Genomic DNA, 230133 nt, shown 5'->3' on the forward strand with positions numbered 1-230133 from the left:
CCACCGGATCGGCACTCAACAACCGGGACAGAGGACGCATACAAGTTCTGGATCCGATCATTTAATCAGGAGATCACAGACGCGCGCGTCTTCAGCAATGCTCCAGGTGAAGTGGATGTCTGCTTCTTGCTGAATGACGAAGTGCCGAGCCAGTCCGTTGTCAAAGCACTGCAGGCGTATCTGGAGGATCCGACAATCAAGCCACTGAATGACAAGATCGTCGTTTCTGCGCCGAAGGAAGTCAGCTATGATGTCTCCTTCACCTACTGGATCAACTCGTCTGACAGAAACACAGCAACGACAATCCAGTCAGAAGTCGAGAAGGCAGTGGACGAATACGCCACATGGCAGCGTTCAAAGATCGGCAGAGACATCAATCCGTCCGAGCTGGTGAAGCGGGTCATTCTTGCTGGCGCAAAACGAGTGGAACTCAAGGCTCCGGCTTTCACCAAGATCGGAGACACCGATCTTGCAAAGCTCGGATCCAAGACGATCACCTACGGAGGGCTTGAAGATGATTGATATTCATGACGGCGAGCTGAAAGACCTATGGCCGAATGAAAAATCGCCGGAGTTCCTTGCTCTGAGCTACGCGATCAAGTTACAGATCGCTCACCTTCTCGTTCTCTCAACGAAGGTCGGTGTTTCTTACGATATCGACGATCTGGATGAAAAAGTTCTGGACTACATGGCAGTCGAGTTGAGAGTCATGTACTACGACCAATCGCTTCCGATTGACACAAAGCGGACGCTGGTCAAGAACGCACTCTCATGGAGATCCCATGCCGGGACCACTGGTGCTGTGGCTGAAATGCTGCAGACGATCTTCGGCACTGGAGACGTCATTGAGTGGTATGAAGGCGGCTACAAGCCAAATGAATTCAGAGTCGTTGTTGATGCTCGGTCTACACCGGAGACAGCGGAACAGATATCCCGCATCATCTCTCGAGTTAAGAATGTCAGGTCTCATCTGATTGCCTTGACCTTCTCCAAGAAGGCACAAGGAAAACTATATATTGGCGCTATGGAAGCGACCAACCGGTTCTACACGGTAAACAACAGCCCACAGTTGAGTTACCGGGAGGACGGGTCTGCATATATCGGCACTGCGGTTGGAAGTATCAAACTGCAGACCGTTGCGGAAGGTCGGCATCTCTCGTCCAGAGTTGACGCGGCCGGTCCTCATGCGGGAGGTGCATGTCTTGTTTATAAAAAAATCCAGATATGAAAAAAAAGGAGGTTAAAACATGGCACAGTTCAATTCAGTCGTTCTGACTAATCGAGGCATTGCTTTGATCACCAAAGCAATCGCGGGACAGTGCACGATTGAGTTCACAAAGGTCCAGGCTGGATCCGGAACATGGTCCACTTCTGCTCTACAGGGAGCCACAGCTCTCAGACAGAAAAAGCAGGAGTTCGGTGTGTCCAGAGTCAGAAAAGTGAACGACAGCACGATCTCCCTTCTGGGAGTCCTGTCCAATCTTCAACTGACGCAGGGATACTATGTCAATGAATTCGGCATCTTCGCCTGCGAAGCCGGAAAGCAGTCCAGCACAGAGTGTTTGTATGCCATCGTCACGGCTGTCGATGGGCAGGCAGACTACATGCCGCCGTACAACTCGGTTTCTCCGCAGTTGATCGAGATTGAAACCTATGTCGCGGTGGCTAATGCTGAACAGGTAAGCGTGAAGCTCGACACTGGTGCGATTGCATCCGCTGCCGATCTGAATCAGCTGATCAATGATGTCGGCACAAAAAGCGATCTGAAGACCGGGACGAAGAGCACAATCGTCGGAGCGGTTAATGAGGTTCACGACACAGAAGCAAGTCATTATGCAGCAGTCACGAAGTCCGTGTCCGATCTGTCCGCAAGGCATACAAGCGAACTGAATGCGGCAAAGGAAGCCCATCAGGCGGACGTGGACAGGATTGACAAGCAGATCAACGGCTTCAGGTATTTTGTAAACGGCAGACGTCGGCTCTGCATCACGCAGAACATTGATGCTCTGGATGAGTAAGGAGGAATATGGCACAGAAAATTAACGGCGTGACTTATGAAGCGCCAAACAGTGCGCAGATGGCTCAGCTTGCCTATCAGGCGGCTCTGCAGAATGTCTACGCAAATGCAGATGAAATGGGACTGAAGTCCAAACTTGAAAAGCAGCTTGCTGCGCAGTTTATCGGTGGCAGATCCGGAAAGGTCTTCGCAACTAAGATCTGGAAGTATGCAACCAACACGTCCAGTACGGGTGAAGCTTTGCTGGACTCCATCGGACTGGTTGCAAAACCGGCAACCGATACAGAAGCTGGCCAGGACGACTTTGCGGAGGAGTCCGAGATCTTCCAGTGGCAGAGATGCAACTACACAAGAGACGATGATGGGTTTGCAAGACCGACAGCACTGGAAGGAATGCCGGGATTCGCCAAGACCGGAAAAGTTGACATCGGCAACGTGTATGCAACGTTCTGGTATAAAGCGGAAAATCATGGGACATACGATGTCTACTACATGAGCGACGCTCCGCATCCAGAGCTCGGACTTGTCCCTTGGATTGAGGCGATCAAAGCAGATGGCACTGTTCTTCCGTTCTATGTGCATAGTGCCTTCTATAGCATCAGCAATGAGGAAGGTACATCAGGCGATTCAAAGAAGATCCTGCGGTCCCAGTACGGTGTACCGGCTTACAACAACTCGTACAATTCCATGATCACTGAATACCAGAAGAAGGGTGCAGGATACTGGGGATCCGGATCCGAGAGAACACTGTTCGCATTCCTGATGATGGTCATCAAATACAAGACAAAAAACAGCCAGAAGTTCTTCAGAGGCCATGTTGATACATGGAACGCACAGAGCAAGATCGCAGTTGCTGAAGAATCTGCAAAGCGTGTTCTGATTGCTGATCAGAGCAAGTTCTACGTCGGTGCGTGCGTCTCTGTAGGGACATGCCTCGATAATAATAAAGCGGTCACACAGGATAGAAACTATGCAACGGTTCACGATGTAGTGAACAGAGCACAGATCAAGAGCATCGAGAAGGTTGTTGTTTCCGGCACAGAATACACAGCTCTGACTCTGGACGTTCCTGAAGCATTCAATGTCACGGTTGATGATTATGTTTCCATGATGCCGTGCATGAGCGGTGAAACAGACAAGGTTATCGGCCACTTTGACGGCTCTTATCTATCCAACACAGACGGATGCCATACTTTCCGTATTGGCGGCACAGAATACATGAACGGACAGGCTATCATCGACTCGAATGTGGTCATGCAGAGAGACGAGGGTTCCGGCTTATGGCTGCAGTATGTAGCAAAGCGCGGAGTCAAGCATGTCGCTAATGCACACACGGGATACACGTTAGCTGGCGGGATTCCAATTGCAGAAGGTGACTACTGGTCTGGAGATATCTATGTTGATCCGGATACTGGATCCTTCTGCCCTTGCAGCATCGGTGGCGGTGACTCTATCGGCACTGGTGATAGAGTATGGGGTCCACAGTCTGGCAAGGGGGAAGACGGTACACTCAGAGAGAAGTATACTGTCGGCAACCTCGGGATCGGCTCGTACGTCGGTCTCTGCTCTGTCTCCTGCTGGGACGCCCTGTCCAGGCCGCTCTGGGCCTCCGGCTGCTGCGATTGATACCCCTGCTTGTGGGGGTGAATCAGGGGCGCAGCCCCTGAGAGGGGCCCTCCCCTCTCTTGTCTTTCACTACTAAATAATTCAAAAGTTTCAAAATACTGTAACACGGGGTATGGCAGCCATGTCGGCAACCTCAGGAACGGCTCGAACGACGGTCTCTGCAATGTCAACTGCAGGAACGACCTGTCCAGGACGAACTGGAACTACGGCTGCTGCGATTTGCGTGAAAATCCTAACTCGGCAAAGGTAGGCGGTGTGGATGCATCGCCTTTATATAAACAAAGTTTAACGGCTGTCATGCGCGCTCCTTGACCAAGCGCTGCGACTTCATTGTCGTACCTGCGCGGAATGCGCAAAGTGGCTGAGAGCAGGCTGGCCTGGTAGAGTAATCGAACGGTCAGACACAGCAACAATCGCTATTTACTACAGAATCAAAATGAAGAAAAAATGCAAAAACGTTGATATTTCAGACAGAGAATTTATCCGGCGGGCAATTCATGACTGTGAAAAGCACAAGACATTGAAAGAACTGATCACAAGACCGGACGTCAAGCGGCTCGAAGCAGAATGCGGCGGGAGTGAAGAGAAGCTGATCGATATCATTCAAGCGGAGATTCTGAACCGCCACATTGTGGTGGATCCGATTGAGTACGATGTCCGAAAGGACAAGTCGAACGGAAAAACAAGAATCATCGCAGTCGAGTGCATGAAGCAGCAGATCTATGACTACATCGCGTATAACTCACTGGGCGAGCTGGCTCCGTACATCGGATACTATCAGATCGCTTGCAAACCTAAACAGGGACCGGTCTTCGGTGCTGCTGTTATGTTCTCGTGGCTTCAGGAGACTGAAGTCAGGATCGGACGCAATGGTCAGAAGGAACGGGTCTACACCTGCACCAAGATGATCAAAGCTGATCTGCAGCGTGCTTATGCTTCCATCTATCATGCGAACATGATGGGATGGTTAGACCGGCACGTTGCAAACGATGCCATTCTCTGGCTGATCGCAACACTGCTGCAGACGATGGATACCGGGCATCCTTCGCAGAGGTTCATCAATGAGATGGACCGGGATCCGGATCTGAAGACCAGACTGGAGGAATCCATGAAAGGTCTGCCCATCGGTTCTGTCCTGAGTATTCGGCTCTGTGCCTTGTATGTGGCGGATGTTTACCACTCAAACGAGCGGAAGTATATCACAACCAGAAGAGGTAAAAAGCAGAATGCAGTGAAGCACCAGATGTTCAACGTTGACGACATTTATCTTCTCGGCAGCAACGCAAGCCAGTTGGCTCATGCAATACGCGGAGACGCGGCTGAGTTTGAGTCAAAAGGAATGCATCTGCATGATGACTGGCAGATGATCGATCTGAATCCAAGAAACACGGATGCCCACGTCGATGTACTTGGTTACAAGATTTACAGAGACCACATAACAATGAGACACCGGGACTATGTCAAGACAATCCGCGCGATCAATACATTTAACCGCAAGCCGACTGTCAGACATGCCCGGCAGCTCTCTTCTTACAGTGGACTCTTCATTGATCACAGCAACAGCCTGAGATTCTGCAGAAAGTACAACTACTTCAAGATCTCGAAGAAAGCGAGAAAGGTGATTTCACAACATGACAAAAGCATTATTCAGCGAGAAGCAGCCAGAAGTCAGAATGACGCTGGTGGACGGTATTAACCAGTTCCAGATCTGCCTAAACGAAGAAGAAGTGACCACACCGGCTCAGAGCTCCCATACTGAGGACGATACCTCTGAACCGATCACACAGTACCAGTACGACTTCAACGAATTCCGCACCGATGCCCTCACAGAAGAGGAAGTCAAGGCGGATCCAGAGAAGTACCTCGATTACACTCCAATTGCATCCCTCCCGGAGCAGGAACAGCCTGCGTCTATTGATGCAGCGCTCAAGGCTCTGCAGGACGCTCAGGAGGAAACCGCACAGGCTGTGCAGGACATGCTGGCAGCAACAATGATGGAGGAATGATCAGATGTACACATTCATGGCGATCAGAATTCACCAGGGAAAGCTGACCTGGGATGAGGTAGCAACATTCAAGCCGGAGGCTCAGGAAGCCATCAAGGCGGCATATAAAAAGAAATACCCGGATGAGAAGATTCCGGGCGATGAAGAGGACACCGAATAATGACGTCGGTGACAACTCTCAGCTTTGCAGAAGTTCGGGCAATTCTCAGCACCTTCTTTGATCTCCCGGAGGATGCCTTCAAAGGCACGAACGGATACGGATTCAATGTATCCGCATCGCAGGACTATCTTGAGGAGAAACTGAAGGAGAACACTAAGAAGCTCGCATCAACAAAGGCGGATCAATAGTCCGCCTTTTTCGTACCAGTAAAGAGGAGAAAACTATATGGCAAACGAAAACACAACAATTGAACCACTCGAAAACGATGGCAAGGGAACTGATACACCGGCTGAACTTGAGAAAGGAGAACAGAAATGAGTAACTCTTCACTAGTAGTTTATCGTGACATGACTTCCGGCCACTGGAATGACCGTGCTGGCAACAAGATCAGCCGCATTGTCATCCATCACCAGGCTGGCAATCTCAGCCTGCAAACACTTGGCAATGTCTTCAAAAACAGGCAGGCATCTGCTCATTATGGCATCGACAGCAATGGCCGGATCGGTCAGTATGTCGATGAGGCTTACAGAGCGTGGACCACATCCGGCTGGGAACCTGACAGAAACACTGTCACCATCGAGGTTGCCAACTCTCAGGCGGGCGGCAATTGGCCGATCAGCGACGCAGCAATGTCATCCCTGATCAAGCTGTGCGCAGACATCTGCAAGAGAAACGGCATCAGCCGCCTGTACTACAACGGAAAGAACGGCACACTGCTGAGACATTGCGACTACTCTGCAACATCGTGCCCTGGTCCTTACATCAAGGAGCACACCAACTACATCTGTGATCAGGTGAATGCTTTGCTTGGTACTGGCTCTGCAGCAAGCACTCAGCCTAATGCGGCAACTGGCAGCATTGATGATCTGGCAAAGCGTACCATTGCCGGAGAGTTTGGAAACGGTGATCAGCGCAGGGCGGCTCTGGGTGCAAACTATAATGCTGTCCAGGCTCGTGTCAATGAGATCCTTGGCGGCGGTTCATCCAGTCAGCCTGCAGTGTTTGACGTGGATGCAGCGGCAAGAGATGTCATCGCTGGCAAGTATGGCAATGGTGATCAGAGACGCACAGCACTCGGCAGCCATTATGATGAAGTACAGGCCAGAGTGAACCAGATGCTTGGTGCTGCTGCCAGCACATCTGTGAATATCGATGCAGAGGCACGCAAGGTCATCAGAGGAGACTACGGCAATGGTGGAGAACGCAGAAATGCACTTGTGGCCAAGTTTGGAGCTAATGTGGCCAATCAGATTCAGACACGGGTCAACGATCTGCTGAGATGACAACTTGGAGAATGACAGTTTTCAGGAGGGATTTATGAATTGGAGTAATTACATGCTGCCCATGGTGGCAGTTGCAGTGTACATCATCTGCGCTATTATCAAGCCACTTATGGGTGACAAGTCAAAGTATCTGCCGCTTGTAGCGGCAGGCTGTGGCATCATCTTTGCATTCTGGATGCAGGGCTCTGTCAGCTTTGCTACGTTTGTGGCCGGTTTGGTATCCGGTTTCGGTGCCACAGGCATTGATCAGGCTATCAGCATTCCCATGAGCAAAAATACTGAAGTAGAAAGTGATGCAAAGCAGTGATGGATCCAACCACAATAAGAACGGTCAATGAGTTCTTTTCACTGGCAGGTCGCATCATCTTGTATTGCGGTGGCATCGCTGGAGCATTGGCGGGCATCTGGGCACTGGTAAGTAAAATCAGGTCCAAAGGATGGAGAGCTGCTACTGATGTCAGGATCGCCAGCCTGGAGGACTACTCCCGCAAGGACAACGAAAGACTGAAAAAGCTGGAAGCCGAAAATATCGACAAGGCAGAGGAGTTTGCCGACTTCCACGAAATTATGAGGCTGAACCTTAACGCTTCGCAGCAGCTTCTCAAGTCAAACTTGGAAGGTGGCAACAATGTTGCGGGCATGCAGAAAGCCAGCGATGAGATCCAGGAATATCTAAGATCGAAAGTATAAGAACAGCCGGGGCAGAGATGCTCCGGTTTTTTTATGTTGTAATCCCTTCAGAAATGCTCGGATTCCGATCAAATTTAAGCCACACGCAACGATTATAGGCATGGATGGAGAATCACCCACAAAATAAAAGAACACGCTCAGACGGCTCAAAAACGGCCTTCTGCGGCGTGCTCTTTTTAGTACGTGCAGACGAACGCGGCAACTGAATCAGTGATCAGAATTGCAGTGTTCGTTTTATGTACAATATGGTGAAGCAGATGAACTATCCCCCGGAGGTCATGCAGATTGTCGAACATGAGATGCAGAAACTGATCGATTCGATGGATAAGGGAGAGGATCCATTCAATCAGGATTGCATCGAGTCTTACTATCATATGTATCAGAAGATGAATCGTCAGTCACTCTGACGATTTTTTCTGCTTTATATAGATTGGTGACCCAATTACTTATTGAAAAAATGAAAAAAACTAATTGACTAAAGGGAGAGAGGGATGCTATATTCTTTGAGCACGCGGCGAGAGAGCCTGGGGCAAGGACAAAAGAGGAAGAAATTTCTCAGAAAGTAATTGACAGGGGCGTGCAGAAGTGATAATCTCTTGAATTGCACGGCGAGAGCCGATGCGAGAGATCTTTGAAAACTGAACAGGAATTAAGCAACGAAAAAGAACGTCAAATTCCGATAAGGAAAGAAGACTGACGAAAGTCAGCGAAGAATAGAGTCAAATCAAATGGAGAGTTTGATCCTGGCTCAGGATAAACGCTGGCGGCGTGCCTAATACATGCAAGTCGAACGAGGGAAGGCAAGCTTGCTTGCCGGAACGAGTGGCGAACGGGTGAGTAATACATAAGCAACCTGCCTGTAAGGACCGGGATAATGCCTGGAAACGGGTACTAAAACCGGATAGGCATAGATGGGGCATCCCATTTATGTTAAAGGTGAGAGACACAAACAGATGGGCTTATGGCGCATTAGCCAGTTGGTGAGGTAACGGCCCACCAAAGCGATGATGCGTAGCCGGCCTGAGAGGGTGAACGGCCACATTGGGACTGAGACACGGCCCAGACTCCTACGGGAGGCAGCAGTAGGGAATTTTCGGCAATGGGGGGAACCCTGACCGAGCAACGCCGCGTGAGTGAAGAAGGTTTTCGGATTGTAAAGCTCTGTTGCAAGGGAAGAACGGCACATAGAGGATATGTGAGTGACGGTACCTTGCGAGGAAGCCACGGCTAACTACGTGCCAGCAGCCGCGGTAATACGTAGGTGGCGAGCGTTATCCGGAATTATTGGGCGTAAAGGGTGCGTAGGCGGCCTTTTAAGTTTAAGGTGAAAGCGTGGGGCTTAACCCCATAAAGCCTTAGATACTGGGAGGCTAGAGTACTGGAGAGGAAAGTAGAATTCCATGTGTAGCGGTAAAATGCGTAGATATATGGAGGAATACCGGTGGCGAAGGCGGCTTTCTAGACAGTAACTGACGCTGAGGCACGAAAGCGTGGGGAGCAAATAGGATTAGATACCCTAGTAGTCCACGCTGTAAACGATGAATGCTAAGTATCGGGGCGACCCGGTGCTGCAGCCAACGCAATAAGCATTCCGCCTGTGGAGTATGCACGCAAGTGTGAAACATAAAGGAATTGACGGGGGCCCGCACAAGCGGTGGAGTATGTGGTTTAATTCGACGCAACGCGAAGAACCTTACCAGGCCTTGACATCCCTTGCAGAGGTGTAGAGATACATCCGAGGTTATCAAGGAGACAGGTGGTGCATGGTTGTCGTCAGCTCGTGTCGTGAGATGTTGGGTTAAGTCCCGCAACGAGCGCAACCCTTGTCTTCAGTTACCATCATTAAGTTGGGGACTCTGAAGAGACTGCTGGTGATAAACCGGAGGAAGGTGGGGATGACGTCAAATCATCATGCCCCTTATGGCCTGGGCTACACACGTACTACAATGGCGTATACAACGAGGAGCGACACTGCGAAGTGAAGCAAATCTCTTAAAGTACGTCTCAGTTCGGATTGAAGTCTGCAACCCGACTTCATGAAGCTGGAATCGCTAGTAATCGCGGATCAGCATGCCGCGGTGAATACGTTCTCGGGCCTTGTACACACCGCCCGTCATACCATGAGAGTTGGCAATACCCGAAGCCGGTGGCCTAACCGCAAGGAAGGAGCCGTCGAAGGTAGGGCTGATGATTGGGGTCAAGTCGTAACAAGGTATCCCTACGAGAACGTGGGGATGGATCACCTCCTTTCTAAGGAGAAAAAAAGGAAGTACAAGAAACGTTTTTCCCACGTAGCGGAAATTCCTGGTCAGTTTTGAGAGATCTGAAAGGATATCTCAATTGTTCTTTGAAAACTGAATAACAGAAGAAACAAACAAACAGATAGAAAGACAGCAAGAAAGTCTTTCTGTATAGTTGAAGAAAACCAAGTTTGGAAGCCAGTCTATTGAATGGCGGAAGAAACTTGGAAGCAGTTCTCTAAAAAGATTAAATAAGCAAGAGCGTACGGCGGATGTCTTGGCATATAGAGCAGAAGAAGGACGCAGTGAACGGCGAAACGCCTCGGGGAGTCGTAAACAGGCAACGATCCGGGGGTATCCGAATGGGGAAACCCGCCTGAAGTAATGTTCAGGCATCCTGGCGGAATACATAAAGCCAGAGAAGAGAACCCAGGGAATTGAAACATCTTAGTACCTGGAGGAAAAGAAAACAAGAGTGATTCCGAGAGTAGTGGCGAGCGAAATCGGAGCAGCCTAAACCAGTCTTAGGGCTGGGGTTGAAGGACCGCGAAAAGTTATGAGCGAAGGATAGTCGAAGTGCATTGAAAGGCACAGCGAAGAGGGTGCAGCTCCCGTAGACGAAATCCGAAGCGAGGCGAGCGGGATCCTGAGTACGACGGGGCACGTGGAACCCTGTCGGAAGCAACCGGGACCATCCGGTAAGGCTAAATACTCCTATATGACCGATAGTGCACCAGTACCATGAGGGAAAGATGAAAAGAACCGCGGGAGCGGAGTGAAAGAGATCCTGAAACCGTATGCTTACAAGAAGTCAGAGCACATTCATGTGTGATGGCGTGCCTTTTGTAGAATGAACCGGCGAGTTATCCTTGCATGCGAGGTTAAGCAGACAATGCGGAGCCGCAGCGAAAGCGAATCTTAACAGGGTGTTAAGTATGCAGGGATAGACCCGAAGCTGTAGTGATCTAGTCATGAGCAGGTTGAAGGTTGGGTGATTCCAACTGGAGGACCGAACCGACCCTCGTTGAAAAGCTGGCGGATGACTTGTGATTAGCGGAGAAATTCCAATCGAACGCAGCGATAGCTGGTTCTCCCCGAAATAGCTTTAGGGCTAGCGTTGGGTGAAACTTGATGGAGGTAGAGCACTGAATTCATGCGGGTGGCATCTAGCCATACCAATTGAAATCAAACTCCGAATGCCATGAAGCAATACCCGGCAGTCAGACTGCGAGTGATAAGGTCCGTGGTCAAAAGGGAAACAGCCCAGATCATCAGATAAGGTCCCAAAATCTATGCTAAGTGGGAAAGGATGTGGAGACGCATAAACAGCTAGGAGGTTGGCTCAGAAGCAGCCATCCTTGAAAGAGTGCGTAACAGCTCACTAGTCGAGTATCTCTGCGCCGAAAATTTACCGGGGCTAAGCATAGTACCGAATCTATGGATTTGATGCAAATCAAGTGGTAGGGGAGCGTTCCGGACCGCATTGAAGCGATACCGTAAGGAGTCGTGGAGCGTCCGGAAGTGAGAATGCCGGTGTGAGTAGCGAGATGCAGGTGAGAATCCTGCACAGCGTATGTCCAAGGTTTCCAGGGGAAGGTTCGTCCGCCCTGGGTAAGCCGGGAACTAAGGCGAGGCCGAGAGGCGTAGCCGATGACGAGCAGGTTGATATTCCTGCGCCCGCGCACGAAATGATGGAGTGACAGAGAAGGTTAGTACTAGTCCTTAATGGATTGGGCAGGGCATGTGTATAGCAGGCTGACAGGCAAATCCGTCAGCGGAATGGAAGACATGAACCAAGCGAACGCGCAAGCAAGTAGTGAAATGTACGATACCAGCTCTCAGGAAAAGCTTCTAGTGTTAATTCGTGAGCGGCCCGTACCAAAACCGACACAGGTGGACGAGGCGAGTAGCCTCAGCTGAGCGAGAGAACTGTTGCCAAGGAACTCTGCAATTTGACCCCGTACGTTAGCTATAAGGGGTACTCGAAAGAGTCACAGTAAATAGGCCCTAGCAACTGTTTAACTAAAACATAGCTCTCTGCTAAGCCGTAAGGCGAAGTATAGGGGGTGACACCTGCCCGGTGCTGGAAGGTCAAAAGGATGTGTCAGGAGCAATCCGAAGCGCTGAATTGAAGCCCCAGTGAACGGCGGCCGTAACTATAACGGTCCTAAGGTAGCGAAATTCCTTGTCAGGTAAGTTCTGACCCGCACGAAAGGTGTAATGATTTGGGCACTGTCTCGGCAGCAGACTCGGTGAAATCTTAGTACCTGTGAAGATGCAGGTTACCCGCAACTAGACGGAAAGACCCCATGGAGCTTTACTGTAGTCTGCTATTGAGTTTCGGTTAACTATGCACAGAATAGGTGGGAGACATTGAGACTGGTCCTTCGGGATCAGAGGAGTCACCGTTGGGATACCACTCTTATTTAACTGAAATTCTAACTATATACCGTAAACCGGGTATGGGACCGTGGCAGATGGGCAGTTTGACTGGGGCGGTCGCCTCCCAAAGAGTAACGGAGGCGCTCAAAGGTACTCTCAGAATGGTTGGAAATCATTCGTCGAGCGTAAATGCAGAAGAGTGCTTGACTGCGAGACAAACAGGTCGAGCAGGGACGAAAGTCGGAATTAGTGATCCGGCGGTGCAGAATGGAATGGCCGTCGCTTAACGGATAAAAGCTACCCTGGGGATAACAGGCTGATCTCCCCCAAGAGTTCACATCGACGGGGAGGTTTGGCACCTCGATGTCGGCTCATCGCATCCTGGAGGTGAATTCGCTTCCAAGGGTTGGGCTGTCCGCCCATTAAAGCGGTACGCGAGCTGGGTTCAAAACGTCGTGAGACAGTTTGGTCCCTATCTGTTGTGGGCGTTGGAAGTTTGAGGAGAGCTGTCCCTAGTACGAGAGGACCAGGATGGACGTTCCTACGGTGCACCAGTTGTCACGCCAGTGGCACAGCTGGATAGCTGAGAACGGCTGAGATAAACGCTGAAGGCATCTAAGCGCGAAACCAACTCCAAGATGAGACTTCCCTTCGAAAGAAATAAGACCCCTTGAAGACGACGAGGTTGATAGGTCAGAGGTGTAAGTGCCGTGAGGCATTGAGCTGACTGATCCTAATAGGTCGAAGATTTAATCACACGAGAGAACGCCACAATACGGAAAGACGAAGCAGTCTGAAGTCTGGAGAAATCTGTTATTCAGTTTTCAGGGAGCAATCTCTGGAAGAAATCCGGTGACGATACCGCAGTGGTCACACCTGTTCCCATCCCGAACACAGAAGTTAAGCACTGCAGGGGCGAAAATAGCTGAGCGGACCTCAGTGAATCAAGCACGCTGCCGGGTAATCGATGGAAGAGCTTCTGCTCTTCCTCTTTTTTTTATGTTACTCTGGAGCATGCTTTTGTCCCTCTTACCTTATACTGACTGGCCATTGGGAACACTGAATCAATATTTGAATCCATGATCCTGATTCTTTGTGCAGATGCTCCGAAAGGTCTCAGAAATGAAAATGGGATGTTTAGGGGACCTTTGTTATAAAGCAATGAAATCATTTATCCATGCAAAGGGAATCAGAAAACGGGGACAGCGGCAGCTTACTAAACGTATCTGTTTTACTCTACCTCGGGCTTAGTTCTTTTGATGCATCCATTCCTGCATGTGATGATTCTTCTGCTGATGGCTTACGAACCTCTGAAAGTGGGTATTTATGCATGCAATGGCACTCAGAGCGTGTATAATTAATGCCTGCGAGGCACAGTTATGAAAGAACTGAAAGTGATTACGAAAAGTGTCGAGGAAACGCATGCGCTTGGAGAAAAGCTCGGTGCTCATGCGAAGCCTGATATGGTATTCCTGATGAAAGGCGATCTCGGGGCGGGTAAGACGTGTCTGACCCAGGGAATTGCAAAGGGTCTGGGGATCACGAGAACCGTTACCAGTCCTACCTTCACGATCCAGAAGTTATATCATGGCCGGCTGGAGCTGAATCATATTGATGCTTATCGGCTTGAAGGGGTTCATCAGGATCTCGGGTTTGATGAGTATCTGACAGATGGCGGGCTGACGGTCATTGAGTGGTCTCAGTTTGTACCGGATCTTGTTCCGGAAGAGTATCTTTCTATTTCAATCCGTCTGCTTGAGGAAAGTGATCGGGAGTTTACGATGACAGCGAATGGGGCTGAATACGAACAGCTTCTGGAGGAAATCAGATGATTACATTATGCATGGATACTAGTACTCAGTATCTTGTGATTGCGCTGATCCGGGATGATCAGATCGTGGCGAAGTTCCAGGAAAAGTGCTGGAAGAAGCAGTCGGAAGAATTGTTTCCGAGATTGATGGATCTGATGAAGGAAGCCGGTCTGGAACCGGAAGATATCGGTCAGGTCGTGGTCAGCGAAGGCCCTGGCAGCTATACCGGTGTACGGATTGCGATGACAGTGGCGAAGGTATTCTGTGCAATGCGGAATCTTCCGATCGCAACGGTTGGCACGCTGCAGCTGTTTGCTGGCATGGAGCCAAGAGCCCGCGTCGTCCTTGATGCAAGAGGAGGCCGTGTCTATACAGCGGTTTATGAATATGGGGTTCTTTCCGGTACGGTAGAAGCGAAGCCTTGTGAAGAAGTGAAGGCAGAGATCCTAGAAGCGGAAACCGTGATCGGCGATGGCAGTTTGGTAGGAAGAGAAGACCATATTCCGGATCTTGCTGAGAATTTCCTGGCGCTGAAAGATCAGTGGAAGTATGCAGAGAATGTGCATCTCGTAAAGCCGGAATATCTGAAGAGCAGTGAGAGCTACCTGCCTCATCATCAATGATCCGAGCTGCTGAAGACCAGGATCTTGATCGCATTGCCGAGCTGGAGAATGTGCTGTTTGCGGACAGCCCGTGGCCGTGGAAGGAATTCGAGCATGAACTGCATGAGAATCCCTTTGCAATTCTTCTTGTCGATGAAGAAGAAGGAAGGGTAGTCGGGTATCTTGACTACTGGATTCTATATGAGCAGGCTCAGGTTGCGACGATCGGAGTGGATCCGGAATATCAGAATCGCGGCATCGGCAGTGCATTGCTGAGCTATGCAGAGAAAGATGCGGCAGATCAGGGCTGCGAGACGTTTTCCCTGGAGGTACGCGTAAGCAATGCTAAGGCAAGGCATCTCTACGAGAAACATGGGTTTATTCAGGTGAATATAAGAAAAGGCTACTACGAGAATGGCGAAGATGCGTATCTCATGGTGAAGCCGATTGGAGGTCAGAAAGATGACGCTGATATTAGGGATTGAGACAAGCTGCGATGAGACAGCATGTGCGGTAGTCCGGGATGGGAAAGAGATCCTTTCCAATGTTGTTTCGAGTCAGATCAATGTGCATACATTATATGGCGGGGTCGTTCCGGAAGTAGCGAGCCGCATTCATGTGGAGAATATTTCTGCAGTTATCAGCGAGGCGGTAAAGCAGGCTGGGGTGACGATGGATGACATCGATGCGATTGCCTATACCCAGGGTCCTGGTCTGATCGGTTCTCTGCATGTTGGCGTGCAGGCTGCCAAGACGCTTGCCTGGGAGTTCCATAAGCCGCTGATTCCGATTCATCATATCACCGGGCATATCTTTGCCAATCAGTTCGTGACGGATCTGGAATTCCCGTTAATGGCATTGGTTGTTTCGGGCGGTCATACGCAGCTTGTATGGATGGCGAATGACTGGGACTTCAAGGTCATCGGCACAACCATGGATGATGCGATCGGCGAAGCATATGACAAGGTTGCCCGTGTGCTGGGCCTCGGCTATCCGGGCGGACCGGTCATGGATAAGCTGGCTAAGCTCGGCAAGGCAGATCCGGACTATGTGCTGCCGACGCCGAAGACGGCTAAGCCTTATGACTTCTCGTTCTCCGGCCTCAAGACCGCAGTGCTGCAGCTGGATCAGCGTCTGAAGAAGCAGGGCAAGGAAGTTAATCCGGCTGATATGGCATATGCATTCCAGGAGACTGCACTGAATTCCATGACGGATAAGACATGTGCAGCGGTAAAGGAATTCAAGCCGAAGATGCTGGTACTGGCAGGCGGAGTTGCGGCTAATTCCCGTCTTCGTTCCATGATGACGGACAAGATGAAGGCTTATCCGGAAACGAAGCTGGTCATTCCGCCTCTGAAATGCTGCACGGACAATGCGGCAATGATCGGTGCGGTGGGTTATACTGCGTACCTTCATAAAGCATTCGGCGGATTTGATGCCGCCGCAGATCCGGGTCTGATGATGCCAGGAGAGAATTAATAATCTTGTTAGGATTATTCATATTATCACATTCACTAGTTTATGATACACTGTACCCAGGTGAAAAATATGGAAAACAATAAACTAGTACCAAAGGCAACACTGCATCGTTATCCGGTATATCTGAAGGCCCTGCGCCGTCTGAAGGCAGACGGAGTGGATCGCATCATGTCCCGGGAACTTGCCGATTATGTCGGCATCGAATCTACCACGATCCGCAGAGACTTCAGCTTTCTCGGGAATCTCGGGAAGCAGGGTTATGGCTATAAGGTTGATGATCTGATTCAGATCTTCAGCGATCAGCTCGGCATGAACTTTGATGAGAAGATCATTCTGGTCGGATGCGGAAACCTCGGAAAGGCACTTCTGAACTACAATCACTGGAACCATGTGGTCGGTGAGATTGTATGTGCCTTTGATCTGAAGCCGGAAGATGTGAAGGGCGCAGGTGTCCCGGTCTACAATCTGAATGAGATTGCAGAGAAGAAGCCGGAAGGATGCCGGATTGCAATTCTGACGATTTCCCGGGAAGTTCAGCCTACGGTTGATCTGCTCGTGAAGAACGGAATTACGGGATTGGTAAGTTTTGTGAGCGACCATTTCACAGTGCCGGCAAATGTACATGTGAAACAGATCGATGTCGTGTCGTCGATTCAGGAGCTTGTCTTTGAGGCAAACTCCATGCAGAAATAAACAGCAGTAAGGAGAGATCGGAGAATACTATGCTGAGTGAAATGACGGTCAGGGAATTGTATGAACTGACGAATGAAGGGTCCCAGCTGGAGAAGGACCAGGTGGAATATGTGTTTCTGCAGGGCTGGGTCAGAACGAACCGGGCTGGCAAGAATGTCGGATTTCTGGCATTGAATGACGGTTCGTATTTCAAGAATGCCCAGATCGTCTATGAGCAGTCGCTGGCGAATTTTGCAGAAGTCGGAAAGTACCTGACCGGCACTGCTGTTTCGGTGACCGGAAAGTATGTAGCTACTCCGGATAACAAGCAGCCGTTCGAGATCCAGGCAACGGAGATTGTGCTGGAAGGAGAGTGCGACAAGACTTATCCGCTTCAGAAGAAGCGTCATTCGTTTGAGTATCTCCGTGAGATCGGTCATCTGCGTCCGCGGACCAATACATTCAGTGCGGTATTCCGGGTTCGTTCCGCGCTGGCTATGGCTATTCATGAGTTCTTCCAGGACCAGGGATTTGTCTATGTCAATACGCCGGAAATCACCGGCAATGATGCTGAGGGTGCCGGCGAGACGTTTACGGTTACCACCCGCAGCGATGGCAAGTATGACGAAGACTTCTTCGGCAAGCATGCCAGTCTGACCGTTTCCGGTCAGCTGCAGGCTGAGGCGTTTGCTCTGGCATTCCGCGATGTGTATACGTTCGGGCCAACGTTCCGGGCTGAGAATTCGAATACGACGAACCATCTTGCTGAGTTCTGGATGATTGAACCGGAGATGGCTTTCGCTGATCTGGAAGATGATATGGACTGCATCGAGGACATGGTGAAGTTCTGCATCCAGTATGTGGAAGATAACTGTCCGGAAGAGATGAAGTTCTTCAATGAATTCATTGAGAAGGGTCTGATTGAGCGTCTTGATCATGTGAAGAACAGCGAGTTCCGCAGAATGCCTTATACCGAAGCAATCGAGATTCTGAAGAAGGCAGATCCGGAGCAGTTTGAAAATAAGGATATCCACTGGGGCATGGACCTCATGACCGAGCATGAGCGGTATATCACCGATAAGGTAGTGCAGGGACCGGTGTTCCTGACGGATTATCCGAAAGACATCAAAGCATTCTACATGCGCCAGAATGAGGATGGCAAGACGGTTGCTGCCTGCGATCTGCTGGTGCCGGGTGTCGGCGAGCTGGTCGGCGGCAGCCAGAGAGAAGAGCGCCTCGATGTGCTGGAAAACCGCATGAAGGAACTTGGTATGAAGATGGATGGATATCAGTGGTATCTGGATCTTCGCCGGTACGGCGGCTGCAAGCATGCGGGGTTCGGTCTGGGCTTTGAGCGCTTTGTCATGTATGTGACCGGCATGGAGAACATCCGTGACGTGATTCCGTTTGCACGGACGCCGCGCAACCTGATGTTCTGAGAAACAGGAGTATATTTGGAAAATGGAAGAATATGTACTGAAGCAGAACCCGGATGGGACAAAGATCACAGTTCATGATGTCCAGATGGTTCTTCTGGAGATGATGAAGGATATCGATGAGCTCTGCCGCAGGAACGATATTCCCTATTTTCTTTCGGGCGGAAGTGCGCTTGGTGCGGTTCGCCATAAGGGGTTTATTCCGTGGGACGATGATGCGGATATTTTCATGATGCGCAGTGATTTCATGCGCTTCATTGAGGTCATGAAGGAACAATGTCCGGACAAGTATGTATTTCAGTGCTGGTATACGGACAAGCGGTTCAACGTGCTGATTCCGGGCATGAAGATCCGCAAGAAGGGAACGTATCTGAAAGAAGTGAATTCCCTGCTGTCCAATCGATGCACAGGGTATGATGGCTGCGATGGTGTATTTCTGGATGTGTTTGTCTGGGACTATGCCACGACCGATAAATGGAAGGACCTGCCGCCCCGGCTGGCCAATGACGTGCTCATGGTTCCTGAGATCATTGCGGACAATGTCTTCCATGTGAATCCGAAGGGAATCAAATCCCTCATCATGCATAATGCGATTTCATACAGCGAGCGGTGCGAGAAAGAACACAGCCCCTATATCGGCTTTGATCTGACCTGGGTCTGGAAGAGTCCTTTCCATCCGTTCATCTTCCGCTATGATGATATTTTCCCGGCGCAGTATGTGCCGTTTGAGGACACTGAACTGCCGATTGCCCATCATCCGGAAGAATATCTCAATACTGCGATCGCTCCGAGCTGGAGACAGCTGCCGCCGGAGAACAAGCGGTTTGCAAAGCATATCGTAGATATCAGATTGTAAGGAGAATCAGGTGCTTTATCAGGTAAGTCATGCAAGCAAGTCCTTCGGTGCGGATTCCGTATTCGAGGACGTGCAGTTTGAAATCAAGGGAACTGAGAAGGTGACGATCGTCGGCCGCAATGGCTGCGGAAAGACTACATTCCTTCGCTGCATGTGCGGAGAGATGGATTTCGATTCCGGAACGGTTTCCAGAATGAACGGGGTCACGATCGGGTATCTTGCGCAGAAGCCGCTGTCGGATGACAATCTGACGGTTGATCAGGAACTGCGGGCGGTCTTTGAGCCTGTTCTTGCCATGGAACATGAGATGCATGATCTGGAAGAACGGATGAAGACAGATTCTTCCGAGAAACTCCTTTCCCGCTACGCAGAACTGCAGGAAAAATTTGAGGCTGTTAATGGCTACAGCTGGGAATCCGAGATGATGACGGTCTTCACGAAGTTCGGCTTTGCGCCGGAGGAGATTCATCGGAAGATCGGCGAATTCTCCGGGGGGCAGAAGACCAGAATCGCATTCGTGAAGCTTCTTCTCTCCAAGCCGGATATCCTGCTTCTGGATGAGCCGACGAACCATCTCGACATGGAGACGATCGAGTGGCTGGAAGGCTATGTGAAGAACTACCCGAAAGCGGTTGTCATGGTTTCTCATGACCGGATGTTTCTGGATCATACGGCGGATGTTGTCTATGACATGGAATACGGGAAGATGACCCGCTATGTCGGTAACTATTCTTCGTTTGTCGTGCAGAAGAAGAATAATCTGGAACGCCAGGAACAGGCGTATGAGCGTCAGCAGAAAGATATCCAGCGTCTGCAGGAACTGATTGAGAAGTTCCGCTATAAGAAGAACAAAGCATCGTTTGCACAGTCGAAGATCAAGTATCTGGATCGGATGGAAAAGCTTGATCCGGTGCAGAAAGCAGATATGAAGACGTTCCATGCGCACTTCACTCCGCGGATCAAAGGCGGCGAGAAGGTGCTGGAAACAGATCATCTGAAGATCGGCTATGATCATCCGCTGACCGAAGTATCCATGTCGATGCGCAGAGGCGACCGCATTGCGATCATCGGTCCGAATGGATGCGGCAAGTCTACGTTCGTGAAGACGCTGATGGAACTGATTCCTTCGCTTGGCGGTTCGTTCTTATGGGGTCATCAGATTGAGAAGGGATACTTCGATCAGCAGCTTGCGCAGTTCTCTTCCGGTAAGACGGTATTGGAAGAACTATGGGATGAGAATCCGGATCTCGACAGGACGCAGGTGAGATCTGTTCTCGGTCAGTTCCTGTTCAGTGCGGATGAAGTATTCAAGACCGTGGATGTGCTTTCAGGCGGTGAGAAGGTCCGGCTGAGTTTTGCAAAGCTTCTGCTTCAGCATTCCAATGTGCTGATTCTCGATGAGCCGACGAACCATCTGGATATTCCAGGCAAGGAAGCACTGGAAGAATCTCTGAAGGGATTTTCCGGAACGATTCTGTTTGTCAGCCATGACCGCTATTTCATTGAACAGCTGGCTACTGGTCTGCTGATCATGGAGAATGGCGGCGCAGAATATCGCCCGATGACGTATGATGAATACGTAGCAGAGAAGAACGGAATCCCCGCTCCGGAACCGAAGAAGCAGGAAGCTGCTGCACCAGTGATTCCGGAAAAGACAGCTGAGAAGATGCTCAGCCCGGATGGAAAGAAACGGGAGATTGCAAAGCTGGAGAAGCAGATCACGGAAAAGGAACAGGATCTGGAAGCTCATCGTGCGCTGCGCTTTGAACCCGAGTACTATCAGGATTATCAGAAGATGAATGAACTCGATGAGAAGATCGATGATATTCATAACGAGCTTGCCCATCTCTATGAGAAATGGGAAGAGATGAATTCCTGATCATCTCTGGAGGAATGCGGAATCATGGAATGCTGGAAATGTCATAAGCCAATCCCGGATCGGGCCGAGAAGTGCCCGTACTGCGGTGCTATCACGCATAATAAAGTAGATGCAGTTCTGAGCAAAGCAGCAGATGCGATCAATCCGAAGAAGCTGTTTAAGAAACTTGGTAAGTAAATTTGTCTTCTATCTATCGAAACTCGCAGGATGATTCCTGCGTTTTTCTTATTCTCCATAAACGATTGAGAAATATTCTGCCTGTCATTTCCCCATTTTCAGCTTTCAGGCAGGTCCTGTTTGAATCATTTAGGTTGTTGAGAAAAGGCTTTCAGTATCAGCTTAATCAACACTAGTGAAGCAGGAGAGGTGTTTATAAATGATCGAGCCATTGAAGAAGAGAAGATTGATCCGGAGACCGGGTATCCGAGATAGATGCAGAAAACGCACTATCGCGGATACGACAGAAATCGGAAAGCAGTTCGGTATGAATACAAGCACCATGTATATCTGCTGAAGATCAGCGAGGATCCAGGAGTGCCGAACGATATAGCGAGGGATTCCGGCAAAATCCAGCGAATATACAACAGCAGGACCAGCGCAGAAAGATACCATGGGAGAATGGACTGGGACTTCTGCTTTGAGAATCACACAATCCGCGCTCTGAATAGGCAGCAGACAAGAAGAATACAGCAGCAGATGTTTTCAGTGCGCTATGAATCAGGATATCAGGCACTAGGGAGATGATAAGCAAGTCTGAAGCTGCCTGCTGCAAGCCAATAATTCAAGAGCCCTGCTTTTTGGCCGAAGAAAGCATCTGCCGTATTTGCGTTTTGGGTCTACAAAATGGTTCTGTTTTTAATGATCATGCATGGTCAAGCGTAATGTTGTAAGATCAAGGTAGTCATAGAGGGGAAATGTGACAATGAAATCGAGTATCAGAAAAGAACTGCTTTGGATAGCTGCATTGTGTTTTCTCGTTCTCGGAATGACAGGATTCAGCAATGGTTCCTTGTCAGAAGAAATCCTCGGGATCCTAGGAACATTACTATTGCTGTTATCTGGTGGAAAGCATCATCGTATTCCAGACGGCAGCAGACTGATTAAATCGGTTCTCTGCATTACCTGCCTCTTTACCATGGCATGTGCAGGGCAGGCGGCTGATGCATCCGCAGCGATTGCACCGGAAAGCACTGCTGCCGCGACAGCAATTTCGCAGGATTTAGCAGCTGAAGAGAATAACGCTGAACCAGCTTCTGACACATTAGAAACTCCGACGCCTGAAACTGCTGAAGCATCTACGCCAGAGCCGACTCCAACACCAACCCCTGCACCTACCCCGACTCCCACACTGTCACCTACTCCTATCCCAGAGCCGACACCAACTCCTACTCCGGAACAGACTCCGACCCCGGATGACTGCGGATGGGTATCAGATGCATCCTATGTTCAGGGAGGCTATTGTTCCTATCACCCGGAATGGTATTCCGATGCGGATCGGGTTCAGACGGAGACTTATACTGAGCAATCCGGAGGCGGTACAAGCAATTTCCAGACCTATGATGATCCGTATGCTGGAAGTGCTCCGTATATCGGTAATGCCAATTCCAGGAAGTTCCATTATTCCTGGTGCAGCAGCGTCTCTGATATGAAGCCATCTAATCGAGTGGAATTCTACAGCCGGGATGATGCAGTAAATTCCGGATATGTCCCATGCAAGAGATGCAATCCGTGAAAATATAAGGAAAGTCTTTCTATAATAAAACCGCTCAGAATAAGAATTCTGAACGGTTTTTTACATGGCGGAGAAGGAGGGGTTCGAACCCTCGCACGCTTGCACGTCTGCTGGTTTTCGAAACCAGTCCCTTCAACCACTTGGGTACTTCTCCGTGTGCCTGTTGATTATACCATAGCTGGAGGAATGGAGGTACAAGTTTTCAATCCGGATCCTGAGTCAGAACAGATCCTGGAATATATGTTAAGATCACTGCTGAAAGGATTGAATATGAAAGTTCATTTTTCAGATTATCTTACCCGGATAGCTCCGGGGATCCACAAGCTGATCAGCCTTCTGGAGGAACATTATGACTATGTAAGCGTGCTTTCGTCTGATTCTGTCGGGTTTCAGGCATCGATCATGCAGAGATCGAAGCAGATCAGCCACCAGACATTGACGACGGAGCGGGGAAATACGGTACGGGTATGCAGGAATGGCCTGTACAGCGAATATGCATTCAACGACTTTGATCCGGAACATCCGGAGGTAATGGAAGAGAAGATCTGCAGGAATCTGGATCGGCAGCTAGAACTGCTGCAGAAGACGGGAACTGCTGTCTATCAGACACCGGTGATGGAAGAAGAACCGCTGCAGTTTTCTGCAGAGATGGAAACAGAAGAAATGCCGGAGAACTGCGATCTTGAGAAACTGGTGAAGTTCTTCAGCAAGCTGAGTGAGGAAGGTGTTTCTCATCCGGATATTGTCGAATGCGTGGCAAATGCTTCTTCAACCCATATCTCGAAGATGTTCATGAGCCAGAAGCGGGATATGCGGCAGAGCTATGTGATTTCAGAAGGCATGGTTGCTGCAATCGGCATGAGAGATGGAAAAAGCGTTCAGGGCTATTCTGCGGTCAGCGGAAGAAAAGGACCGGAGATTTTCAGAGGCATGGATCAGTGCCTGAAGGAAGCGCTGAAGCAGGCAGATGAACTGCTTGGAGCTGAAACGGTGAAGCCTGGCATGTATGATGTGATCCTGTCTCCGGAGGTATCCGGGCTGATTGCGCATGAAGCATTCGGCCATGGGGTTGAGATGGATATGTTTGTGAAGAACCGGGCGCTTGGCAAGGATTATATCGGGAAGCGGGTAGGTTCTGATCTGGTTACCATGCATGAAGGAGCTGCGGTTCTTGAAGAAGTTTCTTCGTATGCGTTTGATGATGAAGGAACGCTGGCTGGAGATGTGGTGGAAATTGATCATGGCATTCTGAAGACCGGCGTATGCGATGTATTGAGTGCACTGCGTCTTCATACGAAGCCGACAGGAAACGGAAAGCGGCAGAACTTCGAACATAAGGTTTATTCGCGCATGACGAATACGATCTTCGAGGGAGGAAATGATTCCATGGAAGATATGATCCATTCGATTTCTCATGGCTATCTTCTCTCTGGCATGTATTCCGGCATGGAAGATCCGAAGCACTGGGGCATTCAGTGTATTGTGCAGAGAGGATATGAAATCAGAGATGGAAAGCTGACCGGCAAGGTATGCGGACCGATTGTGCTGACCGGATATGTACCGGATCTGCTCGGATCGATCTCAATGGCTGCGCATGATGTGCAGGCATTCGGTTCGGGTTATTGCGGCAAGGGCTATAAGGAGTTCGTCAAGGTTTCTGACGGCGGTCCTTATCTGAAGGCGAAAGCGAGGTTAGGCTGATGGATGAGAAAATCCTGGAATTGCTGAAAGAGTCCGGTGCAGCTGGCTGGGAAGTCACGGATACGGTGAAAGAAGGATGGGAGTTCTATTTCATCCGTCATGAACTGGATCAGAACCGGATTGTGGATACCGAGCATATAACGGTATGCGTGTATGAATCCATCGGAGATGGAAAAGAACTTGGTTCTGCAAGAATGGAGATTCCGGCTGGTTCGGAAGAATCAGAAGTCAGAGATATGATCGCGCAGCTGCGCAGAGAAGCATCGCTGGTGAAGAATCCGTACTATGAGCTTCATCATCCTGGTTCTGGTGTGCCGGAATCTCAGAAAGCGATAGATCCTGCGGTGATTGCAGAGGATTTCATCCGCACGATGACAGAACTTCCGGAGACGGAGAGTGAGGATATCAATTCCTATGAGATCTTCACGAGCTCGATGAAGCGGAGATTCATCAATTCCAATGGAATTGATGTGACTTCGGTGTATCCGGAGTCAATGATCGAAGTAGTTGTCAATGCCAGAAAAGACGGACATGAAATCGAACTGTACCGGAACTATACGTCCGGAACGTGCGATGCAGAGATGCTGAAGAAGGATCTTGCAGAGACGATGCAGATGGGCAGAGATCGTCTGAATGCAGTACCGACGCCTGCTCTTGGATCTGGCGATCTGGTGCTGGCTGGTCCGGATGCAGCAAAGATCTATGAGTATATGACGGCTCATCTTTCTTCAGATTATATCTATCGGAGGTTCTCAGACTGGGCGATCGGAACCGAAGCAGTGAAGGAAGTAAAGGGAGATCGTTTCACGGTGAAATCGGTAGCTCATCTGAAGAACTCTTCGCATAATACCGGATATGACAGCGAGGGTGCAGCCGTCAGAGATCTGGTGCTGATGAACAACAATGTGCCTGAGGCGTACTGCGGCAGTCAGCAATGTGCATATTATCTCGGGCTGAAGGATTGTTTCCGGGCTCAGAACTATGAAATCTGCGGCGGAAGCAGGTCGGCAGAAGAGCTGCGGAGCGGGAATTATCTGGAGGTTGCGGAGTTCTCTGATTTCCAGGTGAATCCGATGACTGGTGATCTTGCTGGTGAGATCAGACTTGGCTACCTGCATCAGGATGGCAAAGTAAAGATTGTCACCGGGGGCTCGGTTTCCGGAAATATGCATGTGCTGATGAAGGAGATGTATGGTTCGAAAGAACAGCGTCAGTACGATACGATGGTGATTCCGGCAGTCACGCGGCTGTGCCATGTGCAGATTGCCGGTGCAGAGTAACCATCAGGTTGATAGAGTCAGACTTCGTGTCTGACTTTTTGCTTTGCGGGAAGTGATTCTGTATTGATCGTGCAGATTATGCTAAATTAGGTGCTATGAAAAAAAGTGAGAGGAAAAAGCTCCGCTTTCCGAATAAGCGGAGCATGGTCTTGTATTTTCTGTCAGGCTCGGGAAAGTATTTTGCCGCGAGTCTGATTTCAGCATGTCTGGTAACTCTGCTTGACATGGTCAATCCGAAGATCATCGGTTTTACGGTTGACTCGGTGATCGGTGACGAGCCGGCTTCGCTGCCGACGTTTCTGGAGCAGCTCTGGGAGAAAGCAGGCATGCATGGACCGCATGTTCTGATCCTGGTTGCGGGTCTGGTCGTGGTGCTGGCACTATTAAGATCCTTGTTCCGGTATGTGTTCCGGCTGATGAATTCGAAGGGCTCGGAAAGGTTTGTGAAACGGATCAGAGATCAGGTATTCGCGCATCTATTGAATCTTCCGGTGAACTGGTATTCGGATCATCAGACCGGCGATATCATCCAGCGCTGCACCTCAGATGTGGAGACGATCAAGATGTTCCTGCAGGAGCAGCTGACCTCTTTGTTCCGGATCGTGCTGATGATCGTGATGTCGCTCTGCTTCATGGCGGGAATCAGCGGCCGGCTGACGCTTTATGCGGGTCTCTTCATTCCGGTGATCATCGGCTACAGTATCTTCTTCTACTATAAGATCGGTGCTTCGTTTGAAAAAGCAGACATCGAAGAAGGAAAGCTGTCAGCCATTGCCCAGGAGAATCTGACGGGCGTCCGGGTTGTGCGGGCTTTCGGCAGAGAGCAGTATGAGAAGACGAGATTTGCGAATCAGAATGATCAGTACACGAAGTTCTGGATCAGACTGATGAAGTATCTTTCGGTGTTCTGGTCCTGCGGCGATCTGTTTTCCTATCTGCAGATTCTGACGGTGCTGTCGGCTGGTGCGGTGTTCTGCGTGCATGGCGAGATGACGGCGGGAAGCTATATTGCGTTTCTATCCTATAATGCGATGCTGACGTGGCCGGTGCGTATGCTCGGCAGAATCATTGCAGATCTCTCCAAGACCGGAGTTTCCATCGACCGTATCCGGGAGATCATGAATGCGGAAGAAGAACAGGATAAACCAGATGCACTGACTCCGGATCTGCTTCAGGATATCGTCTTTGATCATGTCTCGTATCAGTATGAGAACGGAGCCGGAGAGATTCTGGATGATGTGTCTTTCACTGTGAAGGCTGGTTCTACGGTTGGCATTCTCGGCGGCACCGGGTCCGGAAAGTCGACGCTGATGTATCTGCTGGATCGCATGTATCCGCTCTCGAAGGGGAAGATCACAATTGGCGGAGTGGATATTGCTGATATGAAGGCATCCTGGGTCAGAACCCAGATCGGAATGGTGCTGCAGGAGCCGTATCTGTTCTCGCGCACGCTGTTTGAGAATATCCGGATTGCCAAGCCGACCGCGAATCTGAAAGAAGTAAGACAGGCTTCTGAGATTGCTGATCTGGATGATACGGTGGAACACTTCACAGATAAATATGAGACATTCGTCGGAGAAAGAGGCGTGACGCTGTCCGGCGGACAGAAGCAGCGGACGGCGATTGCGCAGATGCTGATCCGGAAGCCTCCGATCATGATCTTCGATGATTCGCTTTCCGCAGTCGATGCGGAGACGGATGCGAAGATCCGTACCGCGATTCATGAAAGCAGCGGTACTTCAACCGTGATTCTGATTGCACATCGGATCACGACGCTGATGCAGGCAGATCAGATCATCGTACTGGATCAGGGCAGAGTTGCCGAGCAGGGAACGCATGAGCAGCTGCTGGAGAAGAACGGCATCTACCGGAAGATCTATGATCTGCAGATGCAGGGACAGGAGGGCTGATCATGAGCGAGAAGAAAAAAGAAGAGCAGGTTTCTCTTCCGTTTTTCGGAATTCCGAAGCTGATGCCCTATGTGCGTCCTTACCGGAAAAAGCTGATTGCGATGATGGTTCTCGGACTTGCCGCATCGGCAATTGACTCGGTGTATCCGCTGTTCAATCAGTATGCACTGAATCATTTCATCACGCTGAAGACGCTCGATACGATGCCGAGGTTCATCGGGCTCTATATTGCAATTCTGGCGGTGCAGGTGGTAATCAATCTGATCAGCACCTACTGGGCAGGACAGATTGAGATGAGCGTGGATCATGATCTTCGGGAGGCGAGCTTCAGTCATCTGCAGACCCTGTCTTTCTCTTATTTCAATCAGAATAATGTCGGCTACATTCATGCAAGGGTCATGAGCGATACCGGCAGAATCGGAGAAATTGCTGCCTGGCGGTTCATGGATCTGATCTGGAATGGCTCCTATCTGATCTTCGTGCTTGTGATCATGCTGAGGATGAATGCGAGGCTGACGGCATGGATCATTCTGCTGGTGCCGATTGCGGTATTTCTGATCAGCTGGTTCCAGAAGCGGATTGTTGCCCTGAACCGCCGGATCCGTGAGATCAATTCGACGATTACCGGGAATTTCAATGAGGGAATTACCGGTGTGCGTTCCATCAAGACGATGGCAGTGGAATCGGTGATCAATTCTGATTTTCAGAAAGATACGGAGCGGATGCGGAAAGAGTCGGTGCATGCGGTGCATTACAGTGCACTGCTTTCTGCGACCATGGTGCTGATGAGCTCAATGGCTCTGGCAGTGGTGCTCTGGCGGGGCGGAATGATCACCAGAGAGCAGGTGATGACGATCGGAACCCTGTCAGTATTCATGAGCTATGCGCTGAATCTGATGGATCCGATTGAGGCAATCGTGCAGACGATTTCTGCGCTGGTTGCTTCGCAGGTGAATATCGAGCGGTTCACGAAGCTGATGAATACGGCTTCTGATGTCGCGGATACGCCGGAAGTCATTGAAAAATACGGAGATACGTTTCATCCGAAGAAGGAGAACTGGGAACCGTTATACGGAGATGTCGAGTTCCGGGATGTCACATTCCGGTATCCGGACGGGACGGAGAATGTTCTGGAACACTTCAATCTGAATGTCCCGCAGGGAACGAATGTCGCAATTGTCGGCGAGACCGGAGCGGGAAAGAGCACGTTAGTCAATCTCGTCTGCAGGTTCTATGAACCGACCAGCGGCCAGGTGCTGATCGATGGCAGAGATGCCCGCGAGAGAAGCCAGCTCTGGCTGCATTCCAATATCGGCTACGTGCTCCAGACGCCGCATCTGTTTTCCGGAACGGTCCGGGATAATCTGCGCTATGGAAAGCCGGATGCGAGTGATGAAGAGATCATGAAGGCATTGCAGATGGTTTCTGCGGACTTCGTGATCCGCAAGATGGATCATGGCCTTGACAGTGAGGTCGGAGAAGGCGGAGATCTTCTCTCTACTGGAGAAAAGCAGCTGCTGTCATTTGCCAGGGCGCTGCTGGCTGATCCGCGGATTCTGGTTCTGGATGAAGCTACTTCTTCCATTGATACCGTGACCGAAAAAGCAATTCAGAATGCGATCGCAGCAGTGACAAAGGGAAGGACTTCGTTTGTGATTGCGCATCGGCTTTCCACAATTGTCGATGCGGATGTGATTCTGGTCGTAAGAGATGGAAAGATCATCGAGCATGGAACACACCATGAGCTGATGAAGCAGAGAGGGTACTACTATAGTCTTTACACGCGCCAGTTCGAGCTTTCAGCCCCGGATCTTGCAGAATAGACGCAGATTCATTTTCTGAAAATGATGAAAAAAACCAGATGAAAAGTGAATCAAATGTGAAAAACGTGAAAATTCCGTGAAATGACAGTGTTGTTTTCTTGAACACTTTAAGCTAAACTCAAACCATAGCAATTGAATCAGGAGGGAAAAGCTATGAAGAAATTATCTGCAGTGCTTCTTTCTGCGATGATGGCTGTAACTCTGGCTGGATGCGGCGGATCTTCTTCCGCAGCAGCAACGGAGTCTGCAGCTGCTACCGCAGCAGCAAGCGCAAGCGCAGGCGCCGAGGAGTACATGTCCGATACGGCAGCTGCTGACATCAAGCTGTCTGATACGGACAACATGACCGAGTACACGAGCTATCAGATCCAGTCGATGGACTATCTGGTTACTGCTCTTGCCGAAGACCATGAGTACAATGCAAACTTTGTCGATGGCCTTCTGGAAAATGACACTTACGGAAACCTGGCTCCGTGCCTGGCGACCAGCTATGATGTCAGTGACGACGGTCTGACTTACACCTTCCATCTGAGAGATGGCGTCAAGTGGGTAACCAACACTGGCGAAGAATATGACACCGTCAAGGCTGATGACTTCGTTGCAGGTCTTCGTCATGGTGCTGAATTCAACAGCGGCACTGCCTGGCTGATGCAGGGTGTGATCAAGGGATATGCTGATTACATGGCTAACGGCGACTATTCTGATGAAGCATGGGATAAAGTCGGCATCAAAGCAGTCGATGATCTGACTCTGGAATACACGCTGGAAGCTCCTACTTCCTACTTCCCGTCCATGACGACTTATGCAGTTCTCTATCCGGTCAACCGTGAATTCCTGGAATCCCAGGGAACCGGCTGCAAGCTTGGTGCTCCGGATCAGACTTCCTGCTCGTTCGGCACGACGGATGCGGCTTCCATTCTCTACAATGGCGGCTATATCCTGACTTCCTATGATCTGGAATCTTCCACAGTTCTGACGAAGAACGAGAACTACTGGGATGCAGATCATGTCTACATGAAGACGGTTACGAGAATCTATGATGATGGCTCTGATCCGTATTCTGCAATCCGCTCCTTCGAACAGGGCATCTATGCATATGCACCGATCTCTGCACAGTGGGAGAACTTCGATCAGTACATGACGAAGTATGCTGGATATACAACAGAGTCTCTTCCGAATCCGTCTGTCTTCGGTATTGTCTTCAATATGAACCGTCAGACATTTGACAACACGAACTATGCAACAGATACTGCTGAAGCAGAGCGTACGCACAATGCGATCCTGAATGAGAACTTCCGCAAGGCACTCCGTGCTTCATGGGATCGTACTTCTTATCTGATGGTTTCTGCTCCGGAAGATCTGGCGAAGGGAATGCTCCGCAATATGAACAACTTCCCGGAGGTTGTCCGTACTTCTGACGGAACGTCTTATGGCGATCTTGTAACACAGGCTTATGATGCTCGTACCGGCACGGATATTGATCTGTCCGATGGCCAGGATCCGTTCTACAGCAAGGACGAAGCACTCAAGTACCTCGAAGCTGCGAAAGCAGATGGCCTGGATATCAGCGCTGACAAGCCGATTCACCTGGATATGCTTGTTCCTGAAACCAACAAGAGACTGGTTGATCAGGGACAGTCCCTCAAGGATTCTGTTGAGTCTGCTACAGACGGCCAGATTGTGATCGAACTGGTTATGAGAGATCAGGATACCGTCAAGAACATTGCTTACTACAGCAACAGCCCGGCAGAAGCTGATTACGACATTTCCACCTTCACTGGCTGGTCTCCGGACTATGCTGATCCGAAGTCCTTCGTCGACATCTACAGCCCGGTTTCCGGATACTATATGAAGTCCATGGGTCTGACGGATTCTTCCCAGACTGCTGATGCAGTGAACGAAGGCGATCCGGTCTATGGCTCTGATGATGACATCAAGGAGCAGGTCGGCCTCAAGGAATATGAGGACCTCTATCGCAAGGCTGATGCAATCTATGATGATCTGGATGCGCGTTATAAGGCATTCGCTGAAGCTGATGCGGAACTGGTTGACAAGTGCTTCTTCATTCCTGGCCAGATGCAGTCCAGAACGGTTCGCGTAAGCCACATCGTTCCGTTCAGCCGCGTTTACTCCACGACCGGACTTACTGAGTACAAGTACAAGGGACTCAAGCTTCAGGAAGGCGTTGTAACCACTGATGATTACAACAAGGCTTACGATGACTTCAAGACGGGCGGAACTGCAGCAGTTCTGACCGGTGCGAACTGAGAAGCCCTGACTGAAACTGATCACGAATCAGACACATAGAAATGGTCTCTGCAGAAAGGAAAGCACGATCGTGCTGGCCCCTTGGTGCAGGGGCCATTTTCTGATTCATCTGGAATCGGACAGGTTCAGACGGAAATGCATCTATTCTGGGAAAAATGACTAGTCTAGGTGAGAGAAAGATCGGAAGGAGATCCTCTGATCCGATGGGAATGGAACGATTCAGGTACAGCAAACTATTTCATTTTCAGAAAGCACTGACCGAATTTTCAGTATCATCTGTGCATCATCTGAAACAATGCCGTTCGGTTCATGGCAATGTGAAAGACCTATGATATAATTACTAAGCGCATTTTCTTTAATAGTGCCTGTTTCAGGGGAAAGATTCCGGCATGGAAAAAGATGATTTGCGAGGAAAAGGAACGGATTTGGTATGGCTAAGTATATTCTTTCGAGGCTGCTGAGGTCCATTGTGGCCCTATTTGCAGTGATGTCAATCATTATCGTGATGATCTTCACGCTGATTCCGCGGAGCAAGGTCTTCGACAATGATCCTGCCTTCACCAAGATGAAAGGCGAAACCAAGACGCTGTATATGCTGCAGAAGTATGATCAGCTGGGGTATATGGATTATCAGCGCAAAAGCGATTTCTGCGGGACAGTATATGGAGACGATACCGAGAAAGTCGCCGCTTGTTCTGTCAATGGCTCAGAAGAGCAGACGTCTGCTGTCGCAGTCATGGAATCAAAGGGTTATGTCACTGCGAAGCAGAAAAACGGTGACCCGTATGTGACCCATGATTATAACTGGCTTGAGCTGCTCGGACATTATTATTCCCAGATGTTTGAGTTTGATCATCCTGGATATATTCAGGATGATGCCAACCCGGATCTTGCCAGAGGCTATTCGATCGGGACGAATCCGTATAACGGGACTCCTGCAATTACGTGCTCAGGCTGCAATTACAAGTATCAGATTTACTTCGACAGCAGCTTCCCGTTTGTACATCAGAATTTCTTCCGCTTCAACTTCGGTACTTCCTATCCGACCAACCAGGGTCTTGATACCATCCAGGTAATATCGGAAGGACAGGGCGAGCTGAAGATGACTTCCCAGACGTTTGATACGGGGCTCACTGAAGATTCTGCATTGATCCAGACGAGCTGCCGTTACAAGGTTTCCCCGGATCGCCTGGATGCGAAGAGATTCTCAGATCATTATGCTGACTGCGAATCAAGGTATACGCAGCCTTCGATGATTGAGACTTCCTATATCATGGGCATCATTTCCCTGATCATTGCCTATGCATTCGGTGTTCCCCTGGCAATTGATATGGCACAGCATAAAGGAAAGTTCCGCGACAAGCTCGGAATTGCTTATATCAATATCCTGATTGCAGTTCCTTCTCTTGCCTTCATCTTCTTCATGCGTTCGATCGGAACCTTGTTCGGTCTTCCTGATAAGTTCCCTCAGCTCGGTTTCCAGGATGTGCGCTCGTGGCTCATGCCTACGGTTATCCTGGCTCTGCTGAATACTCCTTCTCTGATGATGTGGGTCAGACGTTACATGATCGACCAGGTCAATGCCGATTATGTGAAGTTTGCCAGAGCAAAGGGACTTTCTCAGAAGGAAATCTTCCGCAAGCATATTCTGAGAAATGCAATCATTCCGATTGTGAATGGAATTCCTTCGTCCGTGATTCTCTGCATCTCCGGTGCATTCATCACCGAGTCTGCATTTGCTGTGCCTGGCATGGGCAAGATGCTTCCGGACGCAATCACGAAGATGAACAACAATATGATCATCACGCTGACGTTTATCTTTACTGCATTGTCGATTCTTGCTGTTCTGCTTGGTGACCTTCTGATGACGCTGGTGGATCCGCGTATTCAGCTGACTGCGAAAGGAGAAGACTGATGTCTGAAATCAATGTAAAGGATGATCGCTTTACCTTCCAGAAGGCTGATGATTCTGCTTCTGAACATATTGCCGCACCTAAGTACAGCTACTGGAAGAGCGTATTCCGTCAGTTCTTCCGCTCAAAGATTGCGATCGCGCTGCTGGTCGTTGTCATTGCGGTTGTTCTGCTTTCGATCTTTCAGCCGATGTTCTCCGGGTATTCACCGATGAAGACTCCGAACATCAATAAGCAGGCGATGAAGTATATCCGTCCGAACGGAACTTACTGGTTCGGAACTGATGACAAAGGCAACTCGCTGTTCGATGCCGTGTGGGCAGGTACCCGCAATTCTCTGATTGTTTCGTTTTCTGCAACTGCAATTACCGTAGTCGTCGGGGTTGTGGTCGGCATGTGGTGGGGATTCTCGAAGCGTGTCGATGCCATCATGATCCAGGTCTACAACGTCCTTGCGAATATTCCTACTACCCTGATCGCAATGGTTCTGGTATATGCACTCGGCTCCGGCATGGGATCTCTGATCTTTGCTCTTTCGATCACTTCCTGGGTCAGCGTGGCTTACTTCATCCGCGTTCAGGTCATGATTATCCGCGATCGCGAATATAACCTTGCAAGCAGATGCCTCGGTACCTCAACCTGGACCATGATCACGAAGAATATTCTTCCTTATCTGGTTTCTGTGATCATGACGGAAATCAGCCGCGATATTCCTTCCTTTATTTCCTATGAGGTTTTCCTCTCGTATCTGGGAGTCGGACTTGGCAGACAGTATGCTTCCCTCGGACAGATGATCCGTGACTATTCGCCATATCTGGTGTCTACTCCTTATCTGTTCTGGATTCCGGTCACGGTTTCCGCAGTGATTTCAGTTTCGCTTTACATCGTCGGCCAGACGCTTGCTGATGCAAGTGATCCGCGCACGCATATGATCTGAGGAGGTGGGAAACGATGTCAGAAAACAAAGAAAAAGATATCATTCTCTCCGTCAAGGATCTGCAGGTGAAGTTCCAGGTGCGCGGCCGTGTGCTTACTGCAATCCGCCATATCTCAATGGATTTCGAAGCTCACAGGGTCGTTGCGATTGTCGGCGAGTCCGGCTCCGGCAAGTCCGTATTCACGAAGACCTTTACTGGAATGCTGGATGCGAATGGTTCCGTTACCGGAGGAGAGATCTGGTTTGAAGGCCAGGATATTTCCAAGTTCAACACGGATGCGCAATGGGAGAAAATCCGCGGCATCAAGATTGCTACCGTATTCCAGGACCCGATGACCTCTCTGAATCCGGTCCGCACGATCGGCGATCAGATTTCCGAAGTCATCATCAAGCATCAGAAGAAGTCCAAGGCAGAGGCGAAAGCGGAAGCCATTGAACTGATGACGAAGGTCGGAATTCATGATCCGGAGCTTCGCTATGATGAATATCCGTTCATGTATTCCGGCGGCATGCGTCAGAGAATTGTCATTGCGATTGCGCTTGCCTGCCATCCGAAGATTCTGATCTGCGATGAACCGACGACCGCTCTGGATGTCACGATCCAGGCTCAGATCATCCGTCTGATCAAGGACCTTGCAGAAGAATACGGGTTCACGACAATCTACATCACGCATGACCTTGGTGTTGTTGCAAATGTTGCTGATGTTGTTGCAGTCATGTATGCAGGCCAGATTATCGAGTATGGGAATGTGGATGAGATTTTCTATGATTCCAGACATCCGTATACCTGGGGTCTTCTGTCTTCGCTGCCGCAGCTGGGCCAGAAGGGAGAAGAACTGTTTGCGATCCGCGGCACACCGCCTTCTCTGTTTGAGGAAATCAAAGGAGATGCATTTGCTCCGCGCAACAATTATGCAATGAAGATCGATTACGAAGAAGAACCTCCGTTCTTCAAGGTTTCGGATACACATTATGCCAAGACCTGGCTGCTGGATCCGAGAGCTCCGAAGGTGGAACCGCCTGCAGCGGTGAAGAATCTTCATCAGCGCATGCTTGCACTGACATCGAAGGGAGGAATCTACGGTGACCGATAATAAACACGAACAGCTGCATGTGCCGGCTGATGTGAAGCCGATGTATGACGAGAATGGCAGAGAAATCCTGGTTGATGTGAAGCACCTGGAAGTGACCTTCCATAATAACCGCAAGCATCGTTTCCGGGCGGTCAAAGATGCAAACTTCCGGATCTATAAAGGAGAGACATTTGCCCTGGTCGGCGAGTCCGGATCCGGCAAGACTACGATTGCCCGTTCCATCATCCGCCTGAATGAAACCAGTGATGGAGATATCCTGTTCAAGGGCAAGAAGATCAATACCCGTCTGTCTAAAGAGGATCGCCAATGGGTGGTTCGCAATATTCAGATGATTTTCCAGGACCCGGCTGCTTCCCTGAACGAGCGTGCGACGATTGACTACTGCATTTCAGAAGGGCTCTATAACTTCCATCTGTACAAAGATGAAGAGGACCGGGAACGGAAGGTAGATGAAGCCCTCCGCGCTGTCGGACTTCTGCCGGAGCACAAATCCCGCTATCCGCATGAATTCTCAGGCGGCCAGCGTCAGCGTGTCGGCATTGCCAGAGCGATGGTCATGGACCCGGAATTCATCATCGCAGATGAACCGATTTCTGCACTTGATGTGTCGATCCGCGCACAGGTTCTGAATCTGATGAACCAGTTCAAGCAGGAACATCAGCTCACGTATATGTTCATCGCGCATGATCTGAGCGTTGTCCGCTATTTTGCCGACCGCATTGCCGTGATTCATAACGGACGCATCGTCGAAGTAGCTCCGTCAGATGAACTGTTCCGCTATCCGCTGCATCCGTATACGCATTCTCTGCTTCAGGCAGTCCCAATGCCGGATCCGGAAATCGAAAAAGCAAAAGAGATCATGATCTATGATGAATCCAAACGTGATCTTTCGGGTGAAAAGCCGAAACTGCGTGAGATCCGTCCGGGACATTACGTATTCATGAATGATCGCGAGAAAGCAGAATACGAGAAGAAGCTCGAGGAAATGGAGAAAGAGCCGATTATCGAATAAAAGAAAGCGTCCATCCGGACGCTTTCTTTGATGAACACGGTTCTTCGAAGGCTTGTTCGCTGAGGTTACTTATGCTCGGAATCTTCTTTCAGGACTCCGTTTTCCATCTTCTTATGACGCATCTCCATGCTTGCCTCAAAGCCGAGGGCAGCTCGCAGCGCGATAATGCAGGCCAGGGAAATATAGTCTTCGATATCATAGGCAATTGTCGTTTTCAGCACTTCGCCGCACATCAGAAATTCCAGGGCGGTGGAGATCCCTTTTTCGAGGGAAACGCCTACTTCTTTTTCCCGGATCCACAGAAGCAGAGATTTGATCGCGGAATAAAGCATTACAATGATTGCAGTAAGCTCAAGACAGACAGAAGAGATATTTACCAGCTGTTTGAGAAAAGAGTTAAGTGCTTCAGTCATATCGAGTTGTACTCCTGTTCTGGTTTTCATTGTACCGTATCCGCCCAGAGAATACACCGTTGTGCAATAATAGCAGTAAAAGATCTGGAGGAAAACAGATGGAAGAGATTGATCGGATTATTGCATTATCCAATGCCTTCGGCCCGAGCGGATTCGAAGATGAAGTCAGCGATCTTGTGAAAGATGAGCTGTCATGGCTGGAGCCGGAAGAAGATCACATGCGCAATGTGCGGGCTGTTCTGAATCCGGATGATTCCGGCAAGCCGAAAGTGATGCTGGACAGCCATCTCGATGAAGTCGGGGTGATCGTGCAGGCAGTGAAGCCGGACGGGACCATGAAGTTTCTGAAAATCGGCGGTATTTCTGACAGTTCATTTCCTTCCAGCAGGTTCAGGCTGCGCAATCGCGATGGCAAGGATTATGCAGCAATTGTGGCGGCAAAACCACCGCATTTCCAGACTGCTGCAGAGCGCCTGCAGCCAGTTTCTTTCGATCAGATGGTGCTTGATGCGGGATGCTGCAGCAAGGAAGAGACTGAAAGGATGGGCATTGGAATTGCCACTCCCGGGGTTCCGGATGTGACCTGCACGTATGATGAAGGAAGGCAGCTGTTTGAAGGCAAGGCATTTGACTGCAGGATTGGGGTTGCGGCCGAGATTCAGACGCTGACAGAACTGCAGGGAAAGGATCTTCCGTGTGTTGTGCAGGGAGCGTTTTCCGTACAGGAAGAAGTCGGCGAGCGCGGAGTCTATGCAAACTACAAAGCATTCAGACCGGATGTCATGATTGCTTTTGAGGGGTGTCCGGCAGATGATACGTTCCAGGATCCTTACCTGGTGCAGGCGGCCCTCAGGAAGGGACCGATGCTGAGACATTTCGATGTCTCGATGATCACGAATCCGCGTTTCCAGAAGCTTGCACTGGATCTTGCTGTAGAGGAAGGCATTCCGGTTCAGGAAAGCGTACGGTCCGGAGGCGGAACTGATGGCGGCAGAATCTATCTGGAAGGAGTACCTTCCATTGTGATTGGGATTCCGGTACGCTATATCCATTCGAGCAACTGCTGGTGCACGTATCAGGACTACCGGGCAGCGGTAGATCTGGCGGTGACGCTGGTTTCCCATCTGGATCAGAATACAGTTGATTCACTCTGAAACCGCATAGCAAAGCCATTCGGCAGATTGCCTGCACCTTGATAGAATGCTATAATAACCACGGTTGCAGGAGGCTTTACTATGGGACTGAAAGATAAATTATTCAACTTCGTCGCACCTGTCGATGAAGATGAAGACGATGATGAAGAAGAAGAAACTGAAGAAGAACCGGAATACAGGCAGAGTGAGACAAGACCAGTGAGCCAGTACGAGAGAACGAAAAATCAGAATGTCAGACAGGTATCTGCGGATACCAAGATGGTGCTGTTTGAACCGCGCAGCTTCGAAGAGGCTGAAGAGATTGCAAGACATCTCAAGAGCCGCAGAGCCGCAGTGGTGAATCTGCATCGTCTGCAGAGAGACTATGCCCAGAGAACGATTGATTTCCTGACGGGTGTTGTCTTTGCGCTGGATGGAACGATTCAGAAGATCGGCCATAACGTGATTCTCTGCACGCCGAAGAATGTCGGAGTGGATGGAGCGATTTCGTTAGACAGCGATGATGACTGATGAGAGAGAGGATGCTTTGATCCGTCTTCGTGATCTGCAGAAGCAGAGCGAACGCCGGCACATGCATGAAGAATCCTTCTTCCTGAATGAAGAAGAACTTGCCTCAGTTCAGTCAGAATTTCCCGAATCCGCATTGATCAGATATGACGGCGGATATGAGGGAGCTCGGAAAAAGAAAGTCATCTTTCTCAGAGATGAGGAGGATGACTTTTCTGATATTGTCTGCCTGAAAGCAGAGACAGATCAGCGCTTCCGCACGATCGGTCACCGGGATATTCTCGGTTCACTGATGAGTCTGCAGATCGACCGGCATAGTTTCGGGGATTTCTGGATGGAGGAGAACTGCATCTATCTGTATACCTCGGATCAGATGGGCAGGTTCCTGGAAGATAATCTCACCCGGATTTCGAGGCTGAATGTGTCGTTTCACCGGATTGAGGAACATCCGGTGCAGGTGTTCTATACGAAGAAAGTTGAAGCGGTAATTGCCAGCGAGCGGCTTGATGCGATTGTGGCTTCCCTGGCTCATTGTTCGCGGAATGAAGCCAAGGAAATGATCCGTCAGGGCAAGGTTCAGATCAATCATCGCGTTCTTGAAGCACCCGATAAAATGTGCGATAATGGCAATACGATTTCGATCCGGGGGACCGGCCGTTTTACGTATCAGGGGGTCCGGAATCATACGAAGAAGGATCGGATCGTAGCAGAATTCCTGCAGGACATCCAGGGAAAGGAGCGTTCGTCATGACAGCACCGAGACCGACATTCAGAGTCATGCGCAATGGGTATGATCGGTTTGCGGTGGATGATGCCATGGATCGCTATGCGTCTGAAGTGGAGAAGCTGCAGAAACAGGTTGAGCTTTATCAGAAGCAGCTCGAGGATGCGGAAAACCGCATGAAAGAGCTTCAGCGGCAGTATGAGGCACTGGAGAATTCTCTGGAAGCTCAGAAGCAGGCGGCTGACAATATTGCCAGGCTGTCGCTTCGGGAAGCCAATGAGATCATCGACACTGCCCAGAAGAATGCTGACTCGATTATTCATGAGAGTTTGGTGACTGCTCGTCTGATCCTGACGGATCTTTCCAAGCTGTATGGTGATGCAGACACGGTCAGAGATTCGACGAAGAAGAAGCTGGAGGGAATGATTCAGGAACTGGATGAATTCCGGCTTCCGAAGATGCCTGATCTGCGCTGGCTGAATGAAGCTGAACAGAAAATGCATTGATTGAGGACGTGCTCCTGTCTGAAGTCGTTATAGAGAGCTGCCGTATGGTGAAAGGCAGTACGCAATGGCATCGGAGACATCACCTCATGAGCATTCGCATTCTCACCGCGTTAAGGAGAGATTTCAAGAGGGCATGGCTTAAGCCATGAACTAAGGTGGTACCGCGCTATTAAGCGTCCTTAGAAGAGAAGGGCGCTTTTCATATGTGCGTCCGGAGGGAGACTATGGATTATAAAGATACACTGAACATGCCGTCTACCGATTTCGAGATGAGAGGAAATCTGGCCAAGAAGGAGCCGGGAATTCTGAAGCAGTGGCAGGAACACAACTACTATCAGAACCTCCTGAAGCATCATGAGGGACAGAAGTCCTTCGTTCTGCATGATGGTCCTCCTTATGCCAACGGCAACCTGCATGCAGGAACTGCTATGAACCGCTGCATCAAGGATTTCATCGTCCGTACCCATGCCATGAGCGGCTATTATACCCCGTATTTCCCGGGCTGGGATACGCACGGACTACCGACTGAGAATGCCATTCAGAAGCTCGGCGTCGATCGCAAGAAGATCCCGGCAAGCGAATTCCGCAAGAAGTGTGATGAGTTCGTTCATACCCAGATTGCCCAGCAGATGGAAACCGAGAAGCGGCTTGGTCAGATTGCGGATTATGAACATCCGTATATCACGCTGGACAAGCACTTTGAAGCACGCCAGATCCGCACGTTTGAGAAGATGGCACTCGATGGACTGATCTTCCAGGGACTCAAGCCGGTCTACTGGTCGCCGTTCAATGAGACTGCAGTCGCGGATTCCGAGATCATCTATAAGGATGTCAAGGATGCGACCATCTATCTGCGCTTCCAGGTTGCGGATGGAAAGGGAATCCTTGATTCCGATGATTACTTCGTGATCTGGACCACCACGCCGTGGACCATCCCGAGCAACGAGGCAGTCTGTCTGAATGAAGCGTTTGATTATGCGGAAGTGCAGACGGAAAAGGGCAAGCTTGTATTCCTTGCGAAGTTCGTCGATCAGCTGCTGGCCAAGTTCAATCTGACCAACCAGGGAATCCTCCGTACGTTCAAGGGAAAGGAACTGGAAGGCATCACCTATCACCATGTCGTCTTTGCGGATCGCGAGTGCCCGGTCATCCTCGGCAATCATGTTGAAGACCAGGATGGTACCGGCGTGGTTCATACTGCCGGCGGCCATGGTCTCGATGACTTCCTCGTCTGCGCGAAGTACGGACTGGCTCCGATCAACACGGTTGATTCGGTCGGCAATATGAATGAGAATGCCGGCAAGTATCAGGGCATGTTCTTCGAGGACTGCTCGAAGGCAGTGATTCGTGATATGAGCGAGTCTGGTGCTTTGCTGGCGGTAGAGAATATCGTCCATGCATATCCGCATGATGATCGTCTGAAGAAGAAGGTCATCTTCCGGGCTGTGAAGCAGTGGTTCTGCTCCATCGACAAGATCAAGCCGCAGGTACTGGACCAGATCGACAATCATATCGTCTGGCATAACAGCTTCGGCCAGAAGCGCATGCATAACATGATCCAGGATCGCGGCGACTGGTGCATTTCCAGACAGCGTCTGTGGGGTGTTCCGATTCCGATCTTCTACAACGAAGATGGTTCGCCGATCATGGAGAAGGAAGTATTCGACCATGTGGCTGATCTCGTTGATGAGTACGGGTCCAATGTCTGGTTCGAGCGGGAAGCGAAGGATCTTCTGCCGGAGGGCTATACGAATCCGAAGTCTCCGAACGGAAACTTCACGAAGGAAAAGGACATCATGGATGTCTGGTTCGATTCCGGATCGTCCTGGAATGAACTGATCGCAAGAGGAGATAAGTTCCCGTGCGATATGTACTTCGAGGGGTCTGACCAGTACCGCGGCTGGTTCAATTCTTCCTTGATTGTCTCGACTGCCGTCAATGGCTTTGCACCGTATAGAGAAGTGCTCTCTCATGGTTATGTTGTCGATTCCAAAGGCGAGAAGATGTCGAAGTCTCAGGGCAATGTCGTCAACCCGATGGATATCATCAATAAGAACGGTGCGGATGTGTTCCGTCTCTGGGCGATGACGAGCGACTTCAAGGCTGATCTGAAGCTCGGCGAGTCCAACATCAAGCAGGTCAGTGATCAGTATCGCAAGATCCGTAATACCTTCCGTTTCCTGCTCGGCAATGTGAATCCGCAGGATTTCGATCCGAAGAAGGACATGGTTCCGTATGAAGAGCTGGAGCCGGTAGATCAGTACATCATGGTGCTGCTGGATGAAACGGCAGAAGAAGTCAGAAAAGATGTTCTGGACTATGACTATGTAGCTGCTTCCAAGGCGCTCATGAATCTCATGGTCAATGAGCTGAGTTCCTATTACTGTGATTTCACGAAGGATATCCTGTACTGCTCCGAGAAGAATGATCATCGCCGCCGTCAGGTGCAGTCGGTCTACTGGAATGCCGTCGACAGCCTGGTAAGGCTCTGGGCACCGTTCCTCGTCTATACGTGCGAAGAAGTCTGGATGCACTTCAATGATGATTCTGCTGAGAGCGTGCACTATACGGAGTTCCCGGAAGTGAAGCATTATGCCAATGCAGAAGAAGTTAAGAATACCTTCACGGAACTGATGAACCTGCGTGATGATGTGAACCGTGAACTCGAGAATGCCCGCAATGCCGGCATGATTCATTCGAGTCAGGAAGCTCAGGTTTCCATCACCTGCACAGAGGCAGATAAAGATCTGCTCGAAGGCACGCTGCCGGAGGTTGCTGCCCAGTGGCTGATTGTCTCCAAGGCAATCGTTACTGCCGGAAGCGAGCGCAAGATCACGATATCTCATGCCGAAGGAACCAAGTGCCCGCGCTGCTGGAATTACAGCACAGAGGCCGATGAGAATGGTCTCTGCCCGCGCTGCCATGAGGTGATGAGCCATAAGGCATAAGCAATCATTAATGTTTCCATGGAAGATAGTCTGTATGGGCTGTCTTCTTTTATTTATGAATTCACTGCTGAAATTAGGTGACGCCTTTTACGTATGGAAAAGCGGCGTACCAGATGATTTGAGATAAGGCGACAGTGTGGTGAGATGCAGAGATTAATTGCACTGAATTATGCCGGCCCGGGTGGGGAAATAACGCTGAAGTCCTGACCAAAAAGAGTTATGCCACCTCGTAAGCATAGTTTTTTTGTGCGCTTAAAGGCGGATTACTCTTTTCCAGGAAGCTCTTTTTGCCTCTGCTTGCCCCATTCCACGTTTGCCTTCATTTCTTTCTTGTATTTTGAGTAGGTGTGTGGGTCGCTGCCAGGCTCGTTATGCATTTCCTTATCGTTAAAACGGGCCGCCAAAAATTTTCGGGGGCTGAATCACGATGCCCTTCTTCTCTTTGGACTTCTTCGCTTCCAGCTTTTTTCCTTTGTTGTGGTCCCGCGTGTCACCGCGAATGGAGCGCACATAGGCTCTGGCATTGGTGATTTACTCATCATCGATATCCGCAAACCAGTAGGAATCTTCGCCAAACTGTATTGCTTTCCATTTTTGAAGAGCTGTCTGTACCCGTTCACCTGTCAGCCTATAGGTCCAGTTGCGTCTGTCATCTTTAGCAGGCGGATACTTTTGCTTGTACTTCCGCTGGATCAGCCGAATCATGACGAGCGCGATCATGCATATGAGAAGGTGTGCATAGATGTGCTCCGACTTGTGGACATACATCGGTCTGGTATCCAGCGGTCCCTTCATTTCCTCGAACTGGTTTTCGATTCTTGACAGGCCATGGTATTTGTCGATCACGTCTGTGGAATCCATGTTGCTGGCCAGATACATCTGATACATTGCATCAAGCATCTGATCAGCAGTGAGTGAACTGTATTTCTGTTTGAATTCTGCCTCAGTTTCCACGTAATTATTACATCACGGGAACCTCAGAAAAGCTTATAATTAAGCCTTTTTATGAGATTTCATGCATACTTTTTCGAGACTGTTTCCATGGACCTTTTCTGATCAATTTTCAATCCCTGCATCAGCCATCCGTACTTCCGCAGATATTAACTCCATTGATCTCAACCCTGATGAACTCAGGGGTGCGCTCTATTACTGTGACCGGAAGCACTTCAGAATGATCACAACCGCCATCATCGATGGCTTCTCTCTGATCGCGACGAAGGTGCCGTAGAATGCTTCATAATTGAAGCCGTTCTCTTTGCAGTAATCCTTTATTGTTTTCCCGCTATGCTGATACTCTTTCAGAAACGGAAGCTACCATTCATGAGTATGAATATCTTTTACCGTGACCCTTCTCCTTAGCCTCTCTCTAGGATAGGGTCTTCGGCAGCCTCCAACAAGTTGCATACCTATTGAAGCTTATAAAGGAGATGACAAATAATAAGAAACTGTTAGCGCCAGGATAAAAGGGCAAATTTATTGTGAAGATCTTATGCTTCATAACATAACAAAGCGAGACATATTCTAATTGCAAAACAGTACAGACCGACTATTAAAAAAGTAATATTCGTGAACGTATTGACAAATCAATTTGTATGCATGAATATTAAGACGAACGATCGTACTAGTCTTCACAATACTAGGGTATTTTCATTCAAACAAGAAAGGAGTGTTTTGGAATGAAAAAAGACTACATAAGCCTGACAGTGAACAAGAGGCAGTATCGTTTTTCAATTGGAACTGCTTTTGGTCAGGTGCCGCCTTCTGAAACGTTACTGACGACGTTGAGGGAGCGGCTTGGACTTACCGGCACAAAATCATCATGTAATGAAGGAGCATGTGGGTGCTGCACAGTGATCATGGACGGGGATGCAGTTACCTCGTGCATGATCCTGACTGCAGAATGTGATGGGAAAGACATTACTACGATTGAAGGATTAGAAGATCCTGAAAAAGGCTTAGATCCTATCCAGCAGGCATTTATCGATGAATATGCGTTCCAATGCGGCTATTGCACGCCTGGAATCATCATGGCGGCAAAAGCTCTTCTGATGAAAAATCCTCATCCGACTCCGGATGAAATTAAAGAAGCGTTGTCCGGAAACTATTGCAGATGCGTCAGTCATTATACAGTTCTTCGCGCTGTGAATCGCGCTGCGGGAAATCCGGAAGACACCACGGCTGTAATGCACTATGCAAAAGATGATGTAGAAGATCCGATCTGCGTCCGTGAGAACAAGCACCCATCTCCGTTTGCGTATGGCTCTGAAAATGATCATTCATCACCAGATTGAGGAGGTTGCAGGAAATGAGTAAGAAAATGAATTTCCGTGATATTGTTCAGCCGAATTATAGGCATGTCGGTAAATATATGCCGCGTATTGAGGCAAAAGACATTGTTACAGGACATGCAACATTCCTGGATGACTATAATGTGCCGGGTCAGTTGTATGGAAAGACCAAGCGAAGTCCTTATCCTCATGCAAAGATCAAATCCATTGATATTTCTAAAGCGGAAGCATACCCAGGTGTACGCGCAGTTGTAACTTATAAAAATGTTCCTGAACAGTGGGGATTGGGCTTGCCGGTCCATCGCCATCTTCTGGAAGATGAAGTTTGGTATGTTGGAGACCTTGTAGCTTTAGTTGCTGCTGATACGGTTGAAATCGCAACTGAAGCTCTTGACTTGATTGACGTAGAGTACGAGGAACTGCCGGCTGTTTATTCAGCTGAGGAAGCTTTGAAAGAGGGTGCGCCTCAGCTTTATAAGAGATTTCCTGGAAACCATGTTGATAATGGAATTAAGTATTTCCAGCCGGATGGACCATGGTGGCAGATCATCCGCGGAGATGTCAAAAAGGGTTTTGAGGAGTCTGATTATATTGCAGAAGACAAGGTTGAATTTAACAAGATGCCTTTCCCGGGAGCACCGGAAGCACCTAGTGTAATTGCGAAATGGACAGGCGAAGAGAATTTCACGTTGTGGGCATCTTCTCAAAGCTCGCATATTCTTAAGCTGATGGCGGAAGGCCGTATTCCGAAATCAAACTTCGATGTCAGGACCTTCAATGTCGGCGGATCTTACGGAAATAAGCAGTCAATGATGACAACAGTGTTATCTGCATGCATGCTGTCAAAGGTTACTGCCAAACCTGTAAAGATCATCATGACTAAGTCTGAGCAGCTGATGTGCTATGAAGTCCGTCTTGGAAGCACAATGAATGCCAAGATCGGGATGACAAAAGATGGGATCGTAAACGCGGTCGAAGGAAAATGGTTAGTTGATACTGGAGCAATTGCAGATTCTGTTCAGGGACAGGTTGGCGTTGGTCTTGGCGAAGCTCAGCTCGTCTGTGCTAAGTGCCCTAACTGGAACATGGATAGCGAAATTGCGGTTACAAACCGTCAGGCTGCAGGCATTGTTCGCGGATATGGTGGTCAGGAGCTTAACAGCTGCTTGGAACGCCTAATGTGCACTGCAATGAAGGCAGGCAATTTCAATCCGCTTGATGTTTTCAAGAAGAACTATATTGCTCCAGGTGATCGCTTTATCTGGCGTGATGGCCGTTGGTGGCAGAGCCGTTCTTCTATGTTCTTCCCTGAAGCGATGCAGGGTGCTGCTGATCGCTTCGGATGGGATAAGAAGTGGGTTGGCTGGAACAAGCCTTACTGGGTCAGCGAAGATGGAAAGCGTGCAAGAGGCGTTGGTATGGGTGTCATCGGCAATGCTGACATCAATGAAGACAATACCGAAGCTATTGTCCGCATTATCCCTGATCTGGTCGGAAATCCGAGAGCTTCCCGTGCTGTTATCGAAATGGATATTACCGAATCTGGTATGGGTACGAGAAGTAATGTTGTGAAGCAGGTCGCTGAGGTACTCAATGTGCCGGTTGATCGTGTCTATATTACGGAACCAGGTTCCAAGTATAATCCTTCAAACTATGGCTTGTGCGGATCTCGCGGCGTCATTACAACAGGAAAGGCTGCTACTCTTGCGGCTGAAGAATGCAAGAAGAAAGCACTTGAACTTGCTGCGACTTACTTCAAGCGGTCCGTTGACCAGATGGAGACAAAGGACTTCGTGGTCTATGTCAGAGATACTCCTGAACTGAAGGTTCCAATGTTCAAATTGTGCCCGAAAGAGCTCAGTATCGTTGGTTATGGAAAGCACATGGAACTATTCAATATTCCTAGCTGTATTGCAGTGTTTGCTGATGTTGAAGTAGATCTGGAAACAGGAAGACAGAGACTGCTTCATATTGGAGCAGGAACTGATATCGGACAGGTTCTGGATCCGAAGGCTTTAGAGATGCAGCTTGAAGGTGGAATCGGATCAGCATGCTTCGATACAGCTTCATTTGAAGAGTGCATCCAGGACCACGAAACAGGCCGGTTGGTTACGTCTAATCTGCTTGATTATAAGTGGCGGACATTTAATGAGTTCCCGACCTACGATGCATATGTTATGGAGTCTCAGATTGATTCCTATATGTTCCGTGCACTTGGAATTGGCGAAGTGTCTGGAGCGGCAGGTGCAGGAGCAGTTTTGATGGCGGTATCCAATGCTACCGGGGTTGATATTAAGGAATATCCTGCAACGCCTGCGGTAATCCTGAAAGCAATTGGAAAGCTTTGAGAAGGAGGTAGAAAAAAATGAGAAATTTTGAATATGAGACAGCATCATCCTTCGAAGAAGCATCACAGCTGATTCGTGAAAATTCTGATGGGAAAGCAGTTGCTCTGGCGGGTGGCTCTGATCTGTTAGGAGTCATGAAAGAATCTATTCTTCCGGATTATCCAGCTAAAGTTGTCGATCTAAAAGGCATTGATGAAGGAAAAGATATTAAAGAAACTAATGGAACCATTGAAATTGGTGCGCTTGTAAAATTATCTGATGCAGCTTCCTCTGATCTGCTGAAAGAAAAAGCTGCAGCTGTTGCGGAAGCGGCACATTCAGTTGCTTCACCATTGATCCGTAATATCGGTACAGTTGGAGGCAATCTCTGCCAAGACGTAAGATGCTGGTTTTACAGATATCCTCATGGAGTTGGCGGACGGTTGGATTGTGCGCGTAAAGGCGGAGAAGAATGCTATGCCATTCAGGGGGAAAACAGATATCATTCGATATTCGGCGGGATGAAAACTGGCCTGTCGCAGTGCACCAGAGAGTGTCCTGGCGGAACAGATATTCCTGGTTACATGGAACTGCTAAGGAAAAATGACTGGGATGGAGCTGCAAATCTTATCATGAAGTACAGCCCTATGCCGATGATTACTTCCCGGATCTGCCCTCATAACTGCCAGACTCGGTGCAATCAGAACCATCATGGGGAACCAGTTAATATCCATGCGGTGGAACGGTCTGTTGGTGATTATATTCTGGAGCATATGGACCGTTTCTTCCCTGCACCCGAAAAGGAAACAGGAAAGAAAGTTGCAATTATCGGTGCTGGTCCTGGTGGACTGACTGCTGCATATTATCTGCGGAAAGAAGGTAATGATGTAACCGTCTATGATCGAATGGAAAAACCAGGCGGTGTTCTTCAGTATGGTATTCCTCATTATCGTCTTCCTAGGAAATATATCGATGACTATAATGATGCTCTGAAGAAAATGGGTGTTGTCTTCAAGATGAACACCGAAGTCGGAAAAGACATTACTGTTGAGGAACTGGACAAGGAATATGATGCACTGTACTTTGGAACAGGTGCATGGAAACAGCCGATTTTGGGCCTTGAGGGAGAAAACCTTACTGAGTTCGGACTTAACTTCCTGGTTGATGTAAACACGTACCTGAAGAAGGCAATTGGCAATGAGGTTCTTGTCTGCGGTGGCGGAAATGTTGCAATGGATGTTGCATTGACTGCTGTTCGTCTAGGAGCTAAGAAAGTTCGCCTTATCTGCCTGGAGCAGAGAAATGAAATGCCTGCTTCTCCTGAAGAAGTTGCACGTGCAGAAGAAGAGGGTGTTGAAGTAATCAACGGATGGGGATTGTCACGCGTCCTTACTGATGAAAGCGGAAAGGTGACTGGATTGGAATCCATGAAGTGCACTTCGGTGCGAAATGAGCTTGGCAGATTCGATCCTAAGTACGACTATAATGAGAAAAAAGTCTTTTCCTCCGACTACATTATTCTTGCAACAGGACAGCGTGTTGATATCTCCTTCCTTGGTGATAAGTTCAGCGCCCAGTTAAAATCCTCCAGGGGCTTGATCAATGCTGATATTGAGTCGTCTAAAACAGATAATCCAAAGATTTATGCAGGTGGCGATGCAGTTACCGGCCCGAACCTGGCTATCCAGGCTATCCATGCAGGTAGAATTGCAGCGATTAGCATTAATCGAGATTTAGGAGTAAGCAAAGAAGGAATCCCTGTTCCTGATAATAAGAGAATCTTCTTTGAAAAAGATCGGGTGACAGATCACGTATCGAATAAACTTCCTGAAAAGCCTCTGGAAGAAAGGTCATTGACCGAAGAAGATACGATGTCTTTCGACCCTGCTACTGCAGTTAAAGAAGCCGAGAGGTGCATGAACTGTGGCTGCTACTCTGTAAATGCTTCAGATATGTCACCGGTAATGGTGATGATGGATGCAGAGCTTGTCACGACGAAAAAGGTTATTCCTGCAAAGGATTTCTTTACTCGGAAGCTGAAAGCATATGAAATGCTTGAGCCGGGCGAACTGATCAAAGAAGTTCGCATTCGTCCGATGGAGGGGTATACAACTGGATATGATAAATTCAGAGTAAGAGATTCGCTTGATTTTGCAATTGTATCTCTTGCGTACGCTTATAAGCTAAAAGATGGCGTAATTGATGATATTCGGCTTGTTCTTGGAGCAGTTGCCCCTGTCCCGGTAATTAAAGACGATGTCGCTAAGTTCATGATTGGGAAGAAACCGACTAAAGAACTTGCAAAAGAGGCAGGAGAACTTGCTGTAAGTGATGCTGTTCCTCTTAGAGATAATGAATATAAAGTTGCTGAAGTTAAAGCTCTGATAGGAAACCTCGTTGAGCGTATGTCGCTCCAGTAAAAGGTGAAAGAAGTGGCGGGCCATGGGTATCATTCACTCATGACCCGCTACCTGATTTTTACAATAATATGTTAAAAAAATAACAAGTAGGAGAACTTTATGGATCTCATGAAACAGAGAAAAACAGTCCTAATTGCCAGCTGTATCGTAAATATGTTTATCGGGATCGCATATTGCTGGAGTATTTTCCAGAGTAGTTTTATGGCTGAATCCCAGAACCTCTTCGGCGAAGCAGTAGTTGCTTCTTCTCTAGCTCTTGCCTTTACTTTCCATACCGGAATCGGGCCGATTACCATGATTACAGGGGGAGCCATGAAGAAAAAATTCGGAGTCGGAGGAGTTGTGAAAATAGGAGCAGTTCTTACGCTGCTTGGCTTCTTATGCGTCGGATTTGCTAGAAACCTTGGCATGATCTGGCTCGGATTTGGTATTATAGCTGGATTTGGCATCGGAATGATTAATGGAATTACGACTACCAATCCTGGCTTGTGGTATCCAGAAAAGCGTGGGATGATCGCTGGGTTAACGACGGCTTTTTTCGGACTTGGTTCTATTATTTTCCCGTTTATCCTTCGTCCCATGATTGCGAGTATCGGTATTTCCCGCACATTTATTGTTCTCGCTGTTTTGATTGGAGCCGTAGCATTTGTATGCGGTCATTTCATTTCTGCTCCTCCGGAAGGATGGCTTCCGGAAGGCTTTACTCCTAAGAAGGCAGACAGAAGTATTCGTAACTATACATGGAAAGAAATGATACTTGATAAGAGGTACTATCCGGCAGTTATTGCTTTCTTATGTTTTGCTTCTACCGGGCTGTTTGTAATTCAATCCGCAACGGGGATGTCTAGAATGATTGGAGGATTGGGGGAAAATTCTCCATTGGTTGCTTATACTGTTTCCTTTATTGGCATTGCGAATTCCGGAGGCAGACTCCTCTGGGGTTCAGTGTCAGATAAAATCGGTCGGTATCGTGCACTAGAAATCATGGGTGTGATTGTTGCAATCAGCGGATTTTTACTCTCAATGGTTAATGGTTCCTATGTTTCATTTATCTTATTAGCAATGCTGATAGCTGCCTGCTATGGGGGATCGATGGGAGTCTATCCTGCACTTACTGCAGAAAACTTTGGCCCAAAAAACAATGCAATCAATTATGGTGTCATGTTTATAGGATTTGCTCTTGGAGGTTTTATCGGTCCTAAGATTTTCACTGGATTAATGGAATCTTCTGGTTCATTCCGTCTTCCTCTTTCTATTGTTGGAATTTTTGGAATCGCTGCAACGATCTTAGTTATTCTGTTAGTTAAATTCCGGAAAGCGATGTCAACCTCGGAATGATATGGATAAATGGTCATATATTCTTCGGACACCAGGATTAACGCTTGGAAGATGCTGCAGAGAAATGTCTGAAGAAGAGGGTGATCATCTTGCACTGATCGATCCAGCAGCAAATAAGAGATTGTCCTTTTCTCAAATTCAAATACTCAGCAATGCTCTGGCGAAAGAACTGATTCATCTGGGGATTCTTCCTGGAGATCGAATTGCAATCATAGTCAATAACAGCTGGGAGAGTATCATTTCAAAAATAGCTGTCTCAAAAACTGGTGCAATCCAAGTTAACTTAAATATTCATGAAAAGGAGGGAATGCTTGAAAAACTTTTGGCTGATTCAGGATGCTCATTCTTGATTATCAAACAAGGCATTAAGAATCGTTCACATCTTGAAATGCTGTTTAACATCTGCCCGGAATTCAAAAATCAAAAACCTGGTGAACTACATAGCGAACGGCTGCCAAATTTGAAACATCTGATTTTAACAGATGCAAGCAGGCCTCAATCATGTGCTTGGCAGTTCGAAGAATTAATTGAAGCGGGGAAAAATCTTCCTGACTCTATTTTAGCCGAAAGAGATAAGCTGATTTCATCAAAAGATACGGCAACTATTATTTACACTTCCGGAACTACAGGAACACCAAAAGGAGTCATGCTAACTCACGAAAAGCTTCTGCTAAATGCAGCAGCCCATATTCACTTTATGGAGTTGACGCGGGATGATGTCTATTGCATTACCGCCCCGTTGTTCCATACACTCGGCTCTGTTGGAAGTTTCCTCTCTATATTTCTCAGTGGAGGGACGGCAGTATTATCAGATATTTCCTCAATAGATAGAGTCCTTGAGGTGCTTGTTCATGAAAAATGCACTGTAATCTCTTCGGTTCCAACGATTCTGACTAGAGTGCTTACTAGCGCAGAACAGTCTTCTGAATCCTGTTGCACTCATCTGAGGCTATGGGCTTTAGCAGGAGCAGCATGCCCTGAAGGCCTGATTCTGCAAGCTTCCGAAAAGCTGCATGTTGATCATTTTATGATGATGTATGGCATGACAGAAGCTGGGCCTGGAATCAGCAGTACGTGCTTATCAGACCCAATCAGTGCGGTGTCGCATACCGTTGGAAGATTCTGGCCGTTTGTTGAATGGGAAATCCACGATCTAAAGACGGGAAAGCCACTGCATCAAGGCGAAGCAGGCGAAATTGTAATTAAAAGCCCATGCATGATGAATGGATACTTCGGAAACAATGAAAGTACAGAACATGCATTTACTGCTGATGGATGGCTGAAAACGGGGGATATTGGCAAAGTGTCTCCAGAAGGATATCTGACCCTTTGCGGACGCTGTAAAAATATCATAATTCGCGGAGGTGAAAATATCAGCCCTCTAGAAATCGAACAATTCTTGGACCAGCTTCCTGGAATTAGTGCTTCAGCTGTAGTTGGAGTAAAAGATCAGGAATTCGGAGAAGCTGTATATGCATTTCTAATCACTGAGGGAAATATCTCTATCACAGCAGAAGATCTGATGAAGCTGTGCCGAGGGAGAATAGCAACGATTAAAATACCAACTGAAGTTGCAAATGTTAAGAGTTTTCCTTTGACAGCATCAGGTAAAATTGCGAGAGAAGAATTAAAACAAATGGCAGAGGCAAATAGAAAAAGAGGATAATATGGCAAAATTCATTACTGCAAAAGAAGCTGCAGAACTTATTCAGGATGGCGCAGTATTAGGGTCAGCAGTACAAGGCATGACCGGATGGCCTGAAGAAATTGGATTAGCAATTGAAAAACGATTCCTGGAAACCGGTCATCCAGCAAATATTACGCATATTCATGGTGCTGGACAAGGTGACTTCGGAAGAATGGATCCTGAAGGAAAGAAGACCCGTGGAGAAGATGTCCTTGCACATGATGGTTTATTGTCATGCAGTATTCATGGACATGTTGGATGTTCCTTTAAAATGGTTCAGCAGATTCATGATAATAAAATCTTAGCATATAACATTCCTCTTGGAGTCGTTGGACAGATCTGGAGAGAACAGGGAAGAGGATTCCCAGGATTGTTAAGTAAAGTTGGGTTAGGAACATTTATTGATCCGCGTGTAGATGGCGCAAGGGTTAATGAAAAAACAAAAAAGGAAGGAAAACAGATCATTAAATATATTCCTGATCTGAATGGAGAAGAATACTTGCTCTATACTCTTCCTCCTTTAAACGTCGCGCTGCTCAGAGCTACGACATCGGATGAAGATGGCGATCTTACTTATGAAAAAGAATGCATGCCCTGCGAACCGCTGGATCTGGCCCTGGCGGCAAAGGCTGCAGGTGCGATTGTAATTGCCCAGGTGGAAAGAGTGGCAAAAACGGGATCCCTTGATCCTCGCACTGTGAAGATTCCTGGTTTCCTGGTGGACTATGTGGTGGTTGCTGAGCACCCGGAAAGGATTATGCAGACACATATTACGCACTTCAATCCTGCCTTTACTGGCGAGATTCGGATCCCAATGGAAGGCGCAAAACAGACTGTCCCGTTTGACTTCAAAAAGGTTATTGCAAGAAGAACGGCAATGGAATTCCGTAAGGGTAATAAGTGCAATTTTGGCATCGGAATGCCAGGCTTGGTTCCGAATATCCTTATGGAAGAGGGAGTTGATACTCAGGTGATGATGCTTTCTGAGTCTGGACTCGTCGGAGGAATTCCTGCTCAGGGTGGCGATTTCGGCGCTCACTTCAACCCGATTGCAATGGTTAATCAGACAGATTTCTTCAGCTTCTTCGACCAGGGAGGACTTGATATTGGCGTATTCGGATTGCCGGAAGTAGATAAACTTGGAAATGTGAATACAACGAATCTGAATGGAAAAATTGCGGGAGTTGGTGGCTTCCCTAATATTTCTGCAAATGCTAAACATTCCATTTTTATGGGGACATTTACAGCATCAGGATTCCAGTGTCACATTGAAAGTGGACGACTGGTTATTGACCATGAAGGTAAATTCAACAAGTTTGTTGATACTTGCGTCCAGACCTCCTTTAATGCTGAACAATGTCTGCATCGTGGAAATAGAATTACATACATCACAGAACGCTGTGTCTTTGAACGTTGCGAAGAAGGTATGGTGCTGACAGAAATTGCTCCAGGAATTGATGTTGAACGTGATATTATTGGTCATATGGGGTTCAAGCCTATTATCCCTGAAGGTGGTCCGAAAGTAATGAATTCTGATCTATTCTTTGAAGATTGGGGTAAACTAAAAGAGATCTTCTAGTTGGATTAGGGGGCAGAGAAAAGATGTTAAATTATGATCACGATTTAATATGCGGGGTCAAGAATCCGATTGGATTGAAGATTCCAATCTCTGCCAGAAATGGAGAAGCCTCCTGCGAATGGACAGTCACGGAGAATTTTGTTGGGTATGACACAATACTTCATGGCGGAATCATTGCGTCAATCCTTGATAATCTGATGATATTTGCTTGCAGAAGTCAGATGGAGCTGGATCTTGTGACTGCAAATCTTAATGTTAATTATCGTCATTTTGCACATGTTGGTGACCATCTTTCCGGATTTGGAAGAATGGTCTCCAACGAGCCTGGAAGCAGAAAAGTCTTTGCTGAGGCAAAGCTATATTGTGATAATACTTTAATTGCTGAGGCTTCTGGTATTAATGTGATCGTCTATCCAAAGTAGTTATTGTGTATTAAGCCGCAGACTCAACGAAGCTGTGAAGGCTGCTCATGAAATAATGGTGCATGAATACTGCAACTTCATGAGAATCCTCCAAGTTGACGCCTACGGCTTTTTCTAATTCTTTGTTTAGAATAGGTTTTTCCATATAGCTCATGATTGCGGCGATAATGCATCGAGCAGCAATTGCGGCTTGAAACATATTCGGCTCTGGCATTACAAGTGCGATTAATTGTACCAGGACTTTTTCACTTTGCTCCACAACTGCTTTTGAAAGAATCCCCTGACAGCTTTTAGGGAACCCATTTTCCTGACTTACCAGCCCAATATAAAGTGAGCTATATTTTGGATTAAAGATATGATTAATGTGTTCCTCCAGAAATCGATCAAGATATTGCCAAGCCTGATCCCTATCCTGATCAGTTCCATTGGCAAAACTTCTAATTTCTTCTGTATAAGTGCCGAAGCTGATCCGAAGATCATCGGCTGCTTTTTGGACAGCGGAGTGGACAAGTTTTTCTTTAGATCCAAAATGAAAACTGATTGCAGAAAGACTTACATCTGCATAATCTGCGATCAGGCGAACTGAGGTAGCTTCATATCCATAAGAAGCAAGGAGATGCTGTGTCACCTTAACCAGCTTCTCTTTCGTTGTGGTGCAATCTTTCAAATTGATCTTAAGTTTGTTGTTGCTCATTCTTTTCCTCCTGATCTACATTATTTGTTTTTTCAAACGTAAGCGTCAATAGGCCTGCATAGTATTAACCCGGGCACATCCAGAGCCTGAAAAGATAGGCATAGATGTGCCCGGGGATTATTTTTGACAGGTTATCTGACTTTTAGCGTGTCGGGAAGCTGATCAGAATATGGCAGAACTCGTTCTATGGATTCATCACTCAGACCATGTTCCGTCAGTTCACGGAAGACATATGCCAGGTATTTCTCTGGATCCAGATGATTCAGCTTAGCAGAGATCAGAATCGAGAAATAATATGCACTGACTGTCGCGCCTCTCTCTGTATCCGCAAACAGGAAGTTCTTTCTGGCAAGAACAATCGGCTTCATTCCCTCGCGTTCCGCAAGATTGTTGGATAAGGCAACTTCTCCGTCTTTCAGATAGTTCATCAGGTATTCCCACTGATTGTTCAGATATGCAACTGCCTCTCCAAGCTTGCCGGTCTGCAGATAAGTTACTTTCAGATAGTTATTGTATTCATGGATTTCCTCCATGATCGGTCTGGCCTGCTCATTGCGGACTTCTTTGATTCTTTCGGGATCCGCATGTTCAGCTTTAAGACTTCTCTCAATATCAAACAGCTTGTCCATCTTTGCGACCATCTTAAAAGTATCCGCAAACCTCGGATATTGTTTCAGGATATTCTCTTTTTCGCCTTTCTGCTTCGCTTTTTTGAATGCACTGTAGGTTTCTTTGTCTGCAGTCATGGCATCAAAGAACTTCCGGCGAGCATGACTCATACATCCGACTTTCATCAGAGCGGGCAAGTAATTTGTATATGCCTGATACCCATCTGACTGAATAATTCCATGAAACTGGTTCCCCAGTATTTCATAGAGGAAAGACTGTTCTCGAGTCTTGCTGTAGAAGAACAGAGCCATCTGTTTCTTTTCAAACGGTCCTGTCAGTGCTCCCCAGATCCTGCACGCCTGCCGTCCCTCTTTCTGCAGCCATTCAAGAACTTCCAGTTCCGTTTCATCCATGTTCACCACATGGCACTGTCTGAGATCTGCAGTCATTCGATCGGCAACTGCTTTCAGGTATTTCTCTCCGCAGCGGATTACAAGCTGACAGATATATTGCTTGGAGAATGGAATTCCTTTATTCGAAAGATGCTTTGCAATCCGGTCGAAAGGAAGGCCGAGAATGTACTTCTCATATGCAAAATGTGCAGGGAGTTCCGGAGAAGCAGGAGAATTCTTAATCATCCGCTTCGGCTTCTTTTCCTTCGGCACTTCATGAATGATCGTCTTCTCTTCGCCTTCTTCAGTGATGAAGGTATAGGCAAAACGATGGCAGATGATTTCTTCCGTATAGTATTCCGCTTTCTGGTAATGGGAAATGCGGATTACCTCAGGCGCAATCTCTTTCATCTTGTGATCATCCACTTCAGTGGATTCAGGGTAAAGATCGGTTCTCTTCTTTACGGGAAGCTCCTTCAGATGATCTTTACGAGACTTCTTCTGTTTTGTCTTTTTTGTTTCCGGCTTCTGCTGTGGCTCGGAAACCTCATCCGAAGAGTGATCCGCAACAAACTCAGCTTCATTAAAAAGAGACAGCTGTTCAACAGAAACATGTTCACTTTTTGAACCGAACTTATCACGGCGAGCACTGTTGATTCTCTCTTTCAGAGAGCAGTTGGCCAGATACATCTGATACATTGCATCAAGCATCTGATCAGCAGTGAGTGAACTGTATTTCTGTTTGAATTCTGCCTCAGTTTCCACATAATTATTATATCACAGAAGCCTCAGAAAAGCCTATAATTAAGCCTTATTCTGAGATTTCATGCATACTTTTTCGAGACTGTTTCCATGGATCTTTTCTGATCAATTTTCAGTCCCTGCATCAGCCATCCGTACTGCTCCTCGCTGATTACAGCTGAATGATTTTCTTCATCGCGGATCCACTTGAAATGGTTTCCTTTTTCAAGCCGTTTGTAGAATAGCCAGAACCCGGTAGAATCCCAGTACAGCATCTTCAGCTTGCTGTGATCCTTGTTGCAGAACAGGAATATGGAATTGTCAAAGACATTCATATGCAGTCTGTTCTGCACCACCGCAATATACCCGTCAATTCCCATACGCATATCTACAGTTCCGGTAATCAGATACAGCCTGACGTCATCTCTTACCAGTTTCATAATCAGATCCCCAGAAGTCTGCGGAGGTCATCCGTACTTCCGCAGATATTAACTCCATTGATCTCAACCCTGATGAACTCAGGAGTGCGCTCTATTACTGTGACCGGAGCACTTCAGAATGATCACAACCGCCATCATCGATGGCTTCTCTCTGATCGCGACGAAGGTGCCAGTAGAATGCTTCATAATTGAAGCCGTTCTCTTTGCAGTAATCCTTTATTGTTTTCCCGCTATGCTGATACTCCTTCAGAAACGGAAGCCACCATTCATGAGTATGAATATCTTTTTCCATGACCCTTCTCCTTAGCCTCTCTCTAGGATATGGTCTTCGGCAGCCTCCAACAAGTTGCAGTCCTATTGACGCTTACTTTCAAACTATATAATACTTGAACTATTTCGTTTTTAGGCCCAAAACGCAAATACGGCAAATGCTTTCTTCGGGGGAGAGAAAAAGAAAAGCGACCATGAAGGGTCACTTTGAAGCACCGGGACTGTCGAAGACGGTCAGGACCGGGGCATGATCGCTTGGATAATTGCCCATGTAGAGGCTCTTCAGCACTCTGGAGTTGATGACATGGCAGCTGCGGGACAGGAAGATGTGGTCAATCGGAAGATAGTGGGCAGTCGTGCTTTCCACGAAGCCCCGGATGGTGGAGCCGGCATTTTCCGGGTCGGTATCTTCCAGATCAAGCGGGTTGTCGCGATCCAGCAGTGCCTGCAGGGCACTGGACGAGAGATACGTATTGAAGTCGCCGGTCATTGCCAGGAACGATCCTTCCTTCTTCTTCATCATCTGCTTCTTGAGCACGATGACCTGCTTGAATTTCGTGTTGGTCAGCAGGTGGTCGAGATGGGTGTTGGCGAAGGTGAATACTTCTCCGGTTTCCCTGTCTTTCAGCACTGCCCAGGTTGCGATGCGGGGATAGATGCTGGTCGGATAGCGGGAGCCCTGGACATCCGGGGTATCGGAGAGCCAGAAGGTTCCGCCATGGAGAAATTCGAATCTGTCTTTCTTATAGAGAATGCAGTTGCGCTCATCAGCGAAATGGATGCCGTCCCGGTTGCGGCCGCGGCCGTAGAAGGTATACGTCTCCATGAGCTTGTCCATGTGCGGCAGCATCTCTTCCGTGAGTTCCTGCACGCCGATCAGGTCCGGGTCGTGCCAGCGGATCATTTCTTCAATTGAATGGATCCGATGAGAGAACAGACTCTGTCCGCGGGTGAACGGAAGATCTGTTTTCAGATTCAGGGTCAGTATCCTGTAAACAGTCATGACATTATTATATTTCAGAGAAAAGAAAAGGGAATCACCGAAGTAATTCCCAGAGAACAATTACAGATTGATCTTCTTGAACTGCTCCCACGGCAGTTCCTTCTTTCCGAAGTGGCCATAGTTCGTGGTCTTCGTGTAGATCGGACGGCGCAGGTCGAGTTCCTTGATGATGTTGGAAACGGAGAAGTCGAAGTTCTTATCGATGATTGCTTCGAGCTCTTCGTTGGAATACTTCGAGGTACCGAAAGTCTCGACATTGACAGACAGCGGCTTCGGTTCGCCGATTGCGTAGCTCAGCTGGATCTGGCACTTATGAGCAAGTCCGTTGGCAACGACGTTGCGGCAGACATAACGAGCATAGTATGCTGCGGAACGGTCAACCTTGGTCGGATCCTTGGAAGAGAAGCAGCCGCCGCCGATCGGGGCATATCCGCCATACGAGTCTACGACGATCTTTCTGCCGGTGGTTCCGGAGTCGCCCCAGCTTCCGCCGAGAACGAAGGAACCGGACGGGTTGATCAGATACTTGGTGTTTTCATCAACCAGCTTCGGATCGACAACCGGTTTGATGACTTTTTCCATGACGCACTTTCTGACTTCTTCCTGGGAAACGTCAGCAGTGTGCTGGGTGGAAACGACGATGGTATCGATGCGCTTCAGTTTGCCATTATCATATTCTGCAGTGACCTGGGTCTTTCCATCCGGACGCAGGAACGGAGTCTGTCTGCGGACTTCTTCCAGCTTCTTTGCAAGCTTATGAGCCTCGTCAATTGCAAACGGCATCAGATCTTCAGTTTCATCTGAAGCATAGCCGAACATGATGCCCTGGTCGCCTGCAGAGATCTGATCATGAGCGACAGCGCTGTTGATTTCAGAGGACTGCTTGTTGACCTTGACTTCTACATGGTACTCTTCGTCGTAGCCGATTTCCTTCATGACGCCGAGGGCAATCTTCTCATAGTCGATGTCTGCCTTCGTGCCGGCTTCGCCGTATACGAGAATCAGATCGTCTTTGATGGTTGCTTCAACGGCCATGTGGCTTTCCGGATCCTGACGGATCGCTTCGTCCAGGATGGAGTCTGCGATGAGGTCGCAGACTTTGTCAGGATGTCCGCTGGTAACGGACTCAGAGGTGAAAAACATCTTGCTCATAAAAAAAGCTCCTTTCAATGTTTGTCTTTTCAACGAACTTTGAGAAAGAGTCTCCTGCGTCCTCTTTCTTTATCGTTGTCAGCTTTACCACCTTACGCTTCTTGTCTCTTCGCAGGTTGGTATGAGGCCGACGAGCTGACCCTCTTGCCTCATTCTTGATAAAAGACAATGTTATTCTGTCATTCTGTTTTTTTGAAGTCAACGCGGTTCCGTATACAGATCGGTCAGAATGTAAACAGACGCAAAGATCCGGAATTCGTCTGATATAATGATGCCATATGAAAATCAACTGGAAAGAAGAAATGAAGGACAATGTCCTCACATATACGGCTAGCGGCGCGATCATCTTGCTGATCTGGTTTTTCTTTCAGAGATGGGATAGTGTAGCATCGTTCTTAGGAAAGTTATGGAGCACCTTATCGCCATTTATCTGGGGATTTGCGATTGCATTCATCCTCGTTCCGATCCGGCGGACTGCCGAAGAAAAATGGCTGAAGAATACAAAGCTGAAGCCGAAGACGAAGCGGAGAGCTGCAGTTGCGATTGCCTTTGTGATCTTTGCAGCAGTGCTGGTACTGTTTTTCAGCATTCTGACTCCGCAGATCATCAGCAGTGCGAAAACGCTGGTGGATTCTATGGATTCCTATCTGAAGACTGCGGAAGACTGGGCAAATGGACTGAATGCCAATTCTCAGTACGGAGCACTCCTTGACAGCATCATGAATTCAGTTCTGAATGCGGTGAAGAAAGCAGTAGATGGCTCCAGCGGCCTGATTGCGACATTGCTGTCCTATTCGGTATCCGTTGTCAAAGGCATCGGCAATTTCTTCATCGGCATGATTGTTGCAATTTATCTGCTTGCCGATCAGGAACGGTGGAAGCGTCAGCTGAAGCAGGTAACTTATTCTATCTGGTCCAAGGATCATGCAGACTACCTCACTTATGTAGGCAGACTGACCATCCGGATGCTGAACAGCTTCATTTTCGGCAAGGCACTTGATTCGCTGATTATCGGCATTGCCTGCGGCATCGTCTGCGGAATCATGCAGATGCCGTATACGCCGCTGATTGCCTTTGTCGTCGGCTTGACGAATATGATTCCGGTATTCGGTCCGTTCCTCGGGGCAATTCCGTGCATCTTCATCCTGCTGATCATCAGTCCGTATAAGGCAGTGGAGTTCGGAATCTTCATTCTGATTCTGCAGCAGATCGATGGCAACATCCTTGGCCCGCGCATCCTCGGCGATTCGGTCGGCCTGCCGGCTCTGTGGGTCATGTTTGCCATTATTCTGGGCGGTTCGTTATTCGGAGTGCTCGGCATGTTCTTAGGCGTGCCGCTGTTCTCGGTGATCTATGTTCTTGTCCGCGATCATGTGAATAACCGCCTGCGTTCGAAAAAACTGAGAATATCGTAAGAGCAGATGAGGTCTGCTCTTTTTGCAAAGTATGGAAGACTTCTGGACTTATGAAACGCAATTGACCGAGGGCAGCGGATACGGGCAGTACAGCCTGGCGCATCTGCTGTGTCTGATTGTTTTCTTTTCGCTGCAATACGTGTTCTGCCATCACTTTGATCAGAAGACCGAAGCACAGAAACAGAAGATGATCCGAAGGGCGGCAATTGCCTGCGCATGCATGGAAGGAACCCGGGATTTCTATCTGGTCTCCATCGGAGTCTTCCGGATCGAGCATCTTCCCTTTCATCTCTGCGGGCAGGCGATCTTCATCTATCTGATCCGGGAATTCTGCTGCGGGAAGAAAGGAAAAGCATTTCTCGGGGAGATTGCAGTCACGCTGAATCTTCCAGGAGCGATTGCGGCAGTGCTGTTTCCGGATTGGACGGAATATCCGCTGTTCAGCTTCATGAATCTGATGAATTATGCCACGCACTTCACGTTCGTGCTGTATCCGCTTCTGATCTACCGCCATAAAGAGGTTCATCTGGCGTTTAGGCATATGTGGTATGAGGCAGTGTATCTGGCTGCAGTGTGCATTCCTCTTTACTATTTCAATGTGCACTTCGGAACGAATTTCATGTTTCTCAATGAACCTGTTCCGCCCCTGGATCAGATCACGGCAGTATTCGGACCACAGGGCTATATTCCGGGATTGTGTCTGCTGATGCTGGTATGGCTCATTGCAGTATATGGTGCAGAAAGGAAACTTCGGACATGGCGGAAGAACTGAAGATCGGCATTATTTCTGATACGCATAACCTGCTTCGCAAGGAAGTTCTGGCAGAACTGTCTTCCTGCCAGGTCATTCTCCATGGCGGAGATATCTCAAAACCGGAAATTCTGCAGGAGCTGCAGAAAATCGCACCGGTCTATGCGGTACGAGGAAACAATGACAAAGAATGGGCAGAAGGAATGCCGGAGATTCTGAATCTCCGGATTGCCGGTCTTTCCATCTGCATAGCGCATAAGAAGAAAGACCTTCCGGAAGATCTGAAAGACTTTGATCTGATCATCTATGGGCATTCGCATAAGTATGAACTGATTGAGAAGAAACATCAGACCTTTCTGAATCCGGGCAGCTGCGGACCGCGGAGGTTCTCGCAGCCGATCACGATGGCAGTCGGGTATGTGAAGAAAGGAAAGCTCCGGATTGAGAAGATCGAGATTCCGCATGAGGAGCAGAAATGAATCGTAAGGAAGAACTGCTTCAGCAGGCAATGGATCTGCTTGGTTCTTATGGACTGGAACCGATTCAGACTCTGATGAAGAAGTATCAGGAAGGAGTCCTGTATTCTGTGCTCGAGAGCAGAGAAGACCTCGACTATCTGCTGTTCTGCTGGCAGGAGAGAGAGGATCTTGAACGGATTGTTCTCTTAGCTTTCCGCAGGAATCAGATCCTTGCGGATTGCTCGGCATTGCATTGTACCGTCGGTTCTCTGCTAGAAAGCAGAGAACTCTATGACTTCTGCAGCGAGGAGTCGGACTGGATGTATCTGGAGCATTATATTGTGTCGCAGATGTTCTTTGATGACTGCCCGTATCCTCCGGGTGGAACTCCGTCTGAAAAAAATGGAGAAGTTCTTCTGTTCTGCAATGCGTACGTGACAGAGGAAATCAGAAGGAATGGCATATTCCGGACGATGATGGAGATGATGAAGGAAGCGGCTCTCAGAACTTCAGAGGGCAGTACATCTCTCTATCAGGTGATTTCTCTGGATCCGGATATTGCCTGCTATGGTCCGGATGCTAAAGAGGAAGAATATCATTATTCGATGGAAAAGGACGAACCGGCCAGATTGAGAAATGCAGAGATCATGAAGCACCTCGGCTTCCGTCCGCTGCAGCTGGAAGAAACAAGTCCGGAGCCAGGTGAAGACGGCACGAAGATCTGGTTTGCGGTATGCAGGGAAACGGATCGGGTCGTGGACTATGATCCGGAACTTCAGGAAATGTAGAAGGAAAATATGATACTGGATAAAGTAATGAGGCCTGAGATCAATTTCAGAGATCTCGGGGGATATCATACGGAAGACGGGAGAGTCCTCCGGAGCGGAGTTTTCTATCGCTCTTCGAATCTTTCTCGTTGGAATGAGCAGGAGCTTCATGAGCTTGCATGCTTAAATGTACATACGATTCTGGACCTCAGAACGGATTATGAAGTATATGAGGATCCTGACCCGATTCCTTCGGATGAGATGGAATATTTCCGGGTAAGCGGGATGCGTGATGTGAACGATGCCGGAGTGGATTATTCTCCGGAAGGGATCCGCCGCATGGTTCATGGAGACCAGGATCTTTCAGATCATATGAAGGATCTGTATCTGAATATGATGTTTCATAACCAGGCGTTCGAGTTTCTCTGGATTCTGCTGCAGGAGGGAGGGCATCTGCCGCTGCTGTTTCATTGCGCAACCGGAAAAGACAGAACTGGTGCTCTGAGCTTTCTGCTGCTGATGGCGCTCGGAATCAGAGAAGATGAACTGATGGAAGATTATCTCTACTCTAATGTATCATTCCACAGCCGGATTGAACATGCATTCATGGACCATGAAGAAGAGCTGAAGAAGAATCCTTCTCTGGCCCATGAACTGCAGATGGAGAATGGGGTTGAAGAGTCCATGGGAAGAGCAATGCTGAAAAAGGTTAAAGCAGAGTACGCTGATCGGAATGCCTTTTTCCTGGACCAATATGGAATCACGGAAGAACAACTGACCGCCTTTCAAAATCGGTTTCTTAATGCTAAGATGTAGTCAGGCAGGTTGTTATGGAATACTTCGATAAATTGCTTTCAAAGAACGGACAGGCCGCGATTGCGCTCTCACGGGTCTTTCTCTGCTATGAGCCGGGTGAAAGAGTACCAACAATTTCTGAGCTGAGCGAGCGGCTGAATATTGCCAGGGGAACGATTCAGAATGGAATGAGGACGCTGGAGTCTTCAGATGCGATCACCCTCGAGAACCGGGGGCATCTGGGATCATTTCTGAGACAGAAAAATACTGTCCTTCTGCTGCAGATTATCGGAGTAAATGGAATTGTCGGGGCGATGCCGCTGCCCTATTCAAAAAAGTATGAAGGATTGGCTACCGGACTGATTTCAAGTCTTGAGAACCAGTATGGCATTCCTGCTGCGCTATCCTTTATGCGCGGTGCAAAGAACCGGATCAGCATGGTGATGGAAAATCGCTATGATTTCGCGATTGTTTCGAAATATGCAGCGGAAGAGTACCAGAAGAAAGATCCAGATATGCGGATCGTGGTGGAATTCGGAAATGGGACGTACTGCAGTTCGCATGTGATCATTTTCCATGATCCGGATGCCGATGTTATCCAGGATGGAATGAAGATCGGAATCGATCGTTCTTCCATTGACCAGGAGAATATGGTCCGTCTGGCGTGCGGAGATAAAGAGGTTCAGCTTGTTCCGGTTGAATATAATTCTCTTCTGGGAAGAGTGATGAGCGGTGAAATTGATGCTACAGTCTGGAATCTGGATGAAGTGAAAGACCGGATGGCAAAGATCAATTACCGCAAAATCTCTGAGATGCATGATTCAGATACCAATGCAGTGATGATCGTGAATGGTACCAGAGAGGAAATGGTTTCCATTCTGAAGAAGATGGTCAGTGTGGATGATGTGCTCACAACGCAGAAAATGGTTGAGAATGGCACGCTGACACCGAGCTACTGATCTAAGAGTAATTGTCCAATCATAATTAACTGAAAGCCAGTGCCTGGGGTCCGGAAGGATTCCAGGCACTATTTAAAATTGACAATTCATGGAACCTGCAATATGATCGTCATGAAAATACAAAATTATGTATTTAGTGGTTTCTTGAAATGGGGGATCAGTATGAAACAGAGATTTATCATTATCGTGCTGGATGGATTCGGAATCGGAGCAATGCCTGACGCGGCTGTGGTAAGACCGGGCGATGAAAAGGCGAATACGCTTCGCAGTATTCTGAAGGATCATCCGGATCTGAAGCTTCCTACTCTGGAAAAACTGGGTCTGATGAATGCATATGGCAGTGAAAGTGAGTTCATGAAGTTTTCTCCGGAGGCCAATTACGGAAAGAGCGAGCTGATGCATTTCGGTGCAGACACCTTCATGGGTCATCAGGAAATCATGGGGACGCTTCCGAAGAAGCCGACGGTAGATCCTTTTCAGACTCACGTAAATGCAGTCGCAAAGATTCTGAAGGACCACGGGCATAAGGTTGAGATCATCACACATCATGGATTGAGCTATCTTGTTGCGGATGATTATGTGACGGTTGCGGATAATCTCGAAGCAGACCTCGGTATGTGCTACAACGTCACGGCACCGCTTGACTATATCTCGTTTGAAAAGGAATGCGAGATCGCAGAACTCGTCCGTCAGGTTGTTACGGTCGGAAGAGTGATTGTGTTCGGCGGAACCGGAAATAACATGCAGGATCTGTTCAATGCAGAAGAAATCCGCCAGGGAAAGTTCATCGGAATTGCAAGTGCCAAATCCAAGAGCTATGAACACGGCTATCAGTGCAGACACCTCGGCTACGGGGTTGATAAGAACGTTCAGGCTCCGACAATTCTGACGAAGGCAGGTGTTCCGGTTACTCTGATCGGAAAGGTTGCGGATATCGTGGCAAATGATGGAGGAACAAGTATCTCCTGTGTTCCGACTCCGGAATGCATGCAGCTGACGATTGATGCGGTGAAGAAAATGGACCGCGGCTTTATCTGCACGAATGTCCAGGAAACAGATCTTGCCGGGCATTCGCAGGACAGTACGCGTTATAAAGAAGTTCTTGAGCAGGCAGATGCAGGCCTTGCGGAATTGCTGCCTCTGCTTGGAGAAGACGATATCCTCATCGTTCAGGCAGATCATGGCAATGATCCTGATATTGGTACGAGCCGGCATACCAGAGAGTGTGTTCCGCTTCTGATTTACCGGAAGGGATTGAAGAATGCGCATGTCGGAACCCGGAAGACAATGTCGGATAATGGCGCAACCTGCTGCGATTATTTCCATGCAGCAGCACCCGAAAATGGCACGTCTTACCTGAATCTGATTGGCGGTTACGCATCCGGAAACGAAGAATGAAAATCACTGACCTGAAAATATATCTTCTTGATGTTCCTCTGAGAACACCGTTTATCACGGCCCTTCGCAGAGTGGATCAGCTCACGGATGTGATTCTGGAACTGCATACCGATACCGGAAATGTCGGCTATGGAGAAGCTCCTCCGACAAAAGCAATCACAGGCGAAACCCTGGAAACGATCTGCGCGGATCTGAATGGCCCGATCAGAAGTGCTCTGATGAAACGGGAGATTGAGGATTTATCCGGGTGCTTCCGGGCGCTTGATGCATGCATGGAACATCATACCAGTTCCAAAGCCTGTGCTGATATTGCTCTGTATGATCTCTATGGCCAGCTGAAAGAAAAATCCGTTGCTGAGATCCTCGGCAGGAAGCGGGAGATGCTGGAAACAGATCTCACGATTTCCGTCAATGATCCGGAGACTATGGCAGAGGATGCAGAAAAAGGAATCAGACGCGGTTTCCGGACACTGAAAGTAAAAGCAGGGATTGATCCTGAACTTGATACCAAGAGACTGGCAGCTGTCCGCAATGCTGTCGGAAGCAATATTGCGATCCGGATTGATGCCAATCAGGCATGGACGCCGGAACAGGCAGTTTCAATTCTGGAAGAAATGCAGAAGAAGGGAATCAATCTGGAACTGGCAGAACAGCCGGTGAAAGCTGATGACCTGGATGGAATGGCATTTGTCACGGCACGTTCGCCTATTCCGATTGTTGCGGATGAATCGTGCTTTTCGCCAGATCAGGCAGAGTATATTTTCCGGAATCACTGTGCGGATCTTGTGAATATCAAACTGATGAAGACCGGTGGAATTCATCATGCGCTGGAAATAACTGATCTTGCAGAGAAATATGGTGCTTCATGCATGCTTGGATGCATGCTTGAGGCCAAGGTTTCAGTGAATGCAGCTGTGCATCTTGCATGCAGCAGAACATGCATTACCAAGATTGATCTTGATGGTCCTTTGCTCTGTGCAGAAGATCCGGTACATGGCGGAAGTGTTTTCAAAGGGCCGGAAATTTATCTGAGCAGGCAACCTGGATTAGGAATACGGAAAATTGATGGACTGCATGTGCCTGAATTCTGAGCCATGTTTTGCGGAAATTCGTGATTTCTGAAAGAAATTATGATTTTTTTCGGGAATATCGTTATTTTTTCGGATAAAGCGTCTTCAAGCACTTGTTCTGGGACTGCAGATATGTATAATTTAATTATACAAAAAAATGTATTTTGAGATATGAAATGTGTGAGATGCGGTACTGAGTGGCAGACGGACAAGCCGAAGAGAATTGTGACGTGTCCGCATTGCCAGCAGATGATGACTCTGGATGATGCAGCTGAAAAACGTCTGAAGCACAGCGGAGCGTTTCTTATTTTTGTGATAGCTACGGCAATGGGCTACGGACTGTGGGACTGGTCAGAAAACGGGAAGATTCTGGTTATGTTCATTTCTGTTACAGCCGCCATTATTCTCTTGAATTACATTAACGGTCTTGCACTTCGCCTGACCGCATGGAGAAAACCTCTGACGTATCGGGCAATGACGAAAGAAGAACGGGATCAGATTCTTCGGAAAAGAAGCACAGAAAGGAAAAAGAAATGAGCAGAACAGATTTTTCTGAAAGGCTCCAGATGTATCGGGATGCCGATATGATAAAAGATCAGGATGTTCAGGATGTGAAGAATGTCATTCAGATGTTCCGGAAGGAGTATGGCGTGGAACTCTGTGAAGAAAATGCGGACACGTTTATTGCACATCTTTGCATGGCATGCATGCGCAATACAACAAAAGAGGAGGTTCCTCCGCTGACTGAAGACAACCTTGCGGAGCTTGCAGCGCTCCCGACTTATCAGAAGTCACTGGAGATTCTCAATAAGATGCAGGAAGTGATGGTCAATCCTCTGAGCAGCACAGAGAAAAACTATGTGCTTCTGCATCTGAACAATCTGATTCAGAAACTGAAAGACCTCGGGGAGTGGCCGGAAACAGCTTAAGAATCTGATAACAAAGGAAGGGGAAAATAATCCATGTATCCATTACTTGCAGAGCAAGCATCAACGATTGTTCAGAATTTCGATTTCCCGGTAGCTACCAGGGCAATCATTCTGATCGCGATCTCAGCATGGGCAAGTCTTCTTGCTCATAAAGGAATTTCTAACTTCAACGATGGCGCCCGCCCGGTATTCCCGGAATTCATTGAAGGACGGATGACCCGCCCGGAATTTGCGGCGGTTGTCACCGGCATGGGCGTCGGATGGGTTCTGGCCGGATTCACTCAGTGGATCGGTACCGGACTGATCGCTGCACATCTGATCCTGATTGCAACTGATATCATCGGCGCCTGGTCCCCGAATCGCTTTGTAGCAATTATTCTCGGTGCTGCATATGGTGCCCTGGCTGCATTCGGCACCAACATGATCAACAATGCATTTGCTGCGCTGCCGTATAACTTCCTCAATGATCTGACTCAGATCACGACTCCGGTTCTTCCGATCTTCGCTCTGTATCCTGCAATTGCAATTGCAAATCAGTTCGAAGCTAAGAAGGGTCTGCAGACGGCTATCTGGGAAGCAGTGATTTATGTTGCATGCTCTCTGATCGGCAAACTCACGATCGGCACTGTCAGCATTTCTCTGTATCCGTATTCCTTCGCTATGCTGGCTGGCATGATCTTCCTGGTTGTCTACTCTGTCAAGGCAAGCAAGAACCAGGAAACCATCAATGATGAAGAGCAGGAAAACATCTTTTCGAAGAATGCTGAACGCATCAAGAGCAACTGGATATATCTCTGCATCCAGGGTGCTCTGAACGCACTTGGCATCCGTACTCTGGCAATGGCTTATCAGCCGTATATTCTTGCTCCGTGTGTCATCGGCGGTGATTACAGTGCATTCTATATCGCAATGGTCGGTGTCATCATCGCTTTCATTCCGCTGATTGTCTCCACTGCTCTTTCTACTGGTGTCTATCAGGCTGTTGGTCTTACAACCTGCATGCTGGTCGGACGTCTTGCACCGACTTGGTGGCTTGCTCCGATCTTCGGATTTGCAGTTGAATTCATTGAACTCCAGCTGCTCGGCCTGCTTGGCAAATGGCTGTCCCGTTATCCGGAACTTTCCAGATCTGGCGATCATATCCGGAATGCAATGGTAGAAACTCTGAATCTTGCTCTTCTCTGCGGCTCATTCCTTGCTGCTAATGCTACCTGGGGCGGCATCGGCATCATGATGGTCGGCGGTGCTTATCTGATGAATGAACTGCTTGGCCAGAAGATTCCGCGTACGGCTATCGGGCCGCTGTCTGCAGCTTGTGTAGGTATTCTGTATAATATCTTCATCGCATTCGGGTGGATCGTATTAGCTGCCTGAATCCTGAAAGGAGAATGTTATGAAAATTGAATGCTGCGGATTATCCAGCAAGGAAACTGCGAACATTATCAAGCAGAAGTTCCCGGAAGTAGAAGTGCTTGAAGATCCTGATTCCATCGCTGCCCGGAAGGTCAAGAAGGGAGAAGTTGATTTCTATCTTGGCTCCTGCATGACTGGCGGCGGCGGATCGCTGGCAACTGCAATTGCAGTGCTCGGCTATGGAAACTGCCTCGTTGTTACCCGGCAGGGAAACATGCCGAAGCCTGAGCAGATCCGGCATCTGATCTACGCTGGAAATCATAAGGCGTTCGGGTATGTGCAGTCACATACCGAGAAGGTTGTCCCGGTAATTGTACAGGCACTTGTAGATAAGACATCCGGTAAGCCGGAATAAACAGATTCAGCAGAAACGGCATCTGATGGCTTGCTTGTCCGGAAGATGCCGTTTATTGACTACAGGAGGGATTTGAAATGATTCGTACCGTTTTGGGAGATATTCCTGAAGAAGATCTTGGACTGACAATGATGCATGAGCATTTCATCGTCAACCTGGATAAAGTTCGCCATGATGGATTCTCACGTATCGATACGTGTGAAGAAGTGGAACCGGAGATCCGGAAGATGATGGGCTTCGGCGTGAAAGCGGCAGTTGAGGTTTCCACGATTGATCTGGACCGCGATGCAGCAAAGCTGAAGCAGATTTCCGAAGATACAGGTCTGAAGATTGTCTGCTCAACAGGTTTCTATCTGCAGCCGTTTCACCCGGCATTTCTCAGAGATGCCACTCCGGATGAAATCGCAGACATCTATGTGAAGGAACTGACTGAAGGCATCGGAGATACAGGCGTGAAAGCAGGCATCATCGCTGAGATTGCTTCTTCGAAAGACGGATTCACGGAGGAAGAAAGAAAGTGCCTGATCGCTGCCGGAAGAGCTGCTGTGCGTACCGGCTGTGCGGTATCCACGCATACCGGTCCGGTTACAGCACAGGAGACTGTTGATATTCTCCTTTCTGAAGGAATGGACCCGGATAAAGTGGTGATCGGTCATCAGGATCTAGTGGATGATCCGGAATATCATCGCAATCTTCTGAAGCGCGGTGTGAATATTGCTTTTGATACATGCGGAAAATCTGCCTATATGCCGGATGAGAAGCGGGCCGCAAACGCAAAGATCATTGCGGATGAGGGCTATGCGGATCATCTCGTATTCTCAAATGATGTTTCCCGCCGGACTTACTTTTCTACCTATCCGGGGCAGTGGGGATATACTGCGGTGATGAATTCCGTCGTTCCGCTGATGAAGCAGGCTGGAGTCACGGATGAAGTGCTCCATAAGTTTCTGACGGAGAATCCTGCCAGAATTCTGAATAACAAGAACTGGAAGTGATCCGGATGTTTCTGACAAAACTGAAAGAAAATAACCCGGCACTTCTGGATTATGGGTTCTATGCACATCAGAATGGTCTGATTCTTCCGGATACCTATCTCCTGGATCTTGATACGATTACGGACAATGCTCAGAAGATTCTGGAGGAAGCACAGAAGAATCAGGTACATCTGTTCTTCATGCTGAAGCAGATCGGGAGAAATCCTATCGTTGCGAAACGGCTGATGGAGATCGGGTATGAAGGGGCGGTATGCGTAGACTTCATCGAGGCAATAACGATGATCCGAAACCAGATTCCGATCGGAAATGTCGGCCATCTGGTTCAGACGCCTAAGGCTGCACTGCCTGAGATTCTTGCTTCGCATCCTCGTGTGGTAACTGTTTATTCACTGGAGAAAATCCGTGAAATCAATGAGGCGGCAGAAAGACTTAACATGGTACAGCCTCTGCTGATCCGGATCACCGATGATGACAGCGAACTTTACAGCGGACAGATTGCTGGCTTCCATTCAGATCGGCTGGAAGATGTTCTGAAGGAAATTGATTCCCTGGATCATGTCTGCTTCGGAGGACTCACGGTATTTCCTGCATTGCTCTATGATGCAGAACAGCATGCGATTGTCCCCACCGCAAATATGAAAGCAATGAATCGTGCCAGAGCGGTTGCTGAGGCATATGGGCTGAAAGATTATGTGGTGAATGTTCCGAGTGCAAACTGCTGTGCATCAATGAGTCTTGTTCATGAACTGGGCGGAAACAATGCAGAGCCAGGTCATGGTCTGACCGGTACTACTCCGCTGCATGCTGCAAGCAATCAGGCGGAGCGGGTCGGATATGCTTATGTGACAGAAGTTTCTCATAACTATGAAGACCATGCATACTGCTATGGCGGTGGGCATTACAGAAGAGGCCATCTTGCTTCGGCATTGGTAGGTACTTCTTCTGAGAATGCACAGCTGATCCCTGTTTCTGCGCCTGATGATGATTCTATTGATTATCATTTTGAATTAGGCAGAAATGCAGCAGTCGGAGATACTGCAATCATGTGCTTCCGGACGCAGATCTTTGTGACCAGAAGCAGAGTTGCAGTGGTGGAAGGATTGTCTTCGGGAAATCCGAGAATCATCGGGCAGTTCAATCATCTCGGAGAGCGCGAAGACTGATGAAAGAGACGTATGAACTACAGCATCGTGTGGCATTGCTGAATCCATATGGTTCAGTCGTCCGGGTTCTGGAACCTTCTCCGGATTCGATTCTCACGGGCATCAAGAATACTGCGACGATTCCGAATTCTCTCATGCATAAGCTTGAGAAGTACGGATTCGGTCTGCATACGATCGATAAGAAGTCGCAATTAGCAGGCCGGGCTGTGGACACGCAGCTGATCAATCCGATCTCCGGACATGTGATGTCTGGCTCCAGTTCCGGAACTGCTGTGAATGTATTTGCAGGAATCAATGATCTTGGCATCGGAAATGATGGCGGAGGCTCGGTTCTGGCACCTGCAATCTCCGTGAATATTTATGGGTTCATTTCTAGACTGATTGAAAAAGATCGGGTGTGCGGTCCTCTGAAGCCCAATACGGATGGAATGACTGCGCCTTCTTCCATCGGTTTCATGGCAAGGAGAAGAGAGATTCTTCTGAAGGCTATATCCTGTTCCATCGGTATTGAGGCTGGGGCTCATTGCGGAAAAGTTCTTTCGGATCAGAAGTATGAAGGACTGGAGTCGGAAGTGGTTTCAGTCATGGATCCGCTCGCTCCAAGATCAGAGCTTGTCCCTTATCTCAGAGAACAGCTTTCGAAGTGCGATGTGATGGTTGTTACAGAGGGACCGATTGATCTGGAAGGATTCGGAGACTCTCTGTTCGGACATTTCGATGAGCGCACCAGAGAAATTCAGAAGAAGTCCTGCAAAGGATATGTCCGGGTCTGCAATATTGCCGGGGCAACTGCGCTGGCGATTCCTCAGAATGGTCTTGGAATGGCAGTGCTTCTGATGTGCGAATCCGTGCCGGAGAAGATTGCATGCATGCTAGAGGCAGCAGAATCTTTCCCGGAGATTCATGATGAACTGATTGAACGCTATTTTCTGAATCTGAACAACTATTTCCTGGATGAATACCTGATCGACTGAGGGAGGCAAAATGAAAACCTATCCACTGGAAAGTATCAGTCTGCGTGAAGCAGAAGAAAAACAGTTCCGCATGGTGGAATGCATCACGCATCATTTCACGGGAACAGAAAGTCTCTCACGAGGAGATCTGGGAGTAAATCAGCAGAACAACATGCCGGTTACAACCCGGAAGGCAGAACAGGCAATTGCAGAGTTCTTTCATACCGAAGACTGCATCCTGGTCAGAGGCAGCGGCACGAATGCAATCCGCTATGCACTTTCTTCGGTGATTCGTCCTGGGGGAAAGATTCTGGTTCATAAAGCACCGGTCTATTCCACAACCGCAACCTCGTTTGAAATGTTCGGCCTTGTTCCGGTTGAAGCTGATTTCAATGATCTGGGCAGTATTCACAAAGTCATGGAAGCTAATCCGGATATCGATGCTGCATTGGTTCAGTATTCGCGTCAGAAACTGGATGATTCCTATGACATTGCGGAAGTACTGAAGGCAATCCGGAAAGAGAAAGACATTCCGATTGTCACCGATGACAACTATGCAGTGATGAAAGTTCATTCCATCGGAGCAGAACTGGGAAGTGACCTTTCCTGCTTCTCTACCTTCAAGCTGCAGGGGCCGGAAGGAATCGGCTGCATTGTCGGGCGTGAGAAGTATATCCGCATCATCCGCAAGATGCATTATTCCGGCGGCTCACAGACGCAGGGACATGAAGCAATGGATGTTCTCAGAGGACTTGTAACTGCGCCGGTTCTGCTGGCAGTGCAGGCGGAAAGCGACGAAGAAATTCTCCGCCGTCTCCAGAATCATGAAGTTCCGGAAGTGAGGAATGCATTCATTGCAAATTCTCAGTCCAAGGTGCTTCTGGTGGAATTTGATCAGCCAATTGCACATGCGGTACTGAAGGAAGCTGAAAAGCTCGGAGCACTTCCGAATCCGGTTGGCGCAGAGTCAAAGTATGAGCTTGCGCCGATGTTCTATCGCTGCAGCGGTACTGTTCTGAAGAGTGATCCTTCTTTAGGAGAGCGGATGATCCGGATCAATCCTAACAGGAGCGGTCCTGATACAGTAATCAGAATTCTGAAAGAGGCAGCAGCATCAGTTAAATAATAACAAGGAAAAGCCGTGCGGATGATCGCACGGCTTTTCTCAGGAGGGAGGTCATTAAGAATCATTATTACAGAGAGAACAGCATATCTTCGTAAGTCGGAAGCTTGTAGTTATCAGGAGTAGCGATGACTTCATACTTATCGATGAAGGAGCGTACTTTTTCCATTTCAGGGCAGATGTCATAGTACATCTTCTTGCCTGCTTCTTTGGTGATGCCTGCTGCATTGACTTCGGTGAAGTTCTTTTCCAGCATTTCAGAAGCCTTGTAGGTTTCATCGATGAGCTCGCTGAGCTCTGTGACTCTTGCTTTGAGGTAAGCCGGAGCAGCCTTGCCTGCTGCAGCGTCAGCGTCAGAGTAGAACTTCAGATCTGCAGTCATTGCCGGCAGAATATCTTTTCTGGTCATGGAGAGCAGCGTGCGGACTTCGATGCCGATCTGCTTGATGTACTGCTCACGATAGATTTCTTCGCGGGCTGCCAGTTCCTTCTCGGTATAGACACCGAGATCTGTCAGCATCTTGACGGTCTTCTTGTCTTCGAGGACTTCGATGGATTCCACGAAGGAACGTACATTCGGGAGTCCGCGGCGCTTCGCTTCCTTGACCCATTCGGAGGAATAGCCGTCACCGGAGAAGAGAATGCGCTTATGATCGTGGATGATGTTGCGGCAGATATCAAGTGCCTTTGCACGGACATCCTGCAGATACTTGATGCCTTCGAGTTCTTCAGCAATCTCATTCAGTGATTCTGCCATGATGCTGTTGAGAACGATGTTCGGTACTGCTGCAGACATCGAGGAGCCGAGCATGCGGAACTCGAATTTGTTGCCGGTGAAGGCAACCGGGGAAGTACGGTTGCGGTCGGTGTTGTCATGCGGAATGTAGGACAGACCGCTGATCGGGTTGAACTCGGTCGGTGTAGCTTCGCGGTTCTTGCTCTGGGAAGGATGCTCCATATAGAGACCATAGAGGATCTGCTCAATGTAAGAGCCGAGATATACGGAGATGATTGCCGGCGGAGCTTCGTTCGCACCGAGACGGTGATCATTTCCTGCGGAGCTTGCGCTCATGCGGAGCAGCAGAGCATTGTCATCAACTGCCCGGATGAATGCGCAGATGAAGGTCAGGAAACGGATGTTTTCAGCTGGCTTTTCACCAGGTGCAAACAGGTTGGATCCATTGTCGGTCAGAATGGACCAGTTGTTATGCTTGCCGGATCCGTTGATGCCATCAAATGGCTTTTCATAGAGCAGGCATGCAAGTCCATGCTTCTCTGCAGTTTTGCGGAGAATGTCCATGGTGAGCTGGTTGTCATCGACAGCTGTATTTGCTTCGGAGAATACCGGGGCAAGTTCGAACTGGGAAGGGGCGACTTCATTATGTTCGGTCTTGGCATAGATGCCGAGCTTCCAGAGTTCCTTGTTGACATCCTTCATGAATTCCGCAACACGGGTCGGGATGGATCCGAAGTAATGATCGCTGAGTTCCTGGCCCTTGCTTGCCGGAGCACCGAACAGAGTTCTGCCAGTCAGGCGCAGATCCGGACGTTCTTCAAAGTACTTGCGGTCAATCAGGAAGTATTCCTGTTCGAGTCCTACATAAGGCTTGCAGGAACGGACGTCTTTTTCGCCAAGCAGGTTGACGACCTTGGTTGCTGCATCGCTGAGAGCCTTGATGGACTTCAGAAGCGGATCTTTCTTATCGAGCGATTCGCCATTATAGGAGACGAATACAGTCGGAATGCAGAGCACGCCATCTTTGATGAAAGCTGGTGAGGTTACATCCCAGTAGGTATAGCCTCTTGCTTCAAACGTTGCTCTTAAGCCTCCGCTCGGGAAGCTGGAAGCGTCAGGCTCACCTTTGATCAGGTTCTTGCCTGAGAAATGCGTGATCGGTTCATGATCAGGTCCTGGTTCTACGAAGGCGTCATGCTTTTCAGCAGTTGCGCCAGTCAGCGGCTGGAACCAGTGAGTATAATGGGTTGCTCCATTTTCGAGAGCCCAGCGTTTCATTGCGTGTGCAATTGAATCAGCAGTCTGCCGGTCCAGTGTCCCTTCGCTGGATACCGTTTTCTTCCAGGCGGTATATACCGGCTTTGGAAGACGCTCCTGCATCTGTTTTTCGCCGAATACCAGTGATCCGAATTCTTCAAACGGTGCTTCCATAATTTCGATTCCTCCCTGTTATGCAGATTATTAAAGTCTTCCTTGGTCTGTGAGTCAATCAGAAAAGGAATGTGATGTAAGAAATAATTCAAATAATTACAAAAAAACAGGAAAATTATTACATTTTTCGGAGAAATTTCCGGAATTCGAGGAAATTTCCGGATTTTACGGAAACAGGGAAAAGAATCTGGAAGACCGAAAAAAAACCTGCAGGTTTTTCCTGCAGGCATTCTGTTCAGTACCAGGAATAATCGCCGCCGCCGAAGCCGCCATATCCAGTGAATGTGGTATCCAGCTTGACTTCTTTGACTTCCGGAATCTCATCAATCAGGATTGCCTGAATGCCATCGGTCAGCGTGGAATCAATGGACATGCAGCCGGCGCATGCGCCAAGCATGCGTACTGTCACGACACCGTCTTTATAATCAACGAGCTGGACGTCGCCGCCATCCTGCTGGATATACGGGCGGATCTTATTGATCACTTTCTCGATTCTCTCCAGAAGATCCGGAGATGGTGCTGTTTCTGCCGGCGCAGATTCTTTTGCTGCTGCCGTTTCATCTATCTCAGTTTTGCTCTCACTCATTGCTCTGCCTCTTTCACCACACATTTATAACCCGAAATGAAACAGCAATGCAATCATTGCGCCCAGAAACATGCCGGCAACGACTTCTACCCATTTGTGGCCGAGCACGTCTTTGAGCTTGATATTGTAAATCGGGTTCTGGAACCTGGTGTGCAGGTTGTCCTGAACATCTTTGACCAGCTGCTGCGTGACTTTGATGTTCTGGCCGCTGTAGTAGCGGACATTTGCAGCATCATAGATTACGACAACCGCAAAGGTCAATGTCACTGCGAAGATCGTGGAGCTGAAGTGTTCCTGGATGCCTACGGACAGCGCAAGGGCTGTGACGAGAGCGGAATGGGAACTGGGCATGCCCCCGCTGGCTTTGACCAGGGAGAGTTTCCATTCATGCTTTGAAATATAATGAATAATCGGCTTCAGAACCTGCGCAATCACAGCCGACAGAATTGCAGACCAGAAAGGATACATCGTCTTGATCATCTGAATTACCTCATGAGAAGTATATCACATGAAAAAATGCAGTGTGGTACAATGGCTTCGTTGAAAGGACGCAAGATGACTTATCAGACCGGACAGATTGTGGAAGGAAAGATCACTGGCATTCAGCCTTATGGTGCATTTGTTGCACTGGATCGGAATACCAGCGGCCTGATTCACATTTCAGAAATCAGTGATGGATATGTGCGCGATATCAGCCGATTCGTGAAAGTCGGAGATATCGTGAAGGTCAAGATCATAGATTATGATCCCAAGACCAATCAGACCAGGCTTTCTCTGAAAGCTTTGCATCGTACCAGGATGAGGGGACATCATCGTTCAATGAACCGGCGGGCAAGTCTGCCGCCGATGAAACTGGGATTCAGTTCAATTGCGGCAAAGATGCCGGAATGGATCAGAGAAGCAGAAGGAGGAGATACCAGATGGTAATGCAGTTTGATGCTTCACACGGATTTCTGAAAGAAGATATCGGTTCCTATCAGAATGAAGTCAGCAGAATTCACAAGATGATTCACGAGAAGACCGGTGCCGGGAATGACTTTCTCGGATGGGTTGACTGGCCAGTGAATTATGACAAGGATGAGTTTGAACGGATCGTTAAGCTTGCTGAAAAGCTGGATGGCAAGTTCGATACGCTGGTGGTATGCGGAATCGGCGGTTCTTATCTGGGCGCCCGTGCCGCCATCGAGATGATCAATGGTCTGTATCCGGATAATGGCAAGGAAGTCATCTTTGCAGGCAACACGTTCTCCAGCACGTATATGAGCCAGGTACTCAGCCACATCAAGGATAAGAATGTTGTGGTCAATGTCATCTCCAAGTCCGGAACCACGACTGAAACTGCTCTGGCATTCCGCATGCTGAGAGAGTTCATGGAACAGAAGTATGGCAAGGAGGGTGCTAAGGAGCGCATTATTGCCACAACAGATAAGGCAAGAGGCACGCTGAAGGCACTGGCAGATCAGGAAGGCTATGAATCCTTCGTGATTCCGGATGATATCGGCGGACGCTATTCTGTCATCACTCCGGTCGGCCTGGTTCCGATGGCTCTGATGGGAATCGATATCCGCAAGGTCATGGAAGGACTGCTGGCTGCTTATCAGGAACTGAATACCGATGATCTGGAAAAGAATCCCGCATACCGCTATGCAGTTGCGAGAAGAATTCTGCAGAATCAGGGCTACAATGTCGAGATGTTCGTGACCTATGAACCGCAGCTGAGCATGCTCAGCGAGTGGTGGAAGCAGCTGCTCGGTGAGTCTGAGGGCAAAGACGGAAAGGGCATCCTGCCGGATTCTGCAACGTTCTCTACCGATCTGCATTCCCTGGGCCAGTTCATCCAGCAGGGCAGCAAAGTCCTGTATGAGACGATCTTCAAGGTTGAGAAGCCTACTCTGGATGTCACGATTCCGAGTGATCCGCAGAATGGCGACCAGATGAATTATCTGGCCGGGAAGAATCTAGACTGGGTTAACAAGATGGCATGCGAAGGAACGCTTCAGGCTCATGTTGAGTCCGGCAATGTTCCGAACCTGATCATCACGGTTCCGGATATGAAGGAATACAGCTTCGGATATCTCTGCTATTTCTTCTTCATCGCAACAGCAATGACCTGCTACATGCTGGATATCAATCCGTTCAACCAGCCTGGTGTTGAGATCTACAAGAAGAATATGTTCCATCTGCTCGGCAAGCCTGGTTACGAGAAATAATGAAATGATCAGAGGGTTCCGGATTCCGGAACTCTTTTATTTGTATTCTGAAAGATCGGAATCAAAGGTGCAGCTGAGGGAATCTTCCGAAGAAAGGATTCCGGCAGCTTCCTGCATGGTAACGGTATTCCACCTGATGGTTCCGAACAGGATCAGGTTGTTGGCATTGAGATAATCGTAATCAGAAGAAGCCAGATACTCTGGCAGGATCGTGATCGTGACAAGCAGCAGATGGTCCTTCTCCTTGCTGGTGACTTCATAAGAAACAGTTACAGCTTCTGAGTTCCGGATTTCTTCGATCTTCTCCCCGGAGATCTCCATAGCCTGTTCTGCAGCAGCAGCTTCATCTCTGCTGACCTCTTCTGAGATTTTTCTTGTGATTTCCAGTCTGATCTCATTGATGTGGCTTTGATTTCCGTAGAGGTGATACACATAATAGGTATCTCCTTCCTGCGCATTTTCCGCACCGCACGCTGCATGCATGGTGACAGTATGGCTTGAGTGATAGTAAACCTCAAACAGGAGAACGACTGCAGCAATGAATGCAAGCAGGACATAGATCCAGAAATTCCGGGATTGCTTTTTCACTGGCATGTTCCTATTATATCGGGAGTCTTCTGAAATCGTGCAATTCTGTTTGCATGTTCAGGCGGGCTGTATTATCGTTTCTGCATCAGAAGAGAGGGGACTTGTCATGAAAGATGCGGTGCTGTTTGATCTGGATGGAACGCTGACGGATTCCGGGGAAGGAATCATGAAAAGCGTGAAATATGCATTTGAGCAGATGAAGGTACCTGCCCCGGATGAGGAGCATCTGCGGCTGTTTGTCGGCCCGCCGCTGGCAGTCACGTTCCCGCAGTTCGGCATTCCGGCTGATCAGATAGATGAAGCGATCCGGCAGTATCGGATTGATTACAATGAACACGGGTCAAAGTTTCTGAATCAGGTATATCCGGGCATTCCGGAATTGCTTTCAGAACTTCAGAACGAGGGGTATCAGCTGTATGTGGCAACCTCGAAGCCAGAAGTTCTTGCAAAGGAAATTATGGATCGGTTTGATCTTTCCCGCTACTTTATCCGCATTGCCGGGGCGAGTCTTGATCATTCCCGCGAAAGCAAAACAGATGTGCTGCGGTATCTGCTGCAGCAGACGGGCAGCAGCGGACGTGAAGTCATGGTCGGAGATACGCTGTCTGATATCCGCGGGGCTCATGCGATTGATATTCCATGCATTGCCGTGAGCTGGGGCTATGGAGCAGAAGAAACGCTCGGCGAAGCAGAGCGCATTGCAAGGACAATGGAAGAGCTGAAGAACCTGCTTGAAACAAGAGCGTGGGCGAGGGTCAGCAGATGAGCACGAATCAGAAGCAGGCAGAAGAACAATTTCGCCGGATGACGGAAACGCCTGTGGGAAAGCTGATCCTTGGTCTCAGTATTCCGACGATCATCTCAATGATGGTGACGAATATCTACAACATGGCTGATACGTACTTTGTCGGAACGATCGGAACGTCAGCCAGCGGTGCAACCGGGGTAGTATTCGGGCTCATGGCGATCTTCCAGGCCTTCGGATTCATGTTCGGACATGGAGCTGGTTCCAATATTTCCAGAAGACTCGGATCGAAGAACATCAAGGAAGCCAGAGAGTTTTCTTCCACAAGTTTCTATCTGTCTATTCTTGCCGGGCTGATCTTCATGGCAGTCGGTCTGATCTGGATGGATCCGCTGATGAGACTGCTGGGCAGCACAGATACGATTCTTCCGTATTCCAGAACGTATGCGTTCTATATTCTCATTGCCGGACCGGCAATGACATCAAGCTGCGTCATGAATAATATCCTGCGTTATGAAGGAAAAGCATTCTATGCGATGATCGGCCTTACTGCGGGCGGAATTCTGAATATCTTCGGAGATGCCTATTTTGTAAGAGTATGCGGCATGGGCATTGCCGGAGCAGGTCTGTCCACGACGATTTCCCAGTATATTTCGATGGGAATCCTGCTGATTCCGTATCTGCAGAAAAAGACACAGAGCAGTTTCAGCATCCGGTATTTCACTCATCGTTTCTCCGTGGTGGAAACAATCGTCAAGGATGGTCTGCCTTCCCTTGCTCGCCAGGGACTTAATTCTGTTTCCACGATGGTGCTGAACAACTATGCTGGAATTTACGGAGACGCGGCAATTGCGGCAATCTCGATCTGTACTCGCCTTGTGAATTTCCTGTTCTGCATCGCAATCGGCATCGGTCAGGGTTTCCAGCCGGTCAGCGGTTTCAATTTCGGCGCAAAGCTTTACAGCAGAGTGAAAGCGGGATTCGACTATGCGCTGAAATCCGGCTTTGTGATCATGCTGGGGCTCGGAGTACTCGGCTATCTGAATGCAGAACCGCTGGTCCGCATTTTCCGGGATGATCCGGAAGTGACTGCGATCGGAAGAGTAGCACTCAGATGGCAATGCTTGTCGCTCTGGTTCATGCCGATGTCCATGTACGGGAATATGCTGTTCCAGTCGATTGGCATTTCAAAGACAGCAACCTTCCTGGCATCTCTGCGCAGCGGAATTGTTCTGATACCAGTCATTATCATCTTCACAAGCTGTTTCGGATTGAGCGGTCTGGAAATGGCCCAGGCAGTTTCGGAAGCAATCTCTTCGCTGATTACCTTGCCATTCGTGTGGTCATTCTTCCATCATCTGCCGCCGGATGGCTGTGAATATAGCTGATCTTCAGAAAAAGGTATCTTAAGGAGAATGAGAGACGAAGAATTTATCAGCAGATATTGCCGCGGAGTGAACCTCCCCGCCTAAGTCCTAACGGACTATAGACAGGGCTTCCAAGGGCTTGTGTGCCCTCAGACTTCCGTCTGCTAAACGATTCGGTGACAGCACAGCACACAAGCCGAAACTCATGTACCCATCTGCACTAACGTTTCTCAGACTGATGTCAGGATCGTCAGACTGCTGCGGGAAGAAGAGAGCACATAGCCCTGTTGATCTTCCACAGGTCAGCTAACGTCCTTTGGGTTCCACTCCCGATCCCAGAGACTTTGGTCATAAGATCGGGTGATTCCATAAACAGCACGCGGATCAGATAACGGGCACCGATGTTGTAACTGGCGGAAAGATCACAGTTGTAAGTCTTTCCGCTTTTGAATACGCAGACGTCATAGGGCGTATCTTCGGATACTTCTCTTCCTCGTTTCACACGTCCGCTTCCGTCATACGCAAGGCGGCTGGTTCCCCGCGCATTGACATGTGAAACACGGATCCCGTAATGATGGGCAAGGCTTTCTACAGTATTCTGAATATCAGCGTGCTTCCACATCGTAAGCTTCTGCTTCTTACTGCCGCGTTTCTTTCCCCTGGTGTCAAGATACTCCATGACAATGACATCGCATTCGTTTGCCATGGCAAAGTTCATGATCTCTCGTGCGACCTGATGCGCAATGTTCCTGTTTCTCCGCTTTGCAATATTCCAGAGCCTTCCGGAGTCATGTGATCCATGCAGAGACTGGAATACAGATACCCGATGCAGGGCATTGCTCAAGGGGTCTTTTTCTCTTCCGCGCATAATGAACTTACGCGCCAGGACAGTACCCCTTGAGTCCATGACACTGCATACCGCATCTGTATTAACACCCAGATCGACAGCGCAGATCTTCTGCTCCGAGATCGGCTTCTTGGACAATTTCACTGTTTCCGTCACTGCAAATCTCAGTTTCCAGCATCCGTGTTTCTTCTCCAGTACCGGAGCTGAGATCTCTGCATTTCTGCTTCTCTTTTCGAGATAGTCCGCATCCGTTTTTGAAAGACGAACGGTATCCCATACCCAGTCGTTATTGCGGAACACTTTAATCTGTGCCAGGTAGGGCAGCACTTCACCAGTCTCTTTGTCTATTACTGGCTTATAGGTATTGCCGCGATACAGTGCAGGCATCCGATGCCTGCAGGAATCAAGCTTCGGTGCTTCGCCTTTACAGCCAGATGCTTTCCAGCTCTTCATGGCTGAGTGATAAGCAGAAACGATGCCAAGAGCCTGCATGATAGCAGCTCTCCGATAATAGGACGGGAACTTCGGAAACTTCTGATCAAAGGAGTCGGATGAAGAGAACCCATTAGCAGAATGAACCATGCATTCCATCATCCTCAGGCGTGCAAACGAACTGTCTGTATCAGAAAGACTGTTCCAGTTTGCAAGAGCTGTCTGCACCAGACAGGCAACGGCATACGAAAAGAGATCCGCTGTTCTTTTCAGCGCCTCATAGCTGTCCCGAATGTGTACGCTATAGCTGCTTACAACCTGCATAGATATTCGCCCTGCAGACAGGATAGCAGATTCGGAAGAGTGTTTTAGCATAAGGAATCAGAAATACGGAATCATACAATCGCTGGCACAGAAACAGAGCACAATGGAAGCGGTGAGAATTTACATCCAGGAACAAGGAAAACGCGATAACGAAGGCTATCGACGTCATGCGGGCAGAAGAAAGGCGGCTAACCCCGCCTAAACAGCTTGCACTGCTATAGACAATATGTAAAAGCCCTCCATTAACTTGTGTGTTCGAGGATCATCCCGCATACTTGTTATTGGCTCAATAAAGAGATGGGGAAGTTGCCTCATCCAAGAAAGGAAGGCCTCCCTGAAGAAGTAATTTCCTGTTCAGACGTGTACTCTTTTCTGAATAAAAATCTGATTGAAAAACAGTATTATTCCTCTGATCAGCAGACGTATCGGATTACTGTACTATGCGGGAAAAAACTGCTTCTGCAAAATCAGAAGGGTGAATATGAGATCCGGGAATTAGCAGAAATGTTTCGTGAGAGGAGGCATTGCTACGAACAGAAATCTTCTGCTTCGGCTGCAGAGAAAAGACTCCATAAAGGAGTCTATGTCATTCATTCAGAATTCGGAATCGGATTGATCCGGAAAGTGAAGCATGGAATCGCCTTCATTCATTTTGAAGATCATCCGGATATCTGGATTTCTCTGCAGGAAGCGGTCTTTCAGAATCTCATCCGGTATTACGGCAAAAGGAAAGGAGAAGCTGAAGAAGACTGAGGCTCCAGGATCAGAGAATGATCCGGGGACATGGTTCCTTCTGAAGGATCGGCAGCAGATCATCAAGGACCCCTGGTGTTCCGGCCGCAACCTCACGAAAGCCGAAGACTTCTGCCTGATTGCCATGGAAGTCAGTGACTTTTCCTCCGGCTTCTTCGACCAGCAGCATTCCGGCTGCCCGGTCCCAGGAATAGACATGCTCGAAGTAGGCATCTGCTCTTCCGCAGGCGGTCCATGCTAAGTCGAGTACCGCGCTGGCCGTGCGGCGGATATCCTCGCAGGAATCGAACACTGCATGCATGGTGTCGAAATACCAGGTGGAGAGTTCTCGATGATAGGGGCTGGTGCCGCAGAAGACGATGGCGTCTTTCAGGTGCAGTTTATCGCTGACATGAATAGGCTTGCCATTGCAGAAGGCGCCATGGCCGCGCTCTGCGGTAAACAGTTCGTTCCGGTACGGATCGAGAACCCAGGCCTGCATGATAGTTCCGTGTTCTGCATAGGCAAGGGAGATTGCGCTGTGGGCATAGTCGCGGATGAAGTTCATCGTGCCATCGACCGGATCAAGGATCCAGACAGAGCCGGAAAGATCTAGATCAGAGTTATCCTGCTCTTCGCCGAGGAGCTGAACTTCCGGATATCGTTTCTTCAGTTCTTCTTTCAGAAAAGATTCAATGCCGCGGTCTGCGGCAGTGACATAGTTGCCGTAGCCTTTGGCTTCGGCAGAAGATTCCGGATCGATGCGGAAGAAACTCGATGCTTCCCGGATCAGTCCGCTGATGGTCTCCATATCAGGTTTCATAAGATACCTCAGAACAGATTCAGAATCAGGCCGGTGACAAAGGACACTGCCCAGACATACATGACGATCTTGATATTGTGCTTCATGTTCGGATTGACCCGGAAGAGCACCATCATGCCGACGCCGGCATTGGCAAGGAGTCCCGCACACACTGCCGCAAAGGAGATGACCTTCTCCATATAGAGCGTCGTGAGCAGAATCGAAGATGCACAGCTAGGAATCATGCCGAGCAGCGTGCAGGTCAGAACAGAGATTGCCGGATGGCCGACAATCAGCGTGCGCATCACTTCATTGCCGCTGCTGTCCATGATCAGGTTGATCAGGAAGGTGACCGCCAAGAGCCATACGGTGATCTTCAGCGTATGCATGACGGCAGACTTCAGGATTCCGTCTTCGCAATCGCAGTGCTCGCGTTCGCAGAATGATTCGATATCGGTTTTCTTATGCTCTGCAAAGTGGTCTGCAGCAAATCCGGCAATTAATGCGACGATGAATTTCACGGCCAGGATCGGCAGGATCACGCCTGCTCCGGCTCCGGAAGAAAGCAGCAGCGGCAGCATCTCATCGCTCGTGCTGAGATAGACGGAAGCCAGCGTTCCGCCGGAGATGACGCCGGTGGTGTAGAGGCTGCTGGCAGCGGAGGAGAAGCCGCATTCCGGTACAAGCCCGAAGAGGGCTCCGGCAAGCGGAGCAGTCTTCCGGTGGTTTTCCAGGAAGCGGATCATCTTGTTTCCGGTCTCGTGTTCCATCCACTCCATCAGCAGGTAAGTCAGAAACAGGAACGGAAGAATTTTGGCGGTATCGGTGATCGTGTCGAGAAGTACTTCCTGAATTACTGCCATGTAATCGCTCCTTCCAATCCTGCGGTATAGGCAATGTAGTAGTCGCCGGTCTCGTGGCTGTATTCGCTGTCGACGGCTTTATCCTTATCCATAATCCAGATTGCTTCAATCGTGGTGTCCGGGTGAGCGGAACGATATTCCTCGAGGACTTTGTTTCCTTCTTCAAAGGAGAGGGTGAACAGCGTGGTGCTCAGGCAGTCGGCTGCGGAAGAATCCGGTGTGATGATCGTGACGCTGTGGTAGCGGGTAGCGGGGTAAAGAGACTCAGGATCGATGATATGGCAGTAGCTCCTGCCATCGGAAGCGATGTAATAACGCTCATAGTCTCCGGAGGTGACAAAGGACATGGTTCCGGACTGGGCGACGGCCAGCAGGCTGCCGCTTCCGCCTGGATTCTGAATGCCGATGTTCCAGGGAGTGCCGTTGTATTTCTCGCCGATGGTTCTCGTGTTGCCGCCGGCGTTCAGAGCGCCGTGCTCCACGCCTTCCTGCTCGAGGGCCTGGGCAATTTTCTCAGTGGCGTAGCCTTTGGCAATGCCGCCGACATCCAGAGAGACATCAGGATCGGTGATATAGACTGTGCTGTTTTCAGCATCAATCTCGACATAATCCCAGCCGGTATGCTTGGCTGCTTCCTGCAGTTCTTCATCAGAAGGCAGATCGCCTTTCTCGCCAGCTTCATTCTTCGTGATGCCGTCTTCGCGGTAGTTATGCCAGATATTCAGCACGGATCCGATCGTGATGTCGAATTCTCCGCCGGAGAGATCATAGTATTCCTTCGCTTCCTGAAGCAGGCTGATGATCTCCGGGTCCACTTCAACCGGCTGGATGCCGGCATTGTCGTTGATCGTCTTGAGGTTGTTCATGCCATCGTAGGTGTTGTAGATATCAAACAGATCGTTATAGCGGCGGAACAGAGAAAGGGCATCATTGAAATGAGAGTCGAAGATTTCCTTGGTCGTCGTTTCTTGAAATTGAATGACGGTATCGAATCCATCATCAATGCTGGCATTGCTGTAGTTCTTCACTTCGTCTTCTGCAGAGGCAGAGGGGCTTGCCGAGGCGCCGGATGCGCATCCGGAGAGCAGCGTCAGACAAACTAATGCTTTCACAATATTCTTTTTCTTCATAGCGGGAGAATTATAGCATAATAGCGGGATTCGAAGCTGTTTTGCACTTATAAATGATGATATAATGCTTCTGTTTTTAAGAGGAAGGGAAAACGTATATGTCATTTTTAACCGGACCTATGCATCAACATCTGGACGGTCACAAGGAACTGACTGCACACAAGGAAGTTCTGAATCTGAATGACCCTGATGACCTTTATGTTCCGCTGGTTAACGGAAGAGCTGAATGCACGCCGTTAGTCAAGGCGGGAGATGAAGTCAAGGTTGGTCAGAAGATCGGGGAACCGACCAACGGTTTCTGGTATGTACCTGTCTTCTCGCCTGTTTCCGGTACTGTGGTAGGCGTTGAGAAACGCATGTCTGCAGCACTGAAGCCGACGGATCATCTGCATATCAGAAATGATCACAAGAATACTGCTGTACGGGCTTTTGAGCCGATCGACGCAGATGCTGCAACGAGGGAGCAGCTTCTGGATTTCGTCAAGAATGCCGGTATTGCCGGTCTTGGCGGAGCTGGATTCCCGACATTCAACAAGTACACCAAGCCGGAGAACATTGATCTTCTGATTATCAATGCAGTGGAGTGCGAACCGTATCTGACGGCAGATCTTGCCAATCTCTCGGCAAATCAGGAACTTCTGAAGATCGGCACGCTGGCGCTGTTCAAGCTCAGCAATGCGCCGAAGGGAGTCGTCTGCATCAAGAGCCACTGGACTGAAGAAGTCGAAATGCTGAAGAAGCTCTTCGAGGGGACGAAGATTGAAGTCGCTCCGGTTCCGGATCTGTATCCGATGGGCTGGGAGCGTACGCTGGTCTATCAGATGACCGGCAAGCGCTATGACAAGCTGCCGGCTGAGGCTGGCTGCATTCTGGACAATGTCTCTACGGCGATTGCAGTAGGCAATGCGATCCAGAACGGCATGCCGATCACCCGCAAGATGGTGACGGTTTCCGGCGATGGCGTCAAGGAGCCGAAGAATGTCGAAGCTGCAGTCGGAACACCTGCTTCTGAGCTGATCAAGGCATGCGGCGGATATACTGCGGAAGACGTGAAGCTGATTGCCGGCGGACCGATGATGGGACGCACGATTCCGAACGAACAGTTCGTGATCGGCATTGCCAACAATGGTCTGACAGTTCTGAAGACGGAGAAAGAGCTTTCTGTGAAGTGCCTGCGCTGCGGCAAGTGCACGGAGAGCTGCCCGTCCGGACTTGAGCCGGTGCGGATCAATAACTGCGAGAAGATCAAGGATATTGATTCCCTGAAGAAGCTCAGTGTCATGGACTGCATCGAGTGCGGTCTCTGCACATATGTATGCCCGTCCAAGCTGGATGTCACGGAAGGAATCCGCAGAGCCAAGAGATATATGGCTCTGGTCAAGAAATAAGGGGGAAAGACGAAGATGAAGTTCACGTTTAATCCATCCCCGAACTACCGTACTTCCCAGAGCACTTCCGGAATCATGAAGGATCTCACGGAATGCCTGCTCGCGGTTCTGGTATTTGCAGTCATCTATTACTGCGGTGCCTATGGTGCTTCCTATGGCCTGCGCATTGTCCTTCTGACTGCTTGTTCGGTGATTGCTGCACTCTGCACGGATGCAGTTTACTTCAAGGCAACGAAGCAGGATATCAGACAGGGCATCCTGACTTCCTATTCCTGGGTGACAGCGCTGATTCTGACGCTGATCTCCAGAGTGAGTGTTTCCTACTACGGAATGATCGTATGCACGGTGATTGCAGTATTCTTCGGCAAGCTTGTGTTCGGCGGCTTCGGTCAGAATATCTTCAACCCGGCTGCGTTCGGTGAAGCAGTCATCATGGCAAACTTCGGTGGCAGCTACAGTGAAGACTTCGTTACTTCCGCTACGCCGACGACGGTTGCCAAGGCATCCGGCTGGGTCGGAGAATTCGCTTCCCAGTACGGCGGTTTCGGAAATATGTTCCTCGGCCAGTATGCAAGCACGATCGGTTCTACGTCTGCACTGCTGATTCTGCTGTGCTGCGTGTTCCTGATCTGGCGCAAGGACATTGACTGGCAGGTTCCGGTGACCTACATCGTCACCGTATTCGTCGAGTCGCTGATTGTCGGCGCAATCACCGGCAGCGGTGCTCAGGCAGCTGTTTACAACGTGCTGGCTGGCGGCGTGATGTTCGGGGCTGTCTTCATGGCAACCGATCCTGTTACTTCTCCGGTATCGATGCCTGGCCGTGTCGTCTTCGCATTCGGTGCAGCAAGCCTGGCAATGATCATCCGCTGGAAGTCCAACTTCGCAGATGGCGTTCTGTTCGGCATCCTGCTCATGAATATGCTGACACCGGCAATTGATAAGCTGTTCGACGGCAACCAGATCAAGGATGCTGCAAAGTTCCGCAAGAATGTTCTGATCACCTGCGTATGCTTCTTCGCGGTAACGCTCGGTGTCGGTGCTTCTCTGAAGACTTCTGCAGAAGAGGAAGATTCTACAGCAGCAGCTCCGGCAGCAGCAACAGAAGCAGCTGCTTCTTCGGACAGTGCTTCTTCCGGAAGCTCCTCTGCTTCGGGCATTGCGCTGAATGGTGACTTTGCCGATAACGAAGCAAGCTGCGAACTGACCGGCGACAATGTCTATCATTGCACGGCTAAGGGTTTCGGCCTGATCAACAACATGGGCGGTTCCTATTCCGAGAATGAAGCTGACATTGAAGTTGATCCTTCGAATAACAGCATCGTTTCCATTACCGTCACGAACTTCGGCGATACGGCCGGAGTCGGCGATGCGGCTGTAAGTGACAGTGCTCTGGCACAGTATGCGGGCAAGACACTGGATGACAGTGTTGATTCCGTCAGCGGAGCAACGTTCACTTCCGATTCGATTGCAAGCATGGCGTCTGCTGCCCTGAAGATGGCAGCCGGCAACTGAGGAGGGTATCGAATATGAATAAGGATTCTGTTCAGTACAAAGTGATCCTTCTGGCCGTCATGAGTGCAATCTGCGGTCTTCTGCTCGGCGCGGTGAATTCCATTACTGCTCCGGTTATCGCTGAAGCAAATCTTGCGACAGTGAAGAGCAGCCTGGAACAGATTTATCCGGGTGCTGATTTTGCAGAGGTCACGGATTTCACAGATGATTCCGGCTATATCACTGCAGTCTATACTGCAGAAGGAAAGGGAACCGTATATTCCATTCATGGAGTCGGCTACAACTCTGATGGATTCGATTTCCTCTATGGCATCAATGATGATGGAACAACTTCCGGATTCGTTGTTCTGTCTGAAAATGAAACAGACGGTTTCGGCAAGCGCTGCTTCACGGATGAGAGCATTGCCAACTATACTGCGATTTCAGTCGGTGATGATATTCCGATGGTTTCCGGTGCAACTCTTACTTCCACTGCAATCCGCAATGGAATCACTGCTGCCTGGAACTTATGGAATGCATCAAAGTGAGGTGTGAGCAATGAGTGAGAAGAAGAACAAGAGAGGTTTCTGGTCTGAGCTGATCTACAACAATCCGGTCTTCGGACTGTTCCTCGGAATCTGCTCGACCCTGGCAATCTCGACGAATCTGAATAATGCGCTCGGCATGGGACTCTCCGTTATCGTGGTCCTCGTGCTGTCCAACATCATCGTTTCCCTGGTTGCGCCGATTACTCCGGATGATATTCATATCCCGGTTTACATCATCATCATCGCAACGCTTGTCACGATCGTATCCATGTTCTTGCAGGCGTATGCTTCTTCGCTGTATACCGCATTAGGAGCTTTCCTCGATCTGATCGTTGTCAACTGCATCATCCTCGGCAGAGCTGAGGCATATGCATGCAAGCACAGTGTCGCAGAGTCCGCAAGAGATGGACTGATGATGGGTCTTGCCTACACGTTCAGCCTGTTAGCAATGTCCATTATCCGTCAGCTGCTCGGCACCGGCATGCTGTCACTGTCCAATCCGATGACCAATGAAGTGCTGTTCTCGATCCGTCTGATTCCGGAGGGATATGAGATAGGTGTCTTCCAGACCCAGACTGGTGCATTCATGACCTTCGCGGTCCTGGCTGCTCTGGTTGCTGCATACAAGAACAAGAATGATGCTAAGGAAGCTGCTGCTGAAAAGGCTGCACTGGCAGCGAAGAAAGCTGCGGCTGCTCCGGTAAAGGAGGCTGCGAAGTAATATGAATCTGTTCACACTGTTCCTGAGTGCACTGCTGGTAAACAATATCGTTCTTTCCAAGTTCATAGGTATGTGCCCGTTCATGGGTGTTTCCACGAAGCTCAGCTCCGCAATCGGAATGGGCATCGCTGTCATCTTCGTCATCTTCGGTGCTTCTGTTCTGTCCTGGGTTCTGTACTACTTCGTACTGCAGCCGATGGGACTGGAGTACATGAAGCTGATCAGCTTCATCCTGCTGATTGCTGCATTCGTTCAGTTCGTTGAGATGTACATCAAGAAGAATTCTCCTTCCCTGTACAAGTCTCTCGGCATCTATCTGCCGCTGATCACGACGAACTGCTGCGTTCTCTATGTCGCTCTGGACAACATCACGCAGAAGTACACGCTGATTGAGACCATGGTGAATTCCATCGCGGTTCCGGCTGGCTTCATGCTGGTCATGGTCATCTTCGCAACGATCCGTGAACGGCTTTCCGGCAACGATGTACCGAAGCCATTCCAGGGCAATCCGATTGCCTTTGTTACGGCTGCCATCATGGCAATTGCATTCTCTGCATTTGCAGGACTGGCATAAGCGCTATGAGCACACTGATCGCAATTCTGATCATGGGGGCGCTGATCGGACTGAATGTTGTTCTGATGAAGAAGAATAAAGCCACCCCGGTTCCTGAGGGATGTGAGAATCTGAAGCCTGACTGCAAGGGATGCGGTATTGCGAACTGTGAGATACGCAGTGAAATCGAAGCGAAAGAAGGAGAAAAGTAACCATGTTCAGTGCATTATTGCTCATGCTGGTTCTCGGCGCAGTCTGCGGTCTGATTCTCGGCATTGCATCTACCAAGTTCAGAGTCGAAGTTGACCACCGTGTGGAAGACATCCGCGCGATGCTGCCGGGCTATAACTGCGGCGGCTGCGGATTTGCCGGATGTGACGGCATGGCTGCAGCACTTGCAGACGGCGATGCAGACATTGATCGCTGCAAGCCTAGCAAGCCTGATAAGAAGGATGCCATCCGGGCATACCTCAAGGATCACCCGAAAGCTGCATAAAAAACGAAGAGAGAATCTCAGAGCAGAGTTCCCATAAAACAGTATTTGCAAAAGTTCCCTAAATGGGGAAGATTTGGCGTGACTTCGGTCACGCCTTTTCTTTTGCTTCCAGTTCATCCAGAGGGATGTACCCCAGCCCATCGTACTTGATATGGATGTGCTGCACCCGCTTTCCGCTGGACTTATCCGGGGCATCCACATAGATAGCCGACACCAGTTCACGGAGAGCATAGGGAGTGAGTTCTTCAATATGAACGTACTTGTGCGCTTTCTGGACGAATTTTTCAATATTCTCGATTTGCTGTTCCTGTACTTCGATTTCCTGTTGGATAGAGAGGGATTCCTCTTCCAGCTGCTTCTGTTCGGCATCGTAGCTCTGGCTCATCATGTCGAAGCGGTCATCGCTCAGCTTTCCACTGGCGTTGTCCTCGTAGATTTTCATGAACAGCCGTTTGAGGTCTACAATCCGCTTCTCATTCCGGGCAAGCTGCTTCTTCAGGACGGTCAGCTTTTCGCTGCTTTCCACACGAAGCTGCTCCTCCATGACCTTGCGGAAGTAGTTTTCATGACGGAGAATGTAGTCCGTCACCCGCTGAACATGACTCAGCACACGTCCTTCCAGAACCTTTACCCGGATGAAATGTCCCTTGCACTTGCTCCCGTTCTTCTTGTGCAGAGAGCAATCAAAGAAGTCTTGACTGAAGTCCCTGTTATTGGACGAACCATATTGCATCTTGGAACCGCAGTCAGCGCAGTAGACCATACCGGAGAAAATGCTGCTCTTGCCTGTTCGGGTCATACGGTGACGCTGGCTGCGAATCTCCTGAACCTTTTCAAACACATCATCGTCAATAATGCGCTCATGTGTATCCGGGAAGATAGCCTGATTTTCCACAGGATTCAGATGTCTCTTTTTATCCCAGATAGAGTTAGTATAGGTCTTGAAGTTGACTGTGCAGCCAGTGTACTCCCGGCGTTCCAGAATCAAACTTACTGCTCTTTTATCCCAGCGATAAGGGTCTTCCGGGGCAGGTGCGTTTGTGCTCCGGCCATGGCTCAACTTGTAGGCGGTAGGAGTCAGAACTTTATCTGCCCACAGTTGGTTCGCAATTTGGGTCGGCCCACGTCCCTCCATGCACATGGAGAAGATGCGCTTCACAATCGCAGCCGCTTCCGGGTCAACAAGCCAATGCTTCGGGTTCTCCGGGTCTTTTACATAGCCGTACGGAACATTAACCGTCAGCGGTACTCCACGCTCTCCCTTGGCCTTCTGAACGGCCCGAATCTTGCGGCTGGTATCGCGGGCGTAAAACTCGTTGAACCAGTTCTTAATGCCCGCAAAATCGTTATTTACGCTGTTCGGGTCAATGGTGTCGTAGTTGTCGTTAATGGCGATGTAGCGAACGCCATACTGGGGAAAGGTGAAGTTGGTGTACAGACCAGTCAAGGCAGAATTGCGCCCCAGTCGGGACAAATCCTTCGTGATAACGATTCCTACACGCCCTGCTTCGATTTCGACCAGCATACTCTGAAAGCCGGGACGGTCATAGTTCGTGCCGGAGTAGCCATCATCCACAAAGAACACCGGGTTCGGGAAGTGGTTCTTTTTGGCGTATTCCAGAAGGATGACCTTCTGGTTCTCAATGGACAGGCTTTCGCCGAGCCGTGCGTCCTCTTGCGACAGTCGGCAGTAAAGTGCGGTGATTTTATTCGTTGCTCCAGACATTGTTGTGTCCTCCTTATTCTGTGGAGCAACTGTCAGTACAGGATTGGTTACCGGATCAAGTATAGCAGAATTGGACGCAGTTGTCATTCGTCTGCACCCTCATCTTCAAATTTTTGCTGGGCGTTCTTGGCAACAATGCGCTCCAGTTTCTTCAAAAAGGATTCCTTGCCCTCATAGCTGCCGGTCACGGTGTAGGTGGTGTGACCGACTTTCTCCGTGGTGGTCAGTTCAGGAATCCAGAATGCAGACAGGTTCTTGACATGGAGATTGCCGTTCTCATCTACATAGGAGCCGTGCTTCTTCTGCTCTTCGGTCAAGGGCTGCCGCTTGAAATAGATTTCGTTTTCGGAGATGCTCACGATTTCGCTGGCTTGCTCCTTCGGGGCATCGTCATACAGCTGGGCAAAAAATGCCAGTGCATCTTCGGGTGGTTCTTCCTCCATGAGCTGATCGAAAACTCGCTGTTCCTCTGCCGAGAGGTTATTCCATGCGGCTTCCAACTCCTGCTCGTTGGCTGCGTTGACGAAGGCTTCGATCTCTTTTTTCATGGGGCATCCTCCTTTGGCTGCGGAAAGCGTTTTTCAAAAAGTATGGGTTTTCGTGAGAGCAAGAATCGTCCCGTGGCCACAAATTTTCAATTCTTGAAAATTTCCTGTCCCCTTTAGGACAGCTTCTTGTTGGGGCGTGCCTGCCCCAAACCCTGCCAGATAAAAGCAAAGGGGCATTATCTGCCCCCAATGGCGTAAACCCAATTCAAGGTTCACGCCTTATTTTCTTATTGGTCGCAAGAGAGGAAGCTGCAGCTTTCGCAAGCGCAAAAAAGCCCCTGTCAGGAAAAGAATCGTAAATTTTTAATATGTATTCAGAGCCTTATCGGGATTAGAATCAGATACAGAGGAGCTGCCTCTATACTACGGCTGGAATCAATGGTTGGAAGTCATGATTCCAGCTTTTGTTATTTTCAGAGGGGGATTTCGTCTTCCATCAAGACGGTGCCTGGTATTGTTGATCTTCCCTTTGAATTTGTCCCAGCGTTTCAGATGCCGGTCCCCGCGAACCATTACTTTAAACCTGCTGCACTCTTTTATACATGAACAGGCATATTTCAGCGAAAACTTCTTCTTGAAGAATGCCCGCACAAATGACGATGAATGGCACTTTTCAATGATGTTTTTATTGTTGATGAGATGCTCTTTGTCTTTCTGGATTTTTTCAGAAGCAGCGTTATAAAGCAGACTTTTCAGATTGCTGAAAATAAATCGGGACATTATCTCGTTATAGATCACATTTGCACGGGCGCTGTTGAACTCTTCAATGTCGATCAGATTCTTTAAAATATCATATCCTGTCTCAATGTCCCATCGGTCATTGTGATACAGATTAACGATTTCATCATGAGAGAATTCCTCCTGAGGCAGATTGGTAAAGTATTCCGTGTCTGCGGATTTCGGCACCCGGATCTTGTTTCCACTGCTTGTGGTATGCTCTTCCTCGTATTCATAATGATTTCTGAGCAGTCTGATACGCATCTCCGGATGTTCAGAGATAAAGGTCTGTATTGCCGGCCGTATGATCCGCTTCTGCCATATTCTGTCAATCAGAATTGTCAGCCATGTATCTTTGCATTCTGCCGGGATCTCAGCTCTCTGCTTTCTGAAGAAATTGCTTTTTGCCCGAACGAGGTATTTCCAGCCTTTCATCTCACAGTATTTGAAAAGTTCAGCACTGCCATAGTAACGATCAGCCAGGAGAATGACCTTATCATTCTTCAGAACCGATTCCAACGCTTCAAGATGCTGAAAAAGAAGCGGAATTTCTGAAGTATCACAATGCGCCACTCTGAAATCAAGGATGATATGGTTAAGAACATCATATGCGATAGAAACCTTTGCCTGCGGTATCCCATAATGAGCTTCTCCATTTTTATATCCGCACTTCCGTCTTCCGAAGGTTTCTCCCAGGGATGAATCATCAGGCAGATTTATAAACGTTCCATCTATGGCGATCAGAAGATATCCTTTGTAATTTCTCTTTTCCATTGTCAGGTAAATCCGATCCAGAAATAATTCCTGGATCTTCTGCCAGACGCCATGATTGAGAATTGACATCCGTTTCAGAACAGCCTGCTTGGACGGCCTGTCGTTAATACGCAGATCGCTGTAGAAACAGTTAATATCTTCGCTCAGAGTCCTGCCATGACGAAAAATGAGATAGTTGAGCAGGTAACGCAAAGGCATCTTGCCATCTTCTCTGGTAAAAGAGGACTTGATAATTCTTGCAGCCTCAAACAGGGATGGATCATGAATGATGGAAGCGAAAGCCTCAAGGACATTACTGAGGCCCATAAGATCCTTTACTACTAATCGGAATTATCGTCGTATACGAGGCGCGGTTTCTTTTTCGCGAAAGCTGCGCGAATATAAGGAACCTGATCATTATCGAACAGCCCCAGTTCTCTGATTGTACGGTGTTTAACCTTTCCATCTTCCCGATAAGACTCAGTAAGGTAGATAAAGGAAGTTCCCTTTCTGCCTTTATTATTAGGTACTACTTTGACAAACATAACAGCCTCCTTTCCTATACTACATATACTTATATTATGCGTATTAAGAAGATTATTTATCAAGATATATCTATACTACATTCCGCCTGTTCGCAGCAGATCTCAGCGCAAAAGAAAAGGCGTAGACCCTTATTTTGGGTTTACGCCATTGGGGGCATTATCTGCCCCGATGCTTTTCCTTTCGCTTCTGCTGTTTCAGTTCAAACTGACGTTGCTTTTCTGCTTCGCGTTGTTTACGGCTAAGTGCTTTTCGCACCAGATTGTTTTCTTCTCGCTGCATTTGCAACGCCTGCTGTGACTTTGTACCGATTCCTGTGGCAACTGTTTCCTTTCGGATTTGCCGTTGTAATCGCTTTGGGTTCACAGACTCTTTCTTTACAACTGTCTCAACAGATGGACTGAAGCGCAGCCGACTGTAATTCTTGAGCAGATACTCCCAGACTTCATAGTCCTTTGGTTCTGCACCAAACACGACTTTACACACTGAAAGCTTTCTTCTCTCAATACGTTCAAATACTCCGATCCAGAATGGAGCCTCAAAAAATACAGTCAGCTTTGTAGAATCAATGTCCATAACGAAACCCTCCTGAAATAAATCCTTACAGGAACGGACAACCCGGAGGGGAAGGTTACTTACCTACACCGTGCGGTGCAGACGGCTGGGCTACCTACCAGCTCTGGCATCTCTCGGGAAGAAATGCGTTGCGTTTTTATCCTGCTTTTATTATATTACAGTTCATAAAACACCCTGTTCTTAAAATACCCTATAACGCAAGTATTCGGTAGTTTTCTAACAACACTACTAAATGCATTTCCAAGTTTAACACTAATATGTGCATCGGATCCTAATACAACCCTACGTCCTCCAAGCTGAACATATCGATCAATGATACTGTATCGAGGCAGCGGTTCGTCAGAAGCATTCATGATGGAAGACGTATTAACTTCAAGAATAATGTCTTTTTTAATCATAGCATTTAATATTTCATCCATGATAGTATCACTGACGTTCCAATTATCAAAATAACGTCTGGGAAAATCTATATGTGCCATCGCCTGGAACTCGCAGGTCTGAATTGATTTTAACATAAGATTATAGTATTCATCAATCGCTTTTGATTCCTCTATGTTTTTTGCACCTGGAAAAACAGAGCCATAGCAATGATGAATGCTTCCTAGAATATAATCAAAAGGCATAGAACTGTAATCCTCGAATTCAGTAGGGAATAGATGTGGCTCGGAGAATTCAATCCCAATCAAAATCTGAATGGAGTTATAAATACGTCTTAGCCTATTCACTTCATAGAAATATTCTGACACATCAAAATTTGTAGAAGCTTTATTAATTATTCTTCCCACATTTATTTCAGAAGAATTGAAATCTACATGATCCGTAAAACAAATAATTGGAATCCCAATCTCTATGGCTTTTATACACTGCTCTTCCATAGATGACTTTCCGTCGGGCGAAAAAGTAGTATGAATATGCATATCTGCCAGCCTCATATTATCCCTCCACATAAAATAATATGGTTATTCCTTTTATACACAAAAATAATTGCATTATATTGTCATTGTAGAGACACACCTACTGCCGTGCAAAGGAAAGACAGTACACCCACCTTTCATGTTATGGTTAGCACGGGCGCATACATAGGTGCGTCCGTGCGTCATAGTATTATGGTGAGCGCAAACGATAACCATTAAAAGAATAGTCAACAATGGTTAGAGGGATAATTCATCATTAGTTTTTCTTACGTTTCCTTTTGGCTTTATGTTTTGCAAAAGGGTGACGTTTTTCTTTTCTTATCCCTCTTGTTGTATCAGCTTTATTGTCAGAAAGCTTGTGTATCACAGGCGACATCTTTTCAGGTGAATCAGACGTAGGAGCGTCGTTCCCTTTATTATAATCACTTACTAATTGACCACAGGCAGCTTTTATTCTATTACCTCTTGATTCCCGAAGTTTTACTTCCAAGCCAGCCTCCTCTAGTCTAATCTTAAATGCAACCAATTGTTGCTTGTTAGGACGTTTGATTCTCTTACAGGCAGTTTCATTATATTGTAAAAGATTAATCAGTACATTTTTTCCTCTAAACCATTTACCAAGTTGTCTTACGTCTGAAGCCCTATCATTAATTCCAGGAGCGAGCAGATATGCAATGGTAATCTTTCTGTTATGTCGTTCAGAATAGGAAAGCGCAGCTTCGACAACACTATGAATGCTATTGGATTTCATGTGCGGCATAATCATGTTTCTAGTTGCTTGATCCGTTGCGTGAAGAGAGAGTGTAAACTGAATCTTTAAATGCTCCTCTCTCAGTCGCTTCAACTGTTCAACTGGTCCAACAGTCGATACATTTATGCCATCTGTAGGAAAATTAAGTCCATTGCGATCACGAAGTATATGAATACTTTTAATCAGATTATCATAATTAAAGAGAGGTTCTCCCATCCCCATAAAAACGATTCTGTTGACACGTTCTTTCAAAAGAACGATTTGCTGAACTATTTCAGCTGGTGAAAGATTGCGAATAAATCCATTTTTTCCTGATGCACAGAAAATACACCCCACCGGACAACCGACCATAGTGCTAACGCATACCGTATTGCCAGTCCTTCTTTTAATGCATACTGTTTCAATGCAGTAGCCATCTTGTAATTCAAAAGCATACTTTGTAGTATCTCCCCCTACATATATGTCTTTTATAGTCATAGTTTGATTTTTAGGACTTACGCCATTTTTATACAAGGTTTTGAATAAAGACTTAGCTCGTTCTTCTCCCATACATTTGGCTACTTCATCAAAAGTATAATTGTACGGATTGCCCTGAATCATTTCTAATGTAGGAGGGCCCATTTTCTCTTTATTTGCCATGATAATTCCTTTCCTCGCATTGTATTTAAGTAATATTTTACACAAGCCAACTTGTGTGGATTATAACTTGAAAACATCAAAAGGGTACACAAACCCCATTGTATATATTATACATCTTTTTTTTCTTTCTGTCAAGATAGAAATTGCATCCCAATAATGTGAATTATATCATTTTTCACTTATTGGGATGCATACTTACTTAGAATAATCTTATAGTTGCTTATTCAATTCCTTGCTTCTTGCTCCTGCCCTTTGTCTGGTCCTTCGGCGTTTTTGGCTTTTTGCCGAGCCTTGCGGCATCACGCTTCATCTTCGCCCTCTCAAAGTAGCAAGTCTTTTCACGCTTCGGAGCGTTCTTCTTTGCTTCGATAGCCGCCTGATTCAGCTCATCAGTTACGACTTTCAGCCTTTGCTCCTTAGTATCAAGCTCCTCCTGCTGGGGGAACGGCTCTGCTACGATCTTCTGCGCTTCTGCGTGGTCAAGCCTGAGCTTTGCGAGGTTAACCAATCCTGACAGGCAGTTGCCGTGTCATTTCTCGAAAACTGTTTTACGAATACCCAGCAAGATCCGAGGTTCTCTTTTTTTTAGCAATCTGGTGCAAACTCTGTTCTTTCACGAAGGCATAGAAGTTATTTTCTTCTTCCTGATCCTGTTCTGATATGGCTCCGACCGGCATCGAGTAGAAGATCGTTTCTTCTTCACTGCCATAGGAGAAGGCCTGATCCGCAACCGTTCCATCCACTGCTGCAATCGCACAGCCGCCGAGGCCGACCGAAGTGCAGGCCAGATAGGGATTCTCGAAGACATGGCCGCTGTCCATTAGCATCGGTACGTGGGCATATGGCCCATAGCGTCACTCTGCTTTCTCGGCCCGTACCTGCTTGGAAAGACTGTCTCCGATGAGCTGTTTCAGATTTTCCGGACTGCTCTAAAATTCAATCTGGTGGGTCATCCGCAGATAGTGCCAGAGGCCTGGCTTCAGCCTCCTTTACGTTCTGAATGGCCAGATAGCATTCAAACGCATGTCTGGCACCTCCGGAAGGAACCGTACGCAGGGTTGCATAGCGCTTTTCGCACAATCCTTTCACGCCCTGGCAGCACCAGAGAAGATAGGAGAGTTCCAGCAGGCTGAGGCCTTCGGAGGTGAATATGCGGTGGCTGGAACGAGTATTGATGACCTTCAGGAAGTCATTCGTGATGCTCAGATCTTCATAGTTCACGGGGAGGGATACTGCTTCCTTGCTCATGGGGGCTTCTTCAGGTCCTGATCGCTGACGAAGTCTTCAAGTTCATCGATGAAACTGCGGGCGAAATTTCTTCCTGCTTCGATGCGTTTTATGATCTCTTCTTCGCTCATACCTGATTCCTTCTTTTCCGTATTTTCTCACTGTTTCTGGGGAGGAGATATGGAAACCGGATAAATAGGAGGGAAGGGACAGGTATGAATAAAGAAATTACTCTGAAGATTCTCGGAATTGCAGTATCGGGGTTTGTGCTCGTGATCCTGTTTTTCGCGGCAGTGGAACTTCGATCAGAGCAGATGCTGAAGCTGACGAAGACATATATTGCCGCAAGAGATATTCCGCCGCGGACCAGGATCAGTGAGGAAGATCTGATTGAAGCAGAGATTGCTGGAGACTATCTGCTGGATCAGGCTGTATGCGATAAAGATCAGATCATCGGCAAGTATACCGAGATCCAGGGAATGATTCCCGCAGGCTCGGTATTCTACCGGAGTATGCTCAAAGATCTGAAAGATCTCCCGGACTATCCGACTGCGCAGCTGAGGAAAGGGCAGTCAGCGTATTCTCTGGAAACGGATCTGGCCAGACTTGGCGGAACGGTTGTGCCCGGGCAGCGGGTGGATCTCTTTGCGACGATCTTGAACCGGGACAGCAGCACGATAACCGGATGTCTGTTTCAGAATGTCAGGGTCATTGCCATCAAGGATCATAATGGCTTTGATCTCGATGATCCATCTGGAACTGGTACGCCGTATCTGGCAATTCTGGCGGTGCGCTCAGAAGACATGGAAGTGCTATCTGCCTGCGATGAGGCCGGAGAGATCAGATTGTTCTCTTCCAGCCGCAGTTATGATTCTGCTTCTGAGGCTTCGCTTGTGACAGATTCTCCGATCTATACTTATCTCCGTACGCAGAATGGCTTGAACAGAGATGTTTTCAGCACTCCGGAATCAGATACGTGATGGGAAAGCGGCACGGAAGCAGAAAAGGCAAGTATAATGGTAGGAAAGTTCAGGGAGGAATATATGCCGGAAGAACGAGTATTCAATTTCGCGGCCGGGCCTTCGCAGCTGCCGCTGGAAGTGCTGCAGAAAGCAGGCAGCGAGATCACGGACTATCATGGCACCGGAATGTCTGTGATGGAGATGAGCCATCGATCGAAGATGTTCCAGGAAATCTTCCTGGATACGAAGAACCGGTTCCGCAGGCTGATGCATGTGCCGGAGAATTATGAGATTCTCTTCTTGCAGGGCGGTGGATCTTCGGAGTTCTCCATGGTTCCGCTGAACCTGATGGCAAGAACCGGGAAGGCAGACTATGCCATCACCGGACATTTCTCCGAGGTTGCCGCAAAGGAAGCAGAGAAGTACGGGAGCGTCTCCATTGTCTGCTCGACGGCCGATACCGGGCATAACCGGATTCCTGCTCAGGAGGAGCTGCACCTGGATCCGGAAGCTTCATATTTCTATTACTGTGCAAATAATACGATCTATGGAACAGAGTGGCAGTATGTGCCGGATACTGGCAGCGTTCCGCTAGTTTCGGATATGTCTTCCGATATCACGAGCAGAAGAGTAGATATCTCGAAGTATGGAATCATCTATGCGGGTGCGCAGAAGAATGTCGGCCCGGCCGGGGTGACGATTGTGATCATACGCAGAGACCTGGCTGGCAATGCGCTGCCAATCACGCCGCTGATGATGAATTATCAGACGCTGATTGCGAAAGACAGCATGTACAACACGCCGCCATGCTGGTGCATCTATATGGTCGGTCTCGTGCTGGAATGGCTGGAAAGCCAGGGCGGTGTGGAGGCCATGGAACAGAAGAAGCACCAGAAAGCAGAACTTCTGTACAAGGTGCTGGATGATTCTCATCTGTTCCATTGCCATGCATTGCCGGGATCACGTTCAGATATGAACGTGACATTCCGTACCGGAAATGACGATCTCGACAGCAAGTTCGTTGCCGAAGCTGCAGAACATGGGCTGGTAAATCTGAAGGGACATCGCCTCGTGAAAGGCATGCGGGCTTCGATCTACAACGCAATGCCGATGGAAGGCGTCGAAAGACTGGCAGAGTTCATTCAGAAGTTCGATGCCGAGAATTAGCGGCTTGAATCCTCAGGATTCATGGCCGCATTGCATAGAAGATGGTGGGATCAGAGTATCCCTGCCGGAAAGGAAGAAAAGATGTACCGTATCAGAACACTCAACAACATTTCACCTTCGTGCCGCGAGATTCTGTCCGCTCCTGATTATGAGCTCAGTGACAGCGAACAGAATCCGGATGCGCTGTTTGTCAGGGCAAGCGACTTGCATGGGTATCCCTTCAATCCGGAGCTCAAGTGCATTGGCAGAGCCGGAATCGGCGTGAATACGATCCCGCTGGAAGAATGCACTTCGAAAGGAATCGTCGTCTTCAATACACCGGGCGGAAATGCGAATGGCGTCAAGGAACTGTTTGTCTTTGCATTAGGCATGGCGAGCCGCGATATCTTCGATGGCATGAAGTGGGTCTATTCCTATGATGGAAGCGAAGGACCGATTGAAACCAGAATGGAGAAGATCAAGAAGCAGTTTGCAGGTCCGGAATATGCCGGGAAGGTTCTTGGTGTCATCGGAACGGGCAATGTCGGAAGCCTGGTTGCGAATATCGCCCTGGATCTGAACATGGAAGTGCTGGCATATGATCCGTATCTTTCCGTAGATGCCGCATGGAAGGTAAGCCGCCATGTGCAGCGGATATCGAGCCTTGATGAACTGCTGAAGCAGTGCGATTATCTGACTCTGCATGTGCCGCTGAATGAAGAGACAAGAGGACTGATCAATGATAAGACGATCTCGGTGATGAAGAACGGGGTTCGCATCATCAATTATGCCCGCGGCGAAGTGGTGGACGAAGATGCGATCATCCGGGCGCTGGAGTCCGGCAAGGTTGCCAGATATGTGGCTGATTTCCCGACGGAACGTCTGGTCCATACGAAGAATGTGATTCTGACGCCGCATCTTGGCGGAACGACCATCGAAGCAGAAAGCAACTGTGCGAAGATGGCAGCCAAGGAAATGGATGACTATCTGCGTAATGGCAATATCCGCAATTCCGTGAATATGCCGAATGTATATCTGGAGCGCAACGGAGAATCCAGGGTCTGCGTCATTCATAAGAATGTACCTGGAATGCTGACAAAGATCATGACGGTATTCTCCAGAGATCAGATCAATATTGAGAACATGTCCAACAAGTCCCGCGGTGAGATTGCGTATTCCGTATTTGATGTGAATGCAAAGATCAGCAAGGAAATCCTTCATGAGATCACGGAAATCGATAACGTGATCCGGGTCAGAGGATTGAACTGAATCATGATCCTGAAGAGCTCCGCTCGGAGAAATCCGGGCGGTTTTCTCATTCAGTGCAAAAGAAAAGCTGTGCTTTCACACAGCTCTTAATCAAAGGGGCGGTTAATTGCATCATTGCTCAATTGCGTCTGAATGTCGTTTGATGTCAAAACAGGCTATTTTATCGCGTATTTTTAATGTTATCGCTCGAGAACGTCTGCGCTTCAATGTCGTTCAAATGCAGATTTTTGTAGCTAAAAGTAGCTAAAAAGTAGCTAAAAATTTATGCCATCTTCCTGAGATCTATTGCCCGTCTCTTTTCATCCTCTGAAGATCTATCGTATCCGATCGTGGTGCTGTAGGATGTATGGCCGAGAATATCCTGCTGCACTCTCGGAGCGACATCTGCTTCTCTCAGACTGTGGACCATGCTGTGGCGGCACATGTACATGTTGAACTCGATCCCACAGGCTTTCGAAGTTCTGGATATGAAATTGCTCAAATAGTCGATGTCAAACGGAAGACCATCGAAGTCATACAGCGGATGATCTTCAGGAAGATCTTCGGCCATCTTCCGGAGGATCGGCTCCAGCTGATCGCTGATCGGAACGATCCGCACGGATGCAGCTGTCTTGGTAGTGACGATCTGCCGCCTGGCTGTAGCTGTCGATCCGACTGCTTTGGTGATGCTGATCGTGTGCTCATTCAGGTCGATGTCAGACCAGTCCAGCGCGAGCACTTCTGCTGGTCTCATTCCGGTGTGGTAGAGAATCTGCAGAATATAGATGATCCTGGTTCTGCGATACTTTCCTCGGTCATCTCTGACATACTTCTGAGACAATTTCAGATAATCGATGTACTTCTGAAAGTCTTCTTCTGAGATCATGACAGTCTTTTTCGGCTGCACTGGATGCTTGCTCTTGGGCATCTGCACGACAGCAGTCAGATCCGGGACCATCACACCATCCATGACTGCTGCACGGTATATCTGCCGCCAGACAGCGATCACGCGCTCTGTCGCATCAACACTGTACCTGTTGATGCTGTCATTCAGTGTCTGCTGGATGTCGGATGCCTTGATCTCGGTGATAGCCTTGCCATCGTACTGCTTGATGGAATGCTCATAGGCGAGCCGGTGCCGTTTCCAGGTCGGAATGGTTATGTTGAACAGATCCTTCGTCCTCAGAAACAGCTCTCCCACGGTCGGAGTATGCTTTATCAGCCTACCAGTGCGGAGATCAGCCAGTGCCTGATCTCGGATCGCTACAGCTGCTTTCATCGCTTCGGTCGGTGTCGCGTAATCTGCGATGTTAATATTCTTCGTCCATAGGCTGGTTCTTCCGTTTTCAGTGTGCTTGATCTGCACTTGCAAATAGTGTCCGCCTGAAATTCGATTCTCCCGGATGTATTTTTCCTTCTTCATTTTTTCTGCAGAGCATCAAGTTCCCGGATGATAATGAAATTCTGCTCCATGATGGTGCGGAGGTAGTAAACCGGAAGAGCGTCTTCTGGTTTTGCTCCCATCGACAATGTCATTCCGGTTTCCATCAATTTGGTTCCAGCGAGCTCGTTTGCGATCTTCTGGACAGCATCCGAGTATTCCGGAGAAACATCTCCAAGTCCATATCTCTCCATCAGCTCCTGCATCTTCCGTGCCTGTTTCTCTTCCTTTGTTTCCTTTTCTTTTCCGAACATATATTTTCTCCTTCCACGCACTACGCGTTATGTCCTATAAATTGACGAGCTCCTGCATCTCTTCTGATGTCAGACCTATTGCATGACAATAATTGAGAAACTGATCAGCATAAATCGTTCGCTTTCCATTTTCCCAGCGGCTGACCATAGACTTTGCCATGCCCAGCTTGTCGGCAATCTGCTGCTGAGTGTATCCGTGTTCTTTTCTCTTTTCGCAAAGCCATTCACCTATCTTCTTGTTCTCACTATCTGTCATGGTCCTGTTGCTCCTTGTTTCCTTTTAGGTAACTAGATAATACACCGAAATCACGACAAAATCGTAAAATTAACAAAAAAAGCGTTGACATGTTCCCTATCAGGGAATAAAGTGATTGCGAAAGTTCCCCAATAGGGAACCTGAAAGGAGGACCGATGGGCGATATTAAGTTCAGCGTCAAGGCATTGGCTGCTCTTAAGGGAATGAACCTAAACGAACTGGCAGAAGCTGCAAACATCAACCAGAATCATCTCAAAGACCTATCCGCTGGACGGGTTCGGATGACTGCTGACGATTTGAAGAAGCTGTCAGCTGCGACAGGAATCCCGATGGACAACATTCAGGCCTAATTTTTTTAAGCTCAAAGTTCCCTAATAGGGAACAGAAAGGAGGATATGGAAAACGAGTACCTAAATGCAGAAGAAGCGGCTCAGATTCTTCGATGCAGCACTCGCAAGATCGGAGAGCTTAGATCTGGAGGATTGCTCAAAGGTCTGCGGATCGGTAAAGCGTACATCTATCGAAAGCGAGACATTGACATGTTCTTTGATCTCTACGCTGGATACGATCTCGGCAATGCTTCGAAGATTCGGCTGGCGAAACAGATCCAGAACAAAAAGAGCGCCTAGCTTTGACGGCGGACGCTCAGGATGGCTTTGGTAAGCCATCTCCATTTTAGCAAACTAAATACCAAAAAGCCAAATTTTGCAGAAAAGGAGATTTATGAAAATTGACGAAATCATCGTAAAAGACAGGATCCGAAAGGATACCGGCGGAATGATGGAGCTGATCAATGACATCAAAGCGAACGGCCTCATCAATCCTGTGACGATCAACACGGATCATGTCCTTCTCGCTGGCTATCGCAGGCTGACAGCATGCAAGGCATTGGGAATGGAAGATATTCCGGTTCACATGGTATCAACCGAAAGCGAAGAACAGGACCTGAAGGTTGAAATCAGTGAGAACGAGATCCGAAAGGAATTCACCATGACGGAACGCCTGGACTATGCAAGACGGCTGCAGAGAATCGAAAGCATCAAGGCAGAGGAACGGATGAAGGCAGGGAAACAAGACCCCGTGCAGAATTCTGCACAGGGTAAGACCCGTGACAAAGTAGCCGAACAGGTGAACATGTCTCACGACACGCTCCGCAAGGCACAGGTTATTGCTGAGAACAAAGACAAGTTCGACCCGGAAGAATTCAAGGACTGGGATGACGGGAAGCTCAGCACGAACAAACTGTACACGCAGCTCAAGCAACAGAAATCAGCGCTTTCAAAAGAAAATCAAATGCTGAAAGAGGACCATCAGAGGCTCGAACAGCAAAACTCAAAGCTTAAGCATGAGCTTGAGCGTCAGCCGGTGAAGGAAGTAGTCCAGACCGTCGAGAAGCTGGTAACTCCGGATGACTACGAATTCCTGAAGAAGGACAACATCCGCTTATCAGAAGAACGGAAGCAGTATCTGGAAGAAGCTCGGAAGTGGGAACAGAAGTACAAGGAATCCGGAAAGATTGCACCAACACTCGACCAGAAAGCCACGAAGGATATTAACTGGCTGACGATGGGAATTATGGAATTTCTGAGATCCTATGGCGGCAAGGCATGGGGCATTTACCGCAAATCTGAGATTTGGAAAAACAGCACCGATGAATTGAAAGAACAATCTAAGAACCTTCTTGCATTCGCACAGAACCTTTACAGCATCGTGACAGACGGTGCAGAGGAGAAAAGATAATGACACAGATGAACCAGATCCAGCAGTCCGGTATGGACCAGCTGCAGAATATCGTCAATCAGACAGCAATTAATACTCGTTCCATCTCTCAGCAGTTAGGAATCATTGCTTCCGCAGTAACAGACCTGAAAGCGCATGCCGATCAGACCGATCAGAAGATTGAAGACATGGGGAATCGGATGACTGGATGGGAAGAGCGCGAACGCATTAATCGCGCGCAGCAGAGAAGAATGAAGCATGCAGTAGTCGAGAGAGTCAACCGCATTCTTGGAATCAAGGTAGTAAACGGAGTAGTAGCGAAGGAATCGCTGAAGATTGCAAAAACATACCGGAGCGCATTCATCCGGAGGTGTTATATCGATGCGAAGAACAAGTCCCGCATGGGGGAACCGTATTACGAAACGACAGTTCGTGATTACGAAGATGTCATGAAGTACATCGAGAGCTGGGTTCCTGAATGCTCGTATGACGGATACACCGGAACAAAAGCCTATATCAAGTATCTGAACGAAATGAGGAACGCGTGATGATCTACTGCAATTTATCTGATTACAGCAGGCAGACGAAGCTCGAGATCAAAGGAATGGAATCAGATATACGCGATGAGCTGTCAGCAATCATCGCCGAGCTGATTAAAACCGATGAGGGCAAGCATCTGGTACGCGACGCATTCGCGCAGGGCTTCGATCCTGAATGGGAAGAGAAGTACGACACCGAGATCCGGCAGTTCCCGGATCCGAATAGGAGAAGAGCATGAATACAGAAATCAGCGACAAAGAGGCAAAACTAATCATTGCCATGGCCATCATCATGATCCCGCTGGTCATTGACGCGACCATCCGGCTGATCCAGCTTGGAGGTACGTTCTGATATGGCCTTAACAGTTACTGGAATTGTACTCATGATCATTGCTTCTCTGCTCTATTACGTGACAGTCCAGGAAATCAGAAGACTCAATACCATGATCCGGACATCCTCCGACGTGGAGAAGCTGAACCTGGAAAAGCTATGGAAGAAAATCTCCTACATGGATAACGATCTGAGCAGGGCGAGGATCCTATCCAGCAACGCCGCAAGAAATGCAGATGAAGCACTGAAGAAAGTGACCGAAATGAACTTCGGAGACTACACCCCAAAGCACGGAAAGGAGCATGAATTATGAATAAGCAGGAACGAGCAGTATTGAAAGCCGCTATCGACAAATACGGCCCACAGAACCAACTTGCCATGGCTCAGGAAGAGTGTGCCGAGCTGATCCAGGCGATCAGCAAGCTCAATCGGGCTGGCAGCTCGGATCATCCAGGAAGAACAGCGAAAGCTGCAATGAACAATCTTATGGAAGAAACTGCAGATGTGGGGATCATGCTGGACCAGATCCGCATCATGTACCCATCCCATGCATACGACACGATCAGAGCGCAGAAGATCGCAAGACTGGAAAAGAGGATGAAAAAATGAGCTACGACTATCATGATTACAACTTGTTTGATGCAGCAGTAGAAGCCAAGCAGGAACAGGATAAAGAATCTGTTAAGATTACAAGCCTCGAACTTGAAAATGTGAAGCGCGTCAAGGCTGTAAAGATCGAACCGACGGAGAACGGATTGACCGTGATCGGGGGCAAAAACAATCAAGGAAAAACATCGATTCTGGATGCTATCACGTGGGCACTCGGCGGAGATAAGTACAAGCCATCTCAGCCTAAGCGTGAAGGGTCAATGGTGGATCCTCATATTCATATCCAGCTTTCAAACGGGATCCTGGTAGAGCGTTCCGGGAAAAACAGCACATTGAAAGTGACTGATACAACCGGAAGGAAAGCAGGACAGAAACTTCTTGATAGTTTCATCTCTTCATTTGCTCTGGATCTTCCGAAATTTATCAATTCAAGCGCAAAAGATAAGGCCAGCACATTGTTACAGATCATCGGAGTGGGTGATCAGCTGGCGGAATTCGATAACAAGGAAAGTGCTGCATATAATCGTCGCACTGAAATCGGAAGAATTGCAGATCAGAAAAAGAAATATGCCGATGAGATGCCGCAGTGGGATGGAGTTCCTGAAGAAATCGTCTCGGCGAGTGAACTAATTCAGAAACAGCAGGATATATTAGCGCGTAACGGTGAAAACCAGAGACAGCGCAATAATCTGGATGATCTCAAGAAACAGTGCAACGCTAAACGCTGGGAACTTGATCGGATCGACGATCAGATCAAAGAACTTCAGAAAAAGCGTGATGCGTTGATGGATGATCTGCAAGATCTGGATAACAAGATTGCAGAAGGTTCCAAAACCATTGAGCAACTGAAAGATGAATCTACAGTTGAACTGGAGGAGAACATTTCTCATATTGATTCGATCAATGCTAAAGTCCGGGACAATCTGAACAAACAGAAAGCAGAGGATGAAGCCTCCGAGTACCAGAGGCAGTATGACGCCCTGACAAAAGAGATTGAAACAGTCCGTGAGGATCGTATGAAGCTTCTGGATAATGCCAAAATGCCACTTCCTGGTCTTTCCGTTGATCACGGAGAGCTGACATATAAAGGCCAGAAATGGGATGGCATGTCTAGCTCTCAGCAAATGATCGTTGCCACTGCTATCGTTCGAGAGCTCAATCCGAAATGCGGATTTGTCCTGCTGGACAAGCTGGAGCAGATGGACGTTGACACAATGAATGAATTCGGAGCATGGCTCCAGAAAGAAGGTCTTCAGGCTATCGCCACCAGAGTAAGCACCGGCGATGAGTGCAGCATCTACATCGAGGATGGCTACAGCATCAAGAATGGCGTCAAAACAGCCGCTACAGAAGTCAAACCAGCTGAGCTGATAAAGACACCGGAGCCATCCGAAAAGCCCGCTCAGGCGGCTCAGAAATGGGGCTGGAAGGAAAAATAAATCATGTTTGAGATAAGCAGAGGAAAAATTGAAAAAGCCATGCGTGTATGCATCTACGGAATCGAGGGAATCGGAAAGAGTACATTCGCAAGCCAGTTTCCTGGAGCAGTGTTTATTGATACCGAAGGGTCCACAAATCAGATGGATGTTGCCAGATATCCTACTCCATCGACATGGGAGATGCTTCTCTCGGAGGTTGAGCAGACAATCAGCAATCCATCGGACATCGGCACTCTTGTAATTGACACCGTTGACTGGGCGCAGCAGCTCTGTGTTGTTTCTGTGTGCGAGAAGAATCAGGTCAAAGGAATTGAAGATTTCGGATACGGGAAAGGATATTCCTACGTCAAAGAAGAATTCGGACATCTCCTGAATCTGCTGAATGATCTGGTTGATAAAGGCGTAAATGTGGTTCTGGTTGCTCACTCTACCATCCGAACATTCACAAAGCCGGATGAAATGGGGCAGTATGACCGCTATGAGCTGAAATTGATTGACACTCCGAAGTGCAGCATTTCCGGCTTAGTTAAGGAATGGGCTGATGTTCTGCTATTTGCTAACTACGAAACATATATCACCGAGGATCCAAAGACAAAAAAGAAATATGCCTCGGGTAACCAGCGTGTCATGTACACCACGCATACAGCTGCTTGGGATGCAAAGAATCGTTTCGGAATGCCGGATAAACTCCCGTTTGAATTCAACTCAATCGCTCAGTTATTTGAGAAAAAACAGGAACCGGTAAAAGAAAACCAGACTGAGCAGAAACCTGCAGAACCTGTTCTGGATCTGAACAGCGGATGGATGCCAGTACCATACACTCAGGAAGAAGAAGCTGTGATGTCTCATCTGCCAAAAGAGCTTACTGATCTGATGAAAGCAGATAACGTACATCCTGAGGAACTGATGGCAGTCGTAGGGGATCAGGGGCACTTCCCGCGTGATATGCCGATTGACCAGTATGACAAGGATTATTATCTTGGGTTCCTTGTACCTAACTGGAAAGCAGTCATGAATAGCATCATTGAACAGCGAAATTTACCATTCTGAGGAGGAATAGAAAATGGAATACTATACGAACAATCAAAACATGCCGTCTGGCGGAGAACTGAATGATTCTGCTGTCTTCTCCGCAGCTGATCTTGGAGATTATGATCGAGGAAATTATGTTCTCCTTCCAGAAGGAGATTATGAGTTCACAATTGTGGATCTGAAGGAAAGCCGGCATCAGGATGTCGGTGGCAAAGTCGGAAACTGCAAACAGGTCAATCCGGTGTTCCGCGTTAAAAATCCGGAAGATGGATCCAATGTCGACATTGAAAACTTCAATCTCTACATGTGGAATTCACGCGGGTGCCTTGGCATGATTGCTCAGTATTATGATTCAATTGGCCTGCATAAGAAAGGGGATCCGATTCATTTCGACTGGACCAAGGATCATCACATCGGAAAGACCGGAAAACTCCAGATCAAGCATGAAAATTACAAAAAGAAAGACGGGACAGATGGGACTTCTATGAAGATTTCCAAGCTGTATCCGAAAGAAGAAACTGCATCCAATAACAATTGGGGGAGCTGGAAGAAATGACACAGCTCCGCCCATATCAGGAGGCGGCACGAGAAGCGATTGAAAATGAATGGGCCAGCGGAACGAAAAGGACTCTGCTGGTCCTTCCTACAGGTACAGGAAAGACAGTTGTTTTTTCCAAGATAGCAGAGGATCAGGTAAGAGCTGGAAACAGAGTTCTGATCCTCGCACACCGCGGGGAATTACTTGATCAGGCAGCTGACAAACTATACAAGATGACCGGCTTGAAATCATCGATTGAGAAGGCAGATCAGACGGCACTGGGGACATGGAATCGTGTCACAGTCGGATCCGTTCAGTCTCTGCAACGTGAAAACCGGCTTGATCGATTTGACCCGAACTACTATGGAACAATCATCATAGACGAAGCGCATCATGCAATTACAGATGGATATCGACGCATCATTGATCATTTCAGCGATGCAAATGTCCTGGGAGTTACTGCTACCCCGGATCGGGGAGACCAGCGTCACCTTGGAGAAGTGTTTGAATCCTTGGCTTATGAATACTCGATCGTCCAAGCAATCAAAGACGGATATCTTTGTAAGATCGTTGCGCAGACCGTTCCGCTGCAGCTGGATATGACAAGTCTGAAGACGCAGGCAGGAGACTATACACCTGGATCCATTGATACAGCTTTGGATCCGTACCTGGATCAGATCGCGGAAGAAATGAAGAAATATTGTCAGGACAGGAAAACAGTTGTGTTTCTACCTTTGATTGCCACCTCTCAGAAATTTCAAAATATTCTGAATTCAAAAGGATTTAAAGCTGCCGAAGTAAATGGGCAGTCTGATAACAGGGAACAGGTTCTGAAGGACTTTGCTGCTGGTAAATACAACGTAATTTGCAACAGCATGCTGCTGACGGAAGGCTGGGATTGCCCGGATGTCGATTGCGTTGTATGCCTGCGCCCTACGAAAGTTAGATCTCTCTATTGCCAGATGGTGGGAAGAGGCACACGAATCTGCAAAGGAAAAGAAAATCTTCTGATCCTAGATTTTCTGTGGATGACAGAAAAGCATGAACTTTGCCGACCGGCTGATATCATCTGCGCGAATGATGAAGTTTCGAAGCAGATGACTAAGAATCTGGAAGAAGCTGCAGGAGAAATGTTCGACATTGAAGAAGCCGAGCAGGAAGCTGCCACAGATGTTATGCAGCAGCGTGAAGCATCTCTGGCGAAACAGCTTGAAGCAATGCGGAAACGGAAGCGCAAGCTGGTGGACCCGCTGCAATTTGAAATGAGCATCCAGGCTGAAGATCTCGCGTCTTATGAGCCATCACTCGGATGGGAAATGGGACCGGTTACTCAGAAACAGCTTGAAGCTCTTGAGCGTTACGGAATATTCCCGGATGAAATCGAATGTGCAGGAAAAGCTGAACTGATTCTGCATAAGCTGGAGAAAAGACGGATGGAAGGACTGGCTACACCTAAGCAAATTCGTTTTCTGGAAAGCAGAGGATTCCAGCACGTCGGAACATGGCAATTTGATGCTGCTAATAAGATGATTAGTCGAATCAGCTATAACAACTGGCGTATTCCTGAAGGCGTCGTGCCCTCAACCTATACTCCTGGAGCAACCTTATGACAGATGAAAAGGAATTAAGAGCAGCGCTTGAATATATCAATCCAGCTTCTCTGTCATATGGAGATTGGATGCAGATTGGCATGGCCATCAAAGCAGCCGGTGCATCGTGCGAGCTATGGGATGAATGGAGCCGCAGAGACCCGGAACGTTACGATGGCGGATGCTTCAAAAAATGGGAATCATTCCAGAGCTCAGGAATCACGGAAAATACTTTGTTCAAGATGGCAATTGAGCGAGGATACAGTAATTCGTCCGGTGAGCACGGAAGAGAAATTCTGGACGATGAGATTGTAAATCTCTCAGACTATCAGTTTCTTGACCGAGACATGATCGACTCCAAAGAAGTCCCAGAGCCAGGTGCTAATTGGGATCAAATCGCAGACATCCGAAATTACATTTCTGCGGTATTCGAGCCAGATGATCATGTTTCCTACTGTACGTCCTGTTTCAAAGACGATAAAGGAAAGTATCATCCAGGGAAAAGAACTTATGACCGGACAGCCGGAAGACTTCTGGAAGAACTTGATTCCGCGCAGAAAATCGAAGACGTATTTTACGACTACGATCACGAATGCGGGGCATGGATTTCTTTCAATCCGATGGATGGGCAAGGCGGAAAAATCGGGAACATTACTGACTATCGGTATGCACTAGTAGAATCAGACACTAATGCAATCGACATGCAGTACGCAATCATGACAGAGCTTCAGCTTCCGATCGCCGCTCTGGTACACTCCGGAAACAAGTCGCTTCATGCGATTGTTCGTGTAGATGCCAACAATGAGAAAGAATACAGCCGTCATGTTGACTACCTATATAAAATCTGCAAGCAGAACGGTCTTGATGTGGATCCAAGCGCTAAGAACCCTAGCAGGCTATCACGAATGCCAGGATTCTGGCGAGGGAAAAAGAAGCAGTTCCTGATTGCAACGAATATCGGGCAGCCCTCCTGGGATGCATGGACGGAATACATCGAATCAATCAATGACGATCTGCCGGATCCTGAGAATCTTGCTTCAGAATGGAACGACATGCCGGATCTGGCGCAGCCATTGATTGAGGGCGTACTTCGTCAGGGACACAAGATGCTGCTTGCGGGCCCATCTAAGGCAGGAAAATCATTCTCTCTGATAGAACTATGCATCGCTATCGCAGAAGGCAGAAAATGGCTTTCATGGCAATGCGCTCAGGGGAAGATCTTATATGTCAATCTGGAGCTTGATCGGGCAAGCTGCCTGCACAGATTCAAGGATGTTTATGATGCACTGAATATTCCTCCGAATAACATCAAAAACATTGAGATCTGGAACCTTAGAGGAAAATCCGTGCCGCTGGACAAGCTGGCGCCGAAGCTGATCCGCAGAGCGTCGAAAGAAAACTTTATCGCAGTCGTGATCGACCCGATCTACAAAGTGATCACCGGAGATGAAAATTCTGCAGAGCAGATGGCCAAGTTCACGAACCAATTTGACAAAATTGCTACATCGCTGAACTGTTCCGTAATTTATTGCCACCACCACAGCAAAGGGGCTCAGGGAGGGAAGAGATCTATGGACCGTGCTTCCGGATCTGGAGTATTTGCCAGAGATCCGGATGCCATGATCGATATGATTGAGCTACCGTTGAATGACTCAGTGATTGATCGTCAGAAGAACATGGAAATCTGCAGAGCTCTCAGAAATCTGATTAAGAAGAATGCTCTTTCAGAATTTGAAAAGATACCACAAGAAGATCTATATAAGCGAAAGGAGATGATGCTGCACACGAGAAGGATCCTCGGAAACAGATATTCGGACAATCAGCTGCAGGATATCGTCCATGAAGCAGAAGCAAAAGCCGAGACAATGACAGCCTGGAGAATTGACATGACGCTGCGAGAGTTCCCGAAGCCTGCTGAGACGAACATCTGGTTCTCATATCCGATCCATGAAGTGGATCATACAGGAGCACTTGAAAATCTGGATCCTGAAGAAGATATGCCGATGTGGAAAAAAGGCAAGATGGCACAGAAGACTCCCGAAGAAAGACAGAACAAACGTCAGAATGAGTTCGAGATTGCGTTTGAGAATTTGTCACAAGAGCATGATCGGGTAACGGTAAAGATGATGTATGAATACATGAATGTTTCTGAGCGAACAATTTGGAACCGGCTTAAACAACTATCTGGAACATTCAGAACAGAGAAAGGAGAAGGAAGAAGCGCACCTATTTACATCTTTAAAAATGACGGAGTGCAAGAAGTGCAAAAGTCTTGAGTTTTGCACCTGAAGAAAAAGTCTATATATATATAGTATTTATTTGCACTCTATATTTGCACTCCATGAAGCTATGGTGTCAGGCTGTGCAACAAGGGAAGGGCTTAAGCTCCGCCCTTCCCCTTATTGACACGGCCGCCCAACACCTTAAAGAGATTTTCACACTTGGAAATAATATTATGAGAATGATATTGAACATGATTCCGCCTACTACGACGGCACAAGAGAAAAAAATAAATTTCAAAACAAAAAAGGTTTACTCAGCTCCTGCGGTAGTGGATGCTAAAGCGAAATACAGAGCTCATCTTGCAAAGTATCGGCCAGAGCATCCAATGACTGGGCCTCTTTCCATGATTGTTATCTGGTTCTTTCAAGCAGATGATAATCATCCCATAGGCTACTGCACTAATAAGCCTGATCTGGATAACGCTAATAAATTGCTTCAGGACGTTATGCAGGAACTTGGGTTTTTCGAAGACGATAAGCAGATTGTGAATCTTCATTTGTCGAAACGATATACCAATTCTCCTGGAGTGGTTATTTACTTGGATAATGCTGAGGTTTAATGAGTATGACAATGACTAATGCAGAATGGATAATCACACAGGGTTATAGCTTTGCCGATTTAGAAGTAAGAACAAAAGGCGATGTTGAATATGGAAAATGAAGCAAAAGACAGAATTCGTGTGTTAGAGATCAAAAATTCTGAGCTTTCCGAGAAACTTCGGATCGCTCAGGACATGAATCTCGAGCTTTGGAAGCTGTACCAGAAATCATCTAAGCGGCTCCATGTGCTGGAAAGTTTATTGGAGGAAAGATCATGACGAACTACGAAAAGATCATGAGCGAAATGACAGCCGAGAAGCTGGCGGTTCTGCTGTCTGAGAACTATCTCGACAATCCGTGCCAGTACTGCATGCGGTTCAACAAGCAGGACAGTGCATGCAGTGTCTGTGCAGATGGGATCGCAGAATGGCTGAAGGAGGAGGCAGAAGATGAACGGAAACATGTGCAGTAAAAAGGAAGATAATAAGCTGATCCTTGATATGACATGCGGGTCACGGACAATGTGGTTTGATAAAAATGAACCGCATACAGTCTATTGTGATAAGCGGAAAGAGACGCTTTATAACGTTTGGCGTTATGATAAATCAGAAAGAAAACTGATTGTTAATCCTGACATACAATGCGATTTCACGGATCTTCCGTTTAATGACAATTCATTTACTCTTGTTCTGTTCGATCCGCCGCATCTGATCCAGGCAAAAGAGACAGCGTGGCTGGTTAAGAAGTATGGAAAACTTGATGATTCATGGCCAGCAATGCTGCATGATGGCTTCGCAGAAGGGATGCGAGTATTAGCACCATACGGTACGCTTGTATTCAAATGGTCTGAGCATGACATTCCTGCTGATAAGGTGTGGAAGGCCATAGGACGAAAGCCTCTGTTTGGTACACATTCAGGGAAGAAAATGCAAACGTTTTTTGGAGTCTTCATGAAATTCGAGGATGTGGGATGGGAGACAAAGTGACAATGAATAAATATAACGAGATTGAAATTCAGACAGCAAAAGCACTACTGGAACACGGTTACAAGTGGATTGCAAGAGAGAAAGACTGCAAGATTTGGGCATATAAAAATAAGCCACATAGAGATAAGGACCAACTTTATTGTGCATGGGATTACAACGGAGACTATTTTCAGATCTGTACAAAACACGTTCCTATTTTCCTAAATGTTACATGTGCTGATAAAGAACCGGTCAGTCTTGAATCTATAGTTCATCCGCAGATTCTTGACGATGTGGAGCGGAAATACCTGTCAGCATTCATTAAGCCGTTCAGAGACAGAGTGAAGCATATTTGCAGAGTATGGTATATCACATCCAGTAGCGAATATCAGCGCATTTATATCACTTTGTCTGACGATAGTTACAACATAGATTTGCCTCTTTTCAAAAAAGAAACCATGTATAAGGGCATGAAAATCGGCAAAGCGTACACGCTTGAGGAGCTGGGGCTATGAGGTTGGCGGATGACAATTGAAGAGCTGGAAGAGCTGCGCTACCTGAATTCCGAGATCAGGGCTGTGCAGCAGGAAATCGAAGGCATGTACAACACATACAGATCCCCGGCATTTGAGAAGATCGGGCAGTCTCCACTGTCTCCTGGAGATCCTACTTCAGAAGCGGTGCAGAAGATCATGGATCTGCAAGCTAAGTACAACCGGATGCTGAACGACATGGCTGATCGGAGAGATCTGGTAAATGCCTGGCTTGTGTCTCTGGATAACGGCGAGATCAAGAGCATCATTCGGTGGCATTATCTTAACGGCAAGAGCTGGAAGCAGACATCAGGGCTTGTATACGGAGCGAACAGCTATTACAACGCCAGGAAGGCGCTGATGAGGTGGTTTGGAAAGGAAAAATAGGGATTGACGGGAAAAGAAAATTTAGTAACCCGTATGCAATTTGTTTGAAAAGGCATTTCACTGGACGCTATAATTCAATTGGAGCAGGAGGGCGTCATGACAGAGCAGAATTATGAATACGTTAGATACGGCATGAAATACCCAAATCTAATGAATAAAAAAGTTCAATACATTGTTCCAAAGACTTCAACTGTCTATGAGGCTTGGAGAAGAACTGGAAAGAATTTGAAAGAAGCAATGGATGAATATGGCAAACAAGTCGAAGCATCCCGTAGTAAAGAACGATAACAATGTTCCAGAAAGTAATACGCAGGCAACTCTTGTTGCTCAGCAATACACAGGGCCAATTCCAATGGCTTCTGAACTCGAGAAATACGAACAAGTATTGCCTGGTGCCGCTGACAGAATTCTTAAAATGGCGGAAAAGAATAACGAGAATGAGATTGATTTGAGAAATAAAACGTTGAAGTACCAGGCAAGAGATACACTGCTTGGAACAATATTTACTTTCTTTACTGTTTTCGCATTCCTTGCGGTTGGTGTGTACCTTGTATCAATAGGTAAAAACGTTTCCAGTTTAGGAGAATGGGTTTCTCTTATTGCAGGTGCTGGAACTATTGCTTCCAGTTTTCTTGAAATACACAGATTTCTTTTCCCAAAGAAAGACAAAAACGATAGCGAATGAAAAAGCGGTTGGCTATTTGCCTTCCGCTTTTCTGATGGTTTCTTCCATCGCCGCCCTGATCACTTCAGACTGTGAGACACCAAGCTTCTTGCAGGCTACTTTAAATTCATCGACGAATTCTGTCTTGTAGGATCCTCCTACCTGTTTCATGTTTTGTTTCTTCCAGTCGTTCTGATACTTGATCTGGTTAAACTCTCCGGATGCTTTTCTTGACATTTTACTTCTTCCTAACGGAACTAATAAGACTTATTACGGCAAGAACTAGCGCAGTAATTGAGATGATAAGCGTGATCCAGTTAATTGTGTTCATTGAATTATTCCTCCTTCACTGATAATATGTAAATGTATTCGAAGCAGAGGAGCTTTCGCTCCTCATGCTGGTTAGCTCTTCTTAGATGATTTCAGCAGAACTATCGCGGTGGCTAGCTGGATAATTGCTGTGGTCATCTCAAGCAGGGCTTTTAATATGTTCGGGTCCATTGCTTGCATTCCTCCTTTCTTTACATTGATATTATAGCATACTCACTATAATATGCAATAGATTTCCGCATATTTATGCGGTTTTCCGAGCTTTCTTTAATCTCGTCCAAATTGTCCAAATTGGTTCTGCTATATTGATATCGTGAAGAACGGCGGTCAGAAAGATGGCTGCCGTTTTTCGTGAGACCGGGGCCTCCTTCTTCTTAATTGCCAAAATGCCGCTGGCTGGCATCTGTTCATATTCCCGGTCTCTTTTTGGAGTTAACGACTATGGACGACATCGACAGAGATCATGACCTATCTCACATGACACAAGCTCAATACCTGGAAGAGATCAGGCATATTCAGCAGCTCGCTACATGTCCGTGTACAGAGTGTGAGAGCCGGTGCTGGTCCACGGATGAAATAACTGACTGCGATCTTTACCGCCGATGGTGGGATAAGCAGAATGGGATCATACGGTAATGGGGCAGGGTAAATACAAGCGAAATCGTCCTGACAAAGACGGGCACTTCCGTGCAGCATTTGACAAGAACAAGAAGATTATCTATGCGACGCAGACAGTGTGTGCGATCTGTGGAAAGCCCGTCGATTTCTCACTGAAGTTTCCGGATCCAATGTCACCGACGAGTGGAACTGCGGAATCCTTCGCCAGTGGGGGATCAAGTACATGAAGGACACCAGCACATGATATACGACTACAAGATCGTGAACTGCGACAAAGCCATCGAGATCCTGCAGAAGATGAAGCAGGAGAAAGAGACATGCTGCTGCAAGCATGGCAGCTATGAAGCCATTGCACTCGGCTACGCGATCGCAGTGCTGGAGAAGCTGCCGGACGTGCGTGATGAATCGTGAAGAGTTCTACAGCTCCACCAGATGGAAGAAGCTGCGGGAGTCAGTGCTCAGGCGTGACCGGTATCAGTCTGTACTGAGCAGGAGGTACTCACCGATCGCCAAGCCTGCGCAGGTAGTGCATCACATCTTCCCGCGTGAGTGGTGGCCTGAGTTCCAGTGGAGTACGTGGAACCTGATCAGCATCACACTGAAGGAACACCAGGAACTTCACGGAGACAATGGCGAGCTGACGCGGAAGGGTGTAGACTTACTCAAAAGGACAGCACAGAAGCAGTGCATCGACGCTGACGAACAGCTGGCGCTGCATCCTGATGCAGTCACTCATCACTCCGGCGCGGATCGTCGTCGAGATCTTCCGAGATATGGAACAAAGCACGGAAGGATCTGAGGGGATGCCCCCCCGGGGTCAAAATCATTTTTAAAGCATCGAACTCACTGCCGAGGGTTCCGTTTTCCCTCTCCAGCGGGTTTTTTTAAGAAAAAAACACATGGAACGGAGGCACGGCGTGAGGAAGGCAGACTGGAAAAAGAAAATCATAAAATCCTGCAAGAGCGCCGGCACGTATAAGCCTGAGTTCCTGCCGACGATAAGCCTTCTGGCGGACATCATGGAAGACTACGATAATGCGAGAAATAAATACATCGCGAACGGGAAGCAGAGCACGGTCGAGATCGAGACCGATCGGGGGCACTCCCGAACAAAGAAAGCTCCGCTCATGGCAGAGCTTCAGGAACACCGCAGAGACGCACTTCAATACTGGCGAGAGCTGGGGCTGACGCCGACAGGATTCAAGAAACTGACAGAAGGACAGCCGGAAGAAACTGGATCTTCCCTGGCTGAGGCATTGAAGAGTCTTGAAGAATAAGCGTAAAGCGGTCAGCTATGAGAAGCTGGTCCTGCAGTATGCGCAGGACGTCGTCAGTGGAAAGGTCAAGGCAAGCGGAAATGTAAGAGAGTGCCAGCGGTTCCTGGATGATCTGAAGCGCACGGACATAGAGCTCCGGCCGCATGATCCGGACTTTATCATCAACATCATCGCGAAGACTTTCGTCCATCACCAGGGCGAAGACATGCAGGGCAACAGCCTGGTCAACAAGCCGCTTCTGCTGCAGCCATGGCAGATGTTCATCGTCTACAACCTGGTCGGGTGGTACAAAGCAGGCACCAACATCAGGCGCTTCCATGAGGCGTTCATCTACATCCCGCGGAAGAACGGGAAGACCATGTTCGTCGCGGCGCTGTCATGGGCGCTTGGAATACTGGAGCGGAAGAGCGGGTCGAAGATATACATCGCTGCCGCTGCACTGAAGCAGGCGAAGGAAGCATTCCAGGACATCAAGTACAGCATCGAGTTCTACGGCACCGACAAGGAACCGACGACCTCGATTAGGGACAACAACCAGGAGCACGTCATAGCCATCTCCTTCCCTGGTCCAGATGGAAAGTCGGAAGGATCGCTGGAAATCAATGCACTGGCCAACAATGTCCAGGCGTCTGACTCGTTCAACTGCAACATCGCAATCCTGGACGAGGTGCACGCCTTCAAGTCTCCGGCTCAGTACAACCGCTGGAAGGAAGCATCGAAGGCATACACGAACAAGCTGGTCATCGGCATCACCACCGCAGGCGACAACGTGAACAGTTTCGGATACCAGCGTCTCCAGTATTGTGAGAAGATCCTGGACGGCACCGTGAAGGATGACAGCTACTTTTGCTTTATCTCTCACGCAGACACGAACGACAAAGGCGAGTGCGACTACATGAACCAGATCCAGTGGGAGAAGGCGAACCCGTCATACGGAGTAACGATCAGACCGTCAGACATGGAGAACGATGCGAACCAGGCGCTCAACGATCCGCAGCAGAGGAAGGACTTCCTCAGCAGATCCCTGAACGTCTACACCAATGCGATGAAGGCGTGGTTCGATGTCGATGAGTTCCGGAGATCCGACCGGAAATATGACTGGACACTGGAAGAACTGGCGAAGATGCCGATCAAGTGGTTCGGCGGAGCGGATCTTTCCAGGATGTACGACCTCACAGCTGCATGCCTCTATGGAAACTACAAGGATCAGAAGAAGGACATCGACGTGGACATCGTGATCACGCACGCGTTCTTCCCGATCACGCAGGCAGTCCGGAAGGCTGAGGAAGACAACATTCCACTGTTCGGCTGGGCCGATGATGGCCTGCTGACGATGTGCAACAACCCGACCGTGAACGTGTCGGACGTGGTCCAGTGGTTCATCAACATGCGGAAGATGGGGTTCCGGATCGCTCAGATCGGACACGACCGGAAGTTCGCCAGGGAGTTCTTCATGGAGATGAAACGGAACCACTTCAACGAAGTGGACCAGCCGCAGTACTACTACGTCAAGAGCGAAGGCTTCCGGCATATTGAGAAGGCAGCCAAGGATGGCAGGCTCTACTACATGCACTCCGAGGCCTACGAGTATTGTGTTTCCAACGTCCACGCCGTCGAGAAGACCGACGACATGGTGATGTACGAAAAGATAAGTCCTACGCAGCGCATGGATCTGTTTGACGCTTCCGTGTTTGCTTGTGTGAGGTACCTGGCCAACCTGGAAAACGCAAAGAAGGCGGCCGAATGGTGGGGTGACTAAATGAGCAGAAAGAAAAGGAAAGCAGCATACAGATCACAGCAGAGCAGGAGCACCACAACGACGTCGAATATCGGCTTCCTGCTGACCGACGAAGCGCACGACATGCTGGCCCCTGAAGGCTATACAAGGCTGGACAGAGTGCCGCAGATCGTGGCAGGGTTCCGGCGGATCGCAGAGCTGGCGGGAGCCATGACCATCCACCTGATGGCCAACACTGACAGCGGAGACGTCCGGATCAAGAACGAGCTGAGCAGGCAGATCGACATCAACCCGTCGAAGCACATGACCAGGAGCACCTGGATCGAGGCGATCCTGATGAATCTATTCCTCTACGGTGACGGCAATGCCATCGTGAGGGTGAAGACGAAGAACGGGCTCCTGGACGACCTGCAGGTGATCCCTGCGGATCGGTTCAGCCTGGTGGCAGATCCGACCGGATACGATTACACCGTGATGATTGACGGAGTTCAGTACAGTCCCGACGACGTGCTGCATTTTATTTACAATCCGGATCCGAACTATCCATGGAAGGGGCAGGGCATCCGCTTCGCACTGAAGGATCTGGCCGAGAACCTGAGACAGGCATCCGCTACGGAGAAGGGCTTCATGCAGTCAAAGTGGAAGCCGTCCCTGGTGGTCAAGGTTGACGCACTGACGGATGAGTTCAGCAGTCCAACCGGAAGACGTAAGCTCCTGGACGATTACATTGCAACAAGCCGAGCAGGTGAGCCGTGGGTGGTCCCTGCTGAGGCAATCAACGTCGAGCAGGTGAAGCCTCTGAGCCTGTCCGATCTGGCCATTAACGACAGCGTGAAGCTGGACACTCAGACGGTGGCGGCGCTGATCGGCGTGCCTGCGTTCGTTCTGGGAGTCGGCCAGTATTCGCAGAAGGAGTGGAACAACTTCATCCAGTCCAAGCTGAAGCCAGTGATGACCATGATGCAGCAGGAGATGACGAAGAAGCTGATCCTGTCACCTAAGTGGTATCTGAAGTTCGACATCGCGAGCCTGCTGGACTACGATCTGCAGACAATCTCTGCAGTCTACACAACGCTCCAGGATCGCGGAGATGTAACCGGCAACGAAGTCAGGGACCGCCTCGGCATGAGCCCGATGGATGGCCTGGATGAACTGAAAGTTCTGGAGAACTACATCCCGAACGACATGATCGCATTGCAGTCAAAACTGAACGGAGGAAAGAGCAATGGAGAAGAATGACGCAGAAGCACGCAGCGGCCGTCAGATGAGGACGCTGGAAACAAAATTCGAAACGCGGGAAGCGTCGGATGGAAGCGAAGACCTGCACATCGCAGGCTACTTTGCCGTATTCGACGGCATATACGACATGGGATACCAGATGAGCGAAAGCATCGATCCGCACGCATTCGATGATGCGATCTCCGGCGATGTCCGCTTTCTGATCGACCACGACACGAGGCTGGTCCTCGGCCGCACCTCAGCTCATACTGGTGAGCTGAAAATCGACTCTCACGGACTGTATGGAGACGTTACGATCAATCCGAAAGATCAAGACGCCATGAATCTGTACGCAAGAGTCCAGCGCGGCGACGTGAACCAGTGCTCGTTCGGCTTTGACATCCTGGACGAGGATGCCGAGATCCGCGAGGATGGCTCAATCCACTGGACGATCAAGAAGGTGAAGCTCTACGAGGTCAGTGTCTGCACATTCCCGGCATACGAGACCACCGAAGTCAGCGCACGCATGAACGATGCGAAGAACATCAGGAAGCGGGAGCTGGACGCATGGAAGGCTCGCATGATGGCAAAGATCGAAGGACCGAAAGGAGAATAACATGGGAGCACTGAGAGCTCTCCTGCTGAGAAAGAAGATCGACGACCTCAACGCTCAGCTGGAGAAAAAGAAGGCCGAGACCGAAGCACTGCGCGCCAAGAATGCAGAGTTCGAGACACGCGAAGCAGACCTCAAGAAGGCCATCGAAGAAGTGACTGACGAAACACCTGCAGAAGACAGGGCAGCAGTAGACGCTGAGGTGGAGAAGTACGAGTCCGAGAAGAAGGAGAACGACGACGCCATCGCTGCATCCGCAGCTGAAGAGGAAGCACTTCAGGGACAGATCAACAGCACGGAGGAAGAGCTCCGTGATCTGGAAGCAAAGCAGGAAGAAAAGCCTGCAGAACCGGCACCGGCACCGGAGAACAGAACAGCCGGAGAAACCCATGAGGAAAGGGAGAGAACAATCATGAATAAGCGTTTCAAGGATATCAGCTACGAAGAGCGCACTGCATTCGTACAGCGTGACGATGTCAAGGCATTCCTGGCAAACGTCCGCGCACTCGGCAAGGGACAGACAAGAGGCATCACCGGCGGTGATCTGCTGATTCCGGAAGTCATGCTTCCGATGGTCAAGTCCAGCATCGAGCAGTATTCCAAGCTGATCGGCCTGGTCAATACCGTAGATATCGCCGGCAATGCACGCCAGACGATCATGGGCGACATTCCTGAAGGAATCTGGACAGAGGCATGCGCTGATCTGACAGAGCTTAACGTCGTATTCACAGACAAGGACATCGATCAGTACCGCGTCGGTGGCTTCATTCCGGTCTGCAATGCAACACTGGAAGACAGTGATGTGAACCTGGCTTCCGAGCTGTTCGATGCAATCGGAAACGGCATCGGCTACGCAGTAGACAAGGCTATCGTCTACGGCACTGGCACAAAGATGCCGACCGGCTTCGCTGCAACTGCAACGAAGGAAACACTCGGAGCAAAGACCGACAAGGCACTCTTCGCTGCATTCGTTGAGGCATCCGGAGATCTGAAGCATCCGGCAGGAAACACTGTCTGGATCGTCAACCACAAGACAAACATGAAGCTCAGAGCCGCAGCTCTGAACGTCAACGCAGCCGGCGCACTGGTTTCCAGCGCTAACGGTTCCATGCCGGTAGAGGGCGGCACAATCATCGAGGAAGACTTCGTTCCGGATGATGAGATCGTCGGCGGCTACCTTTCCAGATACCTGCTCGGCAGACGTAAGGATGTCAGCCTGGCAATGTCCGACCAGAACCGTTTCGTCCAGGATCAGACAGTATTCAAGGGCACCGCTCGCTATGATGGCAAGCCTGTCTTCGCTGACGCATTCCTGGCGATCTCTCTGACCGCAACCGCACCGACTGCAGCAATCGACAGCAAGCATCCGTTTGCAGGTACAGCTGCAGGCTGAGAAAAAGCTGAAAGAGGGAGGAGCTGACAATGGCAGAGGAAGAAAAACTCAGTGACAACGAGGAACTGGTCCTCAGCTGGCTGAAGGTCGATCTGGCGAAGCCATACGCCAGTTCCGACCTTTCTGCTTATCTTAAGAACCTGATCAAAGCATCGGAGGAAATGATCGCACGGACAGGGATCACGTTGGATCTGGCAAAGATCAGCGACCAGCAGCTGCTCGAAGCATACGCTGCGTGGCTTTACCGGAAACGGGCAAGCGGTGAAAGCGGACAGCCTCGCATGCTGCAGATCATGCTGCGCGACCGTCTGTTCTCCGAGAAAGGATCTGCAAGCGATGACACTACTTCAGGATGATGGACTGGTGACAGTCGCCAGCCTGGTGAATACAGCGGAAGCCGGAGACATGCCTGTCTATAAGCTCAAAGCGGAATACACGCAGCCGTTCAGTGAACTGACTGCAGGCGTGACGCGCCAGTACCTCGCAAGGGGTGCCGATGAGCAGGTGGACATGCTGATCCGGATCTCAGCCGACAACAAGCGCCCGAAGATCGGCCAGTTCGCAGTCCTGAAGGACTACAGCGGGCAGGAGAACGAGAACGGCGACCAGTATCGGATCACGAACGTCCAGGCAGGCTTCGATGAGGACAACCTCAGAACGTACAGCCTGCAGCTCATGAGAATCGAGGAAAACTATGATTGTATCAGTGAGTGAAAAACTGAAGATCGTCAGGAATGTACTCGTGAACGTGGGCGGTGACATCGTCTTCCACTACCGGAGACCGGCAGGCACGAAGCGCTTCGTCGTCTGGCAGGAAGATGCGCAGGAAACTGCGCTGCATGTCAACAATGCAAGCAAGGAGATCGTGCTGACTGGCACGATCGACTTTTTCACTCCGAACGAGTTCGACACGCTTATCGACGACATCACGGCGGCTTTCTCTCAGTCTCAGCGGGTGAAGGCTCAGATCAACAGCGTCCAGTACGAGGACCAGACTGGTCTCATCCACTACGAGTGGCGCTTCTGGGTGATCTGATCATGGCGAAGTGGATCGTCGGAGACGGGTGCGACAAGTACGTAGCGCAGCTGGAGAAGCTGAACGCTGACACGGCTGAGATCATCGGCGAAGCGATCTATCCGGCTGCGGGCATTGTCACCGATCAGATCAAGGCCAACATCCAGAACCTGAAGGTCTCCGGAAGGAACTCCAGGCGAGGGACGCAGGCGGATCCGATCGACACGATCACCTCAGCGCAGAAGCAGGGCCTGATCGATGGGCTTGGCATCAGCAAGATGAAAGATTCCGACGGCTTCGTGAACGTCAAGGTCGGCGAAGACGGTTATAACTCTCAAGTCTCAGACAAGAACGTGAAAGCCGGATGGACATCCACCAGGCAGGCGAATGCAATGATCGCCAGGGCGGTCGAGTCTGGCACATCGTTCAGAAAGAAGACACCCTTCATCGAGCCGGCAGTCCGCAAAACGCGGAAGGAAGCAGAGCAGGCCATGGAGGAAGAACTGGATAAGCAGATAGCGGAAAGGATGAAATAAAAATAATCATGGCAGATGAGGAAGTAACATTCACGGAAGCAGGAAAGGTTGCAACCGGCTTTTCCTTCCCTTACGTGGCAAAGTATGCAGCATCCGCTGGCGCGATCACGTACAGCGGAGCGATGGAGCTGGCGCGTGGTGTCAATGTGACACCGTCCCCGACTACATCCGACGAGAATAAGTTTTACGCCAACAACCAGGAAGCAGAGTCTGCCGGCGGAAAGTTCACCGGCGGCACCGTGAAGCTGACCGTTGACGGTCTCCTGGCAAAGGCTGAGAGGTTCATCCTTGGCCTGCCGGAGGCTGATTCTGATGGTTGGACAGCTTACGGTGATGATGCAAAGGCTCCATACGTCGGCATCGGCTACATCACAAGATGGATGTCCGGAGGCGTGGAGTCCTGGCAGCCGACGATCATTGTCAAGGCTAAATTCCAGCAGCCTGAAAAGTCTGCTGCAACGCAGGAAGATGCCATCGACTTCCAGACGCAGGAGCTCACCGCTGACATGTTCAGAGGCGACGATGCGAAACACAACTGGAAGTACATGGGCAAGGACTACGCAACCGAAGCGGAAGCTCTGGATGCACTGAAGAAGAAGCTCGGCGTCACAGCCTGAGCTGAGAACAAGGAGGAAAGGCTCAAATGATCATTAACGGCAAGGAACGCAAGTTCGAGTTCACGGTCGGCGCTGCCGATGACGTGAGCGAGCTTTGCCCTGGCAAGGACATCGCGAACTTCAGCAAGATCTACGAAGGCAGGAACAAGGTGAAGGTGGACAAGAAGCTGGCTCTGATTCTGAATCATGCGGCAGAGGATCACCTGCACTATGAAGATCCGGATCACAGTCCTGACTACCTCACGGACGACGATCTGAACTTCATGAGCTTCTGGGATCTGGACAAGCTGGAGGCAGAACTCACTGCAGCAATGGCTGCCGGAGTGAAGACAGCCGTGAAGACCGAGCCGATCCCCGCGCTTAAAGGCGCAAAAAACGCACCAGGGACAGACGAATCCGTCTGAATCTGTCCTGGTATCTCTACTACGGGCGGAAGCTAAACATGACGAAGCAGGAGATCCTGAACACTCGCTACGGCGAGATGAGAGACATGATCTCCTGCTATTTGATTGACAATAACCGCGCACTGCCTGCGAAGGAGACGAAAGTCTGGACCTACGAAGAGGCGATGCGCTTGGAATAAACGGCAGAAGGGAGTGGTGAACAATGGCGACCAACATCGGGCCGAAGATCGGTATTGACGGCGAAGCGGAATATAAGCGCCAGATGTCCGACATCATCAACCAGCAGAAGACCTTGAACTCAGAAATGAAGAAGGTCAAGAGCTCGTTCGATGAAAGCACCAGCGCCCAGAAGAAGAACAAGGCCATGGCCGAAGTGCTCAGTAAGCAGCTCGACCTGGCGAAGCAGAAAAGAACAGCTCTGCAGGAAGTCATCGACAAGGGCAACAAGAAGCTCGAAGAGCAGAAACAGAAGCTGGACGAACTGAAGAGCGCCGAAGGCGATCACACGAAAGAGATCGCAAACGCTCAGGCAGAGTATGACAAGACAGCATCAGCCCTGCAGACTTACCAGCAGCAACTGAACAACACGGAAGCAGACATCAACAAACTGGACTCAGCACTGAAGAATGCGACAGGCCCGAAAGCCTTCGCCGCTGAGCTGGAAGAAGCCAGCAAGAAGATGAAGGACGTCGGCGAGGGCATGACCAAGGTCGGCGACACTCTCAGCAAGGGAGTGACCGCTCCGATCGTCGGCCTGGCTGGTGCTTCCATTGCCGCGTTCAAACAGGTCGATGCTGGCATGGACATCATCGTCACGAAGACCGGAGCGTCCGGCGAAGCACTGACTGACATGCAGAACCGTGCGAAGGATCTGGCCACAACGATCCCGACAGACTTCGAGACAGCCGGATCTGCGATCGGCGAGGTGAACACCAGGTTCGGGCTCACGGGTGATGCACTCGAAGAGCTGTCTGGACAGTTCATCAAGTTCGCACAGATCAATGGCACAGATGTGAGCAGCTCGATCGATTCCGTGCAGAAAGCCATGGACGCCTTCGGGCTTCAGGCATCTGATGCCTCCGGCTTCCTGGACACTCTGAACGTGGTCGGACAGAACACCGGCATCAGCATGGACACGCTGACCAGTCTGATGACCACCAACGCGACAGCCTTCCAGGAGCTTGGCCTAGGAGCATCCGATGCAGCCAACCTGCTCGGCACTCTTGAGAAATCAGGAATCGACACTTCCACGGTCATGACCGGCCTGAAGAAAGCACAGGCTGAAGCAGCTAAGGAAGGAACAGACATGTCCACCGTCCTGCAGCAGGCGTTCAGTTCATCCGGTGATGCCGTGGACATCTTTGGAAGCAAGGCAGGCCCTCAGCTCTATGCAGCAATGCAGAGCGGAGTCCTTAGCCTTGACAACTTCACAGCGTCATCTGACGGTCTGAACTCTTCAATGGGTTCCGTTTCTGATACTTTCACGAATACACTGGATCCGATCGATCAGTGGCAGCTCACGCTCAACCAGCTCCAGATCACAGGTGCCGAACTTGGCAACAGCATCGCAACCGTTGCCATGCCGGTACTGCAGGAACTTGGCACGAAGGTGCAGGAGGTCGGCGAGTGGTTTAACGGACTCAGCGAAGACCAGCAGCAGACCATCGTTAAGACCTTGGCAGTGGCGGCTGCAGTCGGTCCTGTTCTGAGTGTCGGCGGTAAGCTGATAAGTGGGGTCGGGTCTCTGATCGAAGTGGTCGAAAACCTGGTCGGCGGGATAGGAGGACTGACGCTTTCCTTCAATCCGGTGGTCGCAGGAATCGGCCTGGCAATCGCTGCAGGCGTTGCACTCTATCAGAACTGGGATACCGTCAAAGGATATGCCGAAGACCTTGGCAATGCGATCAGCAGCACATGGGACGGCATTACATCAGCAACAACGGAAGCGTGGGATGCAGTCAAGAACGCCATCAGTGACAAGATCAACGCGGCCAAGGATACCGTGAAAGGCGCCATCGACGGGATCAGCGGGTTCTTCAAGAATGCAGTGCTGAAGTTTCCGGACATCAAGCTCCCGCACTTCTCCATCGTTGGCGAGTTCTCCCTGAAGCCTCCGTCCGTTCCGCACCTGTCCGTTGACTGGTACGCCAAGGCATACAGCCAGGCGGTGGCATTCAATCAGCCGACGGTCATTCCTACGGCTTCCGGACTGAAAGGCTTCGGAGACGGTGCTGGTGCTGAGATCGTCATCGGTCAGGATCTCCTGCTGAATACGATCACGGATGCAGTGCGGAATGCCTACAGCGTTCCAGGAACATCCAACACATACGGCGGGACGACGATCAACGTCTACGGTGCACCTGGTCAGGATGTTTCTGAGCTGGCTGACATCGTGGCCGACAAGATCAACGCGGACGTGGCCAGAAAGAGAGGTGCTTTTGCATGATTCCAGTCATCGATCACTATCTGATCTACAACGGCAAGAGCACACAGGACTGGCACGCCTACGTGGACGGCGACGGAACCTTCAAGGCTCCTGAGAGAGACTACGAGGAAGTGGAGATCCCTGGGAAAGATGGGTCCCTGCTGATCGACAACAAGCGCTATAAGAACATGGTCGTCAGCTACAACGGTTTCATCGTTGACGACTTCGACAAGAACTTCATGGCCATGCGGGACTTCCTGACGCACGACTTCGGTTATCACAGGCTGGAAGACACCTATCATCCGGACGAATACCGCATGGCAGCATACGCCGGACCGACAGAGCCGGACGTCTACATGCTGGAGGCTGGCAAGTACACGCTCAGCTTCCTCTGCAAGCCTCAGCGCTGGCTGAAGGATGGAGAGAAAGAGATCATGATCACCGGATCCGGAAAGATCAAGAATCCGACACTCTTCGATGCAAAGCCGAAGATCATCGTCACAGCAGGAACCGGAGCGATCCAGATCAACGACGTGACGGTCACACTGTCAGCAAACAGCGGGGCCACGGTCATCGACTGCGACATCCAGGACTGCTATGAAGGGCTGACCAACAGGAACAAGGACCTCGAACTGAATACGGGGTCCTTCCCTGTTTTGTCTCCTGGAGTGAACGGGATCCAGCTGGCCAGTGGCATGACCGTCAGGATCATCCCGAGGTGGTTTATCTTATGATCCCAATTCTTTACTCCAAGGCGGAGACAGTCACGCAGTTGGTGGCAGATAAGACCAACGGAGTCGGAAGGTTGGCAGATGCCACTTCCTGCAAAGTCCAGGAAGACCGGAACGGTGCCTTCACTCTGTCCATGACTTACCCGATCAGCGGGATCCACTACGCTGACATCGTGATCGGCGGGTGCATCAAAGCAAAACCGAACGAGCTGGCAGATCCTCAGCTTTTCCGGATCTACCACATCAGCAAGCCACTGAACGGCATGGTCACGATCGACGCGCAGCATCTGAGCTACGACCTGAGCAAGGCAGTCGTTAAGCCGTTCTCAGCGAAGGGCATCACAACGGTCACTTCAGGCATGATCAGCAACATGATCGGCGGGATAGGCTTCTCTTTCAGCTCTGACATCAACAACGGCGACAGCCAGTTCACGAATGACCACCCGCAGAGCTTCAGGGCACTGCTCGGAGGACAGGAAGGATCTGTCCTCGACGTCTTCGGTGGTGAGTATGAGTTCAACAATGAGAAAGTGATCCTGCACGCGCATCGAGGATCTGACAACGGAGTCGTGATCCGGTACGGCAAGAACCTCACCAGCGTCCAGCAGGATGAGAACATCGAGAGCACCTACACGGCGGTCTACCCGTATGTCCTGAACAGTGACCAGGAAACCATCGCCGGAGATCTTCAGACGGTCGTCAGTACGTCTGAGCCGAAGATCCTGGCGCTGGATCTTTCCAGCGAGTTCAAGGAAGAAGACGGAACGCCGACAGCTGCGCAGATCAATGCAAAGGCACAGGAATACATCAAGGCGAACAACATCGGAGTCCCGAAGGTGTCCCTTGACGTTTCCTTCGTGCAGTTATGGCAGACTGAGGAATACAAAGACATCGCTCCGCTGGAGCGTGTCAGTCTCTGCGATACCGTGACGGTGAAATACGAGAAGCTGGGAGTCGATGCGACGGCCAAGGTCATCACGACCGTCTACGACGTGCTGGCTGAACGATACGACAGCATCACGCTCGGAGACGCAAAGAGCTCGCTGGCTTCCACGATCGCGGCGGCTCCTGACAGGAATGAGATCCAGAAGCAGGCATCTTCTGATCTGGAAAGAGCAGTCACCAGGGCCACGAATCTGATCACCGGACAAAAGGGCGGCCACGTCGTCATCAAGAGCGACGCCAACGGTAAACCGCAGGAGCTCCTGATCATGGACACCGAAGACGAAGCAACAGCGACAAAAGTCTGGCGCTGGAATCTGAGCGGCCTGGGATACTCTTCCAAGGGAATCAACGGAGAATACGGCACCGCAATAACACAGGACGGCGAGATCGTCGCTGATTTCATCACAACCGGCGACCTGAACGCTCAGGTCATCACGACGGGGATTCTGAAGGACCGCCAGGGGAATAACTCATGGAACCTGGACACCGGTGAGCTGAGCCTCCATGCGTACGAGACGAAGACGGACGCCAGCAGTAAACTGACAAGCGCAAACAGCCACACCGACGATGCTTTGAAAAGCTACTACACTAAATCGGAGATTGATGTCACTGCTACCGGAATCAAATCGTCTGTTTCTTCATTAGCAACTACCGTTTCTGAAAATGATACTAAGGCGCAGGGCTATGCAGACACTGCTGAATCCAATGCAAACAGCCACACCGACGATGCTTTGAAAAGCTACTCGACAACTGTAGAAATGAATTCAGCAATATCACAGTCAGCCGATTCTATATCCTCTACAGTTTCGAAAACTTATGTTGGAAAATCGTCGATTATCTCCGAAATCAATCAGTCTGCAGAAGCAGTCACCATTAGTGCTAGTAAGATTAATCTAGATGGCTATGTAACGGTCGGAAATTTGAAGGATGGATCAACTGCTATTTCCGGAAATAACATAAAGACTGGAACGTTAACTATTAAAGGCTCGAATGCTGCTTCCGGAATTGATGTATATAATTCCAGTGGATCGAAAATTATAGATATAGATTCTTCTGGAATGACTATATCCGGAACGTCTTGGAAAAGCTCAGCATTGAAAATAGATAGTAACGGGATTACCATACAGCCTTCTACTAGTGTCTCTGGAGCTTCAACTGGAAAGATCGTTATAGGGCAAAATGGTATTGATGTCTTTAATGGTTCGACACGAAAATTATCTATTTGCGGAGGTGATATCACTACATTTGGGGATATATATGTATGTCCTTCATTTTCAAACGTTTCAAGCACGTACAACATTAAGATGGTTGGTGGATCATCAGCAAATACGACTGTTTTACATGTCAAGAATGGAGCGGCAAAATTTGACGGAAATATTGGATTTTTTGGCGCGTATCCACATGCGAAGACGACACTCACCGCCAGTGCCACTCTCTCTCAATTGATTTCCGCTTTAAAAAATTACGGACTTGTATAGTAAGCAAACTATGAATACTCTAGCAACTAGCGTAAAAACATTCGAAAACCAAATTATTACTTGCATAAACAATTCTAATCTTCCGGGAATCACAATTGAACTAGTGCTGAAGGCGGCACTATACCAGGTACAGCTTCAGAACCTTCAGATCAAGTGCCGAGAAGAGCATGAAGCTTCAGAGACATCTAAAGTTTCTGAGACAACCGAATTACATGAGGATGAAAACGATGCCAATCCAGACTCAAACAGTTAACCTGAATCTTACTCCATCCGGTGTTCCTCCAATTGTTCATCTGAAACAGTACGACAGAGAGAGCAGGACCATCACATGCACAGTCTATGATGGCTCTGCTTTATTTTCTGCACCGTCCGGTGCATCTGCAACGATCCGAGGTACGAAGCCTGACAACACTGGATTTGAATATGCTGCAACGATCAGCGGATCGACGGTGACGTTCACAGTCCAGGATCAGATGACAGTACTATCTGGAGACATTCCTTCTGAGATTCGGATCATTTTCGGTTCTCAGGTCATCGGAACAATTTCGATCGTGCTAAGAGTGGAACCATCTGCTCTGAAGAGTGATGTTACCGTATCGAAAACAGATCTTCCGCTGATCGCAGAAGCAGCTAAGAACATCGTCGATGCGAAAAAATACATGGAATCTGCATCAGCATCTGCTTCTTCTGCGGCATCTTCTGCAAGCAGCGCATCTGCATCTGAAAAGTCAGCTTCTGATTCTGCGGCATCTGCATCTGCTTCAGCTACGACTGCGGCAGGATATGCAGGAGCAGCTCAGTACTCGCTCGGAGTAGATCCAGACACTGGTCTGTTCGGAGTTTTCAAAAATAGCTGAAAGGAGACAATATGTCGGAATTCTCACCATTTATCGACCATGCACAGGGCGGACGCATGGCGGCTGCACTTGAGCGAATCGCTGATGCTCAGGAAGGCAAAGCATCTGTGCTGTCTGATCTAGAAAAAGAGATCGCTGAAAGCTTCATCGCCAGCAGAACAGGAAAAGTGTTTGCAACGAAGATATATCGCTATGCTTCGAACACATCATCTGCTGGAGAAAGACTGAAAGATAGTGCGAGCCTTACCTGTGCAGCATCTACTGACACGACAGAAGGAGAAGATGATTTCACTGATGCGTCTCCTATCTTCAGATGGACGCGATGCAACTACACCAGAGATGACGATGGAACAGCCAGACCTACTGCTCTGGAAGGTTCTCCGAATTACAAGACAACAGGAGCATACGATGTCGGAAACGTGTACGCAACATTCTGGTGGAATGTAGAACATCATGGGACATATGACATCTATTACATGGCTGACGCTCCGCATCCTGAACTCGGGCTTGTCCCATGGTGCGAAGCAGTGAAGACAGATGGAACAGTGCTTCCATTCTATGTTCATTCTGCTTTTGCAGCTGTTACCGCATCGGATGGCCTACTCAGGTCTCAGCCTGGCATGGCTCCGGCGTACAACAATTCATACAACTCCATGATTACAGCTTTCCAGAAGAAAGGGACTGGATACTGGGGAGCAGGATCAGAGAGAAATCTATGGGGCATGCTGATGTTAATCATCAAGTATGCAACCAAGAATGTTCAGAAAATTTTCAACGGTCATGTCAGCACTTCCGGATACAGCATTCAGGTCGCATATGCAGAGACTGGCGTGAAGCGCGTTCTGCTTGCTAACAACAATGCCGGATTCTATGCCGGAGCATGTATCTCGATTGGATCTGCAAGTGCTGACTGGGGAACTGCTACTTCTCACGATATCGCTGATCGAGTCAAAATTCTCAGCGTTGAGTCTGTGACGATCGACAGCACAGTCTATACTGCATTGAATCTTGAGCTTTCTTCTACGATCACAACAGCGACAACGTACTATGTTAAGTTCTTCCCATCTTTTACCGCAGAGACTGATCAGGTCATCGGGCATAACGATGGATCGTATCTTTCCAATACAGACGGAAGACATCCGTTCAGAATTCTCGGGACTGAATTTGCATGGGGGCAGGCATTCATCGAATCTAATTCAATGTCAGAAAAAGATTCGAACGGTGATTGGCTGCAGTATTTTGCACCGAAAGGCACTGCGCACGTTGCGAATGCACACACTGGATATGTTCTAGCCGGAAAGATTCCAGCATCTTCTGGAGATTACAGGAGCGGTGACATTGACGTAGATACACGTGGAATGATGTGGCCATCCACGATCGGCGGCTCTGATTCAACCGGAACAGGTGATCGAGTATGGGGACCGCAGAGCGGATCTGCTGGAGATCTTCGAGAACGGTATACGGTTGGCGCCCTGTGGGACGGTTCGGGCGGTGGCCTTGCGGTTGTCTCCCTGGGGGCCGGGCTCTCGGGCGCGGACTGGAACTGCGGCTGCTGCGATTAGGAACCCCTGTTTTAGGGGGTGAATGGGGCGAAGCCCCAGAGGGGATCTCCCCTTGAACCTTCGGGGTGCGGTAAAGAAGTTGGCAACCTGAGGAACGGTTCGAACGATGGCCTTGCGAATGTCAACCTGAGGAACGGGCTCTCGAACGCGAACTGGAACTACGGCTGCTGCAAATAGTGCTAGTCGGCTTTTCATGTATCACTTTACCGTGCGCGCTCATACCAAGCGCTGTGTCAGTTAGCAGCTGATGTACCTGTGCGGAATGCACAAAGTGGCCGAAAAAACAGACGGGTTAGTAGTTCAGAACGAACGCTCGTACCACGGCACTAATCGAATACTAATGAAACGTAAATGTAAAAATGTTGATATTACAGACACTGAGCTGATCCGAAGAGCAATTCACGAATGCTTTGAGCATAAAGGCTTGAAAGCCTATCGTCGAAGCGATGTGAAAGAGCTGATGCGATGGTGTGATGGATCGGAAGACAAGCTGATCTCCATGCTTCAGAAAGAGATCGAAACAAGAAACATAGATCTTCCGCCAGTCAGACATGCAGAGCGGTATGACCGATCGAATGGCAAGCTGAGACACATCACCATCGAACATATCAAGCAGCAGATCTACGACTATCTTGCGTATGATGCACTTGATGACATTGCCGGAAGAATAGGTCAATACCAGATCGCATGTAAGAAAGGGCAAGGAACACTATTCGGTGTGAAAGTCATACAGCAATGGATGAATGACACTGATGTGAGATATGCCGCGATCTGTGACATCCACAAATGCTATCCGAATATTAGTAAACGGAAGATGATGATATGGCTGCGCAGACATGTGAAGAACGATGATCTGATCTATCTGATCAGCTGCCTATTGGCAACATCAGACAAAGGTCTTCCGATCGGAAGCTATCTGTCCATCAGGCTCTGCGCACTCTATCTTTCAGATCTGTATCACTTCCTGGAAGATGGGTGCTTTTTCACAGAGAGACGCGGAAAGCGGATCAATGCAGTTAAGCATGTCATGTTTAACATGGACGATATCTATGTTTTCGGATCGTCTGCGAAAGGCATCCATTCAGCAGTGAATGGTCTGATTGAATGTGCAGCACATAGTGGTCTGGAGATAAAAAGCGATTGGAAGATCATCAGCCTCAGCCATCGCAATGCAGATGCGCATGTGGATGTACTTGGATACAGGATCTATCGAGATCGGATCACGATGCGTCATCGAAATTACGTCAAAGTGAAACAGGCAATCCGGAAATTTGGTTCACATCCGACAGTCAGGAATGCGAGATCTCTGACCAGTTATGACGGTCTGTTTATCAAACACACAAACAGCTGCAGATTTCAGCGAAAGTACAGAACGAGCGGAACAATGAGAACCGCAAGGAAGGTGGTATCGACCTATGACAAAAGCAAAATTCGACAGCAAGCAGCCAGCAGTTCAGTCGTTCACGGTTGATGAAAAAACAACAGTACAGATCTGTCTGAACGAAAAGACGGAAACCATTACTCCAGAAGAAGGCGAAGCATACACTCAGTATGTTTACGATTTCAACGAATTCACGGATGAGACCGGAAAAATAGATCTAACCAGGATCAATGAAAGCCCTGAGAGCTATCTGAACTATCAGCCAGCGGCAGAGCCATCTGCAGAAGAACGTCTGGCAGAACTGGAACAGGCAGTCCAGGACATGGCACTGGCACAGATGGGAGGAGAATGACATGTACAAATTCCTTGCAAGACGAATCCATGACGGATTCATGAAGATCACTGATGTTGCTGAGAAATACCAGGACAAAGTTCGTGCAGCATACCTGGATCTGTACGGTGTGGAGATCTCGGAATGATTAAGAACTGCATTCTGCTCGACAAATCTGACATTCAGGCGATCATCGCTGAGCATTTCAAAGTAGATCTGAACGATGTGATCATGCATAACAGTACAGTTACAGTCTCAAATATCCCGGAGGAAAAGCAGGATGACACCAGATGAATTTCATCAGAAATACATGGGATGGGGCCGCGACGTTGACGGCGTGGCAGGTGTGCAATGTGTAGATCTATTCAAAGAATTTCTACGAGTAATCGGATGCAAAAATTATGCTGCTCCGATCGGTGGCGATGGCTACGCTGACAACATCTGGTACAACCGCCAGAAATGGGCAAAGTGGTTTGACTTTATCAAGCCTGGCCATTTCCGGGACGGGGACATGGTACTATTCCCTCACGCAAAGCGAGGGGGCAAGACACACAAGAGTAGTCACGTCTGCTTTTTTTATTCCCCGGATATCGAGTTCGGTACTAACCAGAGCATATCCAGGAGAGCATGCGACAAGAGAACAAACTATTCCGATGCACTAGGTGCGTTACGGTGGAAAGGATGGGAGAAGATGGAACTGAAAGACGGATACCAGGAGATTACGATCTCCGGTGTCAAAGTCACAGCATACAAGTCAGATAGGAAGGTAGGGCTTATCAATGCTGGCGGTCTGAAACGATTGGATCAGATCGACATGGACGGCATCCTGATTTATGAGAGATCAGGGAACAACCTGTTTGATTTGGCTGGCACGGTTTACGGCCCGAGAGTCTGCCTGAATGGCCAGGTGGACGAACCGATGGACAGCACGCACTATCTATATTATGCGATTCAGGCTGATGGCGCTGTAGTTTATGGAGACTGGGACGGGGCATATCGCAATCCGGAGGCTTATCAGATGATGTGCGCTCCTAAAGCAATTTACGCCACAAATAAGACTCCGAAGTATGCGCCACAGTACGGCCTAAAAGCTCTGACAGAGTCGGTATGGCAGTCTTACATCGCTCACATGTCTGATGGATCGTTCGTCAAAGGTGTTTCCAAGGGGCCAATTACAGCAAAAGCATTATGGTCTGGCCTGCAGGCATACGGGGCAGACAGCCTGGCCATTCTGGACGGAGGATCCGGAGGCATCGGCAGCGCGCAGCAGAGATACTGGGATGGCTCAAAGGCCGTGGATGCGCAGACATCAGGCAGAGCTGTGGGAGACATTCTGGTTTTCTATGAGCCTGCATCTGAGACCGAGAAACCGGCTGATTCGAGCGATAACCATCCGAGCGACTATCAGTCCATGTACCAGGAAAAATGCGCACAGCTGGCCGCTATGCAGGCAAAATATGAAGCTCTGCAGAAGACCAATCAGGAGAATCTGCAGACCGCAACCGATTTGAAGAAAGACTACGAAGCAAGAATTGCTGCAGCAATTTCTGCTTTGAATGGAGGCAGCAAGTGAATCCATTCTGGCAGACATTTATGACGGCATTCTTAACTGGAGGCGGATGCAGTATTATCTTGTATCTACTCCAGCGGCATGATCAGAAGAAAGACATCATTTCTGACGAACTTGATAAGGTCGAGGCATCACTTCGCGGTCTTGGTCATGATCGGATAACGTATCTCGGGCAGAAATATCTAGATAAGGGATGCATCAGCAGAGAAGAATATGAAAACCTCCATGATTACCTTTTTGTGCCGTATCAGAATCTCGGAGGAAATGGCACGGCAAAGAAAATCATGGATGAGGTAAATAAACTGCCGATGTGCAGCAAGGAGGATAATCATGATTCTGAATGAAAATGTTTATAAATTACTGAAATGGGCACTAATGATCGTGGTTCCAGCACTGATCACGTTAATCAGTTCCCTGGGGACCATCTATGGGTGGGACACCAGCACGATCACGCTGACGATTGCCGCTATCGCTACATTTCTCGGTGTGATTACTGGAATCAGCAATTCCAATTATTACAAAGACAATACCGATTCAGAAGACTGAAGGGAGGTGATCCGCCGATCTATGGACGTTTTCATCTATGAAGACGGTCCATTCAATCATCACAGCCCCGACGTACCGGAGAGAGACCGGGACCGGGCCGTCACGCCCGAACGTGACAGCGAGCATTGTAATAATGCAGGCCAGCTAAAACGGTTGCTTTTCCTTATTAAAACAGTTAATTCGGACAAATTAACTCAAACTATTTGTGAACATCCTCTCGGGAAACCGGGAGGTTTTTTTTTTTTTTTTTTTTTTTTTTTTTTTTTTTTATGCCTACATGCTTGCATAGGTTTTTGAACAATCGTAGCTAAAATCGTAGCTAAATTGCCTGAAGGCATAAGAAAAGCCGCATTGTTATGCGACTTTTCTAATAGACTTATGGGGCGGTTAATGGGACTCGAACCCATGAGTGCTGGAGCCACAATCCAGTGTGTTAACCAACTTCACCATAACCGCCAGGTGCGAGTAATATTTTAACCTAATCTGCCAATACACGCAAGGCCCATTTTTTTCGGGGGCTTGCCGGTTGCAGAACCTTGAAGAACTATTAAACTGGAAGCTATGACAGATAAAGAAGAACGGCTGAATCAGGCAGCTGAACAGATCCGTCTGCTGGAGCAGTATTCTGCGAAGATCAGAAACGAAAACGTGCAGACAAGTCTGCGAAGTCTCATCAGCGTGCTTGGTTCTCTGAAAGAAACCCAGTACCTGTTTGACAGCGGGGAGAAAGAACTGAAGAATCTTTATGCAAGATATCTGCCGTATCTGGATCAGATTCTTGCTCAGTATCTGGAAATCTCTGAGAGCGGAAACTATGAAGCAGTTCTGAAATCGGAGCGTGAGCTTCAGAGGACGCTGATCAGTCTTACGGATGCGGTCAGGAAGATCAATCTGATTCTTCCGCAGGACGAAGCGGCAGACGCTGCTGCTTCTATGGCGGCAGAGAAGATGAAGCATGCAATGGAGAGCTGACATGAAACTGGATGAATATCCGAACCTGAAAGATCGGATCGGGGAACTGGATGAAGGTGCTGCTTCATGGCAATCTTCGAGCACGCTCAGAAATGTGACTGCCGCAGCAATTGTGATCGTAGTGGTTCTGTTTCTGAGAGAGCAGCTGATTCCGGCAATTGCGGTGACTGCAGTTCTTCTGCTGATATTGATTCCGTATTTTCTGGAATTCCGGAGAGCAGAAGAATCATGGGACAGGATTTCTGCTTCAGATCGTTCCCAGCTGGAACAGGATGCCGCAAATGGAGAAGTGTTCGGCAATGCGCTGCTCTTGAATCGGTATGTCCTGGTTCAGGAGCAGGCAGGCTTATTCCTGATCCGGATGAAGCAACTGAGTTCTGTTTCCATCCGGATTGCAAAGCCTTCGGAAACGCATGGAATCTCCGGCCAGAATGGCGGAGATACATTTCTCGTTTCGTTCCGGGATCGGGATGGTCATGAGTATCGGGTTCTGTATCCTTCTCGCTTTGGTGTTTCTGAAGCAGATGTGCTTGCCATGCTGAAAAGCAGGATGGAGCCGGAGAATCCGGATATTACTTATCAGAGAGGGTAATGCAGATGGAAAAAGATCTGGTTGCGGAACAGATTAAGGAAGAACTGCTGAAGAGAAAGTGGTCGGTGTGCACGTGTGAGTCCATGACAGCCGGGATGGTTGCTTCAGCACTCGGAGACATTCCGGGAATTTCAGAGGTGCTGGCAGGGGGATTAGTCACGTATATGACGAAAGAGAAACATATCCTTGCCGGAGTTCCGGAAGAGATTCTGAATACGGTCGGTGCCGTCTCGGAAGAATGTGCTGCCGCGATGGCTTCCGGAGCAGCAGAGCGCATGGGATGCGAGGCGTGTGTGTCGGTCACCGGAAATGCCGGCCCGACCGGGATGGAGAATAAAGAAGACGGACTGGTCTATATCGGAACCTATGTATCCGGAAAGACCGCTGTCAGAGAATATCATTTCTCCGGAAGCCGGCAGGAGACCAGAGAAGCAGCGTGTCTGCAGGCATTGAAGGATCTGCTGAATGACATCAGAAACGAAAAGAGACCGTGACGGGTCTCTTTAAAGTGGTCCCTGTAGAAAGGACAGCACTCTGACAGTGCTGAGGTCCTCCTGCAGGGGCCATTTTTATGGGCAGAAAATCCAGAAAACGCAATCCTAAAACTGATTATGTATTCTTCTCTCCAGAGGAAATCCAGATTCTCCAGGCTAATCCGAATGTGAAATTCATCCGGACGAATCACATCGCATTCACCTATGAGTTCAGATGCCGGATGTATGACTGGTATGTCTCTCATCACGAGATCCGCAAGTTCCTGGAGAACAATGGAATCTCCACGAAAATGATAGGGAACCAAGTGATTAAGAAACTGACTGAGAATTTCAGAAAACATGGTCACCCCACCAATGGAAATGGGCCTTCGATTTCTGTTTCTGCGCCGAAGCTTTCAGAAGAAGAAATCCAGCTGCTCATTGACACCGGAGTATTCGTCAGAGCTCGTGGCGGCATCTCTTTTTCAGATGCGTTCGTTAAAGAAGCGATAAGGAGATATCCTGGCACTGACCTTAGAACGCTTCTGAAGGAGCACGGCATTGATCCGAACCGGATCGGTTATCAGAGAATCCATAGGCTTAAACTCCTTCTGGAAGGAAAATTACCTGTTACGGGTAAATTTTTCCGTTCCGATGAAGTGATTTCTGAACTGAAGAGCTGTTCCTGGGTCAGAACAGTCACCCGGAAAAAACTTTCCCTCCGATCAGAATTCTATGAATGTGCTTATCTGATCAGAGACCTTCCGATTCTGGATGTAATGCAGGTATTTGAGATTCCTGCAGACTTGCTCAGCGCGGGAGAACTGATGCGGATTCGATATAAGCTTCTGCACTGGAAGCCGGATCGTGTTAACAGAAAGGTTCATCTTGCCGCTCTGGATCTCAGCACCGCGAAGAAACTGTGCGAGCTGATGGAGAAGATGGAAGAGAGAAAAATGAGTGAGCTAAGAGAAAGCCTTCGTATTACTTCTCCTGAGACTCTCCGGAAAGTGTGTGATCTCATTCATGATCAGGTGAAAGCCTTCCCTTACGTCAGAGGATTCTCGATCAGCGGTGCGTGCAGAATCCTCGGCTTCAGCCACTCTCGCTTCTATCGTCTGAGATACTATGTTTCCAACGGAAAACAGCGTCAGGATGAGAAAGACATTGAACGGATCAGGAAAGTGATTGAATACCGCGGATATCCGAAAGGAACCCGCATGGTGACCATGATGATGCCGAAGCTGCAGAAGACGGTCATGAACCGCAAGAAAGTTCAGAGGCTGATGAGAAAGGCCGGACTGCTGTGTACGGTCAGAGCACCGAAGAAATCCAGGCAGGCAGCCAGAGAACTGCTTCAGAGGAACCGGAAAGAGAATGTGCTGAAGCGCAGATTTCGTCTTGGGAAACCTTATGAACAGGTCATGACAGATGTCACCTATATCAAAGACTGCCGGGGAAATACTTCCTATTACTCTCCGATCAAAGACAGTGTTTCCGGCCTGATTCTGTCTTCTGCAGTAAGCGATACACAGGATCTGAACCTTACTGATGAGATGCTGAGCGGAATCATGAAAGATCAGGATCAGAATACCGTCTGTTCGACAGGAATGGTATTTCATTCCGATCAGGGGGCACTGTATCTTTCCGATGCGTTTCAGAAGAAGCTGAAGAAGATGGGATTCGTTCAGTCCATGTCACGGCGTGGAAACTGCTGGGATAACGCATCCATGGAATCCTTCTTCGGGCATATGAAAGATGAAGCTGACTTCTCCGATGCCCATGATACGTCTGAGATCCGGCAGAAAATCAATGACTACATTGACTATTACAACTTTGAACGGCCGCAATGGAACCGCGGCAGAAAGACACCGATGGACTTTGCCGTCTATCTGAACAATCTTTCTGAGCAGGAATACCAGGAATACCTTTCCAGGGAACAGGCAAAGTATGACCGCATGATGGCCAGGTCTGCAGAAAAGGCACGGAAGCACGCTGCAGATCTTGGTGCTGTGATACCATCGGAATCATAGAGAGGTAATAGAGATGGGTAAGAAGAAAACGAAGTATTACGAGAAACGCAGTGCCATTCAGGAAATTGCAGAGAAGAACGAATACGTGAAGGACATTCACGGAACGAATCTGATCTACAAGACGGAGTTCTATATCAGGATGTGTCAGCAGATGAACAAAGGAATGACGGGAGTGGAAGCTTATGAATCACTCGGCTTCCCGGTAAAGGAACTGGGTACTGATCGTGCAAACAGTGCTGCCAAGCGTGCCAGAGAGATGGAGAAAGACGGATCGTTCGTTGATCCTTCCAGATTTGACGGGAGTATTCCCCGTGATGAGATGGGAGATCTGACGCCGGAGGAAGAAGCCGCTTATTACAAAGCACGGACAGCTTATCTGGAAGCACTGCTCGAACTGGAAAAAAAAGTACACGAACTATTGGCGGAGACGAATACATCATCGAATCCGAACTGAAGAACCATCAGAAGTTCAGAATGGTGTATTACACTCTTCAGAAGCAGGAGACTCAGCCAGCAGGACATGTTCATCAGTTCTCGGCATCAGATCTGTTCCGGATCTTCGGCTGCAGTTCCAGCGGCTATTACAGCTGGAAGAAACGATTTGAGAATCCTGTGGAAACGAAAACGCAGAAAGAAGACCGGGAGATCAAGGAGAAGATGATCTCAATCATCCATAAGCACTGCGGAATTCCCGGAGCGCGGACCTTCCGTACTTACCTGTGGCGTGATTACGATCTCAGGGTGAGCAGAAAACGGATCACCAGACTGATGAAAGAAATGCGCATTACCGCATATGTCCCTCATAAAGATGCCTATAAGGGACAGGCAACTCATTTCCATCCATGTGATGCCAAGCAGAACTATGTCGATCGTGACTTCGGTGACAGCCCGCGGAAAGTGATCCTGACAGACATTACCTATCTCTACTATGGAAGTAATCGCGAGCTCTGCTATCTGTGTGCGTTCAAGGATGGATTCACGAGGGAAATCCTGGGATCAGCAGTAAGCAGGCATATGGATGTCTCTCTGGTTACAGAAGCCTATCACCGTATGATGGACCAGCATCGCAGCGAACTGAATCATCCGGACGCTCTGATTCATTCCGATCAGGGGAGTCAGTACCTGTCCGTTACCTTTCAGAAGCTGCTCGAAGATGACGGCTTCGTGCAGTCCATGTCCAGGCGAGGGAACAGCCAGGACAACGCACCGATGGAATCCTTCTTCGGAAGAATGAAGTGCCAGCTTCTGAAGCTGATCGAGATGTGTCCGGACTATCAGACAGTCAGAGGTCTGATTGCAGGCTATATGCAGCACTACAATGAGAAAGCTGATCAGTATGATCTTGCAGGTCTTACTCCTGCGGAGTTCTATCAGTACAAGACTACAGGAGTCTATCCATTAGATAACTACTACGGTATCGCAGGAGATCGGATGAGGCCGGTTGAAAGCCTGGTAGAGGATCATCTGAACTATCTGAAGAAGAAGCGGGAAGAAAACGTTCAGAAGAAGAAGGAAGCAGAAAAGAAGCTCCTTCCGATGCACATCATTGCGACAGATCAGAAGAAGCTGAAGAAAGAAATTCAGAAACTGAATACGCTCATTGAAGACTCCAATGAGGAAATCAGAGAACTGGAAGCACTTCTGGAGCGAGTGAGAGCAGCAGGAAAAGCTTACGAAACAGCAGATGAAGAACTGAAGAAGAAGCTTGAGAATCCGCAGGAATGGAAGAACACACCGCCATTTGACTACGTCACAGAAATGGACGCTCTTTACTGATACAGGCACAGAAAGAATAGAGCAGCTTACTTCCCCTGGCCAGAAGATGTTTTCGTCATGCGCAGAATGAATCATCCGAGCACTGATGATCCGGAAACATCTCTCTGAAACCTGCTGAATACAGAAAGAAGACAGCTATGATTCAGCTGTCTTCCGTCTTGATCAATGCATGTGACCCTCAGAAACCCGAACTGTCAGAAAACTGTCCTTGACAACGGGGCCACTTTACTTTTCTCATCAGACCAAGTTTTTCTCATCCGCGCCAGGTATCGGTGATGACGTGATGCTTGCGCATGAACTCTTCATCGCTGGAACACAGGGCAACGATGCCCTGGATCAGGCCGATCAGAGCAGGAATGCCAGTCCAGCAGAAGCAGATGCTGACGATTCCTTTTGTGGTTTCACCCATATAGAAGTACTGAATGCCGATATCGCCGAGCAGAATCGCAAGGATTCCGTAGGCGATTTTTGATTTGACCGGCCATCTGCTGTCCGGTATGAACGAATTGTCCGTGAAGTAATCCCTGCTGTCAGGGTTCTGATAGAACGGTTCGGGCTGTGGCTGTTCCTGATACTGGTACTGTTTCTTGTTCGGCTCCCAGTCATCCAGCTTTGCCCCGCAGTTCGGACAGAAATGTGCACCGGAGCGTATTTCAGCTCCGCAGTTCGGACAATACCATTCCATTGTTACTCCTCCTCATAATTCATCATTGCAGAAAGAACTTTCTGGACCTGACGGGCTTCATCTTCTCTCAGCCATGTCAAGGTGCCGTTTTCCTGAAGCTTGGCGACAATCGCCAGGCCTCTGGCTTCCGGATCATGTGAGCGCAGCAGCACGATGGAATTGTCTTCCATCGCTCCGGGAAGCGCTCTGCGGTTGTATAAGATCCGATATGGATTGCCTAGCATGTCTGCAGGTGCGGTAACGAGGTGCCTTGCTTCGGAATACGGTTCCCGGTGAGCGGAACGGATGACTTTATTGGTCTCATAGAACATCGTGTCCATTGCGTAGGCTGAAGTGCGCAGGGCATCGATCTTGTGCGTGCGGGTATCGGTATAATAAGTCCTGAGAACCAGTGTTCCGCGGAAGAAATAAGGCTGGTCATGGCCGTATAACGCGATGGTGCACACATTCTGCCGCAGGTGTTCGAAACCAGGTGTCTGCTTTTCCATTGCCGTGATCCTCCTCTTATTTTTATGATAAACTCTTTCGGTTTATTTGAGTAGACAATCATTTTGGTGCTGTGCGGGAGCAATATACGGTAATATTTAACTGTTATGAGTAAAATCATTGATCAGTTCGGCGTTCACGTCGGGAAGAATGCAGAAGCACATCCGGAACGGATCCGGAAAGAGATCCTTGCGGCCTATAAGCTGTTCGGTTGGTATCAGCATCATTTCCCGGATCAGCGTAAGCCGAAATCCCGCCGGTATCTGGCTGATGCATGCATGAAGTTCATGGTTGACGGTTTCTCGCATCCGGAACACGCAGCGATGGTCAGCATCTTCATGCCATGCGAGCTGCTGCATGCGTTCGGTATTTCGCCGATCTGCGCGGAGATGTTTTCCACGTATCTCAATGGGGCAGGTGCCGAGAAGGCATTTGCAGAGGCGGCAGAGAAAGCTGGCATTGCGGATACGTACTGCAGCTATCATAAAGTCGTGATGGGAGCAGCCCTGACTGGAGTGCTTCCTTCGACTCGCTATATCATCAATACTTCGCTTGCCTGCGATGCGAATAATCTGACCTTCCGGGCATTGTCGGAAAAGATGGGCACACCCCAGTTTTATGTGGAGGTTCCATACCGCAAGGAAGAATATTCCGTGGAGTATGTCATGCAGGAACTGAAGGAACTGGCCGCTGCCCTGGAAGAGCGGGAAGGAAAACGTCTTGATCCTGGCTTATTGAAGATGTATACCGATCGCAGTGCAGAAACGATCCGGAATATTCAGAAGACGATTCCGCTGCGGAAGACGAGATATCTGCCAGGCGATCTGACATCGGAATTATATGAAGCGCTGATGATGCATAATGCGCTGGGGAGCGAGGAAGCGCTGGAGTATTCCCGGCTTCTGAAAAAAGATTTTGAGCATGTGTCTCTGGATGAGGGAAAGCGGATTCTCTGGATGCATACGAATCCGTTCTGGCAGAAGAGTGCCCAGGAACTGCTGAATTACCGGCCTGACCAGCACGTTGCGGCAACCGAGCTGAGCTATGATGTCTGGCAGAATTATCATACAGATGATCCGTTCCGCTTCATGGCAGAACGTCTGGTCTATGATCCGTATAACGGACCGATATCTGACCGGATCCGGGCGGCGGAGGAAATGGCTCAGAAGGTTTCTGCAGATGGCGTCGTGCTGTTCTGCCACTGGGGCTGCAAGGAGACGTGCGGTGCTTCTCCGTATATCAAGCAGCAGCTGGAGGCGGCGGGATTTCCGACGCTGATTCTGAATGGGGACGGAGTGGATCGCTCCAATACCTCAGACGGGCAGATTTCCACCCGGTTAGGAGCGTTCATGGAAATGCTGGGAGGGATGAAATGATCTATACCTCATGCCGATATGCGCCAGAGGAACTGATGGCGGGGTTCCAGGAAACCTGCCAGCGGCTCGATCCTTCTCCGGAAGGGTTTGAGTGTGCGGATTCATGTTCTCATCCGAATATGTGCAGCTATGCCAAGGCGGTAATTGAAGAAATCAGAAGACTGTCTGCTGAGTGCGTGATTCTGACTGACTGCTGTGATGCGACAAGAAGAGTCTATGATGTGCTGAAAGCATCAGGCACCGTCAGATTCCTGTATCTGCTGCCGCTTCCGCATAAGAACGGCGAAGCAGAACTGAAGCTGTTCGAGCAGGAACTGATCCGCCTGAAGGATGCTTATCAGGAGTATTCCGGGAAACCGTTTCAGGTTTCAGAAGCGGTGAACGCATATCAGAAGCAGCAGAAGAATCCCCGGAAGGAGCCTTCCGGTTCCTTTCTGCGGCTGATCGGCGCTCATGGGGGAAGAGTTCTGAAAGAAGAGATCGGTGAAGTGTTTCCGGATATTGAACTGATCGATGATACGTGTACCGGAAATCGCTATCTCAGAAGAGAAGCGGAAAGCGAAGCTTCCTTCTTTCACTGGTATGCTTATGCGCTCCTGAATCAGGATCAGGCATGCATGCGGATGTGCTACCGGGGCGGAAAGAATCCGGAGTATCAGAAACGTCCGGCAGGAGAAATCTTCCATACGATCAAGTTCTGCGATTATTACAGCTTTGAATACATGGAAGAAAAGAAGAATCCGGATCTTCCGATTCTGAAGATCGAGACGGATACGACAAGGCAGAACAGCGGACAGCTGAAGACGCGGCTGGAGGCGTTCCGGGAGGAGCTTGGAATGAGTCAGATCAGTTCGATCCGGGTCAGTGATCCTGATCGGGTATATGTTGCAGGAATCGACAGCGGCAGCGCAAGCACAGATGCGGTAGTCATGGACCGGAATCGCAGAATTCTAGGACGAGCGATTCTGCCGACCGGAGCAGGTGCGGCCAGCGGCGCGGAGAAAGCGCTGGAACAGGCATTGCGTGAAGCAGGCATCCGGAAAGAAGAACTGAGTGCGATCGTGACGACAGGATACGGCCGGGAGACGATCGGTGTCGGCTCGGCTTCCGTGACTGAGATCACGTGTCATGCAAGAGGGGCGCACTTCCTGGATCCGGATGCCCGCACGGTCATTGATATCGGCGGCCAGGACAGCAAGGTGATCCGCATTGATGAGAACGGGTCAGTGAAGAATTTCGTGATGAATGACAAGTGTGCAGCCGGAACCGGAAGGTTCCTGGAGATGCAGGCAAGAGCACTCGGGTTATCGCTTGCCGAGATGTCTGAGCTTGGTCTTTCGTGGAAGAATGAAGTGACGATCTCCAGCATGTGCACGGTATTTGCGGAATCCGAAGTGGTCAGCCTGGTAGCGCAGAATGTTCCGGCCGCAGATATCATCCATGGCCTGAATCGCTCGGTCGCTTCCAGAACTGCGCTGCTTGGCGGCAGGATCGGCATGGAGCCGGCGTTTATCATGACGGGCGGAGTGGCGCAGAATGCCGGGGTGGTCGCGTGCCTGGAAGAGAAACTCGGAGAGAAGATCTTCGTCTCTCCGGATTCACAGCTCTGCGGCTCGATCGGAGCGGCGCTGATTGCGCTGGAACAGGTCGGCGTGCATGCAGACAATCGATGAGGCTCTGGAAAAACTGAGCAGGTCTTCGTTCCGGGCGTCGTTTCATCTGAATGCAGAAGAAAAGGAATATGTCCGCAAGAAGGGAATGGATACCATCCGGAGCCACTGCAGGGATTTTGTGCGGGAACGGCTGGCACCGGCATACCCGCTTCATGATGGCCGGCAGACGCCGACGCATGGACATCCGGTCTTCCCGGCTCAGCATGCATGTGCGTGCTGCTGCCGCGGCTGTTTGCAGAAGTGGTACCGGGTTCCGAAAGGCGTGCCGCTGAGCGAGGTGCAGCAGGAGAAAATCGTGAATCTCCTGATGGCGTGGATCGAGAGGGAAATGAAAGAAGAATCAGTTCAGAAGAGGGAGGATTAGTACATGTCGTATTCTGAAGAAGTATATGCTTCACTTGCCGCAAAACATGCGGGCGAACCGGAGTTCCTGGAGGCAGCCAAGCGCGTGCTGAAATCGATTGCACCAGCCGTGGATGCCAATGAGGAACTGTACCGGAAGAACGGATTGCTGGAGCGGCTGACCGAACCGGAGCGGATCATCACATTCCGGGTTCCGTGGCAGGATGATTCCGGCAAGATTCATGTGAATCTGGGCTATCGGGTGCAGTTCAATTCTGCGATCGGTCCGTACAAGGGAGGACTGCGGTTCCATCCGTCCGTGAATCAGTCGATTCTGAAGTTCCTCGGCTTTGAGCAGGTGTTCAAGAACAGCCTGACCGGACTGCCGATCGGCGGCGGAAAGGGTGGTTCTGATTTTGATCCGAAAGGAAAATCAGATGCCGAAGTCATGCGTTTCTGCCAGAGTTTCATGACCGAGCTGTATAAGTATATCGGCCCGGACCAGGATGTTCCGGCAGGCGATATTGGCGTAGGCGGACGCGAAATCGGCTATCTGTATGGTCAGTACAAGCGGATCACTGGCCAGTATCAGGGGGTTCTGACGGGCAAGGGTCTTTCCTTCGGAGGTTCTCTGGCAAGACCGGAAGCTACTGGCTATGGCTTGGTGTATATCACCGAGGAAATGGTAAGAGGTGCCGGAAAGGAACTGGCTGGAAAGACGGTTGTCATCTCAGGTTCCGGCAATGTCGCGCAGTATGCATGCAGGAAGGCACAGGAGCTTGGAGCAAAAGTTGTCACGATGTCTGATTCGAATGGATATATCTATGATCCGGATGGAATTCAGCTGGATGTCGTTCTGGAGATCAAGCAGGGTCATCGCGGCAGAATCAGGGAATATCTGGAAAAGGTACCGGCAGCTCAGTATTTCGAGGGTCAGAAGCCATGGGGCGTGAAGTGCGATATCGCATTGCCGTGCGCAACTCAGAACGAGATCAGCGGCAAGGATGCGAAGACTCTGATTGAACATGGATGCTGGTGTGTCGCGGAAGGCGCAAATATGCCGTCTGATGCGGATGCGGTAGATGCGTATGAGGCAGCACGGGTTTCCAGCGGATTTCTGTATATGCCGGGCAAGGCTGCTAATGCCGGCGGGGTTGCGGTGTCTGCACTGGAGATGTCGCAGAACTCCGAGCGTCTTTCCTGGACGTTTGAAGAGGTTGATGGCAAGCTGAAGGAGATCATGAGAGGCATCTACCTGAAGAGTTCTGAAGCTGCAGAACGCTATGGATGTCCGGGCGATTTCGTGGTCGGTGCGAATATTGCCGGCTTCGAGAAGGTTGCGGAAGCGATGATCGCCCAGGGACTTGTCTGAGACAGAAAGAACATATCTGAAGGCTCCTGCTTCGGCAGGAGTCTTTTTCTGACGGATTGTAAAGAAATAGCCGGAGAAAATAAATATTTACCTGAAATTTACAAAATGTTTGAATCCGGAAGGGTACCGTGTGATAATGAAGTCAGAAAGCGTTTGTATTCAAAAATAGGGAGGAAAAGATAATGAAACGCGTTTTGAGTGTCGCTCTTGGCTTCATGATGGCGGTAAGCCTGGCAGGATGCGGAGGTTCGTCTTCCGATACTGCTTCTGCAGGCAGCTCTGCTGCAGCAGATTCCGGAGATAATACCCTTGTCGTCTATTCGCCGAATACGGATTCTCTGATCAATGCAACGATCCCTGCGTTTGAACAGGCGACCGGAATCAAGGTGGAAGTGATTTCTGCTGGTACCGGTGACTTGCAGACCCGTATCGATTCGGAAAAGGAGAATCCGCAGGGTGATGTCATGTTCGGCGGAATGAATCCTTCGCAGCTGGAGAAGTATCCGGATAACTTTGAAGAATATACGTCTCCGAATGATACGCTGCTTCCGAAGGAATATCAGAATTATAAAGGTATCATTTCCCATTACTGCCTCGATGGTTCGGCAGCTCTCTTAGTCAATACGGATGTCTTTGCAGAACTCGGCCTGAATCCGGATGACTTCACTTCGTATGAAGATCTGCTGTGGCCGGAACTGAAGGGACATATCGCGATGGGAGATCCGGCAAACTCCTCCAGTGCATGGGCAGAGCTCACGAATATGCTGCTGGTTATGGGAACTCCTGGCGAATATGATGAGGACGCATGGACGTTCGTCGAAGAATTTGCGAAGAACCTGGATGGCATCATGCTTGATTCTTCTTCCAAGATCTACAAGGGAGTTGCAGATGGTGAGTATGCTGTCGGTGTCTCTTATGAAGATCCGTGCGTTGGTCTGCTGGTAGATGGTGCTACGAACCTGAAGCTGGTCTATCCGTCTGAGGGTGCTGTATGGCTGCCGGCAGGGGTTGCAATCATCAAGGGTGCTCCGCACGAAGAGAATGCGAAGAAGTTCATCGACTTCCTGCTGAGTGATGAAGGACAGCAGGCAATTGCGACAACGACTGCTCGTCCGGCAAATACGAGCATTCAGAATACGACTGATCTGATGACGCCGTTCTCTGAGATCAACGTTGCGTATGAAGACATTGACTACTGCGCAGAGCACAAGGCTGAGTGGCAGCAGCGCTGGACGGATATCTTCACGAGCAGTGTAGAGTAAGCTTTATCATTTCTTTTCAGGAGAGTCGAATATGAGTGTGAATATCAGGATCAAGGATGCCGTGAAGAAATACGGCGATCATACCATCATTTCCGACTTATCACTGGATATCAGGGAGGGTGAATTCTTCACCCTCCTTGGTCCTTCCGGATGTGGTAAGACGACGCTGCTTCGGATGATTGCCGGCTTCAATTCCATTGAAGGAGGAGACTTCTATTTCAATGATGTCCGGATCAATGACATGGATCCGGCAAAGCGGAATATCGGCATGGTGTTCCAGAACTATGCGGTGTTTCCGAATATGACCGTCGAGAAGAATGTTGCCTTCGGCCTGAAGCAGAGAAAGCTCCCGAAAGAAGAGATTCAGGAGAAGACGGATAAATTCCTGAAGCTGATGCAGATTGATCAGTACCGTGACCGGATGCCAGAGCGTCTTTCCGGCGGCCAGCAGCAGCGTGTTGCCCTGGCCAGAGCACTGGCCATCACGCCGGATGTGCTGCTGATGGATGAGCCGCTTTCCAACCTCGATGCGAAGCTGCGTGTCGAGATGCGTTCGGTCATCAAGGAAATTCAGCACAGTGTCGGCATCACGACGGTATATGTCACTCACGACCAGGAAGAAGCGATGGCGGTCAGCGACCGGATCGCGGTCATGAATCATGGCGACATTCAGCAGGTAGGAACGCCGAAGAACCTGTATCAGCGTCCGGCCAACCAGTTTGTCGCAAACTTCATCGGCCGCACGAATATGATGAAGGCGCATCTGGCTGTCAGGGATGGAGTTCCGTATCTGCAGCTGAAGGCAGGATTTGAAGTGCCGATGAACACGATCCGCCCGGAGGAAATTTATGACCGGGATGTGATTGCTTCGATCCGTCCGGAAGAAATGGTTGTGGATCCTTCCGATGGTGGAAAAGGTGTCGAAGCAGTTGTGGATGATGCGGTATTCCTCGGTCTTGATACGACGTATTTCGTGCATTTCATGGATGGAGAGAAGGCTGTCATCATTCAGGAATCGAGCATTGATTCCATGATTGAGAAGGGCACGGATGTGCATCTGCTTCTGAAGACTGAAAAACTGAATCTGTTCAATGAGGATGGAAGCAGGAGCCTGATGACTGGCGTCGTCAATGACCTGGATCTTCTGAAGAAAGGTGCGTGAGTTTCATGACCGCCATGGAAATGAAGTCTTCAGATGCCCGGAAGTCCTTTGATATCTGGAAAGGAATTTCCTGGGGCATTCTGGCTCTTTATGCCCTGTTCCTGATTTATCCGCTGATCCGTCTTCTGATCAGTGCCGTCTATGTGGACGGACACTTCACCCTGGAATATTTCGGACAGTTCTTTGCGAAGAAGTATTACACCTCGACGATCTGGAATTCTCTGAAAGTCAGCTTCATGGTCACGCTGGTTTCGCTGGTGATCGGAGTTCCGCTGGCCTATTTCTATACGATGTATGACCTGAAGGGCAAGCGTGTCCTGCAGGTTCTGATCATCCTCTGCAGCATGTCGGCTCCGTTCATCGGTGCGTATTCCTGGATTCTATTGCTTGGAAGAAGCGGTCTGATCACCGGATGGTTCAAGTCGATCGGGATCACGCTGCCGACGATCTACGGCTTCCGGGGGATCTTCCTCGTGCAGGCACTGCAGCTGTTCCCGCTTGTATTCCTGTATGTGTGCGGCGGTCTGAAGAACGTCGACCAGTCGCTGCTGGAGGCGTCGGAAAACCTCGGCTGCACGAGTGTGAAGCGGTTCTTCACCGTGGTGATTCCATTATGCATGCCGACCATTCTTGCGAGTGCATTGCTTGTCTTCATGCGTGCATTTGCGGATTTCGGTACGCCGCTATTGATCGGTGAAGGCTATCGGACATTCCCGGTCATCATCTACAATGCATACTTCTCCGAAGTAGGAACGAACCACAGCTTCGGTGCTGCGGTCAGTGTCATCGCCATTGTGATCACGACGGTGATCTTCCTGATTCAGAATTATGCCAACAGCAAATTCCAGTTCACAATGAATGCGCTGCATCCGATTGAGCGTCATCCGGCTTCCGGAGCGAAGAGCTTCTGGATGAACTTCTTTGCCTGGGCAGTCGTGCTGATTGCTTTCATGCCGCAGGTATATGTCATGTACACGTCCTTCAAGAAGACTTCCGGAAAGCTGTTCACGGATGGCTATTCGCTGGACAGCTACCGGACCGCCTTTGCGTCGGCAGACCGGGCAATCCCGAATACGTTCATCATCGGCATTGAAGCACTTGCAATCACCGTGATCATTGCAATTCTGATTGCGTATCTCGTCGTTCGAAGAAAGAACAAGACGAATGAAGTGATTGATACGCTGTCCATGGTTCCGTATATCATTCCTGGTTCGGTCATCGGTATTGCGCTGGTCATCGCATTCAGCTCGAAGCCGCTGGTGCTGACCGGAACTGCCGTGATCATGGTCATCGCACTGGTCATCCGCCGTATGCCGTATACGATCCGTTCTTCGGTTGCGATTCTGCAGCAGATTCCGATGTCGATCGAAGAAGCTGCGATTTCGCTCGGATCTTCGAAGATGAAAGCATTCTTCCAGATCACGGTTCCGATGATGGGCAATGGCATTCTGTCAGGTGCGATCCTGTCGTGGGTCACGATCATCACCGAGCTTTCCACAGCCATCATCCTCTACAACCTGAAGACGATCACACTGACGCTGGAGGTTTATATCAACGTCACAAGAGGAAGCTATGGAGTCGCTGCTGCGTATGCCACGATCCTCACCGCAACCACGATCATCTCGCTCTTATTGTTCATGAAGTTCTCGAAGAACAAGGAGATTTCGTTCTGAATCATCGACCTCTGCTGCGGCAGAGGTTTTTATATGCATGCATAGCAGAAGAAAAGGAACTGCACTGCAGTTCCTTTCAGATTCGTATGAATTGTTCTGCTGATCAGTCTTCGATGTAGACCCACTTCATGCGCTGCGTCTTCTTCGGACGATCGGAAGCATCGGTATCGGTTTCAGCGATCTCGTCAACGGTTTCCATGCCTTCCACGACATGTCCGAATGCAGCATACTGGCCATCCAGATACGGAGCGTCCTGGTGCATGATGAAGAACTGGCTGGAAGCGCTGTTCGGATCCATGGTTCTTGCCATCGAGATCGTGCCGCGCACGTGCCTGATCGGATTCGGATATCCGTTGGAAGCGAATTCTCCCGGAATCTCTTCATCAGATCCGCCAGCACCGGTTCCGGTCGGGTCGCCGCCCTGAATCATGAAGCCGGAGATGACCCGGTGGAAGATCAGTCCGTCATAGAAGTGCTCTTCGACAAGCTTGCGGAAATTTGCAGCAGTGATCGGTGCATTCTTCTCATCAAGTTCGATCTTGATGGTATGCCCGTTTTCCATTTCAATAACAATCATGTGATTTCTCCTTGCGTCAGAATTCTATCACAGGTATGGTTCTCATTCCATCGAATCAAGATGCACGGAACAGACGCTCTTCATGGATTTTAAGAGCTTCATTAATTCTTCCGGACTGCAGGACATCGAACTGATATCGAGTGCGAGCAAGACGCTTGCCTTGCCGGCAACCGGCAGGGATTGCGAGATGGTCAGCACACTGCCGCCATGCTCGCTGACTGCGGTCAGCACTTCGGAAAGACTTCCGGCCTCATGCCTTAAAAGAAGCGAGAACACAGCTTTCCGCGTGGAGCCGAGATCTTCTTCGGCCCGGTAGACATAGTCTTTGTATTTATAGAAGGTGCTGCGGGAGATGCCTGCTTTTTTCACGGCTTCGGTCACGCTGGAAACTTCATGGGAAGAAAGCAGATCTCTGGCCTGGATCACCTGGTCCAGGTAATCCGGGAGAATCTTTCTGGAAACGATCAGATAATCTTTTTCCATGTTCCTTCCTCGAAATATTCAGTTCCTTCATGAGCTGCCTGAAGCGGCAGGATCTTCCATTCTTCCGGAAGTCCTGAAATCTCTGCTGCGGCAGTTTCGGAGAGCGGCTTTGTGCTGATGAGCAGACAGGTAGAACCGGAACCGCTGATCAGCAGCTTCCCATCTGTATCTGATTCGGCAATCTTTCTGGCTTCCTCGAAATGAGGAATCAGGGTCTTCCGGTATGGTTCATGAAGCTGATCGATCGAAGCTTCTTTCAGAAGCTCGAAATCACCGGTACGGAATGCTTCGGTGAGCAGAACAGCATGCGCTCCGTTTCCGGCTGCAACGCTTCTCGGATAAGCTTCCGGGAGAATCGATCTTGCCTGATGCGTGGAGACTTCAAAGTCCGGAATCAGAACGGTGAAGTGAAAGACTTCGGAAAGCGGAAGCTTCCGAGTCAGGTAGAGACCGTTGCTGCGGATCATGCAGGCAGTCAGCCCGCCATAGATACATGGCGCTGCATTGTCAGGATGTCCTTCCATCTCCGCAGAGAGTTCGAAGATCTGATTCCCTGTAAGGGGAATTCCGAGCAGCTTCGCTGCGGCAATGCCGCCGACAATCATGGCGGCACTAGAGCCAAGTCCTCTGGAAGAAGGAATGTCGCAGTCGAAGCGGACATGGAGATTCTTCCCGCCGGCTTTGCGGAATGCCTGGACGAAGAGATTATCCGGATTGGCAAAACGAGGTTCCGTGTTCTCGAGAATCAGTTCATCCGAAGGTTCGATTTCAAACGTGTTGTATAAGTTCAATGCCAGGCCGAGGCAGTCAAATCCAGGGCCGAGGTTGGCGCTGGTTGCAGGAACGCGGAACTTAATCATGCGAGAGCTCCTCCATGCGTTTCGTGATGAAGGAGATGCCGCCCTGTTTCTCGATGACGGTATGGAACCGGGTCGGAAGATCTTTCAGTTCGGCAAGGCCTGCCGGGATTTCCGTATTGCTGAGGGAAGACAGCTTCTGCATGGCCGCAAACGGATCTTCCGGTACTTCGGAAGAAATGCAGCTCAGCACATCCTTCGCAAACTTATACGGGCTTGCCGTAGACAGAACGATGCACGGAATTTGATCTCCGGTTTCCTTCTGGTATTCATGCATGGCATGATAGGCAACTGCGGTATGCGGATCGATCAGGACGTGTTCATTCTCAAACAGCGTTCTGATCTCTTTGCGACAGGATTCTTCATCGGTCCAGTATCCGGAAAAGATGCTGCGGATATTCTTCAGCATGTCTTCGGGAATCGTGTAGCTTCCTTCGTTCTTCAGTTGTTCCATGCAGGAAGCAGCAAAGGAATCATCCTTGCTTTCGAAATAGAGCAGGCGTTCCAGGTTGCTGGAAATCAGAATGTCCATCGAAGGAGACATCGTCAGATGAAATGGACGATGGACAGAATACGTGCCGGTATTCAGAAAATCCGTCAGCACATGGTTGGAGTTGCTGGCACAGATGAGTCTCTTGACTGGAAGGCCCATCTGCTTTGCAAGATACCCGGCCAGGATATCGCCGAAGTTGCCGGTCGGAACGACGAAGTTCACCGGATCTCCTGCCTGGATCGTACCATTGCTTACAAGCTTTGAATAGGAAGTGAAATAGTATACGACCTGCGGGGCAAGCCGGCCGATGTTGATGGAATTGGCACTGGAGATGGTCACATGATGGCAGGCGTTCAGTACTGCTTTGCTGCGGCAGGCTTCCTTGACCATGCGCTGGCAGTCGTCGAAGTTTCCTCTGACTGCTACGACCATGACATTATTGCCGCGGCTTGTCTGCATCTGCAGCTTCTGGATTTCCGAGACGCCATCCGAAGGATAGAAGACCGTGATGGCAGTATGCGGAACATCCGCAAAGCCGGAGAGGGCTGCTTTGCCGGTATCGCCGCTGGTTGCGGTGAGGATGGCGATCGTATCGTCTCTTCCTTTTTCGCCATAGGCTTCCGAAAGCAGATGGGGCAGGATGGTCAGGGCGATGTCCTTGAAGGCACTGGTCGGGCCATGCCAGAGTTCCATAAGCCAGCCGTCGCTGACCTTGGTGAGCGGAACGATGTCAGTACTATTGAATCTCGTATCGTAGGCGCTGGTGATGGAGCGATGGAGTTCATCCTTGGAATAGCCGTCCAGCAGGATGGAAAGGACGTTCTGAGCAGTGTCCTGGTAGCTCTTGTTCAGATAGTCTTCGGATTTTAACAGAGGCAGGGGTTCGGATGGAACGAACAGACCGCCGTCTTCGGCGAGGCCGTGCAGGACTGCTTCCTGCGGGGTGGCGGAAATACTGTGGTTTCTGGTACTCTGATATCGCATGTCTGAATTCTCCTTGAAGGGATAACTCCTGTATGATACTATGTTTGTGTTTTGAATACAACTGTGCTTGTATTGAACACAGTTCAGAAATACAGGGGATTGCTATGAAGATCGGATTGCTCGGACATGGAGTTGTAGGAAGCGGAGTTGCTGAGATTATCGACAGCGGCAGAAGTGCTGAAGTAAAGGATCTCAGAGTGGAGAAGATGCTGGTACGCACCCGGCAGGAAGTGACGGAAGCACGGATCACGACAGAAGTATCAGAGATTCTGGATGATCCGGAAATTGAGGTGATTGCGGAATGCATGGGCGGGCTGGAACCCGCTCATACGTATGTGAAGACGGCCTTGGAATATGGAAAGTCCGTGGTATCTTCCAACAAGAAGATGCTGGCTGCGTATTACAGCGAGCTGATGGAGATTGCTGAAAAGAATCATGTGATGCTTCGGATGGAGGCTGCAGTCGGAGGCGGAATTCCGTGGATGGAGAATCTGATGCGGATCCGCAGAATTGAACCGATTGATTCGTTCCGGGGCATTTTCAATGGCACGACGAACTATATTCTCTCGGCCATGAAGGAAGAGCAGAAAGAGTTTGACGAAATGCTGAAAGGCGCGCAGGCGGCTGGCTATGCGGAGCGGAATCCGGGCGATGATATCGATGGGTTCGATGTCCGCTACAAGGTGGCGCTTACCTGTGCGCAGGCTTTTGATGCATTGGTGGATCCTTCGGACATTCCGACGTTTGGAATCCGGAATATTCACAGCGAAGATCTGCTTCATGCCGAAGAGAGGAACCGTACGATCAAGCTGATCGGATGGGCAGAAGATCATGGCGATTCGGTAATGGCTATGGTGATGCCGGTTTTCGTGAAGGACAGCGATTACCTGAGCCGGATTCCATGCAATCTCAATGGCATTGAATCGTTCAGCCGGACGCTAGGGAAAGCTGGCTTTGTGGGCCAGGGGGCAGGAAGTCTTCCGACCGCACATGCTGTGGTGCAGGATCTGATTGATGTATCTGAAGGAAGAAAAGAAGTATCCCGCAATCTGAAGAAGAAAACGGTGAACTGCAGAGATCGCAAGGGTGTCTATTATATCCGGACGAAGCAGCCGGAAGTATTTGCAGAGGTGGCTGCAGAGAAGCTGGATCAGAACTGTCTGATCACGGAACAGGTGGAATGGAAGAAGCTCGAAGGGCTTCTGAATCAGGCAGCGGATCCGGATCTCTTTCTTGCGGAGGTGCAGGCATGATCAAGGTTGCGAAATTCGGCGGTTCTTCGGTTGCGAATGCAGAGCAGTTCAGGAAGGTGAAGCAGATTGTCCTGTCTGATCCTTCCCGGAAGTTCATCGTGAGCAGTGCCTGCGGAAAATCTTCTTCGGAGGATCATAAGGTCACGGATCTGCTGTATCTCTGCGAGGCGCATGTACGGTTCGGGGTTTCGTATGAATCCATTTTCTCCCAGATTGAAGAAAAGTACTATGGAATCAAAAAAGAACTCGGTCTTCAGATTGATCTGGAGAAGGAGTTTGCGTCGATCCGTTCCTATATGAAGAAGGGAATGTCGACAGATTATCTGGTCAGCCGCGGTGAGTATCTGACGAGCAAGTGCCTGGCAGAGTATCTTGGCTATGAGTTCGTCGATGCGGCGGATGTGATTGCCTTCCGCTACAATGGCGACATTGATCTGCAGCGGACCGGACAGCTGCTGGAAGAGCGGTCGGATGGCCAGGGCATGGTGATTCCGGGCTTCTATGGAAGTCTGCCGAATGGCACCATCAAGGTGATGAGCCGGGGCGGTTCGGATATCACCGGTTCGGTGATTGCCAATGTGATGAATGCGGATGTCTATGAGAACTGGACAGATGTGAGCGGCTTCTATGTCACGGATCCGAAAATTGTCGAGAATCCGGTTGCGATTCCGCGGCTGAATTACAATGAGCTGCGCGAGATGAGCTACATGGGGGCCAATGTGCTGCATGATGATGCGGTGTTCCCGGTGAAGTCCAAGAATATTCCGATCAATATCCGGAATACGAATGCGCCGGATGATCCGGGCACGATGATTCTGAATGACTGCAGTGAGCTGGATCGGACGGATCCGCCGCATGCGATCACGGGCATCACGGGCAGAAAGGATTACACGTCGATCACGATCGTGAAGAATCATGCATCGGCAGAAGTAGGTTTTCTCAGAAGGATGCTGCAGGCGTTTGAAGACTATCATGTCAGCATCGAAGAGGTTCCGACGACGGTCGATACGTTCTCAGTATTGGTCAGTTCCTCAGCAGTTCAGAACTGCCTGTATGACATTGTCGGAAGGCTCAAGGAAGAACTGCATCCCGAGGATGTGAGGATCGAAGAACATCTGGCTCTGGTGGCAGTGGTAGGCAGAGCGATGAAGGAACAGCCGGGCATGTCCGGAAGACTATTGTCAGAGTTTGGCCATAACAAGATCAATATCAAGACGATCAGCCAGAGCTCGGATGAGCTGTGCATCGTGGTCGGTGTTATGAATCGGGATTTTGAGAAAGCAATCCGGTGCATCTACCGGAGATTCATTTCGGAAGAGAGGACGCGGTAATGAGAATCGGAATACTTGGCGCGACCGGCGCAGTCGGGCGTCAGATGATGGAGTGCCTTGAAGAACAGAAGATCATCCCCGATGATCTGATATTGCTGGCCAGCCCAAGAAGTGAAGGAAAGGTTCTGCCTTTTGCGGGGAAAGAACTGATGGTGCATGCGGTCAATGAAGCATGGCTGGAAGGACTGGATTATGTGCTCGGAGCAGTCGACGCTGATACGTCGAGAAAGTGGGCGCCGGCAATCAGGAATAGCGGTGCCGTTTATATCGATAATTCCAGTGCGTTCCGCCTGGAAGAGGATATTCCGCTGGTTGTTCCGGAGATCAATGGAGCAGATGCGCTGAATCACCATGGCATCATTGCAAATCCGAACTGCAGCACGATTATCACGCTGATGGCAATTGCGCCGATTCATCAGATCAGCCCCATCCGCAAGGTGATTGCGTCTACGTATCAGGCAGTATCTGGTGCCGGCATGCATGGCATTGACGAACTGGAGCAGGAAGTGAAGGACATTGCAGAAGGAAAGGCAGTGAAGCCTTCGGTCTTCCCGGCGCAGATTGCTTATAACTGCATTCCGTGGATCGGCAGTGAGAAAGAAGCAGGCTATACAAGCGAAGAGCTGAAGATGCGCAATGAGGGCAGAAAGATTCTGCACAATCCGGAAATGAAAGTAACCTGCACGTGTGTGAGGGTTCCGGTCTTCCGGTCTCATTCGATTTCGGTCAGCGTGGAGTGCGAGCAGCCGGTTTCGGTGGAAGCTGCTGCTGAGGCGATTTCTCAGTTTGAGGGAGATGTGTATCTGAAGGATGGCTATCCGATGCCGCTGAATACGTCTGGCCAGGATAAGGTGTATGTCGGAAGACTGCGGCCGGATATGGTGTTTGACGGCGGGCTTTCGCTGTTCTGCTGCGGGGATCAGATCCGCAAAGGAGCAGCGGCGAATGCGGTTCAGATTCTGGCTTATCTGCTGAAGCACTGAGGCGGAAATTCGCTGTTTTTTCAGAACAGCTCTGTGCTAGAATGTCTTCCATAGAGAGGTTGATAATATGTTTCGTAGATTACTGGCGCTTGCGGCTGCGACTGGTGCTGCAATCGCTGTGACAGCAGCAGTGAAGACGGTTACGAAGAAGAAAGAACCGGAGCAGAAAGAAGACGATGATGATTCCGTCAATTTCATTGAGATTGACTCGGATGATGAAGATTCTTCTGAACAGAAGGAAGAGTCTTCTGCAGAGGCGAAGGAATATGCCCCGGAAGTGAAGGAAATCTCAGAGCTGTATCCGTATCTGAGCCTGGATTACATCGAGGAGCAGTTAAAGAGAAATGATGCCTTCAATACGGAGTATCCGGAAGATACGCTGGTGACGATTTCGCATAAAGCGCTGTTTGACAGCGAGGATCTGAAGGGTCAGTTCCGCACGATTGCGGAGCAGAATGGCTATGAGGCGAAGGATCTTGGCGAAAAGGAGTGCCTGGCGGTGCATAAGATGTTCACGCAGAATGGTGCGATTCTCTCGGATATCTTCAACGTAGCGAATCAGGTAGGATGCCTGAAGGGGTCCTACGAGGGGTACAACATCGAAGCTTAAGTCAGGAAGCCTGCAGAAATGCAGGCTTTTGCATGGTTTTTACTGTGGCGTTTGCTATAATGAGTAAGCTTTTTGAGCAGATGGGAAAGGACGCTTGGAATGGGCATTGTTGACGTCAGAAATCTGACATTTTCCTATGATCAGGAAACGAATGCAGTAGAAGAGGTGTCTTTTTCCGTGGAAAAAGGGACTTATACGACGATTGTCGGTCATAATGGCTCTGGCAAATCCACGGTGGCAAAGCTGATTACGGGCCTGCTGGAGAGAAAGAGCGGAGATATTCAGATCGAAGGGATGGAGCTGGATGAAGAACATCTGAGAGCCATCCGTTCGAAGATCGGCATTGTCTTCCAGAATCCGGATAATCAGTTCATCGGTTCTACGGTCAGGGATGATATAGCCTTCGGACTGGAGAATCATTGTGTTCCGCAGGAACAGATGGATGATCTGATCAATACGTATGCGGCAAAGGTCGGGATGACGGACTATCTGGGCAGCGAGCCGACGCATCTCAGCGGGGGTCAGAAGCAGCGGGTGGCGATTGCCGGCGTGCTGGCGATGCATCCGGATATTCTGATCTTTGATGAAGCGACTTCAATGCTGGATCCGCAGGGAAAAGCAGAAATTAAGAAAGTGATCATGGAACTGCATAAGGAATCAGGACTGACGATTCTTTCCATTACTCATGATATTGATGAGGTGGTGAGCAGTGATTATGTTATTGCCATGCATGAAGGACATGTGGCGATGACCGGGACACCGGAAGAGATTTTCCGTCAGGAAAAGAAGCTGGAGGAGATTCAACTGGATCTTCCGTTCAGTGTCAAGCTGATTCGGGAACTGAAGAAAGATGGCGTCAAGGTAGGCAGAACGCTGACGATGGAAGGACTGGTGGACGAACTGTGCCGATTGCATTCGAACATGTAAGTCATATCTACAGCGACGGAACGCCTTACCGGTATGTTGCGCTCACGGATGTGAACCTGGATATCACGATGGGAAAGATGACTGCGATCATCGGCCAGACGGGTTCCGGCAAGAGCACACTCGTGCAGCATCTCAATGCGCTTTTACTGCCGAGTGCAGGAACGGTGAGGGTTCTGGATCGTACGATTGAAGCAGGAACAGAGCCGAAGGGTCTCAAGAGTCTTCGCGGGGATGTCGGTCTGGTATTCCAGTTTCCGGAGTATCAGCTGTTTGAAGAGACCGTGCTCAAGGACGTGGCGTTCGGGCCGCGCAATTTCGGCGTGTCTCTGGAAGATGCGGAGAAGAAGGCAAGGATGGCTCTGAAGCTGGTCGGCCTGGATGAAAGCTTTGAGCAGCGGTCGCCGCTGGAGCTTTCGGGTGGTCAGAAGCGCCGGGTTGCGATTGCAGGAATTCTTGCGATGGAGCCGAAGGTGCTGGTGCTGGATGAGCCGACGGCTGGTCTTGACCCGAAGGGAACCATCTCCATGATGAAGCTGTTCAAGCGGCTGAATCAGGAGAAGGGCATTACGGTTCTGACTGTTACACATGATATGGAGCAGGTATTCCGCTATTTTGATGAAGTGATCGTCATGGCAAACGGGGCCCCGCGGATTCATACGTCGGTGAAGGAGTTCTTCCGGGATAGCAGAACGTGTGAAGAGATGGATATTCTTCCGCCTGCGCTGATCCGCATGCGGGACATGCTCAGAGCACAGGGATTTGAGATTCCGGATTCTGCCGATACGCTGGAGGCACTTGCGGCTTGCGTTGCAAAGCAGGTGAAGCATCATGGGTAATATCACATTAGGAAGATACATGCCTCTGGATTCGCCGATCCATAAGATGGATCCGCGGGCGAAGATCGGTGCGATGCTGCTGATGCTGGCGGCGATTTTCTTTCCGGCGGGATGGCTGGGCTATCTGATCATCTTCGTGACGGTCAGTGCGGTAATCCTGATCGGCAAGCTGAGTTTCAGCTATATTCTGAAGTCCATGAAGCCAATGATGTTCATGATGATCTTTCTGCTGATCATCAACTGCCTGGCCGTGCGGACGGGAGATGTTGCGTTTACGCTGTTCGGGTTTTCGGTGTATATGGATGCGATCACGCAGACGCTGTATATTGTGGTGCGCTTATTGCTGATGATCATGATCACGACGTGTCTGACAGCGACGACGAAGCCGCTTGATATGACCTTGGGAATTGAAGATCTTCTGAAGCCGTTTCAGAGGTTCGGAGTTCCTTCGCATGAGATTGCGATGCTGATCAGTATTGCGCTGCGGTTTATTCCGGATCTGATTGATGAAACCAGCCGGATCATGAAGGCCCAGGAAAGCCGCGGGGTTGATATGAAGGAAGGAAAGCTGAAAGAGAGGATCATGGCGATTCTTTCGCTGATTGTTCCGCTGTTTGTCAGTGCCTTCCAGAGAGCTGAAGATCTGGCAAATGCCATGGAGGCCAGAGGCTATGCTCCTGGTGAGCCGCGTACGCGCTACAAGGTTCTGAAGATGCAGCGCAATGACTGGATTCTGCTCTTCGGTTCGGCGGCAGTGCTTGGCCTGATGATCTGGCTTTCGTATTTTGCATGATCCGCTATAAGTGCACGGTTGAATACTGCGGCGCGAAGTACTGCGGCTGGCAGTCTCAGCGTCATGGGGATTCAGTTCAGGAACAGATTGAGTCTGCTCTCGAACTGATTATCGGAGTGCATACGCCGATTCTTGCGGCTGGCAGAACAGACGCAAAGGTAAATGCCTGGGGTCAGGTATTTCAGTTTGATACTGACCGCGATATGAGTGAACGGAAATGGCAGGGGGCTATCAATGGATTCCTGCCGGGAGATATTCATATCAGGAAGGTCGAGAAAGTATCTCATCTATTTCATGCCCGCTATTGCGTGCGGGATAAGCGCTATGACTACCGAATCAACCTGGGCGAATACAATGTATTCCGCAAGGATGCGGCTTATCAGTGCCCGTATCCGGTCAATGTGGGGGCGATGAAGCAGGGAGCGCAGTATCTGATCGGAACCCATGATTTCACGTCTTTCAATTCCAATTCTCTGAAAGAGACGCCGGATCAGGTACGGACAATAGAGTCCATCTCGTTCTCCATGGAAGGAGAAGAACTGGTGATTTCGTATCGGGGCCGCGGATTTCTGCGCTATATGGTACGGATGATGACGGCAGCGCTGCTGGAATGCGGAAGAGGCAGAATGAAGCCAGAGCAGATTCAGATCCTTCTGGAGGCACGCTCCAAGACCGTTGCCCGCCGTAATGCCAAGCCGGAAGGACTGACCCTTATGGAAGTGAATTACTTCGAGGTGATTGCGGAGACGAATCAGTCCGTAGTCCGGGAGTTCCTTCCGGAAGATGGAGATCAGATGGTTCCTGGTGCCTATGCATTTGCGGGTCGGCATGAGGAAAGGCTTTACGGAGAATTCCGCATCCTGGAGGAAGAAGCAGTTCTCGAAACGGATGCAGAACATGCTGAGGAAGCAGAACAGCTGGTTCCTCAGCTGGAGATATCTGCAGGAAAGCCCTGCAGGCTGGTGATTCATGATCAGAAGAGTTCCGAAAGTCAATCTTGAGAGCAATGCCTCAAGAAATGCCAAGATGGCAGGTTATGTTCGGAAGGAATATATCGATTCCGATGGAAAAGGACGGATTCTGATCCGGATTCCGGAGGATTATGAGGTCCTGGATCCGCTGACGATGGGCGGGCAGAAAGAACTGAATCAGGAGATCTTCGACTGCATCGACCGGAAGTCTGACCTGATTCCTTCTGTGGTGAAGCTGCGCATTGAGTTCCATGGCAGAGCATGTTCTGAGGAAGAACAGGAAGAAATCCGGAATCTGGTCCGCGAACATTATCAGGTTGAGCAGTTTGAGCTTCAGTGGGACCTGGATGCGAACCTGATTCGGTTCTGGAAGATGATTCTGATCGGATCTTTGTTTCTGGGACTGTATTTCTTCCTTGAACTTACCGAATATGAATTCTTCACGGAACTTGTTTCCGTGATCGGTTCATTTTCTCTCTGGACCGCTGCAGAGCTGTGGATGATCGATCGCAGAGACCTGAAGAAGCAGATGATCTGGATCGAACAGGCAAAGTCTGCTGAGCTGATTTTCGCGGAAGATCAGGCATCGTAAGACGAGTCTGACTCCTCTTACGGGAAGTGAAGGTACGCCGCTGAAAATATGCGGATTTCATGGGCGAAAAACTGCATTTGGAATTGACTTTGACACTGGTATTTAATAGAATGTGATACGGCATCTGCCAAAATGAATACAAGTCCCCGGTAAAGACATGTATCTATTGGAGGAAATTGATTATGATGCGTCAGACTACGATGATCAAGCCAAGTGAAGTCAAGCGTACCTGGTATGTTGTGGATGCGACTGACTGCACACTGGGCCGTCTTGCAACCCAGGTAGCAACTGTTTTAAGAGGCAAGAACAAGCCGACTTACACACCGAACGTTGACTGCGGTGACTACGTAATTGTTGTCAATGCAGACAAGGTTAAGATTACCGGTGATCAGGATGCGAAGAAGTTCTACTATTCTCATTCCATGTATCCGGGAGGACTGCGTGTGAGATCCACAAAGGTAATGCGTGAGCAGTATACCGTTGAGTGGGTTGAGAAGGCTATCAAAGGCATGCTCCCGCACAACAAGCTGGGAGATGTCATGCGCGGACATCTGTTCGTCTATGAAGGACCGGAACATCCGCATGCAGCTCAGAAGCCTGTGGAGCTGAAGATCACAAAGTAAGGAAAGGGTAAGGACAAATGGCTACGAAAAAGAAGAACACAGTAACTTACGAAGGAACTGGACGTCGTAAGAAGTCTACGGCCCGTGTCTTTATGACTCCTGGCACAGGCACAATCACAGTCAACGGCAAGTCTCTTGAAGAATATCTGCCGCAGGCTACTCTCCGTATGATTGTCAACAGCCCGCTGGTTCTCACTGAGACTCAGGGACAGTTCGACATCAAGATCAACGTTCTGGGCGGCGGCTATGCTGGCCAGGCTGGAGCAATGCGCCACGGTATTGCTCGTGCTCTGTGCGAAGCTAGCGCTGATTATCGTCCGGTCCTCAAGAAGGCTGGATTCCTGACACGTGATGCTCGTGAGAAGGAGAGAAAGAAGTACGGTCTCAAAGGAGCTCGTCGCGCTCCGCAGTACAGCAAGCGTTAATCAGAACGTTTGGAAACTCGCATATTTTGCGGGTTTTTTCATTATTTGAATGTCTAAAATGCGGTATGTAATATACGCGCAATATACACACAATACACAAATTTTCAAAAGAATAGCTGCGCGAAGCCAAATATTGAAAAGTGGCTCTGCATATACACTGTAGCTGCAACAACCTGAAATGAGTAATAAAAGCAGCACAAGGTATCCATTACAATGAGGTTTGCATAGACAACATTGAAAGGATAACCATGTGCTGCAATAAACATCTTACATTAGTAGAGAGAGAAATGATTCTGAAGTATCGTGCCATAGTCTGTTCTATTACTGAAATCGCGCAGCGTCTGGGCAGAAATAAGGCAACTGTTTCAAGGGAACTGCAGCGTAACAGTATCAATGGCGAATATATTCCCGCAGTGGCAGAGGAAATATATCAGGAACACCGTATGAAATGCAGGCGGCATAAAATTCTGGAGAACCCCGAAACCTTCGAATATGTAAAAGACAAGTTTCTCAACCATCAATGGTCGCCTGAAGAAATACAGGGCAGATTAAAGCTGGAACACGCTTCGATGCAAATCAGCTATGTCACAATTAACCGTGCAATCTATTCAGGAGTGTTCAATGAACCAGGTCTATCTCACGGAAACAGAGGAGCCGTCCGCAAACTAAGGCATCGGCGCATGGACGCACATCGATCTTGGCATTGTCCGCTATCACTTCGAACTCGAATCGCATCATTCTGCAGCCTGAGACTGCAGGATTTTTTAGGCCCCGATCCTCATTCGATTTCCGTTTCTCTGCCCGCCTCGGCAATGACCGTGGCAAACGTCAGCTGTGGCATGCACTTAAGCAGATCCTGATGAATCCGCTCCAGCGCCGCAAGACGCAGATCAACACTTGTATTCGCATTGCCCGCAATCACAAACAGAACATTCTGCGTATCATCATCGATCTTATAGAACGTTGAATCACGGGTGCCGAGCCAGGTAATGATTCCCTGATCATCGCGATAGACATAATCCGTCCCAGCCACATGTTTCGTATTGCCGCCGATGGAAGTAAAACTGTCTTCCTGACCGCAGATCATGAAGCGCAGCGTACCCGTAATCTTATCCACATCATGACCGCCGATCGCAACACCGGAAATCAGCGTCTCCAGATTATAAATATCGACGACTGTATTAATATGCGGCAGGCTTCCTCTGCGTTTGATGCTGGCAATAAAGTCCGGCACCGTCGGCGGATTTTTTTTGATACTGCGGTTGCAGGAGGTTACAAGATTCTCGTACCCCTGCGTAATCGGATCGTTAAGAATCCAGTCCTTCTTCCCATCGAGCACTTCCTGCTCAACATTCTTGATCTTCGCTTCCACTTCCGGATCGAGCGGCGCCTTCACCTGTACATTTCCCGCTTTGGCAACAACAACCTTTTCGATGCCATGGCCGACCAGGTTTTCATCCACAAAAATCTTCATCATCATGCTCCGCTCAAAGATGCAGCTCTTCCACCGCTTTCTTAAACGTTTCCAGGTCGACCGACGTTCGCCCGCTGACAATCTTCGGACTGCCGCCGCCGGAACAGTTCAGGACCGGCTTCAGGATCTCAAGGATCTCTCTTGCCCTGCCTTCCCGGGAAACAATCGCAAAGTCAATCATGTCATTGGCCGCATAAAGAATTTTCGTATCTGTGCAGACACGCATCAAAGCCTGAGAGAGCGGACGCAGACGATCGCTGTCCCCGCCGGTGAGCTCAATGACCTTCTCCGGCTTCTCGGCATAGTCTTTTGCCTCATGTTCCATCAGCGAACGGGTCAGATCATTGATCTGCTTCTTATACTCTTTGTTCGCTGCCGTTACGGCCGCCGCCTTCTCTTCCAGATCTTCGTTACTTGTTGAAAGCATCTGGGCAAGGCGATTCAGCTGCTTATAATACTGAACCAGCCGCCAGCGCGTCACATTGCCCGCCGTAAAGTAAACTCTTACAGTTGATTTGGAACGGTGTTCCCAGTCAAGCAGAACAAAGGAGCCAATCTCACCGGTATGATTCAGATGCGGCGTACCGCACGGCTGTTCATCGAGCCCTTCAATTTCCACAATCCGCACAGTTTCAAACTTACGATATTCCGGATCCGGATAATCCGATCCCTTCACATAATGGAAATGGACCGGCGCATCTTTGCGGATGGCTTCGTTGATATAGTCTTGCAGTTCCTGCCAGTCCCGGGGCGAAATCTCAGCCACATCGAGATCATAGTATTCATTGTCTTCACAGCAGCCTGTCGAAGTAATCAGCATTCCCTTTCTGCGGTAATAACTGTCAAGAATATGCAGAGCCGTCTGCGGAACTGTATGGGCATAGCGCAGTTCAAAATCAACCTTCATGACAATCGGATCCTGCAGAGGGGCTCCCTCCACATGATGCCAGAGCGTTTCACCTTCCCATTTCAGGCCGTCCACCTTCTGCCCGTTGATCGTACCGGAATCGGATGGCATTCCGCCTTTATCACCATAAAATACAGTATCGTTGAATGCATACCAGTCATCCTTCACATCACGGATGGTCGTTGTACACTCTGTACGCGTATAGTCATCGTAACTTCCTGAATCATCCGGCTGCGCCTTGGGCAGCTGAGATACTTCCTGTCTGCTTTCCTCTGCTTTGTTTTGCTGTGGAACCTCTTCGCGCAGAACAACCTCGGGATGGTCCCGGTCGACAATCGCTCGAGCCATCACTTGAGCGCCAAGGTACTTCGGCAGCAGCTCTGCCAGCTCGTTCAGAGCCTTCTGCAGATCTTCAAGCCGGTCCTCTTCCACGCATTCCATGGCGACAAACTCATTGGTTGTATCATCGTTCACCTGCGTTCGCTGACCGTCTCGCCAGTTCCAGCAGCGGCAGACGACACCTGCATCATCCCGATAGGCGACTTCCCCTTTCAGCGGCGGTTCCGGGACCGCTTCGCCAATCGGCAAAAAATCTTCCGTCCCGTCCATAACACCGAGATGGAGATCACCGGCAAAAGCATCCATATTCTCGACGCCGATCGGGAAGGCATATTTCAGTGAAACCGCATTGGTCAGATCGACCGACGGCACAATCGAGCCGACCGGGTTACCGTGCAGAACACGTTTTAACAGATTTTCCAGCGCGCATCTTGCGCCTTTTTTCGTCGGAAACTTCTGATATGCCTGCCGCCATACCTGAACAACCGGATTGTCTGAAATTGTCTCATTGGGGACATACTTCACAGCCTCTTTGTTGGCTTTGTCCAGCAGGGCAGCGATTTCCTTCATTTCTTCGTCACTGAGGCGGGCCGTTTCATCGACATCTTTCAGAGAAAGTACGGCAATACGGGCATCGGGAAAAATCTTCCAGAAGGCATCATCAACAATAAATTTCTGCATATCATCGCTCCTTTTTTACTGTGTCTTACTGATTGTGATCTGTTATGGGTGCTGCCGGCTTTGTCTTTCGTTTCTTACGAACATGGACTTCTGTTCCGTCTTCATGCTGGAGGGTGACATTGTCACGAAACTCCGTCGGATTCATGCCCTCAAACTTATAGAAGTTGAGGTTGAATGTTTTCACATTGCTGTAGCCGACCGATACAGCAATATCAATCACCGGGTTTGTTGTTGAAACGAGCAGTTCCGCAGCCTTGTTGATACGGACAAAGTTCAGCAGCGTCTCAAAGTTTTTCTCCGAATAATACAGCAGGGCCCGGTTCATTTCCGCAACAGAGATGCCGTATTTGGAAGCGGTCTGAATCGCTGCCAGATCTTCATCATTATAGTTCTTGTAGATATCATTAGTAATGGAAAACGCAATGTTTCGGGAATCGCGGGAATAGGATGTTTCCACCTTACTGTAAATGCGCCGGTAGCGGATCGGTGTTACCCCGACTTTTGACGTGAAGTGTTTGGACAGATGTGAGGCATCGACAAAGCCCAGAAGCGAGGCAATCTCTTCCAACTGCAGATCCGTATAAATCAGATAATCAGAAGCTTTCTCGATCCGGATCGCATCCAGAAGCTTGGAGTAGCTCGTACCGGTCAGCTCCCTGAGATGCTTCGAAAGGGAAGATTCTGACATATAGAACACATCCGCAACCTTGGCAAGTGTCAGTTTTTCTGAAGAATGTGCATAGATATAGCTCAAAATTGAATCATTTCCCGGAACGGTGCTTTTCTCCGTCTGACCGCTGCCGTTGGACTGGCGGATGAACCGGTAATACAGAATCATCAGTTCAATGATCTTGTCGCTTGTATACAGAAAGCCCAGCGGCTTTTTGGGAATGTGTTCCAGCGTGCTGGCGACGCCAAGCTCGCCTTTCAATTGATCCAGAATATTCTCAACATCCTGTGCCTGCAGACTGTCCAGCTGCAGCACCGGCTGCATATTCAGATATTCCAGCATGTCACTGCCATTATCCGCCAGGCCGATCATATGGCTTAACAGATTTTTGATATAGGTATAATCGTAGACAATCTTGATCAGCTGCAGCGTTGATTCTACGGCTGTAATGTCGGTGATCATCCACGGGCTGATGGCGACAAGGGTATGTTCCTTGATTTCGTACTCCGTACCGTCGATAACCATCGTTCCTTTGCCGTTTTAAAATAAAGGAACCTTGCCGCCTGGTGCATCAGGGCTTTGGCAGGTGCCTCGATTGCTTCATAATCAAAGGAACAAAGCGACGACGGATCAACATCCGAAATCGAGCTGTCCTGCATGGATGCCTGTTTAATCATACGAAAAAATTCTCCTTCTATTTTAACCGATCCAAGGAGAGAAAACAGGCGGCAATTCCGAAGGATGCCGCCTGTCCGTGTTTGAACCACGATGCTCAGCTGAGAATGATCATGCAGACGGCAAGAACAACACCGACCGCAACACCAAGGATGAGAAGAAGCTTTCTCGCCCACTTCAGCCATACATCATACGGAATTCTTGCCAGAGCAAGGCGCCCATGATGAATCCGCAGGTCGGCGTAAAGAGGTTGACGAGACCATTTGCCGCAACGTTGCACATAATGGATGTCTCAACAGACCAGTTCATACCCGCAACGATCGGGGAAACGATCGGCGAAGAAAGTGCCGCCAGACCGGAGGAAGAAGAAACAAGGAAGCTGAGACCGATATGGAGCAGATAGTCCAGGAAGCCAAACAGACCTGCAGGCATACCTGACGTAGCCAGAGCATTGACTGATGCCTCAATGATCCAGGAGCCAAGACCCGTTTCACTCATCAGAACCGTCGCAGCACGTGCCAGAGCGATGACAAGGTTAACAGCAATCATGTCGCCGATACCGGAAATGATCGTGCTGGAAAGCTTAGAACGATCCGGCATGCCAATCAGGCCGATGATAATTCCCATTAATACAAACCAGGTAGCCGCATCATCGAACCACCAATCACCCAGCTGGTTGCCTGTCAGGAAGCTTGTCCATGCCATGGCATTGTAGGCGCCTTCATTCAGCGATCCCCACGGAATGAAGCCAAGGATCATGACAATAAACGTGATTCCGAAGATCCAGAGGCAGCCCTTCTGACGGCCGGTCAGAGCTTCGTCTGTGCTGATTTCTGTAGAGTGGCCGTAAGCTGCTTTGCATGTATTCAGCTGATCTGCAGTCAGAATCGAGCCCTTGGTCGCCATGACATGCTTCACATACTTTGTTACAAACAGAGCGGAGATTAAATATGTGCTAAGCCACAGAATAATACCTTCCACATAGAGGGTGCCCATGTTGACTTCAACGCCGACGGAACGTGCCGCATCAACTGCAGCTCCTGTCGCAAACGGGTTGATTGTCGAACCCAGAGCACCGGAGCCGGCGCCAAGTAGAACTGTCGCTGCACCAACGATCGGATCCATTCCGGCAGCGGTCATTGTCGCTGCAAGAAGGATGTAGAAGCCGACGGTCTCTTCACCCATACCATAGGTGGTACCGCCGATCGAGAACAGGAACATGAGGATCCAGATCAGTCTTGTTTCCTTGCCATGCAGCTTCTTTACCAGCTGATGGATGCCCGTTTCCAGAGCGCCGGTCGCATTGACCAGAGCAAGGAATGCGCCAAGGCAGAATACGAATCCGATGACATCGCCGGCATTATGGAAGCCTGCGATCGGTGCCATTAAAATCTGGCTGAAGGTAGCGACAGTGACAACCCCCGTCTCGCCATCTGCGGTCGTGTAGGTTTTACCTGCGCAGATCCATGTCACAACAGCCACGAACAGAAGGACAAGCAGCAATTTACCAAATGTGCCTAGTCTTCTCTTTTTTGTCTCTTTGCAGGATCTGAAAGGATCAAATAATTTTGGCGGAAAGTTTGACAAGCTGAAATATATTGCCGATACGCATTGGGACGTCCTTGTTATTGATGAATCACATGAGGGTGTAAATACTTTTAAAACGGATACTGCATTTAACTACGTGCATAGAGATCACACGCTTTATCTGTCTGGAACTCCCTTCAAGGCCCTGGCATCAAACGAATTTTCCGAGGATCAGATTTTCAACTGGACTTACACAGATGAGCAGGAAGCCAAAGATAACTGGCATGGTGAGGGACGAAATCCCTATGAAGAAATGCCAAAACTCAACTTGTTTACTTACCGAATGTCGGACATTGCCCGCGATCAGATAGAAAAGGGATTAGATATCAACGGTGAGACAGAAGAATACGCATTTGATCTCAATGAGTTTTTCCGGACGAATGAATCCGGACATTTTGTGCATCTGGATGCAGTAAAGCAGTTCATTAAAGCCTTAACAACGCAAAAGAAATTCCCGTTCTCTACGCCAGAGCTGCGCAATGAGTTGAAGCATACCCTGTGGTTACTGGACCGAGTAGATTCTGCGAAGGAACTTATCAAACTTCTGCGCGAAGATCCTGTGTTTGAAAATTACACGATTATACCGGCAGTAGGCGATGGCAGGGTTGATGAAAACGATGATAATCAGAAATCTTTTGAAAAAGTCATGGAAGCAATCCATGGAAATCCCGAAAAAGGTATTGCGCCTGCTGATCGAACCATCACTGTATCGGTAGGCCAATTGACCACCGGTGTTACAGTGCCTGAGTGGATCGGAGTACTGATTCTAAGCAATATTGAATCATCAGCATTATATATGCAGGCAGCCTTCCGGGCGCAGAATCCGTATCTGGGCATGCAGTATTCAAAGAAAGAATAAAAGCGTGTTTTTCTTCGCAAGGAGAATGCTTATGTGTTTGACTTTGATTCGGCAAGAACTCTTGATATTTATGAGCAGTTTGCGAATGGATTGTACAGCAGTACTGCGTCAGGTAACGGTACCACTTCTGAGCGGAAGGAACACATTCGGAAGCTGCTGAACTTCTTCCCGGTTCTTGGCGAAGATGAAAATGGTGAGATGATCGAGCTGAATGCGGAGCAAGTACTAAGCGTACCGAGGAAGATCCGCTCTCAGGAAGTAGTGAAGCGTGGCTTCATGTCTAATTTCCTGTTCCAGAATATAAGCAATAATTTCGGTGCCCCTAAGGAAGTCATGGATATCATCAATCAGTTCCCTGTAGCCAATGAGCCAAAGAAGAATGAGGAACCTTTGCCAGATAACCCGGGCGAAGGCCTGGATCTAGATGAGTACGGGGAAATAGCCCCAAAGGAATCACTTATTATCGGGACAGCTGCAGATATTTTCGGCGAAAAAAGTACGGAACCAGTGTTAATGAAATTGTCAGTTCTACTCTTGGAAACCCTGGCGAACAGGATGCAGAAGAAACGCATCAGCAGCTCGATCAGATCAAAAAAGCTATTCATGAACAGGTTGTCCAGCCGCTGATTGAAACTGCTCAGCAGCACTTTGGTGACGATATGCACAAGTCCGATCGCAAGAGTCTGAATAGCACAATCACCAATACAGTGGATGCTGAAGTTGAACGCAAATTTACCGATTTCAATGTTCAACAGAGCAATCGGGAGGCAGAGCGAAAGGAAGAGCTCAATAAAAGCGATACTGCGGAAAACAGGATTCCTACTCCGTACTTGATATCTGCCTGTGCAAGCATCATCCGATGTGGCTTGCAGAATCGCTTCACAGCAGCCGTGCTCCGCTGATCTTCGCGATACTTCTTCATCTGCTTCTCTCCGAATCCTGCTGCGTACAGATGACGCTGAAGCGTAGATCTCTTCAGCACGCCTTCCGGAGCTTTTCTTTCTCCCTCCAGGATGGTAATGATCTGACTGACAGATCTTGAAGGCACTTCTTTCTTCAAGATAATCGCTTCCTGCACGAACTAGGAGTAATTCTCCGGAAGACGACGGTCTATTGATCCTTTCCGTGACTTCGGCATCAGACCTGAAAAGCCTTTACTTCGAAAGGCGGATTCATATCTCCGGATTGTCTTCACCGATATGCCGTTATCCTCGGCAATCGTTCTACGGGTCGCTGTTTTCTTGGCAGAGTCCAGGGTCTGGTCCATCAGAGGGGCTATCATCTGGAATCTTCTCAGTGCCTCTGTATTCTGCCAATCTTCGGTTTTCGGGCTGCTCATTGTGCTGCTCCTCCTTGTGAGAAAAGGGTAGCTCAGATTTGGCAGGACATCCTGACAGAACAGGTGTGCTGCCTTTTGACAGCGAAGACCCGAAATTGACGATCGCCCGGCAGATTTCTGAAAGCCATCCGCCGGTGCGTTTCCTGAAGTACTCGAGTAATGAAACGACTCCATTCCGAAGGCCTGATCCGAATGAGTCAAAGTGTGAAGCGATGGAATTCAGGTTTCCATCAATCTGCTGTCTGTTTTCTTCTTCCCATGACTTCCAGCGTCTGAATGTGTGCTCGCATGGGTATTCACCGAAATCAGAATCCTCGAAGTGAATGACATCATCAACTGCCTCTTCGATGATGATGGATTCATATCTCCGGAAAGGAACGCAGAAGTCAGGCAATTCTCTATGAATGCGATTGCAAGAGGGATTTGTGCATTTCAGACGTCTGATGATATAGGTCGTGATTTCACCATCCGTGCCTCTGCTTTGCGCCTTACCGAATCACGCACCAGGAGTTCTGACTGGCATACAGGACAGACGCAGGCTTCATTACTCCTGATTAAAAAGACTCTGACCTTCCGCAGAGATTTCTTCTACATCAAAATCTGATATAATAACCATGGTTTTGATACCAGGGTCCCAGAGTGTTTATCGGCTAGATAAAAGGTCACTCTGGGACCTTTCCTTTCTCAATTAACGCCATTATAAAGAGCAGACCAGGGACAGACAACCAGGGCTGCAAATAGACATCATATTAGAGACGTAACATTCGGAGAAACCGAATACACAGAAGAAGGATACCAGCAATACTGCGACTGGTGGGGTGTGTATGTTCTGCAGACCAACGACGAGGAACCAGCTTCGCAGGTATATGCAGATTACAAAGACCGCTGGTCAATTGAGACATATCATAACTACATCAAAAACGATGCAGACTTCAATGCGCTGAAGATGCAGGATTATGATGTGCAGAAACGTTTCGACTTCATTATCCTGGTAACTGGCCTGATTCATTCCAGCTTGAATGGAGCGGTGTTGTGTCTCTGAATAAAACCAGCATTTCAGCATTTGATATTCTGCTGAAAGCAAGGCACATGCGGATGGTAAAAGACAAGAAGGAGTGGAAGCTTCATAACACAAGAACCAAGGATATTGAACTATTCCAGGCAGTGGGGTTCACACCATCCGAAACCTATGTGCCGCTAATGAGAAAAGCGGAATAAAATCATTGCCATATGCAAAGAAAAGGCAATGATTGCGGTTAACAAGTGGATAGTGAGCCGTTTTTTATCCTAAATGGTTATAAAGTGGAAAATTTTCCGCCAATTTTTGAAAAATTGTAATGAGATACGCAATGATTTTCGGCCTGGGAAAATGGCTGCAGAATGGTCAGGGCAATCCTTTAAGGAAGATCAGAAATAATAAGCTCGACAAGTTACAGCTTGTGGCATACAGATGAATATCTACTGCTGACCGGAAATATCGATATTATTTGATACTGAATCATTGGACACAGGTATGCCTGATCTGAATTATTTCGGCATCACAAATGGCTCCAGCAGACGCATCTGACTGTCTATGAATTCCTCAAGCGAGAGATTCGTATAGGTACTCTGTTTCCCGGTTTCCCGAGCCCAAGAAAGATGGCTCAGCATGATGATCTCAATGTAATCTTTCTTCCAGGCATCACTCATGTCTTTCGACAGAATACCTCTCTGCTGAAGTTCTCCCAGAATGCGGAAAAGAACTTCTTTGAAATGATTGACCGCATTGCTGTTCTCTTCAAAGAACTTCCGATCCAGCCGCTGCAGATCCGATATCGAGAAGAAGAACTGCTCCCGCTGAACGCCTTCGACCATGTTGAGAAGATATCTGCGCAGATCATCCAGAGATTCTGCATTCTCTTCTTCCGGTGTGGTCCGGATTTCTTTTAATAATGCGGTCAGAATATCAATCTTTTTCGGAAAATAATAAGTCAGATTCCCGGGGCTGATTCCAAGCTCATTTGAAATCATCCGCATGGTCACGTTCTCATATCCATGCTTGTTGAATAGATCAAGAGCTGTATTCAGGATGTCCTGGTATCTGTCTGACATAACACTATGATAACACGGCATGTTTTTTCACGATATCGACAATTAGTACAAATGTACTATTATTGCTTACGCAACATCAATTAATAGGAGAACGAAGATGAAAAAGACATTACTTGTTATGCTTGCACTGATCACACTTGCCGGATGCAGCTCTGCGGATACTGCCTCCGGCTCGACTGCTTCTGCTGCGGCATCCACTGCCGCTGCTGCAGCTTCTGAACCAGCTACTGAAGAAACTGCGACTGCTGCTCCTGCCGCTTCTGCTTCTGCAGAGAGCGTAGATGCAGTATCCTCTGCTTCTGTGACCCGTACGGATCTCAGCGGAAGCGATTATGATGCCGCAATCAGTGAACTTGAATCTCTGTCCAATGACCTTGCGACGAAGGCAGATTCTGAAGCAGAAGGCTACACTGCACCGGAATCCACCACGTTTGCGGAAGTCATCAGTGTCAGCCCGGATGGCTATCCTTCCATGTCCACGATTCATGCATGGAAAGTAGATGGCGATACCATTACGGTTGTCATGACGGATGGGCGCACGATTTCCAACCTGATCAATGTCGGCGACCGCGGAACGATTCTGATCCACGGCTCTTCCTACTATGTGCTCCATGTTGAGACTTCAGATGTCAAGACTCTCGAATATAGTGATGATGCCTACAATAACGGAGAATTCAATGTGGACTATTCCGGTGCTGACCGCCAGGCCCCAGAATACACTGTCACCTTCAAGATCAACGAACTGGAATCCACCCAGGTCTACATGTTTGACTGATCATTCTGAAAACATCACTGCCACAAGAAGCTTGCAGAAATGCAGGCTTTTCTGTTCTGAACAATCAATAATCAGTCTCCGGGGAACGCAGAATCTTCTCTCTATGAATTAGATGAGGAGATTGAAATGCATGAGACGTATCTTTGAAGTACTGCTGGCATTATGCATGCTGGTACCTGCAGAAGGGTTCAGGGTGTTTGCCGAAACATCGGAGCCTTCTGAACCTCCTGCCGCAGGAGAAGAAATACCCGCAGAACTTGCGGCAGGAAGTCAGCTGATCTGTGAAGGAAGAGCGGCAACCTTTGATGCTCTGACTCCGGAACGGAAAGGAAAGAAAGAATTCCTTTCCATTCTGAAGTTCGATGGGGAACCGGCTTACTGCATCGAGCCCGAAGTGACGGTGCAGATCCAGGGAGAAAGAGGACCGATTTATCAGTCCGGAGTATGGGATCTTCTGCCGGAAGAGAAAAAGACCCTATGCAAGCGGATTGCCTATTTCGGTTATGGAAATCCGCTGACCGGTTCAGATGCAGAAACGTATGCAGCAACGCAGATGCTGATCTGGAAAGTGCTTGGCTCAGAATCTTATGATGCGATCAACCGATCACTAAGTTTCCGCCGCAGTCCGGATCTTGGGACGAGTGAAGGAACAGAAGGAAGAAAGAATCTGGATGCGATCATGAACCGGATTCTGGATCTTGCGGAGTCTTATGATACGGTTCCTTCCTTTGCGGAGAGCAAGGATGGAATCCGTACCTACGGAATGATCTACGCCATGCCTCTGGAACTGAATGATGACCATGGCATGCTGGCACATTTCTCGGAAGAATCCGAAGAAGCGCATCCTGGTCTTTCGGTGGTTTCCAGGGCAGATCAGCTGTTGCTGAAGATCGAAGATCCATCTTTTCGCAATGCAGTTCTGACCTTCCGGAGAAAACCGGAAGAATGGCAGGCAATGCAGAATGGGATCCTGCTCTATACGAGGCCGGATCATTCACAGCGGCTGTTTGCGGCTGGTTCTGAAAATCCGGTTCCTCGTTTTCAGCTTGCGGTGACGGCAGAAACAGCAGATCTTGAGATCCGCAAGACAGATGAATACGGAAGATCCGGTTCCTGGACTGCCGGAACCGAATTCTGTTTCGGCATGATGAAGGAAGACGGAACCGAAGGAGAAGCCTGGAAGAACCCGGATGGTACCGTGATGATCTGCATGGCAGATCCGGATGGGGTTGTCAGGATCCGCGATCTTCCGGCAGAACATGAGTTCTGGATCGAGGAGCGCTCTGCTTCTGATCGCTTTCAGGTGGCTCGGAAACATGCAATCGCAAAGACCGGTAAGGGCGGAACGACTGCTTCGTATGTATTCGTGAATCAGTTAAGAGACGTAACGCTGGAACTCATCAAGCAGGATGAAGAAGATCCGGAACGGAAACTGAATGAAGCAGAAATCTCGGTTTATGAAATCGGCGATCTGGATCTTTCGGGGCAGGAGATTCCGGAAGGTATCACGGAGAGGATGCCTGCAGATAATCCTTCTCTGACTGCGAGGCAGCTCTTGGAACATAGTGATCAGGGAACATTGAACAGCTTCCGCTTCAATGGCTGGCAGTATGACATCGATCAGGAAACGCCTTCCGAATGGATCGTGGACGCATCCCCGCAGAAACAGAAAGAACATCAGGAACGGATCCTCTCCAGGTATCAGCTTCCCGAAAGGCTTGAAGCAGGAGAAACGTTTGATCTGAAGCGCATCGTGAACATGCATGGGACATTTGACCCGGAAGATGATGAAATAGCTGCGTATCATCTGAGAATCGAACGGGTGAGCGGCAATCTGGTGATGGTATCGGATCTGGATCCATCAGAAGATATACTGGCTGCAGAATCGACGGAACCTTCCTATGCGCATGTTGCAGAGAGTGCTGCAGCATACGGGATTGGTATGGAAGAAGGAAAGCGGGTAACCGTGGATGGAATTTCCTATGTGCTGAAGAATCCTTCTGATCATCAGGTGACGCTCCATCGGGAACGGATCTTTCGGGTTGACCTGGATGATCCTGCTCCCTGCATCAGCGATCTGCCTGATCTCCGTCAGCTTCATACCGGAGATCAGTTCTCGAAGAAGATTCCCGGCTCCGATGAAGTTCAGACATTTGCTGTTGCCTCCATCGGCACCAGGGAAATCACTGTGGAGACTGATGGAAAGAAATATGTTCTGACAAAGCCTCGCTGGATCAGTCAGAGCGATCTTCCTGCGGAGATTGAAGACCGCAATACGTTTGAAGTGAAGGCTGTGCATCCGGCAGAATATGACCTCTATGACAGCAGAGGAAACTCCTACCATGTTTCTGAAAGCGGAACGGTGCTGAAGAAAACAGCTGAGGGGACGCAGGCTGGCCAGGAAACGGATCTTTCTTATGCAGAAGTATCATGCATGCAGGGAGATGAGCTCAGCAAGACCATATCCCGTACGGAAACCATTCCATATACCGGACCTGCATGGGAAGATCTGAATGAAAGCGACTGGGCATACGTGCATGCAGGAACTCTGTCTGAGGAAGAAAAGAAGATTCCTGCCAAAGAGACTCCAGAGCCTTCTGAAGAACCGCAGCCATCTGTTTCTGAGGTGCCGGCGGCGTCAGAAGCTCCTGCTTCTCCGGTTCCCTCAGAATCGAGCGAACCGGAACCATCAGCGGAATTGACAGCAGTTCCGATGCATTGGAACGAGAATCTGAAACCGGCTGCTCTGCATGGAGACAATGATCTTGAAGTGCAGGTGATTTCGGATGGGGTTTCCTATACGGTGCATCTGCATCCATCGGTTCCATCGGATCGTGCCTCCCGCAGAATTGATGAGACCGTCGTATTCCATCTTGATGGAATGCAGAAAGCGGAATATGACATTTCCTGGAACGAAGATCCGTTCCGGATGCCATTCCGGATTGCTCCGGAAGAATCGTGCAGCCTGATCTGGACAGCGCTTCCGCTGCATGCGGAGAAAGGTTCTTTGTTTGAAGATAAAGATGGAAATGCCTGGACCATTCTTTCGATGGATGAGAAGAAGCGGGAAGCAGTAATTCAGGGAAGGAATGGAAGATGGCGGATCGCAAGAAGCGGACAGGAATCCATTCTGCCGCTGCATTACGCTGATCTCAAGCCGGAGAATGCTGCAGAAGGAAATACATTCTCGATTCCCTATCAGAGAATGCTGAAGAGCGGGGATGTCATTGCCAAAGATGAGATTTCCTATCTGGTGGAGGAGACAGCGCCGTTCCGGGTTTCGTATCTCTATGAGAAAGATGCGCCGATGAAGGCAGAGGATCTGATCGGAAAGACCAGCCTTCAGATGAATGGGAAAACGTGGACGATTTCTTCGGAAGAGAATGGAACGAATCTCGAACAGGTGATTTCTGATGATTCGGGACATACTTATCATTGTTTTTCTGAAGTGATTTCTGATCAGAGTCAGACGGCGCGTATTCATGGTGAAGATCCGATCCGCCTGCGTGTGAAGAAACCGGATGCGTATGTCTGGCAGGATCTGGAACATGCATTGCATCAGGAAAAGCAGAAGGGAAATCATCTCTGCCTGGATGATCGGATCTGGGAGATTGCAGATATTTCAGAACAGGAGATTGTCCTCAAAGATAAAGGAGAAACCAGAAGAATCACTTCCGGAAAAGAGGGAGGAGAGGATCTGTATCTCGAGGAAGTGAAGGAGCTGCCCCTGGAACTGGTGACTGGCGATGTCTATGAGCTGAAAGGCCGCTGGATGAAGCTGGTATCTATTTCTTCCAAACATGGAACCGGAAGAATCGCAAGGCTCACGGATCTGGAGAACCACAAGAGCTATACCATCGAGGAAAAGCAGGAAGGAACAGTTCACGAAACAGAACACATGCATGTACGCAGGGCTGGCACAGACTATCTGCTGAAGGAGTTTGGTCCTGCTGATAGGTGGAAACTGGAACAGGCAGATACGAATGTGTATCTGAATGCAGAGAACGAGACGATCCGTTCCGAAGGAACCGGCACAGCGATCCTGGTATCAATGAAGCAGGATGGAACCGTACTCAGCAGAACACGGATTCTGTTCTGCAATGATCAGGAGGAGCAGGATCTGGATGCACTGCCGCTGTTTTCCGGAAAGACGGGACATCAGTATGTGCGGGTTCTGGATTCTTCCCGCCATCAGGCACCGATTCCAAGAGTGGAGCTGGAATTCTTCAGCGATGAGAATCTGAAGAACAAGGCGGGAGAGCGGACGACGGATGTGTACGGGGCAGCTGATCTTTCTGACTTTGCGCCGGGGACTTACTGGTATGTGTCCCTCAAGAATGAGAAGAAATCATTCACGGTACTGCCTGCAGAGCAGATGATAGGCAGATTGCGTATTGAGGGACTCAAGTGGGGCAGAACGTATCTTGCGGTTGAGACTAAGTGTCCGAAGGGATATGAATACGGAAGTATGGATCCGGTCCAGATTCTGAATCTGGAGGTTTCCTCAGAAAAAGATGAACTGCACTCAGTCTGGACGAATCGGCTGAGAAGACTGAGCATCCGGGTCTACAAGGAAGATCAGGATAATCAGCGCACGCTGCTGGATAATGCATGGTTCCATGCGACGGATATCACGTATGCAGATGGGGCAGAGGAAAAGACAGATAGTCTGATTTCGCTTGCCGACCTTCCGCCGGAAACGAAAGCGGGAGATCTGATTCCAGTATGGCCTTCCAGACCGGATGGAAAGCTCCATACCTATCGGATCAGGGATGTGAAGGAAACTGAAGTGATCCTGGAAGAACAGCAGGGAGAGACCTGGGCAGGAACGATTGTGATTCCGAAGCAGGGAGTCAGGGCTTCGGCACCATTTCTGTACAGCGATCTGACAAGACAGGCAGAAGAGCTGAAGACAGGTGCGGTATTCCGGATTGCTGAAAAGCAGCCGCGGTCCATTCTCCGCTTCTACCGGATTCTGTCTGCAGAAACAGAAGCGGCTGAAGATCTGTTCGGCAATGCTTCAAACAGACGCAGAATCGTGCGTGCGACGGCAGCGGATCCAAGAGACAGCGCTGCAATTCCGATCTCGATCGGAAAGTCTTCGGATCAGATAAGCAGAGGCGAGATTGATCTTGGAGAGGCGATCAGCGGAGGTATTGTCATCCGCAGAACGATGAAAAGAGAAACAGTTCCGGTTACGTTTGAGGAGCTGATGAATCGTCCGGAGTTTTTGTCGCTGAAAGAAGGAAGCACCGTCAGAGCGATGATCCGCCATACGGCTCCGCTTCCGTCTTATGAGATTGTCGCAAAGGCAGAGAAGGGAAAGACGTTCCGGTATGGGACTGAAACCTGGCTGGCTGAAGATCCGCAGAATGGGATCTGTTCTCTGCATGGACAGCGGTTCCGTATTGAGAAAGAGACGTCCGGAGCGATGGAATGGAATGCAGAAGAGACATTGACGGTGAAAGAAGTGATCCGGAAGAACGGAGTCATCAGCGGCGTGACGCTTTCTGATCAGTCCGGAAATTCCTGGTATCTGTCTTCTGAGAACAAGAGAACGGATGCTGAAAGCGGAAGGGCTGGAATTGAAGTGACAGTCCATCCGCAGAATGATCCGCAGAAGATTGCCGCCAGAACATATACCGATGCGGATGGAAGTGCTGTATTCACAGGGCTGGCAGAAGGAACGTATGTGGTGGAGGCAGATGGAAAAACAGAACTGCGGAAGGTAGAAAAAGGGATGGTTTCGTTTGCGGATCTCAGATATGGACATCGGATCCGGATCTGCGAGACGCGTTCTCCGCTTGGCTACATGATCGGTGATGCATGTACGGTCATCGTGCCTACTTCCGAGACGAATGAGGATACGGTGGTGAATCATCGTACAAACGCAAAGACGACGACAACAGTCCGCCGGGTTCTGAAGCGAAGAAAGATGGGAACCGAATGAGGAAAAGAACATTGCGCCCCTGGGTGAAGGTAGTGATGGCAGTCGCTGCCGGAATCCTGTCAGGAAATGTGCTGCCGGATGCTGAGGAAACGGTATCGGAAGCGATGAATCTTCCGGTTACCAGAGCAGAGGAATATGTCACTGATGCGGAAGCGGAGGCAGAACCGAAATCGCTGAGGGACTGGCAGAAGATCAATCCGGATGTGAAGTATGTGCTGGAGTTCCGGGATGATGAGGCAGTCCGGACGATTCCGGTTGTGACGGTGAAGGAAGATGCATCGGTGATGAAGCATAACCTGTATGGTGAATATGACACGATGGGAAGTGTGTTCACGGATGCGATGACGTATGAACCGGATAATCTCGTGATCTACGGGCATGCGTCCAAGACGAAGGACTGGAACTTCACGTTTCTGAAGAAGTTTGCGGATCAGAACTACTTTGAACGGCATCCGGAGTTCACGCTGACGGAGGAATCAGGCAAGAAGAACTGTCAGGTTGTCTCGTTCGGAGAGTATGACCTGGATGAAGAGTCTGTGTATCTTGGCTGGGCGGATGCCGGCATGCCGATGGAAGAACAGCGGAAAGAGATGTTCCTGAATACCGTTCCGTATCTGATTCAGAAGCGGGATGGAGTCATGGATGAAGGGCTTGGCATTGTGACGCTGGTGACCTGCAATCTGAACGGAGCAGATGTCCGTTATGTGCTGCAGGCGGCTGTGAGGGACTGATGGGCGAAGAACGTGCATTTACCTGCCTGCAGCAGGAAGAAATCGAGAAAGGGCGGAAAGACGGGCTCAGTGAAGAACAGATCGGCTTGTATGCACGCCATGAGTTCAACTATCTGCAGATGCAGGAGATCCGGCTGGCTCTGGAAGCGGGCAAAGACAGCAAGCTGATTCAGAAGGCTGCGGTCAGCTGGATTCCGGCAAGGGAAATGCACGAGATCTTCGCAGATGAAGAGAATGCGATTCCTGAGATTCCTGAAAAGAAGAAACGGAAGATTCCGTTCAAGATGCTGGCAGCGATCGGGTCTGCTGGTTCGCTTGCGATATTGCTTGGGATGGGGATTCCGGAGAAGAAAGAACTGAAGCTGGAGCTTACGGCAAAAGAAGTGAGAATTCCATGCGGCGAGACATTTCATCCCGAGAAGTATGTGCAGGAAGTTTCAGAAGAAGCAGAGCTGATTCTTCCGGAGGAGATGACGGCAGAACGGCCTGAGAATCGGATGGCGGCATATCAGGCAAAATGGAAGAATCAGGAAGTTCAGCAGATTCTGAGAGTGGTCTTTGAAGACCGGAAACCTCCGGAGATTTCTCTGAAGCTGAAAGAAGTACAGTCGATCCGCGGGGCGCCATTCAGCTGCAGGCTGTGGCTGAATCGGGCTTATGATGCGGTGGATGGAGATCTGACGGATGAAGTTGATTGTTCGGATGAATTGAGTGAAGAGAAGGAACAGGAGGTGATCTATTCCGTCAGCGATCATTCCGGCAATCGTGCAGAAGCAGTACTGAAAGTGAATCTGATTGATCTCGAAGAACCGTCGCCTACGCCTGAACCGACGCCGGTCCCGACAGTGAAAGTGCCAGTGCAGACCCCGACTATGCCTGCTTATGTGCCTCCGGCTTATGAACCCCCGGCAGAAGAGTATTACTACGACGTGGAGACGGTGACGGAAACACATGGATCGGATGGCGGAGAAACGAGTATCTCCTGGGGAGGTTAGGATTGCCTTCAGTGATACAATGAAACCTGCAGACAGAAACTGCGGGAGGTAATCATTGATGCTGAATCAGGAACGGCTGAATTGTGTGCTGAACCGTCTGAATGAGATTGGTGCAGAAGAAATGCTGGTGACCGAGCCAAGGGCGATCTTCTGGCTTACCGGAAAGTGGGTCTTTCCAGGAGAACGGTTTCTTGCCCTGCTGATCCGGAAGAATGAGCAGCCGGTTCTGTTTATCAATCGTCTGTTCTGGTTTGATGAAGAGATCGGTGTTCGGAAGGTGTGGTTCTCGGATACCGATGATGTGCTTCCGCTGGTCAGAAAAGAACTGGATCCGGAAAAGGTGCTCGGAGTCGATAAGACCATGGAGTCGAGATTCCTGCTGCCGCTTCTGGAAACCGGTGCAGCAAAGAAAGTGGTGAACAGCTCGATTGCAGTAGATGAGGCAAGGGCAGTCAAGGATCTGGAAGAACAGGCGAAGATGCGGGAGAGTTCCCGGATCAATGATCTCGCGATGGAAGCGTTCCGGAAACTCGTTCATGAGGGAGTCACAGAACTGGAGATCTCTGATCAGACGCTGAAGATCTATAAGTCTCTCGGCGCTTCCGGATATTCGTTTGATCCGATCGTGAGCTTCGGTGCCAATGCGGCAGATCCGCACCATATGCCGGATGAGACGGTTCTGAAAGAAGGAGACTGCGTCCTGTTTGATATCGGCTGTGTCGTGAATGATTACTGTTCTGATATGACCCGCACGTTCTACTGGAAGAAAGAACCGGATGAGCGGGTGAAGCGGATTTATGAACTTGTCCGCCAGGCAAATGAGCAGGCAGAAGAGATGCTGAAGCCGGGTATTCCGTTATGTGATGTGGATGCCAAAGCAAGAGACCTGATCACGGCGGGCGGATACGGACCGCAGTTCAATCATCGTCTGGGCCATTTCATCGGTCTGGCGGATCATGAATACGGAGATGTTTCTTCCGCAAATCATAATCTGACAAAGACCGGAAACTTCTTCTCAATTGAACCTGGCATCTATCTGGCAGGCGATACCGGAGTCAGAATCGAAGATCTCGTTCTGATCACGGAGAACGGGCATGAAGTGCTGAATCATTACCCGAAAGAACTGACCATTCTGGATTAATAAAGCAGGAGGCGAGAAGCCTCCTGTTTCAGTCGTGTGCGAGCATCCAGCTGTTTAGGATGTTCTGATATTCTTCCGGGTGTTCGGCAAAGCACATATGCCGGCAGCCATCGAAGAGATGCCACTCTGCATCCGGCAGATGGTCATATATCGTCTTGGCAACCAACGGGGTGCAGAGATCGTTCGTTCCGCTCATGATCAGCGCAGGAACATGCAGTTCATTCAGGCGATCTGTGATCTCGAAGGAACCAAGCGATCCGGTCGGATTGTATTCGTTCGGACCCCAGCCATAGAGATATGCTTCACTTCCGGACTTCTTCGGACGCCGCAGGCATTCGGGATCATTTTCGGAAGGAACGGCTGCGCAATGCTGGACCATGAAGTGGGCGTTTGCTTTCTGGTAGGCTTCGCTGCTGAAGTCTCCGGTTTTTTCTGCTTCGGCAATTGCGGCCTGCTCTTCTTCTGAAAGAAAGGTGATCAGGCGATGCTGTTCATGTGCCCATAAGGAAGCACTGCTCAGCGTGGAGGACAGGATCACGGATCGACATCCATCCGGCTGATGTTTCAGGAGAAATCCCATTGCCAGCATGCCTCCCCAGGACTGGCCGAGCAGGTGATATTCCGTGATGCGAAGACGGTCCAGAAGATTCAGGAGCTCTTCGTCCCACGTATCGAAGTTCCATAATTCCGGATGACCATCGAGGTACGAATTGCCGCAGCCAAGCTGGTCATACATCAGCAAAGCTCTGCCCTGCTTCGCAAGGGAATCGAGCAGTTCAAAGTAATTATGCGTGCTGCCTGGCCCGCCATGCAGAAGCACCAGCGGTTTCTGATTTCCGGTGCATTCGCCGACGAGACGATACCAGGTCTGATATCCGTGAAACGGAACGGTTCCTTCGATGATCTTCATGCATGCCTCCTGAAATCGCTGCAGGAGAGGATGCCTCTTGACGTTTCGGCATGTTCTGCGGCGGAGACGATCGCTCTGCTGACAGCCTTTGCGGCAAGGACGCCGGCGATATTCAGATCAGCTCTGACGGTGTCGTTCGTCATTGCATAGATGGAATCTCCATCGACCATCGTATGAACCGGACGGATTGCCCGCGCATATCCGTCATTTGCCATATCCGCAAGCTTTGCCAGTTCTGTCTTCGAGAACTTTCCGTTGGTCAATAAGACGGTTAGCGTCGTGTTTTCGTGGAAGCGCAGCGAACCAGCGGAGAGCGCACACAAGGCTTCTTCGGCATCAATCATCGTTCCATCTGCTTCATGAATTCCGGCTACGAAGTCTCCATTTTCCGGGTTGACGATATTGCCGGCTGCATTGACCGCAGTCAGTGCTCCGACCTGCAGATCGCCAGCCTGGAAGGCGGCACAGCCGATTCCGGCTTTCATGGCATGTTCCATGCCGAGAATCTTTCCGACGGTCGCACCGGTTCCTGCGCCATGATTTCCTTCCCGGAAGTTTCCTGCATGCAGGCATGCTTCATAGGCAAGGGCAGGATCCGGGCGTTTTCCTTTTTCAGCGAATTCCAGATCATAGAGACAGGAAGCACACACAATCGGAACCGGACCTCCGCCAGTGGGAAAGCCGATTCCTTTTTCTTCCAGGTACTGCATGACTCCGGAGGCTGCGTTCAGGCCGAAGGCACTGCCTCCGGATAAGAGCACCGCATGGATCATGTCATTTGCGGCCAGCGGGTTCAGCAGGGCATTTTCTCTTGAGGCAGGAGCACCGCCGCGTACGCTGACCGCAGCTCTGGCACCGCGTTCGGCCAGCACGACCGTGCATCCGGTTCCTGCTTCTTCCCATTCTGCATTGCCGATCCGGAATCCTCCGATATCGGTCAGTTCAATCTCGCGGATTGCTGAGTTCATTCTGCAGTTCCTCCATCAGTTCTGTTTCTTCTTTGGTAAGTTTCCGGTCTTTCAGAAGATCGGGTCTGTGTTCCAGAGTTCTTCGCAGGGATTCTTTCAGTTTCCAGCGGCGGATGGCTTCATGATTGCCGCTCAGCAGCACTTCAGGCACCTGCATTCCTTCATAGATTCTCGGCTTGGTATACTGCGGGTATTCCAGCAGTCCGTCTTCAAAAGATTCTTCTTCTGTGCTGGCTGCCCGGATCGTTCCGCCAAGCAGCCGGATCATGGAGTCCATGATCGTCATGGCCGGAATCTCTCCGCCGGACAGAATGTAGTCTCCGGTTGAAATCCACTCATCTGCTTCTGCTTCAATTCTTGCATCGAAGCCTTCATAATGACCGGCAATCAGAATCAGGTCTTTCTTCGTTAGAAGTTCATGAGCGTGTTTCTGATCATACGGCTTTCCGGAAGGAGAAAGCAGAATCCGCCAGGAATCCGGCGACTCCGCCGCATGCAGGGCATCGAGCACTGGCTGGCATTTCAGGATCATGCCGGCACCGCCGCCATAAGGACTGTCATCAATGTGCCGGAAGCTTCCGGTGGCGTAGTCCTTGATATCAATGATCTTCAGCTCAAGGCTTCCGTTTGCGATCGCCCGGGCGGTCAGCGGCGCTTTCAGAAAGCTTCCGAATAATTCCGGAAAAATTGTCAGTACCTGGATTTTCATATTGTTCTGCCGGATTCATTCTATCAGAAAAGCATGGAATGGGATGCCTGCAGAAATGTTTCAGAACTGTGGAGTAAATGGAAGCTGATCATGGAGAAAAAGAAAATGCAGGACATTGCCCTGCATGCATGAATCATGAATCTTTCTTCCCGTAGCCGGGGAATCGGTTTCTGCTTTCGTAATTCTCGAGAAAGCTGTGCATTGCTCCGTCTGCTTTATAGCCCGGGAAAGTTTCAATCTGAACCCGGTGGAGGGAACGGAAGATATTGTCTTCAATTTCGGGATTGGTCTTCTTCAGCTGCCGGATGAGTTCTTTGACTTCCTTGCGCTTCGAGGTGCTTTCATGAAGATTTGCATTGTTTTCCGTGAAGCGGCAGGCACATTGCAGAAATTCGAGCTGATTCGAGACAGCCCAGCGGATAACTGCATTTTCCTTGACGCAGTACATCGGCCGGATCAGTTCCATGCCCGGGAAGTTCTCGCTGTGTGCTTTCGGGATGATGGTCTCCAGCTTGGAACTGTAGAACATGGCCATGACGGTTGTCTCGATCACATCATTCAGATGATGGCCGAGGGCTATTTTATTGCAGCCGAGGAGCTTTGCCTGGTTGTAGAGATGGCCGCGGCGCATTCTCGCACACAGGTAGCATGGCGATTTTGATTCATGATCTGCGACTGCAAAGATATTGGTTTCGAAGATCCTGATCGGAATTCCGAGGATCTCTGCATTCTCTTCGATCTTCTTCCGGTTGGCTTCACTGTAGCCGGGATCCATGACCAGGAATTCAGTCTCAAAGGGGATCTCGGTATGCTTGGAAAGGATCTGAAACATCTTGGCCATGCAGAAACTGTCCTTGCCGCCGGAGATACATACGGCGATGCGGTCATTTGGCTGGATCAGCTCATAGCGGTTGATGGAAGTGAGAAATGGTGCCCAGAGGTCTGTCTTGTAGGTCTTGATGATGCTGCGCTCTATCTGTTCCACGCGAGTCAGTTCTTTTGCCATAATCAGGTCTCTTTTCTAATTTAGAAAAAAGACACCCTTGCGGATGTCTTTCTGATGGTGGAGCTAAGGAGGATCGAACTCCTGACCCCCTGCTTGCAAAGCAGGTGCTCTCCCAGCTGAGCTATAACCCCATACACAATCAAGTAAGAATAATGGTGGGCCTGAATGGACTTGAACCAACGACCTCACCCTTATCAGGGGTGCGCTCTAACCACCTGAGCTACAGGCCCAACTCTTACCGAATGCTCAGTTATAATACCGCGCCCCTATGCCAAAGTCAACAAAGATTTTTCAAAAATTTTCCGGAATTGTTGTTATTCACGGTCATCAAAGCAAGATGTTCTAGAGTGTCGAAAACAGGGTTAATCAATTTGACAAACATTAATTCAGACTGGGAGAAAAGAACAGGTCGTCCAGATGCGCATTCATGAAGGAAATAGTTTCCTGGTTGATGAAGGAAGACTGATTGAGGCGAAAGTAATAAGTGCGAGGCTCAGAGTCTTCGCTGCTGACTATTTCCAGATAATCTCCATCGCTGAGTTTCAGATAGGAATCTCCTTGACTGAAGGTAACATACACAACCGGTGTTCCGGCGCTTCCAAGCCAGACTCCGTCTGAATAGAAGGGAATATGTGAGATCCTCATGATATAATTCTCGATCTCTTCTTCATCAGAGATGATGTATTTCAGATAGCCGTTCATTAAAGAATATGCTGTCTCTATGGAATCTGGCTGAAAATGAAGCAGGTCCTGTAACGTTGTTTCCTTCTGATAGAAATTATCGGATGGAATTGCCATGAGCAGTCTGCCTGGATGCCAATTTGGTTCTGATCCGATAGGAGCCTCGCTTTTCTCATAATAGGCAGTTACTTCCTGATACTCACTGCACCAGCTGATTTCATTGAGCTCTGCAGCTAGATCAATCGACTGATCCTTACACTGAAGATAGATTCCAGCAGCATTTTCCTGATCATTCTTGGTTATTGCAGTGAGAATTCCATTTGCCTTCGGAATTCCACTCTTTTCAAATTGAACTGCAAAGCTTTCGTATTTCTGAACTGCACTCTCACATGCTTCAATAATTGCCGCAGCAGAATCAGTCTGGTACAGTGAGGCCTCCTCATGATGATTGATTCTGAGATATCCTTCCGGAAATATAGCTACTTGATAATTGCCATTCCACTCAAACGAATAGCTTGCAGTTAATGAAACAGATGACCCGTTTTCAGCCGGCTGAAGGTCTGCTTCTTTCAGAATCGCTCTGGTATTGCTGAGGAGTTCATCCCAGTTCTGATTGATCTCATTAATGTAAGGCTTGAAATCTTCAGAAAAATCAGAATCATTCTTATGAAGTGGAGACGAGAAATCCATTGATTTCAATGACTGAATCAAGACTATGTCATCAGAACCGGCTTTCAGAAATGATGAAATCACCGGGTCCTGCTTTTTTGCAGTGCATCCTGAAAGCACTACTGCAGAAACCAGAAGAGCATCCAGTCTTTTCACTCCAGCAAACCTGTTTTTCATGTTAATAACCTACAGTAAGAATGTAATATCCATATAAATACTGATTGGACCAGGCCATCGTTTTGGTTACGCCCGATCCTGATCCATTGTGACATTTTTTAATGTTTCTAATATGTTACTTGTACTGATGTTTTAATTGAAATAGTAACAATAAGCGGAAAGGAAAAGCAATAATCTAATCGCGTATCATTCAAATATAACTGAATCTATTAGAAAAATGGAAAAGTGATCATGAAAAGACTCATAGCCTTTAAAATTCATAGGCTATGACAACAAACAATCTCCATTCTTATATCTAGCTAAGTTCATATTTATACTTATTGCTCACTTAAAGAAAAATGATTATTCAAGACTTACTGATTGGTCATTTATACTATAACAAAAAAAGCCGTATTTGCGTAAAGTGGTCCTGCTGCAGGGACCACTTTAATTTAGCCAATTTCAGCCTATTTTTGAGGGAAAATAAAAACAAAGCCCATTGTTACAGGCTTTGCTGAGGGTTTGATTCGATTGATCACTTATTCAGATCGGCTGTGAATTGCAACCCGGAATTTCAAGTACCCATGAAACGTGAAGAAAGCATTGATAAAATTGTTTTCTCTATTGCTGCATATTCTGCAGATTCTGACGCGAAGAGAGAGAACGGGAGGCAGAAAAAATCATCGGAAAAGTCTGCTCATGAGTTCAGATATTCGGCAGCGATGCAGGACAGAAAGATCTCTGTGCGTTCAGTTTCCAGATCGATCTCAAACAGGTTCTTCAGCTGATCCAGGCGGTAGCGCACCGTGTTCAGATGGACGCCGAGCTCTTCAGAAACAGCCTGCTTGTTTTCGCCATGGCGGAGATAGGAACACAAAGTATCAAAATAGTGTGTCTGATAGCTGAGATCATAGTTCATGCATGCCCGGACTTTGGGCGAGATCAGGCTTTCGGGATCAGCCATCTGACTCAGAAGATAAAGATCATAGTCTTTCAGCGCAATCTGATTTCCATGGCGTGAGGCATATAAGGCCTGCATTCCGTACGATCTGATCTTCCGGAGATCTTCAAAGGGGAAAGATTTCCCGAGCCCTGGAAGCTGATTCTGGATCTGGCCGATCGGATGCTGGGCAGAAGAGAGCATATATAAGGCACTTGGGGTCACGATCGGAAGCGTCCATGCATCAATCTCGCGGATGCTCGAACTGTAGGCAAACAAGCGGCCGCGGTTTTCTGCAGAGATGCAGAAAATCTGAAACGGAGGCTCTAGTCCTGGTGCTTCGCTTTCCAGGAATTCTGCAAATGATTCCGGATCCTCTCCGCGTAACAGGGAGGCAAAGGCCTGCTGGTACATGTCATGGTTCGTGTCATGCTGTGTGGTTCTGAGATAGGTGGCAGCACCCTGGATCGTGAGGCGGATGGATGCTTCATCCATCTCATGCTGAGGAAAGAACGTCACTCTTCCGACCGGATTATTCCTGACAAGGATATCCATGATCATGACATCCCGGTCCAGAAAATCATCTCTGAACCGATAGGGCTCCAGGTGTGTCTCATCAGAGAATACCTGGAATTTCTCCCATCTCTTCACGGATTCCATCAGCGTCGTATCCCTAAGATACTGATTGCTGAGGGAAGTGGCGTCCGGCTTATGCGAGATGGCAGAGAGATGGAATCCCTCGTCCATGATCCAGTAGGGGCAGTCGAGCACCCGGGCGGTTTCATCTACGTATTCCTGCAGCGTTCCGCATTGCAGAAGGATCTTGAGCAGCTGTTCCTGATTCATAGTTCCATTGTATAAGAAAAGATCAGGAGAACGCCTCCTGATCTTGATGGAAATTGGTGATTTCTGTTCAGTTTGCAGCGTATTCTGCAGCAGATAATCCGCAGATTCTTCCGCCGGTCAGAGCTGTCATCATCGTGACGCCTTCGACCAGAGGATAGGAGTTGTTGTAGATTTCCGCGACATCGTTGCCTGCAGCATACAGTCCGCCGATGACTGTTCCGTCTTCCTTGATGACCTGCAGGTTGGAATTGACGAGGACACCGCCGATGCCGCCGAGGGATACCGGTCTTGCCTTGACGGCATATAAGGTTCCATCTCCTAATGCGGTCAGATACTTGCTGTCCTTGCCGTAAACTTCATCAACGCCTTCTGCGCAGTATTCATCATACTGAGCCAGGGTCTGCTTCAGCGTATCCGGATCAACGCCCATATTCTGAGCAAGCTCTTCGACATTGGAACCCTTGAAAACGATTCCTTTATCGACACCGTCTTCGAGAGCTGCCTTGAAGTCGGTCCATGGTTCATCCACTGAGAACATCGGGATCGTCGGTTCATAGGCAACTGCAGTATCCACTCCAAGGGCCTGGGATCCGCCGGCTGCGACTGCATCTACCATATCTTCAGACATGATCGAGAAGAAGTATTCTCCCTGGGTAGCAGCAGCGTTGGAGCATAATGCGGTGTCATAATTCAGATCTTCCGGGCAGAATCTGGAACCTCTGCGGTTGACCCATACAGAGGAGGCCAGATAGATTGCTTTGGCAATTTCGTCTTTGCCCTGGCCGGTCTGAATACCGGAATAGGAGGTGACGCCATGATACTGCTGAATGGTCTTGCCGACGCCGGCGCCGATTGCCTGGGACATCGTAGCACCATCGCCAGTCTGGGTTCCGGTCGTGAAGGTCTCTAACGGGAATCCGACTTTTTCTTCGACCATCTCGCTGTTAGCACCGAATCCGCCAGTGCCGAGCACGACAGCATCGCATTTGATTTCGTAAGTCGTTCCATCCTTGCCGACTGCGGTGACACCGGTGATCTTGTCATTTTCTGCGTGGAGTTCCGTTGCCGGGGTTTCCAGATACAGCTCACCGCCAGCGTCTTCGAATTTCTGAACCAGGGTCTCATAATAGCCGAGCTTGTTGTCCTGGTCTGCATAGATGTGATAGGTCTGGAATCCATCTGCGTGAGCAGCCTGTTCTGTTCCCATGAAGGTGAACTCCATGCCGTTTTCTTGGAGCCAGTCAATGGTTTCTCCGGACTTGGATGCGATGTTGTAGAACAGCTGTCCGTCATCCATCCATGCGTTATAGCTCTGCCAGTAGTCCAGAACATCATTGACCGTGAAGGTTCCGGCAACGCCGGCATCCTTCTGATCCTGGGAATCAATGCCCATCGGGCCTCCGGCAATGATGGAGACACCGCCGACGGTAGCTGCCTTTTCAAGCAGGATGACCTTGGCACCGCTCTGCTGCGCTGCGAGGGCTGCGGAAACACCTGTTCCGCCAGCACCTACGACAACGACATCTGCTTCCAGATTCACGGTTTCTGCAGAAGCAGAGGAAGTGCTCTCAGCTGCTGCCATGGAGTCTGGATCGCCTCCGGCTTCAGTGATTGCGTTGGAAACAGCGAGTTTGATGGCATCGGAAGTGACGGTAGCGCCAGTCACGCCGTCCACGTTCACGCTGTTTGCGGCGACGATCGCTGCCGGTACATCTGTGAGGGCTGCGCCGGCGACTTCCTTGGTCTCCTGCTGGTCAGTCACGACGACATTTGTGATTTTTCCGCCTTCGATCGTGGTTTCCACGGTGATGTCAGCGTTTCTTCCCTGAACCGTTTCGGTATAGGTGCCGTCCTTCATTCCGGAGGTTTCCGCCGAAGCGGCTGCGGAAGCAGGTGCAGCTGTTCCGGAAGAACAGCCGGTGAGGGCCATCATGCCTGCCAGGCAGACAGCGGTCATTCTGAGTACGTTTCTCTTCATTTTCTTTTCTCCCCTGTAACATTGAGAATGCTATCACAATCATTAACGGAAGCGTTTGTAGGAAACATACAAATGAATCCGGGAATTTCTGTGAATGATTACACATATTCATTTTCTTCTGCACAAGCAGAACCCGAGGGGAGATGGAAAAACAGACGATCTGAAAACCGCATGATCATGCCTTCTTCTGAGAATCAGGCCGGAGGAAATGTTGTTTGAAAACGCTAAATATGCTATCTTGTTCTGCGCAGAGAAAAAAATAGGAGAAAAGATTCATGGAGTCATTTCTGAACTGGTATCTAGCAACCTGGCTCGGACAGCATGTAAGTCCGGAAGTATCGGTTTTCCTGGTAAGCCTGCTTCCGTTAATTGAAGAGCGCGGCGGTCTCGTGCTGGCAAGCATGCTGAAAATTCCGCTGAAGCGGGCACTATTGCCTTGCGTAATCGGAAATATTCTGCCGATTCCGTTTATTCTGTTCTTTATCAAGAAACTGCTTCACTGGATGTCCAGCCATAAGATGGGAAGACTTGCGGCATGGATCGAGAACAAGGCGGAAAAGAACAGACCGAAGATCGAGAAGTACGGATTCTGGGGATTGGCGCTGTTTGTCGGCATTCCTCTTCCGGGGACGGGTGCCTGGACGGGAAGCCTGGTTGCGGCGGTGTTTGATATGGATCTGAAGAAAGCAAGTATTTCCATTCTGATCGGCGTTGCGCTTGCGGCGGTGATCATGAGTGTTTTCTCTTATGGATTGCTTGGGACAGTGATTTCCTGAGAAGGAGAGAGGATCATGAAGAACATCATACTGCTCTGTACTTCCGGAATGAGTACCAGTCTCCTGGTAACGAAAATGCGTGCCGAAGCACGCGTCCAGAAATACGATTGTTCGGTCAGCTGCTATCCGGAAATTGTCATCGATGATCAATTCCGGGATGCGGATTTAATTCTGCTCGGACCGCAGATCCGCTATCAGCTGAAGCGTTTAAGGGAGAAATACCCGGATACCCAGTTTGAGATGATTCCATCAAAAATCTACAGCGATGTTGATGGTGCCGCGCTTCTGAACTATGCCAGGGAGAAGATGAACGAACCGGAAGAAGTCAGCCAAGCAGTATCGGCATGATATCCGGCAGGATTTCCGTGAAGTCATCGATGACTCTCAGAATTTTCGGATAAGAAGGATAGACGGATTCAAGATTCTTCATCCGCATGACAATGAGGCCTGCTTCGCTTAATGCGGAAGCGGAGCGGATGCCTGATAATGCGTCTTCAAAGATCAGCAGGCGGGTGCCGGCATGCATGCGGCGTCCGCTTTCTTCATACATGGTGATCTTGTTCTCATAGGAACCATCGTCATAGACAATCAGATCCGGATCGATCCACTGATCCAGATGGAAGGTTTCCCGGTAGAAGCGGATATTGCTGGCAATGGAAGCGGAACAGAGGTTGAAGAGAATCTGATGCGCTTTCAGAATCCCGAACAGTTCTTCTGCCCCGGTTACCAGATGAGGACCGCCAGGCGTGCTGGCAAAGGCTTCGCGGTAATAGGCTTCTTTCTTCTCAGACCAGAGGGCATAGAATTCATCAGACTGGCCTGGTTTCATGAGTTTCAGAATCTCCGCATTCGGCATGCCGCTGTAGCGGGTATCCATCAGTTCTCTTGAAACGGGTCCGTTTCCGAGTTCTTCGGAAATGCGGGACCAGGCTTCCACATGATAGGGTCCGTCTTTGACCAGGGTTCCATTGAAATCAAATGATACGGCTTCGTAGTTCATGTCTTCAGATTAGCATAATTTCAGCATGAACTTCGATATAATGAATCGGGAAGAGGAAGATATGAACTACAGTGCTCTCATTGTCGCGGCGGGCAGCGGGACCCGCATGAAGCTCGGATATAATAAAGCCTATTATCGTCTGGATGAACGGACGATTCTGGAACATACCATGGATATATTTCTTTCGGATCCGGATTGCTCAGAAGTTGTAATTGTGACGGATTCTGAGATGTTCCGGAAAGAAATTCCCGGCCGGATCCCGGGCCGGGTGGTGCTGGTCAGCGGAGGATCGAGCCGGGAGGAATCGGTTTCCAATGGATTGAATGCGGTGGCTTCAGAGGTGGTGTTTGTACATGACGGGGCAAGACCGTTTCTCAGCAAGGCATGCCTGGAAGCGATGAAGCAGACGATGGAGACGGAAGAGGCTGCCTGCCTGATGGTTCCCTGCAAGGATACGATCAAAGTCGTTGAAGGCGGCTACATTGTGAAGACGATTGAACGCAATACGATTAAAGCTGCGCAGACGCCCCAGGCTTTCAGGACAGAGTTGCTTGTGCATTGCATGGATCTTGCGAGAAAAGAAGGATATCAGGGAACCGATGACTGCTCGATTGTCGAGCACTTCTCCTCCGCAAAGATCAGGGTGGTGGAAGGAAGCTACGAGAACTTCAAGATCACGACGCCGGAGGATCTGAAGCGCTGATCAGAATTTCGGCTCCGGAACACGCGCGAAGACGAAGATGCGGATCTTATGGTGCGTCTGATCCAGACAGGAAAGAGCTCCGCGCATGGTGCTGCCGGTGGTGAGCACATCATCTGCTAATAACAGCTTCTCCGGGAGCTTCATTCCTGGTTTCAGCACAATTGCATGACTCAGGGCCAGACGTTCGGTTCTGGTCTTTTTCTTCTGATCGATCGGTCTGCATTTCAGAAATGGTTCCAGAATCGGCAGACCTGCGTCTTCCAGCATGCCAGGCAGATGCGAGAAGCCTCTTTGTTCCATCTTCTCCATCGTGCTTGGCATGCAGAGGATCGTGTAGCCTCGGTATTTCTTCTTCAGGTATTTCCGGTATGGATAGAGAAATACGGGTTTCAGAGCTTCATCACCGCATTCCTTGTACTGCAGAAGAGCATCGCGGAAGCCGCCCTGATAGTCCCACAGCGATTCTGCCAGGATCCCATCAAGACGGAAGTGTTTCTGGTTTTTCTTCCAGGTATTCCGGCAGCTGACGCAGAGCACATCATCATGATAGAAGAGTTCCTGGAGATTCTTTCCTTCCCCGATTTCGTTTCCGCACATCAGACAGCGCATGAATGATTTGCCTCCTCGATGGAATTGCGGCATGCCTCAGCAAGCCGGCTGCGATGCTTCAGAAGAAACAGGACATCGCCATCCGGATGATCAAAGGTTCTTCCTGCCCGTCCTGCCATCTGGACTAAGCCGGCTTCATCGAAGACCCCAGAGTCTGCCTGAACCACGCAGATATCGGCACCGGGAATTGTGACGCCTCGCTCGAGTACTGTCGTTGCAACGATGATGCCGGCTTTCTCTTTCCGGAAAGCATCGATGACTTGATCGCGGTCCGGGGTTTTGCTGGTGCATGTATAGCAGGAAAAGAAGAGATGCAGAAAGCGGGACAGCTGAGCAGCCATGCGGATTGTCGGAACAAATACCATCCGGGGATGATCGGAGTGCGAATGAAGCCAGCGGATCAGCAGAATGAGGCGGATCATCAGCGGAGCACAGATCAGTTCCGGCACTGGCAGGGGATGGCCATGCGGGCGCTGATTCAGCTTCAGACAGAGCAGAGTTCCATCTTTCACCCGCTGCTTCAGGACATCATCCGGCGTAGCAGTCAGAAAGATCGTATGCCCATTGCACGCACTTTCGGCCAGACCATGAAGGACCGGATTTCCCCTGTACGGGAAGGCGTCTGGCTCGTCTAATATCAGGATGTCGAATGATCCTGAATAGCGATAAAGCTGGTGCGTGGTACATACAATGAGATCAGCAGTCAGCTGATCAGTATGTCCCTGACAGACCGGGATGATGTCTGCAGAGGGAAAGATTTCGGAAAGACGCTGGGCAAGTTCCAGGACGACTTGGCGTCTGGCAATGGCAAAGCAGATCTTTCTGCCAGTGCGCAGCGACTCTGAGATTGTCTCGACCATCATCTCGGTCTTGCCTGGCTCCGCAGCATGCCTGCACGAGAACGTCGGTATGCAGGACGTTCTCGGCGCATGCATGGCTGATCTGCTTCTGGGCTTCGGTCAGCGGATAGCGCAGGGTATATTCAGAAGCTTCTTCCGGTACGTCTGAGAAGGAGACTGGTTCCAGTTCTTCTTCCAATAGCACTCTTGAAAATGAGATGCATCGACGGCAGTACCAGCCCCTGGAACCATGATAGAAATATGCAGGATCAGTATTATGGCAGCGTGGACAGCGCATGAAGCGTCACCTCCTGCTTTTTTCTATCCATAGAATGGAAAGATCCCCGTACAGGTACTGATGTTTTCTTGAACCGACGGATTCGGGACGTTATAATGAACACGCTGATCAGGAATCAGGAGGTTTTATCATGGCAAACTTTTTTGATCAGCTGCTGAACGTAGATGGTCGGCGGCTGAAGCAGATTGAAAAGAAAATCAAGCCGGTGCTGGCACTGGCAGATCAATATTCAGCGATGAGCGATGAACAGCTGCAGGCAGAAACGCCGCGTCTGAAGCAGAAGCTTGCAGAGGGAGCGACGCTGGATGACATTCTTCCGGAAGCGTTCGCAACCGCAAGAGAAGCCTGCAGGAGAGTGATCGGAGAATATCCGTATCCGGTTCAGCTGATGGGTGCTGCAGTCATGCAGGGCGGCGATATTGCTGAAATGAAGACTGGTGAAGGAAAGACCCTCACCTCCGTCATGGCCGTCTATCTGAATGCCCTGGAAGGAAAGGGTGTTCATGTCATCACGGTCAACGAATATCTGTCGGAACGTGACTCCCAGTGGATGGGCCAGATTCACCGGTTCCTCGGACTTACGGTAGGCCTGAACAAGCGTTCCATGTCGCCGGCTCAGAAGCGGGCTGCTTATGCATGCGATATCACTTATACGACAAACTCGGAGCTCGGCTTCGATTATCTGAGAGATAACATGGTCACCAGAGCTCAGGATCGTGTCCTCAGAGGACTGAATTTTGCGCTGGTCGATGAAGTCGACTCGATCCTGATTGATGAATCCAGAACGCCGCTGATCATTTCCGGCGGAATGAAGCAGACGGCCAACCTGTATCTGCAGGCAGACCGCTTCGTGAAGAGCCTGAAAGAACAGAAGATGGAAGATGACAAAGTCATCGAACCAGGCGAATATGAGATTGATGTCAAGGGCAGAACGGTACAGCTCACCGAGCGAGGCGTTGCCAAGGCAGAGAAGGTATTCCGCATCGACAATCTGTACAACCTTGAGCATACGCAGCTGCTGCATCGCATCAACCAGGCCCTCAAGGCTAATTACATCATGGCAAAGGATGTCGACTATGTGGCTGACACTGCCAATGATGAAATCGATATCGTCGATCCGAATACCGGCCGTCTCATGAAAGGACGTGAATGGTCGGATGGTCTCCATCAGGCAGTATGTGCCAAGGAAGGCATCTCAATCCGTCAGGAAACCACCGTCCTTGCAACGATCACGTATCAGAACTTCTTCCGTCTCTACAATAAGCTGGCCGGCATGACCGGTACGGCCAAGACCGAAGAAGAAGAGTTCCGCGAGATCTACAACATGCTGGTCTATGAGATTCCGACCAACAAGCCGGTCATCCGCAAAGACTATCCGGATGCGGTATACGGAACGAAGAAGGCAAAGTTCGAAGCATTGGTCAACGAGGTGATTGAACGCCATGAAAAGGGCCAGCCGGTTCTGGTCGGCACGATTGCGGTCGAGACTTCAGAACTGATCTCCGGCATGCTGAAGGAAAAGCACATTCCGCATGAAGTGCTGAATGCGAAGAACAATGCCCGTGAAGCAGAAATCATCGCCAAAGCCGGTCAGAAGAATGCCGTGACCATTGCGACCAACATGGCCGGCCGTGGTACGGATATCAAGCTTGGCGAAGGGGTCAGGGAACTTGGCGGTCTCTGCGTCCTTGGCTCGGAGCGTCATGAATCGAGACGTATCGACAATCAGCTGCGCGGCCGTTCTGGCCGTCAGGGCGATCCGGGTGAATCCCGTTTCTATGTCTCCGTTCAGGATGATCTGATGGTCCGGTTCGGATCCGAGCGTCTTGAGAGTCTGTTCAAGTCGCTGGGTGATGAAGCTGTCGAGTCCAAGACGATCACCAACGCCATCAGCAGCGCCCAGAAGCGTGTGGAGGGCGTCAACTTCGATGCCCGCAAGACTTTGCTGCAGTATGATGATGTTCTGCGTCAGCAGCGTGAAGTCATGTATGATCAGAGAAACTTCATCCTCGACAACGAAGATGTCCATTCGATCATCCAGCAGATGTTCAGCCGTGTGATCAGCGATACAGTCGGGGCTTATGTCGATCCGGAGAGCCGTTCGGGCGAGCTGCATATTCCGGAACTTCTCGAAGCGCTGAATAAGCTTGGTTTCCGCGATCTGATCACGGAAGCAGATCTCAAAGGCAAGACGGCCGAAGAAGCTTCTGCGCTGATCAATGATCGGGCATGGAAGAATTACGATGAGAAGATCGATCCGGTCCGTCCGCAGATCCGTCAGTTCGAGCGCGAGATGTCCCTGAAGGTCATCGACCGTGCCTGGGTCAACCACATCGATACGATGTCGAAGCTGAGAGATGGCATCGGACTTCGTTCCTATGCTCAGGACAATCCGCTGCAGGCCTATGTGAGTGAGGGCTATCAGCTGTTCCAGAACATGATGCATGATATTGCCCAGGAGATTGTTGCGTACTGCATGAACCTGAAAGTTGTTGTACGTCAGCCTGATACGAAGCAGGCATAATCCATAAAAGGAGAAAGAAACCATGGAACTCTATGAAATGAAGCAGGGTGTAACCCGCTGCCAGGCTAAATTGGAGCAGCTTGGCTCCTCTCTTTGACCTGCCTGGCAAGAAAAAACAGATTGCAGAAGATGAAGCAGCGATGAATGCCCCGGACTTCTGGGATGACCAGAAAAAGGCACAGGCATTGATCCGCCGCTGCAACCAGCTGAAGAACCTGGTGGAAAACTATGAGAAACTCGGCAGTGAACTGGAAGAGCTGTCTGCTTCCGTCGCAGAGCTCGGAACGAGCTTCGATCAGGATCTTGCAGACCTGGTCAATGAAGAATATGCGGAAACGATGAAGCAGTTCGATCAGTATGAGATTGATGTGCTGCTTTCCGGACCGTATGACAACCACAATGCCATCCTGGAAATTCATCCGGGTGCCGGCGGTACGGAAGCCATGGACTGGGCAAGCATGCTGTATCGCATGTATACGCGCTGGGCTGAACGCAAGGGCTACAAGATCACGGTGCTGGACTATGAAGAGGGTGAAGAAGCAGGCATGAAATCCTGCTCGGTTCAGATCGAAGGGCCGATGGCCTATGGATATCTGAAGGCGGAGAATGGCGTTCACCGCCTGGTCCGCATCTCTCCGTTTGATGCCAATGCCAGAAGACATACGAGCTTTGCCAGCGTTGAAGTCATGCCGGAATTCGAAGATGACCTTGATATCGAGATTGATGAAAAAGATCTTGAAGTCATCACGATGCGTTCTTCCGGAGCTGGCGGCCAGCATATCAACAAGACGGACTCTGCAGTCCGCATGACGCATAAGCCGACCGGAATCACCGTATTCTGCCAGACGCAGCGTTCTCAGCTTCAGAACCGTGAAGCCTGCATGAATATGCTGAAGTCCAAGCTGCTGCAGCTGAAGATTCAGGAAAACGAAAAGAAGATGGCCGAGATCAAAGGCGAGGTCAAGGCAAACGAATGGGGATCTCAGATCCGTTCTTATGTCTTCCAGCCGTATACGATGGTCAAGGATCTTCGTACCGGCTACAATGTCGGCAATATCCAGGGAGTCATGGATGGAGACCTGGATGGCTTCATCTACAGCTATCTCCGTTCCAAGATCCAGCAGTAATTCATACGATCAAGGCGGAGAAGTTCTCCGCTTTTTTCAGAAAAGACAAGCATGGCAAAGGAAATCACTTTCCGTCTGACCCTTGCAGACTGGAACAAAGAAGAAGGAACCGTCGGAAGCGTGCTGACACACTGCCTCCGCCTTTCGCGTCATGAAATCTCCCGGCTCAAATTCGACGGGCAGATTCTTCTGAACGGATCTTCGGTTCATGTCACGGACCCTATGCGGATCGGCGACGTGCTGACGGTGCGCTTTCCGGAAGATCCTCAGGATCTGGTGAAGATCGTGGAAGCAGAACCGGTGATTCTCTATGAAGAAGAAGACTTTCTGGCGGCAGATAAACCTGCAGGCATGCCGGTTCATCCGGATCATAATCATCTGGAAGACTCTCTCGGAACCTTGCTGAAGTCGCATTATCAGAAACTCGGAAAGAATTTCACGATCCGTCCGATCGGCCGGCTGGACAAAGATGTGAGCGGCATCGTTCTCTATGCCCGCAATCAGCCGGCTGCTGCCCGCATGAGCAGAGACCGTGCCGAGGACAAGCTGAAGAAGTATTATCTGGCCTTAGCGGAAGGCTCTTTTGAACAGAGTGATGGAACGATTGATCTTCCGATCGGAAAAGAAGAAGGCGAGCGCCGCCGTCAGATCTCTGAGGAAGGCAAGCCTGCCACCACGCATTATTGCGTGCTGAAAGAACTTCATTGTGAGGGAAGACCTTACTCCCTTCTCAGAGTCTGGATTGAAACCGGAAGAACGCATCAGATCCGGGCGCATATGGCAGCCATCGGACATCCGCTGCTGGGAGATGCGCTTTATGGAGGAAAGGAAGATCTGATCCGCCGTCCGGCCCTGCATTGCTCGGAAGTCATTCTCTATTCCCCGTTTTCCCGGGAAGAAGTGAAGATTCATTCCAGCCTGCCAGAAGATATGGCCTCGCTGGTCATGGAAGACTTCTCAGAAGATCCGAAGAAGAGTGAAGCCATTCCTTCTCCGTTTCCCGAGAAGGTGGTGCTTTCAGCAGAAAATTCTTCTGGTTCAAAGAAAACAGAAAAGAAATCTTCCTGGTGGGCAAAGCTGTTCAGATGAAAAGCAGCCGGGACTTCAGTCCCAGCTGCTGTAGAGAAAGCGGAATGATTTTTCCGGCAAGGTCAGCGGTTCATTGAAACGGACCGCTTTTCCTTTCAGCAGATCGATGCCTTCTTCCACTCCGGCATCGAAGCGGAATTCTGCCGGCTTGTCATCGATGCTGAGCAGAAAGGTCAGCTGGCCCTTTGCGTCTCTTCTGCGGAAAGCAATCTGCTGATTCTGCAGATAGAGCTGCACATAGTCGCCATCATGGAAGACCGGATACTGCTTCCGCATCTCGGCAAAGGAAGCGATCGTATCGGTCAGATCATTCCACTGCGGCTTTTCAAAGCAAGGTCTCAGGGCCGAATCGGAATAAGCAGACCGCGTGCCTTTCGCACCCCATTCGCTGCCATAGTAGATGCATGGCATGCCTGGCATGGCGTACATCAGGGCATAGGTCAGCGGAAGGTCCTTCGGATTCTCCAGAACAGATGCCAGACGGTCGACGTCATGGTTGTCTGCAAACGTCAGCAGATTCTTTCCCCGGTACAGGCACCAGGGATCCGGACCGAACTGCCGGTTCAGTGAATAGCCAATCTCGAACAGATTCTTCGAATTCATCGAGGAATACAGCCCCTTGCGGCATTCATAATTCGTGACGCTGTCCAGCATCTCATCATTCATGATGGAGTTGTAATCGCCGCCGATCATCTCTCCCAACAGCACAAATCCGGGATCTTTTTCCTTCACATGCCGATGAAGCACTTTCATGAATTCATGATCCAGGCAGTATGCAACATCGAGGCGGAGACCATCGATGCCGAATTCTCCGATCCACTGATCCACCCGTTCCATCAGCCACCTGCGGACGGTTTCATTCTGCAGGTTCAGCTTGACGAGTTCCTGATGGCCTTCCCAGTCTCCATACGTGAATCCGTCCTTTGCCCAGGTATCATTGAAATTCACATAGAACCAGTCTTTGTAAGGACTGTCCCATTTCTTCGAAATGACATCCTGGAAGAACGGAAAGCCTCTTCCGACATGATTGAATACGCCATCCAGCATGACTGCGATTCCCTGATCATGCAGGGCATCGCAGACTTCTGCAAAGTCTTCATTTGTTCCAAGTCTCGGATCGATCTTTGCAAAGTCTCTGGTATCATAGCCATGCCGATCGCTGTCAAAGACCGGATTGAACAGCACGCACGTGACGCCGAGCTTCTTCAGATGCGGAATCCAGTTCAGCACTTTGCGGATTCTCGGGACAGTGATGCCGTCATTCTGCTTCGGCGCCCCGCAGAACCCGAGCGGGTAAATCTGATACATAATCTGATTCTGATCCATCAGTATTCCTTCTTTCCATTCCGGAACAGTCCGATCATCTCTGCAGTGAGACTGGAATCATCCAGTGCATCAAAGACATCGGTCCGGTTTCTCCATTCAGCATACCGGAGCTCTTCTCCCTGTACCTTGATGGGCTGATGACTATCTGCCTTGCACCAGAACCCGCACAGCAGCGAACTGCTGAATGGCCATGGCTGACTCTTGTAGTACTGCAGGTCATAGACATCAAGACCGGTTTCTTCTTTTACTTCTCTCAGTACCGTTTCTTCGACTGTTTCACCGAATTCGCAATAGCCTGCCACCAATGCGTCCTTGCTGTAAGTGCCATGAGCATACCTGGTGATCAGCAGCTGGTTCTTCTCATTCAGAATGCCGACGATCACCGCCGGATTCAGGCGCGGATAAACGATCTGGCCGCAGGATGGACAGACCAGGGCACGCTCGGTGCGGGAAGGCTCCATCTTCGTTCCGCATCTTCCGCAGTACTGGTTTGCACGCATCCAGGAGACAAGCTGCCAGCCGAGAATGCAGGCAAAGCCGAGATACCTCGGCTGATAGGTCCGGCAGATCCTCGTATCCAGAGAGATGACTTTCTGCTTTGTCAGATCTGCCGCAAAGAAGCTTTCTTCTCCGATGGAAAACAGATACTGATAAACCGTATCCTCCGAAAGATCCCGGACGTGGAAAAACGTCTGATCCGGCTTCAGAAATAGATTGCGGCCATCATAGTCAAATACGGTATCATCCGGTTCCGGAAGCCTGGGCTTCCAGGTGTTATCAAGGTGCTTCGGAGCAATATCCTGAATCATGATCTGCCTCCCTTGCAAAAAAGCGCCGGATCAGAATCCGGACACCCAACGATATTATTATAATGAATAATCCGGTTCACTGAAAGACTGTTCACAGAGCGATTTCTGATTATATTGAAAGTAGAAAGAGAATCATCCTGAAAGTGAGGACAAGAGGATGAAAAAGGTACTTCTCGAATATTAGTTCAAGTTTCCTGAAATCCAGCAGAAGTTTCGGGAAACGGAAATCATTCTGAAAACGGAAGATCATGAGATCTGAAGTTGTTTCCATCTTGAAAAGCTGTACGCAGCATGAGGGTATACTGATGGAGAATTCTGTGTTCACAATTGAATACATCAGATAGTCCGTCGTCCGCGGATGACGGAAGATATGCGGGACACGTCCTGCAGTCAGCGATCAGCTGAATAGAATTTTATTTCTCATACCTAGAAACAATCGCATGATGAAGAAAAAGCGGTTTCTCTGATGCACATCAGAGTGCCGCTTTTCCTATGTGCGGCGGTTTTGTGTATAATCACTGTTGTTGAGAGAGGAATCTGAAAAATGGTTAGTGTTAGCGAACGCATTGCTCAGCTGAGAAAGCTGATGCACCAGAAGAAAATTGATGTGTATTATGTGCCGAATGAAGATGATCATCTGTCGGAGGAATATACGGCAGAATATTTTCAGTGCAAGTCTTTTCTGTCAGGCTTTACCGGAGATGCCGGCTGTCTGATCGTGACGAAGAATTTTGCGGGCTTATGGACAGATGGCCGCTACTTCACGCAGGCCGAGGGAGAACTGGCAGGAACGGAAGTCACGCTGATGCGGCTGCGTCAGGCAGGGGTTCCGGATCCGCTGGATTACCTGATTGCCAATACTCCGAAGAACGGCGTGCTCGGCTTTGATGGAAGAGTCGTTTCTGCCGCTGTTGCAAGAAAGCTGGCAGATGCGCTTTCGGCAAAGAATGCAAAGCTCCATATGAGCGATGATCTGGCTGGATTGGTATGGGGAAATGAACGCCCGGCAATGCCGGAAGAAAAGCTCTTCGTGCTGCCGGAGAAGTATACCGGAGAATCTGCTGCGGAACGGATCGGCCGGGTCAGAGAAGCGATGAAGACGCAGAAAGCCGATGTGCTGGTGCTGACGGAACTGGAAGATCCATGCTGGATGCTGAATGTGCGCGGCAATGATATTGCCTGCACGCCGGTTGCGTACGCGTTTGCGATCGTGACGAGAACGAAGGTCTATTACTATGTGGATCTGGTCAAGGTTCCGGCTGCTGTGAAGAAACATCTTGAGAAAGCAGGCGTGACGATCCGTCCTTACAGCATGGTCTCGAAGGATCTGGCAGGTCTCAAGAAGAAAGTCATATGGGCAGATCTGAACCGGCTGAATGCATCGTTCTATGCGAAGCTGGATGCGTCGGATACCGTACTGAACGCACCTTCGCCGATCCGGATGTTCCGGGCAGTGAAGAATCCGGTCGAAGTACGCAATACGCTGAATGCCCATGTGAGAGATGGTGTGGCGATGGTGCGCTTCATCTGCTGGCTGAAAGAGAATGCCGGAAAGATTCCGATGGATGAAGTCTCCGTTCAGAACAAGCTGTATGAACTGAGGGCAGAAGGAAAGAACTATATTGAGCCTTCGTTCGAAACAATCTGCGCCTACCGCGGCAATGCGGCAATGATGCATTATACGGCGCATGATGATGTCAATGCGAAGATCAGCCCGAATGGCTTCCTGCTGGTGGATTCCGGCGGAACGTATTATGACGGCACGACGGATATCACCCGCACGATCTCACTCGGAAAGACGACCAGAGAAGAGCGGATGTACTACACAAAGGTCCTGCAGTGCCATCTGGACCTGGCCAGAGCAAAGTTCCTGCATGGAACCACCGGCAATAACCTCGATATTCTTGCCCGTGAACCGCTCTGGAACATGAATATCGATTTCCAGTGCGGAACCGGTCATGGGGTCGGTCATGTGCTGAGTGTGCATGAAGGTCCGCAGGGCATTCGCTGGGGCATGCCGACGCTGGCCCGTCCGAGTGCAGTGCTGGAAGAGGGGATGGTCGTCACGGATGAACCTGGTGTATATCTGCCGCATAAGCTCGGCATCCGGATCGAGAATGAGCTTCTGGTCGTCAAAGATGAGAATAATTTCTACGGACAGTTCCTGCGGTTTGAGTCGCTGACGTTCTGCCCGTATGATCTGGAGTCCATTGAGGTAAGTCTTCTGACGGATGATGAACTGAAACAGCTGAATGCTTATCATAAGATGGTTTATGAAACCCTCAGCCCGCTGCTTCCGGCAAAAGAGAAGAGCTGGCTGCGCAAGGCAACCAGGGCGGTGAAGAGATGAAGCTGATTTCCTGGAATGTGAATGGGCTCAGAGCCTGTGCGAAGAAGGGATTTCCCGAGTTCTTCCAGGAAATGGATGCCGATCTCTTTGCCATCCAGGAAACGAAGATGCAGCCGGAGCAGCTGGATGACAGCCTGAAGTTCGACGGATACTATCGCTACATGAACAGCGCCGAGCGCAAGGGCTACAGCGGAACGCTGGTCTATGCGAAGAAAGAGCCGCTTTCCGTTTCGTATGACATTGATGGAGACGAGACGAAAGAAGGAAGAGTGATTACCCTGGAGTATCCTTCTTTCTGGTTTGTCTGTGCCTATGTGCCGAATTCCAAGGAAGGGCTTCTGAGGCTTCCTTATCGCATGGAATGGGAGAACTATCTGCTGGCGCATCTGAAGAAGCTGGATGCGCTGAAGCCGGTGATCTATACCGGCGATCTGAATGTGGCGCATGAGGAAATTGATATCCGCAACCCGGATACGAATCATCAGAGCGCAGGTTTCTCGGATGAGGAGCGGCAGAAGTTCACAGAATTACTGAGCAATGGCTTCACGGATACCTTCCGTACGCTCTATCCGGATACCGTGAAGTATTCCTGGTGGAGCTACCGGTTCAAGGCAAGAGAGAAGAACATCGGCTGGCGGATTGATTACTTCGTGGTCTCCGATCGTCTGAAGCAGGCAGTAAAAGATTCCGTGATCTATGATCAGGTGCAGGGAAGCGATCATTGCCCGATCGGTCTGGAAATAGATGTTCCGGAATGAAAATGATAGAATAATGAGCATATACAAGCAGAGGGAGGATTTCGGATGGATGTGAAGGCAATGGTCAGCGGCTACCGCAATGAGCTGGTCAATAAGCTTGCAGAGCTGGTTGCGATCAGAAGCGTGGAATCAGAACCGCTTCCGGATGCCCCGTTCGGGGCAGGGCCGAGAGATGTGCTTCTGCTGGCCCTGAAGATGCTGGAAGAAGATGGGTTCAGGACGGTGAACCTGGATAATTATGCGGGTTATGCAGAACTCGGCGAGGGCGATCAGGTCATCGGGGTGATCGGACATCTCGATGTGGTTCCGGCAGTTCAGGAAGATGGCTGGCATACGGATCCATTCCGGGCGGAAATCAAGGATGGCATCATGTATGGCCGCGGCGTCAGCGATGATAAAGGCGCAGTAGTTGCCAGCATGATTGCTCTGAAGGTGATCCGCGATCTGGGCGTTCCGCTGAAGAAGCGGATCCGTCTGATCATGGGTACTAATGAGGAAACCGGGTCCAGAGGGCTTGCTTACTATGTCGCAAAAGAAGGCCATGTCGACTATGGGTTCACTCCGGATGGAGAGTTCCCGCTGGTAAATGGCGAAAAGGGAATGGTCGGCGCAGTTTATCGCTCAAAGTCCACGCAGATTCTGAACGTGGAAGGCGGTACGGCGAGAAATATCGTATGCCCGCGCGTCAATGCAGAAGTACGCAGAAATACGTATTCCTCCAAGAAACTCAGCGACTATTTCAATAACAACAATATTGATTTCTCAATCGAGGAGAAAGAGGATCGCGCAGTTATTACGGTCTTCGGAAAAGCAGCGCACGCATCTACGCCGGAACTTGGCGTGAATGCGATTTCCCATCTGTTTGCAGGACTGAAAGAGGCAGGACTGCAGGATCCGTTTGTGGATTTCTACTGTTCCCATTTCGGAACTTCCACCGATGGCAGCGGGCTGGGATGTGCTTGCTCTGATGATTACGGAGCACTGACCGAGAACAATGGCATGATCCGGATGAAGGACGGTGTCATTGAAGGTTCGATCGATATCCGGTTCCCGGTGACGATGACTTCCCGTCAGGTTCTGAAGATGATGGAAGACCGCATGGAAGATGATGGCGGTGCAGTTGAAGTGATCGGCACGGTAGAGCCTCTTTACTTCCCGCCGGAGTCACAGCTGGTCACCAGTCTGATGGCGGCTTATCAGGAAGTGACGGGCGATACGGAGAGCACTCCGCTGGTGATCGGCGGCGGTACGTATGCCAAGGGCATTCATAATACCGTGGCCTTCGGCTGCGCGTTCCCGGGCAAGGATTATCATATTCATGACGCAGATGAGTGGGTTTCGATCGAGGATCTGCTGAAGCAGGCTGAGATCTATGTGCATGCGATTCTGCGGCTGGAGAAGCTGAATTGAGACAGGCACCCGGAAGGGTGCTTTCTTTATGGTTTCTGAAGAATTCTGCTGACAGGGATCATGATATAATGAGCCGGGTGCAGAAACTATGAAAAAAGCAGCGATTGTATATGATTTCGATAAGACGCTATGCGCCAAGGATATGCAGGAATACAGTCTGATTCCGGATCTCGGCTATCAGAATCCTGCTTCGTTCTGGAAAGAAGTGTCAGAGCTTTCCAGAGCTCAGCGCATGGACAGCATCAGCGCGTATCTCTATCTTCTGAAGAAGCGGTTTGAGGAGCAGGGCAAGCCGCTGAGCCGGGAGTCTTTCCGCAACCTCGGAAAACAGATTCAGCTGTATCCGGGCGTGGAGACATGGTTTGAGAGAATCAATCGCTATGGCGAAAGCCAGGGAATTGCGGTCGAGCATTACATCATCTCTTCCGGAATGCAGGAGATCATCGAGAGCGTGCCGATCGCAGAGCAGATGAAGAAGATCTATGCGTGCAGGTATTACTACGATGCGGAAGGATTTGCCCGCTGGCCGGCTCAGATCATCAATTACACAACGAAGACGCAGTACATCTTCCGCATCAACAAGCAGGTGCTGGATGAAGACAATGAAGAAGATCTGAATACGTGGATTCCGTTTGCGGACCGCGCGATTCCGTTCACGCGGATGATCTATATCGCCGACGGCATGACTGATGTGCCATGCATGCGGCTGGTCAAGGAATATTCCGGCAAATCTATCGCGGTCTACAACGCTGAGAGTGCCAAGGCTGGTATTCAGGCAGAGCGGCTGATGCGCGAAGGCCGGGTGAATTTCATGGCGGCAGCAGATTACCGCGAAGGCTCTGATATGGAAGCACTGGTCCGCATGATCCTTGACCATATGGGCGCAGATGCCCGGCTTGAGGAATTAGAGGGGAAAGTGAAATGAAGCGGAAACAGAAGAATGATGGGGAAAAGACCACCGTCAGACTGATCCGCTTTGCAGTTGTTCTGATTCTGGCAATTGCAGTGCTGGTCGGCTATCAGATGACGCACCGGGACTCGGAAAAAGCAGTTACCGTGATTGAGCTGGATGCGGCTCATGGCGGCGATAACTCTGGGTTCCAGGGACTGGTCAGCGAAGATGAATTCTGCGAGAAAGTCACAGATGCGCTTCAGGTTCTTCTCGAAAAGGATGCTTCGTTTCAGGTCGAGCGAACGCATGAAGCAGGAACTGCGATGAATGCAGATGACAGGCTTGCGAAGATCCGTTCAGATTCTCCGGATCTGGTTCTGAGCATACGGTGCAGCTGGTCCCCGGATGCGTCGGTCAGAGGCATGCATCTGTATGAGAACCTGCCTGACTCTCCTTATCATGAGAAAAGCGCCGCGGCTGCCGATGCGATCCGTGATGTCTTTTCAGAAGACGGGACGGTGACGCCGACGGCCGGCTATCTCTATTACCAGCCGATCCGTTCGCAGAAATATCAGGAAGTCCTGGTCGATGAATCGGATACTTCCGATCATGGCACCGAGACCCTGCCGCTGCTGTCAGACAGCAGCTGTCCGACGGTCGTATCAGCACATCTTTACGTGTCCAGCCAGGAAGATGCTGATGCCTGGAATAATGAAGCAGGCATTCAGAAAGCGGCACAGCTTTACTATGAAGCGCTGTGCAGGGTATACAAGCAATGAGCAATGCGGATCGGTTTCTGAATGCATATGCATCGATGGAGAAGTCGATGAACCGGATGGTCGGGCGGACGGATTATATTCCGTTTGCGACGCTCATCCATATGACGGCGAAGAATCATCCGGCCATCCGCCGGCATGAAGAAGATCTCAAGGAAATATGCGAGCTGCGGAATGCGATTGTCCATCAGCGCGGTTCCTCGGATGAGATCATTGCTGAGCCATGCGATTCCATCACTGCATCTGCGGAGCATCTTGCTGCATTGATGGAAGAAGACCAGAAGATCCTGCATTATGCAAGTCAGCCGGTCCGGTATGCAGGCATGGATGATACCGTGCGCGAATGCGCAGAGCGCATGAAGCGGGCAGATGCAGGAAAGCTTCCGGTTTATGAGAAGGGAAAAGTTTCCGGTCTCATCACGGTCTTTGAATTGCTGGATGCCGCAATGGCAGGAAAAGGCGATTGGCAGATCAGAGAACTCGTCCATGAAAACAGCCGGAATCGGATTATCTTTCTTTCGACATCCGATACGATCGAGGATGCCGTCAGAGAGTTCAGCAGGTTCCCGGCTGAGGAACGGCGTCTGCCAGTCATCCTGATCACCGAGTACGGCCGTCCGGATGAAAAGCCTCTCGGAATTCTTTCTTCTGCTGATCTGGCTAGAATTCTCAGCTCATTAATCTGAAAAAAGCCCATGATTAACGCTTTTTCTGTTGATTTTGGTATCTGTGACAGTAAAATGGAATTGTCCTATGCGACAAGGAGGAAAGGGTTTTTCATGGCAAAGGAAGTAAAGGTTGTCACCAAAAAGACGCTCGCTGATGATATTGCTGCACAGCAGGGTCTGACCAAGAAGGCTGCAGCAGAGATTGTGAACTATGTATTCGAGGAGTCCGCAAAGACTCTGAAGAAGGGCGGAGTCGTTGACATCAACGGATTCGGCAAGTTCTCTGTCAAGAAGAGAGCTGCTCGCACGGGTATCAATCCGCGCACGAAGGAAAAGATCAAGATCAAGGCTGCCAAGGTTCCGGCATTCAAGGCATCCAAGACCCTCAAGGATCTCGTTAAGTAATCATCGGTTCATCTGAATCAGAAAGGACAGCATTCCTGCAGAATGGAGTGCTGTCTTTTTCAGAAATGGGGTAAGATGGAGACAGGGGGATTTCTGAAGTATGTTCAAGAATCTGAAATGGGATTCCGTCCTGAAGGCAGTAATCTATCTTGCGGCAGGTGTAGTCATGCTGATGTACCCGGAAGTCATGACGACATACAGTGCAGATATTCTGGCGATGATCTGCATTCTGCTCGGCGTGATCAAGATGATTTCCTATCTGCTGATGGACGTGACCAAGGCATTATACCGGAGCGACTTCTCCGAAGGAATCATTCTGGTCATCGTAGGACTGGTATGTCTGTATCAGAAAGCGCAGCTGAAAACGCTGATTCCCTCGATCATTGCTCTGGCAATCATCTATTCCGGTCTTCTGAAGCTGGAAGATGCGGTTGATAACCGGCGGCTTGGAAAAACGAGCAGCGGGGGCTATGTCTTCTTTGCGATCATTGCGGTCGGACTTGGCATCGTCATCCTGTTCGGCCTTTTGAAAGATGAGAAGTTCCTGTTTCAGTTTATCGGCGGCAGCCTGATCTATTGCGGCGTGACAGATCTTATCTCGTCATTCCTTCTGGCCAGCAGATTCAAGAAATACAATGAGCAGGCTTCGAAGGAGACTGCTGCTGCAGAGACCAAGCCGGAAGAGAAGCAGCCGGAACAGACGGAACCTGCAGAAGCACCGAAGCCGGAACAGCTGGAAGCTCCTGCCGAAGAGGAAGAAGCTCCGAGACATATTCCCAATATTCTTGCGGATGCAGAGCCGGTGAAACCTGAAGAACCTGCAGCTCAGGAAGCGTCTGAAGCAGAAGCTCCTGTGCCGGCAGAGGCTTCTTCAGAAGAGCCTGCAGCAGAACCGGAAGAAAAGAGCGATGGAGGCATAGAGGAGAAATGAGACATCGAGTATTAGCAGGTACCTATACAACGGATCATACGAGCAGAGGCATCTATTCTCTGCAGTATGAAGATGGAAAAGTAAGCGATACGCAGCTGTTTGCGGAAATTGACAGTCCGAAATATATCTGTGCGGAAGGAAATCTGGTTGCTTCGATCGCTTCGGCAGAACAGGGAGCCGGGGTGGCATTATTCGATCCGAACGGAAAGCTGCTCGATCAGCTGTCTTACGAAGAACGTACTTCCTGCTATATCACCATCCATGAAGGACGGATCTATACCGCGAATTATCATCTCGGCCAGTTCTCGGTCATCGGGATTGACGGGGATCATCTGAAACTGATCAATACGATTCAGATCCGTGAAGGAGCTGGCTGCCATCAGGTATTGTTCCACAAGGATCAGATTCTGATTCCGTGTCTGTTCCGGGATCGGGTCATGATCTTCAATGCTGATCTGAAGTATGCCGGTGCCATCCGCTTTCCGGCGGGAACCGGACCTCGGCACGGCGTCTTCACGAAAGACGGCAGCTGCCTGTATCTGGTGTCGGAACTGAGCAATGAGCTCTTCGCCATTGACAGTGAAGATTACAGCTGTGCATGGCGCATGTCGGTGCTCCCGGATGGAAAGAAGCATCTGCGCGATACGGCTGCGATCCGCCTTTCTGAGAAGGAAGACCGCATTTATGTTTCTACCCGGACCCAGGACATTCTCTCTGTCATCGATCCGGCCCAGCAGAAACTGATGCAGACACATTACTGCGGTGGCAGACACCCGAGAGATTTTATTCTCCTCGAAGATCATCTGCTCGTTGCCAACCGCTACAGCAATTCCGTCGTATCCTTCGCACTGAATGAAGACGGAACGATCGGAAAAGAAGAAAACCTGATCGAAGTACCGCAGGCAGTAAGCCTTGCAGTATCCGATCAGGAAGACTGAGATCTGCCGGAAGGCAGATTTTTTTCAATGCTCGATGGGGTTCGGATCGTTTCCGGGATTCAGCTCATTATTGATGGCCGTGCTGCAGATGCGCCAGGTGCCGTCTTCATCGGCAAAGGTCAGCTGATAGCCGATATACCAGGTACGCTCGAGATCTCTGGAACTGTTCTTTGCATAGTAGCTGAAGATGACCTGGGCTGTCATCGTGTCATCGCTCTGCTTCATGACGCCGAGAACCTGGCCGTCGCTGAAGCTGCTTGTTTCGTGTTCCGTGAACCAGAGATTCTGAAGCGTGATGTAGCGCTGATACCAGAGCTGGCTTGTATCGGAAACTTCGCTGACGGAAGAGACTGATCCATCCTGGGCCGGATAGGCAGCTAAGCGTTCCGCAGCGTCGAGAATATAGTCGTTGAGAGAATCATCTGCAGGCATGCCTGCAAGCAGGTGCCCGGTGATCGGGTCCTGCATGACGGTCAGCTCCTGCCCGCTTTCAAGAGAGAGTGCAGGAAATCCGAGCAGTCCGCTCAGTTCATAGACATCCGCCTGCGGAATGAAGCTTCCGGATACGTTCTCGAAGTTTGCAGGAGTGACGCCGCTCTCTTTCAGCAGAGAACTGTCTACCTGCGTGCCATTGGAATAAAGCACAGTTCCGGAAGGAACTTCCACCGTATAGGTTTCACTGCCGATCAGCGGATATCCTGCTTTCATGGTATCGCCGTCTTCATAGACTTCCACCTGTCCGTAAGACGTATCGCCGGACTGCAGAACGTAGATCATCCGACCGGAATCTGATCCTGCGTTCTGAATCGTGATCGTACTGAAGTCTGCATCTTCGAATTTGTTCTTCAGAGCAGCATCATAGGCTGCTTCGCTGTCCATGCTGGAATGGATATGCTGGGCTGCTTCAAACAAGCCGGTATAGTCTCCGGATTCCACCTGGGTGAGGAAGCTTTGAACGGTTTCCACTGCAGATCCGGTCTGATTCTGGTCAGAGGAATCTGCTGCAGAAGAGAAATCCGTTTTCTGCAGAGAAGCTGTGAGGAACAGGCTCAGGGCAAAGCAGATGCCTGCAGAAATCCAGGCGGCTGCAGGTTTGATTTTCTTTCTGCTCATCAGTCTGCTTCGCCTCCTTTTCTGACCAGGATCGCGTCCGGGAGTCTGCGTGATCCGTTCATCGCAACCGGATAGTGCACATAATTTCCGTCATACATCATGACGCTGGAATTGCCGCCGTCGAGATTTCCGGCTTCCACGGCTCCGTATTGCTGGAAGATGGCCAGCACGTCTTCATACTTGGCGCCCCAGGAAGAAGGACCTCTGCCATCAATGACTAAGAGCAGAATCGTTCCGTCTTCCTGCATGCCGACTGCAGTGCGCGGATTCAGCATGTTCAGATCGGACGTGGGCTGATAGACCACCTGGCCGTTATGGATGAACGTCGGACCGAAGGTGATCGCCTGTTCGACGCCCATCTCAAGCAGTTCTGAAGCACTTGCGGTGGTCGCAATGAGCTTATGATCCATGGTGAAGGCAATCACGGCACTGGTGCCATCCTGGATGATTTTTCCATCCTTGATCACGATGCCTGCCGGAATACTGCCATCGCCATTTCCGCCCGCATCGACAAAACCGCCGCCGTTGATTCCGGCAATTGCGTCAAAGGTTTCCAGATAAGCCGGCAGACGCGGTCCTTCGGCACCGGTGCTCATGCCCGGATTGATCGCAATGAAGACGTCCTCGGGATTATGGACAAGCATCATATAGCCCTCATAGGTCAGGCCATAGATATGCTGCAGCTCAATGCCGTCTCCATTCAGATCTCCGCTTTCTTCCAGAGCGGAACCTGTGTTTCCTGAGAATGATTCATCTGCCGAAATAGCCGCTGCAGTGCTCTCTGCAGAAGCTGTTTCTTCCGGTTCGGAGTGCGGCGCAGCAATCCGAGAAACCAGGAAACCTGCAAAGATTCCAGCAGCGCAGAGAAGTGCAGTCACTCCTGGTGAATATCCATTCGGGCGTTTCTTTGCCATGAACTTTTCCCCTCTCTCTGTGCAGATATTATATAGATATGAGGAAAGCACACTCAAGAAAAAAGGCGCCGGGGGAGCGCCGGACAATTCAGGAGATTCTCTCAACTTTGATCCGGAAAGCAGTTTCCGGAGAAAGCGCAAGCCGGTGATTCCGGCAGGCAATGATCATCTCCCCGCGAAGATTCGTGATCGCTTCAGCTTCATCGTCTTCTGCAATGCCGAAACGATCCTGCAGTTCCTCTCCGAGTTTCCCCAGAATCCAGGTGATTCTGCAATGTTCTCCAGGTTTCAGTTCTGTCAGACTGATCATATGATATGCCTCCGATGCCGGAACTTCTTTTTTTCAACATAGTCAGATATCCGCAATTAGTCCACGCTAAGCTTTTCTGACGATCTCAGAAAGAATTAGCACTCATATTGACAGAGTGCTAGAAACTGATATAAATATAGATAGCCAAAGGAGATAGATGATATGTTCTTGATATTGACGCCGATTCTGTATATTCTTCTGATCTATGTCATTGCGGCAGTCCTGCCGGCAGTCATTCTTCTGCGTTATGTTGATAACCAGCCGAACCTTCATCGTCAGCCGCTCGGTCTGCGCAACCGCTTGATTCTCGATGGCGTATATGCAGCATTGCTGGCTGGTCTGCTGGAATATATTGCAGAATACTTTTTCCACAGGTCCGGCGGACATTCTCTGACTGTGCTTGCTTATCTGATCGTCGGCGTCATCGAAGAAGGCACGAAGTTCCTGTTCATGAAGAAAGATACCTGGAACAGTCCGTATTTTGAAACGAGATTCGACGGCATTCAGTATGCAGTATTCGTGAGTCTTGGCTTCGCGGCATTCGAGAATATCAAATATGTGTTCAGCTACGGACTCTCCGTCGCACCTGCCAGAGCAATGCTTGCCATTCCTGGCCATACCGCATTTGCAGTCCTGATGGGATACTTCTACGGCCGGGCAAAGTACCAGCATGATGTCGGTGATTCCAGCATGGCGTTCGTGACTGCCTTGATCGGATATATCGCGGCAGTTCTGCTGCATGGCACGTATGACTTCTGCGCGATGAGTTCCACTGGCATTCCGACCTTCGTCTTCTTCCTGGTGGTGATTCTGATCTATGTGATCATCTTCCGCCTGGTGCATCATGAAGCTGAGCATAACCGGATTGTCTGAGCAGAAGAATCACAATATGGCAAAAAAAAAACCGTCTGGAATCATCTTTCAGGCGGTTTTTTCTGGTTATGGAGCATAAGGGACTCGAACCCTCGACCCCCTGATTGCGAACCAGGTGCTCTCCCAGCTGAGCTAATACCCCATGCGAACAAGAAGTATTTTAGCACAGAAGAGAAAAACTGAGGGGATTATTTCAACTCAAAGGCGATTGATCCTTTTCCGTTCTCATAATGGAATTCAGCAATCGCCCCATTGATCATCACGAAGGACGGGTAGGTGTGGCCGATGTCCATCTCATAGACATACGGGATATCCGGAATGGCTTTGCGGAATGCCTCTTCATAAGAAAGCCCGGTCGTGCTCGAAGGAAACAGCACCCGGCCGATCAGAATTGCCTGGCAGTGATCAAACCAGCCAGCATTCCGGAACTGCAGCAGGGTCAGATAGAAGCTCTCTGCACTGAAGCTGAAATCATCGAAATACCAGATAAACCCATCTGCTTCATAGCGCTTCAGAAAGTCATGAACATGATCGTACTTTGTGCCGATCACATCTTTCAGGACTTCGAGACACCCGCCGATGCAGCGGCCCCTGACATGAATGGAAGATTCCGGAGACTTCCATTCGGTCGGGGTATCGGCTCCGGCATAGTCTTCCATGAAGGATGCTTTGGATGCATGCATGATGGAACTGTGCTGCGTGATGAGGTTTCCTTTGAGCAGCTGAACTGCATTCTCTTTCTCTTCTTCGAAATGGGAACTGTCGAAGCTGCCTGCATTTCTGCCATACATGGTTGCCACATCGCCGCATACGGTATAGGTGAACAGCAGACTGGTCGGATCGCTAGCTCCGAGCAGCCATTTCGGATTGGAACGCATGGCTTCAAAGTTCACATAGGGCAGACAGTCATACAGGAAATCGCCGCCGCGGGCAGCCATGACCGCATAGACGGAAGGATCTTCAAACAGCGAAGAAAATTCTCTGCCGCGTGCTTCAGGATCCGCAGAAGGGCAGGATAAAGACCAGAGCGAAGCGGTTTCACGGATATTCCATCCTTGTGCTTTCAGATATTCAAGAGATTCCCGGAATGGCTCCGGATTCTTGCCGGCACCATCGGATGGCGCGGAGACGCCGATGGTATCGCCAGGGGACAGAAACTTCGGATATATCATGTCATATTCCTCCGTGTGCTCATCATATCGGATGAAATGCCCTGGGGGCAAGGCATAAAATGGGCATCGACGTTTTCAATGATTCGGCCGATGCCCGGAGGGGGAAAGAAATTGCTTTTTGTTTCTGGATCTGATTAGCATCGGGACGGCTCGTGCTCCGTCATCAGGCTCTCCTTTCTGTTTACATGAGTTAGGTTATTCTGATTTTCTGAATAGGTTATGGATCTTTTGTGAATGATCTCTGAACAATTGTCATCACGTGATGAAAATCACGGTGTAATGCAGGGGTATACACTTCGCGGAAAGTGTTTATTTCCGGCAATGACGCTGTTTCCGGAGAAAAAGATTTGTGATTTAATAGGTTCGTGTAAAAGGAGAACTAAGATGCAGAAGACTTTTAGTGAAACAGTTAAGGCATTCGGAGTTAAGCAGGTTCTTGGCTACCTTCAGAAGGATCCGGAAAACAATATTCCGAAGATTCTGGACTGGCTGGATAAGTACGGCGGTTCTGTTGCAATGCCGGAACAGCTTGCTTTCGTGAGAAGGGTATTAACGGACAAGGACAACAAGTGGTACAAGTATGCAATCCGTCTGTTCAAGGAGATTGATCAGAACTGCATGGACAAGTTCCTGACAAACTTCGTCATCAATGGTTCCATGCTCGGACTTCCGCGCCAGCGCAAGATGGCTGCGAAGTACAAGTGCAATATTCCTTGGACCATCCTGTTTGACCCAACGTCTGCGTGCAACATGCACTGCATCGGCTGCTGGGCTGCTGAATATGGCTACAAGAACAATCTGACGTTCGAAGAGATGGACAAGATTGTCAGCCAGGGCAAGGAGCTTGGTACTTATGTTTATCTGATGACCGGCGGCGAACCTCTGGTCCGCAAGGATGATATCCTGAAGCTTGCTCAGAAGCATAATGACTGCTATTTCCACATCTTCACGAATACGACTCTGATGACAGAGGAGTTCCTTGATGAAGTTGTCAAGTGCGGCAATATTTCCTTCGCTCCGTCTATTGAAGGAAACCGTGAGACCACGGATTCCCGCCGCGGCGAGGGCTGCTATGACAAGGTTATGCATGCACTGGATATGCTGAAGGCCAAGGGAATTCCGTTTGCAGTATCCATCTGCTACACGCATGTGAACTACAAGGCAGTTACTTCTGATGAGTTCATCGAAATGCTCATTGAGAAGGGTGCTCGTATTGCTTGGTTCTTCCACTACATGCCGGTCGGAAACGATGCAACCCCGGATCTGCTGCTGACCCCGGATGAGCGTGAATATATCTACCGCAGAATCCGTTATATCCGTTCTGAGGAATCTCCGTTCCCGATCTTCACGATCGACTTCCAGAACGATGGCGAATACATCGGCGGATGCATTGCCGGCGGCAAGAACTACTGCCACATCAATTCTGCTGGCGATGTTGAGCCTTGCGTATTCATCCATTACAGCCAGGCAAACATCAAGGATCAGGATCTCCTGGACTGCCTGAGACAGCCGCTGTTCCTCAAGTATCGTGAGAACCAGCCGTTCAATCAGAACATGTTCCAGCCGTGCCCGATGCTTGAGAATTCCGGCAGACTGACCGAGATTGTCAATGAGTCCGGTGCACACAGCACTGACCTTACTTCTCCGGAGTCTGCAGAACATCTCTGCGGCAAGACCAAGGCTTATGCAGATGCCTGGGCTCCGAGAGCAGAGAAGCTCTGGGAAGAGAGACTTGAGCAGAAGAAAGCTGCTGAAGAAGCTAAGAAAGCTCAGCAGAACGCTTAATCATTCTGATCAGATACCTTCTGGTTTTACACCGGGAGGTATCTTTTCTTTGCTTTTCCGGGTTATGATGGAGGAGCGGAGGTGAACATGAAAACGAAACAGATTGATTCCGTTCATGATCTGAGAGATCCGGACCGGTTTCCGCTGTTCTGCAAGGTCAGCAGCAGTCCGGAAATCAATACTTATATCGGCGAACAGAACCAGGCGATGAAAGCGCTGCATTATACTGAGCACAGCCAGGCTCATGTGATGGTGGTGGCGCAGAGAACTTACTATATTCTCAATACGCTTAAGGAAGACGATCATACAATCGATCTTGCTCTGACGGCTGCTTGGCTCCATGATATCGGCAATATCGTGAACCGGGTTGATCACAGCCAGTCGGGTGCATTGATGGCGTTTGTGCTTCTGAACCGAATCGGGATTCCGGCATCTGATATCGCTCCGATCATCTCGGCTATCGGGAATCATGATGAAGGAAATGGCGTTCCGGTGAGCAAAATCGCTGCTGCGCTGATTCTCGCCGATAAATCGGATGTGCGCCGCAGCCGGGTGCAGGAGACGGATGTGCAGAAGTTCGATATCCATGATCGGGTGAATTATTCGGCAACGATTTCTCAGCTGAAGATCAATCATGAGCATAGTGCGATCAAGCTGAAGCTGGAAATTGATACGAAGTACGGAGAGATCGGAGAATACTTCGAGATCTTCATGGATCGGATGCTGATGTGCAGAAGGGCTGCTGCCTTTCTGCATATGGAGTTTCATCTGATCATCAATGAGCAGACTCTCTTATGAACCTGATCGAAGAACTGAGGGCATATCAGCCGTTCAATGAGCAGGAAGAAAAGGACCGGGAACTGATCCTCAGGTGTCTGGAAACGATGCCGGATGTCTATGAACGCAGCAATCCGATTGCGCATATGACTGCCAGTGCCTGGATCGTGAATCCGGAACGGACAAAAGTGCTGATGTGCTGGCATAATATCTACAAGTCCTGGAGCTGGCTTGGCGGTCATGCGGATGGTGAACGAGATCTGCTGAAGGTAGCTCTGAAGGAAACCAGAGAAGAAAGCGGACTGAAACAGGTGATCCCGGTTTCTGACCAGATCTTCTCGATTGAGTCTCTGACGGTGGATGGCCATATCCATCATGGGATATATGTGAGCTCTCATCTGCATCTGAATGTGACGTATCTGCTTGAAGCAGATAATCATGAGATGGTTCATATGAACCCTGAAGAGAATTCCGGCGTCAGCTGGTTTCCGCTGGAAGAAGCAGTCCGGAAGTCTTCCGAGCCATGGTTTAGGGAACATATCTATTCAAAGCTGAATGAAAAGCTGAAGCTGATGCAGAACAGCTGAGCAAAAGAAAAGAGAACCGGCGAGGTTCTCTTTTTCAGAATTACTTGAGGTGCCAGATATCGCGATTGTATTCTGCGATCGTGCGGTCGCTGGAGAAGAAGCCGGACTTTGCGGTATTGACCAGCATCATGCGCGTCCACTTCTCGCGATTGCTGTAATCGTAGATGGCTGTTTCTTTTGCGGCACAATAGCTTTCGAGATCCAGCAGAGTCATGAACCAGTCTTTATTCTTCAGGTTGTCGGAAACTGCAGTCAGCAGTTCCTTGTCGCCGATCTTCAGCATTTCCGGACCGGTGATGAAATCGATGCAGTGACGGATGGATTCCGAACGATTGTAGAAATCGATCGCATGATATCCGTTCGTGTCATAGAGATGGATGACTTCATCGCTGGAACGGCCGAAGGTATAGATGTTCTCGCGGCCGACCAGATCGCGGATCTCAACGTTTGCACCATCATTGGTTCCGATGGTAACTGCGCCGTTGAGCATGAATTTCATGTTTCCGGTTCCGGATGCTTCCTTGGAAGCCAGGGAAATCTGTTCGGAGAGATCGGCTGCCGGAATGGTCACTTCTGCTTTTGCGATGTTGTAGTTCTGCAGCATCACGACTTTCATGTAAGGGCTGACTTCCGGATCATTGTTGACGAGCTCCTGCAGGCAGAGAATCAGATGGATGATGTCCTTTGCCATGATATATGCGGGAGCTGCCTTGCCGCCGAAGATGACGGTGATCGGACGGGCCGGAGTCTGGCCGTTCTTGATGCGCTGATATTCATAGATGACATACAGTGCATTCATCTGCTGGCGCTTGTATTCGTGCATGCGCTTGACCTGGATATCGAAGATGCTGTCCGGGTCGATTTCAACGCCTTCCGTGCGCTTGACGAATGCGGCAAACTTCTCTTTGTTGTGATGCTTGATCTCATCCAGGCGATGCAGGACATTCTCATCGTTGTAGTACTGCATGAGATTCTGAAGGCAGTCAGCATCTGCTTTCCAGTCATCATAGATCAATTCATCCAGCAGGGAAGTAAGTTCCGGATTGCAGTGATACAGCCATCTGCGGAAGGTGATTCCGTTGGTCTTGTTGTTGAACTTCTCCGGATAGATGTTGTAGAACGGCCGGAGTTCCTTGTGCTTCAGAATTTCGGTATGCAGAGCGGCAACACCATTGACGCTGTGTCCGTAATGCATGTCCATGCGGGCCATGTGGACACGGTTCTGATTGTCGATGATGTTGAGATCCGGGTTATTGTTGTATGCGCAGATGACACCCCAGTCGAGACCGCCGATGATCGGCATAAGCTGCGGAACGACTGCGGAGAGATAATCCAGCGGCCATTTCTCGAGGGCTTCTGCCAGAATCGTATGGTTTGTATACGCGCAGACATCGGAAACGATCTCTGCTGCTTCGCGGAATGGCATGCCTTCCTGAATCAGCAGGCGCACCAGTTCCGGAATGACCATGGACGGATGCGTGTCATTGATCTGAATGGCGACGTAGTCTGCCAGATGATGGAGATCATGGCCGAGTGCTTTCTGTTCCTTCAGGATCAGCTGAGCAGCGCTGGATACCATGAAGTACTGCTGGTAGATGCGAAGCAGCTGTCCGTCCTTATCGGAATCATCCGGATACAGGAACAGGGTCAGATTCTTTTCGATGGCTTTCTTGTCGAATTCGATGCCATCATGGACGATGGATTCGTCCACGGTATCGATGTCAAAGAGATGCAGGGTATTATGTCCGGTCTTGTAGCCGAGAACGTCCAGATCATACATTCTGGAGGTAACGGTTCTGTTCCCGAAAGAAACCGGGAAGGTGACATCAGTCTTTCTCAGAATGCATGGTTCGCCAAGCCAGGTATCCGGAACTTCGTGCTGACGGCGGTTCACGAATTCCTGACGGAACAGTCCGAAGTGGTAGCGCAGGCCGATGCCGTCACCTGCCAGATTCAGCGTTGCGATGGAATCCAGGAAACATGCGGCAAGTCTGCCGAGACCGCCATTGCCGAGCGAAGGCTCCGGCTCTTCTTCTTCGACTGCGGAAAGGGATTTTCCATTCTTCTTCAGCAGTTCATCGACTTCCTTATAGATGCCGAGATTGATCAGATTCTTGCCGAGCTGTCTTCCAATCAGAAATTCTGCACTGATGTAGTAGAGTTTCTTGTCTCCGGCAGTCATCGGGATTTCTTCTGCCTTCTTCTTCACCAGAGTCAGGCATGCATGATAGAGCTCCTCATTGCTTGCCTCTGCGATAGGCTTTCCGAGTGTATCATTCAGCTGTTTTTCCAGTTCCATAGATTTTCCTCCTTCTTGATTGTAAACGTTTCCGTAAACGTTTACAACAGAATAATCGCATCAGAATCGTGAAAATCCGATACAATTCGATCGTACAGTACACGAAAAAACTGGAAAAGGGAAGAGACATCTTATGAAAAAAGCTGGAATTCTGATGCCGGTGGCATCTTTGCCGGGAAGGTTCGGGTCAGGTGACTTCGGGCCGGAGGCATATCGTTTTGCGGAAGATCTTGCCAGGGCAGGCTTCTCGATCTGGCAGATTCTGCCGCTGAATCCGGTGGGATACGGGAATTCTCCGTATCAGCCGTATTCTTCATTTGCGATGGATGAGCTGTATCTTTCACTGGATCTTCTGGAGCAGCAGGGACTTCTGGATCATGTTCCGGACTACCATGTTTCAAGAAATCGGATTTCCTATGAAGAAGTACGTGCTTATAAGGAAAGATATCTGAGAAAAGCATTCTCCAGGTTCCGGGAGGACTTGAGCTTCATGACATTCAGTTTCCAGGAATGGATGCGGCATTATGCACTATTCCGGACGTTCCGCAAGATCGAAGGAAACAAGCCGTGGCCGGAATGGAAGAATCTTGCCTTCCGGGATCTGCCTCTGAACGAATCTTCCGTGGACCTGAAGCAGTATGAAGATGAGATTCTGTATCAGGTCTTCCTGCAGTATGAACTGTTCCTGCAGTGGAAGAATCTCAAGCAGCATGTCAATGATCTCGGTCTGGAGATTGTCGGAGATATTCCGTTCTATCCGGGTCTGGACAGTGCGGATGTATGGTCGCATCGGGAGAGCTTCCTGCTGGATAAGGATGGACATCCGCGGTTCATTGCCGGCGTACCGCCGGATTGTTTCTCGGAAGACGGACAGAGATGGGGCAATCCGATCTATAACTGGAATAATCTGAAGAAACATCATTATTCCTTCTGGATCGACCGGCTCGGATATACGACGCGTCTTTATGAT

237 protein-coding genes, 5 tRNA genes, 3 rRNA genes and 1 other annotated feature (1 of these 246 only partly in view) are annotated in these 230133 nt (G+C 49.4%); of the genes, 179 read left to right on the forward strand and 66 right to left on the reverse strand.

Annotated elements, in window-relative coordinates; genetic code table 11:
• From C7E00_RS03480 to C7E00_RS16315, 25 genes are all read left to right on the forward strand, one after another.
• Window positions 1–522 (forward strand): baseplate J/gp47 family protein (locus C7E00_RS03480; protein WP_204378556.1); only part of this gene is annotated, 522 nt, incomplete at its 5' end.
• A complete protein-coding gene (locus tag C7E00_RS03485; RefSeq protein ID WP_105302983.1) occupies window positions 515–1228 on the forward strand; it encodes a phage tail protein I in 714 nt (237 codons plus the stop codon). The genes C7E00_RS03480 and C7E00_RS03485, both read left to right, overlap by 8 nt.
• 19 nt (window positions 1229–1247) lie before the next feature.
• Window positions 1248–2018, forward strand: coding sequence for a phage tail-collar fiber domain-containing protein (locus tag C7E00_RS03490; protein WP_105302984.1), 771 nt, complete (start codon window positions 1248–1250; stop codon window positions 2016–2018).
• A gap of 8 nt (window positions 2019–2026) precedes the next feature.
• Window positions 2027–3643, forward strand: coding sequence for a hypothetical protein (locus C7E00_RS03495; RefSeq protein WP_105302985.1), 1617 nt, complete (start codon window positions 2027–2029; stop codon window positions 3641–3643).
• A gap of 436 nt (window positions 3644–4079) precedes the next feature.
• Window positions 4080–5339, forward strand: a complete 1260-nt coding sequence (locus C7E00_RS03500; RefSeq protein ID WP_105302713.1) for a reverse transcriptase domain-containing protein — start codon at window positions 4080–4082, stop codon at window positions 5337–5339.
• Window positions 5275–5649 carry a hypothetical protein gene (locus C7E00_RS03505; protein ID WP_135358133.1) on the forward strand — a complete coding sequence of 125 codons (375 nt, stop codon included), beginning with the start codon at window positions 5275–5277 and terminating at the stop codon, window positions 5647–5649. The genes C7E00_RS03500 and C7E00_RS03505 overlap by 65 nt, the downstream gene beginning before the upstream one ends.
• Window positions 5650–5653: 4 nt before the next feature.
• Entirely contained in the window at window positions 5654–5809 is a 156-nt protein-coding gene (locus C7E00_RS16105) for a hypothetical protein (protein ID WP_167836426.1), read from the forward strand.
• Entirely contained in the window at window positions 5809–5997 is a 189-nt protein-coding gene (locus C7E00_RS03510) for a hypothetical protein (RefSeq protein ID WP_105302715.1), read from the forward strand. The genes C7E00_RS16105 and C7E00_RS03510 overlap by 1 nt, the downstream gene beginning before the upstream one ends.
• Before the next feature lie 126 nt (window positions 5998–6123).
• The gene (locus C7E00_RS03515; RefSeq protein WP_105302986.1) at window positions 6124–7092 is read left to right on the forward strand and encodes an N-acetylmuramoyl-L-alanine amidase; all 969 of its coding nucleotides are present in this window, start codon (window positions 6124–6126) and stop codon (window positions 7090–7092) included.
• Window positions 7093–7126: 34 nt separating this feature from the next.
• Window positions 7127–7399 (forward strand): phage holin family protein, encoded by a 273-nt coding sequence (locus tag C7E00_RS03520; RefSeq protein WP_135358146.1) that lies wholly within the window; start codon window positions 7127–7129, stop codon window positions 7397–7399.
• Window positions 7399–7782, forward strand: a complete 384-nt coding sequence (locus C7E00_RS03525) for a hypothetical protein (RefSeq protein ID WP_105302988.1) — start codon at window positions 7399–7401, stop codon at window positions 7780–7782. The genes C7E00_RS03520 and C7E00_RS03525 overlap by 1 nt, the downstream gene beginning before the upstream one ends.
• 236 nt (window positions 7783–8018) lie before the next feature.
• Entirely contained in the window at window positions 8019–8189 is a 171-nt protein-coding gene (locus tag C7E00_RS16110; RefSeq protein ID WP_167836447.1) for a hypothetical protein, read from the forward strand.
• A gap of 318 nt (window positions 8190–8507) precedes the next feature.
• Window positions 8508–10032: ribosomal RNA gene (locus C7E00_RS03530) — 16S ribosomal RNA — on the forward strand.
• Window positions 10033–10267: 235 nt separating this feature from the next.
• Window positions 10268–13161 (forward strand): 23S ribosomal RNA (locus tag C7E00_RS03535).
• Window positions 13162–13252: 91 nt separating this feature from the next.
• Window positions 13253–13366 (forward strand): 5S ribosomal RNA (rrf, locus tag C7E00_RS03540).
• The 16S, 23S and 5S rRNA genes sit together here, the layout of an rRNA operon.
• Before the next feature lie 417 nt (window positions 13367–13783).
• Complete coding sequence (gene tsaE, locus C7E00_RS03545) at window positions 13784–14236, forward strand: tRNA (adenosine(37)-N6)-threonylcarbamoyltransferase complex ATPase subunit type 1 TsaE (RefSeq protein ID WP_105302989.1); 453 nt, start codon at window positions 13784–13786, stop codon at window positions 14234–14236.
• Window positions 14233–14838 carry a tRNA (adenosine(37)-N6)-threonylcarbamoyltransferase complex dimerization subunit type 1 TsaB gene (gene tsaB, locus C7E00_RS03550; RefSeq protein ID WP_105302990.1) on the forward strand — a complete coding sequence of 202 codons (606 nt, stop codon included), beginning with the start codon at window positions 14233–14235 and terminating at the stop codon, window positions 14836–14838. The genes tsaE and tsaB overlap by 4 nt, the downstream gene beginning before the upstream one ends.
• Entirely contained in the window at window positions 14835–15302 is a 468-nt protein-coding gene (gene rimI, locus C7E00_RS03555; RefSeq protein ID WP_105302991.1) for a ribosomal protein S18-alanine N-acetyltransferase, read from the forward strand. The genes tsaB and rimI overlap by 4 nt, the downstream gene beginning before the upstream one ends.
• Window positions 15280–16296 carry a tRNA (adenosine(37)-N6)-threonylcarbamoyltransferase complex transferase subunit TsaD gene (gene tsaD, locus C7E00_RS03560; RefSeq protein WP_105302992.1) on the forward strand — a complete coding sequence of 339 codons (1017 nt, stop codon included), beginning with the start codon at window positions 15280–15282 and terminating at the stop codon, window positions 16294–16296. Before rimI ends, tsaD begins: the two co-directional genes overlap by 23 nt.
• 69 nt (window positions 16297–16365) lie before the next feature.
• Entirely contained in the window at window positions 16366–16989 is a 624-nt protein-coding gene (locus tag C7E00_RS03565; RefSeq protein ID WP_105302993.1) for a redox-sensing transcriptional repressor Rex, read from the forward strand.
• 29 nt (window positions 16990–17018) lie between these two features.
• Window positions 17019–18407 (forward strand): asparagine--tRNA ligase, encoded by a 1389-nt coding sequence (gene asnS / locus C7E00_RS03570; RefSeq protein WP_105302994.1) that lies wholly within the window; start codon window positions 17019–17021, stop codon window positions 18405–18407.
• 22 nt (window positions 18408–18429) lie between these two features.
• Window positions 18430–19260: a LicD family protein gene (locus C7E00_RS03575; RefSeq protein ID WP_105302995.1), complete on the forward strand. Its 831-nt coding sequence runs from the start codon at window positions 18430–18432 to the stop codon at window positions 19258–19260.
• A 10-nt stretch (window positions 19261–19270) separates the two neighbouring features.
• Window positions 19271–21139: an ABC-F family ATP-binding cassette domain-containing protein gene (locus C7E00_RS03580; protein ID WP_105302996.1), complete on the forward strand. Its 1869-nt coding sequence runs from the start codon at window positions 19271–19273 to the stop codon at window positions 21137–21139.
• Between the two features lie 24 nt (window positions 21140–21163).
• On the forward strand, window positions 21164–21316 hold the full coding sequence (locus tag C7E00_RS03585) for a zinc-ribbon domain-containing protein (protein WP_105302997.1): 153 nt from the start codon (window positions 21164–21166) through the stop codon (window positions 21314–21316).
• A gap of 745 nt (window positions 21317–22061) precedes the next feature.
• A complete protein-coding gene (locus C7E00_RS16315; protein WP_135358147.1) occupies window positions 22062–22871 on the forward strand; it encodes a hypothetical protein in 810 nt (269 codons plus the stop codon).
• 65 nt (window positions 22872–22936) lie between these two features.
• On the opposite strand, the gene C7E00_RS03600 is transcribed toward C7E00_RS16315, so the two are convergent.
• Window positions 22937–23025: transfer RNA gene (locus tag C7E00_RS03600), tRNA-Ser, on the reverse strand.
• A gap of 32 nt (window positions 23026–23057) precedes the next feature.
• On the opposite strand from C7E00_RS03600, the gene C7E00_RS03605 reads away from it, so the two are divergent.
• From C7E00_RS03605 to C7E00_RS03645, 9 genes are all read left to right on the forward strand, one after another.
• On the forward strand, window positions 23058–24572 hold the full coding sequence (locus C7E00_RS03605) for a TldD/PmbA family protein (protein ID WP_235897196.1): 1515 nt from the start codon (window positions 23058–23060) through the stop codon (window positions 24570–24572).
• Window positions 24572–25852, forward strand: coding sequence for a metallopeptidase TldD-related protein (locus C7E00_RS03610; RefSeq protein ID WP_105303000.1), 1281 nt, complete (start codon window positions 24572–24574; stop codon window positions 25850–25852). The genes C7E00_RS03605 and C7E00_RS03610 overlap by 1 nt, the downstream gene beginning before the upstream one ends.
• Before the next feature lie 143 nt (window positions 25853–25995).
• On the forward strand, window positions 25996–27762 hold the full coding sequence (locus C7E00_RS03615; protein WP_239928528.1) for an ABC transporter ATP-binding protein: 1767 nt from the start codon (window positions 25996–25998) through the stop codon (window positions 27760–27762).
• 2 nt (window positions 27763–27764) lie between these two features.
• Entirely contained in the window at window positions 27765–29585 is a 1821-nt protein-coding gene (locus C7E00_RS03620) for an ABC transporter ATP-binding protein (RefSeq protein ID WP_105303002.1), read from the forward strand.
• A 153-nt stretch (window positions 29586–29738) separates the two neighbouring features.
• Window positions 29739–31853, forward strand: a complete 2115-nt coding sequence (locus tag C7E00_RS03625; protein ID WP_105303003.1) for an ABC transporter substrate-binding protein — start codon at window positions 29739–29741, stop codon at window positions 31851–31853.
• 430 nt (window positions 31854–32283) lie between these two features.
• Window positions 32284–33768 (forward strand): ABC transporter permease, encoded by a 1485-nt coding sequence (locus tag C7E00_RS03630; RefSeq protein ID WP_105303004.1) that lies wholly within the window; start codon window positions 32284–32286, stop codon window positions 33766–33768.
• Window positions 33768–34703, forward strand: a complete 936-nt coding sequence (gene oppC / locus C7E00_RS03635) for an oligopeptide ABC transporter permease OppC (RefSeq protein ID WP_105303005.1) — start codon at window positions 33768–33770, stop codon at window positions 34701–34703. Before C7E00_RS03630 ends, oppC begins: the two co-directional genes overlap by 1 nt.
• 14 nt (window positions 34704–34717) lie before the next feature.
• The gene (locus C7E00_RS03640; protein ID WP_105303006.1) at window positions 34718–35797 is read left to right on the forward strand and encodes an ABC transporter ATP-binding protein; all 1080 of its coding nucleotides are present in this window, start codon (window positions 34718–34720) and stop codon (window positions 35795–35797) included.
• On the forward strand, window positions 35787–36809 hold the full coding sequence (locus tag C7E00_RS03645; RefSeq protein ID WP_338022629.1) for an ATP-binding cassette domain-containing protein: 1023 nt from the start codon (window positions 35787–35789) through the stop codon (window positions 36807–36809). The genes C7E00_RS03640 and C7E00_RS03645 overlap by 11 nt, the downstream gene beginning before the upstream one ends.
• Window positions 36810–36874: 65 nt before the next feature.
• Here C7E00_RS03645 and C7E00_RS03650 read toward each other — a convergent pair whose 3' ends face one another.
• Window positions 36875–37222: a DUF1622 domain-containing protein gene (locus tag C7E00_RS03650; protein ID WP_167836448.1), complete on the reverse strand. Its 348-nt coding sequence runs from the start codon at window positions 37220–37222 to the stop codon at window positions 36875–36877.
• A 98-nt stretch (window positions 37223–37320) separates the two neighbouring features.
• On the opposite strand from C7E00_RS03650, the gene C7E00_RS03655 reads away from it, so the two are divergent.
• The 5 genes from C7E00_RS03655 (at window position 37321) to ileS (ending at window position 43061) form a co-directional block, all read left to right on the forward strand.
• Entirely contained in the window at window positions 37321–38376 is a 1056-nt protein-coding gene (locus C7E00_RS03655; RefSeq protein ID WP_105303008.1) for a M42 family metallopeptidase, read from the forward strand.
• Between the two features lie 81 nt (window positions 38377–38457).
• Window positions 38458–38886: a cell division protein SepF gene (locus tag C7E00_RS03660; RefSeq protein ID WP_105303009.1), complete on the forward strand. Its 429-nt coding sequence runs from the start codon at window positions 38458–38460 to the stop codon at window positions 38884–38886.
• Between the two features lie 16 nt (window positions 38887–38902).
• The gene (locus C7E00_RS03665) at window positions 38903–39634 is read left to right on the forward strand and encodes a YlmH/Sll1252 family protein (protein WP_235897198.1); all 732 of its coding nucleotides are present in this window, start codon (window positions 38903–38905) and stop codon (window positions 39632–39634) included.
• Entirely contained in the window at window positions 39631–40113 is a 483-nt protein-coding gene (locus C7E00_RS03670; RefSeq protein ID WP_105303011.1) for a DivIVA domain-containing protein, read from the forward strand. The genes C7E00_RS03665 and C7E00_RS03670 overlap by 4 nt, the downstream gene beginning before the upstream one ends.
• Window positions 40101–40297 (forward strand) — a binding site (T-box leader). Its footprint overlaps the gene before it by 13 nt.
• A gap of 40 nt (window positions 40298–40337) precedes the next feature.
• Window positions 40338–43061, forward strand: a complete 2724-nt coding sequence (ileS, locus tag C7E00_RS03675) for an isoleucine--tRNA ligase (RefSeq protein WP_105303012.1) — start codon at window positions 40338–40340, stop codon at window positions 43059–43061.
• Between the two features lie 531 nt (window positions 43062–43592).
• Here the strand turns inward: ileS and C7E00_RS03680 are convergent.
• Window positions 43593–44015, reverse strand: coding sequence for a hypothetical protein (locus C7E00_RS03680; RefSeq protein ID WP_105303013.1), 423 nt, complete (start codon window positions 44013–44015; stop codon window positions 43593–43595).
• A gap of 61 nt (window positions 44016–44076) precedes the next feature.
• Between C7E00_RS03680 and C7E00_RS03685 the strand changes: the two genes are divergently transcribed.
• The 8 genes from C7E00_RS03685 to C7E00_RS03720 all read left to right on the forward strand — a co-directional run bounded on the left by C7E00_RS03685 (window position 44077) and on the right by C7E00_RS03720 (window position 55122).
• Window positions 44077–44289, forward strand: coding sequence for a hypothetical protein (locus C7E00_RS03685; protein WP_105303014.1), 213 nt, complete (start codon window positions 44077–44079; stop codon window positions 44287–44289).
• 448 nt (window positions 44290–44737) lie between these two features.
• Entirely contained in the window at window positions 44738–45352 is a 615-nt protein-coding gene (locus C7E00_RS03690) for a (2Fe-2S)-binding protein (protein WP_105303015.1), read from the forward strand.
• A gap of 14 nt (window positions 45353–45366) precedes the next feature.
• Window positions 45367–47697: a xanthine dehydrogenase family protein molybdopterin-binding subunit gene (locus tag C7E00_RS03695; protein ID WP_105303016.1), complete on the forward strand. Its 2331-nt coding sequence runs from the start codon at window positions 45367–45369 to the stop codon at window positions 47695–47697.
• Between the two features lie 17 nt (window positions 47698–47714).
• Window positions 47715–50096 (forward strand): FAD binding domain-containing protein, encoded by a 2382-nt coding sequence (locus C7E00_RS03700; RefSeq protein ID WP_105303017.1) that lies wholly within the window; start codon window positions 47715–47717, stop codon window positions 50094–50096.
• Between the two features lie 99 nt (window positions 50097–50195).
• The gene (locus C7E00_RS03705) at window positions 50196–51434 is read left to right on the forward strand and encodes an OFA family MFS transporter (protein WP_105303018.1); all 1239 of its coding nucleotides are present in this window, start codon (window positions 50196–50198) and stop codon (window positions 51432–51434) included.
• Between the two features lie 64 nt (window positions 51435–51498).
• Window positions 51499–53100, forward strand: a complete 1602-nt coding sequence (locus tag C7E00_RS03710) for a class I adenylate-forming enzyme family protein (RefSeq protein ID WP_167836449.1) — start codon at window positions 51499–51501, stop codon at window positions 53098–53100.
• 1 nt (window position 53101) lies between these two features.
• Window positions 53102–54700 (forward strand): acyl CoA:acetate/3-ketoacid CoA transferase, encoded by a 1599-nt coding sequence (locus C7E00_RS03715; RefSeq protein ID WP_105303020.1) that lies wholly within the window; start codon window positions 53102–53104, stop codon window positions 54698–54700.
• A gap of 23 nt (window positions 54701–54723) precedes the next feature.
• Window positions 54724–55122, forward strand: coding sequence for a PaaI family thioesterase (locus C7E00_RS03720; protein WP_105303021.1), 399 nt, complete (start codon window positions 54724–54726; stop codon window positions 55120–55122).
• A gap of 10 nt (window positions 55123–55132) precedes the next feature.
• On the opposite strand, the gene C7E00_RS03725 is transcribed toward C7E00_RS03720, so the two are convergent.
• The 6 genes from C7E00_RS03725 to metK all read right to left on the reverse strand — a co-directional run bounded on the left by C7E00_RS03725 (window position 55133) and on the right by metK (window position 60423).
• Complete coding sequence (locus tag C7E00_RS03725) at window positions 55133–55816, reverse strand: TetR/AcrR family transcriptional regulator (RefSeq protein ID WP_105303022.1); 684 nt, start codon at window positions 55814–55816, stop codon at window positions 55133–55135.
• Window positions 55817–55947: 131 nt separating this feature from the next.
• A complete protein-coding gene (gene tnpC / locus C7E00_RS03730; RefSeq protein ID WP_105303023.1) occupies window positions 55948–57582 on the reverse strand; it encodes an IS66 family transposase in 1635 nt (544 codons plus the stop codon).
• 59 nt (window positions 57583–57641) lie between these two features.
• Complete coding sequence (gene tnpB, locus C7E00_RS03735; protein WP_105303024.1) at window positions 57642–57998, reverse strand: IS66 family insertion sequence element accessory protein TnpB; 357 nt, start codon at window positions 57996–57998, stop codon at window positions 57642–57644.
• A gap of 94 nt (window positions 57999–58092) precedes the next feature.
• The gene (gene tnpA / locus C7E00_RS03740; RefSeq protein WP_105303025.1) at window positions 58093–58290 is read right to left on the reverse strand and encodes an IS66 family insertion sequence element accessory protein TnpA; all 198 of its coding nucleotides are present in this window, start codon (window positions 58288–58290) and stop codon (window positions 58093–58095) included.
• A 180-nt stretch (window positions 58291–58470) separates the two neighbouring features.
• Window positions 58471–59271 carry an endonuclease/exonuclease/phosphatase family protein gene (locus C7E00_RS03745; RefSeq protein ID WP_135358148.1) on the reverse strand — a complete coding sequence of 267 codons (801 nt, stop codon included), beginning with the start codon at window positions 59269–59271 and terminating at the stop codon, window positions 58471–58473.
• A 60-nt stretch (window positions 59272–59331) separates the two neighbouring features.
• The gene (gene metK, locus C7E00_RS03750) at window positions 59332–60423 is read right to left on the reverse strand and encodes a methionine adenosyltransferase (RefSeq protein WP_105303027.1); all 1092 of its coding nucleotides are present in this window, start codon (window positions 60421–60423) and stop codon (window positions 59332–59334) included.
• 278 nt (window positions 60424–60701) lie between these two features.
• Here metK and C7E00_RS03755 point away from each other — a divergent pair, with 278 nt between their 5' ends.
• The 16 genes from C7E00_RS03755 (at window position 60702) to C7E00_RS03830 (ending at window position 74970) form a co-directional block, all read left to right on the forward strand.
• Window positions 60702–61838 (forward strand): AI-2E family transporter, encoded by a 1137-nt coding sequence (locus tag C7E00_RS03755; protein ID WP_105303028.1) that lies wholly within the window; start codon window positions 60702–60704, stop codon window positions 61836–61838.
• A gap of 31 nt (window positions 61839–61869) precedes the next feature.
• Window positions 61870–62610, forward strand: coding sequence for a YwaF family protein (locus C7E00_RS03760; RefSeq protein ID WP_105303029.1), 741 nt, complete (start codon window positions 61870–61872; stop codon window positions 62608–62610).
• Window positions 62595–63068, forward strand: a complete 474-nt coding sequence (locus C7E00_RS03765; protein ID WP_105303030.1) for a metallophosphoesterase family protein — start codon at window positions 62595–62597, stop codon at window positions 63066–63068. Before C7E00_RS03760 ends, C7E00_RS03765 begins: the two co-directional genes overlap by 16 nt.
• Entirely contained in the window at window positions 63065–63835 is a 771-nt protein-coding gene (locus tag C7E00_RS03770; RefSeq protein WP_105303031.1) for a hypothetical protein, read from the forward strand. Before C7E00_RS03765 ends, C7E00_RS03770 begins: the two co-directional genes overlap by 4 nt.
• A gap of 9 nt (window positions 63836–63844) precedes the next feature.
• Entirely contained in the window at window positions 63845–64630 is a 786-nt protein-coding gene (locus C7E00_RS03775) for a tyrosine-protein phosphatase (RefSeq protein ID WP_105303032.1), read from the forward strand.
• A gap of 14 nt (window positions 64631–64644) precedes the next feature.
• Window positions 64645–65568 (forward strand): GntR family transcriptional regulator YhfZ, encoded by a 924-nt coding sequence (gene yhfZ, locus C7E00_RS03780; protein ID WP_105303033.1) that lies wholly within the window; start codon window positions 64645–64647, stop codon window positions 65566–65568.
• A gap of 162 nt (window positions 65569–65730) precedes the next feature.
• Window positions 65731–66966 (forward strand): phosphopentomutase, encoded by a 1236-nt coding sequence (locus tag C7E00_RS03785; protein ID WP_105303034.1) that lies wholly within the window; start codon window positions 65731–65733, stop codon window positions 66964–66966.
• Window positions 66963–68057 carry a dipeptide epimerase gene (locus C7E00_RS03790; RefSeq protein ID WP_105303035.1) on the forward strand — a complete coding sequence of 365 codons (1095 nt, stop codon included), beginning with the start codon at window positions 66963–66965 and terminating at the stop codon, window positions 68055–68057. The genes C7E00_RS03785 and C7E00_RS03790 overlap by 4 nt, the downstream gene beginning before the upstream one ends.
• Window positions 68058–68207: 150 nt before the next feature.
• Entirely contained in the window at window positions 68208–68573 is a 366-nt protein-coding gene (locus tag C7E00_RS03795) for a hypothetical protein (protein WP_105303036.1), read from the forward strand.
• Window positions 68574–68620: 47 nt separating this feature from the next.
• Window positions 68621–68965, forward strand: a complete 345-nt coding sequence (locus C7E00_RS03800; RefSeq protein WP_135358150.1) for a PRD domain-containing protein — start codon at window positions 68621–68623, stop codon at window positions 68963–68965.
• A 33-nt stretch (window positions 68966–68998) separates the two neighbouring features.
• Window positions 68999–70339, forward strand: a complete 1341-nt coding sequence (locus tag C7E00_RS03805) for a YhfT family protein (protein ID WP_105303038.1) — start codon at window positions 68999–69001, stop codon at window positions 70337–70339.
• A gap of 19 nt (window positions 70340–70358) precedes the next feature.
• Complete coding sequence (locus tag C7E00_RS03810) at window positions 70359–70733, forward strand: DUF2620 family protein (protein ID WP_105303039.1); 375 nt, start codon at window positions 70359–70361, stop codon at window positions 70731–70733.
• A gap of 77 nt (window positions 70734–70810) precedes the next feature.
• The gene (locus C7E00_RS03815; protein ID WP_105303040.1) at window positions 70811–71728 is read left to right on the forward strand and encodes a phosphotriesterase family protein; all 918 of its coding nucleotides are present in this window, start codon (window positions 70811–70813) and stop codon (window positions 71726–71728) included.
• A gap of 5 nt (window positions 71729–71733) precedes the next feature.
• Window positions 71734–72891 carry an alanine racemase gene (locus C7E00_RS03820; RefSeq protein WP_105304860.1) on the forward strand — a complete coding sequence of 386 codons (1158 nt, stop codon included), beginning with the start codon at window positions 71734–71736 and terminating at the stop codon, window positions 72889–72891.
• Entirely contained in the window at window positions 72891–73865 is a 975-nt protein-coding gene (locus C7E00_RS03825) for an amidase family protein (RefSeq protein ID WP_105303041.1), read from the forward strand. Before C7E00_RS03820 ends, C7E00_RS03825 begins: the two co-directional genes overlap by 1 nt.
• Window positions 73866–73875: 10 nt before the next feature.
• Window positions 73876–74970 carry an aminotransferase class V-fold PLP-dependent enzyme gene (locus C7E00_RS03830; protein ID WP_105303042.1) on the forward strand — a complete coding sequence of 365 codons (1095 nt, stop codon included), beginning with the start codon at window positions 73876–73878 and terminating at the stop codon, window positions 74968–74970.
• A 67-nt stretch (window positions 74971–75037) separates the two neighbouring features.
• On the opposite strand, the gene C7E00_RS03835 is transcribed toward C7E00_RS03830, so the two are convergent.
• From C7E00_RS03835 to C7E00_RS03845, 3 genes are all read right to left on the reverse strand, one after another.
• Window positions 75038–77134, reverse strand: coding sequence for a glutamine synthetase III family protein (locus tag C7E00_RS03835; RefSeq protein WP_105303043.1), 2097 nt, complete (start codon window positions 77132–77134; stop codon window positions 75038–75040).
• Window positions 77135–77369: 235 nt separating this feature from the next.
• The gene (locus C7E00_RS03840; RefSeq protein WP_105303044.1) at window positions 77370–77720 is read right to left on the reverse strand and encodes a NifU family protein; all 351 of its coding nucleotides are present in this window, start codon (window positions 77718–77720) and stop codon (window positions 77370–77372) included.
• 24 nt (window positions 77721–77744) lie between these two features.
• Entirely contained in the window at window positions 77745–78200 is a 456-nt protein-coding gene (locus tag C7E00_RS03845; RefSeq protein ID WP_105303045.1) for a divergent PAP2 family protein, read from the reverse strand.
• A gap of 51 nt (window positions 78201–78251) precedes the next feature.
• On the opposite strand from C7E00_RS03845, the gene C7E00_RS03850 reads away from it, so the two are divergent.
• Both C7E00_RS03850 and C7E00_RS03855 read left to right on the forward strand, forming a co-directional pair.
• Window positions 78252–78647, forward strand: coding sequence for a CvfD/Ygs/GSP13 family RNA-binding post-transcriptional regulator (locus tag C7E00_RS03850; protein WP_328597261.1), 396 nt, complete (start codon window positions 78252–78254; stop codon window positions 78645–78647).
• Complete coding sequence (locus tag C7E00_RS03855; RefSeq protein ID WP_105303047.1) at window positions 78641–79930, forward strand: glucose-6-phosphate isomerase; 1290 nt, start codon at window positions 78641–78643, stop codon at window positions 79928–79930. Before C7E00_RS03850 ends, C7E00_RS03855 begins: the two co-directional genes overlap by 7 nt.
• 36 nt (window positions 79931–79966) lie before the next feature.
• Here C7E00_RS03855 and C7E00_RS03860 read toward each other — a convergent pair whose 3' ends face one another.
• A complete protein-coding gene (locus C7E00_RS03860; protein ID WP_135358151.1) occupies window positions 79967–80518 on the reverse strand; it encodes a hypothetical protein in 552 nt (183 codons plus the stop codon).
• 106 nt (window positions 80519–80624) lie between these two features.
• On the opposite strand from C7E00_RS03860, the gene C7E00_RS03865 reads away from it, so the two are divergent.
• Together C7E00_RS03865 and C7E00_RS03870 are read left to right on the forward strand one after the other, a co-directional pair.
• Entirely contained in the window at window positions 80625–81284 is a 660-nt protein-coding gene (locus tag C7E00_RS03865) for an HAD-IA family hydrolase (RefSeq protein WP_167836450.1), read from the forward strand.
• Window positions 81281–82651 (forward strand): MATE family efflux transporter, encoded by a 1371-nt coding sequence (locus tag C7E00_RS03870; protein ID WP_105303050.1) that lies wholly within the window; start codon window positions 81281–81283, stop codon window positions 82649–82651. The genes C7E00_RS03865 and C7E00_RS03870 overlap by 4 nt, the downstream gene beginning before the upstream one ends.
• Before the next feature lie 229 nt (window positions 82652–82880).
• Here C7E00_RS03870 and C7E00_RS03875 read toward each other — a convergent pair whose 3' ends face one another.
• The gene (locus tag C7E00_RS03875; protein ID WP_167836451.1) at window positions 82881–84233 is read right to left on the reverse strand and encodes an IS200/IS605 family accessory protein TnpB-related protein; all 1353 of its coding nucleotides are present in this window, start codon (window positions 84231–84233) and stop codon (window positions 82881–82883) included.
• Between the two features lie 504 nt (window positions 84234–84737).
• On the opposite strand from C7E00_RS03875, the gene C7E00_RS15970 reads away from it, so the two are divergent.
• Window positions 84738–84986, forward strand: coding sequence for a hypothetical protein (locus C7E00_RS15970; protein ID WP_135358152.1), 249 nt, complete (start codon window positions 84738–84740; stop codon window positions 84984–84986).
• Window positions 84987–84996: 10 nt separating this feature from the next.
• Here the strand turns inward: C7E00_RS15970 and C7E00_RS03885 are convergent, their stop codons facing one another.
• The 3 genes from C7E00_RS03885 to C7E00_RS03895 are packed head-to-tail and all read right to left on the reverse strand — an operon-like array spanning window position 84997 to window position 87760.
• Window positions 84997–85788: an inositol monophosphatase family protein gene (locus C7E00_RS03885; protein ID WP_105303053.1), complete on the reverse strand. Its 792-nt coding sequence runs from the start codon at window positions 85786–85788 to the stop codon at window positions 84997–84999.
• Between the two features lie 8 nt (window positions 85789–85796).
• Window positions 85797–86630: a putative manganese transporter gene (locus C7E00_RS03890; protein WP_105303054.1), complete on the reverse strand. Its 834-nt coding sequence runs from the start codon at window positions 86628–86630 to the stop codon at window positions 85797–85799.
• Window positions 86621–87760, reverse strand: a complete 1140-nt coding sequence (locus tag C7E00_RS03895; protein ID WP_105303055.1) for an FAD:protein FMN transferase — start codon at window positions 87758–87760, stop codon at window positions 86621–86623. Before C7E00_RS03895 ends, C7E00_RS03890 begins: the two co-directional genes overlap by 10 nt.
• A 98-nt stretch (window positions 87761–87858) precedes the next feature.
• Between C7E00_RS03895 and C7E00_RS03900 the strand changes: the two genes are divergently transcribed.
• From C7E00_RS03900 to C7E00_RS03930, 7 genes are read left to right on the forward strand one after another with little or no spacing between them, the layout of a single operon-like run.
• Window positions 87859–89148: an RnfABCDGE type electron transport complex subunit C gene (locus C7E00_RS03900; protein ID WP_105303056.1), complete on the forward strand. Its 1290-nt coding sequence runs from the start codon at window positions 87859–87861 to the stop codon at window positions 89146–89148.
• A 15-nt stretch (window positions 89149–89163) separates the two neighbouring features.
• The gene (locus C7E00_RS03905; RefSeq protein ID WP_105303057.1) at window positions 89164–90663 is read left to right on the forward strand and encodes an RnfABCDGE type electron transport complex subunit D; all 1500 of its coding nucleotides are present in this window, start codon (window positions 89164–89166) and stop codon (window positions 90661–90663) included.
• A 14-nt stretch (window positions 90664–90677) separates the two neighbouring features.
• Window positions 90678–91190, forward strand: a complete 513-nt coding sequence (locus C7E00_RS03910; RefSeq protein WP_105303058.1) for an RnfABCDGE type electron transport complex subunit G — start codon at window positions 90678–90680, stop codon at window positions 91188–91190.
• Between the two features lie 10 nt (window positions 91191–91200).
• Window positions 91201–91911 carry an electron transport complex subunit RsxE gene (gene rsxE / locus C7E00_RS03915; RefSeq protein ID WP_105303059.1) on the forward strand — a complete coding sequence of 237 codons (711 nt, stop codon included), beginning with the start codon at window positions 91201–91203 and terminating at the stop codon, window positions 91909–91911.
• 1 nt (window position 91912) lies between these two features.
• Window positions 91913–92485 carry an electron transport complex protein RnfA gene (locus tag C7E00_RS03920; RefSeq protein ID WP_105303060.1) on the forward strand — a complete coding sequence of 191 codons (573 nt, stop codon included), beginning with the start codon at window positions 91913–91915 and terminating at the stop codon, window positions 92483–92485.
• A gap of 5 nt (window positions 92486–92490) precedes the next feature.
• A complete protein-coding gene (locus C7E00_RS03925; protein WP_105303061.1) occupies window positions 92491–92676 on the forward strand; it encodes a hypothetical protein in 186 nt (61 codons plus the stop codon).
• A 2-nt stretch (window positions 92677–92678) separates the two neighbouring features.
• Window positions 92679–92960: an RnfABCDGE type electron transport complex subunit B gene (locus C7E00_RS03930; protein ID WP_105303062.1), complete on the forward strand. Its 282-nt coding sequence runs from the start codon at window positions 92679–92681 to the stop codon at window positions 92958–92960.
• A gap of 88 nt (window positions 92961–93048) precedes the next feature.
• Here C7E00_RS03930 and C7E00_RS03935 read toward each other — a convergent pair whose 3' ends face one another.
• The 10 genes from C7E00_RS03935 to C7E00_RS03980 all read right to left on the reverse strand — a co-directional run bounded on the left by C7E00_RS03935 (window position 93049) and on the right by C7E00_RS03980 (window position 101375).
• The gene (locus C7E00_RS03935; RefSeq protein WP_204378557.1) at window positions 93049–94686 is read right to left on the reverse strand and encodes a recombinase family protein; all 1638 of its coding nucleotides are present in this window, start codon (window positions 94684–94686) and stop codon (window positions 93049–93051) included.
• A gap of 83 nt (window positions 94687–94769) precedes the next feature.
• Window positions 94770–95234, reverse strand: a complete 465-nt coding sequence (locus C7E00_RS03940) for a hypothetical protein (protein WP_105303064.1) — start codon at window positions 95232–95234, stop codon at window positions 94770–94772.
• Window positions 95235–95609: 375 nt separating this feature from the next.
• Window positions 95610–97031 (reverse strand): IS4 family transposase, encoded by a 1422-nt coding sequence (locus tag C7E00_RS03945; protein ID WP_105303065.1) that lies wholly within the window; start codon window positions 97029–97031, stop codon window positions 95610–95612.
• 14 nt (window positions 97032–97045) lie between these two features.
• Window positions 97046–97249, reverse strand: coding sequence for a 2-C-methyl-D-erythritol 4-phosphate cytidylyltransferase (locus tag C7E00_RS03950; protein ID WP_105303066.1), 204 nt, complete (start codon window positions 97247–97249; stop codon window positions 97046–97048).
• A 157-nt stretch (window positions 97250–97406) separates the two neighbouring features.
• Complete coding sequence (locus C7E00_RS03955; protein WP_105303067.1) at window positions 97407–97823, reverse strand: YjdF family protein; 417 nt, start codon at window positions 97821–97823, stop codon at window positions 97407–97409.
• A 155-nt stretch (window positions 97824–97978) separates the two neighbouring features.
• Window positions 97979–98755 (reverse strand): histidinol-phosphatase HisJ family protein, encoded by a 777-nt coding sequence (locus tag C7E00_RS03960; protein ID WP_105304861.1) that lies wholly within the window; start codon window positions 98753–98755, stop codon window positions 97979–97981.
• Window positions 98756–98993: 238 nt separating this feature from the next.
• Entirely contained in the window at window positions 98994–100127 is a 1134-nt protein-coding gene (gene rlmN, locus C7E00_RS03965) for a 23S rRNA (adenine(2503)-C(2))-methyltransferase RlmN (protein WP_226943064.1), read from the reverse strand.
• A 220-nt stretch (window positions 100128–100347) separates the two neighbouring features.
• Window positions 100348–100635: a hypothetical protein gene (locus tag C7E00_RS03970; RefSeq protein ID WP_105303068.1), complete on the reverse strand. Its 288-nt coding sequence runs from the start codon at window positions 100633–100635 to the stop codon at window positions 100348–100350.
• Between the two features lie 40 nt (window positions 100636–100675).
• On the reverse strand, window positions 100676–100954 hold the full coding sequence (locus C7E00_RS03975) for a nitroreductase family protein (protein ID WP_105303069.1): 279 nt from the start codon (window positions 100952–100954) through the stop codon (window positions 100676–100678).
• Window positions 100955–101063: 109 nt separating this feature from the next.
• The gene (locus C7E00_RS03980; RefSeq protein ID WP_105303070.1) at window positions 101064–101375 is read right to left on the reverse strand and encodes a nitroreductase family protein; all 312 of its coding nucleotides are present in this window, start codon (window positions 101373–101375) and stop codon (window positions 101064–101066) included.
• A 194-nt stretch (window positions 101376–101569) separates the two neighbouring features.
• Here C7E00_RS03980 and cpaB point away from each other — a divergent pair, with 194 nt between their 5' ends.
• From cpaB to C7E00_RS03995, 3 genes are all read left to right on the forward strand, one after another.
• Window positions 101570–102334 carry a Flp pilus assembly protein CpaB gene (gene cpaB, locus C7E00_RS03985; RefSeq protein WP_105303071.1) on the forward strand — a complete coding sequence of 255 codons (765 nt, stop codon included), beginning with the start codon at window positions 101570–101572 and terminating at the stop codon, window positions 102332–102334.
• Between the two features lie 63 nt (window positions 102335–102397).
• Window positions 102398–103483: a 3-phosphoserine/phosphohydroxythreonine transaminase gene (gene serC / locus C7E00_RS03990; protein ID WP_105304862.1), complete on the forward strand. Its 1086-nt coding sequence runs from the start codon at window positions 102398–102400 to the stop codon at window positions 103481–103483.
• An 81-nt stretch (window positions 103484–103564) separates the two neighbouring features.
• Window positions 103565–104731: a phosphoglycerate dehydrogenase gene (locus C7E00_RS03995; protein WP_105304863.1), complete on the forward strand. Its 1167-nt coding sequence runs from the start codon at window positions 103565–103567 to the stop codon at window positions 104729–104731.
• A 262-nt stretch (window positions 104732–104993) separates the two neighbouring features.
• Here the strand turns inward: C7E00_RS03995 and C7E00_RS04000 are convergent, their stop codons facing one another.
• From C7E00_RS04000 to C7E00_RS04010, 3 genes are read right to left on the reverse strand one after another with little or no spacing between them, the layout of a single operon-like run.
• Window positions 104994–106133, reverse strand: coding sequence for a tyrosine-type recombinase/integrase (locus tag C7E00_RS04000; RefSeq protein ID WP_105303072.1), 1140 nt, complete (start codon window positions 106131–106133; stop codon window positions 104994–104996).
• Complete coding sequence (locus tag C7E00_RS04005) at window positions 106130–106405, reverse strand: hypothetical protein (RefSeq protein WP_105303073.1); 276 nt, start codon at window positions 106403–106405, stop codon at window positions 106130–106132. Before C7E00_RS04005 ends, C7E00_RS04000 begins: the two co-directional genes overlap by 4 nt.
• Before the next feature lie 34 nt (window positions 106406–106439).
• Complete coding sequence (locus C7E00_RS04010) at window positions 106440–106661, reverse strand: helix-turn-helix domain-containing protein (RefSeq protein ID WP_105303074.1); 222 nt, start codon at window positions 106659–106661, stop codon at window positions 106440–106442.
• Window positions 106662–106816: 155 nt separating this feature from the next.
• On the opposite strand from C7E00_RS04010, the gene C7E00_RS04015 reads away from it, so the two are divergent.
• The 20 genes from C7E00_RS04015 to C7E00_RS04100 all read left to right on the forward strand — a co-directional run bounded on the left by C7E00_RS04015 (window position 106817) and on the right by C7E00_RS04100 (window position 119849).
• The gene (locus C7E00_RS04015) at window positions 106817–107011 is read left to right on the forward strand and encodes a helix-turn-helix domain-containing protein (protein ID WP_105303075.1); all 195 of its coding nucleotides are present in this window, start codon (window positions 106817–106819) and stop codon (window positions 107009–107011) included.
• Window positions 107012–107056: 45 nt separating this feature from the next.
• Window positions 107057–107290 (forward strand): helix-turn-helix domain-containing protein, encoded by a 234-nt coding sequence (locus tag C7E00_RS04020; protein WP_105303076.1) that lies wholly within the window; start codon window positions 107057–107059, stop codon window positions 107288–107290.
• Window positions 107291–107384: 94 nt separating this feature from the next.
• Entirely contained in the window at window positions 107385–108401 is a 1017-nt protein-coding gene (locus tag C7E00_RS04025) for a ParB/RepB/Spo0J family partition protein (RefSeq protein WP_105303077.1), read from the forward strand.
• Window positions 108401–108928: an ORF6C domain-containing protein gene (locus C7E00_RS04030; RefSeq protein WP_105303078.1), complete on the forward strand. Its 528-nt coding sequence runs from the start codon at window positions 108401–108403 to the stop codon at window positions 108926–108928. The genes C7E00_RS04025 and C7E00_RS04030 overlap by 1 nt, the downstream gene beginning before the upstream one ends.
• Window positions 108928–109158 (forward strand): hypothetical protein, encoded by a 231-nt coding sequence (locus C7E00_RS04035; RefSeq protein WP_105303079.1) that lies wholly within the window; start codon window positions 108928–108930, stop codon window positions 109156–109158. The genes C7E00_RS04030 and C7E00_RS04035 overlap by 1 nt, the downstream gene beginning before the upstream one ends.
• 114 nt (window positions 109159–109272) lie before the next feature.
• A complete protein-coding gene (locus C7E00_RS04040) occupies window positions 109273–109563 on the forward strand; it encodes a hypothetical protein (RefSeq protein ID WP_105303080.1) in 291 nt (96 codons plus the stop codon).
• A complete protein-coding gene (locus C7E00_RS04045) occupies window positions 109560–109859 on the forward strand; it encodes a nucleoside triphosphate pyrophosphohydrolase family protein (RefSeq protein ID WP_105303081.1) in 300 nt (99 codons plus the stop codon). Before C7E00_RS04040 ends, C7E00_RS04045 begins: the two co-directional genes overlap by 4 nt.
• Complete coding sequence (locus tag C7E00_RS04050; RefSeq protein WP_105303082.1) at window positions 109856–111298, forward strand: AAA family ATPase; 1443 nt, start codon at window positions 109856–109858, stop codon at window positions 111296–111298. Before C7E00_RS04045 ends, C7E00_RS04050 begins: the two co-directional genes overlap by 4 nt.
• 3 nt (window positions 111299–111301) lie before the next feature.
• Window positions 111302–112348, forward strand: a complete 1047-nt coding sequence (locus C7E00_RS04055) for an ATP-binding protein (RefSeq protein WP_105302673.1) — start codon at window positions 111302–111304, stop codon at window positions 112346–112348.
• A gap of 13 nt (window positions 112349–112361) precedes the next feature.
• Window positions 112362–112886 carry a hypothetical protein gene (locus tag C7E00_RS04060; protein ID WP_105302674.1) on the forward strand — a complete coding sequence of 175 codons (525 nt, stop codon included), beginning with the start codon at window positions 112362–112364 and terminating at the stop codon, window positions 112884–112886.
• Window positions 112883–114478 carry a DEAD/DEAH box helicase gene (locus C7E00_RS04065; RefSeq protein ID WP_105302675.1) on the forward strand — a complete coding sequence of 532 codons (1596 nt, stop codon included), beginning with the start codon at window positions 112883–112885 and terminating at the stop codon, window positions 114476–114478. Before C7E00_RS04060 ends, C7E00_RS04065 begins: the two co-directional genes overlap by 4 nt.
• Window positions 114475–116733, forward strand: coding sequence for an AAA family ATPase (locus tag C7E00_RS04070; protein WP_105303083.1), 2259 nt, complete (start codon window positions 114475–114477; stop codon window positions 116731–116733). Before C7E00_RS04065 ends, C7E00_RS04070 begins: the two co-directional genes overlap by 4 nt.
• Window positions 116730–117299, forward strand: coding sequence for a RusA family crossover junction endodeoxyribonuclease (locus C7E00_RS04075; protein ID WP_105303084.1), 570 nt, complete (start codon window positions 116730–116732; stop codon window positions 117297–117299). Before C7E00_RS04070 ends, C7E00_RS04075 begins: the two co-directional genes overlap by 4 nt.
• A gap of 90 nt (window positions 117300–117389) precedes the next feature.
• Window positions 117390–117557 carry a hypothetical protein gene (locus C7E00_RS16125; RefSeq protein ID WP_167836452.1) on the forward strand — a complete coding sequence of 56 codons (168 nt, stop codon included), beginning with the start codon at window positions 117390–117392 and terminating at the stop codon, window positions 117555–117557.
• Entirely contained in the window at window positions 117554–117751 is a 198-nt protein-coding gene (locus tag C7E00_RS04080; protein ID WP_105303085.1) for a hypothetical protein, read from the forward strand. Before C7E00_RS16125 ends, C7E00_RS04080 begins: the two co-directional genes overlap by 4 nt.
• Window positions 117729–118265: a class I SAM-dependent methyltransferase gene (locus C7E00_RS04085; protein ID WP_239928529.1), complete on the forward strand. Its 537-nt coding sequence runs from the start codon at window positions 117729–117731 to the stop codon at window positions 118263–118265. The genes C7E00_RS04080 and C7E00_RS04085 overlap by 23 nt, the downstream gene beginning before the upstream one ends.
• The gene (locus C7E00_RS04090) at window positions 118250–118759 is read left to right on the forward strand and encodes a hypothetical protein (RefSeq protein ID WP_105303086.1); all 510 of its coding nucleotides are present in this window, start codon (window positions 118250–118252) and stop codon (window positions 118757–118759) included. The genes C7E00_RS04085 and C7E00_RS04090 overlap by 16 nt, the downstream gene beginning before the upstream one ends.
• 9 nt (window positions 118760–118768) lie before the next feature.
• Window positions 118769–119164 (forward strand): hypothetical protein, encoded by a 396-nt coding sequence (locus C7E00_RS04095; RefSeq protein WP_105303087.1) that lies wholly within the window; start codon window positions 118769–118771, stop codon window positions 119162–119164.
• A 96-nt stretch (window positions 119165–119260) separates the two neighbouring features.
• Window positions 119261–119452 carry a hypothetical protein gene (locus C7E00_RS15975; RefSeq protein WP_135358154.1) on the forward strand — a complete coding sequence of 64 codons (192 nt, stop codon included), beginning with the start codon at window positions 119261–119263 and terminating at the stop codon, window positions 119450–119452.
• Window positions 119412–119849 carry a DUF2335 domain-containing protein gene (locus C7E00_RS04100; RefSeq protein ID WP_204378558.1) on the forward strand — a complete coding sequence of 146 codons (438 nt, stop codon included), beginning with the start codon at window positions 119412–119414 and terminating at the stop codon, window positions 119847–119849. The genes C7E00_RS15975 and C7E00_RS04100 overlap by 41 nt, the downstream gene beginning before the upstream one ends.
• Before the next feature lie 12 nt (window positions 119850–119861).
• Here the strand turns inward: C7E00_RS04100 and C7E00_RS04105 are convergent, their stop codons facing one another.
• Window positions 119862–120065 (reverse strand): hypothetical protein, encoded by a 204-nt coding sequence (locus C7E00_RS04105; protein ID WP_105303089.1) that lies wholly within the window; start codon window positions 120063–120065, stop codon window positions 119862–119864.
• Between the two features lie 951 nt (window positions 120066–121016).
• Here C7E00_RS04105 and C7E00_RS16130 point away from each other — a divergent pair.
• From C7E00_RS16130 to C7E00_RS04220, 26 genes are all read left to right on the forward strand, one after another.
• Window positions 121017–121187: an FmdB family zinc ribbon protein gene (locus tag C7E00_RS16130; RefSeq protein WP_167836453.1), complete on the forward strand. Its 171-nt coding sequence runs from the start codon at window positions 121017–121019 to the stop codon at window positions 121185–121187.
• Window positions 121177–121575, forward strand: a complete 399-nt coding sequence (locus C7E00_RS04115; protein WP_105303090.1) for a hypothetical protein — start codon at window positions 121177–121179, stop codon at window positions 121573–121575. Before C7E00_RS16130 ends, C7E00_RS04115 begins: the two co-directional genes overlap by 11 nt.
• 118 nt (window positions 121576–121693) lie before the next feature.
• On the forward strand, window positions 121694–122053 hold the full coding sequence (locus C7E00_RS04120) for a P27 family phage terminase small subunit (protein WP_167836454.1): 360 nt from the start codon (window positions 121694–121696) through the stop codon (window positions 122051–122053).
• Window positions 122043–123812, forward strand: a complete 1770-nt coding sequence (locus C7E00_RS04125) for a terminase large subunit (protein WP_105303092.1) — start codon at window positions 122043–122045, stop codon at window positions 123810–123812. Before C7E00_RS04120 ends, C7E00_RS04125 begins: the two co-directional genes overlap by 11 nt.
• Window positions 123813–125030, forward strand: a complete 1218-nt coding sequence (locus tag C7E00_RS04130) for a phage portal protein (RefSeq protein WP_105303093.1) — start codon at window positions 123813–123815, stop codon at window positions 125028–125030.
• Window positions 125017–125625, forward strand: a complete 609-nt coding sequence (locus tag C7E00_RS04135) for an HK97 family phage prohead protease (protein WP_105303094.1) — start codon at window positions 125017–125019, stop codon at window positions 125623–125625. Before C7E00_RS04130 ends, C7E00_RS04135 begins: the two co-directional genes overlap by 14 nt.
• 1 nt (window position 125626) lies before the next feature.
• Window positions 125627–127015, forward strand: coding sequence for a phage major capsid protein (locus C7E00_RS04140; protein WP_105303095.1), 1389 nt, complete (start codon window positions 125627–125629; stop codon window positions 127013–127015).
• A 29-nt stretch (window positions 127016–127044) separates the two neighbouring features.
• Window positions 127045–127371 (forward strand): hypothetical protein, encoded by a 327-nt coding sequence (locus tag C7E00_RS04145; protein WP_105303096.1) that lies wholly within the window; start codon window positions 127045–127047, stop codon window positions 127369–127371.
• A complete protein-coding gene (locus C7E00_RS04150) occupies window positions 127352–127729 on the forward strand; it encodes a hypothetical protein (protein ID WP_105303097.1) in 378 nt (125 codons plus the stop codon). The genes C7E00_RS04145 and C7E00_RS04150 overlap by 20 nt, the downstream gene beginning before the upstream one ends.
• Complete coding sequence (locus C7E00_RS04155; RefSeq protein WP_105303098.1) at window positions 127710–128051, forward strand: hypothetical protein; 342 nt, start codon at window positions 127710–127712, stop codon at window positions 128049–128051. Before C7E00_RS04150 ends, C7E00_RS04155 begins: the two co-directional genes overlap by 20 nt.
• 2 nt (window positions 128052–128053) lie before the next feature.
• Window positions 128054–128566, forward strand: a complete 513-nt coding sequence (locus C7E00_RS04160) for an HK97-gp10 family putative phage morphogenesis protein (protein ID WP_135358155.1) — start codon at window positions 128054–128056, stop codon at window positions 128564–128566.
• 8 nt (window positions 128567–128574) lie between these two features.
• Entirely contained in the window at window positions 128575–129183 is a 609-nt protein-coding gene (locus tag C7E00_RS04165; RefSeq protein WP_105303100.1) for a major tail protein, read from the forward strand.
• Window positions 129184–129209: 26 nt separating this feature from the next.
• A complete protein-coding gene (locus tag C7E00_RS04170) occupies window positions 129210–129587 on the forward strand; it encodes a hypothetical protein (RefSeq protein ID WP_105303101.1) in 378 nt (125 codons plus the stop codon).
• 38 nt (window positions 129588–129625) lie between these two features.
• Entirely contained in the window at window positions 129626–129766 is a 141-nt protein-coding gene (locus tag C7E00_RS16135) for a hypothetical protein (RefSeq protein WP_167836455.1), read from the forward strand.
• Between the two features lie 23 nt (window positions 129767–129789).
• Window positions 129790–132033 carry a phage tail tape measure protein gene (locus C7E00_RS04175; RefSeq protein WP_105303102.1) on the forward strand — a complete coding sequence of 748 codons (2244 nt, stop codon included), beginning with the start codon at window positions 129790–129792 and terminating at the stop codon, window positions 132031–132033.
• Window positions 132030–132746: a hypothetical protein gene (locus C7E00_RS04180; protein WP_105303103.1), complete on the forward strand. Its 717-nt coding sequence runs from the start codon at window positions 132030–132032 to the stop codon at window positions 132744–132746. The genes C7E00_RS04175 and C7E00_RS04180 overlap by 4 nt, the downstream gene beginning before the upstream one ends.
• Window positions 132743–135166 carry a phage tail spike protein gene (locus tag C7E00_RS04185; protein ID WP_105303104.1) on the forward strand — a complete coding sequence of 808 codons (2424 nt, stop codon included), beginning with the start codon at window positions 132743–132745 and terminating at the stop codon, window positions 135164–135166. Before C7E00_RS04180 ends, C7E00_RS04185 begins: the two co-directional genes overlap by 4 nt.
• Window positions 135167–135393: 227 nt before the next feature.
• Window positions 135394–136023 (forward strand): hypothetical protein, encoded by a 630-nt coding sequence (locus C7E00_RS04190; protein ID WP_105303105.1) that lies wholly within the window; start codon window positions 135394–135396, stop codon window positions 136021–136023.
• 11 nt (window positions 136024–136034) lie between these two features.
• Window positions 136035–137585: a hypothetical protein gene (locus tag C7E00_RS04195; RefSeq protein ID WP_105303106.1), complete on the forward strand. Its 1551-nt coding sequence runs from the start codon at window positions 136035–136037 to the stop codon at window positions 137583–137585.
• 340 nt (window positions 137586–137925) lie between these two features.
• Entirely contained in the window at window positions 137926–139056 is a 1131-nt protein-coding gene (locus tag C7E00_RS04200; protein WP_167836456.1) for an RNA-directed DNA polymerase, read from the forward strand.
• A complete protein-coding gene (locus C7E00_RS04205) occupies window positions 139001–139318 on the forward strand; it encodes a hypothetical protein (protein WP_105303108.1) in 318 nt (105 codons plus the stop codon). The genes C7E00_RS04200 and C7E00_RS04205 overlap by 56 nt, the downstream gene beginning before the upstream one ends.
• 1 nt (window position 139319) lies before the next feature.
• Window positions 139320–139445 carry a hypothetical protein gene (locus tag C7E00_RS16605; protein WP_275656050.1) on the forward strand — a complete coding sequence of 42 codons (126 nt, stop codon included), beginning with the start codon at window positions 139320–139322 and terminating at the stop codon, window positions 139443–139445.
• Window positions 139442–139591 (forward strand): hypothetical protein, encoded by a 150-nt coding sequence (locus C7E00_RS16140; protein ID WP_167836457.1) that lies wholly within the window; start codon window positions 139442–139444, stop codon window positions 139589–139591. Before C7E00_RS16605 ends, C7E00_RS16140 begins: the two co-directional genes overlap by 4 nt.
• Window positions 139578–140870: an FtsB/FtsL family cell division protein gene (locus C7E00_RS04210; RefSeq protein ID WP_135358156.1), complete on the forward strand. Its 1293-nt coding sequence runs from the start codon at window positions 139578–139580 to the stop codon at window positions 140868–140870. The genes C7E00_RS16140 and C7E00_RS04210 overlap by 14 nt, the downstream gene beginning before the upstream one ends.
• A 59-nt stretch (window positions 140871–140929) precedes the next feature.
• Window positions 140930–141211, forward strand: a complete 282-nt coding sequence (locus C7E00_RS04215) for a hypothetical protein (protein WP_135358157.1) — start codon at window positions 140930–140932, stop codon at window positions 141209–141211.
• Window positions 141198–141413, forward strand: a complete 216-nt coding sequence (locus tag C7E00_RS04220) for a phage holin (protein ID WP_105303111.1) — start codon at window positions 141198–141200, stop codon at window positions 141411–141413. The genes C7E00_RS04215 and C7E00_RS04220 overlap by 14 nt, the downstream gene beginning before the upstream one ends.
• Before the next feature lie 379 nt (window positions 141414–141792).
• Here C7E00_RS04220 and C7E00_RS04230 read toward each other — a convergent pair.
• Window positions 141793–141869 (reverse strand) — tRNA-His (locus C7E00_RS04230).
• 105 nt (window positions 141870–141974) lie between these two features.
• Here C7E00_RS04230 and C7E00_RS04235 point away from each other — a divergent pair.
• The 6 genes from C7E00_RS04235 (at window position 141975) to C7E00_RS04260 (ending at window position 147259) form a co-directional block, all read left to right on the forward strand.
• Window positions 141975–142385 (forward strand): hypothetical protein, encoded by a 411-nt coding sequence (locus tag C7E00_RS04235; protein WP_105303113.1) that lies wholly within the window; start codon window positions 141975–141977, stop codon window positions 142383–142385.
• Window position 142386: 1 nt separating this feature from the next.
• Window positions 142387–142977: a hypothetical protein gene (locus tag C7E00_RS04240; RefSeq protein ID WP_105303114.1), complete on the forward strand. Its 591-nt coding sequence runs from the start codon at window positions 142387–142389 to the stop codon at window positions 142975–142977.
• Between the two features lie 5 nt (window positions 142978–142982).
• Entirely contained in the window at window positions 142983–143471 is a 489-nt protein-coding gene (locus C7E00_RS04245) for a CinA family protein (protein WP_167836458.1), read from the forward strand.
• Between the two features lie 77 nt (window positions 143472–143548).
• On the forward strand, window positions 143549–145483 hold the full coding sequence (locus C7E00_RS04250) for an IS3 family transposase (RefSeq protein WP_105302474.1): 1935 nt from the start codon (window positions 143549–143551) through the stop codon (window positions 145481–145483).
• Between the two features lie 13 nt (window positions 145484–145496).
• On the forward strand, window positions 145497–145937 hold the full coding sequence (locus C7E00_RS04255; protein WP_105302473.1) for a hypothetical protein: 441 nt from the start codon (window positions 145497–145499) through the stop codon (window positions 145935–145937).
• A 20-nt stretch (window positions 145938–145957) separates the two neighbouring features.
• Entirely contained in the window at window positions 145958–147259 is a 1302-nt protein-coding gene (locus C7E00_RS04260) for an IS3 family transposase (protein WP_105303116.1), read from the forward strand.
• Between the two features lie 253 nt (window positions 147260–147512).
• Here the strand turns inward: C7E00_RS04260 and C7E00_RS04265 are convergent, their stop codons facing one another.
• A complete protein-coding gene (locus C7E00_RS04265; RefSeq protein ID WP_105303117.1) occupies window positions 147513–147944 on the reverse strand; it encodes a TM2 domain-containing protein in 432 nt (143 codons plus the stop codon).
• 2 nt (window positions 147945–147946) lie between these two features.
• Entirely contained in the window at window positions 147947–148432 is a 486-nt protein-coding gene (locus C7E00_RS04270; protein ID WP_105303118.1) for a hypothetical protein, read from the reverse strand.
• A 105-nt stretch (window positions 148433–148537) separates the two neighbouring features.
• On the opposite strand from C7E00_RS04270, the gene C7E00_RS04275 reads away from it, so the two are divergent.
• The 7 genes from C7E00_RS04275 to C7E00_RS04305 all read left to right on the forward strand — a co-directional run bounded on the left by C7E00_RS04275 (window position 148538) and on the right by C7E00_RS04305 (window position 157290).
• Window positions 148538–149806 (forward strand): 2-hydroxyacyl-CoA dehydratase subunit D, encoded by a 1269-nt coding sequence (locus C7E00_RS04275; RefSeq protein WP_105303119.1) that lies wholly within the window; start codon window positions 148538–148540, stop codon window positions 149804–149806.
• Window positions 149803–151479 (forward strand): acyl-CoA dehydratase activase, encoded by a 1677-nt coding sequence (locus C7E00_RS04280; protein WP_105303120.1) that lies wholly within the window; start codon window positions 149803–149805, stop codon window positions 151477–151479. Before C7E00_RS04275 ends, C7E00_RS04280 begins: the two co-directional genes overlap by 4 nt.
• Window positions 151463–151843 carry a DUF4186 domain-containing protein gene (locus C7E00_RS04285; protein WP_105303121.1) on the forward strand — a complete coding sequence of 127 codons (381 nt, stop codon included), beginning with the start codon at window positions 151463–151465 and terminating at the stop codon, window positions 151841–151843. The genes C7E00_RS04280 and C7E00_RS04285 overlap by 17 nt, the downstream gene beginning before the upstream one ends.
• A 3-nt stretch (window positions 151844–151846) precedes the next feature.
• Window positions 151847–153193 (forward strand): NADP-specific glutamate dehydrogenase, encoded by a 1347-nt coding sequence (gene gdhA / locus C7E00_RS04290; protein WP_105303122.1) that lies wholly within the window; start codon window positions 151847–151849, stop codon window positions 153191–153193.
• Between the two features lie 182 nt (window positions 153194–153375).
• The gene (locus C7E00_RS04295) at window positions 153376–154455 is read left to right on the forward strand and encodes an extracellular solute-binding protein (protein ID WP_105303123.1); all 1080 of its coding nucleotides are present in this window, start codon (window positions 153376–153378) and stop codon (window positions 154453–154455) included.
• Between the two features lie 31 nt (window positions 154456–154486).
• A complete protein-coding gene (locus C7E00_RS04300) occupies window positions 154487–155617 on the forward strand; it encodes an ABC transporter ATP-binding protein (RefSeq protein WP_105303124.1) in 1131 nt (376 codons plus the stop codon).
• A 5-nt stretch (window positions 155618–155622) separates the two neighbouring features.
• Window positions 155623–157290, forward strand: coding sequence for an ABC transporter permease (locus tag C7E00_RS04305; RefSeq protein ID WP_235897200.1), 1668 nt, complete (start codon window positions 155623–155625; stop codon window positions 157288–157290).
• Window positions 157291–157393: 103 nt separating this feature from the next.
• Here the strand turns inward: C7E00_RS04305 and C7E00_RS04310 are convergent, their stop codons facing one another.
• The 4 genes from C7E00_RS04310 to thrC are packed head-to-tail and all read right to left on the reverse strand — an operon-like array spanning window position 157394 to window position 160684.
• Window positions 157394–157867 (reverse strand): peptidylprolyl isomerase, encoded by a 474-nt coding sequence (locus C7E00_RS04310; RefSeq protein ID WP_105303125.1) that lies wholly within the window; start codon window positions 157865–157867, stop codon window positions 157394–157396.
• Between the two features lie 42 nt (window positions 157868–157909).
• Window positions 157910–158350, reverse strand: a complete 441-nt coding sequence (locus C7E00_RS04315; protein ID WP_105303126.1) for an ACT domain-containing protein — start codon at window positions 158348–158350, stop codon at window positions 157910–157912.
• Window positions 158332–159210 carry a homoserine kinase gene (gene thrB / locus C7E00_RS04320; RefSeq protein WP_105303127.1) on the reverse strand — a complete coding sequence of 293 codons (879 nt, stop codon included), beginning with the start codon at window positions 159208–159210 and terminating at the stop codon, window positions 158332–158334. Before thrB ends, C7E00_RS04315 begins: the two co-directional genes overlap by 19 nt.
• Window positions 159203–160684 (reverse strand): threonine synthase, encoded by a 1482-nt coding sequence (gene thrC / locus C7E00_RS04325; RefSeq protein ID WP_105303128.1) that lies wholly within the window; start codon window positions 160682–160684, stop codon window positions 159203–159205. Before thrC ends, thrB begins: the two co-directional genes overlap by 8 nt.
• Before the next feature lie 104 nt (window positions 160685–160788).
• Here thrC and C7E00_RS04330 point away from each other — a divergent pair, with 104 nt between their 5' ends.
• The 12 genes from C7E00_RS04330 (at window position 160789) to C7E00_RS16740 (ending at window position 170888) form a co-directional block, all read left to right on the forward strand.
• Entirely contained in the window at window positions 160789–161937 is a 1149-nt protein-coding gene (locus C7E00_RS04330; RefSeq protein ID WP_167836459.1) for a homoserine dehydrogenase, read from the forward strand.
• Window positions 161934–163268 carry an aspartate kinase gene (locus tag C7E00_RS04335; RefSeq protein WP_105303130.1) on the forward strand — a complete coding sequence of 445 codons (1335 nt, stop codon included), beginning with the start codon at window positions 161934–161936 and terminating at the stop codon, window positions 163266–163268. The genes C7E00_RS04330 and C7E00_RS04335 overlap by 4 nt, the downstream gene beginning before the upstream one ends.
• Window positions 163268–164251 (forward strand): aspartate-semialdehyde dehydrogenase, encoded by a 984-nt coding sequence (locus tag C7E00_RS04340; RefSeq protein ID WP_105303131.1) that lies wholly within the window; start codon window positions 163268–163270, stop codon window positions 164249–164251. Before C7E00_RS04335 ends, C7E00_RS04340 begins: the two co-directional genes overlap by 1 nt.
• Before the next feature lie 67 nt (window positions 164252–164318).
• The gene (locus tag C7E00_RS04345; RefSeq protein ID WP_105303132.1) at window positions 164319–164861 is read left to right on the forward strand and encodes a hypothetical protein; all 543 of its coding nucleotides are present in this window, start codon (window positions 164319–164321) and stop codon (window positions 164859–164861) included.
• Between the two features lie 99 nt (window positions 164862–164960).
• Window positions 164961–165788 carry an energy-coupling factor transporter ATPase gene (locus C7E00_RS04350; protein ID WP_105303133.1) on the forward strand — a complete coding sequence of 276 codons (828 nt, stop codon included), beginning with the start codon at window positions 164961–164963 and terminating at the stop codon, window positions 165786–165788.
• Window positions 165764–166624: an energy-coupling factor transporter ATPase gene (locus C7E00_RS04355; protein WP_105303134.1), complete on the forward strand. Its 861-nt coding sequence runs from the start codon at window positions 165764–165766 to the stop codon at window positions 166622–166624. The genes C7E00_RS04350 and C7E00_RS04355 overlap by 25 nt, the downstream gene beginning before the upstream one ends.
• The gene (locus C7E00_RS04360) at window positions 166617–167417 is read left to right on the forward strand and encodes an energy-coupling factor transporter transmembrane component T family protein (RefSeq protein WP_105303135.1); all 801 of its coding nucleotides are present in this window, start codon (window positions 166617–166619) and stop codon (window positions 167415–167417) included. The genes C7E00_RS04355 and C7E00_RS04360 overlap by 8 nt, the downstream gene beginning before the upstream one ends.
• Window positions 167414–168418, forward strand: coding sequence for a tRNA pseudouridine(38-40) synthase TruA (gene truA, locus C7E00_RS04365; protein ID WP_105303136.1), 1005 nt, complete (start codon window positions 167414–167416; stop codon window positions 168416–168418). Before C7E00_RS04360 ends, truA begins: the two co-directional genes overlap by 4 nt.
• Window positions 168387–168980, forward strand: coding sequence for a hypothetical protein (locus C7E00_RS04370; RefSeq protein WP_105303137.1), 594 nt, complete (start codon window positions 168387–168389; stop codon window positions 168978–168980). Before truA ends, C7E00_RS04370 begins: the two co-directional genes overlap by 32 nt.
• 185 nt (window positions 168981–169165) lie before the next feature.
• Window positions 169166–169603 carry a 50S ribosomal protein L13 gene (gene rplM, locus C7E00_RS04375; RefSeq protein WP_105304866.1) on the forward strand — a complete coding sequence of 146 codons (438 nt, stop codon included), beginning with the start codon at window positions 169166–169168 and terminating at the stop codon, window positions 169601–169603.
• A 17-nt stretch (window positions 169604–169620) separates the two neighbouring features.
• On the forward strand, window positions 169621–170028 hold the full coding sequence (gene rpsI, locus C7E00_RS04380; protein ID WP_105303138.1) for a 30S ribosomal protein S9: 408 nt from the start codon (window positions 169621–169623) through the stop codon (window positions 170026–170028).
• 248 nt (window positions 170029–170276) lie between these two features.
• Entirely contained in the window at window positions 170277–170888 is a 612-nt protein-coding gene (locus C7E00_RS16740) for a helix-turn-helix domain-containing protein (protein WP_105303139.1), read from the forward strand.
• Here C7E00_RS16740 and C7E00_RS04390 read toward each other — a convergent pair.
• The 4 genes from C7E00_RS04390 to C7E00_RS04405 all read right to left on the reverse strand — a co-directional run bounded on the left by C7E00_RS04390 (window position 170807) and on the right by C7E00_RS04405 (window position 176247).
• Window positions 170807–171508, reverse strand: coding sequence for a B3/B4 domain-containing protein (locus tag C7E00_RS04390; protein ID WP_235897201.1), 702 nt, complete (start codon window positions 171506–171508; stop codon window positions 170807–170809). The genes C7E00_RS16740 and C7E00_RS04390 overlap by 82 nt on opposite strands.
• A gap of 7 nt (window positions 171509–171515) precedes the next feature.
• Window positions 171516–173429 carry a phenylalanine--tRNA ligase beta subunit-related protein gene (locus C7E00_RS04395; RefSeq protein ID WP_105303140.1) on the reverse strand — a complete coding sequence of 638 codons (1914 nt, stop codon included), beginning with the start codon at window positions 173427–173429 and terminating at the stop codon, window positions 171516–171518.
• A 25-nt stretch (window positions 173430–173454) separates the two neighbouring features.
• A complete protein-coding gene (locus C7E00_RS04400) occupies window positions 173455–174624 on the reverse strand; it encodes a helix-turn-helix domain-containing protein (protein ID WP_204378559.1) in 1170 nt (389 codons plus the stop codon).
• 327 nt (window positions 174625–174951) lie between these two features.
• Window positions 174952–176247, reverse strand: a complete 1296-nt coding sequence (locus C7E00_RS04405) for a YfcC family protein (protein WP_239928530.1) — start codon at window positions 176245–176247, stop codon at window positions 174952–174954.
• 40 nt (window positions 176248–176287) lie between these two features.
• On the opposite strand from C7E00_RS04405, the gene C7E00_RS15980 reads away from it, so the two are divergent.
• Both C7E00_RS15980 and C7E00_RS04415 read left to right on the forward strand, forming a co-directional pair.
• Window positions 176288–177220, forward strand: coding sequence for a DEAD/DEAH box helicase (locus C7E00_RS15980; RefSeq protein ID WP_135358158.1), 933 nt, complete (start codon window positions 176288–176290; stop codon window positions 177218–177220).
• Window positions 177221–177253: 33 nt separating this feature from the next.
• Complete coding sequence (locus C7E00_RS04415) at window positions 177254–177847, forward strand: hypothetical protein (protein ID WP_105303142.1); 594 nt, start codon at window positions 177254–177256, stop codon at window positions 177845–177847.
• A 121-nt stretch (window positions 177848–177968) separates the two neighbouring features.
• Here the strand turns inward: C7E00_RS04415 and C7E00_RS04420 are convergent, their stop codons facing one another.
• Genes C7E00_RS04420 through C7E00_RS16745 form a run of 3 tightly spaced genes read right to left on the reverse strand, consistent with a single transcriptional unit; the run spans window position 177969 to window position 178995 of the window.
• A complete protein-coding gene (locus C7E00_RS04420) occupies window positions 177969–178280 on the reverse strand; it encodes a hypothetical protein (RefSeq protein WP_135358159.1) in 312 nt (103 codons plus the stop codon).
• Between the two features lie 21 nt (window positions 178281–178301).
• Window positions 178302–178559: a helix-turn-helix domain-containing protein gene (locus tag C7E00_RS16145; protein WP_167836461.1), complete on the reverse strand. Its 258-nt coding sequence runs from the start codon at window positions 178557–178559 to the stop codon at window positions 178302–178304.
• Window positions 178444–178995, reverse strand: a complete 552-nt coding sequence (locus C7E00_RS16745; protein WP_420808620.1) for a DUF6431 domain-containing protein — start codon at window positions 178993–178995, stop codon at window positions 178444–178446. The genes C7E00_RS16145 and C7E00_RS16745 overlap by 116 nt, the downstream gene beginning before the upstream one ends.
• On the opposite strand from C7E00_RS16745, the gene C7E00_RS04430 reads away from it, so the two are divergent.
• The 3 genes from C7E00_RS04430 to C7E00_RS04440 all read left to right on the forward strand — a co-directional run bounded on the left by C7E00_RS04430 (window position 178879) and on the right by C7E00_RS04440 (window position 179777).
• Window positions 178879–179163 carry a hypothetical protein gene (locus C7E00_RS04430; RefSeq protein WP_135358161.1) on the forward strand — a complete coding sequence of 95 codons (285 nt, stop codon included), beginning with the start codon at window positions 178879–178881 and terminating at the stop codon, window positions 179161–179163. The two genes, C7E00_RS16745 and C7E00_RS04430, sit on opposite strands and share 117 nt — an antisense overlap.
• A 216-nt stretch (window positions 179164–179379) precedes the next feature.
• Window positions 179380–179601 (forward strand): hypothetical protein, encoded by a 222-nt coding sequence (locus C7E00_RS04435; RefSeq protein WP_105303146.1) that lies wholly within the window; start codon window positions 179380–179382, stop codon window positions 179599–179601.
• Complete coding sequence (locus tag C7E00_RS04440; protein ID WP_105303147.1) at window positions 179592–179777, forward strand: hypothetical protein; 186 nt, start codon at window positions 179592–179594, stop codon at window positions 179775–179777. The genes C7E00_RS04435 and C7E00_RS04440 overlap by 10 nt, the downstream gene beginning before the upstream one ends.
• A 309-nt stretch (window positions 179778–180086) precedes the next feature.
• Here the strand turns inward: C7E00_RS04440 and C7E00_RS04445 are convergent, their stop codons facing one another.
• Window positions 180087–180650, reverse strand: a complete 564-nt coding sequence (locus C7E00_RS04445) for a TetR/AcrR family transcriptional regulator (protein ID WP_167836462.1) — start codon at window positions 180648–180650, stop codon at window positions 180087–180089.
• A gap of 97 nt (window positions 180651–180747) precedes the next feature.
• On the opposite strand from C7E00_RS04445, the gene C7E00_RS04450 reads away from it, so the two are divergent.
• The 5 genes from C7E00_RS04450 (at window position 180748) to C7E00_RS04470 (ending at window position 190242) form a co-directional block, all read left to right on the forward strand.
• A complete protein-coding gene (locus C7E00_RS04450) occupies window positions 180748–181425 on the forward strand; it encodes a membrane lipoprotein lipid attachment site-containing protein (RefSeq protein ID WP_135358162.1) in 678 nt (225 codons plus the stop codon).
• 130 nt (window positions 181426–181555) lie between these two features.
• Window positions 181556–187375, forward strand: coding sequence for a Cys-Gln thioester bond-forming surface protein (locus C7E00_RS04455; protein WP_105303150.1), 5820 nt, complete (start codon window positions 181556–181558; stop codon window positions 187373–187375).
• Complete coding sequence (locus C7E00_RS04460) at window positions 187372–188106, forward strand: class B sortase (RefSeq protein WP_105303151.1); 735 nt, start codon at window positions 187372–187374, stop codon at window positions 188104–188106. Before C7E00_RS04455 ends, C7E00_RS04460 begins: the two co-directional genes overlap by 4 nt.
• Window positions 188106–189101, forward strand: a complete 996-nt coding sequence (locus C7E00_RS04465) for a hypothetical protein (protein WP_105303152.1) — start codon at window positions 188106–188108, stop codon at window positions 189099–189101. Before C7E00_RS04460 ends, C7E00_RS04465 begins: the two co-directional genes overlap by 1 nt.
• Window positions 189102–189159: 58 nt before the next feature.
• Window positions 189160–190242: a M24 family metallopeptidase gene (locus C7E00_RS04470; RefSeq protein WP_204378560.1), complete on the forward strand. Its 1083-nt coding sequence runs from the start codon at window positions 189160–189162 to the stop codon at window positions 190240–190242.
• 28 nt (window positions 190243–190270) lie between these two features.
• Here C7E00_RS04470 and pepI read toward each other — a convergent pair whose 3' ends face one another.
• The 9 genes from pepI to C7E00_RS04515 all read right to left on the reverse strand — a co-directional run bounded on the left by pepI (window position 190271) and on the right by C7E00_RS04515 (window position 199105).
• The gene (pepI, locus tag C7E00_RS04475) at window positions 190271–191152 is read right to left on the reverse strand and encodes a proline iminopeptidase (protein WP_105303153.1); all 882 of its coding nucleotides are present in this window, start codon (window positions 191150–191152) and stop codon (window positions 190271–190273) included.
• Window positions 191149–192120 (reverse strand): P1 family peptidase, encoded by a 972-nt coding sequence (locus C7E00_RS04480; RefSeq protein ID WP_239928531.1) that lies wholly within the window; start codon window positions 192118–192120, stop codon window positions 191149–191151. Before C7E00_RS04480 ends, pepI begins: the two co-directional genes overlap by 4 nt.
• A complete protein-coding gene (trmD, locus tag C7E00_RS04485) occupies window positions 192095–192829 on the reverse strand; it encodes a tRNA (guanosine(37)-N1)-methyltransferase TrmD (RefSeq protein ID WP_105303154.1) in 735 nt (244 codons plus the stop codon). Before trmD ends, C7E00_RS04480 begins: the two co-directional genes overlap by 26 nt.
• 133 nt (window positions 192830–192962) lie before the next feature.
• Window positions 192963–193835, reverse strand: a complete 873-nt coding sequence (locus C7E00_RS04490; protein ID WP_105303155.1) for a tRNA lysidine(34) synthetase — start codon at window positions 193833–193835, stop codon at window positions 192963–192965.
• A 55-nt stretch (window positions 193836–193890) separates the two neighbouring features.
• Window positions 193891–193966: transfer RNA gene (locus C7E00_RS04495), tRNA-Ala, on the reverse strand.
• Between the two features lie 22 nt (window positions 193967–193988).
• Window positions 193989–194065, reverse strand: a tRNA-Ile gene (locus C7E00_RS04500).
• A gap of 151 nt (window positions 194066–194216) precedes the next feature.
• On the reverse strand, window positions 194217–195362 hold the full coding sequence (locus tag C7E00_RS04505) for a hypothetical protein (RefSeq protein ID WP_105303156.1): 1146 nt from the start codon (window positions 195360–195362) through the stop codon (window positions 194217–194219).
• 676 nt (window positions 195363–196038) lie between these two features.
• Window positions 196039–197127 (reverse strand): helix-turn-helix domain-containing protein, encoded by a 1089-nt coding sequence (locus tag C7E00_RS04510; protein ID WP_105303157.1) that lies wholly within the window; start codon window positions 197125–197127, stop codon window positions 196039–196041.
• A gap of 67 nt (window positions 197128–197194) precedes the next feature.
• Entirely contained in the window at window positions 197195–199105 is a 1911-nt protein-coding gene (locus tag C7E00_RS04515) for an FAD-dependent oxidoreductase (RefSeq protein ID WP_105303158.1), read from the reverse strand.
• 275 nt (window positions 199106–199380) lie between these two features.
• On the opposite strand from C7E00_RS04515, the gene C7E00_RS04520 reads away from it, so the two are divergent.
• Together C7E00_RS04520 and C7E00_RS04525 are read left to right on the forward strand one after the other, a co-directional pair.
• Window positions 199381–199881, forward strand: a complete 501-nt coding sequence (locus tag C7E00_RS04520) for a COG2426 family protein (RefSeq protein WP_105303159.1) — start codon at window positions 199381–199383, stop codon at window positions 199879–199881.
• 15 nt (window positions 199882–199896) lie between these two features.
• Complete coding sequence (locus C7E00_RS04525; RefSeq protein ID WP_105303160.1) at window positions 199897–200229, forward strand: PTS sugar transporter subunit IIB; 333 nt, start codon at window positions 199897–199899, stop codon at window positions 200227–200229.
• Here C7E00_RS04525 and C7E00_RS04530 read toward each other — a convergent pair.
• A complete protein-coding gene (locus tag C7E00_RS04530; protein WP_105303161.1) occupies window positions 200207–200881 on the reverse strand; it encodes an HAD family hydrolase in 675 nt (224 codons plus the stop codon). The two genes, C7E00_RS04525 and C7E00_RS04530, sit on opposite strands and share 23 nt — an antisense overlap.
• A 61-nt stretch (window positions 200882–200942) precedes the next feature.
• Between C7E00_RS04530 and ispD the strand changes: the two genes are divergently transcribed.
• Complete coding sequence (gene ispD / locus C7E00_RS04535; RefSeq protein ID WP_105304870.1) at window positions 200943–201584, forward strand: 2-C-methyl-D-erythritol 4-phosphate cytidylyltransferase; 642 nt, start codon at window positions 200943–200945, stop codon at window positions 201582–201584.
• Here the strand turns inward: ispD and C7E00_RS04540 are convergent, their stop codons facing one another.
• Window positions 201585–202193 carry a ComF family protein gene (locus tag C7E00_RS04540; protein WP_105303162.1) on the reverse strand — a complete coding sequence of 203 codons (609 nt, stop codon included), beginning with the start codon at window positions 202191–202193 and terminating at the stop codon, window positions 201585–201587.
• A complete protein-coding gene (locus C7E00_RS04545) occupies window positions 202181–203128 on the reverse strand; it encodes a helicase-related protein (protein WP_105303163.1) in 948 nt (315 codons plus the stop codon). Before C7E00_RS04545 ends, C7E00_RS04540 begins: the two co-directional genes overlap by 13 nt.
• Before the next feature lie 332 nt (window positions 203129–203460).
• Here C7E00_RS04545 and secA point away from each other — a divergent pair, with 332 nt between their 5' ends.
• The 3 genes from secA to C7E00_RS04560 all read left to right on the forward strand — a co-directional run bounded on the left by secA (window position 203461) and on the right by C7E00_RS04560 (window position 208070).
• A complete protein-coding gene (secA, locus tag C7E00_RS04550) occupies window positions 203461–205854 on the forward strand; it encodes a preprotein translocase subunit SecA (protein ID WP_105303164.1) in 2394 nt (797 codons plus the stop codon).
• 22 nt (window positions 205855–205876) lie between these two features.
• Window positions 205877–206981, forward strand: a protein-coding gene (gene prfB, locus C7E00_RS04555; protein WP_167836463.1) for a peptide chain release factor 2 whose coding sequence is annotated in 2 segments (ribosomal slippage) — window positions 205877–205948 and window positions 205950–206981 — 1104 coding nt in all. Because the reading frame shifts where the segments join, the coding sequence is not laid out codon by codon here.
• 51 nt (window positions 206982–207032) lie between these two features.
• Window positions 207033–208070, forward strand: coding sequence for an RluA family pseudouridine synthase (locus tag C7E00_RS04560; RefSeq protein WP_105303166.1), 1038 nt, complete (start codon window positions 207033–207035; stop codon window positions 208068–208070).
• 15 nt (window positions 208071–208085) lie between these two features.
• Here C7E00_RS04560 and C7E00_RS04565 read toward each other — a convergent pair whose 3' ends face one another.
• Together C7E00_RS04565 and nudC are read right to left on the reverse strand one after the other, a co-directional pair.
• Window positions 208086–209396 (reverse strand): alpha-amylase family glycosyl hydrolase, encoded by a 1311-nt coding sequence (locus C7E00_RS04565; protein WP_204378561.1) that lies wholly within the window; start codon window positions 209394–209396, stop codon window positions 208086–208088.
• Window positions 209396–210205: an NAD(+) diphosphatase gene (gene nudC / locus C7E00_RS04570; RefSeq protein WP_105303168.1), complete on the reverse strand. Its 810-nt coding sequence runs from the start codon at window positions 210203–210205 to the stop codon at window positions 209396–209398. Before nudC ends, C7E00_RS04565 begins: the two co-directional genes overlap by 1 nt.
• A gap of 544 nt (window positions 210206–210749) precedes the next feature.
• Between nudC and C7E00_RS04575 the strand changes: the two genes are divergently transcribed.
• The 9 genes from C7E00_RS04575 to C7E00_RS04615 all read left to right on the forward strand — a co-directional run bounded on the left by C7E00_RS04575 (window position 210750) and on the right by C7E00_RS04615 (window position 219333).
• Window positions 210750–212555, forward strand: a complete 1806-nt coding sequence (locus C7E00_RS04575) for an aminopeptidase P family protein (protein WP_105303169.1) — start codon at window positions 210750–210752, stop codon at window positions 212553–212555.
• Entirely contained in the window at window positions 212552–213313 is a 762-nt protein-coding gene (locus C7E00_RS04580; protein WP_105303170.1) for an exodeoxyribonuclease III, read from the forward strand. Before C7E00_RS04575 ends, C7E00_RS04580 begins: the two co-directional genes overlap by 4 nt.
• A 45-nt stretch (window positions 213314–213358) precedes the next feature.
• Window positions 213359–214723 (forward strand): M20 family metallopeptidase, encoded by a 1365-nt coding sequence (locus tag C7E00_RS04585; protein WP_105303171.1) that lies wholly within the window; start codon window positions 213359–213361, stop codon window positions 214721–214723.
• Between the two features lie 88 nt (window positions 214724–214811).
• Window positions 214812–215648 carry an HAD family hydrolase gene (locus C7E00_RS04590; protein ID WP_105303172.1) on the forward strand — a complete coding sequence of 279 codons (837 nt, stop codon included), beginning with the start codon at window positions 214812–214814 and terminating at the stop codon, window positions 215646–215648.
• Window positions 215645–216394, forward strand: a complete 750-nt coding sequence (locus tag C7E00_RS04595) for an N-acetylmuramoyl-L-alanine amidase family protein (protein WP_105303173.1) — start codon at window positions 215645–215647, stop codon at window positions 216392–216394. The genes C7E00_RS04590 and C7E00_RS04595 overlap by 4 nt, the downstream gene beginning before the upstream one ends.
• A complete protein-coding gene (locus C7E00_RS04600; RefSeq protein WP_105303174.1) occupies window positions 216391–217077 on the forward strand; it encodes a CBS domain-containing protein in 687 nt (228 codons plus the stop codon). Before C7E00_RS04595 ends, C7E00_RS04600 begins: the two co-directional genes overlap by 4 nt.
• A 93-nt stretch (window positions 217078–217170) precedes the next feature.
• A complete protein-coding gene (locus C7E00_RS04605; RefSeq protein WP_105303175.1) occupies window positions 217171–217464 on the forward strand; it encodes an HU family DNA-binding protein in 294 nt (97 codons plus the stop codon).
• 100 nt (window positions 217465–217564) lie between these two features.
• Window positions 217565–218395 carry an HdeD family acid-resistance protein gene (locus C7E00_RS04610; protein WP_105303176.1) on the forward strand — a complete coding sequence of 277 codons (831 nt, stop codon included), beginning with the start codon at window positions 217565–217567 and terminating at the stop codon, window positions 218393–218395.
• Window positions 218392–219333 (forward strand): beta-propeller fold lactonase family protein, encoded by a 942-nt coding sequence (locus C7E00_RS04615; protein WP_105303177.1) that lies wholly within the window; start codon window positions 218392–218394, stop codon window positions 219331–219333. The genes C7E00_RS04610 and C7E00_RS04615 overlap by 4 nt, the downstream gene beginning before the upstream one ends.
• 24 nt (window positions 219334–219357) lie before the next feature.
• Here C7E00_RS04615 and C7E00_RS04620 read toward each other — a convergent pair whose 3' ends face one another.
• The 3 genes from C7E00_RS04620 to C7E00_RS04630 all read right to left on the reverse strand — a co-directional run bounded on the left by C7E00_RS04620 (window position 219358) and on the right by C7E00_RS04630 (window position 221670).
• Window positions 219358–220446: a hypothetical protein gene (locus tag C7E00_RS04620; RefSeq protein ID WP_105303178.1), complete on the reverse strand. Its 1089-nt coding sequence runs from the start codon at window positions 220444–220446 to the stop codon at window positions 219358–219360.
• Entirely contained in the window at window positions 220446–221360 is a 915-nt protein-coding gene (locus C7E00_RS04625) for a phosphodiester glycosidase family protein (protein WP_105303179.1), read from the reverse strand. Before C7E00_RS04625 ends, C7E00_RS04620 begins: the two co-directional genes overlap by 1 nt.
• An 88-nt stretch (window positions 221361–221448) precedes the next feature.
• The gene (locus C7E00_RS04630; protein WP_105303180.1) at window positions 221449–221670 is read right to left on the reverse strand and encodes a FeoA family protein; all 222 of its coding nucleotides are present in this window, start codon (window positions 221668–221670) and stop codon (window positions 221449–221451) included.
• A 162-nt stretch (window positions 221671–221832) separates the two neighbouring features.
• On the opposite strand from C7E00_RS04630, the gene C7E00_RS04635 reads away from it, so the two are divergent.
• Entirely contained in the window at window positions 221833–222543 is a 711-nt protein-coding gene (locus C7E00_RS04635; RefSeq protein WP_105303181.1) for a PrsW family intramembrane metalloprotease, read from the forward strand.
• Window positions 222544–222612: 69 nt separating this feature from the next.
• On the opposite strand, the gene C7E00_RS04640 is transcribed toward C7E00_RS04635, so the two are convergent.
• Both C7E00_RS04640 and C7E00_RS04645 read right to left on the reverse strand, forming a co-directional pair.
• Window positions 222613–222685 (reverse strand) — tRNA-Ala (locus C7E00_RS04640).
• A gap of 46 nt (window positions 222686–222731) precedes the next feature.
• Complete coding sequence (locus C7E00_RS04645) at window positions 222732–223715, reverse strand: S66 family peptidase (protein ID WP_105303182.1); 984 nt, start codon at window positions 223713–223715, stop codon at window positions 222732–222734.
• Between the two features lie 384 nt (window positions 223716–224099).
• Between C7E00_RS04645 and C7E00_RS04650 the strand changes: the two genes are divergently transcribed.
• The 3 genes from C7E00_RS04650 (at window position 224100) to C7E00_RS04660 (ending at window position 226864) form a co-directional block, all read left to right on the forward strand.
• Window positions 224100–225500, forward strand: a complete 1401-nt coding sequence (locus tag C7E00_RS04650; RefSeq protein ID WP_105303183.1) for a radical SAM/SPASM domain-containing protein — start codon at window positions 224100–224102, stop codon at window positions 225498–225500.
• 87 nt (window positions 225501–225587) lie between these two features.
• The gene (locus tag C7E00_RS04655) at window positions 225588–226298 is read left to right on the forward strand and encodes an HD domain-containing protein (protein ID WP_105303184.1); all 711 of its coding nucleotides are present in this window, start codon (window positions 225588–225590) and stop codon (window positions 226296–226298) included.
• Window positions 226295–226864, forward strand: coding sequence for an NUDIX hydrolase (locus tag C7E00_RS04660; RefSeq protein ID WP_105303185.1), 570 nt, complete (start codon window positions 226295–226297; stop codon window positions 226862–226864). The genes C7E00_RS04655 and C7E00_RS04660 overlap by 4 nt, the downstream gene beginning before the upstream one ends.
• A gap of 40 nt (window positions 226865–226904) precedes the next feature.
• Here C7E00_RS04660 and glgP read toward each other — a convergent pair whose 3' ends face one another.
• Window positions 226905–229163 carry a glycogen/starch/alpha-glucan family phosphorylase gene (gene glgP, locus C7E00_RS04665; RefSeq protein WP_105303186.1) on the reverse strand — a complete coding sequence of 753 codons (2259 nt, stop codon included), beginning with the start codon at window positions 229161–229163 and terminating at the stop codon, window positions 226905–226907.
• 133 nt (window positions 229164–229296) lie between these two features.
• Here glgP and malQ point away from each other — a divergent pair, with 133 nt between their 5' ends.
• Window positions 229297–230133 carry the 5' portion of a 4-alpha-glucanotransferase gene (gene malQ, locus C7E00_RS04670; protein ID WP_105303187.1) on the forward strand. 621 nt of this gene lie beyond the right edge of the window, so 837 of the gene's 1458 nt are visible here — the first part of the coding sequence; its start codon is at window positions 229297–229299; the stop codon falls past the right edge of the window.

Origin of the sequence: Anaerolactibacter massiliensis (assembly GCF_900290205.1) — a bacterium.
In the GTDB taxonomy this organism is placed as follows: domain Bacteria; phylum Bacillota_I; class Bacilli_A; order Erysipelotrichales; family Erysipelotrichaceae; genus Bulleidia; species Bulleidia intestinalis.

Coding starts and splice junctions, on each gene's coding strand:
- C7E00_RS03485 (WP_105302983.1), top strand. CDS start 515: ATGATTGATATTCATGACGGCGAGCTGAAAGACCTATGGCCGAATGAA.
- C7E00_RS03490 (WP_105302984.1), top strand. CDS start 1,248: ATGGCACAGTTCAATTCAGTCGTTCTGACTAATCGAGGCATTGCTTTG.
- C7E00_RS03495 (WP_105302985.1), top strand. CDS start 2,027: ATGGCACAGAAAATTAACGGCGTGACTTATGAAGCGCCAAACAGTGCG.
- C7E00_RS03500 (WP_105302713.1), top strand. CDS start 4,080: ATGAAGAAAAAATGCAAAAACGTTGATATTTCAGACAGAGAATTTATC.
- C7E00_RS03505 (WP_135358133.1), top strand. CDS start 5,275: ATGACAAAAGCATTATTCAGCGAGAAGCAGCCAGAAGTCAGAATGACG.
- C7E00_RS16105 (WP_167836426.1), top strand. CDS start 5,654: ATGTACACATTCATGGCGATCAGAATTCACCAGGGAAAGCTGACCTGG.
- C7E00_RS03510 (WP_105302715.1), top strand. CDS start 5,809: ATGACGTCGGTGACAACTCTCAGCTTTGCAGAAGTTCGGGCAATTCTC.
- C7E00_RS03515 (WP_105302986.1), top strand. CDS start 6,124: ATGAGTAACTCTTCACTAGTAGTTTATCGTGACATGACTTCCGGCCAC.
- C7E00_RS03520 (WP_135358146.1), top strand. CDS start 7,127: ATGAATTGGAGTAATTACATGCTGCCCATGGTGGCAGTTGCAGTGTAC.
- C7E00_RS03525 (WP_105302988.1), top strand. CDS start 7,399: ATGGATCCAACCACAATAAGAACGGTCAATGAGTTCTTTTCACTGGCA.
- C7E00_RS16110 (WP_167836447.1), top strand. CDS start 8,019: ATGTACAATATGGTGAAGCAGATGAACTATCCCCCGGAGGTCATGCAG.
- tsaE (WP_105302989.1), top strand. CDS start 13,784: ATGAAAGAACTGAAAGTGATTACGAAAAGTGTCGAGGAAACGCATGCG.
- tsaB (WP_105302990.1), top strand. CDS start 14,233: ATGATTACATTATGCATGGATACTAGTACTCAGTATCTTGTGATTGCG.
- rimI (WP_105302991.1), top strand. CDS start 14,835: ATGATCCGAGCTGCTGAAGACCAGGATCTTGATCGCATTGCCGAGCTG.
- tsaD (WP_105302992.1), top strand. CDS start 15,280: ATGACGCTGATATTAGGGATTGAGACAAGCTGCGATGAGACAGCATGT.
- C7E00_RS03565 (WP_105302993.1), top strand. CDS start 16,366: ATGGAAAACAATAAACTAGTACCAAAGGCAACACTGCATCGTTATCCG.
- asnS (WP_105302994.1), top strand. CDS start 17,019: ATGCTGAGTGAAATGACGGTCAGGGAATTGTATGAACTGACGAATGAA.
- C7E00_RS03575 (WP_105302995.1), top strand. CDS start 18,430: ATGGAAGAATATGTACTGAAGCAGAACCCGGATGGGACAAAGATCACA.
- C7E00_RS03585 (WP_105302997.1), top strand. CDS start 21,164: ATGGAATGCTGGAAATGTCATAAGCCAATCCCGGATCGGGCCGAGAAG.
- C7E00_RS16315 (WP_135358147.1), top strand. CDS start 22,062: ATGAAATCGAGTATCAGAAAAGAACTGCTTTGGATAGCTGCATTGTGT.
- C7E00_RS03605 (WP_235897196.1), top strand. CDS start 23,058: ATGGAGGTACAAGTTTTCAATCCGGATCCTGAGTCAGAACAGATCCTG.
- C7E00_RS03610 (WP_105303000.1), top strand. CDS start 24,572: ATGGATGAGAAAATCCTGGAATTGCTGAAAGAGTCCGGTGCAGCTGGC.
- C7E00_RS03615 (WP_239928528.1), top strand. CDS start 25,996: ATGGTCTTGTATTTTCTGTCAGGCTCGGGAAAGTATTTTGCCGCGAGT.
- C7E00_RS03620 (WP_105303002.1), top strand. CDS start 27,765: ATGAGCGAGAAGAAAAAAGAAGAGCAGGTTTCTCTTCCGTTTTTCGGA.
- C7E00_RS03625 (WP_105303003.1), top strand. CDS start 29,739: ATGAAGAAATTATCTGCAGTGCTTCTTTCTGCGATGATGGCTGTAACT.
- C7E00_RS03630 (WP_105303004.1), top strand. CDS start 32,284: ATGGCTAAGTATATTCTTTCGAGGCTGCTGAGGTCCATTGTGGCCCTA.
- oppC (WP_105303005.1), top strand. CDS start 33,768: ATGTCTGAAATCAATGTAAAGGATGATCGCTTTACCTTCCAGAAGGCT.
- C7E00_RS03640 (WP_105303006.1), top strand. CDS start 34,718: ATGTCAGAAAACAAAGAAAAAGATATCATTCTCTCCGTCAAGGATCTG.
- C7E00_RS03650 (WP_167836448.1), bottom strand. CDS start 37,222: ATGACTGAAGCACTTAACTCTTTTCTCAAACAGCTGGTAAATATCTCT.
- C7E00_RS03655 (WP_105303008.1), top strand. CDS start 37,321: ATGGAAGAGATTGATCGGATTATTGCATTATCCAATGCCTTCGGCCCG.
- C7E00_RS03660 (WP_105303009.1), top strand. CDS start 38,458: ATGGGACTGAAAGATAAATTATTCAACTTCGTCGCACCTGTCGATGAA.
- C7E00_RS03670 (WP_105303011.1), top strand. CDS start 39,631: ATGACAGCACCGAGACCGACATTCAGAGTCATGCGCAATGGGTATGAT.
- ileS (WP_105303012.1), top strand. CDS start 40,338: ATGGATTATAAAGATACACTGAACATGCCGTCTACCGATTTCGAGATG.
- C7E00_RS03685 (WP_105303014.1), top strand. CDS start 44,077: ATGCATACTTTTTCGAGACTGTTTCCATGGACCTTTTCTGATCAATTT.
- C7E00_RS03690 (WP_105303015.1), top strand. CDS start 44,738: ATGAAAAAAGACTACATAAGCCTGACAGTGAACAAGAGGCAGTATCGT.
- C7E00_RS03695 (WP_105303016.1), top strand. CDS start 45,367: ATGAGTAAGAAAATGAATTTCCGTGATATTGTTCAGCCGAATTATAGG.
- C7E00_RS03700 (WP_105303017.1), top strand. CDS start 47,715: ATGAGAAATTTTGAATATGAGACAGCATCATCCTTCGAAGAAGCATCA.
- C7E00_RS03705 (WP_105303018.1), top strand. CDS start 50,196: ATGGATCTCATGAAACAGAGAAAAACAGTCCTAATTGCCAGCTGTATC.
- C7E00_RS03710 (WP_167836449.1), top strand. CDS start 51,499: ATGTCTGAAGAAGAGGGTGATCATCTTGCACTGATCGATCCAGCAGCA.
- C7E00_RS03715 (WP_105303020.1), top strand. CDS start 53,102: ATGGCAAAATTCATTACTGCAAAAGAAGCTGCAGAACTTATTCAGGAT.
- C7E00_RS03720 (WP_105303021.1), top strand. CDS start 54,724: ATGTTAAATTATGATCACGATTTAATATGCGGGGTCAAGAATCCGATT.
- C7E00_RS03725 (WP_105303022.1), bottom strand. CDS start 55,816: ATGAGCAACAACAAACTTAAGATCAATTTGAAAGATTGCACCACAACG.
- tnpB (WP_105303024.1), bottom strand. CDS start 57,998: ATGAAACTGGTAAGAGATGACGTCAGGCTGTATCTGATTACCGGAACT.
- tnpA (WP_105303025.1), bottom strand. CDS start 58,290: ATGGAAAAAGATATTCATACTCATGAATGGTGGCTTCCGTTTCTGAAG.
- C7E00_RS03745 (WP_135358148.1), bottom strand. CDS start 59,271: ATGACTGTTTACAGGATACTGACCCTGAATCTGAAAACAGATCTTCCG.
- metK (WP_105303027.1), bottom strand. CDS start 60,423: ATGAGCAAGATGTTTTTCACCTCTGAGTCCGTTACCAGCGGACATCCT.
- C7E00_RS03755 (WP_105303028.1), top strand. CDS start 60,702: ATGAAAATCAACTGGAAAGAAGAAATGAAGGACAATGTCCTCACATAT.
- C7E00_RS03760 (WP_105303029.1), top strand. CDS start 61,870: ATGGAAGACTTCTGGACTTATGAAACGCAATTGACCGAGGGCAGCGGA.
- C7E00_RS03765 (WP_105303030.1), top strand. CDS start 62,595: ATGGCGGAAGAACTGAAGATCGGCATTATTTCTGATACGCATAACCTG.
- C7E00_RS03770 (WP_105303031.1), top strand. CDS start 63,065: ATGAATCGTAAGGAAGAACTGCTTCAGCAGGCAATGGATCTGCTTGGT.
- C7E00_RS03775 (WP_105303032.1), top strand. CDS start 63,845: ATGATACTGGATAAAGTAATGAGGCCTGAGATCAATTTCAGAGATCTC.
- yhfZ (WP_105303033.1), top strand. CDS start 64,645: ATGGAATACTTCGATAAATTGCTTTCAAAGAACGGACAGGCCGCGATT.
- C7E00_RS03785 (WP_105303034.1), top strand. CDS start 65,731: ATGAAACAGAGATTTATCATTATCGTGCTGGATGGATTCGGAATCGGA.
- C7E00_RS03790 (WP_105303035.1), top strand. CDS start 66,963: ATGAAAATCACTGACCTGAAAATATATCTTCTTGATGTTCCTCTGAGA.
- C7E00_RS03795 (WP_105303036.1), top strand. CDS start 68,208: ATGAAATGTGTGAGATGCGGTACTGAGTGGCAGACGGACAAGCCGAAG.
- C7E00_RS03800 (WP_135358150.1), top strand. CDS start 68,621: ATGATAAAAGATCAGGATGTTCAGGATGTGAAGAATGTCATTCAGATG.
- C7E00_RS03805 (WP_105303038.1), top strand. CDS start 68,999: ATGTATCCATTACTTGCAGAGCAAGCATCAACGATTGTTCAGAATTTC.
- C7E00_RS03810 (WP_105303039.1), top strand. CDS start 70,359: ATGAAAATTGAATGCTGCGGATTATCCAGCAAGGAAACTGCGAACATT.
- C7E00_RS03815 (WP_105303040.1), top strand. CDS start 70,811: ATGATTCGTACCGTTTTGGGAGATATTCCTGAAGAAGATCTTGGACTG.
- C7E00_RS03820 (WP_105304860.1), top strand. CDS start 71,734: ATGTTTCTGACAAAACTGAAAGAAAATAACCCGGCACTTCTGGATTAT.
- C7E00_RS03825 (WP_105303041.1), top strand. CDS start 72,891: ATGAAAGAGACGTATGAACTACAGCATCGTGTGGCATTGCTGAATCCA.
- C7E00_RS03830 (WP_105303042.1), top strand. CDS start 73,876: ATGAAAACCTATCCACTGGAAAGTATCAGTCTGCGTGAAGCAGAAGAA.
- C7E00_RS03835 (WP_105303043.1), bottom strand. CDS start 77,134: ATGGAAGCACCGTTTGAAGAATTCGGATCACTGGTATTCGGCGAAAAA.
- C7E00_RS03840 (WP_105303044.1), bottom strand. CDS start 77,720: ATGAGTGAGAGCAAAACTGAGATAGATGAAACGGCAGCAGCAAAAGAA.
- C7E00_RS03845 (WP_105303045.1), bottom strand. CDS start 78,200: ATGATCAAGACGATGTATCCTTTCTGGTCTGCAATTCTGTCGGCTGTG.
- C7E00_RS03850 (WP_328597261.1), top strand. CDS start 78,252: ATGGCTTCGTTGAAAGGACGCAAGATGACTTATCAGACCGGACAGATT.
- C7E00_RS03855 (WP_105303047.1), top strand. CDS start 78,641: ATGGTAATGCAGTTTGATGCTTCACACGGATTTCTGAAAGAAGATATC.
- C7E00_RS03865 (WP_167836450.1), top strand. CDS start 80,625: ATGAAAGATGCGGTGCTGTTTGATCTGGATGGAACGCTGACGGATTCC.
- C7E00_RS03870 (WP_105303050.1), top strand. CDS start 81,281: ATGAGCACGAATCAGAAGCAGGCAGAAGAACAATTTCGCCGGATGACG.
- C7E00_RS03875 (WP_167836451.1), bottom strand. CDS start 84,233: ATGCAGGTTGTAAGCAGCTATAGCGTACACATTCGGGACAGCTATGAG.
- C7E00_RS15970 (WP_135358152.1), top strand. CDS start 84,738: ATGTTTCGTGAGAGGAGGCATTGCTACGAACAGAAATCTTCTGCTTCG.
- C7E00_RS03885 (WP_105303053.1), bottom strand. CDS start 85,788: ATGAAACCTGATATGGAGACCATCAGCGGACTGATCCGGGAAGCATCG.
- C7E00_RS03890 (WP_105303054.1), bottom strand. CDS start 86,630: ATGGCAGTAATTCAGGAAGTACTTCTCGACACGATCACCGATACCGCC.
- C7E00_RS03895 (WP_105303055.1), bottom strand. CDS start 87,760: ATGAAGAAAAAGAATATTGTGAAAGCATTAGTTTGTCTGACGCTGCTC.
- C7E00_RS03900 (WP_105303056.1), top strand. CDS start 87,859: ATGTCATTTTTAACCGGACCTATGCATCAACATCTGGACGGTCACAAG.
- C7E00_RS03905 (WP_105303057.1), top strand. CDS start 89,164: ATGAAGTTCACGTTTAATCCATCCCCGAACTACCGTACTTCCCAGAGC.
- C7E00_RS03910 (WP_105303058.1), top strand. CDS start 90,678: ATGAATAAGGATTCTGTTCAGTACAAAGTGATCCTTCTGGCCGTCATG.
- rsxE (WP_105303059.1), top strand. CDS start 91,201: ATGAGTGAGAAGAAGAACAAGAGAGGTTTCTGGTCTGAGCTGATCTAC.
- C7E00_RS03920 (WP_105303060.1), top strand. CDS start 91,913: ATGAATCTGTTCACACTGTTCCTGAGTGCACTGCTGGTAAACAATATC.
- C7E00_RS03925 (WP_105303061.1), top strand. CDS start 92,491: ATGAGCACACTGATCGCAATTCTGATCATGGGGGCGCTGATCGGACTG.
- C7E00_RS03930 (WP_105303062.1), top strand. CDS start 92,679: ATGTTCAGTGCATTATTGCTCATGCTGGTTCTCGGCGCAGTCTGCGGT.
- C7E00_RS03935 (WP_204378557.1), bottom strand. CDS start 94,686: ATGTCTGGAGCAACGAATAAAATCACCGCACTTTACTGCCGACTGTCG.
- C7E00_RS03940 (WP_105303064.1), bottom strand. CDS start 95,234: ATGAAAAAAGAGATCGAAGCCTTCGTCAACGCAGCCAACGAGCAGGAG.
- C7E00_RS03945 (WP_105303065.1), bottom strand. CDS start 97,031: ATGGGCCTCAGTAATGTCCTTGAGGCTTTCGCTTCCATCATTCATGAT.
- C7E00_RS03950 (WP_105303066.1), bottom strand. CDS start 97,249: ATGTTTGTCAAAGTAGTACCTAATAATAAAGGCAGAAAGGGAACTTCC.
- C7E00_RS03955 (WP_105303067.1), bottom strand. CDS start 97,823: ATGGACATTGATTCTACAAAGCTGACTGTATTTTTTGAGGCTCCATTC.
- C7E00_RS03960 (WP_105304861.1), bottom strand. CDS start 98,755: ATGAGGCTGGCAGATATGCATATTCATACTACTTTTTCGCCCGACGGA.
- rlmN (WP_226943064.1), bottom strand. CDS start 100,127: ATGGCAAATAAAGAGAAAATGGGCCCTCCTACATTAGAAATGATTCAG.
- C7E00_RS03975 (WP_105303069.1), bottom strand. CDS start 100,954: ATGCTAATGGACAGCGGCCATGTCTTCGAGAATCCCTATCTGGCCTGC.
- C7E00_RS03980 (WP_105303070.1), bottom strand. CDS start 101,375: ATGAGCAAGGAAGCAGTATCCCTCCCCGTGAACTATGAAGATCTGAGC.
- cpaB (WP_105303071.1), top strand. CDS start 101,570: ATGAATAAAGAAATTACTCTGAAGATTCTCGGAATTGCAGTATCGGGG.
- serC (WP_105304862.1), top strand. CDS start 102,398: ATGCCGGAAGAACGAGTATTCAATTTCGCGGCCGGGCCTTCGCAGCTG.
- C7E00_RS03995 (WP_105304863.1), top strand. CDS start 103,565: ATGTACCGTATCAGAACACTCAACAACATTTCACCTTCGTGCCGCGAG.
- C7E00_RS04000 (WP_105303072.1), bottom strand. CDS start 106,133: ATGAAGAAGGAAAAATACATCCGGGAGAATCGAATTTCAGGCGGACAC.
- C7E00_RS04005 (WP_105303073.1), bottom strand. CDS start 106,405: ATGTTCGGAAAAGAAAAGGAAACAAAGGAAGAGAAACAGGCACGGAAG.
- C7E00_RS04010 (WP_105303074.1), bottom strand. CDS start 106,661: ATGACAGATAGTGAGAACAAGAAGATAGGTGAATGGCTTTGCGAAAAG.
- C7E00_RS04015 (WP_105303075.1), top strand. CDS start 106,817: ATGGGCGATATTAAGTTCAGCGTCAAGGCATTGGCTGCTCTTAAGGGA.
- C7E00_RS04020 (WP_105303076.1), top strand. CDS start 107,057: ATGGAAAACGAGTACCTAAATGCAGAAGAAGCGGCTCAGATTCTTCGA.
- C7E00_RS04025 (WP_105303077.1), top strand. CDS start 107,385: ATGAAAATTGACGAAATCATCGTAAAAGACAGGATCCGAAAGGATACC.
- C7E00_RS04030 (WP_105303078.1), top strand. CDS start 108,401: ATGACACAGATGAACCAGATCCAGCAGTCCGGTATGGACCAGCTGCAG.
- C7E00_RS04035 (WP_105303079.1), top strand. CDS start 108,928: ATGATCTACTGCAATTTATCTGATTACAGCAGGCAGACGAAGCTCGAG.
- C7E00_RS04040 (WP_105303080.1), top strand. CDS start 109,273: ATGGCCTTAACAGTTACTGGAATTGTACTCATGATCATTGCTTCTCTG.
- C7E00_RS04045 (WP_105303081.1), top strand. CDS start 109,560: ATGAATAAGCAGGAACGAGCAGTATTGAAAGCCGCTATCGACAAATAC.
- C7E00_RS04050 (WP_105303082.1), top strand. CDS start 109,856: ATGAGCTACGACTATCATGATTACAACTTGTTTGATGCAGCAGTAGAA.
- C7E00_RS04055 (WP_105302673.1), top strand. CDS start 111,302: ATGTTTGAGATAAGCAGAGGAAAAATTGAAAAAGCCATGCGTGTATGC.
- C7E00_RS04060 (WP_105302674.1), top strand. CDS start 112,362: ATGGAATACTATACGAACAATCAAAACATGCCGTCTGGCGGAGAACTG.
- C7E00_RS04065 (WP_105302675.1), top strand. CDS start 112,883: ATGACACAGCTCCGCCCATATCAGGAGGCGGCACGAGAAGCGATTGAA.
- C7E00_RS04070 (WP_105303083.1), top strand. CDS start 114,475: ATGACAGATGAAAAGGAATTAAGAGCAGCGCTTGAATATATCAATCCA.
- C7E00_RS16125 (WP_167836452.1), top strand. CDS start 117,390: ATGGAAAATGAAGCAAAAGACAGAATTCGTGTGTTAGAGATCAAAAAT.
- C7E00_RS04080 (WP_105303085.1), top strand. CDS start 117,554: ATGACGAACTACGAAAAGATCATGAGCGAAATGACAGCCGAGAAGCTG.
- C7E00_RS04085 (WP_239928529.1), top strand. CDS start 117,729: ATGAACGGAAACATGTGCAGTAAAAAGGAAGATAATAAGCTGATCCTT.
- C7E00_RS04090 (WP_105303086.1), top strand. CDS start 118,250: ATGGGAGACAAAGTGACAATGAATAAATATAACGAGATTGAAATTCAG.
- C7E00_RS04095 (WP_105303087.1), top strand. CDS start 118,769: ATGACAATTGAAGAGCTGGAAGAGCTGCGCTACCTGAATTCCGAGATC.
- C7E00_RS15975 (WP_135358154.1), top strand. CDS start 119,261: ATGACAGAGCAGAATTATGAATACGTTAGATACGGCATGAAATACCCA.
- C7E00_RS04100 (WP_204378558.1), top strand. CDS start 119,412: ATGGCAAACAAGTCGAAGCATCCCGTAGTAAAGAACGATAACAATGTT.
- C7E00_RS04105 (WP_105303089.1), bottom strand. CDS start 120,065: ATGTCAAGAAAAGCATCCGGAGAGTTTAACCAGATCAAGTATCAGAAC.
- C7E00_RS16130 (WP_167836453.1), top strand. CDS start 121,017: ATGATATACGACTACAAGATCGTGAACTGCGACAAAGCCATCGAGATC.
- C7E00_RS04115 (WP_105303090.1), top strand. CDS start 121,177: ATGAATCGTGAAGAGTTCTACAGCTCCACCAGATGGAAGAAGCTGCGG.
- C7E00_RS04130 (WP_105303093.1), top strand. CDS start 123,813: ATGAGCAGAAAGAAAAGGAAAGCAGCATACAGATCACAGCAGAGCAGG.
- C7E00_RS04135 (WP_105303094.1), top strand. CDS start 125,017: ATGGAGAAGAATGACGCAGAAGCACGCAGCGGCCGTCAGATGAGGACG.
- C7E00_RS04140 (WP_105303095.1), top strand. CDS start 125,627: ATGGGAGCACTGAGAGCTCTCCTGCTGAGAAAGAAGATCGACGACCTC.
- C7E00_RS04145 (WP_105303096.1), top strand. CDS start 127,045: ATGGCAGAGGAAGAAAAACTCAGTGACAACGAGGAACTGGTCCTCAGC.
- C7E00_RS04150 (WP_105303097.1), top strand. CDS start 127,352: ATGACACTACTTCAGGATGATGGACTGGTGACAGTCGCCAGCCTGGTG.
- C7E00_RS04155 (WP_105303098.1), top strand. CDS start 127,710: ATGATTGTATCAGTGAGTGAAAAACTGAAGATCGTCAGGAATGTACTC.
- C7E00_RS04160 (WP_135358155.1), top strand. CDS start 128,054: ATGGCGAAGTGGATCGTCGGAGACGGGTGCGACAAGTACGTAGCGCAG.
- C7E00_RS04165 (WP_105303100.1), top strand. CDS start 128,575: ATGGCAGATGAGGAAGTAACATTCACGGAAGCAGGAAAGGTTGCAACC.
- C7E00_RS04170 (WP_105303101.1), top strand. CDS start 129,210: ATGATCATTAACGGCAAGGAACGCAAGTTCGAGTTCACGGTCGGCGCT.
- C7E00_RS16135 (WP_167836455.1), top strand. CDS start 129,626: ATGACGAAGCAGGAGATCCTGAACACTCGCTACGGCGAGATGAGAGAC.
- C7E00_RS04175 (WP_105303102.1), top strand. CDS start 129,790: ATGGCGACCAACATCGGGCCGAAGATCGGTATTGACGGCGAAGCGGAA.
- C7E00_RS04180 (WP_105303103.1), top strand. CDS start 132,030: ATGATTCCAGTCATCGATCACTATCTGATCTACAACGGCAAGAGCACA.
- C7E00_RS04185 (WP_105303104.1), top strand. CDS start 132,743: ATGATCCCAATTCTTTACTCCAAGGCGGAGACAGTCACGCAGTTGGTG.
- C7E00_RS04190 (WP_105303105.1), top strand. CDS start 135,394: ATGCCAATCCAGACTCAAACAGTTAACCTGAATCTTACTCCATCCGGT.
- C7E00_RS04195 (WP_105303106.1), top strand. CDS start 136,035: ATGTCGGAATTCTCACCATTTATCGACCATGCACAGGGCGGACGCATG.
- C7E00_RS04200 (WP_167836456.1), top strand. CDS start 137,926: ATGAAACGTAAATGTAAAAATGTTGATATTACAGACACTGAGCTGATC.
- C7E00_RS04205 (WP_105303108.1), top strand. CDS start 139,001: ATGACAAAAGCAAAATTCGACAGCAAGCAGCCAGCAGTTCAGTCGTTC.
- C7E00_RS16605 (WP_275656050.1), top strand. CDS start 139,320: ATGTACAAATTCCTTGCAAGACGAATCCATGACGGATTCATGAAGATC.
- C7E00_RS16140 (WP_167836457.1), top strand. CDS start 139,442: ATGATTAAGAACTGCATTCTGCTCGACAAATCTGACATTCAGGCGATC.
- C7E00_RS04210 (WP_135358156.1), top strand. CDS start 139,578: ATGACACCAGATGAATTTCATCAGAAATACATGGGATGGGGCCGCGAC.
- C7E00_RS04220 (WP_105303111.1), top strand. CDS start 141,198: ATGATTCTGAATGAAAATGTTTATAAATTACTGAAATGGGCACTAATG.
- C7E00_RS04235 (WP_105303113.1), top strand. CDS start 141,975: ATGACAGATAAAGAAGAACGGCTGAATCAGGCAGCTGAACAGATCCGT.
- C7E00_RS04240 (WP_105303114.1), top strand. CDS start 142,387: ATGAAACTGGATGAATATCCGAACCTGAAAGATCGGATCGGGGAACTG.
- C7E00_RS04245 (WP_167836458.1), top strand. CDS start 142,983: ATGGAAAAAGATCTGGTTGCGGAACAGATTAAGGAAGAACTGCTGAAG.
- C7E00_RS04250 (WP_105302474.1), top strand. CDS start 143,549: ATGGGCAGAAAATCCAGAAAACGCAATCCTAAAACTGATTATGTATTC.
- C7E00_RS04255 (WP_105302473.1), top strand. CDS start 145,497: ATGGGTAAGAAGAAAACGAAGTATTACGAGAAACGCAGTGCCATTCAG.
- C7E00_RS04260 (WP_105303116.1), top strand. CDS start 145,958: ATGGTGTATTACACTCTTCAGAAGCAGGAGACTCAGCCAGCAGGACAT.
- C7E00_RS04265 (WP_105303117.1), bottom strand. CDS start 147,944: ATGGAATGGTATTGTCCGAACTGCGGAGCTGAAATACGCTCCGGTGCA.
- C7E00_RS04270 (WP_105303118.1), bottom strand. CDS start 148,432: ATGGAAAAGCAGACACCTGGTTTCGAACACCTGCGGCAGAATGTGTGC.
- C7E00_RS04275 (WP_105303119.1), top strand. CDS start 148,538: ATGAGTAAAATCATTGATCAGTTCGGCGTTCACGTCGGGAAGAATGCA.
- C7E00_RS04280 (WP_105303120.1), top strand. CDS start 149,803: ATGATCTATACCTCATGCCGATATGCGCCAGAGGAACTGATGGCGGGG.
- C7E00_RS04285 (WP_105303121.1), top strand. CDS start 151,463: ATGCAGACAATCGATGAGGCTCTGGAAAAACTGAGCAGGTCTTCGTTC.
- gdhA (WP_105303122.1), top strand. CDS start 151,847: ATGTCGTATTCTGAAGAAGTATATGCTTCACTTGCCGCAAAACATGCG.
- C7E00_RS04295 (WP_105303123.1), top strand. CDS start 153,376: ATGAAACGCGTTTTGAGTGTCGCTCTTGGCTTCATGATGGCGGTAAGC.
- C7E00_RS04300 (WP_105303124.1), top strand. CDS start 154,487: ATGAGTGTGAATATCAGGATCAAGGATGCCGTGAAGAAATACGGCGAT.
- C7E00_RS04305 (WP_235897200.1), top strand. CDS start 155,623: ATGACCGCCATGGAAATGAAGTCTTCAGATGCCCGGAAGTCCTTTGAT.
- C7E00_RS04310 (WP_105303125.1), bottom strand. CDS start 157,867: ATGATTGTTATTGAAATGGAAAACGGGCATACCATCAAGATCGAACTT.
- C7E00_RS04315 (WP_105303126.1), bottom strand. CDS start 158,350: ATGGAAAAAGATTATCTGATCGTTTCCAGAAAGATTCTCCCGGATTAC.
- thrB (WP_105303127.1), bottom strand. CDS start 159,210: ATGATTAAGTTCCGCGTTCCTGCAACCAGCGCCAACCTCGGCCCTGGA.
- thrC (WP_105303128.1), bottom strand. CDS start 160,684: ATGCGATATCAGAGTACCAGAAACCACAGTATTTCCGCCACCCCGCAG.
- C7E00_RS04330 (WP_167836459.1), top strand. CDS start 160,789: ATGAAGATCGGATTGCTCGGACATGGAGTTGTAGGAAGCGGAGTTGCT.
- C7E00_RS04335 (WP_105303130.1), top strand. CDS start 161,934: ATGATCAAGGTTGCGAAATTCGGCGGTTCTTCGGTTGCGAATGCAGAG.
- C7E00_RS04340 (WP_105303131.1), top strand. CDS start 163,268: ATGAGAATCGGAATACTTGGCGCGACCGGCGCAGTCGGGCGTCAGATG.
- C7E00_RS04345 (WP_105303132.1), top strand. CDS start 164,319: ATGTTTCGTAGATTACTGGCGCTTGCGGCTGCGACTGGTGCTGCAATC.
- C7E00_RS04350 (WP_105303133.1), top strand. CDS start 164,961: ATGGGCATTGTTGACGTCAGAAATCTGACATTTTCCTATGATCAGGAA.
- C7E00_RS04360 (WP_105303135.1), top strand. CDS start 166,617: ATGGGTAATATCACATTAGGAAGATACATGCCTCTGGATTCGCCGATC.
- truA (WP_105303136.1), top strand. CDS start 167,414: ATGATCCGCTATAAGTGCACGGTTGAATACTGCGGCGCGAAGTACTGC.
- C7E00_RS04370 (WP_105303137.1), top strand. CDS start 168,387: ATGATCAGAAGAGTTCCGAAAGTCAATCTTGAGAGCAATGCCTCAAGA.
- rplM (WP_105304866.1), top strand. CDS start 169,166: ATGCGTCAGACTACGATGATCAAGCCAAGTGAAGTCAAGCGTACCTGG.
- rpsI (WP_105303138.1), top strand. CDS start 169,621: ATGGCTACGAAAAAGAAGAACACAGTAACTTACGAAGGAACTGGACGT.
- C7E00_RS16740 (WP_105303139.1), top strand. CDS start 170,277: ATGTGCTGCAATAAACATCTTACATTAGTAGAGAGAGAAATGATTCTG.
- C7E00_RS04390 (WP_235897201.1), bottom strand. CDS start 171,508: ATGATGATGAAGATTTTTGTGGATGAAAACCTGGTCGGCCATGGCATC.
- C7E00_RS04395 (WP_105303140.1), bottom strand. CDS start 173,429: ATGCAGAAATTTATTGTTGATGATGCCTTCTGGAAGATTTTTCCCGAT.
- C7E00_RS04400 (WP_204378559.1), bottom strand. CDS start 174,624: ATGGTTATCGACGGTACGGAGTACGAAATCAAGGAACATACCCTTGTC.
- C7E00_RS16145 (WP_167836461.1), bottom strand. CDS start 178,559: ATGAGCAGCCCGAAAACCGAAGATTGGCAGAATACAGAGGCACTGAGA.
- C7E00_RS04445 (WP_167836462.1), bottom strand. CDS start 180,650: ATGTCAGACAGATACCAGGACATCCTGAATACAGCTCTTGATCTATTC.
- C7E00_RS04450 (WP_135358162.1), top strand. CDS start 180,748: ATGAAAAAGACATTACTTGTTATGCTTGCACTGATCACACTTGCCGGA.
- C7E00_RS04455 (WP_105303150.1), top strand. CDS start 181,556: ATGAGACGTATCTTTGAAGTACTGCTGGCATTATGCATGCTGGTACCT.
- C7E00_RS04460 (WP_105303151.1), top strand. CDS start 187,372: ATGAGGAAAAGAACATTGCGCCCCTGGGTGAAGGTAGTGATGGCAGTC.
- C7E00_RS04465 (WP_105303152.1), top strand. CDS start 188,106: ATGGGCGAAGAACGTGCATTTACCTGCCTGCAGCAGGAAGAAATCGAG.
- C7E00_RS04470 (WP_204378560.1), top strand. CDS start 189,160: ATGCTGAATCAGGAACGGCTGAATTGTGTGCTGAACCGTCTGAATGAG.
- pepI (WP_105303153.1), bottom strand. CDS start 191,152: ATGAAGATCATCGAAGGAACCGTTCCGTTTCACGGATATCAGACCTGG.
- C7E00_RS04480 (WP_239928531.1), bottom strand. CDS start 192,120: ATGAACTCAGCAATCCGCGAGATTGAACTGACCGATATCGGAGGATTC.
- trmD (WP_105303154.1), bottom strand. CDS start 192,829: ATGAAAATCCAGGTACTGACAATTTTTCCGGAATTATTCGGAAGCTTT.
- C7E00_RS04490 (WP_105303155.1), bottom strand. CDS start 193,835: ATGGCAAAAGAACTGACTCGCGTGGAACAGATAGAGCGCAGCATCATC.
- C7E00_RS04505 (WP_105303156.1), bottom strand. CDS start 195,362: ATGAAAAACAGGTTTGCTGGAGTGAAAAGACTGGATGCTCTTCTGGTT.
- C7E00_RS04510 (WP_105303157.1), bottom strand. CDS start 197,127: ATGAATCAGGAACAGCTGCTCAAGATCCTTCTGCAATGCGGAACGCTG.
- C7E00_RS04515 (WP_105303158.1), bottom strand. CDS start 199,105: ATGAAGAGAAACGTACTCAGAATGACCGCTGTCTGCCTGGCAGGCATG.
- C7E00_RS04520 (WP_105303159.1), top strand. CDS start 199,381: ATGGAGTCATTTCTGAACTGGTATCTAGCAACCTGGCTCGGACAGCAT.
- C7E00_RS04525 (WP_105303160.1), top strand. CDS start 199,897: ATGAAGAACATCATACTGCTCTGTACTTCCGGAATGAGTACCAGTCTC.
- C7E00_RS04530 (WP_105303161.1), bottom strand. CDS start 200,881: ATGAACTACGAAGCCGTATCATTTGATTTCAATGGAACCCTGGTCAAA.
- ispD (WP_105304870.1), top strand. CDS start 200,943: ATGAACTACAGTGCTCTCATTGTCGCGGCGGGCAGCGGGACCCGCATG.
- C7E00_RS04540 (WP_105303162.1), bottom strand. CDS start 202,193: ATGCGCTGTCTGATGTGCGGAAACGAAATCGGGGAAGGAAAGAATCTC.
- C7E00_RS04545 (WP_105303163.1), bottom strand. CDS start 203,128: ATGCATGCGCCGAGAACGTCCTGCATACCGACGTTCTCGTGCAGGCAT.
- secA (WP_105303164.1), top strand. CDS start 203,461: ATGGCAAACTTTTTTGATCAGCTGCTGAACGTAGATGGTCGGCGGCTG.
- C7E00_RS04560 (WP_105303166.1), top strand. CDS start 207,033: ATGGCAAAGGAAATCACTTTCCGTCTGACCCTTGCAGACTGGAACAAA.
- C7E00_RS04565 (WP_204378561.1), bottom strand. CDS start 209,396: ATGGATCAGAATCAGATTATGTATCAGATTTACCCGCTCGGGTTCTGC.
- nudC (WP_105303168.1), bottom strand. CDS start 210,205: ATGATTCAGGATATTGCTCCGAAGCACCTTGATAACACCTGGAAGCCC.
- C7E00_RS04575 (WP_105303169.1), top strand. CDS start 210,750: ATGGTTAGTGTTAGCGAACGCATTGCTCAGCTGAGAAAGCTGATGCAC.
- C7E00_RS04580 (WP_105303170.1), top strand. CDS start 212,552: ATGAAGCTGATTTCCTGGAATGTGAATGGGCTCAGAGCCTGTGCGAAG.
- C7E00_RS04585 (WP_105303171.1), top strand. CDS start 213,359: ATGGATGTGAAGGCAATGGTCAGCGGCTACCGCAATGAGCTGGTCAAT.
- C7E00_RS04590 (WP_105303172.1), top strand. CDS start 214,812: ATGAAAAAAGCAGCGATTGTATATGATTTCGATAAGACGCTATGCGCC.
- C7E00_RS04595 (WP_105303173.1), top strand. CDS start 215,645: ATGAAGCGGAAACAGAAGAATGATGGGGAAAAGACCACCGTCAGACTG.
- C7E00_RS04600 (WP_105303174.1), top strand. CDS start 216,391: ATGAGCAATGCGGATCGGTTTCTGAATGCATATGCATCGATGGAGAAG.
- C7E00_RS04605 (WP_105303175.1), top strand. CDS start 217,171: ATGGCAAAGGAAGTAAAGGTTGTCACCAAAAAGACGCTCGCTGATGAT.
- C7E00_RS04610 (WP_105303176.1), top strand. CDS start 217,565: ATGTTCAAGAATCTGAAATGGGATTCCGTCCTGAAGGCAGTAATCTAT.
- C7E00_RS04615 (WP_105303177.1), top strand. CDS start 218,392: ATGAGACATCGAGTATTAGCAGGTACCTATACAACGGATCATACGAGC.
- C7E00_RS04620 (WP_105303178.1), bottom strand. CDS start 220,446: ATGAGCAGAAAGAAAATCAAACCTGCAGCCGCCTGGATTTCTGCAGGC.
- C7E00_RS04625 (WP_105303179.1), bottom strand. CDS start 221,360: ATGGCAAAGAAACGCCCGAATGGATATTCACCAGGAGTGACTGCACTT.
- C7E00_RS04630 (WP_105303180.1), bottom strand. CDS start 221,670: ATGATCAGTCTGACAGAACTGAAACCTGGAGAACATTGCAGAATCACC.
- C7E00_RS04635 (WP_105303181.1), top strand. CDS start 221,833: ATGTTCTTGATATTGACGCCGATTCTGTATATTCTTCTGATCTATGTC.
- C7E00_RS04645 (WP_105303182.1), bottom strand. CDS start 223,715: ATGATATATCCGAAGTTTCTGTCCCCTGGCGATACCATCGGCGTCTCC.
- C7E00_RS04650 (WP_105303183.1), top strand. CDS start 224,100: ATGCAGAAGACTTTTAGTGAAACAGTTAAGGCATTCGGAGTTAAGCAG.
- C7E00_RS04655 (WP_105303184.1), top strand. CDS start 225,588: ATGAAAACGAAACAGATTGATTCCGTTCATGATCTGAGAGATCCGGAC.
- C7E00_RS04660 (WP_105303185.1), top strand. CDS start 226,295: ATGAACCTGATCGAAGAACTGAGGGCATATCAGCCGTTCAATGAGCAG.
- glgP (WP_105303186.1), bottom strand. CDS start 229,163: ATGGAACTGGAAAAACAGCTGAATGATACACTCGGAAAGCCTATCGCA.